The organism is Sulfitobacter sp. CB2047 (assembly GCF_000735125.2).
GTDB classification, from domain to species: domain Bacteria; phylum Pseudomonadota; class Alphaproteobacteria; order Rhodobacterales; family Rhodobacteraceae; genus Sulfitobacter; species Sulfitobacter pontiacus.
Genome location: NZ_CP072613.1, coordinates 1081350 through 1301638, shown reverse-complemented (window position 1 = coordinate 1301638; position 220289 = coordinate 1081350). Strand labels below are relative to the sequence as shown.

Below are 220289 nucleotides of genomic sequence, written 5' to 3'. Positions count from 1 at the left end.
CGGGGGGCGACATTTGCGCGAAACTTATACCCCCAAGCAACACCCAGAGACCAAGTGCCGCGACGGTATGTTTGAGGTTGACGATGCGGTTGCCCATAACAAGAGTGAATGTAACAGGCTGCCGCCACAATTCCAGACGTGTCGGCACCATTTGCCAAGAAAAGGGCCTATGATGAGCGATATTGTGAACCAAGCTGTAACAGTGCTGAACGAAAAACTGGCGGGGGCCGACTTTGACGGCACAGCCAAGTTCGACATCGAAGACGAAGGCACTGTCATGATGGATTCGACCGGCGCACGCGCCGCGGATGAAGAAGCGGATGTAACCCTTTCTGCTGACGCAGAAACTTTCCAGGCGATCCTGTCCGGCGACACCAACCCGACCGGTGCCTTCATGAGCGGCAAGCTCAAGATTGACGGCGACATGGGCATGGCGATGAAGCTGGCGTCCGTCCTCTCCTAATATGCTGGAAACCGCGCCCTTTTTCACCGACATTGCGCCACTGCCCGAAACGGGTCAGGCGCATTGGGCCGAGACATCGGATGGTAAAAAGCTGCGCGTCGCGCATTGGCCGCTGGACGGGGCAAAGGGCACCGTGCTGCTTTTCCCCGGCCGCACCGAATACGTGGAAAAATATGCGATGACCGCAAGCGCCTTTGCGAAAAAGGGGCTGGCGGTCATGGCGATCGATTGGCGGGGGCAAGGTCTGTCGGACCGGTTGATCCCCGACCGTAACATCGGCCATGTCGATGTCTTCTCTGACTATCAAAAAGACGTGGCGGCCATGATGCGGACAGCCCGCGCCTTGCAGCTGCCGCGCCCGTATTTCCTGCTGGCGCACTCCATGGGCGGGGCCATCGGCCTGCGCGCCTGTATGGAGGGTCTGTCGGTGCAGGCCGCCGCCTTTACCGCGCCGATGTGGGGGATCCATATCGCGCCGCATATGCGTCTGGTGGCCGCGGGGCTGTCCAACCTGATGCCGCGCATCGGTCAGGGCTACAAGCTGCCCATGGGCACGCAGGCGGCATCCTATATCTCGACCGCGCCGTTCGAGAACAACATGCTCACCACCGACCCCGAGATGTACGAGATGATGCGCACGCAACTGGCGGCCCATCCCGAACTGTCTTTGGGCGGGCCCAGCTTTATCTGGCTGCGCGAGGCTTTGTCCGAAACCAAGCATCTGTCCCTGCGCGCCGCCCCCAGCCTGCCCTGCGCCACATTCCTCGGGTCCAACGAACGTATCGTGCACAAGGGCCGCATCCACGCCCGTATGGAGACTTGGAAAGGCGGTAAGCTGCATATCATTGACGGCGCAGAGCACGAAGTGCTGATGGAAATCCCCGCCACCCGCGACAAAGCTGTGGATGAGATGGCGGCCCTGTTCTTTGGAAACGCCAAAAAGTAGCGCGGATCGCGAGATGAACTTCCGCGTACAACCTGCTGTTATTTAAGCGTAAAACCTGGCATCCGCGAGGATTTTCTTGCCCACCCTGTTCAAACGCGCGCGCCCCGCTAGCTTATGCGCATGGCCAAGCAACCTGTTCTGACGTTCAACGAAAACGGCATTTATTGCCCCGCGGGTGATTTCTATATCGACCCGTGGCGGCCTGTGGACCGTGCCCTGATCACCCACGGGCATTCCGATCACGCCCGCTGGGGCATGAACCGTTATCTTGCCACCGACATCGCCCTGCCCGTCATGCGCCACCGTTTGGGCGATATCACCGCTGACGGCATCGCATATGGCGAGGTGCGGCAGATCGGCGGGGCGCAGGTATCGTTTCACCCCGCCGGCCACGTCCCCGGCTCTGCCCAGATACGCGTTGAGGTCGACGGCGAGGTCTGGGTTGCCTCGGGCGATTACAAGGTGGTCGATGACGGGCTGTCCCACCCGTTCGAGCCGGTGAGATGTCATCACTTCATCACCGAAAGCACCTTTGGCCTGCCGGTGTTTCGCTGGGCCGAGCAAGCCGCCGTGGCGGCAGAGATCAACGCATGGTGGGCAGGCTGCGCGGCACAGGGCAAAACGGCGTTTCTGGGGGCCTATGCCTTGGGTAAGGCACAACGTTTGCTATCGATGCTCGACCCCGACATCGGCCCGATCCTGACCCACACCGCGACCGAGAACACCAACCGCGTCATGCGCGATCAGGGGATCACCCTGCCCGACACGATCCTCGCCGATGCGGATTTGAACCCCAAGGACCACCCCGACGCGATTGTGCTGGCCCCACCCGGAGCCTTGGGCAGTGCGTGGTCCAAGAAGTTCGGCCCGCAGGAAACCGCCTTTGCCAGCGGATGGATGGCCGTGCGAGGTGTACGTCGACGCCGTGCGGGTGATCGCGGCTTTATCATCTCGGACCATGCGGACTGGGATGGGCTGCTGTCCGCGATCAGAGCAACCGAAGCCGAAAACATATATGTGACACATGGTTACACCGATGTCTTCAGCCGGTTTCTGGCCGATAGCGGCTGGCAAGCGCAGGTTGTGCCGACCCAGTTCGAAGGTGAGTCCCTGGATAAGGACGCAAGCGAATGAAACGGTTTGCCGCGCTGTTCAACGCCATCGACCAAAGCACCAAGACGACAGTGAAAGTCGCCGCACTGGCCGATTATTTCAGCGCGGCACCGGATGACGACCGGCTATGGACCATCGCCCTCTTTTCCGGCCGCCGCCCCAAACGCGCCGTCACCACCACCAAGCTGCGCGAATGGGCCGCCGAGCGCGCGGGCATCCCCCTGTGGCTGTTCGAGGAAAGCTACAGCATCGTTGGCGATCTGGCCGAGACGATCACGCTGGTTCTGCCCCCCAACCCGACGCAGGATGATCAACCGCTTGCCGCGTGGATCGCGGCACTGCGCGAGATTTACACCCAGGATGAAGAGGCCCGAAAAGCCTTTGTCCTTGACGCATGGGCGACGCTTGGCGGGACCGAACGATTTATCTTCAACAAGCTGATCACCGGCGGGTTTCGGGTGGGCGTCAGCCAAAAGCTGATGACCCGCGCCCTGTCTCGAGCCACGGGCAAACCCGAACCCGAGCTCGCGCATCGCCTCATGGGCAACTGGCACCCCGACGACACCACATGGCATGGGCTGGTAGAGGCAGAGGATGCCTCCGCCGACGCATCGCGCCCCTATCCCTTCTATCTGGCCTATGGGCTGGAAGCCGAGCCGCAAGAGCTGGGGGATCCGCAAGACTGGCGTGCCGAATGGAAATGGGACGGCATCCGCGGCCAGTTGATCCTGCGGGACGGTGCCTATTTCGTCTGGTCGCGCGGTGAAGAGTTGATGACCGACCGCTTCCCCGAGCTCGCCCGTGCAGTGGACTTCATGCCCGACGGCACAGTTCTGGACGGCGAGCTGCTGGTCTGGCCTGACGGACAGCCTGCGCCATCCTCCTTCAATGCGCTGCAAGCCCGCATTGGCCGCAAAACCGTGCCGAAGAAACTGCTGGCCGAAGCCCCGGTGGTGCTGCACGCCTACGACCTGCTGGAATGGCAGGGCCAAGATATTCGCCCCCGCCCCTTTGCCGAGCGCCGTGCGCTGCTGGAACAGGCCTGCGCCGCCCTGCCCGACGATGCAACGATCCGCCTGTCGCCGCAACTGACCTTCCCTACATGGGATACGCTGGCCAACCAACGCGCCACCGCACGTGAAGCGCAGGCCGAAGGGGTCATGCTGAAACGTGCCGACAGCCCCTATCTGGCGGGGCGTAAGAAGGGCGATTGGTGGAAATGGAAGCTGGACCCGCTGACCATTGATGCGGTGATGATCTATGCCCAATCCGGATCAGGACGACGCGCCAACCTGTTCACAGACTTCACCTTTGCGGTTTGGAACGGCAATGATCTGGTGCCTTTTACCAAAGCTTATAGCGGCCTGACGGATGCCGAGTTTCGCAAGATCACAGCTTGGGTGCGAAAGAATACGCTCGAGCGGTTTGGTCCCGTGCGCAAGGTCACCCCGCATCATGTGTTCGAGATCGCCTTCGAAGGCATCCAGCGCAGCACGCGGCATAAATCGGGCGTTGCCTTGCGCTTTCCGCGGATGCTGCGCTGGCGGCAGGACAAGCCCCTGCAAGAAGCCAACACCTTGGCCGATCTTGAAGAAATGCTGCGGATTTACGGCTAATCCGCGCCGCCATCGCCTTGCTTTGCCGCGGACCCGTGCTTAGGTAGATTTAACGTCAAAAAGAGGTTTTTCATGTTTCAACTGCCCGTCCCCGTCCTTGATGCCAACGCCGGTTCCGGGGCCTCTGCCTTCGGCAAGCTGCCTGAGTGGAATCTTGACGATCTGTACACCGGTGAAGACGCGCCCGAGCTCAAGCGCGATCTGGACTGGCTTGAAGAGGCCTGCCGCAGCTTTGCCGAAGATTACGAAGGCAAACTGGCCGAACTGGATGCGAACGAATTGCTGGACTGTGTGCTGCGCAATGAGAAGATCAACCAGATCGCCGGGCGCATCATGTCTTACGCGGGGCTGCGCTATTACCAGCTGACCACCGATTCCGGCCGTGCCAAATTCATGTCGGACGCGCAAGAGAAGATCACCAACTTTACCACGCCGCTGGTGTTCTTCACGCTGGAGCTGAACCGGCTGGAGGATGACCACCTTGCCAACCTGCTAAGTCAAAAAGCGGATCTGGCGCGGTATAAGCCGGTGTTCGACCGTATCCGCGCGATGAAAGATTACCAGCTTTCCGACGAGATGGAGAAGTTCCTGCATGATCTGGGCGTCGTCGGCGACGCATGGGAACGTCTGTTCGACGAGACCATCGCCGGGCTGGAATTCGAGGTAAACGACGAGCCGCTGAACATCGAAGGCGTGCTGAACCTGCTGACCGACCCGTCGCGTGATCTGCGCGAAGCCGCGGCGCGCGAATTGGCAGATGTGTTTCAGGCCAATATCCGGACCTTTGCCCGCGTACACAACACGCAAGCCAAGGAAAAAGAGGTCATCGACCGCTGGCGCGGGATGCCCACACCGCAAACCGGCCGCCACCTGTCAAACCACGTCGAACCCGAGGTCGTCGAAGCGCTGCGCGATGCGGTGGTCAACGCCTACCCCAAGCTCAGCCACCGCTACTACGAGCTGAAACGCAAATGGCTGGGCCTCGACACCATGCAGGTCTGGGACCGCAACGCCCCCCTACCGATGGAAGATCCCAAAACCGTCAGCTGGGAACAGGCGGAAAAGACCGTCATGGACGCCTACAACGCCTTCGATCCCCGTATGGGCGAAATCGCGGCCCCCTTCTTTACCGAAGGTTGGATCGATGCAGGCGTCAAACCGGGTAAAGCCCCCGGTGCCTTTGCCCACCCCACCGTGACCGACGTGCACCCCTATGTGATGCTTAACTACTTGGGCAAACCGCGCGATGTGATGACACTGGCGCATGAGCTGGGCCACGGCGTGCATCAGGTGCTGGCCGCGGGTCAGGGCGAGATGCTATCTTCCACACCGCTGACCTTGGCCGAAACCGCCTCTGTCTTTGGCGAGATGCTGACCTTCCGCAAGATGCTGGACGGGGCCAAAACTAATGCCGAGCGCAAAGTGCTGCTGGCCGGCAAGGTCGAGGATATGATCAACACGGTCGTGCGCCAGATCGCCTTTTATGATTTCGAATGCAAACTGCACGACGCCCGCCGTGGTGGAGAGCTGACACCAGACGATATCAACGCGCTGTGGATGTCGGTGCAGGGCGAGAGCCTTGGGCCAGCGTTTGAATTCATGGACGGCTACGAGACCTTCTGGGCCTATATCCCCCACTTCGTCCATTCGCCCTTTTATGTCTATGCCTACGCCTTCGGCGACGGCTTGGTAAACGCGCTGTACGCAGTCTACGAGGAAGGCGAACCGGGTTTTGAGGACAAGTATTTCGATATGCTGAAAGCGGGCGGATCGAAGCACCACAAGGAGCTTCTGGCCCCCTTCGGGCTTGATGCCTCTGACCCCGCGTTCTGGGATAAAGGCCTGTCGATGATTTCGGGCTTCATTGATGAGCTGGAAGCGATGGAGGATTGATCCGGCGGGAAGGCATAAGAGTTTAATGCCTTCGGCGAGGATTTAACACCATTTGGAAATTGAGCGGGGCGGTGCAGATGCAGCGCCCCGTTTTGCTCTTGGCTATTTCAGCTGGCTATCTTTGCTGCCGCGCCGGTTGATGCCACCGCGGGCCTGCGCCAGACTGTCCCGTTCGCGCACGCAATCAATGCAGAGCTTTACGCCCGGCAAGGCTTGGCGGCGCGCCTCGGGGATCGGTTCTTCGCATTCGGCGCAATGGGTGCGGCTTTCGCCCTGAGGGGCCTTGCGCGCCTTGAGGCGGGCCAGTTCATCGTTGATCGACGCTTCGATCTGTTCACTGACAGCGCCGTCTTTCGCCCATCCTCCGGCCATGATCATCCCCCTTGAGTGTTACCCCTTATAGGTAGGGCGCACGTCCCAAGGCTCAACCCCCGGCGGCAAAGGCCATATCCGTCATGCGTTGCGTGCCGCGGCTGAATTCAAGCGGACAGGGATAGGCCGCGCCCTCGGTCACTGACGCGCCAAAGTTTTCGACCTGCTGCACATAGTGGTTCACGCCGGGGAAGCGTTCGACGGTGGTGCTGTTCTGTGTGGTCTCGAGATGCAGCTCGGCTTGGGAATAGACCGTCGGGTTGAACGGGCAGGTCAGACGCAGAATACCTTTTTCGCCGTGGAGGATGACCTGCTGAAACGGGAACATACGCATGGACACGGTTGCGGAAAGGTCAAACCCGTCGAAGCGGGCCGCGACCTGCACGAAGACATCGACATCGTTTTCATAGTCGATCTTGGCATGGGGGATCGCGGTCGGTTCTTGCCCCGTGACGAAACGGGTGCAGCCGAAGGCATATGTACCGATGTCCGGCAGCACGCCCCCACCTGCCTTGGGGTCGTTGCGGATGTTGCCGGTATCGTCGTTGAAGAACGAGAAGTTGACCGCCACGTGGCGCAGCCGACCCAGGCTGCCCGATTGCACGATCTCTCGGGCACGTATCCATTGGGGGTGATGGACGATCATGAAGGCTTCGGCCGCCAGCAGGCCCGTGGAATCGCGTGCGGAGATCAGCTGCTCATAGTCTTGCGCCTGCATCGCCATCGGCTTTTCACATAAGACATGTTTGCCCGCCTTCAGCGCCTTGAGCGTCCATTCCACATGCAAATGATTGGGCAGCGGGATGTAGACCGCGTCGATATCTGGATCGGCGAGCATGGCCTCGTAGCTGCTGTGCACTGCGAGCTGCGGGGCAAAGGCCTGAAAGGGCGCGGCTTTGTCAGGGTGAGATGTGGCGAGGGCAACCAGTTCGGCCCCTTTCGCCGCGTGGATGGCCGGGGCCATCTGTTCTTGGGCAAATTGGGCAGCCCCGAGGATGCCCCAGCGTAGCGTTTTCATCGTGATCCCCTGATGTTTGGTGTCGCGCGACTGTAGGGGGAGCCGCGGCAGATCATCAAGGGGCGCATAAAAAATCCCCGCAAAGCGACGCGCCTTGCGGGGATCAATGTTCAAAACCGTGGCTGGCGATCAGGCGGTGCCCATCAGACCTTTTTCACGGGCCAGATCACGCATGCGTTTTTGCAGTTTTTCAAAGGCGCGCACCTCAATCTGGCGGATACGCTCGCGGCTGACGTCATACTGGCTGCTCAGATCTTCGAGGGTGACCGTTTGGTCCGACAAACGACGTTGGGTCAGGATGTCCTTCTCGCGGTCATTGAGCACATCCAGCGCCTCTGCCAGCATCTCGCGGCGGGTTTCCAGTTCGTCCCGTTCCTCGTAGTCGGTGGCCTGGTCGGCGTCTTCGTCTTCCAGCCAGTCCTGCCACTGCATCGTCCCCTCGCCTTCGGAGCCGACCGTGGCGTTCAAGGACGCATCACCGCCCGACATACGGCGGTTCATAGAGATGACTTCGGTTTCAGTCACGCCAAGGTCCGTCGCGATGCGTTTGACGTTATCGGGGTGCAGATCGCCTTCTTCCAGCGCGCCGATGCGGTTCTTGGCCTTGCGCAGATTGAAGAACAACTTCTTCTGGCCCGAGGTCGTGCCCAGTTTCACCAGCGACCAGGACCGCAGGATATATTCCTGGATCGAGGCGCGGATCCACCACATGGCGTAGGTCGCCAGACGAAAGCCTTTTTCGGGGTCGAAGCGTTTGACCGCCTGCATCAGGCCGACGTTGGCTTCTGAAATCACCTCTGCCTGCGGCAGACCATAACCGCGGTAGCCCATGGCGATCTTGGCCGCCAAACGCAGGTGCGAGGTAACCATGCGATGCGCGGCTTCGGTGTCTTGCTCTTCGACCCACCGTTTGGCGAGCATGTATTCTTCTTCCGGCTCCAACAGGGGAAACTTGCGGATTTCCTGCATATAGCGGTTCAATCCGCCTTCCGGTGTTGGCGCTGGCAGATTTGCGTAATTAGCCATCTTTGTCCCTTTCCCCAATTTCCGGGGCCCATGTTATTTGGATTAACATAGATATGGAGAGGGCCCCGCTCCGTTTCAAGTGTCCAGCCTAACGCATGGGACGGTGAATTGGGCCCAATAATCCTTAAAAAACCGTTTTACTACAGGTCGATCACACAACTGTGCACTAGGCCAGGTCGTAGCCCACGGCCTCGAGCAGCTCGGTCATGTCACCGGGCAGCGGCGCTTCGAAGCGAACGTAGTCGCCCGTGACCGGATGGTCGAACCCCAATACCGCCGCATGCAGGGCCTGGCGCGGAAAGCTGCGCACCGCTTCGGCGGCGGCGTCCGAGACCGCGCCCTTTGCGAGCTTGCGTTTGCCACCGTAGGTCGGATCGCCCACCAATGCGTGACCGGCATGGGCCATATGCACCCTGATCTGATGGGTACGGCCGGTTTCAAGCCAGCATTCCATCAGCGCCAGAACCTCTGGATTGCCAAGCCGCGCAACGGTGCGCGCACGGGTCACAGCGTGGCGGCCGCCCTGAAAGAACACGGCCTGACGCTGGCGGTCGGTACGGTGACGCGCCAGCTGCGTGGTGAGCTTGAGGATATTGCCCGGCTCGAAGCTGGCCCCCTTCACCCCCCGCAGGCGCGGATCGTTGGCATCCGGCACGCCGTAGACCAAGGCCTGATAATAGCGTTCAACGGTGTGTTTCTCGAACTGTTTGGCCAGCCCGTGGTGGGCTGCGTCAGACTTGGCGACAACCAGCAGACCCGAGGTATCCTTGTCGATCCGGTGCACGATGCCCGGACGTTTCATGCCGCCCACCCCCGACAGGTCATCGCCGCAATGGGCCAGCAGCGCATTGACCAACGTCCCCGACGGGCTGCCCGGCGCAGGGTGAACCACCATGCCTGCGGGCTTGTTGATCACGATCAGATCCGCGTCTTCAAAGACGACCTCCAACGGGATTTCCTCGGCGAGGATATGACTGTCCTCGGCCTCTTCCACATCGACGGTGATCTGCTGCCCCGCTTCGGCGCGACTGCGCGGATCGGTTACCACTGCCCCGTCGACACGCACGGCCCCTTGTTCCAGCAAACGCCCCAGCCGTGTGCGCGACAGGTTCGCATCCTCTGGCACATCGCGCGCAAGCGCCTTATCAAGGCGAGGTGGCGGGCTGTCCGCGATGGTAAACGTAATTTGACGGTGCGACATGACTGATCCTTCCGAGCCCCCGAACATCAAATTCCTGCGGCGGCTGGTGACGGTGCTGACCGCCACAATGATTTTCGGCCTTCTAGTCGTGATCGGGCTACTTGTCATCCGCTTCTCGAACAAGAGCCCCGATTTACCGGCCTCTATCACCCTGCCCGACGGCGAAAAAGCGGTGACCTTCACCCAAGGCCCCGACTGGTATGCTGTGGTGACACAGGAAGATGTGATTCTGATCTTTGACCGGATGACAGGCGAGCTGCGGCAGCGCGTTACGATCGAGTAACGCGCGCAGCCTATGCGCCACAGTGCCGAGGCAATGCGCACAAATACATCACGCCCATCAGACATGTGGTCTTTTTTTTTGGGGGGGGGAGTGGTACCACCTCCTGGTCTCGAACCAGGGACCTCCTGATCCACAATCAGGCGCTCTAACCAACTGAGCTAAGGCGGCACTGCGGTCGATCTAGCGTTCATGAAAAAGGAATGCAAGCACATATCCGTCGCAAACTTCGATTTGTCCTGTCGCAGGTGAGAATGGCAAAACTTGCCATTTCCAGCGCCGCAGGGTACGGGACCTGACACAGTTTCGGAGAAACCTCATGGGCATCGACACAGAACGCGACATTGAAGCCAACCTGCAAATCGGGCCAACCGATAAGGGCATGGTCCGGCTGTTCATCGAAGCGGAAGGCGGGATCGAGATCCCGATGGATTTCACCACGGATGAAGCCGTTGAAATCGCGGAAGAGATTATGGCCGCAGCCCATCGTGCGGGCAAAGCTGGCAAGAACAAGCGATAAAGCACGTTGCCCGGTCGGGATGGGGGCCAGCCCCCGCCGCGCCTTTGCGCGGCACCCCCGGGATATTTTCCATTTGGAATATTGATGTACCCTAGCCCCACTGCGGCATGGCATGCGGGTCGCGCAACATATGCAGCCTGCGCGCGGCATGGGTGGCAAAGAGATGGGTCATCTTTTTGCGGCGCGCGGCAGCCAGTCGGGTTTCCGGTCCCATGCGCACGAGCTCTGCCCCGTAGCTGTCGCCGATAAACAGGCCGGTGTCCTCGGGCAGCAGGTCGACGTCGAAATCCGCATCCACCGCCCAAAAGAACCTGTCGGCCCATTCGAGGTACCCGTCCCACTTGCTGTCGGACATGAAATCGGCGCGGCTGGATTTGCATTCGACGATCCAGATCTCCCCCTTGGGGCCAAGCGCCATCACATCCACCCGCAGGCCGCGCGTGGGCACCAACTCTTCCACGCTCGCGAAACCGAGTGCGGCAAGCTGGCGGGTCACACCACGGGCAATCAACTGTCCGGGTTGCAAGGTCGGGGCGGTCATCAGGTCGGTCTGGGTCATGGGAGCAATATGAACAATTCATGAACATCAGGCAAGCGCTTGGTAATCCGCAGCGCGCAACCTATCTAGTTCAAAAGAAAACAGGGTGGGCATATGGCGCGCGACGGCGAAAACTCGACACATCAACAGCGCGGCATCCGCTATGCGCGCGAACTCGAAGGGCATCTGGGCTGGCTCGATACGTTTTCGGGCACAGCGCTTGGGGTGCTGGCGGTGGCGTCGGGCATCTACACCTATCTTGGGGTGTCGTCCTTGCTGGATGACAACGGGGCGATGTCGGCCTTTGCCGCGATCGCCTATTCCGCTGCTGTTTCCGTGGGCATCTTTGTGTTCTGGTCCTATATGCTGCGCCTGTTTCCGGCGGTGCGCAGCGCCCGTGCGCGGGTCGGGCTGTTGGGGGCCATGTCGCTGGGAAGCGTCGCGATCATCGCCATGTCGAGCTGGCTGAACGCCGCCGCCCTTGCCGGATCCGCTGCGGTGGAACAGCATCTGGCCGAGACCGTGCAGGATTACCAAGGCTCACTGGAGCGCGCGCATGAGATCACCCTTTCCGCCCAAGGGCTGGAGCGGGACGTTGCCCGTGTTCGTCAAAGCTTCGAGGATCTGAGCGAACAGGAGGCCACGGGCGGGCTGTCGGGCTTGGCGGGGCGTGGTGCCGTGTTCCGCGTGCTGCGTCAGAAATCGGCAGAGCTGTCGGGGCTGGAGGCGCAGATCGCCACCCAGACCCCGCTGGTCAATGACGCCTTTGTCGAGGGCAACCAGATCCTTAGCCGGATGCGCGCGCTGACGGTCGAACCAGGTCCGGTGGAAGCGCGATCGGTCGAATTTTCCGAACAGGCCGTACGGCTTGCCGGGTTGATCACGCGCTTGCGGCAACTGTCAGTCGCCCCGCTGGTCGAACGCGCCGCGCAGGATCTGTCGGCCTCGGTCGTGCTGCCAGAACTGGATGGCAGCAGTGTCGAGGTGCGGGGCAATCAGGCCTCGACCATCAGTGCCGTGCTTGAGGTTCTGGCCCAACGTGCCGCCACACTGGAGCGTGCGGCCCAAGACGTGCTGGCCATGGCCCCGCCAACAGAGACGACCTACACCCCGATTTCCAGCGCCGACGCGGTGATCAAATACGCGCGCAACTTCGTGCCCTCCTGGGCCGGCGCGATTGCCATTGATCTGTTGCCCGCCGTGCTGGTCTTCATTCTCGCCATCACCCAAGGGGCGATCCGCGAAGGTCGCGAGGGCAGCGCGATCGAGGAAACACTCACCCTTGCCGAACTGCGGGCCGCGGTGCTGGCAATGCGTGACATGGATGCGGCGATGAAGGGCACATCTGTTGATGAGGACGCGCGTGAAGACCGCGATGAAAGCGCGCCCCATGATATCGTGACCGAGAATCCTGCCCTTAGCACGCCTTCGAAAACCACATGAAACTGCGACGTGATCCCTCCAAACGCCCTCCCGTGGCACGGGTTCTGGGCGGCGTTCTGATCTTTCAGCTGGGATTGGCGGGGCTGCTTTTTTGGGGTGATCTGGACGAGGGGCTGCGCCTGCCCGGCTTTGGCCCGCGTGCCCCGGGGCTGACCGAACCCACGCGACCCGGCGACCAGACCCGCCGGTTTCAACCCGACCGCGCCCGCCCCGGCGGCCGTCCCATGCCGGACACGCCCCTGCCCGAACGGCTGACCCTGACCGTGATCGAAGGCGGCGCGCGCGTGCTGCTGGAAGGGGGCATTATGGCGGGTGATGCCGAACGCATCGAGAAACAGATCTCCGCACTTGATCCCCAACCCGAGGGCGTGATCCTGAATTCGCCTGGTGGGTCGGTCAGCGACGCGCTGCGTCTGGGGCGGTATCTGCGGGATGCTGAGCTCACGACCGCCTTGCGCAGTGGCGATATCTGCTATTCCGCCTGCCCCTATCTATTGGCCGCAGGCACCAGCCGCGACGTGCCGGAGGATGCCTCTGTCGGGGTGCACCAGCATTTTTTCGGTGAAAGCACCCTGCTTCCCGCCTTTGTCGCGGTGGAGGACATCCAGCGCGGCCAAGGCGAGGTCATGACCTATCTGGATCAGATGGGCATTGACCCGCTGGTCATGCAGCACGCGCTGGTCACGCCGCCCGATGAAATCTATCTGCTGCTGCCCGAAGAGCTGACCCGCTACCGCTTTGTCGAAAACACCGAGCCAAGCTAGAATACCCCTTGTCGCAGGCTATGGTCGCGCCTACTTAACGGGGGTGACGGGTTCTGCCCTGTTTGTAAAAGTTACATTCCAGTGGCCTTAAGCAAATCCGAGGGAGCTGGCTCTGTTCGAGCCCTGGTTCGTTTATCTGGCGCCCACCTGTACATACAGGTCCTCGGGAATATAGAACAGAACGGCAGCGGTGGTCCCGTCACACTTTCCCGAAAATATCAGGTTTTTCGCTGGTCTGTCGCTGTCGGCCAAAGACGATGAGCTGAGCCTGTCCGGCTCAGAACTCTTCCGGACGGGCTTCGCGGGCCATATGATCCAGAACGGCGTTCACGAACTTCGGCTCGTCGCCCCCCTCAAAGAAGGCACGGGCCACGTCGACATATTCGTTGATCACGACCCGCGGCGGCGTTTCCTGCGCGCGCAGCTCGGCACCCGCGGCGCGGAACAAGGCACGCAAAGTAGGGTCGATCCGCGCGATGGCCCATTTAGCCACCAGCGCACGGTCGGTCATCTGGTCAATCGCCGCCTGATAGTTCACCGCCGTCTCAAGCAGGTCTGCAAAATGCCGGATGTCACCATCGATCATTTCCTGACCGTCGTAACTGGCGCCAAAGCGGTGCTCAAGGAACTCCTTGCGCACGGTGTCAAAGCTTTGCGAGGAATGCTCCATCTGGAACAGGGCCTGCACGGCATAAAGCCGCGAAGCTGATTTCATCTTGCGTTTTTGATTGCCCGAAAGGCCGGCGGAGGATGTCATGCTGTCTTGGGTCCGTCATTGTCGCCCGCCATCAGATATTCATCCGAGCGCGGCTTGAAACCGATGTCTTTGCGAATGTCGCCCCACTTACGGCTCAGCGCGATCAGATGCAAGGCCGCAGCTGCCGCACCGCCGCCCTTGTTTTGCCCCTCCGGATCGGCACGCACGGCGGCCTGTTCGTGGTTCTCGACGGTCAGGATGCCGTTGCCGATACAGACGCCCTGCAACCCCATCAACTGCAAGGCGCGGCTGCTGTCATTGCACACGGTCTCGTAATGGGTCGTCTCGCCGCGGATGACACAGCCAAGTGCTACGTAGCCGTCAAAATTGCTCTTGCGGTCAGAGATGCCGATGGCGGTCGGGATTTCCAGCGCGCCGGGCATTTCTACCACGTCCCATTCAGCCCCGGCGGCCTCGAGCTCTGCCTTGGCGCCTTTCAGCAAGCCCTCGGCGATGTCCGAGTAATAGGGCGAAATGACGATCAGAACCTTAACCGGCGTGTCAAAGCGCGGTGTGGTCAGCGTCGTATGATTTCCAGCAGCCATTGCATTTACTCCTGCGTGATGGGGCGCGTGCCCACGATGCTAAGGTCATAGGCGTCCAGCCCCAGATAGCGCGTATCGGGGTTATCCGTCAGCAAGATCAGCTTGTGCAACCCGAGGCTCGCCATGATCTGCGACCCAAGGCCGGTGCGTTTGACGGTACGGGGGCGATCATCCTCTTCGTCCTCGAAACGCAACCGCGGGTCGGGATCGCGGAACAACAGCACCGCGCCACGGCCTTCGTCCGCGATGATCTGCATCGCGCGTGGCAATTCGTCGGCGGGGCTTGGCCCGAGGCCGAGGATATCCTCAAGCGCGTTGATCGCATGGGTGCGAACCAGAACCGGAGCCTCTGTGGTAATATCGCCCTTGGACAGGACCACATGATCGGTGCCGCTGATCTCGTCGGTGAAAATCTGCATCTTCCAGTCGCCCCCATAGGCAGAGGTTACGGTGCGGCTGTCGCGCTCCACCAGCAGATTGTCATGCTTGTGGCGATAGGCGATCAGATCGCTGATCGTGCCGATCTTCATGTCGTGCTGCTGACAGAAGGCAACCAGATCCGGCAGACGGGCCATGGTCCCGTCTGCCTTCATGATCTCGCAGATCACACCGGACGGATGCAGCCCCGCAAGACGCGAGATATCGACGGCAGCCTCGGTGTGGCCCGCGCGGACCAAGACACCGCCATCGCGTGCGCGCAGCGGAAACACATGCCCCGGCGTGGCGATATCCACCGCGCCTTTATCCTCGTCGATGGCGACCTTGACGGTCAGCGCACGGTCGGCGGCGGAAATACCGGTGGTCACCCCCTCGCGTGCTTCGATCGATACGGTAAAGGCTGTTTCATGGCGGGCAGAGTTATTCACCGCCATCATCGGCAGACCCAGCGTGTTGACCCGTTCCTCGGTCATCGGCAGACAGATCAGCCCGCGCCCGTGGGTGGCCATAAAATTGATCGCATCCGCATCCGCAAATTGCGCAGGGATTACCAGATCGCCTTCGTTCTCGCGGTCTTCGTGGTCGACCAGCACGAACATGCGACCCTGCCGGGCCTCTTCGATGATCTCTTCGATGGGCGCGATGGCATCCGCCAATTCAGCCTCGACCGGTCCGGGCGTTTCAAATTGCATGGGGTCACCTCACTCTTTGCTGCTCTGGCACATACCCCACCCCACGCGCCTTTGCCAGAGCAGGGCCGCCCCCCTCCCTGCTTCATTTTGCCAAATAAACTCAATTCCGCACCGTCATCCCGCGCGACGATCCGCGTTAAGCGCCGAAATAGCGCGCGGCCTCCACATAGCCCGCCGCCTTGCTTGCAGTGGCCCAGTCCCGTTCCAATCCGGTGTCGCCGATGATCAGCACCTGATCGCCGACCAGTTTGCGCCCTTGAACCAACTGCCCCAGATGATCGCGCATCGCGCTCCAGCTGTCGGTGAACTTGGGGGCCTCGGCCACGTGATCCAGCGCGGGATTCGCCTGTGCCACACTGTCGGGCCGCAGCGGACGATGTACCAGCGCCAGCTTTTGGGCGCGCTGCACCTTGTCCAGCACCTCGGCCTCGCGCAGGGGGATATGCGGTGCCCCCGCACGGACCACCCGCAGCGCATTGGACGAGAACAGCAGCGCTAGAATATCGCGCCCCGTGGCCTGACGGATCGCGGCATAGGCCTTGTAGTCCAACCCCAGCTCGCGGGCGCGCGCCACGCGCATCTTGACCACCATCAGCGGGATCGCTGAAGGCATCGCCGCCTCGCGTGCCTTTTGCCACTGAAAAGCGCGCCACTTCTGGCCGCGCTCAAGGCTGGGGCCCTGATTATGTCCGATCCCCGCGATCATGACATTTCTGCCAGCCGCGCAACATAGCGGGCCAATGTGTCGATCTCCAGGTTGATCCGGTCCCCGACAGCGACATCACCCCATGTGGTCACCTCTTTGGTGTGAGGGATAAAGTTGATGCCGAAGTCGCAGCCGTCGACCTCGTTCACGGTCAGCGAGGTGCCGTTCAGCGCGACAGAGCCTTTGGGGGCAATGAAACGCGCCAGATCCTCGGGCGCGCGCAGGGTCACGCGGGTGCTGTCGCCCTCGTCGCGCAGCGCCACCACCTCGGCCACGCCATCGACATGGCCCGACACGATATGCCCGCCCAATTCGTCCCCGACCTTCAGCGCGCGTTCAAGGTTCAGACGGCGTCCGACCTCCCATGCGCCAAGGTTGGTCTTGTCCACGGTCTCGGCGCTGATCTGCACCTCGTACCAATCGGCCCCCAGATCCACCACGGTCAGGCACACGCCATCACTGGCGATAGACGCCCCCATGTCGATGCCGCTGGTATCATAGCCCGTTTCGATCCGCGCGCGCAGGTCGCCTTGCTGTTCAAGCTTGGTGATCTTTCCGATGTCCGTGATAATGCCTGTAAACATGCGCCTGCCTCTTCTATACTGGTCGCTACCGAAGTAGACCTCTGCCCGCAGCATGACAAGTCCACAGACACGCCACATTTTCGCCGGTATCCGGTGTTTGTCTGCCCGATGACCAAGATAAACCGAAAGTAACCGATGAACGCCGCAGCACCCCGTGAACGGGTCTTCCTTTTCCTGCAAGGGCCGCATGGCCCCTTCTTCAACCGTCTGGGCAAGATGCTTCGTCTGGCGGGGGCGCAGGTTTGGCGTGTGGGGTTCAACGCAGGCGATCGGGCCTTCTGGTTCCACCCGCGCAGCTATATCCCGTTTCGCGGAACAGCTGACACGTGGAAAGACACCTTTGTTGCGCTGCTCGCCGACAAGGATGTCACAGATATCGTGCTTTATGGCGACACCCGCCCGATCCACGCCCAAGCCGTGGCCGAGGCCAAGGCCCGCGGCCTGACCGTGCATGTCTTTGAAGAAGGCTACATGCGCCCCTATTGGGTCACCTATGAACGCGGCGGGTCCAACGGCAATTCACGGCTGATGGACATGTCCATCGAACAGATGCAGGCCGCACTGGCCAATTCGGATATGGAGGCCCCCCTCCCCCCCGGTCATTGGGGTGATATGCGCCAGCATGTGTTTTATGGCGCGCTCTATCACTGGTTTGTGCTCTTCCGGAACGGCGACTACCGCAACTTCCGCCCGCATCGGAGCTTGCCGGTGACCAAGGAGTTCAAGCTGTACCTCAAGCGGCTGCTGCTGATGCCCGCGCTGGCGCTGGACCGGCTGATCGCAACGCTGCGTATCCGGCTCGGCGGCTTCCCCTACCATCTGGCGCTGCTGCAACTAGAGCACGACAGCTCGTTCCAGGAACACTCCCCCTTCGAGACGATGACCGATTTCCTGACCGTGGTGCTGGAAGGCTTCGCCAAGGGCGCGCCGCGCCACCATCATCTTGTTGTGAAGGCCCATCCGTTGGAAGACGGCCGCGCACCTCTGCGCCGCGTGGTCAAACAGGTGGCGCGAGAGCTGGGTGTCGCGGACCGGGTGCATTTCGTGCGCGGCGGCAAGCTGGCGCAGCTGCTCAACGATGCCCGCACGGCCGTTACCGTGAACTCCACCGCCGGTCAGCAGGTGCTGTGGCGCGGAATTCCGCTCAAGGTGTTTGGCAGCGCCGTCTATGCGAAACCCGAATTCGTCTCGGACCAGCCGCTGGCGCAATTCTTTGCCGCCGCCTCGCGCCCCGATAACAAGGCCTACAAGGACTATCGCCGGTATTTGCTGGAAACTTCGCAGGTACCGGGCGGATTTTATGCGGCACGCGCGCGCACGCAGTTGATGCGGCAAGTGGTCGATATGATGCTTGCCCCCGAAGACCCGTACGACGCGCTAGAGCTGGGAACCGCGGCACCAAGGCAACAGTTGCGGGCCGTCACCTGAGCGTTTTTCGCCCAGACAGTAGCTTTTCGATCCAATCTGCGCTAAGCCGATGATAATTACGCCGAAAAAATCGGCGAATTCGAGGCAGAACAAGAACAGGTCGAGGAGACCGGGCAGTGAAATCCGTACCCTTCCGGTGGGCGCGTCCCATCGCATTACTTGCGGCTATGGCCGTGGTATCTTCATGTGGCCTTCCGCAGGTTGGCCCGAACAAACGTCAGATCTTTGCCGGATCGGTCCAGAAAGAAGGCGACGCATTTGTTGTCGCCGTCAACGACCGTGTGACCCGCGCCACCGCCGTCGCCCCCGCGCTTGGCTTTAGCCCGGGGTTCATCAACGCCGGTCAGCTTGGGTCGGATACGATCAACCCCGGTGATACGCTGGGGCTGACGATCTGGGAAAACGTCGATGATGGCTTGCTGGCCGCCCAAGGGGCCAACGCCACCGTGCTGGAAGAAGTGCAGGTCGACGGATCGGGGTTCATCTTTGTGCCCTACGCGGGCCGGATCAAGGCCGCTGGCAATTCCCCCGAAGCGATCCGCCGCATCATCACCAACAAACTGTCCGAACAAACGCCGGACCCGCAGGTTCAGGTGCGCCGTCTGGCCGGTGACGGGGCGACCGTGTCGCTTGTCGGCTCTGTCGGTGCGCAGGGCGTCTATGCGATTGAACGCCCGACACGCACGCTTGCCACCATGCTGGCGCGGGCCGGTGGTGTGACCATCACCCCCCAGATCGCGCAGGTCACCGTGCTGCGTGGCAATCAGCGGGGCAAAATCTGGCTTGAAGATCTTTACAGCCACCCAGAGCTCGACATCGCCCTGCGCGGCGGGGATCGCATCCTGATCGAGGAAGACACACGGTCCTTTGTGGCCCTTGGGGCCACCGGCGCGCAGCAGAAAGTCCCGTTCGAGACCAAGAACCTGTCGGCGCTTGAAGGCATTGCACAGGTCGGCGGCCTGAACGCGGGCACCGCTGACCCGACAGGTGTTTTCGTCTTCCGCAACGAACCCGAAGCGGTCGTGGCACAGGTTCTGGGCCGCAATGACCTGCAAGGCGCACAGCGCATGGTCTATGTGCTTGATCTGACCAAACCCAACGGCATGTTCATGGCGCGCGATTTCGTGATCCGCGATGGCGATACGCTCTACGTCACCGAAGCCCCCTTCACCCAGTGGAGCAAGGTCATCTCCTCGATCACGGGGTCGGCCAGCTCGGTCAACAACCTGTCGTCGCTCGCGTCGAGCAACTGATCTGGACCGATGGCTTTAGGGCCTGAAATATACGACACACCCGCCGCCGGTTCCCCACGGGACCGGCGGCTTTTTGTGTTTAACGGCGGCTTTGTCACCAACCGACGGGTGCGGCGCATCTTGCAGCTGTCGGGCTATAGCCTGCATCTGGGAATGCCGCGCGACGGGGATGCCATCGCTGTCTGGGGCAATGCTGGCACCGCGCATCGTGGGCTGGCCGTCGCATCCAAAAAAGGGCTGCCCGTTGTCCGCGTCGAAGACGCGATGCTGCGGTCGCTGTTTCCCGGTCGCGCAGGCGAGCCGCCGCTGGGGCTGCTGGTCGATCACAAGGGGCTGCATTTCGACCCGGCACAGCCCTCCGAGCTTGAGGACATCCTGACCAGCCACCCGCTGGATGACACGGCTTTGCTGGACCGTGCGCGCGGTGCCATCCAGCGCATCACCGAGGCGCATCTGACCAAATACAGCGGGTTCGACACCGCGCACCCCGCACCGGATCCCGGCTATGTGCTGGTGATCGACCAGACCTTGGGTGATGCGTCGGTCGCGGCCTCGGACGCGGACCGGTCGCGGTTCCTTGAGATGCTGGTCTTTGCCCAGCAAGAGAACCCCGGCGCGCGGATCATCATCAAGACCCATCCGGAAACCGCAAAGGGCTATCGCAGCGGTCATTTCGGGCCTCAGGACGCCAACGACCGCATCACCCTGCTGACCGCCCCCATCAGCCCCTGGACCCTGTTTGAAGGGGCCGTACGTGTCTATACCGTGTCGTCACAAATGGGGTTCGAAGCGATCTTTGCAGGCCACAAGCCTCGGGTCTTCGGGCAGCCCTTCTATGCGGGCTGGGGCCTGACCGAAGACGAATTCCCCGTGCAGCGGCGGCAACGTGTGCTAACCCGTGCGCAGCTTTTTGCGGGGGCGATGATCCTTTATACAAAATGGTACGATCCGCACCGTGACTGCCTGTGTGATCTGGAAACCGCGATAGAGGCGATGGCCGCGCAGACCCGGGCCTGGCGCGAAGACCACCGGGGCTGGGTCGCCTCTGACATGCGCCTGTGGAAACGTCAGCCCTTACAGCGTTTCTTTGGCCGCTGGTCGCCGGTGACCTACCAGAATGATCCAAAGGCCGCCCGCGCCACAGGCAAGCCCTGGATGGTCTGGGCCTCGAAAGCGACACAGGCCCATGCCGGTGCCCTGCGGGTCGAGGACGGTTTCCTGCGCTCGCGCGGATTGGGGGCCGATCTGGTGCCGCCCCTGTCGCTGGTCTGCGATGATCTGGGTATCTACTATGACCCGCGCAGCCCCAGCCGGTTGGAACAGCTGATCACGTCACGCGCCAAAATGCGCCCCGACCAGTCGCACCGCGCGGCACGGTTGATTGCGGCTCTGCGCGACGCGGGGCTGAGCAAGTATAACCTTGGCGGCGGTGGCGATCTGTGCGCCCTGCCCGCCGGACGGCGCATTCTGGTACCGGGTCAGGTGGAGGACGACGCCTCCATCCGTGCGGGCACCGATGCGGTATCCACCAATCTGGCGCTGCTACACGCCGCGCGCGCCGCGCATCCCGACGCCGTGATCCTGTACAAGCCCCATCCCGATGTAGAGGCCGGGCTGCGCCTTGGCGCGATTGACGCAGGCGGGCTGGCGGACCGCGTGCTGACCGATGCCGACCCCATCGCCCTGCTGGCGCATGTGGATGAGGTTTGGACCATGACATCGCTGCTGGGGTTCGAGGCCCTGCTGCGCGGCGTCAAGGTCGTCACCTTAGGTGCCCCCTTCTACGCCGGCTGGGGGCTGACCGAAGACCGCGGCGATATCCCGGCGCGGCGAAGGGCAGAGGTGAGCATCGAAGGTTTGGCGCATGCCGCCCTGATCGATTATCCGCGCTACTTTGATCCGCGCAGCGGTACCGCCTGCCCGGTCGAGGTCGTGGTAGAGCGGTTGGCCTCGGGTGATCTGCCGCGGCGCGGGGTGGCGAACCGGGTGCTGGCGAAGCTGCAGGGCGTGTTTGCCACACAGGCGCATTTGTGGCGGCGGCGATAGCACAGCGGGGCCAGCCCATGTGCAGATCAGAGGCGGGGGCCAGCCCCCGTGCCCCCGGGATTTTAAGCCATTTGGAAGGGGTTAGGCCGGCGTGTTGCTGCGGTGCCAGATGTGGAGGAGGTCGGGGCCGATGCGCGAAGTTTCGGCCAGGGTGAAGCGCGGGGCCTGTGCCAGACGTGGAAGCTGCAGCGGCGCGATGGCGGGCAAGCCGTCCGCGCCAAGGGCCAGACCCGCCGTAAACCCGACGAGTTGATCCACGAGATCCGCCTTTAGCAGCGTCGCAGCCAGTCCGCCGCCCCCCTCGCAGAAGATGCGTGTCAGACCGTGGCGTCCAAGCTGCTGGAGCATGTCATCGGCGTCGATCTGGCCCATCTTTGGTGCGCAAGAGATGAGCGTCGCGCCAAGGCTTTCCCAGGTCTCGATCAGCTCTGCCGGGGCCTTGGGGCCGTGGCAAAGGATCAGGGGGATGTCATTGGCGGTTCTGGCGAGCGTGCCATTCAGCGGGATGTCCAGCCCGTTCGACACAACAATCCGTGTCGGCTGGCGCGTGGTGCCAAGGTCGCGCACAGTCAGGCTAGGGTCATCCTGCCGCGCCGTGCCACCGCCCACCATGACCGCGTCATGGCGGCTGCGCATGGCATGAACCACGCGGCGGGCGGGCGGAGCAGTGATCCATTGGCTTTCGCCCGACGCGGTGGCAATGCGACCGTCAAAGCTGCTCGCGAGCTTGAGCGTCACCATCGGGCGGCCTTCGTCGACACGCAGGAAAAAGCCCAGATGATCCGCGCGGGCTTCATCTTCGAGCACGCCCACGTCAACGATAATGCCCGCCGCACGGAGGATCGCAATGCCCTTGCCGCTGACGCGTGGATCGCTGTCGGTGCAGGCGATCACCACGCGCGCAGGCTTGGCGGCGACAAGCGCATCAGCACAGGGCGGCGTCTTGCCGGTATGGGCGCAGGGTTCGAGGGTGACATAGACCGTCGCCCCCTGTGCCGCCGGCCCTGCCTGACGCAGCGCTTGGGGTTCCGCATGGGGCCTGCCGCCCGGCTGGGTCCAGCCACGCCCGACAATGCGGCCTTTTTGCACGATGACGCAGCCCACGGCGGGATTGGGCCAGACAGCCCCCTGCCCGCGCCGGCCCAGCGACAAGGCCAGCGCCATAAAGCGCGCGTCGTCAGACATACTTATTCGTCCGCAGGGGTATCGGGCCGCAGTTCCTGCACGAATTTATCGAAATCATCTGCTGCCTGAAAGTTCTTGTAGACGCTGGCAAAGCGGACGTAGGCGACGGTGTCGATGCGGGCCAGTGCCTCCATCACGATCTCGCCGATCTGTTTCGATCCGACATCGGTTTCGCCCATGCTTTCCAAACGGCGCACGATGCCGCTGATCATCTGATCGATCCGTTCGGGATCAATCGGGCGTTTCTGCATCGAGATCCGGATGGAGCGTTCCAGCTTGTCACGGTCGAAATCCTCGCGCTTGCCCGAGGTTTTGACGACAACCAGATCGCGCAATTGCACCCGTTCGTAGGTGGTAAACCGGCCCCCGCAGGCGGGACAGAAACGACGGCGGCGGATCGAAACGTGATCCTCGGCCGGGCGGCTGTCTTTAACTTGGGTGTCGATATTTCCGCAAAACGGGCAGCGCATAGCCGGTCCCCTTATCTTAAACCTGCTCAATAGGGGGTGAAACACCCCCATTCCCCAAAACTATAGGACCAACGCGAGGTTTTGGGTAGGGGCGAAATGCCCATCTATATGTTGTAGCGGGGAAAACTGCCCTGAACTTTGCCTGATACCATGCGTTGTCCCTGCAAGACGACTGATCTGAAAGGAATTGACTATGACCAAGACGCTTTTCATCACCGGAGCCTCAAGCGGGATCGGCGCAGCCACCGCCCGCGCTGCGGCCAAGGCCGGCTGGAACGTCGGGCTTTTCGCCCGCAGCGAAGACAAGCTGAAAGATCTCGCGCGCGAGATCGGGGATCAGGCGCTGGTGCTGACCGGGGACGCCACGCAATACGACGATCAGGAACAGGCCATGAGCCGTCTTGCCCAGAAGTTCGGGCAAATCGATGCTGTCTTTGCCAATGCAGGACGGGGGACATCGCCGGGCGGAACCGAAAAGGGTGACCCGGACGACTGGAAATCGATGATCGATCTGAACGTGATGGGCGCGCTCTATACGGCCCATGCCGCGATGCCATATCTGCGCAAGACCACGGGGCAGTATGTTGTGACCGGTTCCGCCGCAGGACGCCGCCACATCAAAGGGTCGATCTACGGCGCGACCAAGTTCTTTATCCACGGCTTTGCGGGCAACCTCGCCGACGAAATGGCGGAATGGGGTGGGCGCTGTATGGTTGTCTCTCCCGGGATGGTGGACACGGCGTTCTTTGACGAAGCCAAGCCCGACAAGCTGAAACCGGAAGACGTGGCATCGGCCGTGATGCACGCGCTAGAGGCACCGGCCCACGCAGCCGTGCGCGAGATCTACTTGATGCCGGTGGATTGAGTTCAGGCGAAATGCACCGCGATGCGTCTGCTATGGGGCGCGTCGCGGTGTTCGAACAGATAAATGCCTTGCCATGTGCCTAACACCATGCGGCCTGCAACCACGGGGATGCTGAGCGTAACGGGCAGCACTGCCGCCTTGATATGCGCGGGCATGTCATCTGGCCCTTCCAGCGTATGCCGGAGGTAGGACATTGAGGGGTCATCCGCAGGCGGCACCAGACGCGAGAAATAGGCCAGCAGATCGCGTTGCACATCCGGGTCCGCGTTTTCCTGAATAAGCAGCGAGGCAGAGGTATGGCGCAGAAACAGTGTCACCAACCCGTCAGAGCGTTGCCCTGACAGCGCCTGTTGCACCTGATCCGTCACCTCGTAGAGCCCCTGCCCGCCGGTCTTGACCGTAAACTCGCTATTCATTCCGCCCGCCTTGTGCTGATGGGTCAGGCTAGCCTCAACGCCCGGGCGATTGCAAACCACCGCAGAGCGTGATCCCATGGCTGATGGTCATGGCCGACCCGGCCTTGGTCAAGGATCCGCCTAGGATCACGACGGGCGACGGGGTCAGCCCCGCGGGATCCAGCGTGAAGGTGACACCACCATCGCCGCCAAAACCACGCGCGCGCGGCTCGCTTACATAAAGCTTTTGACTGTCCTGCGCGCCCATTTCGCGCAGCGCATAATCCGCCGCGGCACACCAATGCCCGCGCGCACCAAAGCCGGTGCTGCCGCTGATATGCACGCCGCCCTCGGTCGGTGTGAAAGTCAGACGGTCATTCGGCACATAGGCCTGTGCGAAGGCTGGGGTCGTTGCCAATGTGGCCAGTACGAAAGCGGTGGTCAGGGTTTTCATTGTGGTATTCCTAGTTTTCAAAAGTCTTTAAGTTCAAGGATGTAGTCCTTGCAGAACTGGATGGCGTGACCCATGGGCAGGGCCTGACCCGCGTTGCGCACCGATACCGAATAGGATTTGAACGCAGGCTCCGACAGCTCTGCATCATTTAGGGTAAAGACGACGCCCATGCGCCCTACCCCGCTGATAGATGGCCCGCGCGGCGACTTGACGTAGATCTCAGCGGCGCTTGGCGTGCCCAGCCTTTCCTCGGCAAATTCGGCGGCGGCACACCACATGCCCCTGGCCCCTTCGCCATGATCCTCGATCACTTCGAAGGATGCGCCCGACAGCGGGATGACCTGCAGCTCGTTTACCGCGGTAAAGGATTGCGCAAACGCGGCGAGCGGGGCGGCAGAGAGAATGGCGGCAAGGGCAAGGCGTTTCATGGCGGCTCCTGTTTGGTGCGTGGTTCACAGATAGGCTGCGCGGCGGGATTTTAAATTCACAGCTTCGAGATCGTCGCTTCAGCGCATGAAAAAAGGCGGGTGCCTGAACACCCGCCTTTCAAAACACTCGCGATCAAGCGCTTACTGATCGAGGAACGACCGCAGCTTGCGCGACCGGCTTGGGTGCTTGAGCTTGCGCAGCGCCTTCGCCTCGATCTGACGGATACGTTCGCGGGTCACGCTGAACTGCTGTCCGACTTCTTCCAACGTGTGGTCGGTGTTCATGCCGATGCCGAAGCGCATCCGCAGCACCCGTTCCTCGCGCGGGGTGAGGCTGGCCAGAACCCGTGTCGTGGTCTCCTTGAGGTTTTCCTGAATGGCACTGTCGAGCGGCAGCACGGCATTCTTATCCTCGATGAAATCACCAAGCTGGCTGTCTTCCTCGTCGCCAATAGGCGTTTCAAGAGAGATCGGCTCTTTGGCGATCTTCATCACCTTGCGCACTTTTTCAAGCGGCATCTGCAGTTTCTCGGCCAGTTCCTCCGGCGTCGGCTCGCGGCCAATCTCGTGCAGCATCTGGCGGCCGGTCCGAACCAGCTTGTTGATTGTCTCGATCATATGCACCGGAATACGGATGGTGCGCGCTTGGTCGGCGATCGAACGGGTGATCGCCTGACGGATCCACCATGTCGCATAGGTCGAGAATTTATAGCCGCGACGGTATTCGAACTTGTCGACGGCCTTCATCAGGCCGATGTTCCCTTCCTGAATAAGATCAAGGAACTGCAAGCCACGGTTGGTGTATTTCTTGGCGATCGAGATCACGAGACGCAAGTTCGCCTCGACCATTTCTTTCTTGGCCTGACGGGCCTCTTTCTCGCCCTTCTGAACCTGCTGCACGATGCGGCGGAATTCAGAGATATCAAGACCGACGTATTGACCCACCTGCGCCATATCAGCCCGCAGCTCGTCCACCTTGTCAGAGGACCGTTCGATGAACATCTGCCAACCGCGACCGGATTTCTCGGCCATCCGCTCCATCCAGTTGGGGTCCAGCTCGTAGCCGCGATAGGCGTCGACGAATTCCTTGCGGTTGATGCGCGCCTGGTCGGCAAGCTTCACCATCGCAGAGTCGATCTGCATGATGCGGCGATTGATGCCGTAAAGCTGGTCGATCAGCGCTTCGATACGGTTGTTATGCAGGTGCAGGTCGTTGACCAAAGCCACGATCTCGGAGCGGACGCGCTGGTACTCTTCCTCATCGGTCTTCGAAAAGGTGCCGTCCTCGTTCAGGGTGGCCGAAATCCGGCTGTCCTGGATTTGGCTCAACTTGACGTAGTCATCGGCAATGATGTCGAGCGCTTCCAGCACTTGCGGCTTCAGCGCGGCTTCCATTGCGGCCAGCGACATGTTGGCCTGTTCGTCATCATCCTCGTCGTCGTCATCGTTCGAGATCGGGTTGCCGTCGGCGTCCACTTCGCTTGTGCTTTCGGCGGGCTTTGTCTCGGTGCCCGCGGTTGGCACGACCGGAGTCGTTTCCTCTTCGTCGCCCATCTGGGTGCCGAATGTCGCCTCGAGGTCGATGACATCGCGCAGCAAAATGTCTTCGGACAAAAGTTCGTCGCGCCAGATCGTGATCGCCTGGAAGGTCAGCGGGCTTTCACACAGCCCCGCGATCATCGTGTTGCGCCCTGCCTCGATCCGCTTGGCGATGGCAATCTCGCCCTCGCGGCTCAGCAGTTCAACCGATCCCATCTCGCGCAGATACATGCGAACGGGGTCATCCGTGCGGTCCAGCTTTTCGGACGTGCCAGAGGACAGCGCCACATCACGGTTGCTTTCCGTGGTCGCAATTTCTGTCCCGCCCTTGGCGTCTTCTTCTTCGGCTTCTTCGTCTTCGATCACGTTGATGCCCATTTCGGACAGCATCGACATCACATCCTCGATCTGCTCCGAGCTGACTTGGTCAGGGGGCAGAACGGTGTTCAGCTGATCGTAGGTGATATAGCCCTTTTCACGGGCTTCGCCGATCATCTTTTTGACGGCGGCTTGGCTCATATCAAGCGAATGGCCGGCATCCTGGTCGTCAGACTTCGCGTCTTCGTTGGTGTCTTTGGCGGCCATGAAATTTCCTCCAGCGAATGGGTGCGAATCACGTGACGTGATTCGGTTGTTCGAATCATGCGGGGTTCTGGGTGATTCTTAAACCCGTTACCCTGTATTTTGTTAAACATCCCGGCGAAAAAGCCACGCCGGGTTCATTTTTTGTCTTTCGCATCACCCTTCAGGATCGACCCCAGCAATGCGTCAAAAGCGCTGCGTTCGTCCCGGCTGATGTGGGCACCGTTCTCGGCAATGTCGTATTCTGCGGTATCTTCCTGCCCGCTGCGCTGTGCGCGATCAGCGTTGCGTGCCGCTTCGCCCAACCGCCATGTCAGCCCTTCATCCGCGGTGCCGGTCAGATCTTCGACCGCATCGGCAATCTCTTCGTCCAGCCCGCGCACGGCTTCCAGCTTGCCCAGTTCTTCGGCGACAGTCATGCGCGTCTTTTCCAGGTTGCCAGGGCTTCGGATGCAGGGCGTGATGGCTACGTGGCGCTGCGACAGCATGTTTTCAAGGGTGTACTCCCCCACCGCGTCATAAATCTTTTCGCGCAACACCGCCGGATCGTGATGTACATGGCGCAACATCAAATCGCGGATACGCCCGTGATCAGGATCCTGACAGCGCATCGCGGCCAGCCCGTTCTCGAACTCTTCTACAAGCTGCGGACAGCCCAGCAGGGCCATCAGGATCACCGCCTCGCGCAGATGCTCCGTCGCTCCCAGCCCGGCTGCGGTCACCAGAATAGAGGATTTCGCACTAGGGGATGGCCCCTGCGGCGCGGGGGCCCATTTGCCCCCACCGGAGGCGCGCGCGACGGGGCTAAAATCTCTCTTGGCCTTTTGCGGACGGAAGAGCTGCCAGCGCAGATCCTTGATTTCCTGGCCATAATGGCTGCGGATCGACGGGTCTTTGATCATCATGATCTTTTCGCGCAGCGCCTTGTCCAACCCTGCCTTACGCTCGGGGCTGTCGAAAACGCGACCGTCGGTCTCGCGCTGCCAGAGCAGACGCACCATCGGCATCGCGTTATCCAGTAACTTTTGCAACGCTGGTGCCCCGTGCGCGCGGAGCAGATCATCCGGATCCTGACCGTCAGGCATCACGGCAAAACGCAAGGATTGCCCCGCCTCAAGCAGCGGCAGCGCCAGATCGATCAAGCGCATGGCCGCACGTTGACCCGCCGCATCCCCGTCCAGCGTGATGATCGGCTCGGGCGAGATGCGCCACAACATCTGCAACTGGCTCTCGGTGATCGCCGTACCCAAGGGGGCCACCGCCGCGCCGAAACCGGCCTGCACCAATGCAATCACATCCATATAGCCTTCGGCCACGATCAACGGCTTGCCCTGCCCTGCCGCTGTCCGCGCGTCGCGCACATTGTAGAGGCTGCGGCCTTTGTCAAAAAGCTCCGTCTCTGGGGAGTTCAGATATTTGGCGTTGTCATTCGGGTCCATTGCCCGCCCGCCAAAGGCAATCGCCCGCCCCCGCGCATCCCGGATCGGATACATGATCCGGCCCCGGAAAGTATCATAAGGCCGCCCGCCCTTGGACGAAGGCTTGGCCAGCCCCGCCCCAAGGATCAACGCATCCTCGACGTTCTTGGCCTTGAGGTGATCCCAAAGCCCTTGCCACTGGTCCGGCGCGAACCCGATTTCCCATTGCTCCAAGGCCTGCGGCGTCAGCCCGCGCCCGGCAAGATAGTCGCGCGCGGCCCCTGCCGCAGCGGTGCGCAGCTGCAGCCGGAAATACTGCACCGCCAGTTCCATCACCTCGGCCAGTTGCGTGCGCTTATCCGCCTTCTCCTGCGCGCGCGGGTCTTGTTTGGGCATGGGCATCCCAGCCTCACGCGCCAGAATCTCTACCGCTTCCATAAAGCTGACATTCTCGGTCTCGCGCACGAAAGAGATCGCGTCCCCCTTGGCGTGGCACCCGAAGCAATAATAGAATCCCTTGCGGTCATCGACATGGAAGCTGGCGGATTTTTCCTGGTGGAACGGGCACGGAGCCCACATATCGCCCTTGCCCTGATTGGACTTGCGCGGATCCCACATCACTTTGCGCCCCACCACCTGTGACAGGCTGGCACGGCTGCGCAGTTCATCCAAAAATCCAGGGGGCAGGCTCATACTGTTTTATATTGGGTCGGCAGGGCCAAAGTCCAGCACCCAAAGCCTGCGCAACGGGCTTCATTTTGCCGGATAAACTCCGGGGGGATCGTCCGTCAGGGCGATGGGGGCTGGCCCCCGTCTTACCGCCCCGACAGGTACTCCGGCGCGATCAAACGACGCGCGCGGGCGTTACTGGCCCAAACACATTTCGTTCCAGGCGGCAGAAAGGTCGTTGCCCTTCACGTCGCGCATTTTCATTTCATAGACCCAAGGGGCGACCAGCGGGACAACCGCGTCATAGCGATCGGGCCATTCTGGGTTCTTGGAGGCGATGTGATCCGGCACGTCACGCTCTTTCACGCGGTCGATCCGCGCTTGCCGGACGGCCTGCACGACATCTGCCTGATACTGGCAATCAGTTTCGGCGCTGGTGGCGGCGAAGAGAGGCGCGCTGGACGTCGCCAGTGCTGCGGCAATCATGAGTTTACCAAATTTCATCGTCACATCTCCTAAATGTTTCTTTGCAAGCCCGCCGCCCTTCCACTGCCTGCGCCGTTTAAAGTTAAAGGCTGCAGAGGACACCAGAGCGGGTGCTCATGGCGCAGGAACCTAGCCAGCCCCCGTTGGAATACAAGTGACAGAGCGGTTTTCCGCAGTACGCGCTTGGCGGTTTGGCGCGTCTTTGCCGAAAGCCGCTATCACAGCGGCTTTCGGGGAACTTTTCAGGGGCGCAGCATAGGGCCCGCGCGAGGTTACAGCCCCTTTGCGCGGTAGCTGGCGGCGACCTTGCCGATGCTCACCAGATAGGCGGCGGTGCGCAGGTCTTCGACATCGTCGCGGCTGTGCCAGACTTCCGCCATGGATCGGTAGGCGTCGCTCATCGTGTCGTAAAGACCGGAGCGGACCAGCTCAAGCTCCCCGGCGCCCCGCAGGTATTTATCCTTGAAGTTCGGGCTTAGCTGCCAGCCGACGCCGCTATCGGCGCTCAGACGTTCCAGCTCGTCCACCAACAGCTGGTGGCGGCTTTCCTCGTTGCGGCGCTGCATACGGCCAAAACGGATGTGGCTCAGGTTCTTGACCCATTCGAAATAGGAAACCGTCACTCCACCGGCGTTGGCATACATGTCAGGGATGATCACGACGCCCTTTGCACGCAGGATATCATCGGCACCGGCGGTTACGGGGCCGTTGGCGGCTTCGACGATCAGCGGGGCCTTGATGTTATGCGCGTTGGTCAGGTTAATCACCCCTTCCAGCGCCGCAGGGATCAGGATGTCACAGTCCGCTTCCAGCAGCTTGGCACCGTCTTCTTCAAGGGGCGCATCGGGATAGCCCTTGATCGTACCATGCATGGAAATCCAGCGGTGCACCTCTTCCACATCAAGACCACGGTCATCGAACAAAGCGCCGTCGCGTTCAATGATCGCGGTGATCTTGCAGCCATCCTCTTCGCTCAGGAACTTGGCGGCGTGGTAGCCCACATTGCCCAAGCCCTGCACCACGACGCGTTTACCGTCCAGCTCACCGCCCAGACCAGCCTTTTCCATCCCCTCGGTGTCGCGGAAGAAAGCGTGCAGCGCATATTGCACACCGCGGCCTGTCGCTTCGGTGCGGCCATGGATGCCGCCCGCGTTGATCGGCTTGCCCGTCACACAGGCAACCCCGTTGATGTCCGTGGTGTTCATGCGCTTGTACTGATCCGCGATCCAGGCCATCTCGCGCTCGCCCGTGCCCATGTCGGGGGCGGGAACGTTTTGCGCGGGGTTGATCATATCGCGCTTGATCAGCTCGTAAGCGAAACGGCGGGTGATCAATTCCAGCTCGTGTTCGTCATAGTCGCGCGGATCAATGCACAGCCCGCCTTTGGAGCCCCCGAACGGCGCTTCGACCAGCGCGCATTTATAGGTCATCAACGCCGCCAGCGCCTCTACCTCGTTCTGGTTCACGCCGGGGCTGTAACGGATGCCGCCCTTGACCGGCTCCATGTGTTCGGAATGGACCGAGCGATAGCCGGTGAAGGTCTGGATACCGCCGCGCAGGCGCACGCCGAAACGCACCGTGTAGGTCGCGTTGCACACGCGAATCTTCTCTTCCAGACCCGGCGACAGGTCCATCAGGGCCACCGCCCGGTTAAACATGATGTCGACGCTATCGCGAAAGCTCGGTTCGGTTCCGGGGTTCATTCTACGCTCCTAAATTGGCTCTGCGACCCTGATACGGGCCGGTTCATCGCCTCGCCTTTTGAACATGGCACCTGCGTCAAGCAAAGCTGTAAATCACCATATTTCGAAGTTTTCGCACAAATTTTAATCAGTTTGAAAACTTATCGCCCAAAGCGAGTAGTCACGGCACACAAGACAAGTCCTGCGCGAAGTTTCCTGACAGGGGACAGTCCGGCTGCTCCGGCGGGATCTGCCCCAAAAACGGTCTGAGTATACACTTTTTTAAACGTATTTCGCCCTATTTCGGCCAACTTCACCCCGCATATCTGCTGGCAACGCCGATCCGCCCGAAATGCGTCTGTCGCATGGGTCGCACGAATAAGGACATGGAAATGCCGGTGAACGATACAGTGAGTAAATGGGTAACCCTCCCCCTGCGCAAGCGGCTGACGCGGTTCGCCCGTGAAGACGACGGGTTGGTGACGATCCTCGCGCTTTTCATGATCATGATGATGATCGCCGTGGGTGGCATCCAGCTAGATTTCATGCGCCACGAGATGGAACGCTCGCGTCTGCAAGCTGTGTCGGACCGTGCCGTTCTGGCCGCTGCCGATCTGGATCAGATGCGTGACCCCAAAACGGTGGTGGAAGACTACTTTGCCAAATCGGGCATGACCGAGTTTCTGTCGAATGTCGTGGTGGATGACGGTCTTAACTTTCGCACCGTGACGGTCGACGCAAGCAAGGACATGGACACCCAGTTTATTGGCCGCTTTGGTTTTCCCACGCTCGAAGTGCCCGCCCATAGTCAGGCGGAAGAACGCGTTGCAAAGGTCGAAATTTCGCTCGTGCTCGATATCTCGGGTTCGATGGCCACCAATAACCGTCTGGGCGAAGTACAGAATGCCGCCGATATCTTTCTGGACACCGTGCTGAAGGACGAGAACGAAGACCTGATTTCAGTCTCCCTGGTCCCCTACTCGGAACAAGTGAACGCGGGCCCGCTGATCATGGACCGTATGAACGTGAACAGAAAGCACGACTATTCCCACTGCATTGATTTCGACAATGACGACTTTGATTCGATCTCGATGAATAGCAGCACACGGTATAACCAGATGCAGCACTTCCAGTGGAACTACGATGGCCGCAACAACTACCGTGACGATACGGTTTGCCCGCGTTACGATTACGAGCGTATTACCCCGTTTTCACAAAACAAACGCACGTTGAAGAACCAGATCGATGATCTTGTACCGCGCGCTGGTACGTCGATCTTCCTTGGCATGAAATGGGCCGCGGCGATGCTTGATCCGGCGTTCCGGGACATCAACAACTCGCTGGTGAATGCCGGTCATGTCGACCGTGAATTCTATAACCGCCCCGCGAGCTATACCGATTCAGAAACGCTTAAGACTGTTATCCTTATGACAGATGGCGCGAATGATAACTCGTTCCGCATCAGCAATACATACTACAACGAAGATAGCGAGTATGTTCACTGGAATAGATACAACCTTTGGTGGTATCTACGCCGCGAGGTAAACTCGCGCTACTGGGGCTACTTCTATTATCAGAAGTACAACAAATCGCTGGGCAACACCTTGCTGTCGAATATCTGCGACGCCGCCAAAGCCAAGCGGATCGTGATCTGGTCCATCGGGTTCGAGGTCGATGACGAGGACGTGCCCGCGATGCAGGATTGCGCCTCCTCGCCCAGCCACTTCTTCCGCGTCGAAGGCGTCGAGCTTTCCGAAGCCTTCCGCGCCATCGCCCGCCAGATCAACCAGTTGAGATTGACCCAATGATCGCCCGCATTTCACAAGCGCTGCGCCGGTTCCGCCGGGGTGAGGATGGCGCAGTTGTCCTGATCGAGTTCGTGATCCTCTTTCCGGTCATCTTCGGCATGTTCCTCGCGTCAGTCGAGGTCAGCCTTTATTCCCTGCGACAGTTCCACCTGAACCGCGGGCTGGAAACGGCAGTACGGTATATCCGGCTGAACACACGCACGACGATCACCCACGACATGATCAAAACGATGATCTGTGACAACGTGGGCTATATCGGCGATTGTAAGGATACCCTGCGCCTTGAGATGGTGCTGGTGAACCCGCGCAACTTCGCCGCGATGAACGCCTCGCCCGACTGCGTGGACAAATCCCTGCCCGTCAAACAGGAACGCGGCTTTACCCTTGGGGCGCAGCACCAGCTGATGCTGCTGCGGGCCTGCGTCAAGTTCGATCCGATGCTGCCGGGCAGCGCTATGGGCTTCAAGTTCGAAACTGATGGCGCGGGTCAGGGCAGCATGTACGCCGTATCCTCCTTTGTGCAGGAGCCAAGCTAATGGTTATCTCTTATCTCAAACGCCGTGTACTGGCGCGCTTTCTGCGCGATCAGGACGGCAGCGCCTCGATCGAAGCGGTAATCATGATGCCCATGGTCTTCTGGGTTTATCTGGCGATGTTTACCTTCTTCCAGACCTATCAGGAATATTACACCAACCAGAAAGCGGCCTATACCATCGGCGATATGATCTCGCGCGAGACGCTGCCGATGGACACCGAATATATGGACGGCATTCAGGATCTGCTGGATTATATGACCCGTTCCTCGGGTGAAACGACAGTGCGCATCACCTCGGCGAAATACGATCAGAAGAACAAACGGTTCCTGCTGCACTGGTCCCGCGCCCGCGGCAGCCTAAGCGACGCGACCCAAGCCGATGTGACCGGCTGGACGGATAAAATCCCGGAACTGGAGGATGGTGAATATATCACCGTCACCGAGACATGGACGTCATTTGCCCCGCCCTTCAACATCGGGCTGCCGGTGCAAGAGGTGAAGAACTTCGTCTTTACCCGCCCGCGCTACGCCCCTTGGGTGCTGTACTCGGACGGGGCGTAAAAGCTGACGATAACGACAAAAAGAAAAGGCCCGCGGCGATCTGCCTGCGGGCCTTTTGCTTAGGATCGTTCTGCCATCATGGCAGAGATGATCTCGGACATGAACTTGGTCTGACTGCCGGGGGTCATACCGCCGACACCGATGCGCCGGCCAATCCGCCACCACAGGCCCGGGCGCCAGATGCGGTCACCGCCTGTGCCGGGCTTGGTGCGCAATAGAAAACCGTTAGACGGCTTGAACGCAAAAACGCCGCGATCCAGCCCGATGATGTCTTCGACCCGTGCAATCACCGTACCGTCGCTGTCGCGTAATTCGGTGGCGGTCAGCTCGATCGCGCCCGCGGTTGCGCGGCGCATCTTGTCAGCCATCCAAAGCGCCAGCCCCCCCATTGCCAGCAAGAACACCTGCCAGCCCAGACCGGGCGACGAGGTGAACGCGACGTAGATCAGGAACAGCCCCAATATCCCAAGCGCCGTCAGCCCAATGGCCCGCCGCCCAGAGGAGGCACGCGTGGTGGCAAGAACTTCGTTTGGATCGTTGAATTCAGGGAGCATGGGGCGCGACTTTCGTTAAGGTCGCTTTGCCTACCGCGCCGGGCGCGCATTTGGCAAGCCCGCGCCGCGCAATCCCGCACGGCAGGCCCTGACCGCTTGTGCCAGTTGCCAGCCTATTGACCGGCTTTCGGAGGCTTTGCGCCGTCGCGTTTGCCCTTTTTGCCGCGCTTGAGCATTTCCTCGACTCGGTCGGCATAAGCTGCACGCTCGGGTGCCGACATCTGGGCCAACTCGGCCAGCCACGCGTTTTGAACGGTCTGCTGAACGGTCAGCGTGGCGTCGCGTTGCAGGTCTAGCACACGGCGGGCCTCTGCGGGGTCGAAGGGCTCCGCGCGGATGGCGGTCAGCGCCTCTTGATACAATGCGCGGCGTGCGGCACGGCTGACGGATTTATCCTCGCGCCCCTTGCGCGCATCGGCAAAGACGGCGCGGCGGCGTTCTTCGGGCAGCGCCATGACGTAGGGCGTGCCATAGTCGCGCATGTGCCGCATCGCGCCACCATGCGGCCCGTCAAAGCGATAGACCGCCCCCGCAATCAGCCCCAGCACCAGAAGATTCACCCCCAGCGACAGCCCCAAGGCCCACCGCAGTGTCTTCGTGCTTTTGAATGCAAAGCCTGCCATTTTCTATCCCTCGTCCAAGTCCCAGCCGAACGCCGTCAGATCTGACGTATAGGTGTCCAGCGATGTCGCATCGGCGACGATGTAATCGTCGCCGCCGGTGATGATCTGCGTCGCGACATCCGGCAAGCCGCTTGGCGGGGCGACCCCGATCCAGAACCCGACAGCCGTTGCCGTGATCAGCCCGCCCAAGGCAGGTGCGCCGCCGATGGCGCGCCAGAACCCACGCCAGCCCCCTATCGCAGGGGCGGGCTGTGCCGCCAGCGCATCGGCGATCAACCGGTCCATCATACCGGCAGGCATCTGCGGCGGGGTCGCCCGCGCCTGTTCGAAATGCGCCTCTAGCGTATCTGTTTCACGTTTTGTCATCATCGTATCCCAAGGCGTCACGTCGTGCGCCCAAAAGTTTCGCCAAAGCCCTTTTGCCCCGTGCGGTCAGGCTTTCAACCGCTTCGACCCCGACATCCAGAATGGTCGCGATCTCGGGGTTCGCCATCCCGTCTATGTGGCGCAGCACCACCGCCTGCCGCTGCCGCTCGGGCAATCTGTCCAGCGCCGCTTGCAAGGCATCCTCGCGCGCCGTGCGCTGCAGCCGTGCCTCGGCGCTCTCCGCCGGATCGGCGGGTTCCGCGATGTCCTCAAGCGGGACACCCCGGCCGCGTTTGCGCAGGCGGTCGGTGCACAGGTTGGCTGTCACACGGTACAGCCAGGTGGTCACCTTCGCTTCGCCATCGCGCCAGTCCGGAGCGATCTTCCACAGGCGCATCAGCGCGTCTTGCGTCACGTCTTCAGCCTCGGCCGCATTGCCCAGAATGCGGAAGGCGTGACCAAAGATGCGCGGTGTCAACTGGAGCGTCAACAGCCGTGCCGCCGCCGCATCCCCCTGCACATAGCGGTGCAGCAAGGCGCGTTCGGGGTCATCCACCCCGTCGGCATCCGTCGTATCGTGCATATCCATCAAACCGGAGGTAGCCTTTGCGGGCGCGCCGTTCAAGCGCGCCCGCATGCTTGCCTTATTCCGTTGCAGCCGCGTCGCCGTCATCGGACTTGTCGTGCTTCATGTGTTTGCCGGGTTTGCCGTGCCCGTCCTTGCCGTCATGACCACCGCGTTTGCCGTGATGCTTGCCACCCATACGGGCTTTGGCGAACTCTTCCGCGCTCAGCGATCCGTTCTTGTCGGTGTCCAGCTTCTCGATCATCTGCTCGGGGCTGTGACGCCCGGCCATTTCTTCCATCGACAGCTTGCCGTCTTCATTGGCATCCATGCGTTTCATCATCTTGTCATGGCGCTTGGCCATCCGGTCGCCTTTGCCTTTGCCCATGGCTTCAAGCTCGGTCGCGGAAAGCGACCCGTTGCCGTCGGTGTCCAGCTTCTCCAGCATGCGCTGGCTGCGCTCGGCGTGGCGTGCCTTGGCTGCGGCGGCCAGTTCATCCTGTGTCAGGAAGCCGTCGCCATCCGCGTCAGCAGTAGCGAAACGTGCCGCGGCGTGGGCTTTCATTTCTTCGGCAGTGACTTCACCGTTCATATCGGTGTCCAACTGGACAAAGTGGCTTTGCTTGCCGCCCTCTGCCTTATCCGCATTCTGCGCGACCAGTGTCGTGCCGCCCAATGCGATCAACCCGCTCAAGAGTGCGATCTGAAGATTTGCTCGTTTTGTCATCTGTTTCTTCCTTTGGTGATCTATCTAACGCCCGCCGTTTTCAGCGTGGCGATACCGGTTCAAACGACAGCCGCCCGTCATTCCGTCGCAAAAAATGTGAAAAAGTTTTGGGCACCCCTGCGCGGGCTTTGCGACATGGCGACGCAACTGCCCCGAGATCCCTTTATTTCGCGGTGTTTTGGCCGCATGTAGGATGGGAACAAGGAAGCCCAGATGACTGACCAGACCGTAGACATGCCTCACGTAGACACAGATGAACGCAGCATGAAGAGATCCCTGCTGCGCGGCTGGCGGCGTAAATGCCCCAACTGCGGGGCCGGTCCGATGCTGAAAAGCTATCTGAAGGTCAATGATACCTGCACCGTCTGCGGCCAAGAACTGTTCCACCACCGCGCCGATGATGGTCCGGCCTATCTGACGATCCTGCTTGTCGGGCACCTGCTGGCCCCGGGGCTGCACATCGCCTTTGTGGTCTGGCGCCCCGAGCCGCTAACGTTGTTTACAATCTTTTCGGTTGGCTGCGTCGGATTGTCCCTCTACCTTCTGCCCAGACTGAAAGGAGCCATGATCGGCTTCCAATGGGCAAAGCGCATGGGCGGGTTCGGCAGCACCAGCTGACCGGCACCCCAAAAGCCCCGCTAGAAAAACAGGATATGGGGCAAGGCGATGACCATCGATAAAAGTAAAATCCGCAACGCAGCCACGGTGATCGTGATCCGCGACCGGCATACCGCGCCGCGGATCCTGATGGGGCAACGTGGCGCGACAGCGGCCTTCATGCCCAATAAATTCGTCTTTCCGGGCGGCGCGGTCGATCTGGGCGATGCGCAGGTGCCGCTGGCCAGCATGGTGGATGAAACCTGCCAGAACCGTCTGGCCGAAGACGCCGATGGCAGCCTTGCACATGCCTTGGTGGTGGCCGCGATCCGCGAGCTTTGGGAAGAGACCGGCCTGATCCTTGGCCAGAAAGGCGCATGGGAGGGCACGCCCCCTGCCGATTGGCTGACCTTTGCACAGCGCGGCTATCTGCCCCACGCGGCCCCGCTGCAATTTGTTTTCCGCGCGCTGACGCCTCCTGGACGTCCGCGCCGCTTTGATGCGCGTTTCTTTCTGGTCGATGCCGACGATATCGCCACCGATCTGGACAATTTCGACGACGCCTGTGACGAGCTTTCGCATCTGCAATGGGTGGCCCTGTCGGACGCGCGCAAATTCGACATGCCCTTCATCACCGAGGTGGTGCTGGCCGAAGTCGAGGCCCGCGCGCGGCAGCTTGACCCGCCCGCCTCGGTCCCGTTCTTCAAGAATAACGACGAAGAAAGCCTGTTCCTGCGTTTGCGCGGGCGACCGATGCCAAGCTAGGCGACCATCACCAGCATCAGGATCGATGCGATCAGCACCGCCATGCCTGCCGCCTCACGGGGGCTGATTTTCTCGCGGAAGAACAGGGTGGAGGCCGCGACGCTCAGGATCAGCTCTACCTGACCAAGGGCTTTGACATAGGCCGCGTTCTGCAAGGTGAAGGCGATGAACCAGCACAGGGATCCGCCCATCGAGGTCAGCCCGATCCAGAGCGCGACCCGGCGCGCGCGCCAGACATCGCGGATCTGCCCCGGTTCGCGGAGCCGCAGGTACACCGCCATGATCAGCGATTGCATCGTCACCACCGCCGCAAGGGTCACGCCTGCGCGCAGCACCGGCAGATCGGTCTCCACCGCCAGCGACGCCCCGCGGTAGGACACGGCCGACACCGCGAAAAGAGCGCCTGACGCGATCCCCAGCCCCGCCGCGCGATTGCGCAGGTCGCGCAGGTGAAACCCCTTGGCCTCTGCCCCGCCGGACAGCAGCAACAACCCTACCACGCCAAGGGCAATCGCGGCGAAACCGGTGGCGCTGACGCCTTCGCCCAGAATGATCCAACCCACCAGCACCGTCAGGATGACTTCGGTCTTCTTGAAGGTGATGCCCACGGCAAAGTTGCGCTGTTTGAACAGCAACACCACACAGACCGTCGCGAGGATCTGCGCCGTGCCTCCGACCAACCCATGCGCCCAGAACCCCGGCCCAAGTGCCGGCAGGGGCGTCGCGCTGAGCGCCAGATAAGCCGCGAGCCCCAGTAGAATAAAGGGCGCGGAATACAGAAACCGCGAGAACGTCGCCCCCGCCGCCGACAGGGTCGCGGTCGCGAGGTATTTTTGCAGCATGAACCGTCCGGTCTGAAAGACCGCCGCGGCCAGCGTCACGAGGATCCACAGGTCCGGCAGCGTGTCAGCCATGGGCGCGGACCCCGATCACCGTGGCGCGCCCACAAAGCGGCCCACGCCCTCGGGCATCGGCAAGGCCGCATGGGCTTGGGCAAAGCGCGTCAACGCCGCCGCGATCTCCGTAGACGGATCAGAGGGTTTGCGGGTTTCAAGGCTGACATGCAGCAAGAAGTGTTCCCCCGTGGCAAGCAGCCGGTCGCCTTCGTACATCTCGTGCCAAAGGTGCATTTTCTTGCCCGCCCCCAGCAGCACGCGGGTGCGTATGTCAATCACCGCGCCTGCATGTACTTCGTCCACGTGGCGGATATGGGTTTCAGCAGTGAAAAAGCTCCCGCCCGAGTCAATATACGCCGCATCACAGCCGATCAGCTCCATGAAACGGTCCGTCGCGTCAGCAAATGCCTGAAGGTATTTCGCCTCGGTCATGTGGCCGTTGTAATCGGTCCAGTCCAGCGGCACGGCACGATGGACCGTGGGCACCGGCTGGGACGGATCGTCGATATCCGCCGCTCGCGCCTCAAGCACGGTGCCCGCGCGCAAGGCCGCTTCGTGCTGTTTCATCAACCGTCCTGCGCCCCAATCCTGCTGCTTCAGCGCCCGCATCATGGCGACCAGATTATTGTCGCGGATGCGTTCAAGGTCGCGGATACCATAGGCCCCCGACTGCGCGTCCGATTGCCCCGCGATCAGATCAACAAGGGTCTCGTCAAATTCCGGCACATCCATCAGCTTGGTCCAGGGCCATTTCAATGCCGGACCGAACTGCGACATGAAATGCTTCATCCCCGCTTCGCCACCGGCAACGCGATACGTCTCGAACAGGCCCATCTGCGCCCACCGGATGCCAAAGCCATAGCGGATGGCGTCGTCGATCTCTTCCGTGGTGGCGATGCCGTCCTTGACCAGCCAGAGCGACTCGCGCCAGACGGCTTCGAGCAAACGGTCTGCCACATGGGCGTCGATCTCTTTGCGCAGATGCAGCGGGTACATCCCAAGCCCTGTCAGCAGTTCCTTGGCGCGGTCTACCAGCGGGCCGTCCTGCCCCTCGGCCGGGACCAGCTCGACCAGCGGCAAAAGGTAGACGGGATTGAACGGATGGGCGACCATGATCTGATCGGGGCGCGTGCTGCCCGCGCGCAGTTCTGACGGTTTGAAACCCGATGTCGACGATCCGATCACCGCCTGTGCATCACAGGCGGCCTGAATTTCGGCGAGCGTGCTGTGTTTGACCTCAAGCCGCTCGGGCACGCTTTCCTGTATCCACACGGCCCCCTCCACCGCCTCGGCGATGCTGGTGCAGAAACGGAGCCCCCCTTCGGCGGGCAGGGCGACATCGGTCAGACCGGGCATGGAGCGGCGGGCGTTTGCCAGAACTTCGGCGATCTTGCGTTCGGCCTGCGGGTCGGGGTCGAACACCTGTACCTGCCAGCCATTTAGTGCAAAACGCGCGGCCCATCCGCCGCCGATCACACCACCGCCGATGATTGCTGCGATTTTGGTCATTGTCGTATCCTCAGCTGGTCCGTGTCATAGCCGTTAAAGTCCAATATCTCGCACGCGGCCGCGATCCGGTCCGCGCCGCCGCTGGCGCTGCGGTCAAGGATCCAGCCAAAGTCGCCGGCGGGATTGCCGACCACCGCGGTGCGGAACCCTTCGTCGACCCAAAGCACCCAAAGCGTGCGCGTGCTGCCATCGGGGCGCGACAGCGCATAGCGCCCCTGCCCCTGCTTCTGCGCCAGCCACAGCGTCCCCCCGTCGCCACAGCCGACCTGTGTGCACAACTGGAACGCGGGGCCCTGCGTCGTCTCGACCAAGGCCACCTGCGCCACGCCGTCGCCAAAGCTGTCGCGGACCAGCCACGGCCCTTTGAAGCGCGCCGCATCATAGCGGCTGGTCGCGCCAATCAGCGCTTTGCTATCCCGCAGGCCCTGCGCGGTGTCGGGGGCCTGAGCCGCGCATCCAGCCAGAAGCGCCAGCGCCAGAGCCAGCAGCGCGCGCTTCATGTGGCGGCCCGTTTGGTCAGCCCAAGCTGTTCGCGCACCTGCGCCGGGCCGATGACCCGTGCGCCCATATTCTCTATGATCGTTCCGGCGCGTTCGACCAGCTGCCAGTTTTCCGCCAGAACGCCCTTGTCGAGCCAGAGGTTATCCTCGAGCCCCACGCGCACATTGCCCCCCGCCAAAATGCTGGCGGCGACATAGGCCATCTGGTGACGCCCCAGCCCGAAGGCGCTGAAGGTCCAATCGTCCGGCACGTTGTTCACCATCGCCATAAAGGTGTTCAGATCATCGGGGGCGCCCCAGGGCACGCCCATGCATAGCTGCACCAACGCAGGGCTATCCAGCACACCGTCCTTGACCAGCTGTTTGGCGTACCACAGATGGCCCGTATCAAAGGCCTCGATCTCGGGCTTCACACCAAGCTCGGTCATCATCCGACCCATGGCGGTCAGCATACCGGGGGTGTTGGTCATCACGTAATCGGCTTCGGCAAAGTTCATCGTGCCGCAATCAAGGGTGCAAATCTCGGGCAGGCATTCCTTGATATGCTGCACCCGTTCCGCCGCGCCGATCATATCGGTCCCGGCCACAGGGGGCAGCGGCTGCTCGGTCGAGCCAAAGACGATGTCGCCCCCCATCCCCGCTGTGAGGTTCAGGATCACGTCGACCTCTGCCTCGCGGATGCGCTGCGTCACCTCGCGGTACAGATCAAGCCGACGGCTCGGCGCGCCTGTTTCGGGGTCGCGTACGTGGCAATGGACCACCGCAGCCCCCGCCTTGGCCGCCGCAATCGCGCTGTCGGCGATCTGTGCGGGCGACCGTGGCACATGGGGGCTGCGGTCCTGACTGCCCCCCGACCCCGTGACCGCACAGGTGATGAATACGTCCTTGTTCATGGTGAGAGGCATCAGAATCTCCTTGGGTTCAGGGCCGGCGTGGCGTTTGAAGGGTCAGAACGGCATCGGATGCGCTTTATGCGCGGCATCCAGATCTGCCATCACCTCGTCATCCAGATGCAGGTCGATCCCGCCGAGGATCACCTCGAGCTGGTCAAGCGAGGTCGCGCCAAAGATCACCGAGGTCATGAAGGGCCGCTGGCGCGTGAAGGCCAGGGACATCTGCACCGGATCCAGCCCGTGTTTCTGCGCGATCTGCAGATAGGCGTCCACCGCATCGAACGCGCGGTCCGTCTTGCGCCCGCCCAGATCCCCGTTGATCGCCATGCGCGATCCTTCGGGTAACACGCCGTTCTGGTATTTGCCGGTCAGCAGCCCCGTCGCCAGCGGAGAATACGACAGCATCCCGATATCTTCGTTGTGGCACGTCTCGGCCACGTCGGTATCGGCGATGCGCGCCAGCAGCGAATATTCGTTCTGGACCGAAACGGCACGCGGGCCGCCCGTGCGTTCAGCGGCATTCACCCATTGGGTCAGCCCCCAAGCGCTTTCGTTGCTCAACCCGAAGGCGCGGATGGTGCCGCGGGTCACCTCGTCTTGCAGCGCGCCAAGGCAGTCCTCCATATGCGCCATCGTCTCGGCACGGTTCTGCGACGAGGGGTCATACTCCCAGTTCTTGCGGAACATGTAGCTGCCGCGATTGGGCCAGTGGAACTGGTAGAGATCGACGTAATCGGTGTTGAGCCGCTTCAGCGATCCTTCAAGCGTGCTGCGGATCGTATCGGGCGAAATCCCCGCGCCGTCACGCACCGGAGCCCCCGCGCCTGAATGTTTCGTTGCCAACACAAAGTCGTCGCGCCGTCCGGTCTTGGCGATCCATTGACCGATGATCTCTTCGGTGCGGCCAATGGTTTCCGCCTTGATCGGGTTAACCGGATACATCTCGGCGGTGTCGATAAAATTGATCCCCGCATCAAGGGCGCGTTCAATCTGCGCATGGCCTTCCTCGGGGGTGTTTTGCGTGCCCCAAGTCATTGAGCCCAGACAGAAATCAGTCACTTCGATACCTGTGTGACCCAGCGTGTTCTTTTGCATTGGAATTCCTCGTTTAGATTTGCGCCTACCCTTTCTGTTCCGCCACGTCACCGCAAGCGCATTTTCCGGGCAGCCGTGCCGTGCAAAAGCCGAAGGGTAAAAATTTTCGCGTGACTGTCGCTTTGGCCATTGGTCTTGCCCGAGAATGGGCACAGAGTACCACGATATGCGCCTTCTCATTTCCTTCGCCGCCCTGTTTCTTTCCGTCATTCTGCTGCAACTGTCGTCAGGCGGTGTGGGGCCGTTGGACGTGTTGTCGGGCACGCAACTGGGGTTCACCAACCAGCAGATCGGCCTTTTGGGTTCGGCGCATTTCGTCGGCTTTTTTCTGGGCTGCTGGGGCGCGCCGCGCCTTTTGGGCACCGTCGGGCACAGCCGCGCCTTCGCCGCCTTTACCGCTGCGGGCGCGATCGGGCTGCTGTCGCATATGATGGTGCTGGACCCCTATGCCTGGGCGCTCATGCGGGTCGCGTCCGGGTTCTGCGTCGCCGGATGCTATACGGTGGTCGAAGCATGGTTGCAGGCCAAGGTCACGAACGAGACGCGGGGCCGCACCATGGGGGCCTACCGTGTGGTTGATACCAGCGGGTCATTGGCAGCGCAGATGATCATCGGCGTGCTCGCGCCTGCGTCCTACGTGTCCTACAACCTGTTGGCGATCCTGTGCTGTGCCGCGCTGATCCCGCTGGTGCTGACCCGCCTGCCCCAACCCGAAACCCCCGAAAAAGGGCGGCTGCGCCCCAAGCTCGCGATTGATCGATCCCCGCTGGCCGTCGCCGCCGTGGTTGTCGCGGCCCTGTCCAGCGCGTCCTTCCGGATGGTCGGGCCGATCTATGGGCAAGAGGTCGGGCTGACCGCCGGTCAGATCGCGTGGTTCCTGTCGGCTTTCGTGCTGGGAGGCGCTTTGGCGCAGTTCCCCGTGGGCTGGCTGGCCGATAAATTCGACCGCCGCTGGGTGCTGATCTGGCTGTCGGCTGCATCAATGCTTAGCTGTGCGGTCACCGTGATGTCGGCAGGCATGGGCACGCAGGCGATCTTCCTTGCCGCGACCTTCTTTGGCCTCACGACCTTTCCGATCTATTCCGTCGCGGCGTCCCACGCCCATGACTTTGCCAGCAGCTCGGAACGGGTAGAGCTTTCGGCGGCGCTGATGTTCTGGTTCGCGGTCGGTGCGATCTTTGCGCCCTACATCGCCTCGGTGCTGATCGAAGGCTTTGGCCCCGCGGCGCTGTTTACCATGATCTCGGTCGGGCACGGGGTGCTGGTGCTCTTCGGGCTGACGCGGATGCGCGCCCGTCCTACGGCGACAAAACGCACCCCCTATGTCTATGCGCCCCGCACATCCTTTACCATTGGCCGCCTGATGCGCCGCAGCCGCGAACGCGACGCCCCCTAGCCCTTGCCCCGCCGCTGCGCTAGAGACGTGCAAAAGCAGTTTCGGGGTCCAAGTCATGACGCGCCACCTTATCACCTCCGCCATTCCGTACATCAACGGGATCAAACATCTGGGCAACCTTGTGGGCAGCCAGCTGCCCGCCGATCTATACGCCCGCTATCAGCGCGGGCGCGGCCAGGAGGTGTTGTTTCTCTGCGCGACGGATGAACATGGTACGCCCGCTGAACTGGCTGCTGCCAAAGCAGGTAAACCGGTGGCGGAATACTGCGCCGAGATGCACGAGGTTCAGGCGCGGATCGCAGAGGGGTTCGGCCTGTCCTTCGATCACTTTGGCCGGTCCTCCAGTGCGCAGAACAAGGCGCTGACCCAACATTTTGCCGCAGCGCTTTATGATCAGGGCCTGATCGAGGAAGTCGAACAGCGCCAGATCTATTCCGAGACTGACGGGCGGTTCCTGCCCGACCGCTATGTCGAAGGCACCTGCCCTAACTGCGGGTTCGAGGATGCCCGCGGCGACCAATGTGACAACTGCACCAAACAGCTAGACCCCGAAGACCTGATCAACCCGCGATCAACCGTTTCCGGTGCTACCGACCTCGAGATGCGCGCGACCAAGCATCTGTTCCTGCGTCAATCGCAGATGAAGGACAAGCTGGACGAATGGATCAACAGCAAGGCCGATTGGCCAGTGCTGACCACCTCTATTGCAAAGAAATGGCTGCATGACGGTGACGGGCTGCAGGACCGTGGTATCACGCGCGATCTGGACTGGGGTGTGCCTGTCAAACGCGGCGACGCCGATTGGCCGGGGATGGAGGGCAAGGTCTTTTATGTCTGGTTCGACGCCCCCATCGAATACATCGCCTGCGCGCAGGAATGGGTGGATGCGGGCAAAGGGTCGGATTGGGAAAGCTGGTGGCGCACCGACAAAGGCGCCGACGATGTGCGCTATACCCAGTTCATGGGCAAGGACAACGTCCCGTTCCACACGCTCAGCTTCCCTGCAACGATCATGGGCTCGCAAGAGCCGTGGAAGTTGGTCGACTACATCAAATCGTTCAACTATCTGAACTATGACGGCGGCCAGTTCTCGACCTCGCGCGGGCGTGGGGTGTTCATGGATCAGGCGCTTGAAATCCTGCCCGCGGACTACTGGCGCTGGTGGCTGCTGTCCCATGCGCCCGAAACCTCGGATGCGGAGTTCACGTGGGAGAATTTCCAGTCCTCCGTGAACAAGGATCTGGCGGATGTCTTGGGCAACTTTATCAGCCGCATCACCAAATTCTGCCGCTCGAAATTCAGCGAAGACGTGCCAGCGGCGGGCGAATACGGGCCTGAAGAACACGCGCTGATCGCGGATCTGACCGAGCGGGTAGCCCGCTATCAAACCGCGATGGAGGCGATGGAAGTCCGCAAATCCGCCGCCGAGCTGCGGGCGATCTGGGCTGCGGGGAACGAATACCTGCAAGCACAGGCCCCTTGGACGACCTTCAAGACAGATCCCGACAAAGCCGCGGCGCAGGTGCGTTTGGCGCTGAACCTGATCCCGCTTTACGCGGTCTTGTCTGCGCCGTTCATCCCGACGGCCGCCGCCAGCATGCTTGACAGTATGAAGGTTGAAAACGCCGCATGGCCGGATGATGTGCCAGCCGCCTTGGCCCAACTGTCCCCCGGTCATGCCTTCGAGGTCCCAGAGGTGCTATTCGCGAAAATCACCGACGACCAGCGCGACGAATGGGCCGAGAAATTCGCAGGCGTGCGCAGCTGATCTGCCAAGGCTCCGCCGTCTGACCACACCGAAAACGATCAAAGGCCAGCGCACCGCGCTGGCCTTTGATTTAGTCCCACCAGAGAACCCTGAACGGCGTTCAGGCCGCCAGCAACGGCAAACGGAACGCAAATGTGGTAAGACCGTCATCGCAGGTCACGTCGATCTGACCGCTATGCGCCACCGCGATGGAAGATGCGATATGCAGGCCAAGCCCTAGCCCCTCGCCCTTGGTCTGGTCGCCACGTTGGTAGGGTTGGAACAGCTTTTGCTTCAGGCTTTCGGGGATCGGCGCGCCGCGGTTGGCAACGGAAATCACGGCCTCCGCCCCGCTGACGCGCCCCCGCACCGTGACCTCGCTGCCGTCATCGGCATAGCGCACGGCGTTCGATAACAGATTCGACACCGCCTGCGCCACGCGCGCGGCATCGCAGCTCACGGGGCGGTCAAAGTCCAGATCGACGGTGATCTTGTGATCGGGTGCTGCGGCGCGCACCTCTTCGACCACGTGGTTCAACGCGTCTTCCAACCCCGCGTCCGGCGTGGCCGAGATGCGGATACCGCCGCCCAACCGCGATTTTGCGTGCAGCATGATATTGTCGATAAGCTCGCTCATCCGGTGGATAGAGGTCCCCATCAGCGGCAGAATTTTCCGCGCCTTGTCTGACAGCGGCTCCTTGTCGAGCTGGCGCACACCTGCGTTCAGCGCGGCGACCGAATTGCGCAGGTCGTGACCCAAGACGGCGACGAACTCCTCTTGCACGGCGGCCATCTGGCGTTCGTGCTCTACCAGTCGCTCCTGCGCCTCAAGCCGTTCTTCGGTTTCCAGACTGCGCCCGATGATATCGGCAAACATCTCGAGCATGGCAACAACGCGGGGGTGTTTGACGTCGCGCGGTTCGGTATCAATCGCGCAGAGGGTGCCAAAGAACGACCCGTTGCTGCGGAAGATCGGGATGGAGGCATAACTGACGATGCCGAATTGCGCGGCAATCGGATGATTACGATAGACATCATCCGTGGCGACATCGTTGAACATCACCTTCTCGGAGGTCTCGCGTACCGATTGGCAGAAAGTCTGGTCGATCCCGATCTCGTCGCCTTCGGACAAGCCAAAGTTCACCTCGTCCACCGTGCGACAGGCGACCCAGCGATCGGTCGTCACCCGCGCCACAGCAGCAAAGCGCATATCCGTGGCCAGCATAACCGTTTCCAGCAACGTGCCCACAGTTTCACTTGCCGCGAGCATTTCGATATCTGACTGGAAATCATGCGCACCGGCAAGATAGGCCTCATGATCCTGAATGATCGCGCGCATGTTCGTTTTGTCGTCCACCCGATATCCCCCATTTGTTTCGCATCCGCTACCATATGCACAGCCACGAGCAACGACAATGCCATGATAACCGGCCTGTCACGCTTTTCGGAGACTGGATTTAAGTGGAGGGATGAGTGGTGCGGGCGGTGTGAGTAGAACTACCGTCCACAGGCGTTGACCCACGGCCACCTTTATGTGCAAATCATCAAGCCCAGTATGATTGCACCGTCCACGTCCGGCCACGTCCGGCCACCCGCGGCAAGCGCTCAATTGGGGGGCCAGCTGGGGGACCGAGATGAAACACGCACTCACACAGATCAAGATAAAGAACGCCGCCGCGGGGAACCTAGAAGATGGCGGGGGTCTGCGGCTTGTCAAAAAGGACACCAGCGGGAAATGGGTGTATCGATATTCCCATTTAGGGAAGCGCCGAGAAATGGGCCTTGGCGCATGGCCCGCGGTATCATTAGCCGCGGCGCGGGCGGCGCGTGACGCATGGGCAGCTGAGTTATCCGCGGGGCGTGACCCTATCGATGTGCGGCGCAAACAGCAGGAAGCCGCGGTTGCAGCGCGTGACCGGCTTGACCCGACATTCTCTGAAATGGTGGATCTGGTGTTCGACGCACGGCGGGCGACACTCCGCGGCGATGGACAGCGCGGCAGATGGCGCAGCCCGCTTGACCTCTATGCAATCCCTGCCTTTGGGCGCAAGCGTGCCTCTGAACTAACGCAGCGCGACGTTGTGGACGCGATCAAGCCAATCTGGCACACCAAGTACCCGACGGCCACCAAGGCCATACAGCGCACCGCAATCGTTCTCAAATCGGCAAAGAAGATGGGATTCCCCGCGGACCCTGAGATTGTCGAAGCCGCCCGCGAAATGCTGGGGCATGTGAAACACGTTGTCACCCCTACCGCGGCAGTGCCGTGGCAAGACGTGCCGGACCTTTACGCCCAGCTGGGGGAAACAACCGCGGGGCTGTGCAACCGATGGGTCATTCTAACGCTGGTCAGGATACACGCGGCCCGCGGGGCGCATCTGTCGGAGATCGATGGCGACATCTGGACCGTGCCAGCTGACCGCATCAAGGGCGCAGAAGGTAAGGTTGAGGACTTCCGCGTCCCGCTTACGCCCGCGGCGCTTGAGATTGTGGAATCGGCGCGGCGCTTTGGTAGCGGCTTTCTGTTTCCAGGACGTAACGGCCCGATCACCGATGCCGCGGCAGAGAAGTGCTTGCGCGTAGCTGGTGCCGCGGGGACACCGCACGGGTTCCGTTCCAGTTTCAGGACATGGGCCGAAGACACGGGGCAACCGTGGGATGTTGCTGAGACGGTTCTAGGACACCAATTCAAAAGCAGGATCGAACGCGCCTATGCCCGCTCGGATCTGCTAGACCGCCGCCGGATTGTCATGGATAAGTGGGCCGCGCATGTTACGCAATCCAGCGCTGACGTGATCAAACTGCGGGGGTAGTGGAACTCCCTAGAGGTCTGCGCTTTCGTTGCCCGCCATGCACTTACTGAGAAACCGGAGGCAGGGCGGGGCTATGGGTATCAATGGGTTGCGGGGGGAGTGGAAACGGGTTTGGGTTTTCGCGGGAAGTGAATAGCGCCGATACGACCATGCCACTTTTCGGAATGCTGGCGATTTTGCTCATTTGCGACCTGCAAGGCATATCCTATATTTGGGCCGACGTGCTGCACATCCCTCGGATATCCCAGAACCACACGCTGCCACCATGTCCGGCGATCATCTGCGACATTGTACCGGATGACTTTAAGTCCCACGTCTCTCTCCTTTGATATGGTCAGGGTTCGCGGCGGGCGGGTTTCGCAGCCTGTTCGCCAGCGCTGTAAGCAAACACCACGGCCTGCAAGCAGGTGAAGTCGCGTTCACTGTTGATCTGCTCCGGCAAAAGGTTCGCGTCATAAAGCAGCGATAGAAGCGCGGGCGTCTCGTTGACTTTGCGTAGAAGGCTCGGCTCGTATCTCACGGGGTGTTCTCCTTATTGCTTAGAAGGGGGTGGCGTCTTGCGCGTGATGGTCTGGACGGTTTTCTTGATATCAACCTTGACCCCATAGACCAGCAGCGCCGCGTCAACCTTGGACTTTGTTTCATCGGTGCCGCGCTGCCCTGCCATGAAGGCGCGTAGGGTGGTCGCAGTCAGCCCCGCCGCTTCTGCAAGCTGCTCGTCGGTTATGCCGGCCAGCACGCGGGCGGCTCTGTATTCGGTTCTCTTCATGTGTTAATTTTTATACGAAACGGGGTTGACGGTCAACGGCTAATTGTGTATCAATATTTACACACAATGCAGCCAGCGAAAGGACCGAACCAATGACCACACCATCAGCCGCCGCTCTATATGAGGCGCAACACAACCACGCATGGGCCGGCAAGGGATATGCGGTGTTCAATCCACACAACAAGCCACTGGACGAACTGCCGACAATATACGGGTTCAACAATGGCGGTAGTCACGGGATGCTAAGTGCGGTCCTGCTGGCGGAGGATGGCACACATCTTGGAGGGCATGGGTGCAGCGCAGAAAGCTACATGCGTCACGATCTAGGCATTCTTGAGGGAAGTCGCCCTGATCGCCATGAGGCTTTCCAGAAGCACTACCCAGACGGATACAAGATGGATTTTGTTGGTGCCGATGAAGTAAAAACCCACGTTGGCCTTGATGCGGCATATGAAGCCAATCAAGCATCGCGCCCAGACACAGCATAAAGGGACGCATTATCGCCCCCGCCATACCGGCGCAACACCTGAGCATGTCTAGGCTCAACGGATAAAGGAGAGAGAACGATGAAAACGCAGCCCCCAGACTTTTCGGAGTTTCACACCGATGCTGACGAGTTAAAAGCCCGCCGCGACTTCATGATGCGTGAAGGTTATCGGTTTTGCTCAATACCAGCATGTAACTGCAACTCTTGGCACGGTGGCAACGCGTCTGACAGGCTTTCAGAGTTGCGATATTTGATCGACGAATACGGGGTGCCCACAAACGGTGTGGTTTTGCGCGATGCGGTCAAAGCCCTAGTTATCGCCGCTGGCTACACAAACGACTAGCCGCCTAACCCCCACCACGCCAAGGAGGCAGAGAAAATGACGGATACGATACAGGATAGGTTGCGCCGAACAGAAAAGGATACGGATCTAGAGGGGGATGTTTTCCATATCCCTGTCAACCCAGACGGACCCGCAGCCGCCGCCCACATCGACGCCCAAGACGCCAAGATAAAGGCGCTGGTGGAGGCGTTGGAGTGTCAAGATAGGGTGCTGCGATCAAGCGCCCCCGATCCGTTCAAGATGTGCAAAAGCCCTGTGGGCGCAGTGCAAGGCTACATAGCAGAAATGGAAGGGGTTCTGGATGGATTGGGGTATGACGTGGCGGGCGAGGAATACGCCGCCCTAGCCGCAGCAAAGGAGACGACATGACAGACGCGCAACGCAAAGCCCACACATTCCTTATGGGGCAGCACAGGCAATCTTGCTTTGAACAAGGCGACCATCCAGACGAAACTGACACACCGTATTCCATTGGCGCAGACGCTATCGCCCGCCCTATGACGGTAGCAGAGGCGGCGAAGGTGCTTCGGGATAACACGCCAAACCCGACGTTTGATATCCTGAAATACTCTATGATTGGCGAGTTCAAGCAGTCTATAGCGATGCAGGACGAAGACGGGGAGGAAGTGTGGCGAGACGTGACCATTGAATGGACCACGATCAAGGAAATATTCGCCGCTGGCCTACGCGCCCTGTCACAAGGGGGAGAGTGATGGACACCGCCGCCGTTCTGCGCGATCTGGCAAGGGCCAAGGCCGCTTTCCAACTGCGCACGATAGAGGCAATCATAACAGAGCGCCCCATGAACGACGAAAGCCGCGCCCCCAATCAAGAGAGCGCGGCTTTGCCTGTTGTAAATTGCAAAATTAAGCCTAACCTATAAGGGAGCCTAACAAACCGAAACAACCATAGGGGAAAGCCTGTGTGGCATCAATTTGTAAGCCTGAGAACGGTTACCCTTACGGATGGGTCACGGTGCTGGGGACCGTTGATGCGGCGCAAGGTGGGAACCGCCTGGGAATACCGAAAAATGACGCCGCAGGAAGAAGCGGATTATGTATCCAGCGAGGCTTGGTGATGGGGCGCGACTAATACCAGCGATCAAACGACCGCCTGCAATGATCTGGTTCCCGCCGATGCAGGATAGCATCTAGCACCCACACCACGCGCCGCCTGCCCGCCCAATGCGCCAAGCCGCACCACGATATACGCAGGCCGGTCACAAGGTAGCAGGTGCGCCACGACAGCCCGTCTATGCTGGCAACGATCCGGTCACGCATGGGGGCGCTCCTTATGCGGTGTGTGGCCGCTCAATCGGGTCAATCGCCCGCAACACAATCCCGTCCTGCTTGTGGAACGTGATCGACTGGATGGCGCGGCGTCCGCCATACCCCATAGACGCGGCGTAGCTGTCAGGGGGGCAGAACGCCCGCAGACTTTCCCACCGAACGGGGCCAAGGTCTTTCGTTGAATCGTGGTGAATGTGGCCGGTGAAAATATGCCGGTGCCGCGTCGCTGACCAGAACTCGCAAACGTCGCTCAGATACATCGCCAGCCGGTCGGGCTTTGCCTTGTCGCCGTGGTGGCCTGCAATCAAGCATTTCCCCCACTGCATCATGAACAGGTCGCGGGGTTCCTTTTCTACGCTGACGCGCGGGCATTCCCGATATCGCTCCGCAAGGGCAAAGGTCAGGATCAGGTGCGCGTGCTCGTCGTGGTTGCCACGAATTACGCGCACCAATACCTCGCTGTGCTTTTCGCTAAGCCGGTCCACCACCTTGGCGATCAGGGCAACCCCATCGTTGAGAACCTTCCACTGCCGCCCGTCCACGTCCAGCTTGTGCTTGCTCTGCGGTGTTTCGGCGCGGTTGTCATCCGCATGAAAAAAATCGCCACCGATCAGCAAAACCGCCTTTTGGCTTGCGGGGGTCAGGGCGTCCAGCTTGTCGAAGGCGTAGGACATATCTCCTGCCGCCGTGCTCATGTCGTAATTCTCGGCCCCTGTCTCACGGCCCCATGCCAGCATCCCGAAATGCACGTCCATCAGCGGGTAAAGCGTGCAGAGGTCGGCCATCACGTTAGCTGGTGGCACGCGGGGCGCGGCGGGCGTGATATCGGAGAACGCGCTTTGCAGCCCCTCGATCATGTCAGGGACAGACGTGTCGGGCATCTTCCAGCGCGTAGAGACACGGGAACCCGTTTCAGGGTCCACGTTCACGATCCAGCCGCCTTGCGCCTCGCCTTGCGTGATGCGGGCGTTTTGCATTGCCCCGCGTATCCCTTCGGAGAGGTGCAAGCCGCGTGTCTGCGCCGTCTTCAACCGTGACCGAAACGTGTCGCGGTTCAGACCCAACGCATCCGCCGCCGCTGCCTGCGTGCTATGCTCAGAGAGGGCTTGCAGCGCCTCCCTTGCGAGTTCGTCGCTTAGTGGAGGCGTGGGCATTAGGTATGTACTCCGCGCTGTGCGTGGTAGCCTTCAAGGAACGCCAGGACAGTTGGCAACGGCACGATAAAGTTAATGCCGAGCGGCGTTTGATTGCGCTGCATCCCGGCCACTAGAACGCCGATCAGCTTGCCGCCTGAGTAAGCCGCGCCGCCGCTATTGCCGCCCATTGCGCGGGCATCGACCACCCATACATGCGCATCATTGCGCCCGCGTTCGTGCTTGCTGCCTAGAACGCCCTTGCTTACCGTATTGTCGAACGTGCCGAGCGGGTTCCCGACAAGATAAACCTCGTCGCCAATGAGTACGTCGCCATCGGATAGTGTGGCCTCCATGTCGAACGGAAACCGCAAATCTGACTTGAGTAAGAGCAGGTCATTGGCCGCATCAGCCGCGACGACTTGCGCCGTTGATATAATTTGGTGCATCACATCAGGCCCGTGATATACCGTGATAGATATTTTCTGGTGTTCGCGGTCTGCTTTGAAACAGTGATAAGCCGACAGGATCAGCCCCGCCTCTGCGTCGATAACCGTGCCACTGCACCCGTCATTCAACAGCACGTTGGTTTGCGCGATATGGTCCTCGAACGTCAGGCGGGACCACGGGGCGGCAAGGCTAGGCCACGCCAAAAGGACGGCCAAAGCCGCTGCAATCAGGGTTTTCATGGGGGGGGGGATTCCTTAGCTATACGCCGGATAGACCGCCGCTGATGATGAAGCCGATAATCGCCAAAACCAATGCGCCAAATACCAATCGCACCAACCATTTCAGCGTGTCTTCAATCGCAGAGAGCCGTTTCTCTACGTTGGTGTTGTGAACGCCCGCAACTGCCGCGCTCATTTCAATCTTAGTCACCCGGCGCTCTAGGCCTTCGATACGATCTTGCATTTCCATGTTATCTCCGCATTCCGAGCAGGGATAACCCGCCGATGCTGGCAAGGATGATATACCCCTGCCAATCTGCCATAGCCCCCGGCAGGGCTGCGATTGTCCAACCCACAGGGAACGCGCATCGGGCGCACCACAGGAGGCTATAGAGGACGACTGCCATATAATGCAGGGCGGTAGGCACGGCGAACAATAGCAGCGTCCAGAACCCGCCCGCCCGCAGCCAATCGGCCCGCGTCTGCATATGCGTCTTGATTATGTCTGCTTTGATAGCTTCGCGGTCGGTCTGCGCGTCCACGTACTTATCAACGGTCTGCATGGCGCGATCTAGCACCCCGCCCGTGAGCCATTTGAGGAACCACATTATTTCTGATCCCGAAGCCGCGCTATGACAAACGCGAGGAACATAAAGCCAGCGATATACGGCATAGCCCAATCGGGAACCTGTGATTTCAAGTCAGCGGGCATTTGCGCCCATGCCAGCGGGGCAACGGCGAGTAAGGCCGCAACGTGGGTGCTATTCCACTTCCACCAGTTGCGGGCGTCTGAGACAAGTTTCATGCTTCGTCCTTTCCAAAGAAGCCCGCCAGCAGGGACGCCAGAGCGGCCCATATGCTGCGTTGCGGGGGTGTTGCGGGGGTTGATGGCGCTACGTGGTCCACAGGCGCTTGTGCAGCCCATGACAGCGATACGGCGCGAACGTCGTCAACGCGGCGCTGCCACCCACGGCCAAAGGTCTGCCACAGCTTGCCACCCTGAATCCGTTTCATGAACGCCAGCCGGTCGTCGCAGAGGCGTTCGATCACTGCACGCGGGGGCATTGCTTTTGCGGCTGCGATAGTTGCGGGGCCAATCTGCCCGTCCTGTGTCACGCCGACCACCGCTTGCAGATACTTCGCAGCCCGCGACGGCCCGCTGTTGACCGCGAAGTCTGCAACGGCATAATCAACGCCAGACGGCAGAAGGTCAGCGCTCACCGCGTCCCAGTATTGCCGCTTGTAGACCGCCACCGCCTGCGCCGTCGTCAGCGCTTTCAGATCCGCAACGGTTCCGTTTGGCTTGATGTAGCGGCGAAACGTGGCAAGCGTGATGCCCTTGTTAGTCGCGCCACCTGGATCTGAGGGATGATTTACGAAGCCCCCCTCGTGTTCTAGTATTTTGGGGATCGCTTTGCTGGAATTATCCATGATTTCTCCATGCAGAATGGTCCGCACGCGCCACCTCAAGAGCAACGCGCACGGATATTGGCAACGCCGAGGCGCTGGAATGGGTCATGTCGGGTTCCTTTCGGGGTTAATGATCCACGACTATAGCCAGCCCGACGATAATCAGACCGGGCAGGCCATAGGCTTCTAGGAAGCTGGGTAGGTCAAAGCCGTTCATCTATTGCTGCTCTGCATACTTTTCATGTTGAGATTATCGGCACGCTACACTCAGCGTTGCTTCCGCAAGATCGACGGCTGCACCTGTTTCGTTCTGGAACCGGACACCGATCACGTTGCTACCTTGCACCCAAGCAGTCACTTGTACACCCTGAAGGTTTACAGGGAATGTCACATCAACAGGCATCCCGAAACTTGCGCCCGGTGCGCTGACAGTTGTGCTGACACCCTCGCCATCGGCAAGCGAAGCGGGATTATACAGCTTCGACCCTGCCGCGAATATAACCCCTCCAAAAACCTTGGATTGGACAACGCTGGCATTTGTGACGCTCGGCCCCAAGCTGACTGAAGTAACTGCACTTGAACCTGCGCCGGAGAAATCAGAGTATTCAATCCTTGGTCGGTCGCCCGCTGCGATCTTAATGCCAAAGCTAGATGAAGATGTACCTTTTACCGCTTTGAACTTCCTGACAAGCGCCCCCGTGGCGTTTGAAGAATCAATAATATCTCCCAAGCAGGCGATTGCCTTGCACCCAGAAAGAACAAAGGGTCCGGTCAGGCTGTAGGCGTCCAAAGTAGTCTCTTTTACAGTATGGTTTGTAGCTGATACAGCACTAAACGCCCCGGCGCTCAGTCCACGTATCCCTCCTCGACCATATCCACCATTTATAGTTAAGCCATACCCGAATGTCGCTCTGATCTGCTGTCCTGTAGAAAGACCCATTTCCACAGAGTTATTTGAAAGCTCCCAATTATAACACGTTGATATATTGAAAGCGTCAAAAGCGCCTGAAACACCCACGTAGTTTATTTTATTGTCTCGGGCCTTGATATTGCTACACTGACCTTCACGGAAAACAAGGAAACTCAAGTCAGAGACAGTAGGATCATTGTCTAGTGTCCCTGTTTCAGCGCCGGAAAAAGAAGTTATCTCCCCGTACCCCTCTCCTGTGGATACCCTCATTTGCAATCCGTCGTCACTGATCCACGAAATAACGTAACGATATGGTGAGTCCATCCCTACAGGGAATGTAGCTCCGCTGCTCAACTTAACAGAACCTTGCACCCACATACCTTCGTGAATGCCTAACTCATGTAAAGTTGTGTCACCACTTACCCGAACGGTGATTACCCCTGTTGCTTGATCAAAAGCCGTAGCACCCAGTCGGTCACCTTCACGATATACGTTATCGTTAAACTGCGCCCCACCCGCACCGCCACCGATGCCCGAAGCTGTCGGGTCTGTAATCTCCATGTCATTACCAAAAAACTCGACATCATCCCCAAATACTACAGCGAGGTTGATACCCGCGCAGTTCCGCAACCTGTTATCGTGGACCTTGATGCGTTTAACGGCACTTGACCCATCAGTCATGTAGGTATTCGCTTCAATATCTACACCACATTGGAGAACTACAGCGCCAGTACCGTCTAGATCATTGTTCCGGACAGTCACATTATCACCAGCAACGATTGAGATAACGTTTCTACGGGGGGAAATGCACTCACAATCCTCAATGATTACATCTTCTGGGATCGCATCCAGCGCGGGGTTCCCGCCGACCCCTTGGGGGCTACCGCCTACATAGATACAATCGTTTTCGCCCGTTCCGCCCGTTCCTGACGCACCATTCCCGACAATCTTGAGACCGCGAATCCGGATATGCCGCGCCCAGTTTGACGTGCTGGCGTTGATATAAACTACGTGAGACGTTTGCATGGGGTTGCGTTTAAGCGTAGCGCCATATCCCTCAAGAACAATGTTTTCCTTTTGAATCTGGAATACACGGGAACCGCCGCTAATGCCCTCTAGCGTTACCCCAGGCATCAGAACAATATGCGTGTTTGCGCCCGGAAGCAGAAGCCCCACGAAATAGCTGCCAACGAAGTAATCAAAAACTATTTTCCCACCAGATGAAAGCGCCAGCAACGCTTGAATTTTGGCCGTGTCATCTGTCCCAGATGGGGGTCCAAAAGCGCGAGTGTGATACGCCCCGTCGCCTTCTTTCTGAACAATTACCTTGTTTCCGACGGTCGTCTCGAATGTCTCGCCCGCTTCGGTCGTGATGTAATGCCCGTATCCGCGTACGATTAGATAGGTGCCGGCGGGATGAATACGAGCGTCGTTGTCAAACTCCGCCCAATCCGCATACACCGTCCGCTTGCTCACCCACTGCCCGCCGACGCCATCCACGACAAGCGCCCCGTCTGCGGTTAGGCTACCCCCCTCGATCCAGTCGAAATGCTCAACGCCGCCGTTAAATGCGCTGAGAACCGTGGCAACGTCGCCCGCCTTTGCGTCCTCATACAGCGCCATGAGCGCGATGGTGTTGAACTTCGGCCCGTCGAATAGCTCAGCCTTGGCCGCGCTTCCCGCCGCTGCTGTTGCGTCGCCTGCCGCCTCGCCCGCCCACGTCTTGGCGCTCTTGGTGCCGGGATCGCCGGGGGCTGTGGCGGATTCCGCCCATGCTTGCGAAGTGACGGCGCTGGCGTTGGATTCCCCCGCCTTCGTCGTTGCAATGCCCGCTTGTTCCGTCGCTGTTGCCGCCGCTGCGTCGACGCGGGCCCCGAGCCCCATATCGATCGGGTAAACGCGGTCATCAACAGACTGCCCGTTCAGCGCGACCGTGATATCGTAGTAATCGCCATACTCAACATAGAAGTCATAGCCGCCGGCGGCATCCGAAAGCGTCGGGTTTGGGATTTCCGTGATTTCGTCTGGGTCAGCGTAGAGGCGCGCCAGATCCCCGTTGGCATCGCGCACGGTGATTGTGGCGTTTGGCAGGATCAGCAACGTGTTCCCAGACTGCCCGAGGGCAGTGGATTGAATGCGGTACAGCATTGGCAGTCTTTCTATTGTGGGGGATTAGGCGATTTTGCGGATAATCACGTCCGCGTAGACTTCCGTTCCGAAGCCCAGAGACACGCCGTAGCCGTTGTTCGATTGCGTCGCAGAGACGCGGTGACGGAGTTCAAAAACCTTCGTGGAGGCGATGGTGAACCGCCCCGCGACCAAGGCGCGAGAACTGCCGATCCGGTCGGCCCCGTTCACCTCGTTGCCGCCAATAATCGTGTAGGACGCATCAGTCACATTGTAGAGGCGCGCTTGGTGCCCCCCGACCTCAAACCCCGGCGCGCTGGCCTGAATGTCATAGGTGCCGGCGGGTAGCGTGAATTGATCGTTGGAGAGGGACGCGCCCGAGATGGTATTTGTTTCAACCGAGTTCAGGTCGCGTCGCTGAAACAGCCCAGCCGTGGCGGTCCCGCCGTTGGTGCCGCTGCTTTTCTCGTCTCGGACGTGCAGCATCTGCGCCTTGCTGTCGACATACGCCTTGATTGACTGCTGCGTTGCCACAGCGTCATTCCGGTTTGATGCCATATCGTCTTCGTCAAGCCGATCGAGCCCCAGCGTAGAGCGATATCCCGCCGTGGTGGTGTTGGCGAGGAACGTGCGCGACAGTGAACCAAGCGCAAACGTTGCATATGTGTCGGGGCCCGTGGCGTAGATGCCCTGATCTGCTGCGACAGTCAGCCCCGCGATGCTTGCAAGCCCCGCGTCATAGCCTTGAACGTCGGTGCCGATCGCAATGCCGAGGTTGGCGCGCGCTGCCGATGGCGTGCCGGCCCCTGTGCCCCCAGCGACAACCGGGCGGGCGACGTTCAGGTCGTTGGCAATATCCGCCATGAGCTCGTTGAATTTTGCGCTTTCGATCGTCGCGCCGGAAATAGCCGTCGTGCCTGCTGGCCGGCTGTACACGTTTGAACCGTTTCTCGGCATAGATTCACCTCATTGACAAATTTTTAGGGGAGCGCCTAAAGTCGGCGGCATTGTTTTAGGGAGGGCCTCGTATGAAGCCGATATTATTTGCAGCGTTGTTGCTGCCCGTTTCCGCCTGCATGGTTGCCGAGACGCCAGAGGCTAAAGAACAGCGCTTGGCGTCCTATGGGGCGCAGTGTCAGGCCGATTACGGCTTCAAACGGGGAACTGAATCCTATGCACAGTGCGTCATGATGCTTGACCAAGCCGCCCGCGCAGAATCCCGAGAAAAGCAAGCGGCGTTTGCGCAGGCGATGCAAAATATGGGCAACAGTATGCAGAACAGCGCGCCGACCCGATGCCACAGCACCGGATATGGCAACTCAGTTTCCACGACCTGCTATTAGGCGTCATTGACAAAAGCCCCCCAAGTAGCGACATTGGCGCTATGGACCTAGGCTTGTGAAATACTGGAATCGCGACCTGACGCTTGGCGTCTTGCTTTCCGTGTCTATTGTTGTCGGGATTTACTTCCCGGCGGCATGGCCTTTCATGCTCGCCGGAAACGCTATTATTTGGTTCTGGGGCCTGTTTAGGGCGCGACGGTAGCCTGCTGCGCTATCATACTCGCTATAGCGGACCTGATTTCTGCTTCGCTTGCCGTCTTCTTGGGTAAAGGCTTCCCGTTTCGGATCAGCTCAGTCAGATCGTTTACAGATTTTTTAGTCATCGCCTCTGCGCCGCCTTTGGCGAGGAACCCCGCAGCCGACGGGATAGCGCCTAGAGGCCCAAAGGCAGACCCCGCGCCAACGCCCGCCATTGCTGGCAAGGTGCCCGAGGTGGGGGAGAACCGGCCCAACATGCGAAGAGCGTTTTGCGTTGGCGTCCCCTTTACAACATCCTCCATCGCTTTCACTTCATCGGCGCTGTAAGCCCGTTTTTTCTTCGGATCATCTAGGATTTGGCGGATATTCTGCCGGATGGCGTTGACCTCGTTGCCGCCCGTCCCGCTTGTGGCGGCTCGATTTTCTGCCTTATAGAGGCGATTGTCGATATCCGACGCCTTCTTGATGCGGCGGGTCATGTCGCGGCCCTCTTGCAGGTTCGAAAGCGTCTCTTTTGCGCCAGCGCCCAAATTACCCTCAGCAGCAACGCTATTCAAATAATCGTCAATCTCTTCCTTCATGCCCACGCCAATAGCGCTTTCAGCAGGATCAGTTGACCCAGCTACATCACGACCCACTAGGCGGCGCTTTTTCTCAACGTCAGCAATCCGTGGGGAAGGCTCTAGGCTGTCCATGCGGTCGACCGTTCGGCTCGCCTTTGGGTGCATGAACTCGTCCATTTCCATGCCTTTGGCGCGACCTTGGATGCGCGCGATAAGGTCGTCCCGTAGCTCCGGCGAAAGCCTTGCCTGAGAGTTGTCGACGGCATCATAGGCCGCGCCCTGCCGGCTGCGCAAATCTTCCATTGTGGGGGCTTTGGCCGATGGCCTAGCCGCCCGCGAAGCCGCTATCGGGGACAATCCACCGACCATTGACGCGATGGTGTCAGCGACGGCGTTACCTGGGGCCACCTCTTGCGACGTTTGCCCCGCGATGCCAGCCCCCGCAGCACTCGCGGCCTCTGTCGCCCCTAGCATAAGCGGTGACTTTGCCGCGCGCATTGCTACGCCGCCGGGGATCGCCATTGCGCCCCCTTCTTGCCCGATACGACGGGCATAGCGTTGGGCCGTATTCTGGGGGGGCACGTCCGAGATTGTTGGGGAAAGCAGATTGAGGAATGTTTCGCTGCCGCCAACGGGGCTTTGAATTTGTGAGCCTTGTTCAATTTGTGCATCGGGGCTTGGGACGGGCATCCCGTTGGGCCCCGGCACCATTTCGGGCGCGTATTTAGGCTTTGAGAACATGCCGTTGACGACCTTTGTCGCCATGTCGACCGGCGCGCCAAGCATCCCAGCGATGCCTTCATTGACGCCGCTCATGGTCTGCTCACGCAGGTTCGTTTGGGACTTCTGGCCCTGCGCCTGTCTGCGGCGCAATTCGGCGCGCAATCGGGCTTTTTCTGCTTCGTTCATATCAATTTCCCCAAATTGCTTGACGTTCTTCTGGGGTCGCGTACCCCCAGAGACCGGCGTCATCTTCACTCAGCCCCGGCATTGGGGTGTCTGACGTGAAGTCGATAGGTGCTTGATCCGGCGCGGATGAGCTTGCCGCAGATGGCGCGGCGGCTTCTTCTGGGGAAGCGATTGGGGTAGATGCTTTATTCTTGTCAATCCACCCGTTGATCGTATTCCCCGGCCTTGTCAGGTATTGCGCGGCATCGGACAACATGGTCGCCGCCTTCTGCTGTGCCGCCTGCTTTTTCGTCAGCCAGCTACGCAATTCAGGCGGGGAAAGGTCGCGCGGGACCGCCGTATTCATAGCGAGGCGCAGTTCGCCCTCGGACAGCGCACCAAACGTGACGGACCCGACCACATCAAGCCCCATACGATCCATTGCGTTGTTCAGGGATGCCGAGGCTTCTGTGACGTTGGGCAGGTATTTGGCAATCATGCCGCTGTCGGCCCCGTTGTCGATCGCAGTGATAGCCTCACCGATGGTTCCGATGCTGGATTGCAGCTTGCCGTAATCCTCCCATGCCGAGACACCCGCAGCGATGGACGCCTTGCCAAGCTCTTCTGCCCCTTTAGCCGCGCCGGCGAGGTCAACGTCTGCCTCAAGCGTCCCTGTGCGACGAGCCCCGTAAATGTCTCGCTGATTGTCGACAGTGTATTCGCGCGCGGATCTAATAGCGTCAGCCGCCTCCTGCCCCTGTACGGCGTCCCCAGTTGGGGAAAGGACACGACGGCTACCGTCGTTCATGACCAGAACGGATGTGCCATCGTCAAGGACAACACTGGATTGCACCTTTGTGGAGTTAGCCCCCGTCCCTGCGCGGTCCTGTTCGAGGTTAAGGCGCGCTTGTTCCAACTCAATTTGGTATTTCGGGTCTTGCTGTGCCCACTGGCGCTCCTGCTGCATCTGTTGCTGACGCTGTGCCTGCTGTATCTGCATATTGATGACGCTTCGCTGTTGCGGGCTCATATATGGGTTTTGGGCAAGCATCATCAGGTCGTTCAGCGCGGGCCCGCCGGCTTGTGCTACCTGCGTGCCGGCACCTGGAGCGAATGAGCCGCCTTGCGTGGGGACTTGGATGCTTCGGGCGATCGATCCAACACTCTGCGCGTAATTTGGGTCTGTAGCGTAGCCAGATTTGCCAAGCGCCGCCAACTGCCCGTCAAGGTCACCAGCCGAAAGCATTTCCCGATATCGCGGGTTCTCCTGCAAAAACTGCGCATACCCGTCAACGCTATCGCCCATGCCTTCATAGCCGCGAAAGCTGTCGTTGATACGCACCGTTTTGCCGTCGATGACTTCGTTCGTCGCAAAGGTGTTGCCGCCTGACTTGCCGTGCGACTTGATGCCGAAATAGTTATTACCCGGGGCCGACTTGCCCCAGCCCGTTTCCTGCGCCGCCTGTGCGATGATAATGCGGGGATCTAGGCCCGTTTCCTGCGCCACGCGCATTGCGTGCGGCATCATCTGCTCAATGAATGCTTCGCGGCCCCCGCCTTGCGCGGGCTTTCCGATTGCCTTCATGGCGTCGTCTGCGATTCCCTGCTCGGGCGTGGACGGCTGTTCTTGCGGTGCAATTCCCAAGATGCTGAGAGGGCCAGACGAGCGCGGCGTTGCCGAGCCCTGACCTGTCATCAGGTTATTGAACGCGCCCGCAGCCTCTTGCCGGCGTTCGCCCTCAAACTTGTCCAGCGCCTTGTTCTTGCGGCCTGTGGCGATACCCGTAGCAAGCTGCCCGATGCCCTCGCCTACGTACTTCGCACGCCCATACTGCGGCATCAGCGCGGCGAGTTGCGCGCGCTTCGCCTGGATCATCTCGGGCGTGCTGTTTGGGTCGATCGTGAAAGCACCTTGCGCGAAAATGCCCCCGTTGCCCTCAGAAGGGAAAAAACTCATGCCAACGCCTTTCCGTAATCCACCGCGAATAGGCCGTCGGGGCGTTTCTTCACCGCGCCGGGCTTCTTCTTCTTCACTTCTTGCGCCATCAGGCCGATTTCGGTCTTGGGCTTGCCCTTGTACTTGAAGCTGTAGATGCCCATGCCGTCCTCGGTTTCGCCGATCTTCTGCTTGTCCTCTTTGGCCCGCTCATCTGAGAGGGAGAACAGCCCGCCGATGCCGCCAATGGCCGACCCCATAGCCGCCTGCGATTGCTGCCACGAGTTCAGCGCCGCATTATCCGCGTTGGCGATGATTGCTGCATTATCGGTGCCCTGAATGCCATTAACGGATGCCCCAGACATAAAGTTCGGCTGTGAGACCTGACCCCCAGACATGAGAGCGCCGATTTGGTTAATACGCTGCGAATCTTCCGCCATGAGCTCCTGCGCCGCCTGACCACGCCCCTGCAAAAGCAACTGGTTGTAGGCGTCGTTCTGCTGCTGGCCGGCCAAAGCCATCTCACGGTCATATGCCTGCGATCCTGCCTTGATGCCCTGATTGGCGAGGCGCGTGCGCAAGTCTTCGTCGCGCTGCGAAAACATGGGGTCAAGACGCTTGCTGCCGAGCTCGAACAGGCGGCTTTCAACGGCCTCATTGCCAAGCTCGAAGTTGCCGGTAAGCTGCTGCCCGAGCGTGCCAGACAGGTCATTGCCGAGCGTCGACAGGTTCAGGCTTGCCGCGTCGTTCTGGTCTTTAATCGCCTGCTGCTGTTCGCTCAGCGTCTGCGTGACTGTGAAGCGCGGAATTTCATACGTCTTGCCGGTGTAGGGGTCGGTGAACGTGCTGCTTCCGGTCTGGTCAAAGCTTTTCGTACCGTCTGGCGTGACCTCGTTCATGTTTTGCAGCCATGCGTTTGCGACACCTGTCGCTACGTTCGTGCCAGTCTGTGCTGCGCTCGTTTCCTTGGGGTCTGTTGGCTTGGGTGCGCTAGACATTTTCAATCTCCTTGGCCCACTGACGCGACCGCGCCATGTGCTTGTTTTCCAGCCACTGTTCGCGGGTAAGCGTCCAGAGGTACAAATCGGTATTGCGGCCCCAGCCGCGTGCAATCACATGCTTGGTGTGGTCCAGGCGCTCTAAAATGCGGTGCAGCCCCGTGTTGGTCGACGCATTGCCAGTAATCGCCATCTGGCACCCCAGATCATCGAACATATAGCTGAACATCTGGTGCAGCGTCGGGCCCTTGAGCCAGGCCCGATCAGTTGCCGCGCCGCTGTATTGGATCGTACCGGCAGCGGGCTTGTAATCATGGTAGACAACGCCCGCGATCGGCACGCCGTCCCGCATCACACCGAAGCTGCTACTATCAGGCCAAACGTTTTCGCGGTGCCCGAAGCTGTGCAGCGACACCCATTGGCTAATGGCGTCATGTATCTCGGGGCAGTTCGATCCGCCCCAAATGCGTTCGATCATGTGACAAGCGCGCCAATGTCATAGGCGGCGTCGATCGAGACAAGCTCAACCAGCGGCTTTGCGGTGTTCCCGAAGGTCATCTGCACCTCGGGGGCAACCGTGCGGCCTGTGCGGCCCACAGAGGACCAGCGCGCGCGCGTCTCAGGCAATCCAGCGGCATCCCATGCAGCGTCATCCCATAGAGCCACATCCCAGACGCCTAGTTCGGTGTCATTCGCGGGCGCAGAAGGCGCAAGGCTTGGGGTCTGGTCGTAGTCGGTCTTTGCTGAGACATATGGCGCGATCTTGGTCGCAACCTTGAACGTCGCGCGCACTTGCGAAACGGTCTTTTCAACGCCTGGAGCGCCCATGCCCTCGTGCTGCCCGATGTAGACGCAGGTATATGGCACGCCGTTATCAGATCCGCCGGTCTCCATGCGGCTCACGCGGCCCTCGGAGTCTCCGAAGAACACGCTTTCATCGTAGAACCCGAGGCATTGCGTGTCCCATCCGGTTTGACGCGACCAAGCGCCCGTCTGGAGGTTGGCGATCAGCGCGGTGTTATCGGGGTCATTCGGCTGCGAGATAACCATGATGTTTTGCTGCGGCCATTTGACGATTTCCCATGCGCTGCCACCTGTCACGGAGACTTGGCTTTGCCAATGTGGGGTGATTGCCCGCGACACCGCTGCCAATTCCAGCGCCGCCGTGTCACGCTGGATCGCCGCAGAGATAGGCACGAGGCCGTTTTCGTTTGCGATCAGAAGGTCACCACCCGCTTGCATGATGGCTTTCGGGCCCAAGGGGCGCGTGATTTGGTAGACGCCGACCTTGCGCCAATCTGCCGCGCTGCCAGGGTTGGTGCCCTCATAAACGGCCACCTCGCCTTCGGTGCTGACGAAAATGCACTTATCGTCCAGACCGTCGCCCGCATCCAAGGACCATGTGGCCCCGAACAAGAGCGAACCGCCCTTCTTGAAGATACCGGCAAGGGAGAACTCATTCGCCGCGCCGCCGATGCTGTCGACGCCGAGATACCAAGCGTTCTGCGTGCCGGCCTCAACGAAAAACAGGCGGTTGGCAAAGGCCCACACATTCGACAGTGACGCCGTGGTAACGCCTGTGATTGCCGGCGTGCTTACATCGTCAATCTGCGTCCATGTGGAGCCGTCATAAAGCTGCGCGCTGTCTGCCCCGTTGACCGCGTAGAGGTAATCCCCGCCCGCTGTCCCGAATTGCTGCGCTGAGTACGCGCCGCCTGTCTGGCCCGACACCACCACGGGGGGCGTTGTCTCGGATGCTGCCGAAATGTCGTAAATCTTGGACGCAGTAGCCCCGAAAAACACCTCTGCGCCGCCGCTGCGGTAAGAAAACAGCGCGGTTGCGGGGGCCTCCAGGGTCACATGCGTTGCGACACCGCCACGGGGCTTGATGCCTGTCGTGGTGCAGATCCAGTTATCCAGCGTCAAAGCGCCGGCAGGCTGCGGCATCGACACGTTCTCGTTCAGAATCCAGCCCCGAATGGGCGCGGGGAACGTATGCGCGCGGGCAGGTGTCTTCTGCGTCGGCTCGGGCCCCTTTCGTGTGGGGGCCTTTTTCTTGGGGCGAACCATCATATGCGGGACCGATCGTCAAAGCGGGCGATGTCTGCCAGATCGGCTTCAAATTCCGCCTCATAGTCAGCGTAGTCCATGCCCTTCTGACGACGCCAACGCACAATGAGCCCCTTGAGCATCAGGTCTTCATCGATAAGGCTTGTCTCGTCATCGGCAGACCAAGCGGCGGTCCCGTTGGAGCACCATGCCTTTGATTGCGTCTGAACGGTCACGAACGCGCTGTCTGTCAGATAGGGCCACAGCGTCAGCTTATTGCCTTCAAGCAGGAAGTAACGCGGGGAACCCACGACGGGCACCAGAGAGGCCCATTCGGCTTGTGTGAGCGGCCTTACAACCGATGTGCTGTAGGTGACCGCAATCCCGCTGCTAATGCGCGAGAAATTGGTGCCCAAGTCGAATTTCTTGTTCGTCGCATCGCCGGTCAGGGTGACGACCTCATGCAGCGCGCCAAAGTCAACGCGGCGGGCGAGCTCTTCGCCGACCTTGTTGCAGTAGTCTACCACTTCCTCCAGCTCACGGCGGTTCGAACCGATGACCTGCGTTGTCTCCTCAAGCCCGACATTGCGGGCGAGGCTGTTGGTGATGGACAGTAGCGTCATGGCGTCACCCCCGACACGCGAACGCGCGCCCGTGAATATCTGGCGTCGAAGTCGTCGGAGCGCGCGGTTGCGATCGCGTCGTCAAGCATGAATTTGCTGGCTTGGGCGAGTTCGGCGTCGCGCACGTACTTCGCGGCCTCGAACCCTACCCCATAGAGATAGATGTCGGGGTAGCGGTTCAGCAGCCAGTTTGTTGTTGTGGTCGACGCGGAGAGCGGGGGCAGCATGGCATAATAGCTGACCTCAACGTCGCCAGCGATATGGGGTGCAACGATATTGCCGCCCTCGATCGCGTAGTAGCATCCGCCGGCGTTCACTTGCTGGCTCGTCTGCTGCACGTATTCACCGCCGCCAGGGGCATAAAGCCCGATCATTTCGGCGAAGTCCTCGGGCAGCGCAGCCACGCCGCTTGCAATGGTCAGCGTCACCGTCTTGACCTGCTCACGCATTCGTAGCGTGCGGTTCAGGCGCGATTCAGCCAGCGCAACAAAGCGGGTGAACACGTCCGCCACATCGGGGCGCTGCACGTACTCAATAACAGCCGTGCGCAGGTCCAGAAAGTCACGGAAAGCGCCCGTGCCGGGTACGTCATCGGGAACAACTGCCTGCGGGACGACTACTACCATTTAGACGTTTCCAGTCTTTGTTCGCCAAGCTTGGTTGTCGGAATCGTTCAACCACCTGGACAGATATTTTTGATCGTTTTGCATCGACGCGGCGGAAAGCTGGTCATGGAACACGTTGAGGGGGATGGATGCGACGTGGTGGTAGTCGCCCTTCCAGCCCTCTTGCGCCATGTTGCGCTGCGCGGTGTTGATATCGATCGTCGGTTGGACGGCGTAATCCGTGCGGAACGTGATTGAGCCGTCTGGATTGTGCAGGCTCCAGACCGTGCGCCCAAGTTTCGGGTCGTGGTCGTAGAGGTGCCAATCTCCGTCGCGGATTACAGCCATCTTACTTTTTCACGCGGGACAGAGCGCCGGATTCAACGCCGTCCATCGCATCTTCTGCGGGCAGGTCGACTTCTTTGCCGGCAGGTTGGCGCTTGCCATCTGCGTTCCAAAAGTCTCTTAAAATCACACAGCGGATTAGCTTTTCGCTCTTGGTAGACATGATTCATTCATTCCTTCTTTGTGAAGTCTTTTCCCATGATTGGGGTGGTATCCGTGCGACTTCTCCGCGCCTGTGCGGGCGGCTATCGCTTGCTCTTTCGTCGTGAATAGCCCGAGGTGGCGCTTGTTGCCGTCAATGGCAATTTCCGCTTTCCATCCCCACTCAGTTTCGGTCACACCCATCGCTCCGGACGTGTTGTTACGGCTCAGAGCGCAATTCTTTAAGTTCTCTTGGTGGGACACCGATCTCAGGTTCGACCACCTATTGTTTTTCGTGTCTCCGTCGATGTGGTCAATAATGTTAGGGTCTTCCCCTGTAACCAACTTCCATATGACACGGTGTGCGTATTGATTGACCCCGCATAGGCTCGAACGGAAATACCCGTTACCGTTGTCTGTCTCTAATGCTGGCGTCCCCGCCCTGGTCGCATTGAAGTCACGGGCCCGTCTGCGCCTCTTGCTCGCGCATTTTGCAGAGAAATGCCCCTCGTCACGCTCACGCCAAAACAGCTTTCCTGTTTCGGGTTCATAGCGAAGCAGTTGCAATAATACTGATTGTTCTGGTAAGGCTTTTGCAGCCATGTCGGACCCTCCTACGGTTCGATTTATGGTGAGAGGCGCACCGGGATTGCCGTCCTAGTGCGCCTCGTTCTTATGTCAGATTCAGCGCCTCAGATCAAGTGCTGGCCGTCAAACCATAGAGGTCTGCGGCAACGCCGAGGCCCTTTTCGTTCTTCGGTTTCAGCGCGCCTTCGCCAATCAGCATGAACTTCTCAGCATCGCCGGTCTTGGCGACCTTCTTGTCTTCGGCGATCTTACGCAGCCAGCCGAATTGCAGGAACTCGGGGTCAACGAAGAAGGCGTTGCGCGCCAGGGCACCAGAGCCCGCCATCACGCGGTTCGGGTGGATCATGACCTTGCCGAATGGGCCTTCGTAAACGTCAGCGTTGGCGACAATGCTGTTGTTTTTGCCGTTCGATGCCGCATAGCGGAACGAGGCAACGTTCGTATCGGACATGAACGTAACGAACACCGACTTGACGTAGGGCGAAACAAAGACGTGCTTGAAGTTCGCGCCGGACTGGTAGCCCTGCTGCATCACATCGTCCATGATGGCCTTGGAGAACGCGCGCTGCGTGCCGTCCGTGGGGGCGACAGTCAGTCCCGTGCCGGTGTTATAGCCGCCGTTCGCACCGGTCGCGCCGCGCGATACGTTGGTTTTCACCCACGTTGGCAGGGAGCCGCTTTCACGGGTGGCACCGCCAACGGAGGCGTTGGTCGCAACGATCGAGAATTCGACATCCTTGCGGAGCTCGACACCCTTTTTCAGCTTCTGCTCTTTCACCTTCGTTGCACGGCCAGCTTCATCGGTGATGTTCTGGGTGCCGGAGATGATGCCCGACTTGCGCATGATCTGGGTATAGTTCCCCAGGCGCTCGGGCGAGACAGTCGCGTCGAAGGTGTATTCGTCGCCTTCAAGGGTGATGTTGGCCCCGGGTGCGGCGAGTTCGTCGGTGGTCCATTCGGGGTGCGTGGTGTCAAACGACACCTTTTCGATCATGGAATAGATCGGGGTATCTTCGGGGGTGATGCGGCTTACCACATCGGCGAGTTCTTCACGGTTGCCCTTAGCGCCCGTGGATTGGAACGTGTTGGTAACTACAGCCATTGGTTAGGCTCCTTGATGAGAGGGTTTAATCGAAGTCAATCGCAAGGGCGTCTTTCAACGAGCCCGAGCGGCTAAGCTTGCGCATTGCCTCTGCATTACCGCTTGCCTTGCGTGCCCCCTGTCCCGGCTTGCGGGGTGTTGCTGGGGGTGCCTTGGCAACCTTGGCCTTCGCCTTGGCCTTGGATTTCTCCGCGTCCATCCCCTTTTTCGCCCAATGCGCCAGGGCAAAGATGCGGGGGTCGGTCACAGATCCGAGGTCTTCGTCGGAAAAGCCAATTTCGTTCGCCACTTCCTGCACGTTGCCAAAGAACGCCTTGCGCCCTTCGCCGTCCGCAGCTTCCGGAAACATCTCGACAAGGCGCTGATTGGCCTCGACAAGCTGCTTTTTCCGGTCATCTTCGGACATCGTGTCGCTGATTTCCTTGGGGGCTTCCCCGAGTTCAACCAGCTTCTGGACCTGTGCCATAGCCGCTTCGTGTTGTGCCTTCTGCGCCGTGTATTTGGCGGGGTCAGAGTAGGCCAGTGAAGCGTCGGGGGCGTCAGGAACCAAGCTTGAAATGTGGTCCACAAATACTTCGGTAATGCGCTGCATACGCTGCACATCCGCTTCGACAGTCTTGCGCGCGTTGGCGACTTCTTGCGTCTTGCGGGTGTAGTCATTCTGGCGAAAATAGCCCTTCTTCAGTTCCGCAAGCGAAACGTCGGTGCCATCGTCTAACTTGACGGTGACGTTATCGGGGTTTTCGTCGTCCTGACCTTCGGCCTCTTGGTCCTCGGCCTCGCCTTCTTCGGCGTCGGCGTCGTCCTCATCCGGCTCATCATCGGTCGCTTCGGGCTCTTCGACTTCTTCGGTGTCCTCGTCGGGATCGAAATAATCAAATTCCTCTGCGGTATCGTCTTCTGAGAGCTCGACGTTATCGGTTGCGTCCTCATCAAGAGGCGCATTGTCGGTTTCGTCTGTCATGGTGATTGCCTCGTGGGCTGTTCGTGCCCGCCCTGCTTATGCGGGGGCGGCTTTGCGCTCTCGGGTGCTGCGAAGACATGCCTCGCAGTCGGAGCGTAAAGAACGGATGGCCTGCACGCGCATGGCGTTGCGGGCCCGTGTTTCGTCGTCGGTGGCGTAGACCATAGCCTCAACCGCCGATCGCTCTAGGCTGTCGAATAGTTCGCCGTAGAGCTTGTTTGATATCAGTTGCTCGGCAAGGCTGGCGCGCTCTTGATCGGTCACTGCGTCGCCCCCTGGTCGGCTGCGTTCATGGCGTTAGCCTGTGCCCGCCAAATGTCGTCCTGCCGGCGCTGTGCGGCCTCCTCACGTTTAAAGGCCATGTCCTCCATGAACTTCTCACGCTCAAACGCCAGCTTGCGCTCTTGCAATGCGGCGTCACTCGCCAGCTTGTCGGCCTGCTTCTGCTGATCGGCGGCAATTTCGGCCTGCTTGACGGTTAGATCCGCCTGCATCTGCGCGTTCTCTTTGTCGCGGTTGCTCTGCATCTTGGCTTGCTCAAGCTGCATCTGCGCTTCAAGCTTCTGCTGCTCGGGCGACTTCTGGTTTTTAATCGCTTCCATACGCTGCTTCATTTCTTCGGGGTCAGGCTCCGTGAAATACAGCGAAGGCGTCTTGAGCCCCGCGCTTTCCACCATCTTCGACATCGCCGAGTAAAGATTCTCAGGCGTCACGAACGGGTTATCGGGCCCGAAGGCGGTCAGCAGCTTCTCTTGCACGCCCATAACAACCTGCATCATCTGCATGTCGCGCTCACGGGTGCCCGCGCCCAAGCCGGTATTGACCTCGCAATCCATTTCCGCATTCCACTGGCGGGGGTCCATCTGCACCCACTCACCGCGCAGGCGAACCGTGCGGGGAACGTCTTGGTGACGGATAGACAGGCGCAGAAGGCCACGGAAAAACACCGCAAGCCCCTCGGCCAAGTTCTTGACCATCATTTCGGTCTGACCAATGCCGGCCTGTTCGATCATCGCCGAAGCCTTGGCGGTCATGTTTTGCAGCGCGTCGGGGGCGAGCCCAGAGGATGCGTCCGAAACGCCCGTGCGGTCCTGCGCTTCCGTGTCTAGGTATTCCATCATGCCGAAGCTGTCGCGCGCCACGAATGGCACGGTATTGAAGCCCATAGCCGCGCGCACGTCGTTGCCTTGGTTTACGATGATAGGCTTGCCGAACTCGGGCTGCATCACGGCGTCCCAGTTGGCGATAGCAGACTTTTGCGCGATCGGCTGCGGGTTGTTCTGCCAGTAGATGTTATCAAGCGTCTGGCGCAGAAGAACCGTCTTGCCGCGCTGAATGTCCATCAGGTCGTCGGCAAGGCTAATGCCCTCCCACTGGTGCGGCTGTGGCATGGCGCAGAGGTCGCAGAATTGCACCTCGTCTACCTCGTCATCCTCCAGCAGGTTATTTTCGGTCAGCCCGCCCGCGAAAGTCATGTGGCGAAGCTCGGCAATGCCGTCGCCGTCCATGTCAATGCGGACATACAGGTCGTAGAAGTCGATTGGATCGTTAGCGCGCTGCGCCTCGCCGCTGTCGCCGATGTTATCCCGGCGCGCGTCCTCTTCGGTGTCGTCCTCGCTTGCCAGCGTCAGCCCGTCGACCAATTCGCGGTCATAGCCCATAGACACAAGGTCAGAGCGTGTGACGGTCGTTTTCTCGCCGGTCAGAAGGCTATCCCCGAGCGTTACCGCGTCAGGGTGGATCAGGAACCGCTCACGGGGGACGGCGGCGCAGCGTGTCTGCTTGTCGGTATAGGTGCGGCGGATCTTGACGCTGTAGAACGTGACGGGCTCAGCCTCGCCGAAGTCGTTTTCGACAGTCTCGACCGTTTCCTCTTGCTCAAGAACCTCAACGCCGTCGTCCGAGATAAGCTCGGCCAGCGCTTCAAGGGTCAGGCCCGAGTGCTTGCTGATCTTTACGGCCTGCTTTTCCTCGTACCACCATTTCAAGATGCCATTGCGCAACAGCAAGGCGTCGTGGATGGCGTCATAGATAGCGTTGCGGGCGTTCGTCTCGGGGATCACAACATAGTTGATATAATCGCTGGACTGCTCGGCCCCCGCTTCGTCGCCCTCGCCCACGGGCAGGAACTCAACCACCTCAGTTGCGCCAAGGATAGTCCGCATGATGGACGGCAGCACCTTCTTGATGTTGGCGCGCACGTCGCGGGTGGTCATCTGTGACCGGCCTTCGTCTGCCGGCGTGTCGACCATCTTGCCCTGATAGTATTCGATCGCGCGCAGGCGGTCTTTTGACAGGTCGTCCGCGTGGCGCTCGGAGTCGCGCACCATATCAGCGATAAGGGGGAGTGCGTCGATCATTAAACAACCTTCCGACGGACAAATGCCGTCTCTTGCGACTTGCCTTGCGGCTGCTCATAGGCAACAGCCACCAGCCCGAAGGCGTCAGCGCCGTGACTTGACCAGTCATGGCTTGGCCCTAAGCCGATGCCGCGTTCTTCGTCGCGCTTTTCGTGATACCAGCCGATCGCGTCCAAGCCGGCCTCTGTCGTCGCTTGGTTGAACCACATGCTGGGGAATAGACGCCGTGCCGCCTCTACGCGCTGCATTGCCGCACCCGCCCCTTGGTTCTTAACGACCTGCACTTCGAACCCTGCGGCCCGTAGTGCGCTCTCGAATGATACGTCATGCACCTTGTCGTTAGTGCTGCCATCGTGGGGCAATACGCAGAGCGCCGCCCCGTATCCGTTTGCCCGCAGCCACTCGATATGCGCCGCCAGAGGTTGCCCCTGCGCCTCGTAGTAGTTCAGCAGGCGAATTTCGCGTCCGACGTACTGGACAATCCAGATTGCGGTTGCGTCTGACTTCTGCCCCGTGCCGCCAATGTCCCAGACCGCACGAATGGTCATCAAAGGATCGGCAGCGACGTGGCCTATTCTGTTCTCAGACCGCGCTACCGTGATTGCCTTGGCGTAATATGCGCCCTCGACAACGGTTACGAACCCGCCTTCCCAGATGTGTTCATAATGGTCGGACCGGCGCGTGAAGTCGTTCAGGCGCTCAGCCTCCAGCACGTCGGGAAACTTCGGGTTGTCTCGCCAGTTCAGCGAAACGATCTTGGCCCCCTCGGGCGGGTTGCCGCGAAAACGTTCATGCGTCGCGCTGTTCTTGCGCTCGGGGTTCCACGTTACCCAAATTTCCGATTCATGCTCCCGAACGGTCGGGATCAGCTTAGACCATGCTAGGTCCGTGATTGGTTCGGCTTCGTCTGCCCAGCATAGAAGGATTTGCGACTTGGACTTAACGCTGTCCACGTTGCGGTTAAGGCCGGCGAACTTGAAGTCAACCCGAGCCCCTGTGCCACAGTCCCGTGTGCGAATGATCTTTTCGGTAATCTCGAACCATGACACCAAGAACGGGTCAGACTGGATTGCCGCCTTTACCTCGGCCATCGAACTGTCGTCCAGGCTGTTCATGAACTCACGAACGCAAAGAATGATACCTGGCCTGCCTGCCTGCGCGCAGCGTACCGCGTGAACCGCTGCCATCTTGGCAAAGCTTCGCGTCTTACCGCTCCCCCTGCCCCCATATGCGCCCCTGTAGCGCGCCGGCCCTTGGAATACTGGGATCAGCTTGGGCGGCAGCTCAATCGTCGGCTGCATCAGCCACCAAAGGAGCAAGAGCAATTGAAGCAAACATGATCGGCTGATCCGCGTCGACCTTGACCTCTGTAGGCAAAACCTTGCCAAGAAGCGTCATAAACGCGGTCGGGTTCTCTTGTGCCTGCTCAGTCAGGTAACCAAGACGCCCTCCAGGGTGCGCGTTGGACGCCGCCTGCAAGATATCATCCCGCAAAAGCGCGGTAACCTTGTTCGGGGTGCCCTTCTTGCGCCCACCTGTCTTTCTACCTTTTGCATCAGCCATGAGCGACCTCGCGGAGTCTACTCATGTCTACTTTAGACACACCCCACTGCTCACAGTTTGAGTGATCCAGCTTACGGCAAAGGAATTGCGCCACGTACTTACGCAAGCCAACCTTTTCAACTAAGGCGCGCTCGTCGCGGTCCTCCTTGAGGTGCCGAAGCCATTGGGTTTTTGTTACAACCCCCTGCAACATCTTCGGGAGCGCATTCGGGTCAACGGGGGCAGCCCGACCGCCATTCCCGCCGGCACACAAATTGTTTTGCGGCAGCAGCTCTGCGATCAGATCCACTTCACGGCGGAACGCATCGGACTCGTTCTTGAACCTTTCGAGGATTACCGCTTTCCCGCCGTGCTTGCGCGCCGAAGCGTTAGCGCGGTATCCGCTGCCCTTGCCAACATATAGAACAGTCGGCCCGTCCATGATTGCGTAAACGTAAAATTTCTCTTTGCTTGCCATATCTGGTCCAGTCCCGTCGCCGGGGTGTTGGCCTCCTTGGTATGTGTGGGGTGCGTATCGCCGCCGCGTTGTGTCTCATGTGCTGAGAAAATGTTGAGCGACGTGCTGGCTGCTACACCAGCGGGCGGAGGGCTGCGTCCTCTTGATCCGCCGTAGTCATGTCCCTGCGTGGGCTGTCCACGCCGCCGCGCTCAGGAGGTGCGTTCTGCTACCAGACTCATCGCGGGGGCCTGACGCCGCACCCCGTAACCTCTGGACCACATCCCCGTCAGGCGGAAGGGGCATTACACACCACCAGAAAGCGGCTTAGAAAACGCGGGGCGATGATTAAAGACCTTCGCTCTTACTATCGGGACGGTCAGGCGAGTCCGCGCTCTTATTGCAGTAGCACCGCCCTGTAAAACGCCGGAGCGTGGGCGGTGTCGTTTCGGGCGCTAGGCCCTATCCGGACGGGTATTCCCTGCACCGGATTAGCCAAAGGCTACCATATGTAGCGCCCCAACGCAACACCTATGCGCTGCGAACGTCAAGCGGGTCAAACTGGACGTGATGCCCGCTTTCCATTTCGATTGATACCCGCTGCCATTGATCGTGCGGCGCTTTCACCAGCTTATCGAACTTGCCCAGCATATCCGCAAACGGGCCGGAGATAACGCGCAGGGCTTGGCCCTTCTTGTATTCGGTCACCTCGGCCCGCGAATTGGCGTCAACGCGCTCAGCGGCCTCGAATTCAGCGTCTACGCCCTCCATGAAGCGGTTAAGCCCGATATGCACCTGCTTGCCGTCTGGCGTTGCCTTGCCGTGCAGATCCGACTTTGCCACGACCATGAATGTGGGCATCAGGTGTTCTACCTCGTCTGCAAGGTACATCTGCGACGGGTCCATCTCCATCACGATGTAATTCGGCAGCGCTGGCACATCGAAGCGCGTCCAGTTGCGATCCTTGCCGAGGCGCTTGAACTCTACCCGCTTGCCGCACCATGCCTTTATGCCGAGGCGGCGCAGCTCCTCTTGAACCCAAAACTGCTTGCGCACCATTGGCGGGCGGATATGGTTGCCGTCCTCGTCGCGTGTCGGGGCGTGGGTGTCGCGGCACACACCGCCTGCGACATATCCAAGGTAAACCGTCATTCTGTATCTCCTTCGATCAGGTCGCATTCGCAGGGGGTGGGGTGCTCGCCATTGGGGCCACGGTTGAACCAGTGGGCGGGCTGAGGCTTCCGGCGCGGGTACATGCGCAGGACGTAGCCCTTGCCTTTGCACTTGCGGCAGGGCTTTGTCTCGGCTTGGGTGGCGTTGCGGGCCGAGAGGTTCATGCAGCCACCCCCAAAGCCAGCGCCGCTACCCAAATCACCTTGCAAAGAATGTGCAGCGCCTGGTCAGCGTTGAACCCAATCTTGCCATCGCATTTCGTGTAGTCGATGGCGGTATGCGCGGCGAACTCAAGCAGGGCTAAAGTCAAAGAGCCCGTGATAAGAAAAACTGCGCCCGCGTGGATAGCAGAGTGCGCGGCGAGAAGCTGATACCAAGGTGCGCCGGGAATGGGTGCACGGTGGTTCTTGCCGTTCGCTAAAAACTCCCCCTGTAAAGGGTAATCACAGAGAGCGTGGCCCGCGACGAGCAATGCGAAAACTTCGAACAGGTTCATGGCGTCTCTCCCTTGGGGGTTTCTGAGATAAGGGCTGAGAGGATGGCGAGGAGCCACGCGCGGGCGGGGTCTATTTTATAACCCCTGTATTCTGCGCGTCGTGCCTTCGGGTTATGGTTGAGATTTTCAGACAGCCAAGCCATAACAAAACCGTCGTCTCTCTCCTTGACGGATATGCTTGCGCCCCACCCCGGCAGCACCGCGTCGTGCAGCACTCTGGCTGCGTCTAGGGAGCCGTTATGCGCCTTCTCTGCGTTTACCCATGCGTCGATCCAGAACTCGTACAGATCGTCATTGGCGATCAGCCCCTCTGGCGCGATCACGCGGAACTCGCGAGGCTGTATATCTACGCCAGCCTTCACCTTATCGCGCAGCGCCTCTAGCGCCTCTCTGCGGTTATCGCTCATGGGTAGACCTCCACCATCAATTCCAATGCCATCAGCGCTCTATCCCTCATCCGGTTTTGCGCCTGTGGTTCGCCGCCGTTGGTTTCCCATTGAACGCTGCACTTGGTAGGCGCGTGCCATGCAGTCCAGCGCATGTGATAGCCGCCAATCCCTGCGCCTTTGCGCTGATCTATGCCGCTAATGATTACGTCGTCCGGCTTCATCTGCTCGCCTCCATCGCCGCCCTGATAGCGGCCTCTGCGTATCCAAGGTCTCGGAGTGCCTGTGCCGTGTAGCCTACTGCTATGAGACGGGTGCAGGCGGTTATCTCGTTGGTCTGGGAGGGGGTCATGCGTCACCGCCGAACGTCATGTCGTTTTCCTTGCAGTAACGCCGGAACGCGCTTTCATGCAGTTCGCCGGGTTCCATAGAAATGCCGTGGCCCAATGTGCCACCTTTCCAAGACCCTTTTCGCTTACCTGTTTCGCCGGAAAACTTGATATCCAAGGATCGACGCACCCGCGCCTTGCGGAACAAGGAAAGCCACTTGAACCGGCCTGTGCCTAACTTGTGCACAGACTCTTCGACGCGGGTTTTTGCTGTAAGCTGCTCTCCGTCGAAGTCACGGAACGCAAAGTCAACGGTTGGCACTGCATCCTGCGCAACCCAACGCTCTCGCGTGACCTCGATTGGCTGTGGGCCGCTGCTGGTGTCTGTGAATGCCAGATTTCCCTTGTCGTCGTAGAAGCGACGAGCGGAACAGCGCCATTCGGTCCAAGGCAGGAAGTAACCCTTGCGCTGCTCTGTGCTGCTGTCGTTTGTGACGCGACCCAGAGAGAAGTTTAAAAACCCATCGCTCAGGCTGAACCCATATTCTCGCGAACCAGTATCCCAAAAACCGTTATCCGGGCCGGTAGACCAATCATATTTGGACGTATCAACCCACTTGCGCCACGGCTTGATGATCTGCGGCAATGCGACAATCAAAGTGCCGCCAAAGGCGCTAAGGCGCAGGCGGCAACCTCGGTATTCGTCGCCATCCCCAGACCCCAGCAAAACCGCTGTCGATCGGTAGTAGGTATCCCGAGAGAACGTAAACGGGCCAACGTATTTGTCGTTATCGCTCCATCTGATCGCTCTCATACCCCGCCCTCCGCTTCCGCAATCGCCATAGCTAGGCGGTCGGATGTGGTCAGGCGCGTCTTGCGGCCCGCTCCGGCGCGGTAGATGCTCACGCTGTCGATGGTGTCGCAGACGTGCATCAGGCCAGCCTCTTGCATTGCCAGCAGCTTCCGGCGCAGCGCCTTTGCGTCCAGATCAATCCGCGATAGCGTCACGATGTCCGAGGCGGTCAGATCCCGTGTGAGGACCGACAGTATCGCCGCGCTTGTTTCATCCAGTTGCGTTTGCTTGGGAACGCTGTTGCTGCGCAGCGCCCGTGCGTACCGGCGTTCGAACTCGGCGCTTTCCTCACTGGCGGGGGTGCGGGCAAGCGTGACCTGCGGGTTGCACTTGCGGGCGCGGTGGTCGGCTATGTCGGTGCGGTGGCGTATCTGGTAGGTCATTCTGCGGCTCCTGTGAAAAGCTGATCGCGGGGAACGCCACCACGGCGGCGCTTGGGTAAGCCACTGCGGCGGGCGGTGGCGGATATGGTGGAGGGCGACACGTTAAGCGCTTCGGCCATCTTCGCGGCGGGGATGCCCGCCATCCATGCGCGGCGGAATGCTTCTGTTGGCTTGATGGTCTGGGCGTTCCAGTTGTGGCGCTTTGGCAGTCCAGCGTTATGCGCCCACTTCGAGACAGTCACGGCAGACAGGTTCAGATCGCTTGCCATGACCCGCGTTGTCACCCCTGCGTTCCAGTCACGGCGGAACTTAGCCCCCACGGGGTAGTCCAAGTCCTCACCGTCAATCTGGATCAGGTCAAACCCCAGCAGCTTGTAGATCTGCACGATGTTGACCAGGTGCGTGTCTTCGGCGTTCACGCGGGCCGTGATGTCAGCCACCATGCGGGCGCGGGCGTCTTGCTCGTTCATTGGGAACCCCCCAGTATGCGCTTTACGTCAGGGACCGTGCGGCCCGTCATGCGGGCGATCCGAGACAGGTTGAAGCCGTACACGTCAAAGGCGCGGGCCATGTCAGGTCGGGTCCAGTGGGCGAATTGGCCGGTCATGCTGCGATACCTCGCTCTTTGAGTTTTTCGGGGGTGACTAGGCCAGCGGCGATCAGGGCGCGTGCGGTGGTGGCGCTTATCGCGTTGGGGGAAACGTACCCGGTGCCGTTGATAACCTTGGCGTGGTGGGCCAGAATGTCGGCCTCAGAGGACCGAACGGCCTTCGGCTTGGGGTGGAAGTTTTTCCACTTGCCGTTATTCGGGCACAGGAAGTTATCGGACTGCTGAACCTTGGCCTCTGCCGACCAGCCTTTGACGGTTTCGGCATACAGCGCCGCAGAGGCGATTATCCGATCAGCCTCGATGCCATCAGCGACAAGTGCTGAGAAACGGGCAAAACCAGCGTCGCTATCAACAGGGTTGGGGTGCGCTTCCAAATACCTCTGGTAAGCTTCCGCCTCTTGAGAAGAAGTTGCATCAGGAATTGCATCAGGATTTAAACCCTTATTAGGTTTGTCCCGCTGCTGTCCCGCTGCTGTCCCGCTGCTGTCCCGCTTTTCTGATCTAGGTGTCCCGCTATCCTTGGGCTTGTTCTGATAATCATCATATTTACAAACGGTTATGATGTTTACGCCTGTCCCGCTATCTGTCCCGATCATGTCCCGCTTTTCGAGGCGTTTTAGGAACCTATCAACTCTGGATTTTGACCAATCCCACGCTTCACACATGAAGCGGACGGACGTAGCAAGCTGCCCGCGCTTTAGATCCACGGTCACATTGCCCACGCGCTTCTGGCGGGGTTTGTAGGACGCCTCCATGATAATCCACATGAAAGCCTCGCGCTCAGAGAACGGCTCCGGCTTAAACGCTGTGTCGTGCCAGATGCCGCGTGATATGTTGACCGTCCCGCTCAAGCTGGAGTCTCCCCAGCCTCTTTAGCCGCTTTGTAGGCGGCAATCCGTTCATCCGTTTTCTCTTTTGCTCGTCTTATTGCTGGCGCGGCTTCCTCGCCCTCAAGTTGGTACAAGGCCGAAACCATGTCGGGCGGGCTGAGGCCGAGCGACGACGCCATCTGATAAAACGAAGGGCGCATTCCACCTAAATCTACGAACGCAGCATCATAAACTATGGTGTGATCGGGGATAAATTCCTCTATCAAGCATTCCACCTGATAGCGCTGTTCATCCTCTAGGTACTGCGCGACATCCCTGTACGGAGCGTTGAAAAACTCACGTGCCTCATTGACCCTGAAACTTTGGAATTTCTCATGCGCACGAATTTCTAGTTCTTCGCAGTTGGGGCTTAAAATGCTGTAGTCCACACGAAACGGTGTCGGAACACCCGTCTGGTACAATTCATTAGCGCGGCCATTTACGCAACGGATCGTCCGCCCGATCTTGACGAGACCAGGCATTGACGGGTTGCTGAGAACGTACACGTAACCACGGCTCATGCTTGAACCCCGCGTGCGATATTCGATTTAAACTTGAAAACGGACTCCGAGTCCGTATATTGAGCCTCAAAGGGCATATCCGTTACCTCCTTATCAGGTACGTTTGCTTTAGAAGCCGTTAGACGTTGGCGCGTCTGGCGGCTTCGCTCGTTAAATATCCCATATAAATAAGGGCTTTGCAAGGTTTCTGTCACGAAATTACACCCCGCAACGGCACGTATTTCCGATCCTCGACCACCTCGACCACGACACAGCCGCCTTTCACGACAGGGCCGCGAATGAGGGTCAAGTCCCAGCGGCTATCATCCACGCCGATCACGTCTGCGATGCCGTCAAGCTGGCTCTTGATGCTTGCCAGCATGTTGTCGATGTCACGGCGGCGGCGGTCAGGCGGGTTGAACGTGATGCGCAGATGCAGCCCGGTGTCGCGCAGATGCGGGAAGCTCATGCCAGCGGCTTTACAGGCCCACATGGCCTCTGTGCGCGCCGACTTGCGGATAGGTGCGACGGCCAAGCGGTGCTGGCGTGCGTTGGGGCTTAGGCGCTTGTCAGGCCATGAGAGCGTCACGGTCATGCCTGCGCCACCATCGAATAGGACGCCACGAAAGCGCCGGAGGGCGTCTCTACGCGGGCGGTGTGGATCTGGTGGCCCGCTTGTTTCAGATCATACACCCTGGCCCCAAGGCGCAGGCATCCGAAGCGGTTCAGCGCGTCGATAGGCGTGATGTGCTGGCCTGCCTTGAGGGCGGCGAGGATTTGGGTGGATTGCGACGTGGTGGTCATGCGTCACCTCGTGAGAAGAAAAGCGCAGAGGGAGCCGTGGGAAACTCAACCTCTGCTAGTTGATCCGCGCTACGGGATGAGGAGGCAGGCGCGGATACCCAGCCGGTGGAGAGGCGGCTGAATGGGGGAAAGGGGGTCATGCTGCACCCCGCTTCGAGCGCTTTCGTGCTTGCCGATCATCTTTGATGAAGTCCAAGACGCGCTGCATAGTCCCGATGCTTGCAGTTCCTTTTCGGATACGTTCGCAGGCGTGGCGGTTTCGCACCGCCATCTGCCCGATTGTTGGCTCGCCGATGTCAAAGTCGGCGGCATGGGCCTCAATGGCCTTGATAACTTCTGAATGCTGCATACCTCTGTTTAGACTTATGTCTAAGTGAGGTCAACAACAGATGTTAGACAATCGGCTTGTAGCCCCATATTTTCCGCCGTGCCATTATTTGGCTATGGCTGGAAAATCATTTAGAGACCGGGTTCTCGCTGAAATCAAAGAACGAAACATATCTAAGGCCGACCTGTCGCGCAGGTCGGGCGTTCCCTACCACGCAATAGACAAGTTTCTTAAGCGTGAAGGCGCAAGCACGAATGCTGACAACGCGCGCGCGCTTGCTAATGTGCTGGGCCTTAGTGTTGACGATGATCAGGCATACGAGGAACTTCGCGAACTGTTTTACCAGCTTGACGAAGAACAGCGCAAGTTTCTGATAGCAAGCGTGCGCGGCCTTGTTGGCTAAGATCAGCCTTAATTGCTGTCGCGATGCCGTCGGGCGCGTCTTTCAAAACATCTAACAAATCATTGTATTCGTGCAATTTGGTACTCCCTTTGTTCCATAGTGAGCAAGGTTGCGATTCTTTGCAACCATAAGGTTACCTGATAAACTGAATTAGACACATGTCTATTTTAGGGGTTGCATTAGCCTTTTGTCTAATTTATCTTCATCCTAACAACAACACGAGGATGAACGACAATGACCCCGCATTTCTACAGCAACAGCGCAGGCAAGACGGCCACGCCCGAACAGATCGTGGCGCGGGTCAAGCCTTTCGCAACCGGCCTTCTGGTGAACACCGCAGCGCCCTGCCCCGTCCCTTCTTCTAAGCTTATCACGCCCTCATGGGTGATAGAGCCGCATGTGATCGACGCGGTGATTGGCGGTGCGTCGTGAGCCGTTTCGCAGGTCACAAATACACATGGACGAAACCGTTCACATCGGTTCGGCATAGTTGGGAGTTTCGTGGGCCAATCGGCGGCATCCACTTCCATGCCTCGCTGTCCCGCAACGATGAATACGAGCCTTCATGTGGGCTTGAGTTCCACCACTGCTTCGACCCGTCGGGCGGCAACCAAGCGCCGCACCATATCAACTGCCATGTGACCGGCGGTCAGTGCTGGCACGATGGAACGTCACTTTATGCGAGTGAACACATTTGGCCCATCGTCAGGGACTACCTGCGGGGCGGTGAACACGCAGAAGTCTTTCGGCTCTTGGAGCGTGAGTACGAAAAGCACTTTGAGGATTTTGCGGGGTATCGGTCATGACCCTCTACACCCCCATACACGCCGCGCCGCTATCTCGGCCCCCTCGCCTGCGATTCATCGCAGCAATGCCCGCAGAGGACAGCAGCCAAGACGCATCCGACGCATGGCGCGAGGAGACCGGCGAAGACGCAATCGCAACGGCCTACTTCCGCCACGAGCCAGACGGCTACGGCGAACTATGCGCCAGCCTTATCGGCCTGAGCGTACAGACGGACATATCGCTTGATCTGTTCACCCCAGAGGGCGCGACCGCGTTCATGGGTTGGGAGACGGTGAACCGGATTGAGAACGTACAGACGCAGGCAATCGCAGACGGAGTGGCGACATGAGCATGATCGACGATATCAAGCGGGACCGTGAACGCCCGCAAGTCAAGCTGATGAGTATGACTGACTGGCGGGTAAAGTCAGATGAACCCGCGCTCGGATGGGTCAAGGTGGTCGGCCCATGCGTTCCGGTGCAATGCCCAACCTTAGCGACGGATTTGAACGGCGAGGATTACATTGCCCGCCATGCCGAAGCCCGCCGCATCGCCCGTGTCCCTGACCTTGAAGCCGCGCTGATTGCTGCGGAGGAAATGGCAGAGTCTATCGAGGACTGCCAGTGCAACGGCGGGGTTCCCAAGTCGGTTCTAGGATACTGCCCGGCAGAGCGTCTTGATGCCGCCCTTGCCGCCTACCGCGCCGCGACAGGTGCAGCATGATCCGCCGCATCCTCGCCAGCCTTCGCAGCATCAAGGACGATGCCCAATACATGAACGACCTGAAATACGAGTTCGACCGGATAGAGCGCAAGGCCATCCGAGACGCCGAACACAGCGCAGAGTTCCACGAGGAGAATGTGACATGCCGCTAGACCTACGCAGCCCCCGCGCCATCCGCCGCCAGCACATCCGCGACGTGTTCCTTGGCATCATCGGCCTGACCGTTATCGCAATCGCTGTTTTCGCCGCGTCTTATACCGCAGCAGGATCGCAGTTCATCGAGGCGCAGGCAATCCACCCCGACTGCATGGGGGACGCCAAATGCTAGACCTCGAAGCCGCTCTAAACGTCGCCAATGAAGCGTTGGCCGACGTGATGCAGGCCGCAGAGGCCGACGCGGACCTGCCCGATGCGACTTGCGAACGCCTGCGCAAGGCTTGCGAATATATCGACAGGCTGGCCCGCAACTACCCGAATTTCAAAGCACGCAACGCAATTCAACGGAGGCTAACCGCATGATGCACAATCAAGCACAGTTCCGCACCCTCGACCGCCTGCGCGGCTTGGCCCTGCGTGAGCTTATCGCTCGTCGCCCGTTCAAACGTGGCGGCATGGATTGGGAACAGCACACCGTCGCAGCCTGGACCTACTTGCAGATGGCAATGGGTAAGCCCGCGATGGACTGGACGCGCACCCCCCCCCGCGTGACCGTGGGAGGTGTGTGATGGATTGGGAAACAGTAACCGACCAACTCAAGGCACCGCTTGACCCCAAGGCGATCAAGCCGCCGCCCCAAGGCAAGTTTGGCGACTACGTCGATGCCCTGCATGTGATCCGTGAGGCTAACCGCATCTTCGGCTTCAATGGCTGGTCCTACACCGTGGAGCGCCTAGAACGCACGCACCTTGCCGAAGTCGAACTGCATGGCCGAGACGGACCATATACGCAGCTTCGTTGCTCGTATCTCTGCGCCGTTCGCGTCTGCGTCGAAGGCGTCACCCGTGAGGGTCTGGCCGTGGGCGTTGGCAACGGGAAACCGGAGAACGCGGGCGACGTGATCGAAAGCGCCGTGAAGGAAGCCGAGACAGACGCGCTCAAGCGGGCGCTGCGCACCTTCGGCAACACCTTCGGCTTGGCCCTCTACGACAAAGACAAGTCAGCCCGTGAAGTCGCGCCGCCCTTTGATGCCGCCGACAACCGCAACCGCATGAAGGCTGCGCTCATGGCAAAGGAGACGCCTGCCGACCTTGACGCGCTGTGGAAGCACCGGACGTTCGCAGAGACCTTCGCAAAGCTGCCGGAGGCCATGCAGCACGAACTAAACGACGCCTACACCAACCGGATGGGCGAAATTTCAACCGACGACAAAGACGATGAAAAGGAAGCAGCATGAACAATCATGATCATGATATGCCAGGACACGGCCTCAAGGCGAAAACAATCAAGTCGGTTCTGCGGAACAAGGTTAACGCTTGGCTCGACACAATCACAGACGAAGACCTGCGCGAGACATGCCGCAAAGAGGCTATCGTGACAGGTGGCTGCATTGCCTCAATGCTACTTGGCGAGCAGGTTAACGACTTCGACGTTTACTTTCGCACAAAGGAAACGGTTCGCCGCGTTGCCGATTACTACGTTGCTCAATTCCTTGCCGCGAAGAAGGCGCAAGGCGGGGTATCGTTCAACACCTACGTTGAGGAAGTTACCGACCTTTCCGGCAAAGAGCGCGTCCGCATCGTCGTGAAGTCTGCCGGGGTCGCATCTGACGAACAGGAAGCAGACTACCAGTATTTTGAAGGAAGACCGGACCACGAAGCCGGGGAATACCTTGCGGAAGCATTCGACCCTCTGACAGCCGTGGGAGAATTAGCCGATCAGGCAGAAGAAGAAGGCCCGATTTACTCGGCGGTATTTCTTAGCTCTAACGCTATCAGCCTACGTGGCAAGGTGCAGTTGATCTTGCGGTTCTATGGCGACCCCGAAGAAATTCACAGTAGCTACGACTTCGCTCACTGCATGAATTATTGGGAGAGCGGACAATCGAAGCTGACCCTGCGCCCTGAATCGCTGGAAGCCCTTCTGAGCCGCACCCTTGTCTATCACGGCTCCAAGTACCCGCTTTGCTCCGTGATCCGATCCCGCAAGTTCATTGAGCGCGGCTGGCGCATCAATGCAGGCCAATACCTCAAGATGGCTATGCAGATCGCCGAGTTGGACATGACCGACCACGCCGTTCTTGAGGAACAACTTACGGGCGTAGACGTGGCCTACTTCGCGGAGGTCATTGAGAAGATCAAAGCCAAAGACCCCGAAAAGGTGGACGCCGCCTATCTTACCGAAATTATCGACAGGATGTTTTAACCATGAACGATATGAACCCACGCGCCATTGTTGGGGGGAACAATCCCCCCGACCCGATTGACGATATTAGCGCCGCCTATGAGGCAGAGCGCGAGGAAGCCGCCAACTGGACGGACGGCGCACCCGTCCAGAATGAAGCTCAGATGAAGTCTGTAGACGCTCTGCGCAAGGCTATGAGGGAATGGCGTCTATCGCTTGAGAAGGGGCAGAAGGAAGCAACCGCACCGCTCCGCGCCGTTTATCAGGCCGAGCTTGATCGCTGGAAGCCGACCATTGAGGACGCGAAGCGGATCGAAGGTTGCCTTGTCGCCACCGTGGACGTGTTCAAGCGCAAGCTGAAAGCCGAGAAAGACGCCGCCGAGAAAGCCGCTTGGGAAGCCGCGAACAAAGCCCGCCGCGAAGCCGAGGAAAAGGCCCGCGCTGCCGATGCGTCCGACCTTGAGGCACAGCGTGAAGCGCAGGAGGCGAAGGACGCCGCTATTGCGTCCGAGAAAGCCGCGCAAGCCGCCAAGCGGGATCAGGTCAAGGGTATGCGCACAGTCACGCGCTACACCATCGACAGCCACAAGGCGGCGCTGGCCGATATCTACAAAACCGACCCCGACGCAATCGTTGCCTTTGTCGATGAATACGTGCGCCGGAACCACAAGACCCGCGCCATTGAAGGCGTGACGGTTACCCAAAGCCAGGAGGCATACTGAGCAATGACAGACGAACCAGACACCGCAGGCGACGAAACATACCGCGTGACAGCGAATGAATTGCGCCAGTTCGTAGAACGGATCGAACGGCTGGATGCCGAGAAGAAAGACCTCGCGGACCAGCGCAAGGACGTATTCGCGGAAGCCAAGGCGCGAGGCTACGACGGCCCCGCCCTGACGGCCCTGATCAAGCTCCGCGCTGCCGATCCGGCCAAGCAATCTGAATTTGAAGCGGTGCTGGAGATGTACCGGAACGCCTTGGAGGGCAAGTAACATGCAAGTTTTGATGATCGCAGGCAACGTGGGCAAAGATGCCGTATTGCGCCGAACACAGGCCGGTGACGCCGTGCTGGGGTTCTCTCTGGCCGTGGACAACGGCAAGGACAAGAACGGCAACAAGCGCGACAGCACTTGGTATGATTGCAGCGTGTGGGGGAAGCGGGCGGAAAGCCTAGAGCGCTTCATTACCAAAGGCACCAAGCTGACCCTGACCGGACGCCCGACCGTGGACGCATACGAGGGCAAAGGCAAACTTGGCATTTCAGTGAATGAATTGACGTTCCAAGGCGGCGGCACCGATAGCGGCGGCGGTCAGTCTGGCGGGGGCTATGACAGCGGCGCGTCTGGTGGCGGCTACGGCGGGGGCAACTCCGGCGGATCGCGCGATCTAGATGATGAAATTCCCTTCTGATTATGAACCCGACCGCAGACAGCATCCTTGCCAAGCTGAGAGACAGCGCCACGGCAGCGGATATTCACGCGGTAGCAGACAGGCATCGGGCCGAGGTCGTGGCAATGAAAACGTCAGATCCGGCCCGCTACCACCACGTTGTGAACGCCAAGGCGTATTATCTGGAAAGGCTAAGACATGCAGCATCCGCTTAACATCACACCGGCCCGCTTGGTCATGGATGGCGAGGAATGGGTTCCCGCAACATGGGCCGACAGCTTGGCCGACGCTCTGCGCGAAAAGCAGCGCAGCCAGCAATCGCACAGCCACCAGTTCGCCGCCATTCATGACCTGTGGGCGAACCTGCCCCTGCGCCACGCGAACGCGCCCTACGCCGCCAGCGCCGAGGCATTCCGCAAACACGGGCTTATCGCAACGGGCCATTGCGACGTTGAGACAATCGCCTTCGAGAGCAAAGAGCAAGCCTGCGCCGCCGCGCCCTTCATAGCAAAGCTGGCCCGCAAGGCGGAGGGATACGCCCTTGTTGTCGTGCGTGACGCGCTGGTGGTTTGCAGTACGCCTCACAGCCAGAGCTACAAGGCAATGGGCAAGGAACGGTTCCACCAGTCCAAGGCCGACGTTCTCGGCTGGGGCGAAGAAATGCTGGGGGTCAAATGAACAAGCAGCTACGACGCACGCCTATGCGCTATAAGAGGGCAAGCAGCACAAGGGCACGCCTCGCCGCAAGGGGCGAAGACTGTCAACTGCGCCTGTCCTGCTGCAACCACGACCCCGAAACAACCGTGCTGGCACACATCCGCATGTTTGGCTGGGCTGGCACCGCACAAAAGCCGCCCGACTATCTCGGCATCTTCGCTTGCTCTGCCTGCCACGACGCGCTGGACCGCAGATCCAATGACGCGGAATGGGGCTTTGACGACGTATTGCGGGCAATGGGCAACACCCTGATCCGCCAATTCGACAAGGGGACGTTTAACTGACGCCCCACGACATCCCCGCTCTGGGGATAACGCGGCCACGGCGATTCAGTGGCATACGACGACCGCGCCGATAGCGGTGCGGGCGCTTGTTGTGTGAAGGTAACGTCCCCCACGCCCGTCGATCCGCGCCACCTCCACATGAGGGGATCGGCGGGCAACATAGGAGAGAGCAATGACACCGGACGAACAGACAGTTGAGCGCGTGGCTAAGGCAATCAATGGCCCGCATGACGCCACCCACATAGGCGCAGAGAAGTTGCGGGGATTGCAGCAACACCGCTGGGACAACCAGACAACCAAGCTAGAAAAGGGCGTGGCGATTAGTGCAGCCCGCGCCGCTATCGCCGCCCTTACCCAGACACCGCAGGAGGCTGAATATCGGGGTATAATCAGCGATCTAATCCAAGGAGCGCGGCGGGATAGGTCGGTTTTGTCGCGGAAGGCAGGCCCGTTGCACGTCATTGAAACAAGAGTAACGAAGGGGCAGGTTCTTCGCGCGGTCCGCGCTATCTCGGAGGACAGCCAATGACCACATGGACCGAAGCCCAGATAGCCCGCCATTTGCACCTGTGGGAGCATAGGCACGGGCCAGACAGCCCGGAGGCGGGCATTGTGCGGCAGTTGCGGGCGGAACGGGATGCCGCGCGAGTGGCGCTGATAGAATGCCGCGACGAAATTGACGGCTACGTTCGGCAAGAATACCCGCACGACCATCCCGTTCAAGAGCGATACAGGCAACGCGACTTTGCCGCAAATCCGGCCCGAATTGCACTCGCCGCCCTACCCACCACACAGGAGACACCCCATGATTAACGCCCTGAAACTATACGTCGCAGTTGCGCTGGTATGCGCGGTCAGCCTGCAATCGGCAGCGACAGACAAGGCCGACGCGCCTTATACGTTCATGCTGTCGATGATGTGGCCTGTCGTGCTGCTGTCGGCGCTTGGCGGGGAGACACCCCATGAGTGATATGCGAGAAACGCTAATGAGCATTGTCGCCTGCGAGGTTATGGACGCAGAAGCAACCGCCGACGCCATCATTGCGGCGCTGCCGGATATGGTGGAGCCGTTGCAGTGGGATGGCCCAAACTGCGGCATATGGGACGCGGGCAAGCGTTTCCACGGCGACTGCGCCGCGTACAAGATCATCTGGGATTTAGGTCGGAATGAAACCTATACCGCCTATTTCGGGAATAAGCGTTTAGGGGTGTTTGATGGTTTAGAAGCCGCCAAAGCCGCCGCGCAAACCCACCACACTGCCGCCATCCTATCGGCATTCGGGGTGCAGGGAGGGGAGGCATGAGCGTAGAATATTTCCGGCCAGCTGACGCGAAGTCTGTCGTGGGCGTGTCCAAGTCCACGATCTACAACTGGCAGGCCGCGGGCCTTTTGACGATCCACAAACACGGCGGCATGTCTTTCGTCGCAATGGCTGACGTGCGCAAAATTATCAACCCGATGGGGGACCAGCTGGGGGACCAGCGGGCGCAATAGCCAAATGGCCCATGAAAATAAGGCAAGCGTGGTGCGGGCGGTGGGACTCGAACCCACACGGGCACAAGGCCCAACAGATTTTAAGTCTGGTATGTCTACCATTCCATCACGCCCGCAGTGCCGCGCACAATAGCTAGGTTGCGGGCGGTGTAAATGGTCAGATGCAGGGCAGCCGGCATCAAAATCACGAATGGCCCCGCGCGCCTTCGCGGCTTACGCCATGTCCGCGAGCATGATTTCCTTGACCGCTTCCATCGCCACATAGGTAGAGGTGTTGGCGACATAGGGCAGCGTGGTCACCGTCTCGCCCAGAAAACGACGGTAGGCGGCCATGTCACGGGTGCGCACCTTAAGCAGGTAATCAAAGTTCCCTGCGATCATATGGGCCTGTTCAATTTCAGGCACACGGGACACGGCCTCGTTAAAGGCGCGCAGGGCGACCTCGCGGGTGTCTTCCAAACGGACCTCTACGAAAGCCACGTGATCCAGCCCCAGACGGATCGGGTCCAGCAGGGCGCGATAGCCCAGAATGACGCCGCTATCCTCAAGCCGTCTTAGCCGCGCTTGGGTGGGGGATTTGGACAGCCCGATCCGTTTGGCGAGGTCAGTGATGCTGATGCGCCCGTCTTCGGCCAGTACCGTCAGAATCGCCGCATCGAAGCGGTCCATTTTAAAGTCGTCGTTTGTCACGCAAGAGGCCCAATAATAAAGCGGTTTACCCACCAAACTGGCCGGAATCAGGAACTAATACTACTATTCCCGAGCTATTCTAGCGCAATTATCAGTTGGAGTACCTCATGGCACGCGATTCTTCCCCTATTTTGCGCCACCAGATTGACGCAGGCACCTACACCGACCAAGACAACGTCTTGCGTGAACTGGTGCGCAATGCGCATCTGTCGCCAGAGGAACGGGTCAAGATCACGCAAGACGCGGCACAGATCGTGCGCGATATCCGCGGCCATACCTCCCCCGGTATCATGGAAGTGTTTCTGGCCGAATACGGTCTGTCCACCGACGAAGGTGTCGCGCTGATGTGCCTTGCCGAAGCGCTGCTGCGTGTGCCCGACGCCGAGACCATCGACGCGCTGATCGAGGACAAGATCGCGCCCTCTGACTGGGGCCGCCATATGGGGCACTCCACCTCGCCGTTGGTGAACGCGTCGACATGGGCTCTGATGCTGACCGGTCGCGTGTTGGACGATGACCAACCCGGCCCCGTGCGCCACCTGCGCGCAGCCATCAAACGTCTGGGCGAACCGGTGATCCGCACCGCCGTCAGCCGCGCGATGAAGGAAATGGGCCGCCAGTTTGTTCTGGGCGAGAACATCAACGCCGCGATGGAACGCGCCAAGGGCATGGAGAAGAAGGGCTATACCTATAGCTATGACATGCTGGGCGAAGCCGCGCGCACCGAAAGCGACGCCAAACGCTATCACCTGAGCTACAGCCGCGCGATCTCTGCCATCGCGACGGCCTGCGTGCACAAGGACAGCCGCAAGAACCCCGGCATCTCGGTCAAGCTGTCGGCCCTGCATCCGCGTTATGAGGTCGCGCAAGAAGCATCCGTCATGCGTGATCTGGTGCCGCGTCTGCGGGCGCTTGCCTTGCTGGCGAAATCCGCCGGCATGGGGCTGAACGTCGACGCCGAGGAAGCCGACCGTCTGGGCCTGTCGCTGGATGTCATCGAAAAAGTGCTCTCTGAACCTGCGCTGTCCGGTTGGGATGGTTTCGGCATCGTGGTGCAGGCCTATGGCCCCCGCGCTGGTGTGGTGATCGATGCGCTGTATGACATGGCGATCCGTCATGATCGCAAACTGATGGTCCGCTTGGTGAAAGGTGCCTACTGGGACACCGAGATCAAACGCGCACAGGTCAAAGGTGTCGAAGGTTTCCCCGTCTTCACCCAAAAGGCCGCGACCGATGTGTCCTATATCGCCAACGCGCGCAAACTGCTGAACATGACCGACCGGATCTATCCGCAGTTCGCCACCCATAACGCGCATACGGTCGCCGCCGTACTGCATATGGCCGAGGATAAAGAGAAGTTCGAATTCCAACGTCTGCACGGCATGGGCGAAACCCTTCATAACATCGTGATGGACAAGCATGGCACCCATTGTCGCGTCTACGCCCCCGTGGGCGCACATGCCGATCTGCTGGCCTATCTTGTGCGACGCCTGCTGGAAAACGGTGCGAACTCGAGCTTTGTGAACCAGATCGTCGACGAAGACGTCGCCCCCGAGGTCGTCGCTGCCGACCCCTTCGACAGCCTCGCGGAAAGCGGTTTGCACATCCCCACCGGGCCCGAGCTTTATGCCCCTGCGCGCGTGAACTCGATGGGGTTCGACCTGATGCATACGCCGACGCTGGATGTGATCGAATCCGCGCGCGCGCCGTGGAAAGCCCACCGTTGGGCCGCCGTGCCCCTGTTGAACGGCGAGGCAAAGCCCAAGAAATCGGCACGCCTGATGAACCCTGCCGCCTCTGGCCGCAGCCCCGGCACCGTGCGCAACGCGTCCGAGGCTGATGTCGCCAAAGCGTTGGACAATGCCGCCGTCTGGGACGCCCCGCTAGAGGAACGCCGCGAGGTCCTGTTGCGCGCAGCCGATATGCTGGAATCGCACTACGGCGAGATTTTCGCCCTGCTGTCGCGCGAGGCCGGCAAAGGCCTGCCCGACTGCGTGGCAGAGCTGCGCGAGGCGGTGGATTTCCTGCGCTACTACGCACAGCAGGCGACCAACACGCCCCCCGCTGGCATTTTCACCTGCATCTCGCCGTGGAACTTCCCGCTGGCGATCTTCTGCGGGCAGGTCAGCGCGGCACTGGCTGCGGGCAATGCGGTGCTGGCCAAGCCGGCGGAACAGACCCCGCTGATCGCCTTTCTTGCCGTGACCTTGCTGCATGATGCGGGCGTGCCGCGCCACGCGTTGCAACTGCTGCCCGGCGGTGGTGAGGTCGGCGCGGCGCTGACCTCGGACAAACGGATCAACGGTGTGGCCTTCACCGGATCTACCGCCACAGCGCTGCGCATCCGGTCCGCGATGGCTGAACATTGTGACCCCGGTGCGATCCTGATCGCGGAAACGGGGGGGCTGAACGCCATGATCGTCGACAGCACCGCCCTGCCCGAACAGGCCGTGCAATCGGTTGTCGAAAGTGCGTTCCAATCTGCCGGGCAACGCTGTTCTGCCCTGCGCTGTCTCTATATCCAGGAAGACATCGCCGAAGATGTGATCGAGATGCTGGAAGGCGCGATGGACGCGCTGGTCATGGGTAACCCTTGGGACATCTCGACCGACGTGGGCCCCGTGATCGACGAGACCGCGCAAAAAGGCATCGCCGAGCATATAGAGACCGCCCGCGCCGAGGGCCGGATCATCGCCGAGCTGACCGCCCCAACCGTCGGCACTTTCATCGCGCCGACCATGATCCGCGTGAACGGGATCGCTGATCTGGAGCGCGAGATTTTCGGCCCCGTCCTGCACATCGCCACGTTCAAGGCGACCGAACTCGACAAGGTCATCAACGCGATCAATGCCACCGGCTACGGGCTGACCTTCGGGCTGCACACCCGCATCGATGACCGGGTGCAGCATGTCTCGGAACGGATCGAGGCAGGCAACATATACGTCAACCGCAACCAGATCGGCGCGATCGTCGGCAGCCAGCCCTTCGGCGGCGAAGGCCTGTCGGGTACAGGTCCGAAAGCGGGCGGTCCGAACTACCTCCCGCGTTTCAGCGCGCCTGACCTCAAGGTGGTGGAGGACATATGGGACAGCACGCAGAAAGACCTGCCCAAGCTGCCCGGCCACAGTGGGGCCTTCCTTGAAACCATCACGCTGCCGGGGCCTACGGGCGAATCCAACCGGCTCAGCACCCTGCCGCGTCCGGCGCTCTTGTGCATGGGGCCGGGCAAGGACACCGCAGCCGAGCAAGCCCGCGCGGTCGCGGCCCTTGGAGGGAATGCGGTGGAGCTGTCGGGCAGCATCGACGCGACCGCGCTGACCGATGGGCCAGCCTATGGTGGTGTGCTCTGGTGGGGTGACGAGGCGACCGCGCGCAAACTGGAACAAGCCCTGTCTGAACGCGACGGGCCGATCATCCCGCTGCTGCGCGGGCTTCCAGATACCGCCCGCGTCCGCGCCGAACGCCATGTCTGCGTCGACACCACCGCCTCTGGCGGGAACGCGCAGCTGTTGGGGGCTGCCGGCTGATCTGCCACATGGGCGGGCGTTCCGACGCCCGCCCTTGACCACACCCGCGCAATGGCTAAGGGTCAGCCCATGTTCCCCATTCGCGATCACAACCCGTCCGGCCGCACGCCCTATGTCACCTATCTGCTGATGGCGGTGAACATCGGCGTTTTCCTCAGCTATGTCGGGCTTTTCAGCGACGACCGCGCGCTCAATATCTTCTTCTTCGACTGGGCGCTCATCCCCGGCCGCGTCACCACCGGGGATGGCTATACCGGCATCCTCACCTCGATGTTCCTGCATGGCGGCTGGATGCATCTCGCGGGTAACATGCTGTTTCTCTACATCTTTGGCGACAATATAGAAGACGAGATGGGCCACGGCGGCTATCTGCTGTTCTACCTCGCCTGCGGGCTGCTCTCGGCGCTGGCCCATGTGATCTCTGCCCCCTATTCGCCGGTCCCGACAGTCGGGGCATCGGGCGCGATTGCGGGGGTGATGGGCGGCTATCTGTTGCTTTACCCCAAAGCCAAGGTCGACATCCTGATCATCTTTATCGTGTTCTTCCGCATCTTCCCGATCCCCGCATGGATCATGCTGGGCTTGTGGCTGGGGATGCAGTTTATCGGTGGCGTCGGGGCGGACCCGACCGTGGGCGGCGTCGCCTATTGGGCGCACGCGGGCGGGTTTATCGTGGGGATGGTACTAACCATTCCACTGTGGCTGCGCTTGGGCGGGCCCCGCTTCTGGTCGGCCACGGACGGCCACCCGCCGCACCCGCAAGCGACCTACCCCACCTCCGCCAGCCGTATCCCGAAAGTGAAACGAAAATGACCGCCAGCACCCATAGCGCGACCTGTCACTGCGGCAGCGTCACCCTGACCGCCACCCTGCCAGAGGGGCTCTCCTCTGCCACACGCTGCACCTGTTCCTTTTGCCGCCGCCGCGCGGCACCGGCGGTGACGGCGCTCACCAGCGCGCTCAAGGTGACCAAAGGAGCCGAGCATCTGACGCTCTACACCTGGGGCACCCATACGGCGAAACATTATTTCTGCAAGATCTGTGGCATCTACATGTACCACCAGCGTCGTTCAGACCCCGCGCAATGCGGCGTCAATCTGGGGTGTATCGACGGGGCCGCGCCCTGGACGCAGGAACCGATCCCCTACACCGACGGTATCAACCACCCGTCAGACAAATAGCCGACGGGCGCTTCCAAATGGTTTAAATCCTCGCCGAAGGCATCCCGCCCTCGGCCACAGGATCACCCGCGTGCGATTTTTGAAAATCCGCTGAACAACGCCTCATTGGCGCAGACGATCTCGCCATCGTCCAGAATGTTGCCCTCGGGGTTCAGCGGCTCGACCATGCCGCCTGCTTCGCGCACGATCAACATGCCCGCTGCCAGATCCCATTTGTTCAACCGACGCTCCCAGTAGCCATCATAGCGACCAGCGGCCACATAGGCCAGATCCAGCGCGGCAGAGCCCCAGCGACGCACACCGGCGCAGACCGGCAGGATGCGGCCCAAATCACGCAGGGTGTCCGGCAAATCTCCGCGACCGCCAAAGGGCAGACCGGTGGCAAAAACCGATTCAATCATCCGCGAACGGCCCGAGACGCGCAAACGGCCTTCGTTCATCCAGGCACCCGTGCCTTTTTCGGCAAAGAACATCTCGTCCTTGGCGGGATCAAAGACGACGCCCGCAACGATCTGGCCTTTATGCTCCAGCGCGATGGAGACCGCCCAATGGGGCAGACCGTGCAAAAAGTTTGTTGTCCCGTCCAGCGGATCGACGATCCAGCGGCGTGTGGGGTCTTGGCCCTCTTCCTCGCCACCCTCTTCGGCCAGCCAGCCATAGGTCGGGCGTGCGCCCATCAGTTCTGCCTTGAGCGTCTTTTCCGCCTGAATATCGGCGCGGCTGACAAAGTCGCCGGCCCCCTTCATGGACACCTGAAGGTTCTCGACCTCACGGAAATCCTTGACCAACCCGCGTCCCGCCCGGCGGGCCGCCTTGATCATGATGTTTAGATTTGCACTGCCAACCATATTTCCGTGTCCTTTGATGGATCAGGCCGTGCGTATAAGCCCCCATGCCGCATTTGCCAAGGGGGCAGCGGCATCTGACGCAACGTGGCGCGCGCGGTTGCCTTGCTTGCCTTCGATTTCCATATAACGTGCCAGAAACATTGCTAAGGAGGAAAGCAAAATGTCCGACCAGATGAAACGAATTGTGCTTGCATCGCGCCCTGACGGGGCCCCGACAGCCGATAACTTCCGCCTTGAAGAAGGGCCCGTGCCCACCCCCGGCGACGGCGAAGTGCTGGTCCGTGTGAAATACATGTCGCTTGACCCCTACATGCGTGGCCGCATGGACGACGCGAAATCCTATGCGGCCCCGGTGCCTGTCGGCGGCACGATGGAGGGCGGTTCGGTCGGGGAGGTCATCGCCTCCAACAGCCCCGACTTCAAACCCGGCGATCATGCCTTCGGGATGCTGGGCTGGGCCACACATGGCGTGCTGCCAGCGAACCAACTGCGCAAGGTCGATCCGGATCAGGTGTCGATCACCACGTCGCTTGGTGTTCTGGGCATGCCCGGATTTACCGGCTGGCAAGGTTTGATGGAATATGGTCGCCCGAAGGAGGGTGAAACACTCGTCGTCGCGGCGGCAACGGGTCCGGTCGGCTCGATGGTCGGCCAGATCGCCAAGTCACACGGGCTGCGCGTTGTGGGCATTGCGGGCGGCGCGGACAAATGCGCCATGGCCAAGGACCACTTTGGCTTTGACGAATGCATCGACCACCGCTCCTATGACGACGCGAAATCCCTGCGCGCCGCGTTGAAAGACGCCTGCCCCAAGGGGATCGACATCTATTTTGAAAACGTCGGTGGCAAAGTGCTTGAAGCCGTGATCCCGATGATGAACCCGCATGGGCGTATCCCGATCTGCGGTATGATCGCATGGTATAACGCCGGTGGTCTGGGTGCTGGTGCCGCCGAAGAGGCGCTGACCGCGCCGAAACTCTGGCGCACGATCCTTGTGAACTTCCTCAGCGTGAACGGCTTCATCATCTCGAACCATTGGAACAACTTCCCCAAGTTCCTCAAGGAAGTCGCCCCCAAGGTCGCCGACGGCACCATTGCGGTGAAAGAGGACATTACCGAGGGTCTGGAAAACGCGCCACAAGCGTTCATGGACCTGCTGACCGGTGGCAACCAAGGCAAGGCCATCGTCAAGGTTGGCTAACACCCTACCGGCGGGGGCGTGCGCGCCCCTGCCTTTCATCGCATGAATGCGAGCCCCCCCGCCCCCTTGAAAAACACCGCGACACGTGTCATATATTTTACGACACATGACGAAAAGGAGTTCAGCCATGGGTGCGACGGCCTTTCAATCCGACAGCAGTGCAATCCCCCTGATCGACGTGGATGCAGATGACGCTGTGCGTGCGTTCCATCTGCTGGGCGGGCGCAAGGTGATCAACCAGACGGTGCGCAACTCGCTTGATGCGCATGATGTGATCGTCAAAGGCATCTCCTCCAAAGCGCTGCTGCATCTGGTCGATACCGTGTCGGTGTTGTCCTCGGGCGATGCGCTGAACAAGGCGATCGGGATGAGCCTGCGCACGCTTCAGCGCAAGAAAGCCGACAAGGGCAAGGACCGTCTGTCTCCCGAACAAAGCAGCCGCGCGTGGCGCTTTGCCGAGCTGCTGGCGCAGGCAACGGATGTCTTGGGCGATCAGGACGCCGCAGAAGCATGGATGCTGGCCCCTGCCATCGGCCTTGATAACCGCCGCCCGATTGACCTGCTGTCGTCGGCAGCGGGGGCGGAAGCCGTTGAAAACGCGCTCACCCGGATGGAGTACGGGGTCTACGCTTGACCCCTTTGCCCCCGCCGCTTGGGACGGGCGAGCTGCGGTTTTGGCGGCTGGATCAACGGCAGCATGCGCCCACATGGCACAGCGGCGAAGGGGCTTACCGCGTCGGTGGACGCTGGAACAGCAGCGGTGTGCGGGCGGTCTATACCGCGCTCGACCCTGCCACCGCGATCCTCGAGGTTGCGGTGCACAAGGGGTTCAAGGCGCTGGACACCGCGCATCACGTGCTGACATCGGGCCGTGTGATCGACCCGACGACAGTGCATATGGTGCAAGCCGCGGATGTCCCCAACCCGAACTGGCTGGTGCCCGGTGCCCATGGTGCGGGGCAAAAGGGATTTGGCGACGCGCTGCTGCGCGATCACCTGTTTGTGCTGATCCCGTCAACGGTATCGCGGCACAGCTGGAACCTGATCTTTGACGCCCAAAAGGCAGCCGATCACTACGACGATGTGGTGCAGGAAGACTTCGCGCTCGACCCGCGGCTACATCGCTAAGGGCAGCAGCGATCAGGCCCGCTGCAGTTTGCGCGCCTCTTCCCCTGCCAACCCCAAGAGCTTGGTCATAAACGGTTTCTCCAGATCATCCTCGCGCACCGCCGCATAAAGCCTGCGGGTGATGCCGTTCTCGGTCAGCGGACGGGTGACGTAATCATTGCTGTATTTCACCTCACGCACGACCCAATCGGGCAGCACCGACACGCCCCTGTTCGACGCGACCAGCAGCAGGATCACCGCCGTAAGTTCCACCTGCCGGATCGCCAGCGGTTCGACCTTGGCGGGGATCAAGAGCTGGCTGAACACATCCAGACGGGTCCGTTCCACCGGATAGGTGATCAACGTCTCGCCCCGGAAATCCGCCGCTTCAACATAGGGCTTCTGCGCCAAGGGATGCGTGCTGGAGGCGACAAAGACCGCCTTGTAATCAAACAGCTCGACGAATTTCACGCCCGGCAGTTCTTCGGGGTCGGAAGATACCACCAGATCGACTTCTTCGCGCAGCAAGGCAGGTAAGGCGTCAAAGGCCAGACCGGGGCGGATATCGACATCCACATCGGGCCAGCTTTTGCGGAATTGCTCGAGCACGGGGAACAGCCATTCGAAACAGGCGTGACATTCGATCGCGATATGCATGCGCCCTGTGCTGCCCGCGCGCAGCCCCATGAATTCGGCCTGCGCTGCTTCAAGCTGCGGCAAGACCTGCTGCGCCAGCTTGAGCAGCCGCAAGCCTGCGGGCGACAGCTTCAGCGGCTTGGACCGGCGCACGAACAGTTCCACGCCAGCCTGATCCTCCAACCCCTTTACCTGATGGGACAGGGCTGATTGGGTGATGTTCATCGTCTCTGCTGCGCGGGCCAGCCCGCCTGCTTCGTGAATCGCCTGAATGGTGCGCAGGTGACGGAACTCGATATGCATATGAGGCGTTCCTCATGTTGAAAATGAAAGTTATGAGTTTGTTTCACAACCGCATCTGTGCGACAAGAGACGAAAGCTAAAAACAGGATCGTAAAAATGACCAGTCCCGCCGTTTCATTCGAAGTCTTCCCGCCCAAATCCGTGGACGCGTCGTTCCGTCTTTGGGACACGGCGCAGGCCCTGGCACCGCTGGCCCCACGTTTCTTTTCCGTGACCTACGGCGCGGGCGGGTCTACCCGCGACCTGACCCATGATTCTGCGCATGTGCTGCGCCGCACCTCTGGCCTGCCGGTTGCCGCGCATCTGACCTGCGTGGGGGCCAGCAAGGCCGAAACGCTTGAGGTCGCCGACAGCTTTGCCGAGATCGGCGTGACCGATATTGTCGCCTTGCGCGGGGATCCCGAAAACGGTGCACCGACCTTTACGCCCCACGCGGACGGCTTTGCCGACAGTGTCGAGCTGATCGAGGCGCTGGCAAAGACCGGCAAGTTCACCTTGCGCGTCGGAGCCTACCCCGAACCGCACCCCGAATCCCACGATCAGGCGCAGAACGTCGAATGGCTGAAACGCAAATTCGACGCTGGCGCGGACGAGGCGATCACCCAGTTCTTCTTCGAGACCGAAACATTCCTGCGCTTCCGCGACGCCTGTGCCGCGGCGGGGATCACCAAGACGATCACCCCGGGCATCATGCCGGTGACAAACTGGAAATCGGCGCGCAACTTTGCCACCCGCTGCGGGGCCAGCGTGCCAGCAGCACTGGACGAAGCCTATGCCGCCGCGATCCGCGATGACCGTCACGATCTGCTGTCCACCGCGCTCTGCACCGAAATGTGCAGCGAACTGGTGTCGGAAGGTGTCGAGAACCTGCACTTCTACACGCTCAACCGGCCCGAGCTGACCCGTGCCGTCTGTCGTGCCCTTGGGGTGACGGCGCAAACATCGTTGTCCGACGTGGCGTAAAACCACCGCACAACTTGCCCTTGGGTCAAGAACAGAACAGTCTTCTCCGGCATTCAACTGCCGGAGATTTTTTATGCCACGCCTCGCCGAAACACCCGAAGATTTGCTGAGCCAATCCGAAGCGCTCTCTCTGAGCGGGTTGGAATTCATGCAGAAGATCCTGGACGGCACCAACCCCGGCCCGCCCATTGGCGGCACCTTGGGCTATGCGCTGCATGACGTGTCCGAGGGCCGCGCGGTGTTTCGCGGCACGCCCGAGTTCAACGTGACCAACCCGATGGGGACCGTGCATGGGGGCTGGTACGGCACCTTGCTCGATTCCGCGATGGCCTGCGCCGTGATGACCAAAGTCCCGCGCGGGTCGGTTTATACGACCCTGGAATACAAGATTAACATTCTGCGTTCGATCCCCTTGGGCATGCAGATCGACTGCATCGGCACGACCGATCACGTGGGTCGTTCTACCGGTGTCGCACATGGCGAAATTCGCGGGGTCGAGGATGGCAAGCTGTATGCCACCGGTTCAACCACCTGCATCGTGATGAAGATCACGGGCTAAACCGCAGTCTCGGGGCGGGTAATGCGCCCCGAGACAAGCCAAGCTCACTCTGCTGCGATGGCGCTGTCGTTCAGCAAGGCCCAGACCTTATGCGGTGTGAACGGCATGTCGGCCTGACGCACGCCACGCTCCCACAAGGCATCCTGTACCGCGTTCGACACGGCCGCCAATGCGCCCACGGTCCCTGCCTCGCCACAGCCCTTCATCCCCATCAGGTTCGCCGTAGATGGCACGGGTTCGGAGTTGAAGGACACGAACGGCACATCCGCCGCGCGCGGGATCGCGTAATCCATGAAAGAGGCCGTCAGCAGCTGGCCGTCTTCGTCATAGACCACATGCTCCTGAATAGCCTGGCCGATGCCCTGCACCACCCCGCCATGCACCTGACCTTCGGCCAGCATCGGGTTGATCAGATTGCCGAAATCATCCACCACCGTATAGCGATCAACGGTCACAACGCCTGTTTCGGGGTCGATCACAACTTCTGACACATGCGCCCCGTTGGGATAGCTGCGCCCCGGTAGGGTCGCCCGTTCGTGGTGTACCAGCAGATCGTCGCGGCCTTTCTGGCGCGCCATCTCGGCGACCTCCAGCATGGTGGGGGTCATGTTTGACCCGTCCGCGCGGAAGCGTTCGTCGTCAAAGCTGATCTGCGCCGCAGGCACGCCCATTTCGTCAGACAGAAAGGCGGTGAAAGCTTCGGTCATCTTGGCCACCGTCGCCAGCGTTGCCGTGCTTTGCGTGGTGACAGAGCGCGAGCCGCCAGTCCCGCCGCCCTGTTTGATCAGATCGCTATCGCCTTGAATAACGTGGATCAATTCAGCCGGGATCCCGGTCTGATCCGATAGGAATTGCGCATAGACGGTTTCATGCCCCTGCCCGTTCGATTGAGTGCCAACATAGATGAACACGGTGCCGTCTTCGTTGAACGCGACCTTGGCCCCCTCTGCCGGATCGCCAAGGATGCTTTCGATGTAATAGCAAAGCCCCTGCCCGCGCAGCAGCCCCTTGGCCGCATCCGCCGCCTTGCGCGCTGCAAAGCCATCATGATCCGCCTCGACGGCGACGCGGGTCAGCAAGCGGTTGAATTCGCCCACATCGTAAAGCTCGCCTGTGGCAGAGGTATAGGGAAACTGCTCGGGCTTGATAAAGTTGATCCGGCGCAGTTCCCACGGGTCGACGCCCAACTCGCGCGCGGCGCGGTCCATCAAGCGCTCCAGCACATAAATCGCCTCGGGTCGGCCGGCACCACGATAGGCATCGGTCTGCACCGTGTTGGTGTAATAGCCTTCGACCTGCAGCCATGTGGTCTGCACATCATAGACACCCATCAAGACCTTGCTGAACAGCAGCGCCTGAATGGGCTGGCCGAACTGGCTGTTATAGGCTCCGAGGTTGCATTTGGTGCGGACGCGGTAGGCCGTGATCTTGTTGTTTTCGTCAAAAGCGAATTCCGCAAGCGAGGTCAGATCGCGCCCGCCATTATCGCTGAGCATGGCTTCGGTCCGGTCCGACATCCAGCGCACCGGACGCCCCAAGGCCCGCGCCGCCTGCGCGACCGAGAAATATTCGGGATAGGCTGCCGCCTTCATGCCGAAACCGCCGCCTGTGTCGGGGTTTGTGACTTGTACGTGGTCATCATCCAGCCCGAAAACGCGCTTGAGGTTGCCCTTGTGCACCCAGACGCCCTGCCCGTTGTTCGCAAGATGCACCTTCCCGTCGTTCCATTCCGCATAGCAGCCGCGCGGCTCCATCGCGTTGACGATGATACGGTTGTCGCCCACGTTCAGGCTGACGGTTTTCGCTGCGGCATCAAATGCCTTTTGCGTCGCCGCCTCGTCGCCCATGCCCCAGTCAAAAGCCATGTTATCCGGCGCTTCGGGGTGCAGCGTCTCGCCGCCCCGCTCCAACGTCATATGGGTGGGCAGATCGTCAACGTCGAATGCGATCAGCTCCGCCGCGTCGCGCGCCTGGTTCAATGTCTCGGCAATCACCACCGCGACGGGCTCCCCCACGAAGCGCACGCGCCCCTTGGCGAGCATCGGGCGCAAGGGCTTGGCCCCTTCCGTGCCATCGCGGTTCTGCAACACGGTCGCCGCCATAGAGATATCCATCCCCGCCGCTTCCAGATCCTCGATCGTGAGCACCGCATGCACGCCCTCTGCCTCGGCCGCATCTGTGACATCCAGCGTCGTGATCACCCCATGTGCGACGGGCGAGCGGAAGAAATAGGCATGCAGCGCGTCGGGTGGCGCGATGTCATCCACATAGCGCCCCTCGCCGGTCAGAAACCGCACATCCTCGACCCGTTTGACCGGTTGGCTTTTCCCGAATTTTTCCATCTGGCGGCATCCTTTGATCATCATCTTGGTGTTGCGCCCGACCTTAAGCGCCAAACCGGCGATGTCCATACGATGCGGGGCGAAAGCTGGGGCTGCTACGCCAAGTTTTCGGCCCCCCAGCCTTCCCCTTTACGCCCCGCTCGGCTAGATCATCCCAAAGCACAAAGCGCTACGTGAATAGAAGGACGCTGATCATGGCCCTCGACAAGAATTTTGACGCCGCCCAGGCCGAAGCCCGCCTCTATGCCGCATGGGAAGAGTCCGGTGCCTTCAAGGCCGGAGCCAATGCCTCGCGCACGGAAACCTTTTCGGTCATGATCCCGCCGCCCAACGTGACAGGATCGCTGCACATGGGCCACGCGTTCAACAATACATTGCAGGATATTCTGGTGCGTTGGCACCGGATGCGCGGCTTTGACACGCTCTGGCAGCCCGGTCAGGACCACGCCGGTATTGCGACGCAGATGGTGGTGGAACGCGAGCTTGCCAAAGACGGCAAACGCCGCACCGATTTCACCCGCGAAGATTTCACCGCCAAAGTCTGGGAGCAAAAGCAGAAGTCCGGCGGCACGATCATCGGCCAGCTCAAACGCCTCGGTACCTCGCTTGATTGGTCACGCAACGCCTTTACCATGTCCGGTGCCCCCGGTGCCCCCGCGGGCGAGGAAGGCAACTTCCACGACGCCGTGATCAAGGTCTTCGTGGATATGTACAACAAGGGCCTGATCTATCGCGGCAAGCGTCTGGTCAACTGGGACCCGCATTTCGAGACCGCGATTTCCGACCTCGAAGTCGAATCCACCGAAGTCGACGGGCACATGTGGCACTTCAAATACCCGCTGGCCGATGGCGCGACCTATACCTACGTCGAGAAAGACGAAGACGGTAACGTGACGCTTTCCGAGGAACGCGACTATATCTCTATCGCGACGACCCGCCCTGAAACCATGCTGGGCGATGGCGCGGTCGCGGTTCACACCTCTGACGAACGCTATGCGCCGATCGTTGGCAAGCTGTGCGAAATCCCCGTTGGCCCCAAGGCGCAGCGCCGCCGTATCCCGATCATCACCGACGAATACCCCGACAAGAATTTCGGCTCGGGCGCGGTGAAGATCACCGGCGCCCATGACTTCAACGACTACGGCGTCGCCAAACGCAACAACATCCCGCTCTACGCGCTGATGGACACCCGCGGTGCGATGCGTGCCGACGGCCTGCCCTATGACGCCGCCGCCGCCCGCGCGGCCGCCATCGCCGAAGGCCGTGAAGACGCGCCCGCGGACGCGACAGAAATCAACCTCGTCCCCGAAGAATACCGCGGCCTCGACCGGTTCGAGGCGCGCACCAAGGTCATCGCCGACATCACCGCCGAAGGATTGGCCGTCATGGTGCCGCCGACCGATCCACGCCTTGGCAAACCCGTCAAAGCCCCCCTCGCCCCCGAAGAAGGCGGCGAAGAGCGGGACGAGACGCTGGTTCCGTTGGTCGAGCCCAAAAAGATCATGCAGCCTTTCGGCGACCGGTCGAAAGTGGTGATCGAACCGATGCTGACCGATCAATGGTTCGTCGAGACCTCGAAGATCGTGCAACCCGCCATCGACGCGGTGCGCAACGGCGAAGTACAGATCCTGCCCGAACAGGACCGCAAGGTATACTTCAACTGGCTGGAAAACATCGAACCCTGGTGCATCTCGCGCCAATTATGGTGGGGGCACCAGATCCCTGTGTGGTTCGACGACGAGGGCAAGGAATACTGCGCGGCAACCGAAGCCGAAGCGCAGGCGATGGCCCCAGGCAAGACGCTCACCCGCGACCCTGATGTGCTCGACACCTGGTTCTCCTCGGGCCTCTGGCCCATCGGCACGCTCGGCTGGCCCGAACAGACAGACGAGCTGGCGAAATACTTCCCCACTTCAGTGCTGATCACCGGCTTTGACATCATCTTTTTCTGGGTCGCCCGGATGATGATGATGCAATACGCCGTGGTCGATCAAAAGCCGTTTGATACAGTCTATGTCCACGCGCTGGTGCGCGACGAGAAGGGCAAGAAGATGTCCAAATCGCTTGGCAACGTGCTGGACCCGCTGGACCTGATCGATGAATACGGCGCGGATGCGGTGCGCTTTACCCTGACGGCAATGGCCGCCATGGGGCGCGACCTGAAACTGTCCACCGCACGCATCGCGGGCTACCGCAACTTCGGCACCAAACTGTGGAACGCCCACCGTTTCGCCGAAATGAACGGCGTGTTCGAGGACAGCGTCGCGGCAGTGTCCTACACCAGCCACACCCAGGTCGATCACACGCTGAACAAATGGATCATCGGCGAAACCGCCCGCGTCCGCGAAGAGGTCGACGCCGCACTGGACAACTACCGTTTCAACGACGCGGCCAATGCGCTCTATGCCTTTGTCTGGGGCAAGGTCTGCGACTGGTACGTTGAACTCTCCAAACCCCTGCTGCAAGACGACGCGCCAGAGGCCGCCGAGACTCGCCAGACGCTGAAATGGGTGCTGGATCAATGCCTTGTGCTGCTCCACCCGATCATGCCCTACATCACCGAAGAACTGTGGCAGACCACGGCGACCCGTTCCAAGATGCTGGTGCATGGCGACTGGCCGACCTACAGCACCGCCGAGATGCTGGACGCCGACGCCGACCGCGAACTCAACTGGGTGATCAGCCTGATCGAATCCATCCGTTCGGCGCGCGCACAGATGCATGTGCCTGCGGGGCTCAAAGTGCCCATGCTTTATACCGATATGGACGACGCCGGCCAAACCGCATGGGACCGCAACGAGGCGATGATCAAACGTCTGGCGCGGGTCGAAACCCTTGAGAAGACAGAGAGCTTCCCCAAAGGCACCGTCTCCATCGCCGCACCCGGCGCGAGCTTTGGCCTCCCGCTCGCAGGGCTGATCGACATCGATGCGGAAAAAGCGCGTCTGCAAAAGTCGCTCGACAAGCTGGGTAAAGAAATCGGCGGGCTGAAAGGGCGTCTGAACAACCCCAAATTCGCCGCCTCCGCCCCGGCGGAGGTCGTCGCAGAAGCCCAAAGCAACCTTGATGCGCGTCAGGAAGAAGCAGACCAGCTTCAGGCCGCTCTGAACCGTTTGGCAGAGCTGGGATAATCAGCACCGCTTCCAAATGGCTTTAAATCCTCGCCGAAGGCAAAAATCTCTTTTGACGCTCCAAAAGATGCCTTCGGCGAGGATTTTTTTACCATTTGGAAGCGAATACCGGTGCAAGATACGTCTGCGGTCCTCGCTGGGAAGCAAAGATCGTCCATTTGGAAGGCCCCGTCTGAGCGATCAGGCGGGGCTGACTTTTTAGCGGCGCTAGTCTTTGAAGACCGCGGGGCGTTTGCCGAACTCGGCGGCGATGACTTCCATCTGGTGCGGGCGTCCCAGCAGCGCCGCCTGTTCACGGGATTCCGCGCGCAAAACCTCTGTTTCGGTTCCCGTCTCTGCCAAGGCGGTCAGACGTTTGGCGGCCTTGATCGCGCTTGGACTTTTGCCCGCGATGGTGGTGGCAAGCGCCATCGCGGCGGCCAGCGGGTCTTCGGCGATCTGGGTGATGAGCCCCCAGCGTTCGGCTTGCTCTGCCCCGATGGGTTGCGCGGTATAGGTCATCAGGCGCAGCACGTCGCCGCGCACCAGTTTGGGCAGCAGGACCATGCCGCCCATGTCCGGGACGATGCCCCATTTCATCTCCATTACCGCCATTTCGGTATCAGGGGCCGCGATGCGGATATCGGCCCCGAGCGCGAGTTGCAGGCCCGCGCCGTAGGTCTTGCCATGCAGCGCCGCGATCACTGGCACGCCGACGCGGGTCCAGACCATCGCGACCTCTTGCCACTGGTTGGTGGTGCCGTCGCCATGGGTGCGCGTCATCATCCGTTCCGTCGGGTCGCCGCCCGCCAGCGCCCCCATATTGCCGATGTCGATGCCTGCGCAGAACGCCCGGCCCTCGCCCGAGATCACGACGGCACGCGCGTTCGATGCAGCGACCTCGTTCCCGGCGGCGATGACGGCGTCGATCATATCCTGATCAACGGCGTTCATTTTATCGGCGCGGGTCAGGCGCACATGGGCGATGTGATTGTCATAGGTAACGGAAACGCGGCTCATTGGGTCCTCCTTGAATTTTCGTGAGTTTGGGCATGAAGCCTGCGTGTTGCAAAGCGAAACGCTACGGCATCCAAAACCGCACGCGGGCATGCTGATGTCACTTGCTCGAAGCAGGTCAGATGCAGTAGCTGATCCCCATGACACAGTATCGCCTCACCCCGCTTGCCGACGCCCTGCCCTCTACCGTGCCCTTTGTCGGCCCCGAAACGCAGGAGCGCGCCATGGGGCGCGCCTTTGATGCGCGGTTGGGGGCGAACGAGAACGTCTTTGGCCCCTCTCCCCGCGCGATAGAAGCAATGGCGCAGGCACAGCAGTGGATGTACGGCGACCCGGAAAGCCACGACCTGCGCGCAGCACTTGCGGCGCATCATGGTATCTCGCCCGCCAACATCATCGTGGGCGAAGGGATCGACGGGTTGCTGGGCTATCTGGTGCGACTCATGGTGACGGAGGGGGACGCGGTCGTGACCTCGGACGGGGCCTATCCGACATTCAATTATCACGTGGCAGGCTTTGGCGGTGTGCTGCATAAGGTCCCCTATGCCGGTGATCACGAGGATCCTGCGGCCCTATTTGCCAAAGCTGCCGAGGTAGATGCCAAGCTGGTCTATCTGGCGAATCCCGACAACCCCATGGGCAGCTGGCATGAAGGGCCCGTCATTTCCAGCGCGCTAGAGGCATTGCCGAAGGGCTGTCTGCTGGTGCTGGACGAGGCCTATATCGATTGCGCCCCCGAGGGCACCGCCCCCGATCTTGTCGCCGATGACCCGCGTCTGATCCGGATGCGGACCTTCTCCAAGGCCCATGGTCTGGCGGGGGCGCGGGTTGGCTATGCCATCGGCGCACCGGATCTGATCACAGCCTTTGGGAAGGTGCGCAACCATTTCGGGATGAACCGCGCGGCCCAGGCCGGGGCACTTGCGGCCTTGCGGGACAGCGACTGGCTGGCCCATGTGCAGGCTCGAATCGCTGAGGCGCGGGACCGGATTGCGCAGATCGCTGCGGATAACGGGTTGATCGCCCTCCCCTCTGCCGCGAATTTCGTTGCGATTGATTGCGGAGCGGACGGCAGCTTTGCCAAGGCGGTGCTGGACGGTTTGGTGGCGCGCGGCGTCTTTGTGCGCATGCCCTTCGCCGCGCCGCAGAACCGCTGTATTCGTGTCAGCTGCGGAACGCCAGAAAACCTTGATGCCTTTGCCGCGGCGTTGCCGGGTGCCCTTGAGGATGCGAAAAAAGGCTGACGTAGCGCATATCCCGCCTATGCTGGGCCATGATCCAGTTGCGAGGTGGCATCATGCGCTCTTCAGACCGCGGCCAATCGGCCCCTAACTATACCAGCGCCTGCATCGTGATGTTCGGCGTCAATATCCTGTGGGTTTTCGTTGTGATCTGGGCGCTGTGGGGCTTGCTGGCGGTGGCGCTTTCGGGCTGGGCCGTCAATGCCATGATCGATCGCATAGCCGCGCGACAGGGCTAGGCCCCGCCGATCACCTTCGCCGCCGCCTCTAGCGCGCCGGAGCCGCGTTTGATCCCGAGTGCGGACATCCCGGCCTCTATCCCGCCGAGCATCCCCATGATCATCTGACCGTTCACGTGCCCCATGTGGCCCAGACGGAAGAAACCGTGGCTTTCGGGGCTGCCCTTGGGGGCCATGCCCAGACCGATGCCGAGGGTCAGGCCGATGTTGCCTTCGACCCAGTCGCGCAGCTCTGTCGCTTGGGGGGCCTTGAGCCGCAGCGCTGTCACCGCATGGCTGCGCAAAGCGGGATCGGCGATGTTCAGGGAAAGGTCGCCCTCTGCCCCCCACGCATCACAGGCCGCCCACACCGCGCGCGCCAAGGTCTCGTGACGCTGCCAGACGGCTTCCAGCCCCTCGTCGTGGATCATATCAAGCGCCGCGCGCAGGCCGTAGATATGATGCGTGGGGGCCGTGCCGCAGTGGTACTGATAGAACTCCTCGGGATTGGCGCGCGGGGTCCAATCCCAGAAACGGCTGACCCGTGGCATCGCATCGCGCACCGCAGCCGCACGGTCGTTGAAAAAGACGAAGCTTACGCCGGGCGGGACCATCAGCCCCTTCTGGCAGGCCGTGACCATGACATCGGCCCCCCAATTGTCCATCTCAAAGCGGTCGCACGCGAAGGACGCGATACAGTCCACCATCAGCAGCGCGGGGTGATCCGCCGCATCCAGTGCCGCGCGCAGACCGGCGATGTCATTGACCACCGAGGTCGAGGTATCCACATGCACAGCCAGCACGGCTTTGATCTCGTGGTTGGTGTCCGCCTCAAGACGATCGGCGATCTGGTCGATGTCCATTGTGGATTGCAGGCCGAAATCCATCACCTCGACGTCTGCCCCGATGCCTGTGGCGGCATCGCCCCAGCCGTGACCGAACCGCCCTGTCGCGGGCACCAGCACCTTGTCACCGGGGGCTACGACATTGCTAAGCGATGCCTCCCAGGCGGCGTGGCCGTTGCCAATATACATCGCCACCTGATGCTGCGTGCCCGCGATACGGCGCAGATCTTCCATCAACGGCGGCATCATATCGACGATCTCACCGGCATAGATATTGGGAGCCGGACGGTGCATCGCGTTCAACACAGCCTCGGGCATGACCGACGGACCGGGGATCGCGAGGTAGCCGCGCCCTTGGGACAGGTTGGAAAGTTTCGGCATGACACGGGGGCCCTTCAGCAGGAAAAATCTCTTGCAACTTATCCGCAGCCAGCGCCGCGTCAATCACACAAAGCGCGCAGGCAGCTTGCCCTGCCCCTAAGGGCTGCGTAAACCCGTAACTGTATATGCCCAAAGGAACCGGCCTTTATATGAGTGATGTGACCTATACCTCGCGCGAACTGCTGACCTGGCTTTGGCGCGACTATCTGAAAAAGCATATGTGGGTGCTGCTTGTCGCGATCATCTTCATGTCGATCGAGGCCTCGACCATGGGCGGGTTGGCAAAGCTGATGCAGCCGATGTTCGATCAGGTGTTCGTTGCTGGAGAGAAAGGCGCATTGCTCTGGGTTGGTTTGGTGCTGGTGGGCATCTTCGTCCTGCGCGCCGTGTCAGGTGTGGTGCAAAAGGTGCTGCTGACACGCATCAAGCAGAAGTCGGCGGCTGATATGCGGATCGATCTGCTGGACCGGATGATGGTGCAGGACGGGGCCTTTCACCAACAGAACCCCCCGGGTTTTCTGATCCAGCGCGTGCAATCGGATGTGAATGCCATCGGGTCGGTCTGGCAGGCGGTGATCACCGGTGCCGGTCGCGACTTGATCGGGCTGATTGTGTTGCTCGGCGTCGCGATCTCTATCGACCCGGTCTGGGCGCTGCTGGCCTGCATCGGCTTGCCGCTGATGGTCATGCCCGCAGCATTGGCGCAGCGTTTTGTGCGCGCGCGGTCGCGCGAGGCAAGGGACTTGGGCGCGACCCTGTCGACACGGCTGGACGAGGTTTTCCACGGCATCGTGCAAATCAAGCTCAACGCGCTTGAGAAGTATCAGGCCAAGCAATACCGCGACCTGACCAGAACCTATATCCGTACCGAGGTACGTGCCTCTTTCGGGAACTCGGCCATTCCGGGGATGATCGACATCATCTCGGGCCTCGGGTTCATGGCCGTGATCCTTTATGGCGGCAACGAAATCATCGAGGGCGAGAAAACCATCGGTCAGTTCATGACCTTCTTTACCGCGATGGGGTTCACCTTTAACCCGCTGCGCCGTCTGGGCGCGATCAGCGGGTTGTGGCAGACGGCCGCTGCCGCGCTGGAACGTCTGAAAGAGCTGATGGACGAGCCGGTACACCTCACCTCGCCCGCCAAACCCACGCCTGTGCCCACCACCCCACCGCATATCGCGCTGGAAGGGGTGAGCCTGTCTTACGGGGATGCCAAGGTGCTGGACAATCTCACGCTGCATGCGGCGGCGGGCGAGACGACGGCGCTTGTCGGCGCATCTGGCGCGGGGAAATCGACGATATTCAACCTGCTGACTCGACTGATCGACCCACAAGAGGGCAACGTCAGCATCGCGGGCGTCCCCCTGACAGAGATGGACATCCCCGCGCTGCGCGGCTTGTTCTCTGTCGTGACGCAAGAGGCGCTTTTGTTTGACGAAACCCTGCGCGAGAATATCGTATTGGGCCGCGAGAATGTATCTGACGAAGAGCTGCAGCAGGCGCTGGATGCGGCGCATGTGTCGGACTTTTTGCCCAAACTTGAACACGGGCTGGAAACCCGCGTCGGCCCGCGCGGCTCTGCCCTGTCGGGGGGGCAGCGCCAACGTGTCGTGATCGCCCGCGCCCTGCTGCGCAACACACCGATCCTGCTGTTGGACGAAGCCACCAGCGCGCTGGACGCGCAGTCAGAGAAAGTCGTGCAGCAAGCACTGGACCGTCTCTCGCAGGGGCGCACCACCTTGGTCATCGCCCACCGTCTGTCTACAATCCGCGGCGCGGATAAGATCGTTGTGATGGACCGTGGCCGCGTCATGGACGAAGGCAAACACGAAGACCTTCTGGCGCGCGGCGGCATCTATGCCGATCTCTATCGGCTTCAGTTCGAGGATGGAAAAACCGTCAGCGACGGGCGCAATCTAGCGGCGATGCGGCGGATGGAACGCGGCCTCAAACCTGTCGAGCCGAACCTGCTGCAACGTATCGGGCTCCGGCTGTTCGGCAACTAGGCCAACACCCGGCACGCGGGTCACTTGGCATAGCCCTCGGCCAGCTTGGCCGGGGCCACCCCCGCGAAATAGCGGATCAATGTCCATAGGTTACGCGCCCCGCGACGCAACCAGCCCTGCCGCGCGTATTTGTCGGCCGACGTCACCGCGGTGACGGCCAGCCCCAGCAGATGGCCGCGCAGGGCACGCGCCAGCGCTACATCCTCCATCAGCGGCTGATCAGGATACCCACCAACCGATTGATACAGCGCACGTGGCAGCAGCAGCCCCTGATCCCCATAGGGAAGCCCCAAACGGCTGCGCAGGTTCGCCCAAGCGGCCACCGCTTTGCCGGCCATGCCGCCTTGGTCAAATTGAAGCTGGCACCAGCCCGCTTTCTGCCCCCGCAGATGCGCGGTGACAGGCCCCGTCCACCCCGGCGCCAGCCGCGTATCGGCGTGTAACACCAGCAGCCAGTCGGATTGCGCTTTCGCACAGCCGCGCCGCAACTGTCCGCCCCGCGATGCCGGACCGCTGACGATCTCTGCGCCCCATGCTTCTGCCATTGTCAGGGTCATGTCGGTTGATCCCCCGTCGCTGATGATCAGCTCGCGGATGAGCCCTGCCTCCAGCCCCTCCATCAGGGCGGTTAGGCAGCCGGTCAGGGGCGCTTCGGCATTCAAGGTCGGAATGACAACAGATATAGGCGCGCGCATGGTTGCCCCTTTCAGCTTCGAACTGCGCTGCTATATGTCATGTTAACCATTGAAAGGACAAGCGATATGACCAGCCGCCGCATCCTGAGACTGTCAGGCCCCGACACCCGCGAGTTTCTGCAGGGCCTTGTGACCAACGATATCCGCAAGCTGGATCAGGCCCCGATCTATGCCGCGATCCTGACGCCCCAAGGCAAATTCATCACCGATTTCTTCCTGTCCGCCGAAGGGGACAGCGTTTTGCTGGACGTGGCCGAGGCGGATGCCGACGCGCTGGTGCAGCGCCTGACCATGTACAAGCTGCGGGCTGATGTCACGATAGACGCGACCGGATTGCATCTGCACCGCGGGCTAGAGAACGCACCGGACGATGCCTATAGCGACCCTCGCGATGCCCGCATGGGCTGGCGCGCCTATCGTGACACACCCCAAACCGATGACACCACGGATTGGGACGCGCTGCGGGTGACCTATATGATCCCTGAAACCGGGGCAGAGCTTACCTCGGACAGCTTCATCCTCGAAATGGGGTTCGAGCGGCTGAACGGCGTGGATTTTCGCAAGGGCTGCTATGTCGGACAAGAGGTAACGGCCCGCATGAAACACAAGACCGAGCTGCGCAAAGGCTTGGCCCAGGTCGAGATCAGCGCGCCGGTAGAACCCGGCACGGACATCACCGCCGATGGCAAACCTGCTGGTACGATCTTTACCCGCACCGGCACCCACGCGCTGGCCTATCTGCGGTATGACCGCGCCAAGGCGGCGATGCAGGCGGGGGATGCCACGGTGACCATGGTGACGGACGGCTAAGGCCCCGCAACGGCCCTGCGCAAATATTAGGCAGCCCGAAATGACGGCGTGCGCCGCCCGCCGGAAAAGTTGCATATCGGCAACAAATACCCGTGATTGGGGAGTTTTGAGGCTCCCAAATCCGATACCCCGCAGCCCCGCAACGCAAAAGAGCCCCGGCATTCACCGGGGCTCTGCACTGCAGCGAAGCTATGACGTAGCGTCACACCACAGCTTACGCGCGTTCGGAATATTCCATCGTTTCGGTGTTCACGATGATCTCTTCATCCTGTCCGACGAAGGGCGGAACCATCACTTTGACGCCGTTATCAAGCACCGCTGGCTTGAAGGAATTCGCCGCTGTCTGGCCTTTGACGACCGGTTCAGTTTCGACAATTTTACAGGTTACTTTTTGTGGCAAGGACGCGTTCAGCGCCTCTTCTTCGTGATACTCGACCACAACCATCATACCGTCCTGCAAGAAGGGGCGACGCTCTCCGAGAAGCTCAGCTGAAAGCTGCACTTGCTCGTATGTTTCGGTGTCCATCAGAACCAGCATACCTGCGTCTTCATACAGGAATTGTTGGTCTTTTTGCTCTAGCCGAACCTTTTCGACCTTGTCGGCGCTGCGGAAGCGTTCGTTCAGTTTCGACCCGTTGCGCAGGTTGCGCATTTCGACCTGAGCAAAGGCACCGCCCTTGCCCGGTTTGACATGATCGACCTTGACCGCTGCCCAGAGACCACCGTTATGCTCGAGCACATTTCCTGGCCGAATTTCGTTCCCGTTAATCTTTGGCATGTATCAGCACCATAGCAATGAAGTTGAAGAGAGATTGGACCGACCTATATATATCAACGTCGACCCCCGCAAGACAGCGCACCCGATGCTGCAACCGCGAAAGCCATGCAGTAAATGCATGAGTGTTATGCAATAAAGGTGTATCCGAATCGAGCTCTTTCGGTCATAAGGAACCCCACGCCTAAATGACAAGAGCAAGAATAATAGAAAGGACGACGAGATGAAAGATTTCGTTGATGGCACTGCCTTTAACAATGAACAAGGTAACCGTGCCCGCAAACTTTTCGCAGCTGTGGTACTGGCTGCATTGGACGATGCGATTGCCGATGACAAGAAATACGGCAACGGTCCTGAACAGATTGCCCGTTGGGCCCGCTCCCGCGATGGCCGCGAAGTATTGAGCTGCGCGGGCATCGACCCCAACGAGCGTGTTGTCGAAGGTCTGATGGACTTTGTTGGCAAAGGTGTCCGTACCTCTGTCGCCCTGTCCCGCGAAGAGTCCGAGCGTCGCCACGCTGCACAACAGGCTGAAGCTGCCTGAAGACTGCCAAAAGTTTGAACAAAAAGACGCGGCTCACGGGCCGCGTTTTTTTTGGCTAAATGCGATTGTGCTATGCCGGAAAGCGTCGCGCCCGCCTGATGCGCTAAAGGGCAAGGTGTGACACCCGAGCCCCTTACCTGATGCGTTGCTCCGAAACGGTAAACTCCCGACAGCGGCGAATTTCTGCGAGAGTGCTGGGTTCTTGAATCTAGGTTGTAGCGACGAAGCTGGCGTTCGCTGAGGGTGCGCGATCAGGAAAAGTGCTCGCGCTGCTTTCCAAAAAAGCTGGGTAGTAGAATTTATCTGCGCATGAACTTCTGGCGAGCTTCACGAGCGATATTGTATCGCAGTTCAAGGCGAGCGAGTTCAGCCATCGCTTCCTTCCGTTCAGGCCCGTTCGCAAGCGTGGCAAGATGGCTCTGATGCGCCGCCATCTTCTTCTTGAGTTCGATTTCTTCCGGCACGACACCGGCTTGAGCCATAATCCGGAACCCCGCAGCTTCTCCCGCATCCACAAAAGCATCTGCTGAGCGATCAGGCAGTGGTTTGCCTTCGCCTTCAAGACCTTTAAGCTGACCTTGTAGCTTCGCCTTCTGTATCTGGCGCTCGATGAGTCTCTGAAGATTTCGGATCATGCTGACCAATAGCACAGTGTTAAGGTAACGGATACTACGGGCTCGAAGCGGACGTTGCGGCGGCGGCGTCTTGGCCTGATCTGCAACACATCTGGCAAGGGGCTTGCGTGACGCCCTGCCCCTTTATCCACTAAGATGCGCGTTCGCGCCAAAAGCTCTTTATTCCAGATCTTGCGACGTCAGGGCGCGGTGAATTTCACGGCGCACCAGTTTGCGGACGTTGCGGGTGATCCGTTCACCCAAGGCCCCCTGCAGCTCTGAGCGGACGATTTCGGACACCAGATCACGCAGCATCTCTTCGTCCAGATATTCATCCGGCCCGAAACCGAGCGTCGCATCATCATCCTGCGCCGTTTCGGCAGGGGCGTCGGTGGTATCGGTCACAGTCGCATCTGCTGCGGTCACACGGGTGGCAAAGGGGCCGTCCACTACACGATCTTGGGGTTCGGCACGCTCTTGGGATGCATGGGGCTCGACAGCATCGTGCCACCCCATATCCTCGTCCAGCAGAGCCTCTTCCGCATCCTTTTGGGTGACATCGGACACAGGCGCGCCGGTGGCGTCGAATTCAACGTCGTCTTCCCAGGCCATCGCGGGGTCTTCGCTGCCGGAATAATCGCTTTTGCCGGGCTCGTCAGGTTCCCAGTTTTCGGGAATGCGGCTGATCGCTGTTTCGAGGGCAGCGATTTTCGCGCTCAACCGGTCCGGCGTCGGTGGCACGTCATCGACCAGCTCGGATGAGCCAAGGTTGAGCATATCGGTGGAGTATGCCGCGGCACGTGGCGCGCTAAAGGCCAGCTTGCGCGGCGGCTCGGTCGTATCCTGCGGCTTGCCATCCCCTGCGGGCGTGGCGAACTGGGCGCGAAAACGCGGTTCGCGTCCGGAAATAAACTTAAAATCTTCGGCAACTTGATTGCGATCCGAGGCGGACAAATCCGCCTCCTCGTCCGTCTCAACGTCCGTATCCATGTCCTGCATCGCATCCTGATAGGACGCCGACCGGGGCTGAACCGCCTCTGGCTTCGCTTCTTTCCGAGGGGCAGCCACAGGCGCGTCATTGGACACGCGCAAAGACGGCGTCAGCACAAGTTTCTCTTCAATCGCAGGCGCTTCCGACGGCTTCTGCGCCGGTTTGCGATCCTCTGAGACCAGACGGCGGATCGAAGACAGAACGTCTTCGACCTCTGCATTTGTGACGGTTTCGGACATATTTAATCACCACTCGTTCTTCGCGAATAGTCTAACCCGAAGGTTGGCTTCTCACAATGGGGGTGGTGAAAATGTCAGTCTTTTTGCAGCGCCTTCAGCACACGATCCAACTGCTTCCCCTCTTTGGAGTATTTTGTCGGACCGTCCTTGACCATATTATAATAGGCGGATGGATCATAGATTTGCACCGGCAGTTTCAGGTCCTGCGCGGTCAGCTGACCCGTCGCGGAGAGCACGGAATAGGCTGCAACATAAAGCTGCGATTGCGCTGACACACGGGCAGAACGGGCGTCGAGCAAGGATTGCTCTGCGTCCAGCACATCAAGTGTAGTGCGCGCGCCCAAGCTGGCTTCCTCGCGGATACCGTCAAAGGCGATCTGTGCGGCGCGGACCTGACGTTGGGACGCCTCGATCTGCGCCCGGGCAGAGGCAAGACCGGCATAGGCATCGCTGACCGCGCGTTCCACGTCTTTAACCACCACATGCAGATTGCCGCGCTGTGCGTCGCGCTGCGCCTGGCTTTTGCGAACACCGGCCGACAAGGCACCGCCTTGGTAGATCGTTTGCCCGACCTGAAAACCGATCGACCCGCTGCGTGTCGAGGCTTGGGAATCAAACGTCTCGGTCAGACCGTAAGATCCCTGCACCGAGACATTGGGCTTCAGCGCGGTTTCGTTGCTGCGTACCAGCAGATCGGCAGCCGCGACCTGGTGCTGGACGGTCAGGATATCGGGGTGCTGACGCACCGCCAGTGCCTTGGCCGTCGCGATGCTGTTGGACAGCTTCGGCAGGCTTGGTGGCGGGCTTAGACGACCAGGCTCGCGCCCCACGGCCACCTTGTAATAGGCTTTCGCACTGATGAAGTCGCCTTGCGCACCGGCAAGATTGCTGCGTGCGGCGGCAAGTTCTGCTTCAGCCAGCGATACGTCGGTGCGGGTCACCTCCCCCACTTCGAAACGGTCACGGGCAGCCCGCAATTCCTGCGTCAGAACCCGCACGTTATTCTCGGCCAGAGAGACAAGCTGCTGCGTCTGGATCACGGTCATATAGGCATCAACCGCGCGCAGCAGAATCTGCTGTTCGGCGCTGACCAGCGTTTCGCGCGTGGCAAGCACGGTTTCTTTTGCCGCCTCGATCGAATAGCGCGACGACCCGAAGTCATAGACCAGCAGCGACGCCACAAGGTTCACCGATGTCGTCAGTGAATCGGTAGAGCTTTTGAAACCCGCCGGGATGGTGCTGGTGCCCCCGCTGACCGACCGGTTATAGGATTGCGTCAGGTTCCCCGTCCACTGTAGCACCGGCTTGAGCGCGGATTTCGCGATCGCCACATCTTCGTCTGCGGCACGCAACACGGCGCGGTTCTGGTCCAGCAGGCCCGAGTTGTTATAGGCCCCGACCAGCGCATCGGCCAATGTCTCTGCCTGTGTGGCCATCGGTGCCAGCAGCCCCAAACCGACGCAGGACGCCGCGATCATGCTGCGGACGGACCGCATCTTGCCCGTATTCATCATATTTCACACTCCATCGGTGTCACTGCATCTGCCGTCATCTGCAGCAGTTCTGATAGCTTAAAGCTGGAATTCTTTCGCGCGGGTAAACCCGTCCAGGACAGGTGCGGCGGCGTTGAAACTTTTGCGCCAGCTGATGCCACGTTCGCTTTTGTAGCCCAAACGCACCTCGCCCAGGGGGCCGTCCATGAACAGGCAAGCGATCCGCCCGCCATCCTTGAGCTGCGCCAACAGCGCTTCGGGCACGTCAGCCACGCCGCCTTGCACGATCACCACGTCATAGGGCCCATGTTGCTGCGCCCCTTCGGCCAGCGGGCCGTGGTGTACGATGACATTGTCGATATCCGCGTTGATCAGGGTTTCCTGTGCTTCTTTCGCCATCTGCTCGTCATCCTCGACGGCGACGACCGCTTCGGCCATATGTGCGATCACGGCAGAGGAATAGCCGTAGCCACAGCCGATATCGAGCACCAGCTCGTCATTCTCGACCCCAAGATCGTCCAGCATCTTGGCCAGCGTCCGCGGCTCAAGCAGCACCCGGCCTTCGCCCAAGCTGATGTTTTCGCCCAGATAAGCTGCCTCGCGGCGGGCCACCGGCACAAAATCCTCGCGCGCCACCTTGAGCATCGCATCAATGATCGGGAACTTGGTAACATCCGAAGGGCGCACCTGAGTATCAACCATCATGGTGCGGCGGGCTGTGAAATCTGTCATCAGCTAAACTCTTTCGTTCAGTTATTTGTCTCGTGAGATGCCACATCACCGCCCGCCGGGCAACGGCCAGTCGGGTCAATAGGCGCAATTTTCCGTGTTTGGCGGATAATACGGTTAAAACATAGAGGATGCCATAGCCACGACGCATGCCACGCGCGGTCAGCCTGTGAGAAACGTAATTTAGAGAGGGAAATATAGTGGAGGCGAGTAGGAGAATCGAACTCCTGTACACGGATTTGCAATCCGCTGCGTAACCACTCCGCCAACTCGCCTCGGCCGCGATGACGCGGCTGGCACATGGGCCAGTGGCCCCTATGCGTTTGGCGCTTATCCCGATTTTCTGGGGAAATGTCTAGCCCAGTTTAAAGCAAAACGGCGGGAAAAATATCTCCCGCCGTGAAATGGTCAATTACAGGGAAATGACGGGCTTGTCGTCTTCTTCGGGCGCGTCGAGCTGCAGGTGGTGATCTTCGAGGATCAGGATGTTTTCCGCCCCCACAACCGCGCTTTTGGTTTTGTAGCCGATGACGTCTTCGATCTCCATCTCGGGGTTGCGCGCCATCAGGATCGTCTCTTCGGACGAGAAGTTGGTCAGCCCGCGGGCGAACTCGTTTCCCTGCTCGTCATAGACGTGCAGCACGTCACCTTTGGAGAATTCGCCTTGGATCGACACCAGATCATCACGCTGCAAGCCGCGCTCCTTGGCTGTGATCGCGCGGACAGCCTCGTCCGTGACGACCAGCGTTCCGGCAACCTGCAAACGGTTGCTTAGCCAGATCATCAGCGGCGACGCGGCCTTGCCCGACGCCAGACAACGGGTGTGGCGGCGTTCGTTGTTCAGCACCGAGGAAATCGGGCGTTCGATGATACCGTCGGCGATGATTGTCTCGACACCGGCGTTCTGTGCCATATTGGCCGCCAGCATCTTGGTCAGCATGCCGCCGCTGCCCAATTCGCTGATGCTTTTGGTGGATTCGAGGTGTTCGGACACATCTTCGATTTCCTCGATGAACTGGGCACCGGGTTCGGACGGGTCACGGTCATACAGGCCTTCGACGCTGGTCAGGATGATCAGGTGATCGGCCTCGACCATCTGGGCCACCTTGGCGGAGAGACGGTCATTGTCGCCCACTTTCAGATCGCGTGTCGCGATGGAGTCGTTCTCATTGATGATGGGCAGGATCTGGTTTTCAAACAGCCGCAGCATGGTGTTCTTGATGTTCAGAAAGCGGCGACGCTCTTCCATGTCTTCGACGGTCACCAGCATCTGCGCCACGTCAAAGTTGTATTCGTTCGCAACCTGACGGTAGGCGTTCATCAGCAGGGGCTGACCACAGGCGGCCGCCGCTTGCTTGTCCAGAATACCGGCCTCTTCGGGGCGTTTCCCGATCATGTTCAGGCCAAGCGCGACCGAGCCTGACGAGGTCAGGATGATCTCGTATCCCTGGTCCTGAAGGTCCCCCAAATCCGCCATGAGACCGTTCATGAAAGCATAGCGCAATGTCAGCTTTTCTTCATTGGCCAACAGGCTGGATCCGATTTTAACGACGATACGTTTCTTCTTGGACACGGGGAGATTTCTCCGGTTTATTGTTAAAATTCAACGCGTCATCCCGCGCGACACAGAATGCCGCAACGCAGAAAAACGCTGTGATTCGGGGATGTATAACATGTGGACACCAAGCATTTGCAACCGCCAAGCTAGGGCGCGCGGGATTACGCCACGCTCAGGCCGTGGTTTTCAGCCCTTCTAGCGCGGTACGGGTCGCGGCGGGAATCTCGGTCGGGCGGTGGTCGTCGCGGTTTACATAGACATGCACAAAGAACCCTTCGGCAGAGGCGTTTTCCTCGTCGTTCCGGAACAGGCCCAGCTCCATCCGGACAGAGCTTGTACCAAGCTGCGCCACCCGCAGCCCCGCTGTCACGCGGTCGGGGAAGGCCATCTCTCCGAAATAGCGGCACCCGGTTTCCACGACGAGGCCAAAGGCGGGGCTGGTCTGCGGGTCCAGCAGCCCCCGTTCGATCAGCCAGCCGTTTACGGCCGTGTCAAACAGCGCATAGTGCACGACGTTGTTCATATGCCCATAGGTGTCATTGTCGTTCCATCGCGTCTGCAATGGATAGAAATCCGCGAAATCGGCACGGGTGGCAGCGGGTGCGCGGGCAGCCATTACCAAGCCGCCTCGTAGATTGCCTGAGCATCGGCCTGTGTCACCTCGCGCGGGTTGTTCACAAGCAGACGGGCCTGCACCATCGCGTCTTCGGCCATCTTGGGGATCGCGGACCGGGGGATATCGACATCGCGCAAGCGCGGCGGCAGCCCAAGCCGCTTGGACAGATCCGTCAGCGCATCAACGAAGGCGGCGGTGCGGGCCTGACCGCCTTCGACCTCTGCCAGGTCGGGGAAGGCATCGGCAGCGATCTCGGCATAGACACTGCCCGCTTGGGGCGCGTTGAAGCGCAGCACGTGGGGCAGCACCAGCGCGTTGGACAGCCCGTGCGGGATATGGAAGGTGCCACCGATGGGATAGGCCAGCGCGTGTACCGCCGCGACGGGGGCATTGGCAAAGGCTTGTCCCGCCAGCATCGACCCCAGCAACATCGCGCCGCGGGCCTCAAGGTTGCTGCCATCCGCGACGACGGTTTCGATATTGGCCCCCAGCAGGCGCAGCGCCTCGCGGGCAAGTAGCTTGGACACAGGGTTGTTGTTGGCATTGACCGAGGCATAGGATTCGATCGCGTGCACCATCGCGTCAACGCCTGTGGCCGCGGTGATCGACGCCGGCAGACCGACGGTCAGGGAGGCGTCCAGAATGGCCATGTCAGGCAGGATCACGGGCGAGGATACGCCGCGCTTTTCCTCTGCCCCGACGGTGATGATCGACACAGGCGTGACCTCTGACCCGGTGCCAGCGGTGGTAGGAACCAACACCAGCGGCAGGCGCGGCCCCTTGGCCTGCCCTACCCCCCAAGCGGCATCCAGATCCTCGTCAGAGCCAAGCAAAAGCGCCACAAGCTTGGCCACATCCTGTGATGACCCGCCGCCAAAGCCGATGACTCCGGTCGCCCCCGCGCTGCGCCCTGCCTCTACCGCGCGCATCAATGTCTCGCGCGAGGGGTCGGCCTCTACATCATCAAAGACGGTGACCTGATGACCGGCTTTCTCAAGCGCATCGATGCAAGGGTCGCACAGGCCAAGTTTGCGCAAACCGGGGTCGGTGATCAACAGGCACGACTTGCCCAGCAACCCGCCTGCCAGCGCGGCGATACGCACGGCGGCCCCGTTTTCGAATACGACGGATTTTGTGGTGTTGAATACAAAAGGGTTCATATGCCCGCGCCTCTCCCATAGCTGGCTGCAGCGTTCCTCCGCGCTGCGACTTGGGGCATTAAAGGGAATTATCCTGCACGCGCATAGCCGTTATTTCGGTTACTTTTTTCGCTCTGCGAAACTGCGGGATGAGCTTGGCCCGCTACGCAACTTATGTGCATAACCGGCCTGCGCGGTTGGCTTTTTCAACGCGGCATCCAGCGCCCACGTGGATAAATCGGGCGCGTTTGAAAAATTAGACAAGCCGTCAGGCCCTTCAGGGCAAGCGGCGGACTTCGTTGGTCTGGCTGCGCAGATACTCCATCACCGCGGGACGAACCGATTGATCCCCGCGATCACGTGCGGCGTGGATCACCTCGCGGATTTCCCCCAGATCAGAGCGGTGCAACATGCTTTTGACCGGCCCGATGGACGCGGGACGCATGGACAGCGTTGTGATCCCGATGGCAGCAAAGCACAGCGCCTCTATGGGGCGGCCCGCATCCTCGCCACAGAATGACAGTGGCGTACCGGTTTCGCGGCAACGGTCCACGATATTCTCTAGGAAGGTCAGGAAACTGACGTTCAACGTGTCATAGCGGCGGCGCACCAGCTCGTTCTCGCGGTCGGCGGCAAAGAAGAACTGCTTCAGATCGTTGCCCCCGATCGACAGGAATTCGACCTCTTCGAAAAACTTCGTCGGGGCAAAGGCCAGCGACGGGGTCTCCAGCATCGCGCCCACTTCGATTTGCGACGGCAGCACATGGCCCAAGCGCGCCTCGCGGGCGAGCGTCTTGTCCATCTCGGCACGGGCGGCGCGGTATTCTTCGAACTGCGCGACAAAGGGGAACATCACCGACAGGGGGCGCCCGTTCGCCGCACGGATCAACGCCTGCAACTGCATCCGCATCATGCCCGGCTTGTCCAGCCCGACACGGATCGCACGCCAGCCCAAAGCGGGGTTTGGTTCGTCGTTGGGCTTCATATAGGGCAGCACCTTGTCCGACCCGATATCCAACGTCCGGAACACCACACGTTTACCCGACGCGGCATCCAACACACGGCTATACAGCGCGGACAGCTCCGACCGTTTCGGCATTTGGCTACGCACAAGGAACTGAAGCTCCGTGCGGAACAGCCCCACCCCTTCGGCCCCAGACCCGTCAAGCGAGGGAAGATCCGCCATGAGCCCCGCGTTCATGTGCAGCCCGACCCGCGTGCCGCATTTGGTGATCGCCGGCTTGTCGCGTATCGACGCATAGCGTTCCTGCGCCTCGGCCTGCATCGCGATTTTGTCGCGGAAGGCAGAAGCAACGGTTTCCTCGGGGCGCAGATGCACCACGCCCTGTTCGCCGTCCACCATGATCCGGTCGCCGTTCAGCGCATCATTGGTCACGCGGCTGGCATGGACGATCAGCGGGATCGCCAGCGCCCGCGCGACAATCGCGGCATGGCTGCCAACCGATCCGCCCTCCAGCACGATACCGCGCAGAGAGCGGCCGTATTCCAACAGCTCAGCCGGCCCGATGTTGCGCGCTACAAGAATAGGGTCGGTGGGCATCTCGGCCCCCGTGTTGGACCCCTGCCCTGTCAGGATGCGCAGCAAACGATTGCTGAGGTCATCGAGATCGGACAGACGTTCGCGCAGATAGGCGTCGGCAGCCTGCCCCATACGGGCGCGCGCCAGAGATTGTTCTTTCTCGACAGCCGCTTCGGCAGACAGGCCACGACCGATGTCTTCCTCCATCCGGCGCAACCAGCCTTTGGAGTTGGCGAACATCCGATAGGCTTCAAGCACCTGTTGCTGGTCTTTATCTCCCCCCGCCATCGCCATCATCTGATCCACGCTGACGCGCAAATCATCGACCGCCTCGTTCAGGCGTGCGGTTTCACTGGCAGGATCGTCGGCCACAAGCTTTGACACGACAACGCGCGGCTCGTGCAGCCAGACGTGGCCTTCGGCAACGCCCTCTTGCGCCACGGTGCCGCGGATCAGAACCGCCTGACTGTGCCGCGCGGACATCGCGGCACCCTCACCGACAAAGGCCCCCAGCTCGGTCATTTCGGCCAGCACCATGGCGACCACTTCCAGCGCATAAACCTCGTCAGCCGAGAATTCCCGCGCGGCCTTGGATTGCACCACCAGAACGCCCAGCATCTCGCCCAAGCGCTGCACCGGTATACCCAGAAAGCTTGAATACAGTTCTTCGCCCGTTTCCGGCATAAAGCGGAAACCGGGGGCCTGCGGGGCATTTGGCGTGTTGATAATACGTTTGCGTTTGGCGACGCGCCCGACCAGCCCCTCGCCCATCTTCATGCGCGTCTCGTGGACCGCATCGGCCTTCAGCCCCTCGGTCGCGCAAAGCTCTAGCGTGTCTTCATCGCGGAACAGGTAGATAGAGCAGACCTCGCAGCCCATAGAGGACGCGATCAGATGCGTGATCTTGTCCAGCCGCGCCTGCCCTGCATCATCACTGGCCATGGCATCGCGTAAGCGACCCAACAGCTTGCGGCTTTCTGTCTCTATCCCATCAGCCATGTGATCATTTCCCCCCGGCGATGCCAGCTTAGATCACAGGCGTCCCAAAATTGAAACGCCTGATATCATTGACATCTATCATCTGCTCCCCGAGGCCGGAAGATGCGTTTTCCCCTGTTGCGGGAAAACGCTGTGATCTTCGCAGGTGGGGTGCCCGGGAATTAGGCGCGTTTGTCCAGCTCGAACGCGTCATGCAGCGCCTGAACGGCCAGCTCCATGTATTTGCGGTCGATCAGAACAGAGATTTTGATCTCGGAGGTGGTGATGACCTTGATGTTCACACCCTCGTTCGACAACACCTGAAACATCTTCGCCGCAACGCCGGTGTGGCTGCGCATGCCGATCCCCACGACCGACACTTTCGCCACATCGGTATCCGCGATCAGATCGTCGAAATTCAGCTCGCCCGATTTTTTCGCGGCATCAATCGCGACTTCCGCGCGTTTAATCTGATCGACGGGGCAGGACCACGTCATATCGGTGCGCCCCTCTTCCGAGATGTTCTGAACGATCATATCGACGTTCACGCCACCATCGCTGAGCGCGGTGAAGATCGCGGCGGCAATGCCGGGGCGATCCGCGACCGATACCAGCGTCATCTTTGCTTCGTCACGCGAAAACGCGATACCGGATACTACATTGCTTTCCATAATTTCCTCCTCGGCGCAGACCAGCGTTCCAGCCTCGTCTGATTGTTCCTCAAAACTGCTCAGCACGCGCAGCTTGACCTTGTACCGCATGGCCAGTTCGACCGACCGGGTTTGCAGGACCTTGGCCCCCAGCGACGCCAGTTCCAGCATCTCTTCAAAGGCGATCTTGTCGAGCTTGCGCGCCTTGGCGCTCACCCGCGGGTCGGTGGTGTAGACCCCGTCCACATCAGTGTAGATATCGCAACGCTCTGCATCAAAGGCGGCGGCAAAGGCGACGGCGGTGGTATCCGACCCGCCACGCCCCAGCGTGGTGATCCGGCCCTCGGGGGAAACGCCCTGAAAGCCCGCGACAACCGCGACGCGCATGCCTTCGCCGAATTTCGCCATGATGTTTGCAGGCGGAATTTCCTCGATCCGGGCCGAGGAATGCGCCGAAGTCGTCTTGACCGGCACTTGCCAGCCTTGCCAACTGCGCGCCGGTACGTCCATTTCCTGCAAGGTCAGCGCCATCAGGCCCGCGGTGACATTCTCGCCCGAGGAGACGACAGCGTCATATTCGCGCGCGTCATATAGCGGAGAGGTTTCGTTCACCCAGCCGACCAGCTCGTTCGTCTTTCCCGACATGGCGGAAACGATGACGATCACGTCATAGCCCTTGGCCACTTCAACGCCCACGCGTTTGGCCGCGCGGCGGATACGGTCCAAGGTGGCCACCGACGTGCCACCAAACTTCATCACCAGAACAGGCATATGTCCCCCGTTGCAAAACTCCGGCGCGGTGTACGCGCAAGCGCCGCCCTTAGCAAGCCCGCAGGCCGCTGTCGTAACGCAGGGAAATTATGTGTGAACCGTAAGTTGCAAGGTGACGGGGCGCGGTATCCGCCCGCCCAAAGTCGCCTGCGACCCGCCGTCTATGACGTGGTGCGTTTGGCCCGAAACGGCAGCGGGGTCAGCGGGATACCCTCTTCGATCAGGGCGACGGCTTCGTCCAGACGCGCCTCGCCATAGATCGAGCGGTCGGGCGCATCCCCGATGTGGATGGCACGGGCTTCACGCACGAAATCATCGCCCACATATTCCGAGGAGGTTTCGACCTTTTCGCGCAGCGCCTTCAGCGCCTCTTCCAACGCGCTTTGAGGTTTCGATAGTACCGGCACTGCGGCGTCCAGCTTTTGACCACCCTCACCGCGGTTCTCGCGGCGCTCGCCGGTTGTGACACGGGGGGCCATCATGCCCTTGGTCACCTTGGTCGACCCACACAGCGCGCAGGTCAGATGCCCCGCCTGCGCCAACGCATCAAAGGCAGCGGCAGATTTGAACCAGCTTTCAAACTGGTGGTCCTGATCACATTTCAGCGAAAACTTGATCATCGCGCCCGCAGGCATCCTCTCGTTGTTAAGATATGTTAAAAATGGGGGCGCAAGCCGGTCCCGTCAAGCGGCTCAACTTCGCCCGCGCGGATCGAAGTCCCGGATCATGCGCGCCAGTTCGGGCTCTGACACCATTTTGGCGGCCTTCTTGCGCGACATCCACTTGCGCCGCCGCTGGCCGACTTCGGGGTATTTATCGGCGGTGATCTTGACCTCTACGGGATAGAGCATGGCCACCACCGGCAACATCTCTCCGTCGTCCATTTCCTTTGTGTAAGAATAGACGCCAAGGCAGCCGCCCGTGACCCGCCCGCGCACGCCCGCTTCTTCCCATGCCTCGCGCGCGGCGGCGGCACCGGGGGTTTTGGCATCCATCGGCCAGCCTTTCGGCACAATCCAGCGTTTCGCCCCCCGAGACGTGATCAACAGCACCTGCACCTTGCCTTGGCGCACGCGGTAACACAGCGCGGCGAACTGTGTTCGCACCTCTCCCTTGCGGGCACCTTGCAGTGATATGGGCAGCTGTTTCATGCGGGGCATTCTGTCTCCGGGGTGGTACGGCAACAAAAGCCTACCCGTGCCGTGATGACAAGACCAGTCGCCCTTGCACGCCCCTACGGCATGGCGGATACTGCGGCAATGAAACGTTTTTTGCCGCTCATTTTTGCAGCGCTGCTGCCCCCCCTCGCGCTGGCAGAGCAGCCTTCGGTGACGGTCTTTGCGGCCGCCAGCCTGCGCGGTGCCCTGGACGAGGTCGCGCGCGGCTACGGCGGCGATGTGGCGCTGTCCTTTGGCGGGTCCGGCACGATGGCACGGCAAATCGATGCGGGTGCCCCTGCCGATGTGGTCTTGCTGGCGGCACCGGTCTGGATGACATGGCTGCGGGATCGCGGCGCGGTCAAATCGGACGCGGTGGTTCATCTGCTGGGCAATTCGCTTGTGCTGATCGCCCCCGCAGACAGCGATATCGCCCCGGACCCCGCCGATCTGGCGGGTGCCCTTGGCGATGCGCGGTTAGCGATGGGTCAACGGGACGCCGTGCCCGCCGGTATCTATGCGCGCGAATGGCTCGAGGCGACCGGACAATGGGAGGCAATCGCCCCGCATCTGGCAGAGACGGATAACGTGCGCAGCGCCCTGGCTTTGGTCGCGCGGGCAGAGACGCCTTTGGGCGTGGTCTACCGCACCGATGCTTTGGCCGAACCACAGGTCCGCATCCTTTACGATATACCGCAGGAGACACACAGCCCGATCACCTACCCCGCTGCCGCGCTTACTGACAGCGGCGCGGCCTTCATGGCGCATCTGCAGTCCCACGACGCCCGCGCGGTCTTTGCCCGCCACGGTTTCAAGCCGCTGCCCGAATGACCGCAGACGCCGCCGCCTGGGACGCGCTGCGTCTGTCGCTTTGGGTTGCAGTTTGGGCGACGCTGCTGGCAATCCCGCTGGCGCTTTGGGTGGCGTGGCTGCTGGCGCGGCGGGATTTCTGGGGCAAGGCGCTGTTGAATGCCGCCGTGCATCTGCCGCTGGTTTTGCCGCCTGTGGTCACGGGGTATCTGCTGCTGATGGCATTCGGGCGGAACGCGCCCTTGGGCCGCGCACTGGACGCCATCGGATTGCAACTGGCGTTCCACTGGTCCGGCGCGGTGCTGGCGGCGATCATCATGGGGTTCCCCTTGATGGTCCGTGCCATGCGCCTGGCGATAGAGGCGGTGGACCCCAAACTCGAGGACGCCGCCGCAACCTTGGGTGCCCCCCGCGCGGCGGTTTTCGCCCGTGTCACCCTCCCCCTCATTTTGCCGGGTGTGCTGGCGGGGACCGTGATGGGCTTTGCCAAAGCCATGGGCGAATTTGGTGCCACGATCACCTTTGTCGCCAATATCCCCGGCCAGACGCAAACCCTGCCAAGCGCCATCTGGGCCGCCTTGCAGATACCCGGTGGCGAGGGTCAGGCGGTGTCGATGGTGCTCATGTCTTCGGCCATCGCGGTCAGCGCCGTGCTTCTGTCCGAGCTGCTCGCCCGCCGCGTTGCCAAAAGGATCGCGGGCACATGACGCTTTCCCTGTCCCTGTCGCACCGCTTTGACGGCTTCGCGCTGGACCTCGCGCTTGAGGCCGGGCCGGGCATCACCGCGCTGTTTGGCCGGTCGGGGGCCGGAAAATCCACCGTGATCAACGCTGTTGGTGGCTTGCTCCACCCCGACCGCGGGCGCGTCGTGATCGATGGTGAGGTACTGCTGGACACCGAAGGCGGCATCTATGTCCCCCCGCACAAGCGCCGCCTTGGCACCGTGTTTCAGGACGCGCGGCTGTTCCCGCATCTCAGCGTGGCGCAAAACCTGATGTTCGGTGCCCGCTATGCGCCGCGGGGCAGCAGCGGCCCGTCACAACGCGACGTGGTGGCACTGCTTGGGCTAGAGACATTGCTTGACCGCGCGCCTGCCACGCTATCAGGCGGTCAAAAGCAGCGCGTCGCCTTGGGCCGTGCCTTGCTGAGCCACCCGCGCATGTTGCTGATGGATGAACCGCTCGCCAGTCTGGACGGGCCCCGCAAGCAAGAGATTTTGCCCTTTCTCGAACGGCTGCGCGACGGGCCGCTGGGGCTGCCGATCCTGTATGTCAGCCACGCGGTGGACGAGATCGCGCGGCTGGCAGATACGCTGGTGCTGATCCAGAACGGAAAGGTTCAGGCGCAGGGTCCGCTGTTCGATGTCATGGCCGATCCCGCCGCCGTGCCCCTGCTTGGTGTCCGCGAGGCGGGTGCCGTGATCGAGGCGGATGTCCTTGAGCATGGCAATGACGGGATCACGACCCTGCGGATCAGCGCCGGAGAGCTTGAGCTGCCCGGCGTGCACGCCGATGCCGGTGCCCGCGTGCGGCTGCGGGTGCTGGCCCAAGACGTGATCCTGTCCCTGACCCGCCCCGAGGGGCTGAGCTCGGTCAACGTGCTGCCCGTCACGGTCGAGGCGGTTCATCCCGGCGACGGTCCGGGCGCGGCCATTGCCCTGCGTGCGGGGCGTGACCGGTTGCTCAGCCGTGTGACGGCCCGCGCTGTCGCAGAGCTTGGCCTGACACCGGGCATGACCTGCTATGCGATCCTCAAGGCCACCACGGTCGCGCCGGGCAGTATCGGGCGCTAGGCGATCTTGCGCAGCCCGACCTTGGTGCGCAGCCGCTCGACCAGTTCTTCGTGGGGGACATCCGCATCAATCGCCAGCTTGCGCAGCCCGAAATGCACATGGGCCATATCTTCGTAATAGCTGGTATAGGCATAGTTGGTCGCCGCACCGGCCACCGCCCCCAGCACCGGCACCGCCTGCGCGGCCAGCTTTTGCCCCAAGACCAGCGCCAGACGCGGAGCCACTTTGGCAATCACCGCCTGCATGGCGCGCCCGCTTAACGCGACCCGTGCCGATAGGAACGCCAGATCGGCCCCGTCATCCTCTGACAAGGGCCCCGCGGCGCTGAACACCTGCACGCAATCGAACTGCACATTCTCGGCATGGGCATCAAAGCCGTGTTCCACCGCTACCCCCTGAATAACGCGGAGCAACAAGGTCGTCGTCACCGGCAGTTCTGCCAGTGCCGTGGGCAGGCCACCTGCGCCGCCCGCCGCCCCCATCGCCGCACTGACCGCCTGGTTCAGCCAGCTTTTCTGGTCCGGCACCATCGACCGCGTCGACGTCGCTGCCTTCATCGCCTGGCCCAATGCCTTGACGGTGGCGCTTTCAAGATTGCGGCGCACGGGCGAGGGAAGCTTGTCGATCAACCCCTCGGCGCTGCCGCCGATGACGTTCAACACATTGATACCCACACCGCCCGCGCTTTTGTAGCGCTTGGCGATCTGGTCCAGCCGTGCCTCTACGTCAATGGTGCTGGGTAGGTTGCTTTCAATCTGCATGGGGTGGGGCCTCCGCCTGTTTGGCTAGAATGTGGGCCATCCCGCCGCCGCTTTCAATGTGGCCAAGCGGTGACATCGCCCGCGATGCCGTCCCACGCGCCATCGACCAGCGCGCGGCCCAACACCCGTTCAGGGTTCGTTGGCGGCGGCATCACCACATCGGTCAGCAAGGTAAAGCCGAAGCGGTTATAGTAAGGCGCATCCCCCACCAGCATCACGCGCGACCACCCCAGCGGGGCCGCTTGCGCCAGACTGCCCTCGATCAGCAAGGCACCCAAGCCTTCGCCCTGCCGCGTCGGGTGCACGGCAACGGGCCCCAACAACAGCGCGGCATGGGCACCGATACAGATCGGCCAATAGCGTATGGCCCCGGCAAGAATACCGCCCGCGTCACGTGCCACATGGTTCAGCCCTGCCACCGGCGGCACCCCATCGCGCAGGCGATAGGACGACAACGCCTCGCGTCCCGGCGCAAAGCAGGTGTCGTACAACGCTTCGACTTCCCAGTGATCGGCAGCCGTCTCGGGGGTAATATGATACAAGGCGTGGCCCTCTGGACGGTTTTCCTGTGGCGCTGCCTTTATCATGGCGCTAGCCATAGGTGCAAACCATGAGGAGAGTTTGATGTTCTACCGCCCGCAAGACGGCCACCCCCTGCCCCATAACCCGTTCAACGCGATTGTCACCCCACGCCCGATCGGATGGATTTCCACCCGAGACGCGGACGGGAACGACAATCTGGCCCCCTATTCGTTTTTCAACGGGGTCGCCTATACGCCGCCGCAGGTGATGTTTGCCTCTACCGGGACCAAGGCCGATGTGGACGGGACCAAGGACAGCATGGCCAACATCCGCGAGACCGGCGTCTTCTGCGTGAACATTGTCGAATACGCGATGCGCGACGCGATGAACGCCTCCTCTGCGACGCTGCCCCATGGCGCGGATGAATTCGGCCACGCTGGCATCGAAAAAGCGAGCTGCGACCAGATCAACTGCGCCCGTGTGGCGACCGCCCCTGCCAGCCTGGAATGCCGCATGACCCAGATGGTCAAGATCGAGGGAGAGAACAACTTTGTCGTCTTCGGCGAGGTCGTCGGCGTCCATATGCGCGACGATTGCATCAAGGAAGGGCGGTTCGACGTGACGACCTACCAACCGCTGTCCCGCTTGGGCTATCGCGATTATGCCCGCGTGACCGACGTGTTCGAGATCATCCGCCCAGACGATTGATCCCGCCACATTCCGAAAAGCGAAAAGCCCCCGATGCGGACTGCATCGGGGGCTTTTTATTTCAGTCGGTCGGGCGGTTTAGTGACCGCCAAGAATGCCGGTACGGACCTGATAGTTCGCCGCGATCTCGTAGTCGGGATCATCGTCGCTATCGATCATCAGGTGCCCGGCCTTCTTCAGCAAACGGTGACAATCGCGGCTGAGGTGGCGCAGCTGGATGCGCTTGCCCGCGCCTTCGTATTTCGCGGCAATCGTCTCGATCGCTTGCAGGGCGGATTGGTCCACAACGCGGCTGTCCTCGAAATCGACGATCACCTCGCTGGGGTCGGCCTTGACGTTAAAGAGCTCGGCGAAACCTTCGGACGACCCAAAGAACAGCGGCCCCTGAATCTGGTAGACCTTGGCCCCTTCAGGTGTGGTGTATGTCTTGGCGTGGATGCGACGCGCATTGTTCCACGCATAGGCCAGCGCCGACACGATCACACCGACGACCACCGCGACCGCAAGGTCTTCGTAGACGGTGACGACGGTAACCAGCAGGATCACGAAGGCATCGGTCAGGGGCACTTTGCGCAGGATCCCAAAGGAGTTCCACGCGAAGGTGCCGATCACGACCATGAACATCACCCCGACCAGTGCTGCCAGCGGGATCTGTTCGATCAGCGGCGCGCCGACCAGAATGAACAGCAGCAAAAACACCGCAGCCGCAATCCCCGCAACCCGCGTGCGCCCGCCGGATTTCACGTTGATCATGGACTGACCGATCATGGCGCAGCCGCCCATACCGCCAAAGAAGCCGGTCACGGTATTGGCCACGCCCTGCGCGATACATTCCTGGCTGGCCCCGCCGCGGGTGTTGGTCAGGTCGCTGACAAGGTTCAACGTCAGCAGCGATTCAATCAGGCCGATGGCCGCAAGGATCACCGCATAGGGCAGGATGATATACAGCGTCTCGAGCGTGAAGGGTGCCAAGGCCGTGCCGTACAGGCCGACACCTTCGCCAAACGGCATGTGGAACGTCGGAAAGCCGCCCTCGATCGAGGCCAGATCGCCGACCCGTGGCACATCCATGCCCGTCGCGATCACCAGAATGGCGATGATGCCGATGCCTGCCAGCGGTGCGGGGATCAGCTTGGTGATGCGCGGCATGACCCAAATGATCGCCATTGTCGCGGCGACAAGCGCCAGCATCAGGTAAAGCGGCCCACCCGAAAGCCATTCGCCACCCGACATGCCGTGACCTGTATCAACCATCGTGCCCGGCACTTTGAACTGGCCCATCTGGGCAAGGAAGATCACGATGGCCAAACCGTTCACAAACCCCAGCATAACAGGGTGCGGCACCAGCCGCATGAACTTGCCCCATTGCATGACACCCGCGAAAATCTGGATCAGCCCCATCAGCACGACCGTGGCGAACAGATATTCAACCCCGTGCTGCGCAACCAATGCGACCATCACAACCGCCAAAGCCCCCGTCGCCCCCGAGATCATCCCCGGACGCCCGCCGATCAACGCGGTGATCAACCCCACGAGGAAGGCCGCATAGAGACCCACCAACGGGTGGACCCCCGCGACAAAGGCAAAGGCAACCGCTTCGGGCACAAGGGCCAGGGCGACGGTCAGCCCCGACAGCAATTCGATGCGCAGCCGCGACGGAGAGAACCCCTCTCCCGGCATCCATCTAAGGTCGGTCACATCAAGATTTTTGGTAAAACTACGGAACGTGGTACGCGCCATCGGGCATCCTTCGGGTCAAATCGCATCAATAAGTCGGAAAGGTCTTTGCGGCCTCCTAGCTGAAACGTGAACAAAATGGAAGCCACGCGACGGCGCGGGCCGGATTTGAGGCTTTCCCTATGGGCCAAGCTTGATACTCTGCCCGCAACTCAATCCAAGGGCGACTTCATGACACAGACGAAAATTGCCGTGATCGGCGGCTCCGGCATCTATGACATCAACGGGCTGGAGGGGGCCGAATGGCTTACCGTGGAAAGCCCCTGGGGCCCGCCCTCCGATGCGATCCTGACCGGGACGCTCGACGGGGTAGAGATGGCCTTTCTGCCGCGCCACGGGCGCCGACATGTGCATGCGCCCTCTACCGTTCCCTACCGCGCCAATATCGACGCGCTGAAACGGCTCGGCTGCACGGATGTGATCAGCGTCTCGGCCTGCGGGTCGTTCCGCGATGAAATGGCACCGGGAGATTTCGTGATCGTGGACCAGTTCATCGACCGCACCATCGCGCGGGAGAAATCTTTCTTCGGCACCGGCTGCGTGGCCCATGTCAGCGTGGCGCACCCCACCTGCCCGCGTTTGGGCGACGCCTGCGAAACCGCTGCGCGCGACGCCGGCATCAACGTGCACCGCGGCGGCACCTACCTTGCGATGGAGGGGCCGCAGTTCAGCACATTGGCGGAATCCAAGATGTACCGCGAAAGCTGGGGCGCGGATGTGATCGGCATGACCAATATGCCCGAAGCGAAATTGGCCCGCGAGGCAGAGCTTTGCTATGCCTCGGTCGCGATGATCACGGATTACGATAGCTGGCACCCGGACCACGGCGAGGTCGATGTGACCAAGATCATCGAGACCTTGATGGGCAATGCCGACAAGGGCCGTCAGTTGGTCGCCCGCTTGCCCAAACTGCTAGGAGCCGACCGCGCCCCCTGCCCGCATGGCTGCGACCGCGCGTTGGAATATGCGATCATGACCCAGCCAGAAATGCGCGACGCGGCCCTTGTGGCCAAGCTGGATGCCGTCGCGGGTCGTGTGCTTTAGGTGCCCTGCAAACGCTGTCGCAGCACCCTTTGCGAGTGCTGTGCCAGCTGAGTTTATTTGGCAAAATGAAGCGGGGCCTTGCGGCTTTGACGTGATGTCCCGCGGGGCCGCGCTGTGGAAGATGCTTGCTGACAGGGGGCGTGTCGCTTAACGCTGTGGCGCGGTTGTTGCGCTGGTGTGGCGACCGACCAAAGCCCAACGACCGGAGCACTGCATGAAACAGGTTCAAGATTACATCCGTACCATTGTCGATTTCCCCCACGAAGGGATCATGTTTCGCGATGTGACCACGCTTTTCGCCGACCCGCGCGGGTTCCGTATGGCCATCGACCAGATGCTGCACCCCTATGCCGGCATCGACATCGACAAGGTCGTCGGGCTTGAGGCGCGCGGCTTTATTCTGGGCGGCGCGATCGCGCATCAGCTGTCCGTCGGCTTTGTACCTATTCGCAAGAAGGGCAAGCTGCCCGGTCGCACCATCTCTCAGGATTACAAGCTGGAATACGGCGAGGCGATTGTGGAACTGCACGACGACGCGATCCAGCCCGGTGAGAAAGTGTTGGTTGTCGACGATCTACTGGCCACCGGTGGCACCGCCGAGGCGGGGATCAAGCTGATCCAGCGTTTGGGCGGCGAGATCGTGTCCTGCGCCTTTATCATCGACCTGCCGGAACTTGGCGGGCGCAAGCGGCTGGAAGCGATGGGGATGGAGGTCAACGCGCTTTGTGCCTTTGAAGGCGCGTAAACCGCATTGCCGAGACTTTATTCCGGCGCGGGGAACATCGCGCCGGGGTTCATGATCCCGTTCGGATCCAGCGCCGCCTTGATCGCGCGCAACGCAGAGAGCTTCGCCGGATCGCTATAACGTTCGAGGTCTTTGACCTTGAGCCGCCCGATCCCGTGCTCCGCACTGACAGAGCCGCCGAGTTCGTGCACCAGATCATGGATCGCCGTCTTGATGGGCAAGCGATCCTCCAGATGATCCTCGCGGCTTCGGCCCTGCACCGGGAAAACGTTGTAGTGCAGGTTGCCGTCGCCCACATGGCCGAAACAATTGATCCTGAAATCGCCCAGCGCGCCGATCTTTTCCCCCGCGCGGATGATAAATTCGGGCAGCGCACCCAAGGGGACCGAGATATCGTGGCTGGAGATCGACCCGATCTGGCGGTTGGCGTGGGGCATCATCTCGCGGACGGCCCAGAAATCTTCGGACTGCTGCTGACTTTGCGCGATAAGCCCGTCTGTCACCAGCTCCGCCTCGAAGGCGGCGGCAAACAGTGTCTCGAGCGCCGCCATCGGTTCCAGATCACCGCTGAGGCCCAATTCGATCAGCACGCTCCATTCGGGCGGGGTGTCGAAGGGCTGGCGGAGTTCGGGCATCTTTTCGGTGAGAAAATCCAGCCCGACGCCGTTCATGATCTCGAACGCGCTGATCATCTCGCCCAACTGACTGCGCGCGAGCGACAACAGCTTCAGCGCCGCCGCCGGAGAGTTCACGACCAGCAGCGCGGTCCCCGTCTTGGCGGGCCGCGGGAAGAGCTTGAGCGCAGCGGCGGTGATGACGCCAAGCGTGCCCTCGGCACCGACCAGCAGGTGACGCAGATCGTAGCCGGTGTTGTTCTTGCGCAGCCGTGTCAGGCCGTTCCAGATCTGTCCATCGGGCAGCACGGCCTCTAGCCCCAGACAGAGATCACGGGCGTTGCCATAGCGCAGCACGCCGGTGCCACCCGCATTTGTCGCGAGGTTCCCCCCAATTCGGGCAGAGCCCTGAGCCGCGAGGGTCAGGGGAAACAGGCGATCCGCCGCCTCGGCGGCGTCTTGCACGTCAGACAGGATCATCCCCGCTTCGGCTACCAGCACGTTTTCATCGGGGTAGACTGCGCGAAGTTTGTTCATGCGTTCCAGCGACAGGATCAGCGGAGCGGGGCCAGAGTCTGCCACCTGGCCGCCCACAAGTCCGGTACCACCGCCATAGGGGATTACGCCGACCCGTGCTGCATTGGCATGGCGGATCAGTATCGCGACCTCTTCGACCGTGCGTGGCAGGGCCAGCACGGCCGATTTTCCGGCATAAAGCCCGCGGGGTTCTTCCAGATATCGGGGTTCGACCGCGCGAAAGACGTCGGGCGACAGATCGGCACGCAGCGCGGCCTCGAATGCGGGATCGGCGGGGTTCAATGTCATGGCCTATTGATCGCGCCAAGCGGGGCGGGATGCAAGCGGCTTTGGTCCTTGCTAATGCAGGATCGGCGGCTTTGACGGGTCAGAGCCGGGGGCCTCCATCCGCGGGGTTTTTTCCAGCGGGTCCATCTGGGGCAGATCAAAACGCAGCCCGACTTTCGACAGTTTTTCAACCGTCGGATCAGAGGGCGCGAAGAAGCCCACATCCATCGCCCCCGCATCGATACCCGAGAATGTCAGCGCCTCGGAAGCGGCACGAACCAGCGCGTCTTGCGCGCGCGGGATGGCCCCGACAAAGCCCAGCAGATGCCCGCGCCCGCCGCCGGTATATTCAACCCCGACCAGCCACGCCCCTGCCGCCATGCCTGTGGCGGTCGCCAGCTTGGCATCAATCGCGGCAATCAGCGTTTCGGGCAGGCCCTTGGGCGGCAGAACACGGTCGATGCGCGCCTCGACCTCTCCGGCTTCATGGGCGAGTGTGTCGCGCAGCCAAGCCACGGCGCTGTCGGGCAGCAGGATCGCCGAAGGGGCAACATCCAGGTTCACCGCCATGCCAAGCGGTTGGCCATCCAGCATCCCCGCAATCGCGCGCCCCGACAGTGCCACATAGGGCGCAGGCTGCCCGACATAGGCCGCAAGCCGTTCGATCCGGTCAAAGACCAGCACATAGGCGTCCTCGAGCAGGACAGGGCTGACCTGATCGGCGTCCGGTTCGGCTTCGAGCAGCAGGAAAAGCTCCACATCGGCCATGCGTTCGTAGAACCGCAGGCGGGCAGCGTCATCGCTTTCATCGGCCATCATGGCGGCATGGGCGATGTCCAGGGGCGTCGCTTCAGTCATCCAGTACATTCCTTACAGCAGCGCGGAGCCGGGGAAGCACGTCCTCCTCGAACCACGGATTTTTCTTGAGCCAACCGGTATTGCGCCACGAGGGATGAGGCAAGGCAAAGACGCCCTTCGGGTGGTTTTGCCAATCGGCGACGGCGCGGGTGACTGTGGTGAACCCGGGCAGGTGATAGCGCATGGCATAGGCCCCGATCAACACGGTCAGCCGGACATCGGGCACGGTATGCAGCGCCCGGGCCCGCCATGTTTTCGCACAGATCGGCGGAGGCGGCAGATCGCTGCCCTTGGCGTCATAGCCCGGAAAGCAGAAGGCCATGGGGATGATCGCCACGCGGCTGCGGTCATAAAAGGTCGTCTCGTCCACGCCCAGCCAGTCGCGCAGCCGCTTGCCAGAGGCATCCCAGAAGGGGGTGTTCGCCTCGTGCACTTTCAACCCCGGCGCCTGCGAGGCGATCAGCAGCCGCGCGCCCGGTTGGAACCAGACCACCGGATTGGGTCGGTGCCCCGTCGCCGTAGCCGCAAAGCGGTCGGCGCAGAGGGTGCATTGGCTGAGTTCGGGGCGGATGTCGGTCATGGGGGTAGACCTAAGCGGTGGCGCGCCGGTTTCAAAGGGGGCGGTGAGCCGGTGGTGCCCAGCACTCATTTCGAAACCTTTCGAAATGAGCTTGACGCGGCTAGTCATTTCTATATTTCTAAAAACATGAAAATGAATCCCGCCTCCCCCCATGATCTCGCCTTGGCTGCTGCGCGCTTTGCCGCGCTCGGATCAGAGCAACGTTTGCAAGTTCTCCGTTTGCTGGTGCGCGCAGGCCCTGACGGGCTGACCATCGGCACGCTGGGTGATCGCGCGGGCATCACCGGGTCGACGCTGACCCATCATCTGAAACTGCTTGTTGCCGCGGGGCTGGTGCGCCAGCAGCGGCAGGGGCGCAGCATCATCTGCGCGGCGGTATCCCATGACGCGGTACAGGATCTATCCGAGTTCCTGATGACAGAGTGTTGCGCCGACGCGGCAGTACCCTGCCCCGATCATCCCCACGGTTCACACCACAGATAGCGAAAGCCCCCCATGTCACACGGTCACCATCATCACGTCGATCCCGACAGCGGCGACGGCAAGATTGCCCTCGCGGTGGCGATCAACCTCGGTCTCACGGTCGCGCAGGTCATCGGCGGGATCGTCGCGGGCAGTCTGTCGCTGATCGCCGATGCGCTGCATAACTTCAGCGACGCCATCGCGCTGATCATCGCCTTTGCCGCACGCAAGATCGCCCGTCGTCCAGCCAATGCAGATATGACCTTTGGTTACGGCCGTATCGAGGCGGTCGCGGCGCTGATCAACTATACCACCTTGATCGTGATCGGCCTGTATCTGGTCTATGAGGCCGCGATGCGCTTTGCCAATCCCGAACCCGTGGCGGGCTGGATCGTGGTGATCGTCGCCGGCTTCGCCTTGCTTGTGGATCTGGGCACCGCCGCGCTGACCTTTCGCGCATCGAAATCCAGCGTGAACATCCGCGCGGCCTTTTTGCACAATGTGGCCGATGCCTTGGGGTCGGTTGCCGTGATCGTGGCAGGGACGCTGATGATCCTGTTCGGCTGGGCTTGGGTGGACCCATTGGCGACGCTGCTGATTGCAGGATACATCCTTTGGCAATCCGCGACCGAACTGCCGCAGGTGGCGCGGATCCTGATGCTTGCCTCGCCCGATGCGCTGCGCACCGAAGACGTGATCGCGGCACTGCGCGACCAGCCCGGTGTTGCAGATGTCCATCATGTGCACCTGTGGCTGATGGAGGAACACGGCGCGGCCTTCGACGCCCATATCGTTGCCGAACAAGGCACCGACCCAAGCGCCCTGCGCCAAGCGTTGAAATCCTACCTGAACTCCGAGTTCGATCTGAACCACGTCACGCTGGAGCTTGAGACCCGGGATGCCCATTGCCACGATGCCAAGGTGATCGGTCACTAACAACCGCACCCGTCGACCTTTCGTATAGCGCGTCCTGCAAACCATCGCCGATGGCACTGCCTTCGGGCGCGTGGGTCGTTTTGGCTCCTTGTAAATTCGGCCTCAACTACGACATAATATAGTCAAAATAGAGGGCTAGACACCGCCCAAGGCTCGGGAAACAGGGCGCGACATACCCGCAACAGCACCAATCGGAGCAGGCATGCTGGAATTCGACAACGTCTCCAAGTCCTTTTGGACTGGCACGCAACACAAGGTCATTCTCGACCATGTGTCATTTCGTGTGGATTTGGGGCATTCCCTTGGCATCCTCGCCCCGAACGGCACCGGCAAGACGACTCTTATCAATATGATGGCGGGGCTGGAAAAGCCGGACGAAGGTGAAATCAGACGCGGCTGCAACATCAGCTTCCCGCTGGGGTTCATGGGCGGTGTCGTCAACAAGGTTTCCGCGGTAGAGAATGCCCGCTATATTGCCCGTCTCTATGGGCTGGACCCTGACTACGTCGAAAGCTTTTGTCGCTGGCTGTGTGGGTTGGGGGAATATTTTGACCAGCCCGTCGGGACATATTCGGCCGGGATGAAATCACGGTTTTCGTTTTCACTGCTGCTTGCGCTTGATTTCGACATCTATTTGATCGACGAAGGCATGCCGAGCACCACAGATGTGGAGTTCAACCGCAAGGCGGGCGAAATTCTGCAAGAACGGCTGCGCACGACGACGATCATCATCGTTTCGCACCAAGCCGAGACGTTGGAACAATTCGCGCGGTCCGCTGCTGTCTTGCTTGGCGGAAAGCTACATATCTTCGACACCTTGGAAGAGGCCAAACAGCTTTATGACTACGAAACCCAAGGCTAGAAAATTCCGCATCAAACGTGCGACCCCTGCTGCGGCCCCAAAAGGAACCGACGCGGTCGAACGTGATGCCCCCGCGGCAGCCCCGCCGAAGCCGCAGGCCCCCGACGCGCCACGCGCTGCGGCTGCATCACGCGGCGAAGCACCGAAAGCTGCAGCGCCCAGCCAAGCTGCCGCAGCCTCCGCTGCGCGCCCGACCCCACCCACCGACGCCCGCAGCGGCGAGGTGTCATCAGCGACCGAAGTCAGCGGAGAGCAGGACATCGACGCGATCCGCCGCGAAGGGCTGACCGGCCGCCAGCTGCGCATGGCCCGTCGCGTGGCGCAAAAACACGGGCTTGCCCCGACCTCTGACTTCGATGCGGTGCGGTTGCTGCGCGCCGAAGGGATCGACCCGTTCCAACGCTCCAACATGCTGGAACTGGTCGTTCCTCAGGACAAGCAATCCACCGGCACGGCATTGCAGAAAGGGCGCATCCAGCTTCCCCAGACCGTCCCTGCCGGGGGGCGCAATCTGCCCTCGACCGACGTTAATCCGATGGAACGCCGCATGCGCGAGATCTCGGACATCCAGCGTGACATCACCAAGCGCCGCCGTCGCAAGATGGGGCTGCTTATGGTGCGTCTGGCGTTCTTTGTCGGGCTGCCCACAATCATGGGCGGGTATTATTTCTACAACATCGCCACCCCGATGTATGCGACAGACAGCCAGTTCCTGATTATCCAGAACGAAGGCACAGGCGGGCTTGGCCCCCTTGGCGGGCTGCTGCCGACGCAATTTGCCAACTCCGCCGATAGTATCGCGACACAAAGCTACCTGCAGTCAAAAGACGCGATGCTGCGGCTGGACCGTGATGTCGGCTTTATGAAGCATTTCTCGGACCCCGCGATCGACCCGATCCAGCGGATGAACCCTGACGCGTCGAACGAGGAAGCGTATAAACACTATAAGGACAACGTTAAAATCGGATACGATCCGACCGAAGGCATGATCCGGATGGAGGTGATTGCCGCCGATCCCGAGGTCGCGAAAGACTTTTCCGAACACCTGCTGGAATATGCCGAAGAACGCGTGAACGCCCTGTCGCAGCAAAAGCGCGAAGATGGCATGCGCGACGCCCGCGAAGCCTATGAGCAGACGGTCGCCAAACGCCGCGAGGCGCAGGAAGCGCTGATCAAGCTACAGGTCGACAACGGGGTGGACCCGCAGGCGGTGATCGCATCGATCCGCGGGCAGATCACCAATTATGAAACCTTGCTGCTGGAAAAAGAGCTTGAGCTTGCCGCCCTGCTCGACAACCCGCGCCCGAACCGCGCCAAGGTGGACGGTGCCCAAGGCGACGTGCGCCGGCTTAGCGCGCAACTGGACAAGCTGAACGAACGCATGAACAGCGCGACCGAGGGCACCAACTCGCTTGCACAACAAGCGGTCAGCTTGCAACTGGCGCAGGCCGATCTGGCCGCGGCAGATGCCGCCTTGCAGGCGTCCCAGACCCAGATGGAACAAGCCCGAACAGAGGCCAGCCGTCAGGTCCGATATCTGACCGTCGCGGTGCGTCCGGTGGCGTCGCAAAGCGCCTCATACCCACGCAAGTTCGAGAACACGATTTTGACATTCCTGATCTTTGCGGGCATCTACCTCATGCTATCGCTGACCTCCTCCATTCTGAAAGAACAGGTAACAAAATGACCCAAGTCACCGTTGGAAATGTCGTCATCGGGAATGATCGCCCGCTGACGGTGATCGCAGGCCCCTGCCAGCTGGAAAGCGAAACCCACGCACAGATGATCGCCGGCCAGATGAAAGAGGCATGCGATGCCGTGGGCGCACAGTTCGTGTTCAAGGCGAGCTATGACAAAGCCAACCGCACCTCCCTTGGTGGCAAACGCGGGCTTGGCATCGACGAAGGTCTGGCTGTGCTGCAATCGGTGGGCAAATCCATCGGCGTGCCCGTCCTGACCGACGTGCATACCGAAGCGCAATGCGCCATCGCGGCCGAGGCCGTCGACATCCTGCAAATCCCCGCCTTCCTGTGCCGCCAGACCGATATGCTGCTGGCCGCGGGCAATACGGGCAAGGTCGTGAACGTCAAAAAGGGTCAGTTTCTGGCCCCGTGGGATATGCCCAATGTCGTCGCCAAGATCGAATCCACCGGCAACAAACGTATCCTGCTGACCGAACGCGGCACCTCCTTTGGCTACAACACGCTGGTCGCTGACATGCGCAGCCTGCCGCAGATGGCGCAAACCGGATACCCTGTCGTGATGGACGCGACCCATTCAGTCCAGCAGCCCGGCGGGCAAGGTGGCTCCAGCGGCGGACAACGCGAGTTCGCCCCCGTCATGGCGCGTGCAGCGGTCGCGATTGGCGTGGGCGCGGTCTTTATCGAGACCCACGAAGACCCGGACAACGCACCGTCGGACGGGCCGAACATGATCTATCTGGATCAGATGCCTGCACTGGTTGCGTCGTTGATGAAATTCGACGCGCTGGCCAAGGAATACCCCCTCACCTTCTAGGGGACCATCCTGCCAATACTAGACCTTCGCGGCGTTTCCGAATGCCGCGATCAGCCCTGCGTCCTTTACACCCGGCGCGCTTTCCACACCGGAAGAGACATCTACCTGCCGTGCGCCGGTCATACGGGCGGCCTGAGCCACATTGTCAGGGGTCAGCCCTCCTGCCAGCATCCACGGCTTGTCCCATGTGCGATCTGCGATCAGGCGCCAGTCAAACGACAATCCATTGCCACCGGGCAGCGCTGCCCCTTTGGGCGGTTTCGCGTCGATCAGGATCTGGTCTGCCACGGCCATATAGGCATCAATCTGTGGCAGGTCATCTGCATCGGCCACACCGACCGCCTTCATCACCGGCAGCCCATAGCGCGCCTTGACCTCGGCGACACGCTCGGGCGTTTCCTTGCCGTGCAGCTGCAGCATATCAAGGGGCACAGCCGCCGTCAGCGCATCCAGAAAGGCGTCATCCGCGTTGACCGTCAACGCGACCTTACACAGCCCCATTGGCACCTCTATGGCCAGTTCAGCGGCTTGATCAATCGTGACGTGCCGGGGGGATTTTTCAAAGAAAACAAAGCCGACATAGCGCGCACCGGCCGCAGCGGCCGCCGCAATATCCTGCGTGCTGCGCAAGCCGCAGAATTTCACGTGCAAATTTTGGGTCATCGGATACTTCCTGCGCTAAGGGGCATAGGCCCGCTTAGCTTGCTTGATCCAGCAGCGCCAGAACCTCGTCCTGGTCCTGATACTTCTCGCCCTTCAGGCGTGCGACTTCACGTTCCAGACGGCGCATTTCGCGGGCCTGACGTGCGGCTTCGGCACGCTGGCCGTATTCGCGGATCCATTCCCAGACGAAACCCACCAGCAAACCGGCGATGATGCTACCCAGAATAACAATGAACAGCGGCACCTGAATTTCAGGGTTCAACGCGAACCAGCCCGATACCTCGGTCGGTAGCAACTTCAGCGACACCATAGACCGGTTGGCCAAGGCAACCGCGATCAGTGCAATGGCGAAGATTGCGATGCAGAGGTAGCGAACATAACGCATTAGGAATTCCCGTTTAAACGATCTCTAAGCAGTTTACCGGTCTTGAAGAACGGCACATGCTTTTCTTCTACATGAACCGTTTCCCCAGTGCGAGGGTTCCGGCCCACACGGGCGTCACGTTTTTTCACTGAAAAGGCACCAAAGCCGCGCAGCTCTACCCGATCACCGTCGGACATCGCGCCGGTGATCTCTTCGAAGATGGTATTTACGATCCGTTCCACGTCGCGCTGATAGAGATGGGGATTGTCGTCGGCAATCTTCTGGATCAGTTCTGACCGGATCATTTAACGTCCTCCGAGGTGCGCAATTAATGTCTTAACTAGGTGGGACTATAGCAAACCAAACGCGTTCGTGAAGTCATGCATATTTCTATTATTGCGATTAAGTAGCGGGAAGTCGCTGTTTTCCAGTCATTTTTTAGTCACATTTCACGCAACCACCCGGAACAGCGCTGCCAGCCGCCCTTCCCTGCCCCTCGCCACAGATTGCGATTCGCAACGAAAAAGGGCCCCGCAGTCTGCACTGCGAGGCCCCTGATCTGTGCAACAAGCGCTAAGGCTTATTCGTCGCCTTTCAGAGCGGCACCCAGGATATCACCCAAGGATGCGCCGGAGTCAGAGGAGCCATACTGCTCGACTGCTTCTTTCTCTTCTGCGATTTCACGTGCTTTGATCGACACGCCCAGACGGTGCGCTTTCGCGTCAACGTTGGTGATGCGGACGTCAACCTTGTCACCAACCGAGAAACGCTCGGGGCGCTGTTCGGCACGGTCACGCGACAGATCGGAGCGACGGATGAAGGCTTTCATGCCTTCGTATTCGACTTCGATGCCACCGTCTTCGATGGAGGTCACGGTCACAGTCACAACGGAACCGCGCTTCACGCCGCCCACTGCTTCTGCGAACTTGTCGCCGCCCACACCTTTGATCGACAGGCTGATGCGTTCTTTTTCCACGTCAACTTCGGAAACAACGGCCTGAACCGTGTCACCTTTGCGGTAGTCCTGGATCGCTTCTTCGCCGCGCTGGTCCCAGCTCAGGTCAGAGAGGTGAACCATGCCGTCGATGTCGCCTGGCAGGCCAACAAACAGACCGAATTCGGTGATGTTTTTGACTTCGCCTTCAACTTCGGTGCCTTCTGGGTGTGTTTCAGCAAACACTTCCCATGGGTTGCGCATGGTCTGTTTCAGACCAAGGGAAACGCGACGCTTGGCGCCATCGATTTCCAGAACCATGACTTCGACTTCTTGGCTGGTGGAAACGATCTTGCCGGGGTGTACGTTCTTCTTTGTCCAGGACATTTCGGAAACGTGAACCAGACCTTCAACGCCTGGCTCCAGCTCAACAAATGCACCGTAATCGGTGATGTTGGTGACGCGGCCAGTGTGCGTGGATTCCAGCGGGTACTTGGCTTGAACCAGATCCCATGGATCTTCTTGCAGCTGTTTCATACCCAAGGAGATGCGGTGCGTCTCTTTGTTGATCTTGATGACCTGAACCTTGATGGTTTCGCCGATCGACAGGATCTCGGATGGGTGGTTCACACGGCGCCATGCCATGTCTGTGACGTGCAGCAGGCCGTCAACACCGCCCAGATCAACGAAGGCACCGTATTCGGTGATGTTCTTGACCACACCGTCAACTTCCTGACCTTCGGTCAGGTTGCCGATAACTTCGGCACGCTGTTCGGCACGGGATTCTTCAAGGATTGCACGACGCGAAACAACGATGTTGCCACGACGACGGTCCATTTTCAGAACTTGGAACGGCTGCTTCAGACCCATCAGAGGGCCGGCATCGCGCACGGGGCGCACGTCAACTTGGGAACCGGGAAGGAAGGCAACTGCGCCGCCCAGATCAACGGTAAAGCCACCTTTAACGCGGCCAAAGATCGCGCCTTCAACGCGCTCTTCTGCGGCATAGGCTTTTTCCAGACGGTCCCAGGCTTCTTCGCGACGGGCCATCTCGCGCGAGATGACAGCTTCGCCACGGGAGTTTTCTACCTGACGCAGGAATACTTCGACTTCGTCGCCGACTTCCACTTTGGGTGCTTCGCCAGGCTCGGCAAATTCTTTCAGTTCAACGCGGCCTTCCATCTTGTAGCCTACGTCGATAATAGCTTGGCCCGCTTCGATCGCGATAACCTTGCCTTTGACAACAGAGCCCTCTTCGGGCGTGTCCATTTCAAAGCTTTCTTCCAAAAGTGCTTCGAAGTCTTCCATTGAGTTCATAGCCATGTAGCTTGATTTTCCTTTAGCATTTGGTTTCTGGCCGCGCGGTTGTCTCCGCCGGTCTGTGGTTAAAATTGTCATCCGCGATGGGATTCGATCCGCAAAACAAAGAGGGCCGGATGAAACCGACCCTGCCTGATATCTCGCGCCCGAAACGTGTATCCGCCCCTTAGACAGTCGCGCGTATAGCCCTGTTTCGGGGCAAAGGCAAGGGCTGGCACGGGTGATCCCCTGTTCATACAGGTTCATACCGGGCGATGTCAGAAAAAGGGCAGACCGTAGCCTGCCCTTATCCATTCGGTCATCCTAGGGGTCGGGTATCAGCTTTCAGTCGGGCCGCCCGCGTCTTTCCAGCCGGGGAAACCGCCGATGTTGGTGACATTGGTGTAGCCCATGTCGTGCAGTGTCTTACCCGACAGCGCGGCCTGACCGCCCGCGCCGCAGACCAGGTAAATCTCCGCGTCTTTTTCGAAGATCGGGTTATACATCTCTTCCTTGTTGGGGTCGGCGCGGAATTCGATCATGCCGCGCGGCACACGATGCGCGCCCTTGATGGTCCCGCTTTTAGCGATGTCGCCGGAATCGCGCACGTCGATAAAGACACCCTTGCCTTCGGCATGTTTCGCAATCGCGTCCTTGGCGTCCATCTTGGGGACAACGGCATTCGCATCGTCGAGATAGTCTTGAGCGGTCTTCATAGTCAGCACCTCTTGTTTATTCCTATCGTGCCCAGCCTATCGCCAGACACGTCCCAGACCAACGTCAGGCAGCGACATTCGTTCCGCCGCGTCTAGTCACCTCTACGTGCGGCCACCAGTTCGATGGCGCGGGCCACGGCTGTCTCGATATCCATGGTCGAGGTATCCATCAGCTCTGCATCCTCGGCGGGCTTCAGCGGTGCCTCGGCGCGGGTGCTGTCGCGGGCATCGCGGGCCTGTACATCGGCCAGCACCCCTTCGAGGGTGACTTCGGCCCCCTTGGCGCTAAGCTCGGCAAAGCGGCGCTGTGCACGGACCTCGGGCGTGGCGGTAATGAACAGCTTGACCGGCGCATCGGGGCAGATCACCGTGCCAATGTCGCGCCCGTCCAGCACCGCGCCCCCTGCCCGCATGGCAAAGCTGCGCTGGAAATCGACCAAAGCGGCCCGCACAGCGGGGATCGCGGCCGCGCGGCTCGCGGCCTCTGCCACGGCATTGGTGCGCAGTTGGTCATTCTCAAGATCATCGGCTTGCAGGGTCAAAGCGGCTTCTTCGGCGGTCATGCCCTCCAGCACTTTCGCTCCTACGGCGCGATACAGCAGGCCGGTATCCAGATGCGCAAAGCCGAAATGCGCCGCAACAGCGCGCCCGACAGTGCCCTTGCCCGCCGCAGCCGGCCCGTCAATCGCAACGGTAAAGCCCAGCATCACGCATCCCCCCGCGCCACATCCGCGCCAAGGCGTTTCATCAGCGGCTCGAAGATCGGGAAGGACGTGGTGATCGGCGACCCGTCGTCCACACTGACAGGGGACGTTGCGGCCATGCCAAGGATCATAAAGGACATCGCGATGCGGTGGTCCAGCTGGCTGGCGCAGGTGGCGCCGCCCGGCACGTTCCCGTGCCCCCGTCCGGTGACCGCCCACCAATCGGGGCCCTCGTCCACTTCGATCCCGTTGGCGCGCAGCCCCTTGGCCATCGCGTCGATCCGGTCGCTTTCCTTGACCCGCAGCTCTTTCACGCCGCGCATCATGGTCTGGCCCTGCGCAAAGGCGGCCACGACAGAAAGCACCGGATATTCGTCGATCATCGACGCCGCACGCGCTGGCGGCACCTCGATCCCTTTGAGGTCGGGCGAGAATTTGGCGCGCAGGTCGGCGACAGGCTCGCCGCCCTCGGTCCGCTCGTTCTCGTAAGTCAGATCGGCCCCCATCTCGCGCAGTGTGGTGAACAGCCCTGCCCGTGTCGGATTCAGCCCGATCCCCGGCACCAGCACGTCGGAGCCCGGCACGATCAAGGCAGCACAGACCGGAAACGCAGCCGAGGACGGATCGCGCGGCACATCAACATGCTGGGCCTGTAGCTCCGGCTGGCCGGTCAGAGTGATCACACGGCCCTCATCCGTGTCTTCCACCGAGATCTCGGCACCGAAGCCCGCCAACATCCGCTCCGTATGGTCGCGCGTGGCCTCGGCCTCGATCACGACGGTCTTGCCGGGGGCGTTCAGCCCTGCCAGCAACACGGCGGATTTCACCTGTGCGGACGGCACGGGCACGGTGTAGCGCACGGGCACAGGATCAGCCGCCCCCACGATGGTCATGGGCAGGCGTCCGCCCTTGCGCCCGACAGATTGCGTGCCGAACAAGGCCAGCGGATCGGTGACCCGTGCCATGGGGCGGCCGTTCAGGCTGGCGTCGCCGGTGAATGTCGCGGTGATGGGGGAGGTCGCCATTGACCCCATGATCAAGCGCACCCCCGTGCCCGAGTTTCCGCAGTCGATCACCCCGTCCGGTTCTGCGAAACCGCCCACGCCCACACCGCGCACAGACCAGTTGCCGCCGCCCATATTGGTGACTTCCGCGCCAAAGGCCTGCATCGCCTTGGCCGTGTCCAGCACGTCGTCGCCTTCAAGCAATCCGCTGATGGTGGTTTCGCCAATGCACATCGCGCCCAAAATCAAGGACCGGTGCGAGATCGACTTGTCCCCCGGCACCTCGGCCACGCCGGACAGCGGGCCGCAAGCGGTAGAGGTCATCGGGACGGGCGTGGCGTGGCTGGACATGGATAACCCTCAAAAAAACTTCCTGAAAGCCCGTCTTAAACCAGCGATCCCGCCCCGTCCATTGCCAGCGTTCTTGGCCCGCGCCCGCCCGCTTAGGTCTTGCGGAAAGTCAGATAGTGCGGCACGCGCCCTTCGCGCAGGGCTTTTTGTTCGTAGCGGGTGGAAATCCAGTCGCCCCACGGCTCTTTCCAGTCGCCGGGGCGTTCCGCCAGCCATTCGAACCCGTGGCGCGGCACCTGCTCAAGCGTCTGGCGCACATAGTCTTCGATGTCCGTGGCAACGCGAAAGATCGCGCCGGGCTTGAGCACCTTTGCCAGCGGCTCAAGGTGTTCCGGCGTCACAAAGCGACGACGGTGGTGGCGCGTTTTCGGCCACGGATCAGGGTACAGCAGGAAAGCGCGGTCAATCGACGCCTCTGGCAGCACGTCAAAGATATCGCGCGCATCGCCCGGGTGGATCGCCACGTTATCGACACCCGCACGGCGGATCTTGCCCAACAGCATCGCGACCCCGTTGATGTAAGGTTCGCAGCCGATGATGCCTACGTCAGGGTTTTGCGCCGCCTGATGCACCATATGTTCGCCGCCGCCAAAACCGACCTCCAGCCAGACGGGTTTGCCGCCAAACAGCGTCGGCAGGTCCAGCGGTGTACGGTCGGGGTTCGCATCCCAATCGACAGGACCGGGCGACAGCGCCTCTAGATCCTCTTCGATATAGCCTTTCTGGCTTTGCTTAAGCGATTTGCCTTTAAGGCGACCGTAGAAATTGCGGCGGGGGCGTTCAGGATGTGTCATGGCGCTGGCTTTAGCCTGCGCGGGGGACGGGCGCAACATTTCGCGTAATCCTGCGCCGCAAAAGCCCACGCGCCCCCTGCGCAACGGCGGTGCCGCCCCTGTGAAGCGCAGCAAACCCGGAACGATCACGGGGACTTTACGTTGAGCCACAGGGTTCTACCTGACCAAGAACCGATAATAATGCAGCGGAGGACATGCGAATGCGGGAACTGGCAAGCCGACTAGGACTACGAACGGACCCTACGATATTCTTTGTTTCCGCCCTGTGTACCGCCCTATTTGTACTGGCTCTTGTCCTTGCCCCTGAACCGATCGGGGATGCTTTCGCCGCAGGCCGCGCCTGGATCGTATCGCATCTGGGGTGGTTCTTTATTCTTGGCGTCAACGTCTGGCTGGGCTTTCTGATCTGGGCCGCGATGAGCCGTCACGGCCATATCCGCCTTGGCCCGCGCGACAGCCGCCCCGAGTATACAAACCTGTCGTGGTTCACCATGCTTTTCGCGGGCGGCATCGGCACCGTGCTGATGTTCTGGGGCGTGGCCGAACCGATCAGTCATTTTTCGGACCCGCCCCTGCCCGGCGTTGAACCTTTCACGGAACAGGCCGCACAAGACGCCATCTCTATCGCCACATACCACCTTGCGCTGCACACCTGGACGATCTTCGCGCTGCCCGGTCTGGCCTTTGCCTATTTCATCAACCGCTATGATCTACCCGTGCGGGTCAGTTCAGTCTTTTACCCGCTGTTGAAAGAGCGCATCCACGGCCCTTGGGGCAAGGCGATCGACATTGCGTCGATCCTCGGCACGCTGTTCGGCGTCGCGGTCTCGCTTGGGCTGGGGTCATCGCAGATCGCAGCGGGTCTGTCGGCGCTGTTTGGGTGGAACGACGGCGTGCCGCTGCAGGTCGGCATCCTGACCGCGCTGACCGCCGTTGCCGTGGTGTCTATCGTGGCGGGGCTCGATAAGGGGGTAAAGCTGCTGTCCAACCTCAATATCGGCATGGCCGTGGCGTTGATGGTCTTTGTGCTGGTGACCGGTTCGACCCTGTTCCTGCTGCGCGGCATGGTCGAGACCTTTGGCCTGTACCTAAGCAACCTGCCACGGCTCGCCTTCTGGAATGATATGCTTGCCGATACCAACCCCTCTAATGGGGATTGGGGCTGGCAGGGCAGCTGGACGGTGTTCTACTGGGCCTGGACGGTCACATGGTCGCCTTTCATCGGGCTTTTCGTCGCACGGATTTCGCGGGGGCGCACGATACGGGAGTTCGTCTTTGGCGTGCTGCTGGCCCCGTCGCTGTTCACGTTGATCTGGTTCTCGATCTTCGGCTGGCAAGCGATGGAGATTGACGGCATCGGCACCGCCGCGCGCACGGCTCTTGGCGCGCAGGCCGGTTCGCTGAGCGCCGCAGTGGCTGACTCAGTCCCGCTTGCCATGTTCGCGTTTTTCGAAAGCTTCCCTTTCGCCGATATTGTGCAGGGTATCGCCGTGCTGGTGGTGGCGATCTTCTTTGCAACATCCTCGGATTCCGCGTCGCTGGTTGTCGACATGCTGTGCACCGGTTCGCCCGAACCCGGCCCCACCCGCCAGCGGGTGTTCTGGGGCGTGTCCGAAGGGCTGGTCGCCGCGATGCTGCTGATCCTTGCAGGGGACTTGGGGCTGACCGCCTTGCAACAGGTGATCACGGTCGTCGGCTTGCCGATCTTCCTGCTGGTCTTTGCGATGATCCCTTCGCTGATCAAGGGGTTCCGGACCGAAGATATCGACCACGTCTCTATCGGCAAACGCCCCGGCCTAGGTGATCTATAGCAGCCCCCACCAACGCAAAAGGGCAGCCCATTGGGGCTGCCCTTTCTTGTACCATGAAGCATGTGTTTACAGCGCGGCCTTCAGCGCATCGACCAGATCGGTCTTTTCCCAGCTAAAGCCGCCATCCGCTTCGGGCGCGCGTCCAAAGTGGCCGTAGGCCGCGGTGCGTTCAAAGATGGGTCGGTTCAACTGCAGATGCTCGCGGATGCCGCGCGGTGTCAGGTCGATGATCTGACGGATCGCCTTTTCAATCGCCGCATCCGCAACATCCGCGTCGCCACCATAGGTATCGCAGTAGATCGACAGTGGCTTGGACACGCCGATGGCATAGCTCAGCTGGATCGTACACTTTTCGGCCAGACCGGCAGCCACGACGTTTTTCGCCAGATAGCGCGCCACATAGGCGGCAGAGCGGTCAACCTTCGTCGGGTCTTTCCCCGAGAACGCGCCGCCCCCATGCGGTGCCGCGCCGCCATAGGTATCCACAATGATTTTGCGCCCGGTCAGGCCCGCGTCGCCGTCAGGGCCGCCGATGACAAAGGTCCCCGTCGGGTTCACCCACCATTCGGTGTCGGGGGTGATCCAGCCTTCAGGCAGAACCTGGGTGATATAGGGTTCGACGATGTCGCGGATGTCGGCACTGGTCTGGCCTGCATCGGCGTGCTGCGTCGACAAGACGATAGAGGACACGCCAACAGGCTTGCCGTCTTCATAGCGCACGGAAAGCTGGCTTTTGGCGTCGGGGCGCAATGTCGGCTCTGTACCGTCTTTGCGCACTTCGGCCAGACGGCGCAGGATCGCATGGGCATAGTGGATCGGCGCCGGCATCAGCTCTGGCGTCTCGTTGGTGGCGAAACCGAACATGATGCCCTGATCGCCCGCGCCTTCTTCCTTGTCGCCTGACGCATCCACGCCTTGCGCGATATGCGCCGACTGCGGGTGCAGCAGGTTGGTGATCTCGCAGGTGGCGTGGTGGAATTCATCCTGCTCGTAGCCGATGTCCTTGATGCAGGCGCGGGCGATGCCGTCGATCTTGCCAAGGTATTCATCCAGCTTGTCCTTGTTCGACAGGCCAACCTCGCCGCCGATGACCACGCGATTGGTGGTGGCAAAGGTCTCCGCTGCGACACGCGCTTCGGGTTCTTCGGTCAGAAAGGCATCAAGTACGGCGTCGGAAATCCGGTCGCAGACCTTATCCGGGTGGCCCTCGGAAACGGATTCCGAAGTGAACGTGTAGTTTTTGCGGGACATTTAGTGCTCCAATAGATTTCTTAGCCACGTCAGGAAGCCGTTGTGGCCGATTAACGGGGCTTAGCTTTGCCTGCCCCTTTGGTCAAACTTTAAGTTGCGTCGTCGGCGCAGGATAACAAGAGCAAACCCCGCCAAAGTGATGAAAAGAAACGGCCATTCGCCCCATCTGCTATAGGGTGTCGCAGGGCGTGGAGCGGGCAGAGGGGCATCCAGAAAGCCTGCCTCGTTCAGGGCCAAACTCTTTGTGATGCGGCCCCAGGGGTCAATCATCGCCGAAACGCCCGTGTTGGCGACGCGTGCCATGGGCAGACCTTGTTCTATCGCGCGCATCCGGGCCTGAGCCAGATGCTGCAACGGCCCCTGCCTCTTGCCGAACCACGCATCATTCGTGAGCTGCATCAAGAACGCAGGCCGCGCCGGTGCGGCGTTAACGTCCCGCGCAAAGACGGCCTCGTAGCAGATCAGGGGCAGCGCCTGGCCCAAGGGCCCCAGATCCATCAAATCTGCCCCCGGACCCGAGGAAAACCCACTGCCAAACTGCGCCGCCATGCCGCGCAGACCGATACGGCCCAACAGGTCGCCAAAGGGGATATATTCGCCAAAGGGCACGAGGTGGTGCTTGTCATAGGTCTGCACAACCTCGGCGTCTGGCCCCAGCAACACGGCCGAGTTGTAATAGGCCATGTCGTCGCGCCGCTGCACCCCCAGCACCACAGGCGTACCGGCTGCGGCTTCGCTGATATAGGTCAGCGCGCCATGGGCCAAATCAAGCGGCCACGCGATGGCGGTTTCGGACCAGAGTATCAGATCAGGCGCCGCATCCCCCTGCGCAGGCGGCGCAGCGGTCAGCGCCAGCTGACGATCAAAGAATTCGGGAATTTTGACGGGGTCCCATTTGTCTTTCTGCGCCGCGTTCGGCTGCACCATACGGATCATATGGTCGGTAACCGGAGCGTCGCGCCCTCCAAAGGGCACCGTCAACGCCGCCACGCCCAAGACCCGCGCGCCCCAGACAGCGCCCTGCCGCAGCAACGGCCCCCGCGCGCGCTGCACCATCGCCACAGCCAGCGCGACAAAGGCAAGGGTCATGCCGTAGGGCCCCACCAGCGCAAGCCCCTGCCCCGGCCAATGGTTGACCAAAGACTGAGAGAACATCCCCCAAGGGAAGCCGGTGAACAGATAACCGCGCAGCATTTCGGCGGCGGGCAGGACGAAGATCAGCGGCCAGACCTGTGCCGACAACCGGCGGGACACGTAGAACGCCAAAGCCCAGTACAACGCCAAACCGCCCGTCAGCCCCGCCACAGCAAAAGGTGCCATCCAGGCATAGCGTTCAGGGTCGACCATGAAGGGCGATACCAGCCACGACCATCCATGCAAGAAGTAGCCAAAGCCAAAGCCCCAGCCGAGCGCTGCGGCCTGCCGGGGCGTTGCAGCAGCGCGGTAGATCAACAGAACAGCCGCAAGTGCAGCCAGCAAGACCAGCGGCAGGTCATAGGGTGCCTGCCCAAAGGCCGCGACAACGCCCGCAAGCACCGCGGCCCCGAACCGCATCCAAGCGGCACTGCGCAATGTCATCAGTGAGATCCGGCCATACGCACGCGCAAACGCTTGATCCGGCGCGGATCGGCGTCGATCACCTCGAACTCGGGGCCATCGGGATGCACGACCACTTCGCCACGTGCCGGCACCCGTCCCGACAGCATGAAGACCAACCCGCCAAGCGTGTCGATCTCTTCTTCGTCAACATCATCGTGGTCGGTTAGAGAATGACCAATCTCGGCCTCGAAATCATCCAGAGGCGTCTTGGCCAGCGCAAGGTAGCAGCCGGGCTTTTCGACCGTCCAGTATTTGCCTTCGTCCACGTCGTGCTCGTCTTCGATCTCGCCGATGACCTGTTCGATCAGATCCTCGATCGTGACCAGCCCGTCGACGCCGCCGTATTCGTCAATCACCAGTGCCATATGGCGCCGTTCGGCCTGCATCTTGGTCAGCAAGACGCCAATGGTCATGGACGGCGGCACGAACAGCAAGGGACGCAGCATCGCCTGAAGGTCAAATTCGGTGTTTCGGCCATTAAATCCGTGGGTCAGAGCCAGATCCTTGAGGTGGGCCATGCCAACGGGGGTATCGAGCGTGCCGTCATACACCGGCAGGCGCGTCAGACCGCTATCCTTGAACACGCCGACCAGTTCATCCAGCGTCGAGGTCACCGGCACGGCGGTGATATCCGCCTTGGGCACCGCCACATCATCCACCCGCATCCGGCGCAGGTTCATCATGCCGCGGGTGGACAGCCTGTCAGTCTGTGCCGCGGTGATCTCCTCCTCTTCCTCGTTGTCCGACGCGCTGAGTGCGCCCATGACCCGGGAAAAGAAGCCACCGGATTTCGGGGTGTCTTCGGTTTCTTCGGCCTCGGAGGCCGGTATGATGTCTTCCAACTGCGCGCTCTGCGCCGCCTCAGATGATCCGTCTGTGTCGCCCATCGGGTCCTGTCTTTATGTGTTTAGGCAGGCGGTTGCACTGCGTCGTCTCTATATGGGTCATCCAACCCCAATTTGCCAAGTATTTCTACCTCTAACCGTTCCATCAGGGTCGCATCCCCGTCCCGTTCGTGGTCATACCCCAACAGGTGAAGCAGCCCGTGCACGATCAAATGGGTCACGTGATCGGCCATCGGGCGGCCTGCGGCCTCTGCCTCGGCGTGGCAGGTGTCAAATGAAATCGCGATGTCGCCCAGTTCCAGCATATTGTCGAACCCCGGCGTGACCGGCAGCGGAAGTTCGCCGTCGCGCGCGGCACCGCGTTCCTCGGCGGGCCAGCTGAGCACATTTGTCGGCGTGGGCTTGTCGCGGAAATCTGCGTTCAACGTGGCGATATGTGCATCGTCGCAGGCCAGCACCGTCACCTCGGCGGTGTCGGCATCCAGCGACAGATGCGCCAATGTGGCGCGCATCGCGCGGGGGCATAGGGTATCAAGGTCCAGACCGGCCCAACGGGGGTCTTCCTCCATCACGTCAAGCGCCTGCATCAGCGCCCCACCGGGGGCCAGCCCCCGGCCCCCCGGAGTTTATCTGGCAAAATGAAGCAGCCGGGCATCACGCGTGGCCTGCATCTGCTTCATAGGCTTCGATGATCGCGGCCACGAGCGGGTGGCGCACCACGTCTTTCGAGGTGAAGTAGTTGAAGCTGATCTTGGGGATCGTCTTGAGCAGCCGTTCCGCGTCTTGCAAGCCCGATGGCACGCCGCGTGGCAAGTCGATCTGGGTCCGGTCACCGGTGATCACCATCCGCGAGCCTTCGCCCAGACGGGTCAGGAACATCTTCATCTGCATCGAGGTCGCGTTCTGCGCCTCGTCCAGCACGACGAAGGCGTTGGACAGGGTGCGCCCGCGCATGAAGGCCAGCGGCGCGATCTCGATCTTTTTCTCTTCGATCAGCTTGGCCAGTTGCTTGCCGGGCAAGAAATCATTCAGCGCGTCATAAAGTGGCTGCATGTAGGGATCGACCTTGTCTTTCATGTCACCGGGCAGGTAGCCCAGCTTCTCCCCCGCCTCCACGGCAGGGCGCGACAGGATGATACGGTCCACATGGCCACCAATGAACATCGACACGCCGACGGCCACCGCAAGATAGGTTTTACCCGTACCGGCAGGGCCGATGCCGAAGGCCAGTTCGTTGTCGAACAGTGATTGCACATAGGCTTTCTGCGCAGCCGTGCGGGGTTCGACGCGTTTCTTGCGGGTCTGGATTTCGACGCCACCCAAATTCGGCATCTCGATCTGGTCACCCGGGCGCGCACCCGTCCCAGCCGCTGAATCACCCATGCGTAGCAAACTGGTGACATCGGCGGGCTCCACACTGCGGCCGCCTTCCAACCGGGCATAAAGCCCTTCGAGCACTGAGGCCGCGCGGGTGGTCGCGTCTTCCTCTCCCATCACCGACAGGTGGTTGCCCCGACGCACGATCTGGACCTCAAGCGCCGTCTCTACGGCGGTCAGGTTGGCGTCATAGGGGCCGCAGAGATCGATCAGAAGCCGGTTGTCCGGAAATTCAAGTTGCTGCGCGTGAGAAGCGGGAGGCGTCATTGTGTCACTAGATGGCAAAGCGTTTTCCTAATTGGAGGTGTCTTTGGATTAATATGGGTCCCATATTCAAACTATGTACCCCTTTGAGCCGACAAAAAAGGGCCGGAGCGTAAAACGCGCCGGCCCGATCCTATGTGCAGGAGTGGTCGCAAGATCAGTTGGGATCTCGGACGCGCGAGCCGCCTTTGAAGTCGCCCGCCGTATATGTGGGCTGGGCCACGCCAGAGCAGACCGGCTTGCCGTATTTGTCCAGTCGCTGGCTCAGGTAGCCTTCGACGCCATCGTCGATGATCCAGTGGTCGCAGCCGTTGGGATCGACCCAGATGCCGGCCTGAAGCTGGCTCAGGTGCTTTTTGTCAAAGCCACGGTCGACGGTTTTATCGGCGGGATAGCCCCGGCCTTCGTAGTCAGCGCAGGCACCCAGTGTCAGGGCGCAGGCGGTGACCATCATAATCTTAGCTTTCATCACGTTACTGTCCCCTTAGCGAATGCAGATGATTTCGACGCGGCGGTTCTTGGCCATACCGCCCGCTGTGCCATTGGACGCCGCTGGCATCCGTTCGCCATAGCCGCGGACATCCGCAATGCGGGCCCCCGATTGCTGGGCGATGCTGGCAACCGCATTGGCACGGTTCAGCGACAGCTTCATGTTATAGGCATCCGACGCGCGGCTGTCTGTGTGCCCGCTGATGATATAGGACACGGCACCCGTGGTCTTGAAGAATTCAGCCAGACGGGCGCGGCCCTGCGGGTGCACACGGTAGCTGTCGGTGTTGAAGAACTGGTCCGTATTCATCACGCCGCAGACGTTACCCCGGCGGCAGACCGGAATACCCTGACGGGTGACATGCGGTGTCATATAGCCTTCGGCACCGTCATCCATGACCCAATGTTCACACCCATCGGGGTCAACCCAGATCGTTGGAATATACTGGCCCTTGTCGCGGCCCTGTTGAGATCTTGTTTGTGCATCGGCAGCAGATGCCTGAAGCACGAATGTTGCGGCAATCATCGTGCCCGCAAACAGCCGTAGCCCCTTGGAAATTGTATTAAACACAGCCCTCGTCCTTTTCTTACTGTCCCCCGGTCGGAAGACCCACAGATACCCCAGGCACCACGGTCGTCCGCTATATGTTGTGAGATTAAGAGGTAAACGCGCTTCTGTGAAGCGCGAATGCGGCCATATTTACTATATTACTGCCACACTTACGCCATTTTCCGGCCATTGCAGTCGTTTTGGTCTACAATCATTGCGGGCAAATCGCGACCGGTGACACCTAAATCTGACGTGCCGTCAGCGAATTGGTTTTGGCGTCAACGATTCTGACGCGAACAACGTCGCCAATTTCGGCCTGCGCCTCGTCGATATGCACAGAGTGGAGGTATTCGGATTTCCCCACCATCTGCCCCGCCTCGCGGCCCGTTTTTTCGACAAGAACAGAAACATCGCGCCCCACCATGCTGTTCTGGATCTCGCGCTGTTGACCGGTGATCAGCCCTTGCAAGCGCTGCAGGCGTTCGTCGGCTATGGCGGGTTCTACCTGCGGGCGTTCGGCGGCGGGGGTGCCGGGACGGGTCGAGTATTTGAACGAATAGGCGTAGCCGTATTTCACCTCGCGGACGAGTTCCATCGTGGCTTCGAAATCTGCGTCGGTTTCTTCGGGGAAGCCGACGATGAAATCACCCGACATCACGATATCGGGGCGCGCGGCGCGGATGCGTTCGATCAGCCGCAGATAGCTTTCGGCGGTGTGGCTGCGGTTCATCCGCTTGAGGATACGGTCCGAGCCGGATTGCACGGGCAGGTGCAGATAGGGCATCAGCTTGTCGATCTCGCCATGGGCGGCGATCAGCGCGTCGTCCATATCGTTGGGGTGGCTGGTGGTGTAGCGGATACGCTCTAGCCCGTCGATCTTGGCCAACTCCTTGATCAGGCGGGCAAGCGTGTAATCCGCCCCCTCTTCCCCCACGCCGTGATAGGCGTTGACGTTCTGACCCAGCAGGGTGACTTCGCGCACGCCGCGTTCTACCAGTTCGCGCGCTTCGGTCAGCACGCGGGTCGCGGGGCGCGAGACTTCGGCCCCGCGGGTATAGGGCACCACGCAGAAGGCGCAGAATTTGTCGCAGCCTTCCTGCACGGTCAGAAACGCAGAAGGCGCACGCGTCGCTTTGCCGCGGCCTTTCAGCTTTTCGAATTTATCCTCTTCGGGGAAATCCGTATCAAGCGCGGTTTTGCCAGAGCGCACGCGCGCCTCCATCGCGGGAAGTCGGTGATAGGATTGCGGCCCCACGACCAGATCGACGGCCGGCTGACGGCGCATGATCTCTGCCCCTTCGGCCTGCGCCACACAGCCTGCGACGCCAATCTTCAGATCGGGGTTCAGTTCCTTAAGAGGCTTCAGGCGGCCCAGTTCGGAATAGACTTTTTCTGCTGCCTTTTCACGGATGTGACAGGTGTTCAGCAGGATCATATCGGCGTCAGCTGCGGTCTTTGTCTCGACGTAGTTATCGCCCAGAGACTCGGCCATACGTTCACTGTCGTAGACATTCATCTGGCAGCCGTAGGTCTTGATGAACAGCTTTTTTGGCGCGGTCATGGCAGGGTCCGTTGATCAAAGGTGCAAAAGCGCGGTCTAACAGCGCCAGCGTTCTCTTGCAATGCGTCCCGATTTGACAGATTTAAGGCACAGTACAAATAGAGCCGGGGTGTCATGCAGTACCGCAGTCTTGACCATTTTATCAGTGACAGCAAAGCGGTGCTGAGCAAGGGGCCCATTGCCCTCATCATGGTCGAGGACGCGATAGAGATCGAGACGACGCTGCGCCACCACCAGCAGCTTGGCTTTGCCACCGTTGTCGCCTTTATGCCCGCCAGCTTCGCGCTGGCCCGTGATGTCGCCGAAAGCAAAGGCGTGCTGCGCGTGGACTACGACATGGACCGCGAGGGCGCGCTGGAAAATGCCGTAAACGCCGTGATCGAGGCGGCACCGGGGCAATGGCTTTATACCTGCTACAACGCCGAATATCTGTTCTACCCTTTCTGCGAAACGCGCACCGTGGGGGAGTTGCTGGCCTTTCACACGGAAGAGCGCCGCGATGCAATGCTCACCTATGTCGTTGATCTTTATGCAGATGATCTAGGTGCCGCCCCGAACGCGGTATCGCTGGACAACGCCTTTCTGGACCGGTCCGGCTATTACGCGCTGGCGCGGCCTGACGGCACGCCGGACAACCACCCCAAAGAACGGCAACTTGATTTCTTTGGCGGATTGCGTTGGCGGTTCGAGGAACATGTGCCCGCCGCAAGGCGCAAGATCGACCGTATCTCGCTGTTCCGCGCCAAGCCCGGCTTGCGGATGCGGGACGATCACACCTTCACGGATGAAGAATACAACACCTACGCCTGCCCGTGGCACCACAATATCACGGCGTCGATCTGTTCTTTCCGCACGGCCAAGGCGCTCAAGTCCAACCCGGGCAGCAGGGATCGTATCGCCAGCTTCAAATGGCACAACTCCGCGCCGTTTGAATGGCATTCTCGCCAACTGCTGGATCTGGGGTTGATGGAACCGGGGCAGTGGTTCTGAACGCAGGGGACCGGTAAAAACCGTGCCCCAGACCGAACAGCCCTAACCCTTGCGGCGCAGACGGATCACCACATCGACCGAGGCGATCTCGGCCCCTTCGGGGGCGTCGGGCAGTTGCGCGATCACCAACTGGTCAGAGGGCGCATCGGACAGGCGTGCCTCGTCCTCCCAGAAAAAATGGGGGTGATCATGGGTGTTGGTATCGAAATAGCTTTTGGACCCGTCAACCGTGACTTCCTGCATCAGCCCCGCGTCGCAAAAGGCGCGCAGGGTGTTGTAGACTGTTGCCAGCGACACGGCATCGCCCTGCCCCTTGGCCGCGTCAAACAGGCTTTCGGCGGTGACATGGCGGTGCTGACCATCGCCTACCAACAGATGCGCCAGCGTCATGCGCTGCCGCGTGGGGCGCAGGCCCGCCTTGGCAAGCCACTCAGAACTGATCTGCTGTGTTGTTTGGGTCATTGGCTATAAGTCCCTCTCATGCGCTATATATAAGGGGCAATGGGGGCGGTTTTCAAACGGAAATCCGGAAACTCTTGCCAGCGCCGCCTTTCGCCGTCGCGTAAATGTGGTGTGCCTGCGCCCTTGCGGGCCTGCGGCGCGCAATGCTAAACCTGCCGGGATTTGAAATTCAGCCCTCAGGAGCCGCGATAATATGGCCGACTACCCCACCAGCTTTGACAAAGAAGCCCTGCTCAAATGCGCCCGTGGCGAGCTTTTCGGCGAAGGCAACGCGCAGCTGCCCGCCCCGCCGATGCTGATGATGGACCGGATCACAGACGTCTCCGCCGATGGCGGTGCCCATGGCAAAGGCCACATCACTGCGGAATTCGACATCACGCCGGACCTGTGGTTCTTTGACTGCCACTTCCCCGGCAACCCGATCATGCCCGGCTGCCTTGGCCTGGATGGTCTGTGGCAGCTGACCGGCTTTAACCTGGGCTGGCGCGGCTGGCAGGGGCGCGGCTATGCGCTTGGCGTGGGCGAAGTCAAACTGACCGGCATGGTACGCCCTGACCGCAAGATGCTGACCTACAAGATCGACTTTACCAAAGCGATCCAGACCCGCCGCCTGACCATGGGCGTTGCCGATGGCATCGTCGAAGCCGACGGCGAAGTGATCTATCAGGTCAAGGACATGAAGGTCGCGCTGAGCGAGAGCTAAGCCCACCCGTCAGATCATCGCTCGGATCACCTTGCTGATCATCCAGACAGACTGATGACTTGATTTGTCGCCCCATAGGCGGCAAACGGGAAACGAACGTGCGGCCCCGCGACAAGCGTGCGGGCCGCGCAGCATCAAGAGGGCACCCGCCCCACACAGATCAAGGGAGTGCAGCCCATGCGCCGCGTCGTCGTCACAGGATTGGGAATTGTCTCGTCCATCGGAAACAATGCAGAAGAAGTTCTGGCATCGCTGAAAGACGGGACCAGCGGCATCGTCGCCAGCCCCGAAATGACAGAGCACGGCTTTCGCAGCCGCGTTGCAGGGACGCTCAAGATTGATGTGGCCGACCACATCGACAAACGCGCGCTGCGTTTCATGGGCGGCGGTGCGGCTTATGCCTATATCGCCATGCAGCAGGCCATCGCGGATGCGGGCCTGAGCGAAGACCAGATCAGCAACCCGCGCACCGGCCTTGTGGCGGGCTCTGGCGGGCCGTCGACATCGGCGCTGTTCACCGCGCACAACGTGGTGCGCGACACCGGCGCGACCAAGCGGATCGGGCCGTTCGCCGTGCCGAAATGCATGTCCTCCACCGTCAGCGCGAACCTGTCCACCGCTTTCAAGATCAAGGGCATCAACTATTCCATCACCTCGGCCTGCTCTACCTCGCTGCATTGCATCGGCAACGCGGCGGAACAGATCATGCTGGGTAAACAGGACGTGATGTTCGCTGGCGGCGGCGAAGAGCTTGACTGGACTCTGTCCTGCCTGTTCGACGCCATGGGCGCGATGAGCAGCAAATATAACGACGCCCCCGAAACCGCGAGCCGCGCCTTTGACGCCAACCGCGACGGGTTCGTCATCTCGGGCGGCGGCGGCATGCTGGTGCTCGAAGAGCTTGAGCACGCCAAGGCGCGCGGTGCCACGATCTATGCCGAAGTCACCGGCTATGCGGCGACATCCGATGGTCATGACATGGTGGCCCCGTCCGGCGAGGGCGGCGAACGCGCCATGCGCTTGGCACTGGAAACCCTGCCCGAGGGCCGCAAGGTCGGCTATATCAACGCGCACGGTACCTCCACACCCGTCGGCGACGTGGGCGAGATCGAAGCGGTCCGTCGTGTCTTCGGCCAAGGCAGCACGCCTCCCGTCAGCTCGACCAAGTCGATGACCGGCCACGCCCAAGGCGCCGCCGGCGCGCTAGAGGCGATCTTCTGCCTGCTGATGCTCAAGAATGACTTTATCGCCAAATCCATCAACGTCGTTGATCTGGACCCGAAACTGGACCCGTCCGAAATCGCGCTGGAGCGTGTGGACAATGCCGGTCTGGATTCGGTGATGACCAACTCCTTCGGGTTCGGCGGCACCAACGGATCGATGATCCTTTCCAAATTCCAAGAGTAAGGGCAGCAGATGTCAGACATGCTTAAAGGAAAACGCGGCCTGATCATGGGTGTCGCGAACGAACGCTCCATCGCTTGGGGCATTGCCAAGTCGATGGCTGAAGCCGGTGCGGAACTGGCGTTCACCTATCAAGGCGAGGCCTTTGGGAAGCGTCTCGAACCTCTGGCGCAGAGTGTAGGGTCGGACTTCATGGTCGATGTCGATGTCACCGACGACGCCTCGCTTGATGCCGCGTTCGAGCAGTTGGGCGCGCGTTGGCCCACGATCGATTTCGTCGTCCACGCCATCGCCTTTTCCGACAAGTCCGAGCTGACTGGCCGCTTCCTGAACACCAGCCGCGCGAACTTCAAAAACTCGATGGATATCTCGGCCTATTCCTTCATCGAGATCGCCCGCCGTGCGCACCCGCTGATGGTCGAGAATGGCGGCACCCTGCTGACGCTGACCTATATGGGATCAAACCGCGTGACGCCCAACTACAACGTCATGGGCGTGGCAAAGGCCGCACTGGAAAGCGCCACCCGCTATCTGGCGAATGATCTGGGCCCCGAAGGCATCCGCGTCAACGCGATCAGCCCCGGCCCGATGAAAACGCTTGCCGGTGCCGCGATTGGCGGGGCGCGCAAGACCTATAAACACACCGACACAAACGCCCCCATGCGCGCCAATGCGACGTTGGAAGCGGTTGGCGGGACAGCGGTCTATCTGGCCTCGGATGCCGGTGCTTGCACAACGGGCGAGATCATCCGCGTGGATGGCGGGTTCCATGTGCTGGGGATGCCGCAGGCGGAGAACCTTTAACGGTACTGGCGGACCGGGGCGCTGCCACAAAGTTCTATTTACGGGGCTCTGCCCCGGACCCCGGGATTTCAGACCATTTGGAAATGGCGCGGCGCGTCTGGAAAGGGCCGTCGCGTTTAGCGCAGGGGCGGGGTTTGGTAGAGCCAGACCTTCATACCGCCGTGGGCGATAGCAGCGCCTTGGGGTTTCCACGGCAGGCCGGTTGCTTTGGCCAAGGGCGGCTCGGACGTGACAAGACCGACGCGCCAGCCTTTAAAGCGGGTCAGCAGCGTTTGGCCGAGCGTGCCATACAGCGGATAAAGCAGTTTCTTGTTGCCGATGCGCCCGCCGTAGGGCGGGTTCACCATGACAATGCCAGGTGGGCTGTCGGGCGGGGACAGCTCCCCCGCGGCATGGTTTTCGAAGGTCACGGCATCGGCCACCCCGGCCCGTTCGGCATTCATACGGCTCATCCGGACGGCACCCGCGTCACGGTCAGAACCATAGAAACGCAGCGGCGTGGATGTGGCGGGGGTGTCGCGCATGGCGGCCCATTGGTCAGCATCAAAGCTCGCGAGGTCTTCGAAAGCGAAATGGCGCGAGCGGCCGGGGTTGAGGCCCATGGCGATCTCGGCCGCCTCGATCACGAAGGTCCCCGAGCCGCACATCGGATCGACCACCGTCTCGGTGCCCGTGTACCCCGCCTGACGCAACATCAGATAGGCCAGATTTTCGCGCATCGGCGCTTTGCCCACGGCTTCCTTGTGGCCGCGTTTGTGCAGCGCATCGCCCGAGGTATCGAGGCTGATGGTCACCACATTGTCGTCGATCCGGACCTTGAGCACGAGAGCCGCCTCGGGCGAAATCGTAACCCCGAGGCTTTCGCGCAAGGCGGTTTCAATCCGCTGAGTCGCGGCACCGGCGTGATAGATTTTAGAGGCTTTCGTGGTCACCTGCACCCGCAGCGGCACATCGGCGCGCAGCACATCGCGCCAGGGGAACTTGCGCGCGCGTTTGTCCAGCTGCGCCAGATGGAACGCCATGAAGGACCCGATCCGCGCCAGCACGCGCGAGGCACCGCGCAGTTGCAGGTTCGCGCGCCAGACCTCGGGCCAGCCGCCCTGCACCGTGATCCCGCCGGGCGAGGCCACAGGATTGGCAAAGCCTTTCTCTGTCACCTCGGCGAGAAGCATGTCTTCCAGACCGGGGGTGGCCACGATAAAAATGTCGAAGGTGTTTTGACTGTCCATAACCGCTGCTTACTGCGCGGCGCGCGAGGTTTCGAGCGGTTTCTTAGGACAAGACAGTCCGGCGCGATCAAAAGCGCCGGACTGTATGGGCCTGGTTCAGGCGATTTTTACCAGTTCGATGTCGAACTGCAGGTCTTTGCCCGCCAGCGGGTGGTTGGCGTCAAGGGTCACAGTGGCGTCGTCAACCTCGACAACCATCACCGGCATCGCCTGCCCGTCCGGGGTTTGCATCTGCAGCTGCGTGCCAATTTCCAGCGGGATATCCGCAGGGATGCCTTCGCGTGGCACGGCCTGACGCATCTCGGGGTTCACATCGCCGTAGGCCTCTGCGCTGCCGATCTTGACGACTTTCTTGTCGCCGACTTCCATGCCGGGCATCGCGCTGTCGAGGCCGGGGATGATCTGGCCGGACCCGACCGTGAACTCCAAAGGCTCGCGCCCTTCCGAGCTGTCGAAGGTGCTGCCGTCAAGCAGGGTACCAGTGTAGTGAATAGCAACAGTATCGCCGGATTTAACCTGCGTCATAGAAAGCTCCGATCCATAAAGGGAAAATACAGGAGGCCGCGTATCTGCGCGGGTGCTCCGGGTTCGGCGCGCAGTGTTTCAAGCCTGCGTCCTGTCGTAAACCCCCATGAGGCCAGTTTTTCGGCCTTTTCTGTCGTGACGGGTCGTGACAGTCTTGCGGAAGAAATATTCAGGGGGGAAATCATGGCGATTACAACATGCGTGTTCGACGCATATGGCACCTTGTTCGATGTGGCCGCAGCCGCACGACAAGCCGCGTCAGAGCCGGATTTTGCAGCAATAAAAGACAGCTGGCCGCAGGTCGCCGAACATTGGCGGCAAAAGCAGCTTGGCTATTCCTGGCTGCGCGCTGTCACCGGGGCCCACGACGATTTCTGGCAGGTCACCCAAGAGGGTCTGGACTGGGCACTGGAAAAGACCGGAAACGATAACGACCCTGCCCTGCGCGAGCGCCTGCTGGCGCTTTACTGGGAGCTTCAGGCCTTCCCCGAAGTACCCAAGATGCTGAAAACGCTGAAGGAAGCTGGGCTGAATACCGCGATCTTGTCGAACGGATCACCAGCCATGCTGGACGGTGCGGTTTCCTCCGCCGGTCTGGGTGACACGCTGGATGCGGTGCTGTCGGTGGAAAGCGTCGGCGTCTTCAAACCACATGCGAAAGTCTATAAACTGGTCGGTCAGCGCTTTGGCTGCGCGACCTCAGAGGTGTTGTTCGTCTCGTCCAACGGTTGGGATGCGGCGGCGGCGACAGGCTTTGGCTTTACCACCGCCTGGGTCAACCGCGCGGGAGAGCCGATGGACCGGCTGCCGTGGCAACCGGCCCATGTGCTGCAGGACCTCAACGGCATCCCAGAACTGGCAGGCGTATAATGGCTCATTTCACCACATCCGACGGGCTATCGCTCTATTTCACTGACGAAGGGGCGGGTCTGCCGATTCTCTGTCTTGCAGGATTGACCCGGACCACAGCGGATTTCGACTATGTCACCCCCCATCTGAAGGGCGTGCGGCTGATCAAGATGGACTATCGCGGGCGCGGGCGCTCTGACTTCGACCCTGACTGGTCACACTATTCCCCCCCTATTGAATGTCGTGATGCGCTGGAACTGCTGGATCATCTTGGCATCGACAAGGCCGCCGTGCTTGGCACTTCGCGCGGGGGGCTGAATGCATTGGGGCTGGCCAAGGGAGCCAAGGGTAGGTTGCTGGGCGTGGCCTTTAACGACGTTGGCCCGCATATTGACCCGCAGGGGCTGGATTTCATCATGGGCTATATCGGCCGCAACCCTGCTGCCAAGACCCATGCCGAAGCCGCCGCCGCCATGCCGCGTGTGTTTCCCGAATTTGACGACGTGCCCGACAGCCGGTGGATGGAAGAGGCGCAAAAGCATTACACCCAGACCGAAAGCGGCTTGCAGATCACTTATGACAAGCACCTGCGCGATGCGGTGGCCAAGGCGTTCTCTGCCCCCTCCCCCGACCTGTGGCCGTTCTTTGACGCGCTTGACGGGCTGCCGATTGCCTGCATCCGTGGCATGGCGTCCAATCTGCTGAGCGAGGAAACCTTGCAAGAGATGGAACGCCGCCGCCCCGATATGGTGGTCGCGCGGGTGCCGGGACGTGGGCATATTCCGTTTCTGGACGAACCAGAGGCGGTTGCGGCCTTGAACGAATGGATCGGGAAGATGCAATGAATATCGATATGATCCGCGCGGCAGCGCGGCGGCTGGAGGGGCACGTGCGGCGCACGCCTTTGCTGAACTCTCCGTTTCTGGATGACATCGCGGGGCGGCGCGTTTGGGTCAAGCCCGAGTGCCTGCAACACACCGGCAGCTTCAAGTTTCGCGGCGGCTGGTCGGCGGTGTCGGCTCTGGAGCCCTCCGTACGCGCCAAGGGGGTCATCGCCTTTTCCAGTGGCAACCACGCCCAAGGTGTTGCCTATGCGGCCAAGCTGCACGGGGTGCCTGCGGTGATCATCATGCCCGCCGACGCCCCCCGTCTGAAGATCGCCAACACCCGCGCGCTTGGGGCCGAGGTCGTACTTTATGACCGCATGACCGAGGACCGCGACGCCATCGGCGCGGCTATGGCGGAGGAACGCGAATTGACATTGATCAAGCCTTTTGACGACCCGCTGGTCATTGCCGGACAGGGGACAACGGGGCTCGAGATCGCGCAGCAGGCCGCCGACGCGGGGATCGCCCGCGCCGATGTGATTGCCTGCTGTGGTGGCGGGGGGCTGACCTCTGGCATTGCGCTGGCGCTTGAAGCCGAGGCACCGGGGCTGCGCGCGCGCACCGCCGAGCCCGAAGGCTTTGACGATGCCGCGCGGTCGCTCGCCGCAGGAGAGATCACGCGCAACGCCGCCCTTGGCGGGTCGATCTGCGATGCCATCGTCACGCCGCAACCGGGCGATCTGACCTTTCCAATCCTCAACCGGCTTTGCGGCCCCGGCCTTGTGGTCAGCGACGCAGAGGCTCTGCGGGCGATTGGCCATGCGTTCAACCGTCTCAAACTTGTGGCCGAACCCGGCGGGGCTGTGGCCCTTGCCGCCGCGCTGTTCCGGCAAGACGAGATCGACGGCGACGATGTGATCGTCACCATTTCGGGCGGGAATGTAGACAGTGATATATTCTCGCGGGCGCTTGCCACGCTTGACTGACGCCCCACAGGAGGTTCTGACATGAAGATTTTCGATACCGGCGACGTGCGTCTGCACTACCGTGTGGATGGCCCCGAGGATGGTGCGCCTGTGGTCTTTGCCAACTCACTGGGGACTGATCTGCGCCTGTGGGATCCGATCCTGCCGCTGCTGCCCAAGGGTCTGCGCATCATCCGCTTTGACAAACGCGGGCATGGGCTGTCGTCCTGCCCGCCTGCGCCCTATGCGATGGGGGCGCTGATTGGCGATACGGAAAAGCTGCTGGATCATCTGGGCGTAAAGGGCTGCGTCTTTGTCGGGCTGTCCATCGGCGGGATGATCGCCCAAGGGCTCGCCACTAAGCGGCTGGACCTGATCCGCGCCATGGTGCTGTCCAATACCGCCGCCAAGATCGGTACCAAGGATATGTGGGCGGACCGCGTGCGCGCCGTGCAAGACAGCGGGATCGAACCGATGGCAGACACCATCATGGAACGCTGGTTCGCCGCCCCCTTCCGCGCCACGCCCGAGCTTGAGCTTTGGCGCAATATGGTCGTACGCCAACCGGCCGAAGGCTATGCTGGTTGCTCTGCCGCGATTTCGGGGACGGATTTCTATACCCCCACGGCGGCGCTGCGCCTGCCGGTGCTGGGGATCGCGGGCTCCGAAGACGGGTCCACCCCCCCTGATCTGGTGCGCGAGACCATCGAGCTGATCCCGGGATCGAAGTTCAAGATCATCCGCAAAGCCGGCCACCTGCCCTGTGTCGAACACCCAGAGGAGTATGCAGCGCTGCTCACCGAGTTTTTGCAAAGCGTTGGCCATGTCTGACATCCTTTTGGTCCACGGCTCGTGCCACGGCGCGTGGTGCTGGCGCGATCTGATCCCTGCGTTGCAAGAATTGGGCCACAGCCCCCGTGCGATTGATCTGCCCAGCCACGGCGACGACACGACGCCGGTCAACGCGGTCACGCTCGACAGCTATGCCGATGCGGTGCTTGCGGCCTCTACCCCCGATACGGTGGTGGTGGGTCATTCGATGGGCGGTTTTGCCATCGGGGCGGCGGCACAGAAAGAACCAAGCGCCATGGCGCGGCTGATCTATCTATGTGCCTACGTCCCTGCGGCGGGGCTGTCGCTGGCCGAGATGCGCAAACAGGCCCCGTCACAACCGCTGATGCCCGCTGTGCGCCTCGCCCCCGACGGCAAAAGCTTTACCCTTGATCCCGCGATGACAGAGGCGCTGTTCTATCACGACTGCCCGCCGGATGTTGCAGGTTTTGCCGCACCGCGCCTCTGCGCGCAGGCCGTGGCCCCGACGATCAAGCCTCTGGCGGATACTGCCCGTGCGGACGCCATGCCACGCAGCTATATCCGCTGTATGGACGACCGCACCATCCCGCCCGCCTATCAGGTCACGATGACGAAAGACTGGCCAAGCGCGGATGTTCATGAGATGGCCTGCGGGCATTCACCCTTCTTTACCGATCCCGCCGGTCTGGCGCGGATCATTGACGACATTATCCCGAGGTAACCCATGGCCGCCAGCGTCTTTGACAGCCCCCTGTTCGCACAGCTTTTCAACACCGGTGACGCAGGCCGCCTGTTCTCGGACAGCGCTGCGATCCGCGCGATGCTGCTGGTCGAAGGGGCGCTGGCCAAGGTGCAGGGCAGCCTTGGTATCATCCCCGAGATGAGCGCCGCCGCGATCCACCGCGCCTCTCTCGAGATACAGGTCGACCCCGGGGCGATTGCGGCCTCTACCGGAGAAAACGGCGTGTCCGTGCCGGGGCTTCTGGCGCAGTTCCGCGCCGAGATGCAGGCACCGGAATTTGCCCAGCACGTCCATTGGGGCGCGACCAGTCAGGACATCATCGATACCGCGCTGATGCTGCGCCTGCGTCAGGCGCTCAAGCTGGCGGAAACCGATCTGCGCGAGATCATCGCGGCCCTTGCAGCAGGTGCCGAACAGCACCAATCCCTGCCGATGCCTGCCCGCACCTATGGCCAGCACGCCACCCCCACCAGCTGGGGCGCGGTGCTGGCGGAATGGGGCATGCCACTGTGCGATGCGCTCGACCAGCTTGAGGCGCTACGCGAAGGGTCGCTGTTCGTGTCCCTGTCGGGGGCAGCGGGGACGAGCTCTGCCCTTGGTCCCAAGGCTGCCGAGACCCGCGCGCAGCTGGCCCAAGCGCTTGGGCTGCAAGACCCCGGGCGCAGCTGGCATGTGGACCGCGGCCCCGTGCTGCGCATCGCCGATTGGCAGGGCCGCGTGATGGCAGCGCTGGCGCATATCGCGCAAAGCACGCTGGCGCTGACCATGACCGAAACCGCCGAGCTTGCCCTTGGGGCGGCAGGCGCATCGTCGACCATGCCGCAAAAACAGAACCCCGTGGGGCCCTCGGCGATTGTCGCCCTCGGGCACCAGTTCACCGGCCAGCGCGCCACGCTACAAGCCGCCGCGGCGCATCAGCATCAGCGTGATGGCGGCGCGTGGTTCGCGGAATGGATGGCCGTGCCTCAGCTTGCACTGAGCCTTGCCGCCGCGCTGAACCACACAAAAAGCCTTGTCGCGGGGCTGACGCCGCACCCTGTGAAAATGCGCAGCGCGCTGACAGACGGGCTGGGCCTGATCCACGCCGAAGCGCTGAGCTTTGCCCTAGCCGAAACGATGCCCCGCCCCGAGGCCCAGAAAATCACCAAACAGCTTTGTCAGGATGCGCTGGCCAAACAGGTGCCGCTGGCCGATCTGGTCCACGCGGATTACCCCGACTTGGCCGAGACCCTTTTCGACCCGTCAACCCAGATGGGACAGGCCCCCGCAGATGCAGCCGCCTTCGTGGCCCGCGCGCGTGCGCTGTAACCACCCGACCGGCGCGCGATAGCCCATGCGTCCGGCGGTCATATTTATCATCCTGACCGTCATGATCGATGCCATGGGCATTGGTCTGATCATCCCTGTGATGCCGGACCTGATCGCGCAGGTCCAATCCGCCGATCTGTCACGCGCCGCGCTGTGGGGCGGTGTGTTGGCGACGACATTCGCGGTGATGCAATTCCTGTTCAGCCCGCTGGTGGGCAGCCTGTCCGACCGCTTCGGGCGCAGGCCGGTGCTGCTGACCTCGCTGAGTGTGATGGCGCGGGTGGTCGCCTTGGTGCTCTTCCGGCGCGTGCGTATAAATCCCGCGTATGTGGACTGACATAACGTAAGGCTGAGCCAGCGCGGCGCATATAGGCTTGCGGGACGGGGCAGAGCTTGCCACCCTTCCCTAAATTCACGCGCCCGGAAGGACCCGTTATGCCGTTGATCAAAGCCGCCGTTTGCCATGAATTTGGTGCTCCCCTGAAAATCGAAGACGTAGAACTCCGTGCCCCCGAGGGGGCCGAGGTCGAGGTGACGCTGGATGCCGTAGCGATCTGCCATTCGGACATCTCCTTTGCCAGTGGGGGCTGGGGCGGATCGCTGCCCGCGGTCTATGGTCACGAGGCCGCGGGACGGGTGAGCGCTGTGGGCGACAGGGTAAGCGGCGTCGCGGTCGGGGATAGCGTTGTGGTCACGCTGATCCGCGCCTGCGGCAGCTGCCCCAACTGCGCCAGCGGTCGTCCTGTGATCTGCGAAACCCCCTATGACGGCGACACCGGCCCGCTGAAAACCAAGGACGGCGGCAAGCTGCATCAGGCCATGGCATCCGGTGCCTTTGCCGAAAAAGTCGTTGTGGATCAGGCGCAGGTCGTCAGGATCAGCGCCGATATTCCCAAGGATGCCGCCAGCCTGATCGCCTGCGGGGTGATCACCGGCGTCGGTGCCGTGGTCAATGCTGCGCAGTTACGGGCCGGTCAGGACGTCGTGGTCATCGGTGCCGGTGGCGTCGGGCTGAACGCCATTCAGGGCGCGCGCATCGCCGGGGCCCGCCGCATCGTCGCCGTGGATATGAGCGCGGAGAAGCTGGAGATCGCCAAGGAGTTCGGGGCCACCGATGGTATCCTTGGCACCGAAGACAAACCCTGGGGGCAGTTGGAACAGGCGATTGGCCGCAAGGGCGTGGATGCGGTGATCGTGACCGTTGGGGCGATCCCTGCCTATAACGACGCACCGAAATACCTTGCCGCGGGGGGGCGCGTGGTCATGGTCGGCATGCCTCATATCGGCGACGGCGCGACCTATGACCCCGGCACATTCGCCGCAATGGGTCAGGGCACGGTCGGCTCCAAAATGGGCGACGTGGTGATCCAGCGCGATATTCCGTGGATGGTCGATCTATATGCCCAAGGACGGCTGAAACTGGACGAGCTGATCTCGGGGCGGTGGTCGCTGGAGCAGATCAACGACGCGATCGAGGATACCAAGACCGGTGCCGCACGGCGCAATGTGATCCTGTTTGACCGCTAGCGCCACGGGGGCCAGCCCCCGTACCCCCGGGATTTTGAACCATTTGGAAAAGAGGATCACGCGATGAAATTGCAAGATCTTGAGGTTATCGTCACAGCTCCCCCTGCCCCCGGTTGGGGCGGGCGCTATTGGATTTTGGTCAAGCTGACCACGGATACAGGGATAGTCGGCTGGGGCGAATGTTATGCGGCGTCGGTTGGGCCGCAGGCCATGCGCGCGGTGATCGAGGATGTTTTCGCACGCCACATGCAGGGCGAGAATCCCGAAAATATCGAGCTGATGTACCGCCGCGCCTATTCATCAGGCTTTACGCAGCGACCCGACCTGACCGTCATGGGCGCATTTTCGGGGCTGGAAATCGCCTGCTGGGATATTCTGGGCAAGGATCGGGATCGTCCGGTCTATGCCTTGATCGGCGGCAGGATGAACGAACGCGTGCGGGGCTATACCTATCTTTATCCGCTGCCGCATCACGATATGACCGCTTTCTGGACCTCGCCCGAGATGGCGGCGGAATCGGCGCTGGACTGTGTGGCGCGGGGCTATACCGCGATCAAGTTCGATCCGGCGGGGCCCTATACCATGCGCGGCGGGCATATGCCGGCGATGACCGACATCTCGCAATCTGTCGCCTTTTGCAAAGCGATCCGCGCGGCGGTTGACGACAAGGCCGATCTGCTGTTCGGCACCCACGGGCAATTCACCACCGCAGGCGCAATCCGTTTGGGGAACGCCATCGCGCCCTATAGCCCGCTGTGGTATGAAGAGCCAATCCCGCCAGATGCCGTGGAGCAGATGGCCGCCGTGGCGCGGGCCGTGCCGATCCCTGTCGCGACCGGAGAGCGGCTGACCACCAAGGCCGAATTCGCGCCTGTGCTGCGGTCTGGGGCAGCCGCGATCCTGCAGCCTGCCTTGGGCCGTGTCGGTGGTATCTGGGAGGCCAAGAAGATCGCCGCCATGGCAGAGGTCTATAACGCGCAAATCGCGCCGCATCTTTATGCGGGTCCAGTGGAATGGGCGGCCAATATCCATCTGGCAACATCGATCCCGAATGTCCTGATGTGCGAATGTATCGAAACGCCGTTCCACGACCAGTTGATCAAGAGCACGATCAAGGTGGAGGACGGGTTTATCAAAGCCCCCACCGCAGCCGGTTTGGGCATAGAGGTGGACGAGGCATTGGCCCGCGCGCATCCGTATACCGGCAACGGGCTGCACCTGGAAATGCAGGAAGCGCCTTGTGATTACGTCAACGGGAATGCGTTTGAAGGGGGGGCACCGTCGGTCAAATCCTGACGGGTCCGGTGGTATGAGGGGGCCGAAGCCCCCTCTGCCAGAGATTTAGAAGAACGCCTGCAGGCCGGTCTGGGCGCGGCCCAGGATCAGCGCGTGCACGTCATGCGTGCCTTCATAGGTGTTCACCGTCTCGAGGTTCATCATGTGGCGGATCACCTGGAATTCGCCGCTGATGCCGTTGCCGCCGTGCATGTCGCGGGACATGCGGGCGATGTCCAGCGCCTTGCCGCAGTTGTTGCGCTTGACGATAGAAATCATTTCCGGCGCGGCGTTGGCGTTGTCCATCAGACGGCCCACTTGCAACGAGGCTTGCAGACCAAGCGCGATTTCGGTCTGCATGTCGGCAAGTTTCTTTTGGAACAGCTGCGTCTGCGCCAGCGGCTTGTTGAACTGTTTGCGGTCCAGACCGTATTGACGCGAGGCGTGCCAGCAGAATTCAGCGGCCCCCAGTGCGCCCCAGCTGATGCCATAGCGGGCACGGTTAAGACAGCCGAACGGGCCTTTCAGACCTTCGACATGAGGCAGCAGGGCATCTTCGCCGACTTCGACGTTGTCCATCACGATCTCGCCTGTGATCGAGGCGCGCAGCGACAGTTTGTTGCCGATCTTGGGCGCGGACAGACCCTTCATGCCTTTTTCAAGGATGAAGCCGCGGATCTTGCCGCCGTGCTCTTCGGACTTGGCCCAGACCACGAAGACATCCGCGATCGGCGCGTTCGAAATCCACATCTTGGAGCCGGTCAGCTTGTAGCCATTGGCGGTTTTCACCGCACGGGTTTTCATGCCCGCAGGATCAGAGCCCGCATCGGGTTCTGTCAGGCCAAAGCAGCCGATGAATTCGCCGCTGGACAGTTTGGGCAGATACTTCATGCGCTGCTCTTCCGAGCCATAGGCGTAGATCGGGTACATGACGAGGCTGGATTGCACGGACATCATCGACCGATAGCCGCTGTCCACACGTTCCACTTCGCGCGCAACCAGACCGTAAGAGACATAGTTGCCGCCCAAGCCGCCGTATTGTTCGGGCACGGTGACACCCAGAAGGCCCATGTCGCCCATCTCGCGGAAAATCGCAGGATCGGTGGTTTCATTGGCGAAAGCGTCGATCACGCGGGGCTGCAGCTTTTCCTGCGCATAGGCGCGCGCGCTTTCCTGGATCATGCGTTCGTCTTCGGTCAGCTGTTCGTTCAGGCGGAACGCATCCGCCCAATCAAAGCTGCCCATGTCGGGGGCGTCTTTGGCTTTCAATACGGGCAATTCGGTGCTCATGGTATGTCCTCCTCGGGGTTCGGATTTGGGCGCAGTATTGCAAAGCCCGGCGGCAATGACTATCGCTGGTTACTCCTGAACCTATGAGTCAAAGTCATATGATCGCCCCGCGCCGCTTCCTTCCGTCGGTCAACGCCCTGCTCGCATTCGAGGCAGTGGCACGCCTGGGCAGCGCCACATTGGCGGCGCAGGAACTGTCCCTGACGCAAAGCGCGATCAGCCGGCAGCTCAAGACGCTAGAGGCGCAGTTGAATGTGGCGCTGCTGGATCGCCAGGGGCGTCAGCTGGTGCTGACAGAGGCGGGAAAAAGCTATGTAATTCAGGTGCGTGACGTGTTGAACAGGCTGGCTCAGGCATCCATCACCGCGCGCACGAACCCGATTGCGGGGGCGCTGAACCTTGCCATTCTGCCGGGGTTCGGGATGCATTGGCTGGCCCCGCGGCTGCGCGACTTTGCCCAGTCCCACCCGGAGGTGACGGTGAACCTCAGCACGCGGCTGCATCCGTTTTCCTTCCAGAACAGCCCCTTTGACGCTGCAATACATTTTGGCAAGGAAGACTGGCCCGGCGTGCGCTATTTGCCGCTGATGCCCGAGACGGTGGTCCCCGTCTGCGCGCCCGAGCTGCTAACCGAACCGCTGGAGGATCCCAGCCAGATCCTGCGCTATGCGCTGCTGCATCTGGATACCCGCCCGCGCGGCTGGTCGCGGTGGCTGAGCGCGCTTGGTGTCACGCAAGAACCCCCAGCCGGCATGATGTTCGACCAGTTTTCTACCATGGCGCAGGCGGCGGTGCACGGGTTGGGCGTGGCGCTGCTTCCTACCTTTTCCGCCGAGCCCTATCTGCGCGACGGGCAGCTTGTGCTGGCATCAACGCAGACGACACAGAGCATCGGGAATTACTACCTCGTCTGGCCCGAGGACCGTGCCGAAACCGCGGCCTTGCAGTCGTTCAAGACGTGGCTCGACGGGCAAACGGGTCAGGTTCTTTAGCATAGGCCAAGGTTCTGAAGCATATCCGCCCTATTTCCGCCGCAATCCTGCATTAGCACACCCTTCATCAGTTTTAGGGGGGGGCCCCTTTTGAAAGGGAGCATGGATATGCCAATTTCACTTACCAAACTCATTTCTGCGGGCGCGACAGCGGTCACACTTGCGGCTGCCACCGCAGCGACCGCGCAAACCCACGACGTCGTGATCTTTGACGACGCCTTCTTTCCTGCCGTGATCTATGTCGACGCCGGGGACGAACTGCGTTTTGTCAACAACGCCAGCGCCGCGCGCAACGTCAGCGCGGGCGACGGATCGTGGTCATCCGGCACGCTGGAAACCGGCAGCAGCTTTAGCCAAACGGTAGAGGCAAACAGCCAAGTGACCTTTATCGGCACATCGCTTGGGGAAAACCCCAAAAGCTACTCCGGCGAGATCAGCTTTGACCCCGCACCGCTGAGCGAGTGATCGGGTCCATCCCTGCGATTGTCGCAGGTGCTTGAAATACAAACGGCGCGCCCCTGTTTCCAGCGGCGCGCCGTTTCGCGTTGATATGGCGACTTGGCTTACTTCACCGTGATGCGGCCATCGGTATAGGGCGTATAGGCCCCGTTGGCGGCGATGAATTCAGCCGTCACATCCGCCAGATCGGGTCCGTAGTCATAGGCGTTCTGCGCAGAGGTAAACGGCGCATAGCCGTCGCCGCCATTGCGCACATAGTTGTTGGACACGACGCCATAGGTCTTTTCGGGGTCAAGCGGCATGCCGGATACGGTGACATCGCTGATACGGCTGCCCGGCTCGGCGCTGGTGTCCACGGTAAAGGTCATGCCCGCCACTTGCGGGAAACGACCTGCGACCTCTTCGATCTGGCTCACGCCATTTTCCAGCGCCTCTACCAATGCCGCACCGGTGACCTGAAAGGTCGAAAGCGTGTTCTGGAAAGGCAGCACTGCCAGCACTTCGCCCATGGTCACCTCTCCGGCGTCGATGGAAGAGCGCAAGCCGCCGCTGTTCTGGATCGCGACCTCGATCCCCTGATCCGCCACACGGGCCAGCATCGCATCGGCGACGAGGTTGCCCATCTGACATTCCTGCACGCGGCAGACCGACCGGTCGCCCTCGATCGGCTCGGTGGTTTCGGCGACGACCTTGCTGCGCAGTTCTTCCAACGGTTGGGCCAGCTCGCCGATACGGGCGACGGTGGTCTCGTCCTCTGCGACGCCTGCGTCGATCAGGATCGGATCGCCCGACGCTTCCTTGATCTTACCCTCGTCATCGAAGGTCACGTTCAGCTCGCCCAGATATTTACCGTAGGCATAGGCCTGCACGATCGCCGTATCCTTGACCATCGTCGGATAGGCCCCTTCGGCTTTCTCATCGGTATTGGACAGCAGCGTATTGGTGTGTCCGCCGACGATCACATCAACGCCTGTGGTATTCTCGGCGACCATCTGGTCGACCCCATAGCCCGAGTGGCTGAGCACGATGATCTTGTTGATACCCTGCGCGGTCAGCAGATCGACCTCGCCCTGCACGGCAGCCACGGAATCGGTGAAGACGACGTTGTCTCCGGGGCTCGACAGTTCGTGGGTGTCTTCGGTGGTCAGTCCGATCAGGCCGATCTTTTCACCGCCACGCTCGATCACGGCAGATTTCGCCAGCTTGTCCGCCAGCAGCGGTTCGGCAGAGACATCGGCATTCGACATCAGGATGGGAAAGTCGATCGCCTCCATGAAACCGGCAAGCACTTCGGGGCCATCGTCGAATTCGTGGTTGCCCACGGTCATGCCGTCATAGCCCAGCATGTTCATCATCTCGGCTGCCATCTTGCCCTTGTAGTGGGTGTAGAACAGCGAGCCCTGAAACTGGTCCCCGCCGTCGACCAGCACATAGTTGTTGGTGCGCGCCTTGGCGTCCTTGATCGCGTTGACCAGCCGTGCCGTCCCGCCAAAACATTCACCGGCGGTATTGTCCTCGGCGGAACAAGGGCCATCGTATTTGCTGATCGGTTCAAACCGCGCGTGGAAATCATTGGTGTGCAGGATGGTCAGACTATAATCCGCCGCTGCCATGCCCGAGGTCAGCGCAAGCGCTGCCGTGGCTGTCAGGAATCGTTTCATGATGGGTCCCCCCTTTGGGTTGAATTATGCACCTATGGTGACCCCCAGTTTGCCCCCTTGTCAAAGACCATCTGAGCGCAAACCCGCCCTTCCCCAAGGTCACCGCCCTGCGCTGCGGCAAAGCGCACAGCCCTTGACCGTTTGCACCGACCAAGGCATCACAGCGGCTATGTTGATTTACAAAATTTTTCGCTCCGATGAATGGCAGGCCCTGCGCCGCGACGGCTCTACCACGGGCGCGCCGGTTGATGTCGCCGATGGCTATGTGCATTTCTCGACCTCTGAACAAGCGGCTGAAACGGCTGCGAAACACTTTGCCGGTGAGGCAGACCTGTTTCTTCTGGCCGTAGAGACCGACCGCCTTGGTGATGCGCTGAAATGGGAGGTGTCGCGCGGCGGCGCCGAGTTCCCGCATCTGTACCGCATGCTCATGCTAGAGGATGTGGTTTGGGCCCAGCCCCTGCCCTTGCTGAACGGGGCGCATGAATTTCCCGCTGGCTTTAAGGAAGCTGAATGATGACAGGATATATCGACCCGGATCGCGCACAGTTCGACGCCTTCAAGGGGCTGGACCGCGACACGCCGCTGAACATGGTGAACCTTGTCAAACTGCGCGACAAGGCCGCCTACCCCGACGATCACGCGCTGGCCGCCAAGGCGCTGACAGGGGCGCAAGCCTACAGGAATTACGGCGCGGAAAGCGGTCCGGTGCTGGCGGATGTCGGCGGATCGATCCTATGGCGCGGCCAGTTCGAGGTGACGCTGATCGGCCCCTCGGACGAGGATTGGGATGTGATGTTCATCGCGCAATACCCCAACGCCCACGCCTTTTTGCAGATGATCTCGGACCCGCGGTACAAACAGGCTGTGGTTCACCGTCAGGCCGCGGTTGTGACATCGCGCCTGATCCGCAGCGCACCGCTGCCTCTGACGGATGAATTTGCATGAAGCGCATGGCCGAGCAGCTGGGGCTGCGCGCCCTGCATCAGGTTGACCCCGAAACGGCCCATGGTCTGGCAATCACCGCACTGCGGCTTGGCTTGGCCCCGACACCCGGTCCGGTCACATCGAAACGGCTGAAAACCTCGCTTGCCGGGATGAGCCTGCCCAACCCTGTCGGCCTTGCTGCGGGGTTTGACAAGAACGCCACCGCCGTCGCGCCGCTGTCCAACGCGGGTTTCGGCTTTATCGAGGTCGGGGCCGCTACGCCCCTGCCCCAACCCGGCAACGACAAACCCCGACTGTTCCGCCTGACCGAGGACCGCGCGGCGATCAACCGCTTTGGCTTCAACAACGAAGGCATGCAGGCGATCTGCACGCGTCTGGCGCGCCGTGGCGCGGGCGTGCCCGTGGGGCTCAACCTTGGAGCCAACAAGACCAGCACCGACCGCGCCGCCGATTTCGCCCGCGTGATGGAGCTTGCTCGCGATCACGTGGATTTTGCCACGGTCAATGTATCCTCGCCCAATACCGAAAAGCTGCGTGACCTGCAGGGCAAGGCCGCCCTCGCAGCACTTCTGGCCGGCGTGATGGAGGTGCGCGGCGATACGCCCGTGTTCCTGAAAATCGCCCCCGACCTCACCGAGGCGGAGATCGCCGATGTGGCCGAGGTCGCCAATGACGCAGATGTGGCCGCGATCATTGCGACGAATACAACGCTGGACCGCACCGGCCTGAAGAACGCGCAGCGTGACCAGATGGGCGGGCTGTCGGGCGCGCCCCTGTTCGAAAAATCCACGCGCGTGCTGGCGCGCCTGTCGACGCTTACCGATATTCCGCTGGTGGGCGTCGGGGGCATCGGCTCGGCCGAGGATGCCTATGCCAAGATTTGCGCAGGCGCTTCGGCGGTGCAGCTTTATACGGCGCTCGTCTATGGCGGGCTGTCACTGGCAGCGGATATCGCCAAGGGGCTCGACAAACTGCTGAAGCAGGACGGGTTCGATACCGTGGCCGATGCCGTGGGCAGCAACCGCAGCGCCTGGCTTTGACAGGACGCCCCGGCGGAGATCGGGGCGCGATCCGCGCGACTTCACCCCGACCTTGCGCGGGCGGGGCCTATCCCGCCGCACGCTCCAACGCGGGGTAGCGCAGCGCCAGCGTGACCCCACGCGAGACAAAGGACACCAGCAGCGAAATCCACAGCCCGTGGTTGCCCAGCCACGGCACCAGCAGCGCGGCACTTGCACAGTAGATCACAAACGACACCGCCATCATGTTGCGCATGTCCCGCGACCGCGTGGCCCCGATAAAGATTCCGTCCAGCATCCATGACGCCCACCCCAGCAGCGGGGCCGCGACCATATAGGGCAAGAACACCCGCGCCTCTTCGCGCACAAGCGGGGCGGTGGTCATGAGGTCGATGATCATACCCCCGCCCCATGCGAAGCCCACGGTCATCAAGGCACAGGCCAGCAGACCCCAGCCGCTGGTCAGCATCGCGCCCCGTCGCAGGACATCACGCTGCTTGCCGCCCATAGCCCGCCCGACCAGCGCCTCGGCCGCAAAGGCGAAACCGTCAAGCGCAAAGGCCGTGATCATCAGGAATTGCAAGAGCACCTGGTTGGCGGCGAGCTTCACGTCCCCCAACCCCGATCCCAGAAACAGGAACGAGACGAACACCGCCTGCAACAAAAGCGACCGCACAAGGATGTCGCCGTTGACCTTCATCATGTTGATCCAGCGCGGCCCGTCGAACACCTGCGCCCAGTCCCGCCATGCGGGCACTCCAAAAGCTGCACGGCAGAACCACAGCCCAAGTGCCGCACCCGACCATTCCGCCAGAAAGGTCGCGATGGCGACGCCCTGGATACCCCAGCCGAGCCCCAGCACGAACCACAGATCCAGCGCGATATTCAGCCCGTTCATCCACAGTTGCACCACCAGCACCGCACGGGTGCGTTCCTGCGCGATCAGCCAGCCGGTGATCGCGTATATCGCAATCGCCGCCGGGGCGGACCAGACGCGGATCCCCATATAGGACCGGGCGAGGTTTTCGACCTCGACGCTGGCAGGAGAGACCTGAAACGCCGCCCAGAACAGCGGTATCTGCAGCATCACCAGCGCAAGGCCCGCCAGCCCGCCGATCAGCAGCCCGCGTGTCAGCAGTGCCGCGACCTCTGCCGCGTCGTTGTTGCCTGCCGCCTGCGCCGTCAGCCCGACGGTGCCCATCCGCAGAAAGCCGAATACCCAGTAGAGCGATGACAGGATGATCGCGCCGATGCCCACGGCTCCGATCGGGGCCGCCAACCCGATCTGCCCGACGACGCCGGTATCCACCGCGCCCAAGATGGGCACGGTGGCGTTGGAGATAACAATCGGGATGGCGATGTTCAGCACGCGGCGGTGGGTCACCACCTCTTTCGCGGATAGTTTGCCTTGGGCGACGGCGCTGACTTCGCCCTTGGGAATCGCGTCAGTCACGGCGTTGGGGCATCAGGAAATGGCCCGTTGCCTGCGCGAAAAGCTTGCTGCGGTTGTCCTGCCATGCCTCGACATGCACCGAGGCATAGCGCCGCCCCGACCGGTTGATCCGCGCGCGCGCATAGGCATCGCGCGGCAGGCCCGAGCGCAGGTAATCGACGGTAAAGTCGATGGTCTTGGGCAATCGTGGCAAATGCGTTGCATCCATCTTGTCGACGGCCAGCGCACCGGATTCAAGATCCTCCCACAGGTATTCCCAGCTAAGCGTGATGATCGACGTGACCTCAAGGAACGAGGCCGTGGCCCCACCGTGCAGCGCCTGCAACAGCGGATTGCCGATCAGCTTTTCGGAAAACGGCAGAACGCCGGTCAGCTCGTCGCCACGGCGGTCGAACTCGATCCCCAGAAAGCTGATGTAGGGCACGCCGTCCACCAGCGCGCGCAGTGCCGCATCGCGACGCTTTTTGACGACCTGTACCGCCTCGGGTTTGCTCCGTGTGCTCATCGTTTGCCCTCCACCGTGAAACTGCCGGTGGCGGTGGCGACCGGGCTGCCGTCTTCTTCGTCGTGTGCCGTGGCGCGCACAAAGGCGACATTCCGCGTCACGTGATAACATTCCGCCCGCGCCGTGATCCGTTGACCGGGGACAGCCGCGCGCAGATATTCGATGCGCAAATCAATCGTCGCCGTCCCGCCGGGATTGCTGGGGTGGCTCATCACCGCGGCCCCGCAGCAGGTATCCATCAACGCCGACACGGCCCCGCCATGCAAGACACCGGTGCGCGGATCGCCGATCAGCCGTTCATCATACGGCATGTCGATCACGGCGACGCCGCCATCCAGCTCTTGAAGCTCCATCCCCAGGGCACCGCTGTAAGGCAGCGCCGCGATGAACTGCTTGGCGATGCGAAGTTTGTCTGACATTTTTTACTTCCTTGGCGTTATTCTCCCCATATCAACCGAGCGGCCAAGCAAGAGCAACCCCAGTGTTGCGCTTGGAAAGTGAACCGCATAGTTTCCGAACTTGAGGAGACCAAGATGACAGACAAACGCCTGAACTTTAAAGAAATGTGTGCGGAGTTTGACGTCACGCCGCGCACGTTGCGCTATTACGAGTACATTGAACTGCTCCACCCCGAACGCGAAGGCCGGTCCCGCAGCTATGGCGCGCGGGAAATCGCCCGCATGAAGCTGATCATGCGGGGGCGCAAGTTCGGGTATTCGCTGGAAGGCATTCGCCAGTGGCTGCTGATCTATGAAAACGAAGGCACCGAAGCGCAAATGCGGGCGTGGGTCGTGAGCGCGGACCGCCAGTTGGGAGAGCTGGCAGAACAGCGCAAGCAGTTGGACGAAGCCATCGAAGAGCTGCAGAAATCTCGCGACGATACAGAGGCCGCATTGGCCAAGCGCGACTGATATTTGCGTAGCGCCTTGGGTTTACGGGGCGCTACCACAACTGACAGCCGCTGGCTGGAGGGTGCCGTCGTTGGCAGCATCGAGCGATGGTATGAGAAACCGATGCGATGCGGGCCGGCTTACGCCTGCCGCGCGGCCATCCGACCCATCACATCGGAAAGACGGGTAAGATCTGCGGCTGTCACAATCAGCTCCGACAGTGAATCAGCGTCGAGACAGGCAGCAAATTCATACGCCACGTCTTCAACAAGCTTGGCCGCATCCTTGAGCCCCCGCGATGCGGAAGACGCGGAAATCACCGGCCCCTGCGCAAGATCATAGGTATTCGGTGTTGTTGAGGGTTTCGGGGGTTTGTTCTGCGCCACGGCCTGTCCACTTACGGTTGAGAATTCGCCACGACTATGCGTCCGACAGGTGATGCGCACGTCCCGTAAGTGCGCGACATCCGGTCACGCTCCCTGCATTACGACAGGTTATCCAGCGACGGGTCGATCAGGCCAAAGGCCAGGCCCCGCACCGCCGCGCGAGTCCGGTCGGTCACATCCAGTTTGCCAAACAGACGCCGCATGATCGTATCGACCGTGTGCCGCGACACCCCCATGATCTGCGCGATCGAGGTGTTGCTCTTGCCGCGCGCGATCCAGCGGAGCAATTCCAGCTCGCGCGGGGACAAGCGCCGATTGGGTGCAGCAGGGCCTGCCACAAGCGCGCAGAACCGCATATGGGCAAACTGGCTGGCGACGTGCAGGTCCAGAACCTCTGCATCGCTCGGGCGCGGCCTGTCGTGGTGGAAGCCGATACTGACCAAAGCATTGCGCGCCTGTGGCCCAAAGACCTGACAGACCAGCCCATCGGCAAAGCCGAATTCTCTCGCTCTGTTCAGATAGGCTTTCTGCTTTTCGGTCAAGGTGGTCAGCTGCGGCAGGTCACGCCAGAAAAACGGGGTGATCTGTGAGGCCGCGAAGGGAGGAAACGGATCGTCCAGATACAGGTGCTCTTCGGTATACATCCGGTGAAACTCTGCCGGGATACCGATCGCGACAGCGCCAAAGCTAGAGTCCCCAAGCGATTGCACATCAATACTGTGATAGGTGACCGTGCGAAAATCCTGCGCCTTGGCAAAGCGTTGCACAAGCAGCCATAGCGCCGAAACGCTGCTGACCTCGCGCAGACACTCTGTGAATAGTCGCGGATCCATATCCTCGGACATATCACCCCCCCGGCCGATAAAACTTGCTCCCCCAGACCACTTAGTCGGCGCGAGATACCTATCAATGACCGCCTCGGGAAAATCCTCGCGGGGTTACGCAGATTTACTCAACGTAAAGCAAATGTTTGACGTAGCGTCCAACTTACGTAAGCTTGTTTCTGGGTTATACCGCTCCCAGTTTAGGTGAAGTTGACCGTTCTACAGCAGTGATAGAATAGCGAGTAACTGATATGTCCAACACTACGATGACCATCCGCGAGATGTGCACCGCCTTCGATGTGACCCCGCGCACCTTGCGGTTCTACGAAGCGAAAGAACTGCTTTTCCCCGAACGTCAGGGACAAAAGCGCCTGTTTACCAAACGGGACCGTGCGCGGCTGAAACTGATCCTGCGTGGCAAGCGCTTTGGCTTCAGCCTCGAAGAAATCCGCCAGTTGCTGGACCTGTACCACATGGGCGACCAGCAACAGACCCAATTGGCGCGCACCTATGACATCGCGCGCGAACGTCTGGCCGACCTCGAAGCACAGCGCGAGGATCTGAACAACGCCATCGACGACCTGCAAAACCAGTTGAAATGGGGGGAGAAAATGATCGCCTCCATCAACAGCGCTCGCAACGCGGCAGAATAGGCCCGCAGTCCGGCGCACCCGAACACCTGATACACCGACCTAGATATACTGACCAAACGACGGCCAGATGGCCAAGGGAGAACACCACATGCCGAGCTACACCGCCCCGATCAAGGATATGCAATTCGTCCTGCACGACGTGCTGAACGTCACCGCATCGTCCACCCCCGGCTACGACGAGCTTGAGGCGGATTTCACCTCTGCCATTCTGGAAGAAGCAGGCAAGCTGACCTCCGAAGTCCTCGCTCCGCTGAACGCGGTGGGTGATCAGGAAGGCTGCCGTCTGGAGAACGGCGTCGTCTACACCCCCAAAGGGTTCAAGGACGCCTTTGAAAAGGTCAAGGAAGGCGGCTGGACCGGTCTGGACATGCCAGAGCAATACGGCGGCCAGAACATGCCCTATATCCTCGGCACCGCCGTGGGCGAGATGTTCTCGGCGTCCAACCAGGCGTTCACCATGTATCAGGGCCTGACCCACGGTGCGGCCTCGGCGATCCTCGCCCACGGCTCTGACGCCCAAAAGGATACATATCTGCCCAACATGGTGTCCTGCGAATGGACCGGCACCATGAACCTGACAGAGCCCCACTGCGGCACCGATCTGGGCCTGATGCGCACCAAGGCAGCGCCACAGGAAGACGGCAGCTATAAGATCACCGGCCAGAAGATCTTTATCTCGTCCGGTGAACACGACATGGCCGATAACATCATCCATTTGGTGCTGGCCAAGATCGAAGGCGGCCCCGAAGGCATCAAGGGCGTATCGCTGTTCATCGTGCCCAAGTTCATGGTCAAGGAAGACGGCTCGCTTGGCGAACGCAACGCGGTGTCCGTCGGCTCCATCGAAGAGAAGATGGGCATCCACGGCAACTCTACCTGTGTGATGAACTATGACGGCGCGGTCGGCTACCTGCTGGGTGACGAACACAAAGGCATGCGCGCGATGTTCACCATGATGAACGAAGCCCGCGTGGGCGTCGGCATGCAGGGTCTGGCGCAGGCCGATGTGGCCTATCAGAACGCGCTGGCCTACGCCAAGGACCGCCTGCAAGGCCGTGCCGTCACCGGGACAGAGCACCCCGACAAGCCTGCCGATCCGTTGATCGTCCACCCCGATATCCGTCGCAGCCTGATGGAGCAGAAATCCTTTGTCGAAGGGGCCCGGGCGTTCATCCTCTGGGGAGCCAGCCTGATCGACGCGGCACACCGCGCGGATGACAAGGATGCCGACGGGCTTGTCTCGCTGATGACCCCCGTCATCAAAGGCTTCCTGACCGACATCGGCTATGACATGACGGTCAAGGCGCAGCAGGTCTATGGTGGCCACGGCTATATCGAGGAATGGGGCATGTCCCAGTTCACCCGCGACGCCCGTATCGCCATGATCTACGAAGGGGCCAATGGCGTTCAGGCGCTGGACCTCGTGGGCCGCAAACTGGCGCAGGACGGTGGCAAACACGTCATGGCCTTCTTTGATATGGTCAAGACCTTCATCAAGGAAAACGCAGGCCAGGACGCCGAGTTCGACGCCAGCTTTATGGAGCCGCTGAAGGCTGCCAGCAAAGACCTGCAATCGGCGGGCATGTACTTCATGCAGAACGGCATGAAGAACCCCAACAACGCGCTCTCGGGGTCGAATGACTTCATGCATATGTTCGGGCATGTCTGTCTGGGCCTGATGTGGGCAAAAATGGGTCTGGCCGCGAAGAAAGCGCTGAAAGATGGCACCGGCGACGCGTCCTTCTACGAGACCAAGCTGGCAACCGGCCGTTTCTACATGGCCCGTCAACTGCCCGCGACTTCGCTGCACCTCAAGCGGATCGAAACCGGCGCGGATACTGTGATGGCGCTGGACGCGGCAAACTTCTAGGTTGCACCGGGGTGGGGACATCCCCCACCCCGAATGCTGACTGAAAGGACGCCCGATGCCCAAACGTTTCCGCCTGACCCGCCGCTTCCCTGTCGCCATGACCGAAGACGGCTACCGCCGCCTGAAGAAATTCGCGGCAGAGGCCGGATTGGATGAAGGCGAAGCGCTGTCGTTTCTCTTCGAGAACTTCAACAGCGTGATCGACAAAGAGAACCTGACCGCGCGACTGCGGCTGTTCAACGCGGAACTGGACGGACGAAAGAGGTAGCACAGCACCACACCCCGAACGCCCTGCCGAACCCGACCCTTCGGGGAGAGTTTAAGGGGCAAAATGAAGCGCAAACACCCTGCCCTGATCCTGCGACCCGCACGACCAAAGCAGGGCTTCACTTTGCACGCGGCTCAGCTCTCCAGCCTGCCGCGCGGGGGTTGAATACGACAGGATGATTAGTAACTGATTAACGCAAACCCGCGCATCTTCACTTTGCCGGATAAACTCCACGGGGGTGTGGGGGTGTGAAACCCCCACGGGACGACGATCGACACACAGGACTTGAGGGAGGGTTCAGATGACCATCAAACTGCATTGCTTCGGCGAAAGCGGAAACGCCTATAAGGCGGCGCTTGCGCTGCAGCTGTCGGGGCTCGACTGGGAGCCGGTGAAAGTTGATTTCTTCGGCGGCGAAACCCGCACGCAGGATTACCGCACGACGATCAATAACATGGGCGAAGCGCCGGTGATGATTGATGGTGACATCCGTCTGACCCAATCCGGCGTGATCCAGGATTATGTCTCGGAACAATCCGGCAAATTCGGCGGGAGCAATCCCGAAGAGCGCCGCGAGATCCTGCGGTGGGTGCTGTGGGACAACCACAAGCTCAGCTCGAACGCCGGTATGACGCGTTTTTTGATGAACTTCCTGCCCGAAGACAAGCAGCCCAAAGAAGTCATCGGCTTTATGCAGGGGCGTTTGTCTGCTGCCTATGCCGTGCTGAACGACCATCTGAACGGCCGCGACTGGATTGTCGGCGACGGGATCACCAACGCCGATCTGAGTTGCTGCGGCTATCTGTATTACCCCGAGCCTTTCGGCTTTGTCCGCAAGGACTGGCCCCATATCGACGCGTGGCTCACCCGTCTGAGCGACACACCGGGCTGGAAAGCCCCCTACGACCTGATGCCCGGCAGCCCTGCTGACCGCGCCTGACCCAAAGGGAGACACCACATGACCGAAGCATATATCTACGACGCCCTGCGCACCCCGCGTGGCAAGGGCCGCAAAGACGGCGCCCTGCACGAGTTGACTTCGTTGCGCCTGTCCGCGCTGACGCTCAATGCGATGAAAGAGCGCAACAACCTGGAAGGCCATGCCGTCGAGGACGTGATCTGGGGGAACGTGACCCAGGTGATGGAACAGGGCGGCTGTCTGGCGCGCTCTGCCGTGCTGGCATCCGATCTGGATGAACGCATCCCCGGCCTTGCCATCAACCGTTTCTGCGCCTCTGGCATGGAAGCTGTGAACCTTGCCGCCAACCAGGTGCGCGGCGGCGCAGGCATGGGCTATATCGCCGGTGGCGTTGAAATGATGGGCCGCGTGGCGATGGGCAGCGACGGTGCTGCGATTGCCGTTGACCCTTCGCTCGCGATGGAGCGGTATTTCGTGCCGCAGGGCATCTCGGCTGACATCATCGCGACCGAATACGGCTTTACCCGTGACGAGGCCGACAAGCTGGCGATGCAGTCGCAGCAGCGTGCCAAGAAAGCCTGGGACGAAGGGCGCTTTGATAAATCCGTGATCGAGATCAAGGACCAGAACGGCCTGTCGATCCTCAGCCATGACGAATACATGCGCCCCCAGACCGACATGCAGTCGCTCGGGTCGCTGAACCCTGCGTTCCAGCAGATGGGCGAGGTCATGCCCGGCTTTGATAAGGTCGCGCTGATGAAATATCCGCACCTCGAGAAGATCAACCACATCCACCACGCGGGGAACTCCTCGGGCATCGTGGACGGTGCGGCGGCTGTGCTGATCGGGAACAAGGAATTCGGCGAGAAATACGGTCTCAAGCCACGCGCGCGCATCCGTGCAACCGCCAAGATCGGGACCGACCCGACCATCATGCTGACCGGCCCAGTTCCCGTGACCGAAAAGATCCTTGCCGACAATGGCATGAACATCAACGACATCGATCTGTTCGAGGTCAACGAGGCCTTTGCCGCCGTGGTCATGCGCTTCATGCAGGCGTTCGACGTCGATGAAAGCAAGGTCAATGTAAACGGCGGGTCCATCGCCATGGGTCACCCCTTGGGGGCCACCGGCGCGATGATCATCGGCACGCTGCTGGACGAGCTTGAGCGTTCGGACAAGGAAGTCGGGATGGCCACGCTTTGTATCGCCTCCGGCATGGGCGCCGCCACCATCATCGAGCGCGTTTGATGGGCGACCAGCCGCATCCTTTCCACGCCGTGGCCGATCTGGCAGCGCGGCGTGGGCTGAGGGACCTTAAGCTCGCAGAAGAACGCGGGGGGCAATATGTGCGCCTGTATCAGGCCACGCCGCCGCTGTTCTTCAAGCATCGCAACGATCCAAGCGACAGCTATGACCGCGAGCGCTTTAAGGACTTCAAACGGATACTGCTAAGCGAGGAAGACTGCGACAAAGGCCCCGAAGCCACCATCGCCTTGATCCGCTCACTGCTTGAAAAATTCGCTGACTATACGCCTCAGCGCTCGTAACACACTCCAAATCAGGGAGAGATTTAAATGACCGATTTCACCATGAAGACAGACGCCGACGGCGTCGCCATCATCACCTGGGACGTGCCCGGAAAATCCATGAACGTCATGTCGATCGAGGGCCTGTCCGAGCTGGACAGCATCATCGACACAGTCCTGTCCGACGACGCCATCAAGGGGGCCGTGATCACCTCTGGCAAGGACGGGTCTTTTGCCGGTGGTATGGATTTGAACCTGCTCGCCAAGATGCGCGAAGACGCGGGCGATGATCCGGCACAGGGGCTGTTTGACGGCACGATGAAAATGCATGCCCTGCTGCGCAAGATCGAACGCGCGGGCATGGACGCCAAGACCAACAAGGGCGGCAAGCCGATTGCCTCTGCCCTGCCCGGCACAGCCGCGGGCATCGGGCTTGAACTGCCGCTTGCCACGCACCGCATCTTTGTCGCAGACAACCCCAAGGCGCGTATTGGCCTGCCCGAGATCATGGTCGGCATCTTCCCTGGCGCGGGCGGCACCACCCGTCTGGCGCGCAAACTCGGCGCGATGGCCGCATCGCCCTTCTTGCTGGAAGGCAAGATGGTTGCCCCTGCTGCCGCGAAATCTGCCGGTCTGATCGACGAAGTTGTCGCTGATCCGGTTGCCGCCGCGAAAGAATGGGTGCTGAATGCCAAGGATGCGGACATTCTGAAACCCTGGGACGCCAAGGGCTACAAGATGCCCGGTGGTGCCCCCTATCACCCTGCGGGCTTCATGACCTTCGTCGGGGCCAATGCGATGGTCAACGGCAAGACCCAAGGTGCCTTCCCTGCGGCCAAGGCCCTGCTGAGCGCCGTTTACGAAGGCTCGCTTGTGCCGTTTGATACCGCGCTGAAGATCGAGGCGCGCTGGTTCACCAACATCCTGCTGAACCCGTCCTCCTCTGCCATGATCCGGTCGCTGTTCCTGAACAAGGAAGCGCTGGAAAAAGGCGCGGTACGTCCCGAAGGTGTTGCCGATCAGCGCGTCAAGAAACTGGGCGTTCTGGGGGCTGGCATGATGGGTGCGGGCATCACGCTTGTCTCCGTGCAAGCCGGGATCGAGGTCGTGTTGATCGACCAGACCCAAGAAGCCGCGGACAAGGGCAAAGCCTACTCCGCCAGCTTCTTTGACAAGGGCATCGCGCGCAAGAAATCCACCGAGGAAAAGAAAGCCGCCGCCCTTAATCTGATCACCGCAACCACCGATCTGGATGCGCTGAAAGGCTGTGACCTGATCATCGAAGCCGTCTTCGAAGACCCTGCCGTCAAGGCCGAGATGACCAAGAAGGTCGAAGCCGTGATCCCCGAGGATTGCATCTTTGCCTCCAACACCTCGACCCTGCCGATCACCGAGCTGGCCAAAGCGTCCAGCCGGGCGGATCAGTTCATCGGCATCCACTTCTTCTCGCCCGTCGAAAAAATGGCACTGGTAGAGATCATCAAGGGTGCCGAGACTGGCGACCGTGCGGTGGCCAAATCGCTCGACTATGTGCGCCAGATCCGCAAGACGCCGATCGTGGTCAATGACGCGCGGTTCTTCTATGCCAACCGCTGCATCATCCCCTATGCCAACGAAGGCGCGCGGATGATCACCGAAGGGGCGGCACCGCAACTCGTCGATCACGCGGCGCAGCTTCTGGGCTTCCCTGTGGGGCCGGTGCAGTTGACCGATGAAACCTCGATCGATCTGGGGGCCAAGATTGCCCGCGCGACCAAGGCGGCCATGGGCAATGCCTATCCTGCCAGCCAAGCGGATGATCTGATCTTCTGGATGGAAGATCTGGGTCGTCTGGGCCGCAAGGCGAACGCGGGCTTCTTTGACTATGATGAAAAGGGCAAGCGTCAGGGCTATTGGAAGGGGATGCACGACAAATTCCCGCTGGCCGAGGAACAGCCAGACCTGCGCGATGTGCAGGACCGACTGATGTTCGTGCAAGTGCTCGAAGCGGTACGTGCGCTGGAAGAAGGCGTGCTGGAAGATATCCGCGAAGGCGACGTGGGCGCGATCCTTGGCTGGGGCTTTGCGCCTTGGTCCGGCGGCCCGTTCAGCTGGCTTGATATCATCGGCACACCCTATGCCGCGGAACGTTGTGACCAGCTGGAAGCGCAGTTCGGCGAGCGGTTCAAATGCCCTGACCTGCTGCGTGAAATGGCCGAGAAGAACCAGACCTTCTATGGTCGCTTCGGGCCGGACGCCAAAGCCGCCTGAGACGGCAGCGCCCGATAGAGAAAACGGAAACGGCCAGCAGTTCTTGCTGGCCGTTTTGCTTTGCGGGGGATGTACCGCCCGCGCTCTCAGCCGTCGAAACTGTAGCCGAAACGCGCGATATCCTCGGCGCAGGTCGTGGCGATCAGGTCGCGGGTTTGGGGGGTGTAATAGTCCCCATAGCCCGCCGCGCGGTCAGACGCATTCGCATGCGGCAACGTCAGATCAAAGCCCAGATGGTCGAACAGCGGCTGCGCGTCCTGCGCGAAATGCTCGATCCGGATGAACAGGTTGCTTTGATCCTCGCCTGCGCCGTCACGCAGATATGACCCATAGGGAGAGGCCAGAAGGCTGCCCTGCACGGTAGGCGCCTGCACGAAGGCATCAAACGCCAGCGACTTGGCAAGCCCCACAGCGGGATGATCGAAACCCTGCGCGCGCAGCCAGTGGTAATAGCTGACCATCCGGTCCCACGGGTTACGCACCAGCGCAAAGGTGAACATCCGGGCAATCTCTTGGCGGGTGACCACGCCTTCGATATCGGCGAGGGTCGCGTGTTTCCAAAGCCGTCCTGCCGACGCCGCCCCTGCCAGACGCTTGCGCCGCTTGACCGCCTTGGGCGTGTCGCCCAGCATCAGATCCTCTTTCATCGCCCGTGCTTCCAGCGCGAGCGCAAGAGACGTGCCTCCGGTCTTGGGGATATGCACGAAGATATAATTGCGCCCGCGGCTGATGATCATGACCGCCCCGCCGCATCTGTGATTGGCCGCTTTACGATCGTGCCCATATCCTGCCTCTGCCCTGCTTTTATCATCCTTCCCAAAACGGGGGATGCTGCGCAATAGTAACCGGGACAAAGCGAATAAAGACAGGGTGCGCCATGGGGTGGATGACGAACGAAGACGGGTTGGACAAATGCGCCGCGAATTACGTGCCGCTCACGCCGCTGTCGCACCTGAAACGCGCGGCCCATGTCTTTGCCGATGTGACGGCGGTGATATACGGCGCGCATCGGGTGACCTATGCGCAGTATCACGCGCGCTGTTCGCAGCTTGCTTCGGCCTTGGTGGCGGCGGGGGTTGCGCCGGGTCAGGTTGTGGCGACGATCCTGCCCAATATCCCCGCGCAGGCAGAGGCGCATTTCGGCGTGCCCGCCTGCGGTGCCGTGCTTAACACCATCAACACGCGGCTGGATGTGGATACGGTGGGCTACATCCTCGACCACGGCGAAGCGCGGGTGCTGCTGGTCGATACGCAGTTCGTCGATCTGGCAGAAGCGGCCTGTGCAACGCTCGACGGCCCGCCGCCGCTGTTGATCGAAGTGCCTGACCCCGCGGCGGGGTTTCCGGCAACGGGTCGCCACACCACATACGATGATTTCATCGCCACCGGCGACCCTGCGTTCAACTGGATCATGCCGCAGGACGAATGGGAAAGTCTTGCGCTCAACTATACCTCTGGCACGACGGGGCGGCCCAAGGGCGTGGTCTATCACCATCGCGGGGCCTATCTGATGACCATGGGCACGGTGGTCAGCTGGCGTATGGTGATGCGGCCCGTGTTCATGCAGATCGTACCGCTGTTCCACTGTAACGGCTGGAACCACACGTGGATGATGCCCCTCTTGGGGGGTACACTGGTCTGCTGCCGCGACATCACTGCCGCTGCGATCTATGACGCCATCGCCGACGAAGGCGTGACCCATTTTGGCGGTGCCCCCATCGTGCTGAACATGATGGTGAACGCGACGGAAGACGAACGCCGCGCCTTTGATCATCAGGTGGAGGTCTTCACCGCCGGTGCGCCCCCTGCCCCTGCCACCCTGTCCAAGATCGAAGCTTTGGGGTTCAACGTCACGCAGGTCTACGGGCTGACCGAGACCTACGGCCATGTCACTGAATGTCTGTGGGACCCCGCATGGGACAGCGCCCAAGGGGCCGAGCGCGCCGCGATCAAGGCCCGTCAGGGCGTCGCCATGCCGATGATGGAAGAGATCACCGTCATGGACAGCGAAATGGCCCAAGTCCCGCTGGACGCTGCCACACAGGGAGAGATCATGATCCGCGGCAATTCGGTGATGAAGGGATACTTCAAGAACCCCGCCGCCACGCGCGCGGCCTTTGCGGGCGGGTATTTCCATTCGGGCGATCTGGCGGTGCAGCATCCGAACGGACATATGCAGATCGCCGACCGCGCCAAGGACATCATCATCTCGGGCGGCGAGAATATCTCGTCCGTCGAGGTCGAAGGCGTATTGATGGGCCATCCGGATGTGAACCTCGCCGCCGTTGTCGCGCAACCGGACGAGAAATGGGGCGAAGTGCCCTGTGCTTTTGTCGAGCTGAAACCGGGCCGGCGCGGAGACGAAGCCGCCCTGATCGCCTTTGCGCGCGACACGCTTGCGGGGTTCAAAGCACCCAAACGCGTGGTGTTTCAAGAGCTGCCGAAAACCTCGACCGGGAAGATCCAGAAATTCGAACTGCGCGCGCAGGCCGCCAGGCTTTAGTGCGGTCTACATCGCGCGCTGTGTGACAACCGGATCGGCGACGATCACCGCCTCTGCCTGCTCTTGCGGGCCGAGCCGTTTTTCATACCGCCAGACGTCGATCTGCAACGGCCCCTCGCCGGTTTCGACCTCGTAGGGGATCGTGCCTGCCTGCACCCAACCGCAGGCCTCATAGAACCGCGCGGCGCGGGTGTTGCCAACCGAACAGGCCAACCATTTCAGCCCATGTCCCAGTTCTGCTTCGGTCGCCGCCATCATCTGCTGCGCCAGACCGCTGCCCTGAAAGGCTTCACTGACATAGAACTGGTAGATCTCGTCATGGTCCACCATGAAGAACCCCGCGATCTGCCCTTCGACCCAGACCACCTGCGTATGCTTAAGGTGCACACGCATCCGCATCGTGAACTCTTCGAAACTGCGCAGGGCGGTCAAGGCGGGGGGCACGACATCGGCATGGGCCTGATGCCAACCATGATACCAGATCTCGACAAGTCTGGCGGCATCATCGGGATGTGCGGGCTTGATCTGCATGGGACGCTCCTTTCGAATTCTCCTATGCTGTCTTAAGTCCACCCATTGCTCAACCCGTGTCAGGTGGTAAACTATCCAAAACAGTTAGGCACTATACTTCAGGATATGACAGCCCTTTCCAAATACGCCCGGTTGGAAGCAACCGGACTATGGCGTTCGGCCCCCGATGCCCAACGTCGCGAGGTCATCGTGTCGATCGGCGATGCGACACTGGTGATTTCCGACCTCAAGGATCAGGCGCTGACCCATTGGTCACTGGCGGCTTTGGCGCGGTCAAACCCTGGCACCCGCCCTGCGATTTTCCACCCCGACGGCGACCCCAGTGAAACGCTGGAAATCCCCGACAGCGAGGGAGAGATGATCGACGCCATCGAAACCCTGCGCCGCGTGGTCGAACGCCGTCGCCCCCGCCCGGGGCGGCTGCGCTTTGCCGGGGTGCTGACCTCGGCGCTGGTGGTGGCGGCGGTGGCGCTGTTCTGGCTGCCGGGCGCGCTACAAGATCACACGCTGCGGGTGGTGCCCAAGGTCAAACGCGCCTCCATCGGGGCGGCGCTTCTGAAAAAGATCGAACGGGTGTCCGGCCCCGCCTGTACCAACGCCCGCGGGCGCACGGCGCTGGCAAAGCTCGGCGCGCGGCTGTCGTCTGATCCGATGGTGGTGCTGCCCGCCATGACCCGCCCCAGCCTGCACCTGCCCGGCGGGCTGATCGTGCTGAACAAGACCCTGTTCGAGGATTACGAGTCCCCCGATATCGCGGGCGGCTATATTCTGGCGGAGCAAGCGAAACACGCCGTCACAGACCCGCTTGAACATATGCTCGCCACCATCGGCATCCGCGAAAACTTCCGCCTGCTGACCACAGGCGATGTCTCGGATGCGGCCCTCACACGCTACGCCGAACATCTGATGGCCGAACCCGCGCCGGAACCGCCCGTTGACGCCCTGCTTGCCCGTTTCGAAAAACAGCGCCTGCATAGCACTCCTTACGCGCAAGCCCGTGACATCACCGGAGAGACGGTGCTGCCCCTGATCGAAGGCGATCCGATGAACGGCAAGGAGACCGACCCTCTGCTGAACGATGCCGACTGGCTACGGCTGCAAAATATCTGCGGCGGCTAAGGCAGAGATACACACTCCGACCTTCCACGCAAAAGGCCAGCCGGATCGCCCCGACTGGCCTTTTATCTGCACTGTCCTGCGGTTGCGTCAGCGGATGTAGGCATCGCCGTAACCGGCACCGCGCAACTTACCCAAAGCCGCCGGGGCCGCGGACGTGCCAAAGGGCCCCGCCTGCACCGACAGATAGGTCTTGCCGCCGCGGGTGGACTTACCGATGCGCGCGCCCATCCCCATCCGCGCGATACGCTGTGCCGCACGCTGCGCGTTCGCGCTGTCCCCATAGACGCCGATCTGCACATAGGTCTTGCCCGCGGCACGCGGCGTCGCTGGGGCTGTGGCGACTGGCTTGGGGGTCGAACGGCTGGAGTAGACCGGCTTGCGCGCGGCAGGCGCTGCGTTCTTGTTGCGGACGATACGTTTGACCAGTTGGCCGTTGCGCTTGGCAAAACTCACCTCGCCCAACTCACGGCGCTGCTGCTCGACCGAGGTATAGGGGTAGACTAGCGGCAAACGCGCGGTCACGTCCTGCCCTGTGCTTTGGTTCACTAGACGGCGCGGCACGGTGTTGGTCCAGATCAACAACATCTTGGACCGCCCCTCAAGGTTCTGTTCGGCCCGCTTGGGGTTCAGACGGTCGTCTTCCCACACGGGGCGGTATCCTTTGGGCACCGAGACGTTGGCATAGGTGTTCTGGCGGTTAATCGCGACATGTTTCGGCACGATCCGCGTATGCGCATGCGCCGCTGCGGGTCTCGCCGTGGTTGTGACGCTGCCTGTGGTTGCCCCATAGGACGGCGCAGATGCCACCGCCCCGGCCTGCGCGGTGGAGGGCAGGATCGGCGCGGTTTGCGGGCCGCAACGCACGGCGAGCCCCTTGGTCCGCGACCCGGAATATTGCTGGCTGATGGCAGAGCGTCCGGCACAGGTGGTCGGCACCTGCGCCACCGCCACCGGCGCTTGCGCGCGCGGTGCGGCCGGCACGTCGACCGAGCGTGGTACCGGCTGGCGCACCGGCTTGGGTGCTTTCTGGCGTACAACAACCGGCTTGGCCTTGCGCTGTGGCAGAGGGCGTGCCGCAACCGTGGGCTGTTTGGCCGCGGCGGGCGCGTTGTTCACGGTGATCTGCACCGGCGCGTTAGCACCACCGGCAGGCGCGCTGGCCGCTGTCTGCACATTGGTCGGCTTGAAGCCGCAGACACCCTGACGCTTGCGCGACACGCGCGGCACCCAGGTCACATTGCCGTCGATACCGGCCCGAATAAACACACAGCCTTTGCTGTCAACATATTGCTTGCCCTTATACGAGGCCGATGGGAATTCCGCCGGTTGATCGCGAAAGCTCTGCGCTTGGGAAATACCTGCCCCAAACGTCGTCATCAATGCCGCAACTGCCACAATACTAGTAAATTTCATCTGCGCCCCCACACAATGTAGTAAATAAACCATGCGCGATCCCGGTTTCAGAGTAAAGCACCCTGATCACCGGATCGCCCATTTTGCGCCTTACTTGGTCCCGAACATCCGGTCACCGGCGTCACCAAGCCCGGGAATGATATACCCCTGCTCGTTCAGCTTCTCGTCGACCGCCGCGGTGACGATCGGCACATCGGGATGCGCCTCTTTCATGCGGGCCACGCCTTCGGGGGCCGCCAGCAGACACAGGAAGCGGATATTGGTCGCACCGGCTTTCTTCAGCATGTCGATCGCAGCCACGGATGAATTACCGGTGGCGAGCATCGGGTCCACGGCGATCACCAGACGGTCGTCCATACCCTCGGGCACCTTGAAATAGTATTCCACCGGCTGCAACGTTTCCTCGTCACGATACAGGCCAACAAAGCCTACCCGTGCCGACGGGATCAGCTCAAGCACGCCATCCATCAACCCGTTGCCCGCCCGCAGGATAGAGATCAGCGCGAGCTTCTTGCCGTCCAGCGTAGGTGCGTCCATCGGCTGCATCGGCGTGTCGATCCGCTTGGTCGTCATCGGCAAGCCGCGGGTCACCTCATAGGCCAGAAGCTGGCTGATCTCGCGCAGCAACTGGCGGAACGCCGCGGTCGATGTGGATTTATCCCGCATGATTGTCAGCTTGTGCTGCACCAGCGGATGATTAACGACGGTCAGGTGTTCAACGATATCGGACATCGGGGCGCTCTCCATATTACTTGGCTGAACTCATGCCCCGAAAAGCCGTGCCCCGCAACCATCGCATCTTCGCCAGCTTCATTTTGCCAGTCAAACTCCGGGGGGATCGCGGCCCCGCCGCGATGGGGGCTGGCCCCCACCCGACCGATACGCCGCCGAACAGAGTTCAGTCGGGCACCGCAACCCCAAGATGCCGCGCCACCAGCCCAGCGACATCGCGAAAGCTGATCTGCCCCAAGCGGCCAGCACCCTGCCCTGCCACCAGAACCGGTGCCCGTTCGCGGGTGTGGTCGGTGCCCACCCATGTCGGGTCGTTCCCGTGATCTGCGGTCAGCACCAGCAAATCCCCGTCACGCAGTTGCCCCAGCAGCTTACCAATCTCGGCATCAAACCACTCAAGCGCGCGGGCATAGCCCGACACATCGCGCCGGTGCCCATAAAGACTGTCAAATTCCACAAAATTCGCAAACGTCAGGCTGCCGTCTTCGGCGTGCTCGACCAGATCGCCAAGATGGCCCATCAACGTCTCGTCAGACCCTTTGCGCACCTCGTCAAAACCGGTCATCGAAAAAATGTCGCCGATCTTTCCAACGGCATAAACACGGGCACCACTGTCCTGCACCCAGTTGCTCAGCACCGGCGCGGGTGGCTTGATCGCAAAATCACGACGGTTGGTGGTGCGGGTAAAACCGCTTTGCGCATCCCCGATGAAGGGACGCGCGATCACCCGTCCGACTTTCATCTCATGCGCGATCGGGGCCATGTTTTCGCATAGGTCCAACAGCCGTTGCAGGCCGAAACTCTCTTCATGCGCGGCGATCTGCAACACGCTGTCAGCCGAGGTATAGCAGATCGGGAAACCGGTCTTGATATGCTGCGCGCCGAACTCCTCAATAATGGCGGTGCCGGGGGCGTGGCAATTCCCCAAGATCTCGTCCGTGCCGGCAAAGGCCGCAAGCTGCGCGACCAGCGCGGGCGGAAAGGACTTCGACACATCGGGAAAGTAATGCCACTCCCACGGGACCGGCAAGCCGGCCAATTCCCAATGGCCCGAGGGCGTATCCTTGCCGCGCGAAATTTCTGTCGCCGCGCCCCATGTGCCGCTGACGGCACCATCAAGGCTTGCGATATGCAGCCCGCTGGCCAGTTCAATCGCGGGGCCAAGCCCCAGCGACGCCATATGCGGCACGTTCAAAGGGCCGCTGCGCCCGTCTTCTGCACGGCCTTCGGCACAGGCCTGCGCGATATGACCAAGGGTATTCGCGCCGGTGTCCGGCACACGCCCGTTAAAGAAGGTGTCCGCATCAGGGGCACCGCCGATACCGACGGAATCCATCACAACCAGAAAAGCACGCGCCATCAGCCGACCCTCTCTACAATCAAATCCGGCACGGCGACCGGCTTCGGGCCGATGGTAACCGCACCGCGCACCGCCTTTGCGGCCCGCTCTGCGTCACCGGCGCGGGCGGCATGGACCACCGCCAGTGGCCCCTTAGACGATACTTTCGCGCCCAGGCGGACGACATCCGAAATCCCCACGGCCGGGTTGATCTGGTCCGTCTCGACCGCGCGCCCGCCGCCCAAAGCGACGACCGCAAGGCCCAAGGCCTCCCCATCAATCGCGGTCACATATCCGGTTTTCGGTGCGGGGACCTCTCCGATGATCGTCGCCTCGGGCAGGAACCGCGTCCAGTTTTCGACAAACTTCGCAGGCCCGCCCATGGCCGCGATCATCACGCCAAAGCGTTCCGCCGCGCGGCCCGACCGGATCGCCTGCACGATCATATCCGCCCCGACCTGCACATCGCCCGCCAGCCCTGCATTGGCCAGCAACACCCCCCCAAGAGCAGCACAGACCGAGACAATCGGCCCCTTGTTGTGCCCCGTCAGCACGCGCATCACCTCGGCCACTTCCAGCGCGTTCCCAAGGCTCGGCACCAGGGGCTGGCTCATATCGCTGATCACCGCCGTCGTGCGGCACCCACTCGCATTCGCAGTCTTGGTCAACGCCGTCGCCAGCGCCTGCGCCTGCGCCAAATCTTTCATGAAGGCACCGCTGCCAACCTTGACGTCCAAGACCAAACCATCCAGCCCCGCCGCCAGCTTCTTGGATAGGATCGACGCGGTGATCAGATCAAGGCTGTCCACGGTCGAGGACACATCGCGCACCGCATAAAGCCGCTTGTCCGCGGGGGCGATACCGTCGGTCGCACTGACAATCGCACAGCCTGCCTCGGCCACCACGGCGCGAAACTGCGCCTCGTCCAATGTGGTATTCACACCCGGAATGGCCTCGAGTTTGTCCAGCGTCCCGCCGGTATGCCCCAGCCCACGCCCCGAGATCATCGGAACATAAGCCCCGCAGGCGGCCAAGGCAGGGGCCAGCACAAGGCTGACGCAATCGCCCACACCGCCCGTCGAATGTTTATCCAGCACCGGCCCGTTCAGATCCCAGTCGAACACCCGCCCGCTGTCGCGCATGGCGAGCGTCAGGGCCACGCGGCCCACATCGCTCAGCCCGACCTGACAGACCCCCATCGCAAAGGCCCCCGCCTGCGCATCACTGACCCGCCCATCGGCAAGGGCCATCGCGAACCAGACAAGCTCTTCTCGGTTCAGCGACCGCCGGTGCCGCAGTTTGGACAGGATCGCGCGGGCATCCATGGCTTAGCCCTCCATATGCGCGCGGCCAAAGGCACCGGGCAACAGCTCGGCCATCGTCATCACCTCTTCCACGCCCGACAGGGTCGCCATCGTCACCCGCGCGTCCCCCTGACCGAATTCCGCCAGTTTCTGACGGCAGCCGCCACAGGGCGTGACGGGCGTGGGGCTGCCCGCAATAACATAAGCCTCGACAAAAGCCGTCTCACCCGCCGCGATCATGGCGGCGATGGCACCGGCCTCGGCACAGGTGCCTTCCGGGTAGGCGACGTTTTCCACGTTACAGCCAACAAACACCGCCCCCGAGGCCGTGCGCAACGCGGCCCCCACCTTGAAGTTGGAATAGGGCGCATAGGCATTTTCCTGCACGGCGCTGGCGTGCTGTCGCAAATCACTGGTCATAATTCCCCCAAGTTTCACAAAACTATAAAAACCTTTCGCCAAAGTTGCGATGCCAAAAGCGGAAAAATGCCATGCTTCATTTTGCCAGACAAACTCCGGGGGAATCGTGGCCTGTCACGATGGGGGCTGGCCCCCTTCCCGCCCTACAATCTGCGCCGCATGGGCGGTGACACGCCCCGCTCCAAAAGTCGTGTTGGCGCGGCTGGCAAAATAGTTTAACGCTAAACTACTCTCTTAAAGGACCGCCAAAACATGACCGATGCGCCCAATCTGCGCCAAGCCGCACTTGACTATCACGCTTTCCCCAAGCCCGGAAAACTCGAAGTGCGCGCGACCAAACCACTGGCGAACGGCCGCGATCTGGCGCGCGCCTATTCCCCCGGCGTGGCCGAAGCCTGCCTTGAGATCAAGGCCGACCCGACCACAGCCGCGCATTACACCACCCGCGCGAACCTTGTGGGTGTGGTGACCAATGGCACGGCGGTTCTGGGGCTCGGCAACATCGGCGCGCTGGCCTCCAAACCGGTGATGGAGGGCAAGGCCGTCCTTTTCAAGAAATTCGCCAATATCGATTGTTTCGACATCGAGCTGGACCAGAATGACCCCGAAAAGCTCGCCGAACTGGTGTGCGCGCTAGAGCCGACCTTCGGCGCGATCAACCTCGAAGACATCAAAGCACCCGATTGCTTTACCGTCGAACGCATCTGCCGTGAGCGGATGAACATTCCGGTTTTCCACGACGACCAGCACGGCACCGCGATTGTCGTTGGGGCCGCCGTGAAGAACGCACTTTTCGTAGCGGGCAAGAAGTTCGAGGACATCAAGATCGTATCCACAGGCGGCGGCGCGGCGGGCATCGCTTGTCTGAACATGCTGCTGAAACTCGGCGTGAAGCGCGAGAACGTCTGGCTTTGTGACATTCACGGTCTGGTCTACGAGGGCCGCGAGATCGACATGAACCCGATCAAATCGGAATACGCGCAGAAATCCGACCTGCGTGATCTGGCCGATGTGATCCATGACGCCGATCTGTTCCTCGGCCTCTCTGGTCCCGGTGTCCTGAGCCCCGAAATGGTGCAGAAAATGGCGCCGCAGCCGATCATTTTTGCGCTGGCCAACCCCACGCCGGAAATCATGCCCGATCTGGCCCGTGCGGTGGCACCTGATGCGATTATCGCAACGGGCCGGTCGGATTTTCCCAATCAGGTCAACAACGTATTGTGCTTTCCCTTTATCTTCCGCGGTGCGCTGGATGTGGGGGCGACCACCATCAATGACGAGATGAAGATCGCCTGTATCGACGGGATTGCCGCGCTTGCCCGTGCCACCACCTCGGCCGAGGCTGCCGCCGCCTATCAGGGCGAACAGTTGACCTTTGGCCCCGACTACCTGATCCCCAAACCCTTTGACCCGCGCCTGATCGGGGTCGTCTCTACCGCCGTCGCGAAAGCCGCGATGGACACCGGCGTCGCCACCCGCCCGATCGAGGATCTGGGCGCCTATCGCCACAAGCTGGACAGCTCGGTCTTCAAATCGTCCATGCTGATGCGCCCCGTGTTCGAGGCCGCGCGCGTGGCCCCGCGCCGGATCGTCTTTGCCGAAGGCGAAGACGAACGCGTGCTGCGTGCCGCCCAAGCTATGGTTGAGGAGACCAAGGAACGCCCGATCCTGATCGGCCGCCCCGAGGTGATCGAACGGCGCATCGAAAAGGCTGGTCTGACAATCAAGCTGGGCGAGACGGTGGATCTGGTGAACCCCGAAAACGACCCGCGCTACCGCGACTATTGGGAGACCTACCACAACCTGATGGCCCGCCGCGGCGTGTCACCTGATATCGCGCGCGCCATCATGCGCACCAATACCACCGCCATCGGCGCAGTGATGGTGCACCGAGAAGAGGCCGACAGTCTGATCTGCGGCACCTTCGGGGAATTCCGCTGGCATATGAATTATATTGAACAGGTTCTCGGTCGCGACGGGCGGCGCCCCCATGGGGCCCTGTCGCTGATGATCCTGGAAGATGGGCCCTTGTTTATCGCGGATACGCAGGTGCATCTGCACCCCACCCCCGAACAGATCGCCGAAATCGCCATCGGCGCTGCACGTCACGTGCAACGTTTCGGCATCGAACCCAAGATCGCCCTGTGTTCGCAAAGCCAGTTCGGCAATCAGGGCGAAGGGTCGGGCAAACGTCTGCGCGCGGCGCTGCGGCTGCTGGATGCGGGCAACCATGATTTCTGCTATGAGGGCGAGATGAACATCGATGCCGCCCTCGACCCCGAGCTGCGCAGCCGTCTGCTGCCTTCGAACCGGATGGAAGGTGCTGCGAATGTTCTTGTCTTTGCCCATGCGGATGCGGCATCGGGCGTGCGCAATATTCTGAAGATGAAGGGAGGCGGGCTTGAGGTCGGGCCGATCCTGATGGGGATGGGCAACCGTGCTCATATCGTCTCTCCGTCGATCACCGCGCGCGGGCTGCTAAACGTCGGTGCGATCGCCGGTACGCCGGTCGCCGAATACGGCTGACGCCCCGCGCGAAAACGCCGCCCTTATGCGGGGCGGCGCATGGACCGGAACCGGCCGAAATTACTTGGCCGGTTTGGTGCCCTTGGCCGCAAAGGGTGCCTTGATGTCAGACACGCTGCTTGGCATCGGCTTGGCAGGCCGTGCGTCTGCTTTGGCCTTTTTCTTCTTGTTGGCGAGCTTATCACCCATTGTTCTGAACCTTTGTTCAAAGACGAAGGGCGGCGACATGCCGTCCCTATCCGTGATGCTGCGCCCCTTTGCGTGATCGATCTGATCCAAATTCGACGCGGTGGGTCATATTCGACATGCGCTGCGCGAAATTCTGTGCGCTACCGGAAATAGGCCGAAACGCGCTTGTAAATTTTGACACCGCGCGTGGGGGAGCGGCTGTAAATTTTATTGCCGGATGGCCGCGATATAGGCGCAAGCTCTTGCTCTTTCCCGCAGCCGTGGCCTACCAAATGGTATTCGCGTTCACGGGAGGGAGCCGCATATGGGATATCACGACATTTACAAAAGCTGTCAGGACAACCCTGAAGCCTACTGGCTAGAGCAGTCCAAAGCCATCGATTGGGAGGAAGCGCCCCGTCAGGCGTTGTTCGACAAGGGCAACGATCTGTACGAATGGTTCGCCGACGCCAAAGTAAATGCGTGCTATAATGCCGTTGACCGCCATGTGGAAAACGGCCGTGCCGATCAGGTGGCGATCATCCATGACAGCCCGATCACCGGCACCCAGACCAAGATCACCTTTGCCGAGCTGCAAACCCGCGTCGCCGCTGTCGCCGGTGCGCTACAGGCCAATGGCGTGGGCAAAGGCGACCGCGTGATCATCTATATGCCGATGGTTCCCGAAGCGCTTGAGGCGATGCTCGCCTGCGCACGGATCGGGGCGGTACATTCGGTCGTGTTCGGCGGCTTTGCCTCGAACGAACTAGCCGTGCGGATCAACGACTGCACCCCCAAAGCGATCATCGCCGCATCCTGCGGGTTGGAACCAGCGCGCGTCGTGGCCTATAAGCCGCTGCTTGACGGGGCCATTGAACAGGCCGACCACAAACCCGATTTCTGCCTGATCCTGCAACGCGAACAGGCCCCCTGCGATCTGACACCGGGGCGCGATCTGGATTGGGACGCGGCGCAAAAAGGCACCACCCCCGCGCCCTGCGTCGCGGTGGAGGGCAACCACCCCGCCTACATTCTTTACACCTCGGGCACGACCGGCGCGCCCAAGGGCGTGGTGCGCCAAACCGCGGGGCATCTGGTGGCGCTGAACTGGACGATGAAGAACATCTACAACGTCGATCCGGGCGATGTCTTCTGGGCCGCCTCCGATGTGGGCTGGGTCGTGGGGCACAGCTACATTTGCTATGGTCCGCTGGTGCATGGCAACACCACCGTTGTGTTCGAAGGCAAGCCCGTGGGCACACCCGATGCGGGCACCTTCTGGCGCGTCATTTCCGAACACAATGTCCGCAGCTTCTTTACCGCCCCCACCGCGATCCGCGCTGTCAAACGCGAAGACCCAAAGGGCGAGGAGATTGGCAAATATGACATTTCCTGCCTGCGCGCGCTGTATCTCGCCGGCGAGCGCGCCGATCCAGACACCGTGATCTGGGCGCAGGAAAAGCTGGGCATACCCGTCTATGACCATTGGTGGCAGACCGAAACCGGCTATACTATCGTCGGCAACCCCGCCGGACTAGAGGCGCTGCCGGTCAAGGTCGGCTCCCCCACGGTGCCGATGCCGGGCTATGACGTGCAAATCCTGAACGAGGCGGGCGAGCCGCAACCCGCTGGCACTTTGGGGTCTATCGCGATCAAGCTGCCCCTGCCCCCCGGCACGCTGCCCACCCTGTGGAATGCCGAAGATCGCTTCCGCAAAAGTTACCTTACGACCTATCCCGGATACTACGAAACGGGGGATGCGGGCAGGATCGACGAGGATGGATATCTTTATATCATGGCGCGCACCGATGACGTGATCAACGTCGCCGGTCACCGCTTATCCACCGGCGCGATGGAGGAGGTTCTGGCCGGCCACCCCGATGTGGCTGAATGTGCCGTGATCGGCGTCAGCGATCCGCTGAAAGGGCAGGCTCCGATGGGGTTTGTGTGCCTGTCCAAAGGGGTCGACCGCCCCCATGCCGAGATTGCAGCCGAATGCCAGCAACGGGTGCGTGACCAGATCGGGCCAGTGGCAGCCTATAAGATGACGCTGGTGGTGGATCGCTTGCCCAAGACGCGTTCAGGCAAGATCCTGCGGGCAACGATGGTCAAACTGGCGGATGCAGAGCCGTTCAAACTGCCCGCCACGATCGACGATCCGGCCATTCTGGACGAGATCAAGTCGGCGCTGCAAACCATCGGCTACGCCAGGGACACCTGATAGATCCGGCACCCCAGAACGCGAAAAAGGCGGCTGTAACAGCCGCCTTTTCTATTCAATATCTAGGCCAGTTAGTGTTTGGCCACGAAGCTGTCTACCTGACGCTCCGCCTCGTCTTTGGCAACGCCGTAGCGCGCCTGAATCTTGCCGACCAGCTGGTCGCGTTCGCCGGCGGCTTCTGTCAGGTCATCATCGGTCAGATCACCCCATTCTTCTTTGACCTTACCGGTCATCTGGCTCCAGTTACCTTTGATTGTATCCCAATTCATGTCAGGTCTCCTTTTGCTAAAATTCCAAACGATGAAAGCACCTGAATGGCCTCTCATGCGTCTCGGAATATCAACGCGCCAAAGGCACCGCGGTTCCGTCTGAAACGCGGATTAGTTGAACTGCTCGCTGATCAGCCGTTCTTCCAGACCGTGGCCCGGATCGAACAGGATACGGTGCTTGATCAACGGGTCCGAGGTGATCTCGACCGCGACGACATCGCGGTAGGAATTCCCGTCGGCGTCGGCCATCACAGGGCGTTTGGCGGGCTCCAGCACATCAAAGCGCACGGTCACCGTTTTCGGCAGCAAAGCCCCGCGCCAGCGCCGTGGCCGAAACGCCGCCATCGCTGTCAGGGCCAGCACATCCGCGCCAATCGGCAGGATCGGGCCGTGCGCGGAGTAATTATAGGCGGTGGACCCGGCAGGCGTCGCCACCAGTGCGCCATCGCAGACCAGCTCCTCCATCCGCACGCGCCCGTCGACGCTGATCCGCAGCTTGGCGGCCTGCGGTCCCTCGCGCAGCAAGGCGACCTCGTTCAAGGCCAGCGCCTTTGAGGTCTCGCCATTCGCATGTGTGGCGACCATCACCAGCGGGTTGATCACCGCCTCTTCTGCTGCGCGCAGACGATCCACCAGATCCTCTTCCGCATAGGCGTTCATCAAGAACCCGATGGTGCCGCGGTTCATGCCATAGACCGGCGTCGACAGCTCTTGCGAGTCGTGCAGCGCCTGCAGCATGAACCCGTCCCCCCCGAGGGCGACGATAACCTCTGCCTCCTCGCGCGTGACATTGCCGTATCGTGCGCTCAGCGCCGTCAACGCATCCTGTGCAACATCAGAGCGGCTGGCGATAAAAGCGATCTTCATGGGCGGATGTTTCCAATGAGGGATATTCACAGTCAAAAGAACCACATATCGCGCCGACCTACCAGCTTTGCCGCATATGACGGTGCGACCGGCGCATTACGACCTTCACCCCCGTGCCGGATTAAGCTAGATAGCCCGCAACCCGCACACGTAGTCAAAGGAACCACGCCCATGTCCGGTTTTTTCACCACCCCCCTGTCCGAAGCCGATCCCGAAATCTTCGGGTCCATTACAGACGAGCTGGGTCGCCAGCGTAACGAGATCGAACTGATCGCCTCCGAAAACATCGTGTCTGCGGCTGTCATGGCGGCTCAGGGGTCGGTGATGACCAACAAATACGCCGAAGGCTACCCGGGCCGCCGCTATTACGGCGGGTGTGATTTTGTCGATGTGGCGGAAAACCTGGCGATTGAACGCGCGTGCAAATTGTTCAACTGCGACTTCGCCAACGTGCAGCCGAATTCGGGCAGCCAAGCCAACCAGGGCGTGTTCACCGCGCTGCTGCAACCCGGTGACACCATTCTGGGCATGAGCCTCGACGCGGGCGGCCACCTGACCCACGGGGCCAAGCCGAACCAATCCGGCAAATGGTTCAACGCCATCCAGTACGGCGTGCGCAAACAAGACAACCAGCTTGACTATGACCAGGTCGAAGCGCTCGCGAAAGAGCACCAGCCCAAGCTGATCATCGCCGGTGGTTCCGCCATCCCGCGCCAGATCGACTTCAAGCGGATGCGCGAGATTGCCGATATGGTCGGTGCCTACCTGCAGGTGGACATGGCCCATTTTGCCGGTCTGGTCGCTGCGGGCGAACACCCCTCCCCCTTCCCCCATGCGCATGTGGCGACAACCACCACACATAAAACCCTGCGCGGTCCGCGCGGCGGCATGATCCTGACCAACGACGAAGCGCTGGCGAAAAAGTTCAACTCGGCCATCTTCCCCGGTATTCAGGGTGGCCCGCTGATGCATGTGATCGCCGCCAAGGCCGTGGCCTTTGGTGAAGCGCTCAAACCCGAGTTCAAGACCTACATCCAACAGGTCATCAAGAACGCCCAAGCACTCAGCGACCAGCTGATCAAAGGCGGGCTCGACACGATCACACACGGCACCGACACCCACCTGCTGCTGGTCGACCTGCGCCCCAAAGGCGTTAAAGGGAACGACACCGAAAAAGCCTTGGGCCGCGCGCATATCACCTGCAACAAGAACGGTGTGCCGTTTGACCCTGAAAAGCCCATGGTCACCTCCGGCATCCGTTTGGGATCGCCGGCGGCAACAACACGCGGGTTTGGTGAGGATGAATTCCGTCAGATCGCCGACTGGATCATAGAGGTTGTCGACGGGCTGGCCGCCAATGGTGCCGATGGCAACGCCGAGGTCGAAGCCAAGGTCAAAGCCGAAGTCGAAGCGCTCTGCACCCGCTTCCCGATCTATCCCAACCTCTAAAGCCCCAACCTCTAAAGCGATGTGCCCCGGGCCCTTCCAAATGGATTAAATCCCGGGGGGCCCGCAAGGGCGGGGCAGCGCCCCAAACCCTGCCTCGAAACAAAGCCCCGCTTGCAGGTCCGCAGCGGGGCTTTTGCGTATTTGATCGTAACAGCAGCGCCCGTCAGACGTAGCCGCGCCACCACAGAAACGTGATGAACGCCACCGCAACGCAAATCAAGTTGAACGCCACACTTGCCGCAAGACCAAGCCAGCGGTCCTTGCGCCGTTCGGCCACGTCGATCCCGGCAAGATGCTCCATCACGCGGTCATAGGCGGTCTGTACAGTCGCGCCCTCGAGCCTGCGTGCCATCTTGGGGTTGCGCGCCATAAAAGCCGCCTGTGCAAAGACCCTGCCCTCACGCCGCACCCGCGCGGGCAGACGTCGCCCTGCGCGCGCCAACGCATGAGAGACATCGCGCCCCTGCACACCCAGCTTTGTCTGCAAGCCGCGCTGCATTTCACGTGCCTTGGTCTCTAGGTCTTTTTGATCCAGCATGTTTCGACCCTAAACGGTCTGGCACATCGGCTGCAATGGCCCTACATCTTGGGCATGTTGAATTACACTGAATATGGCACCACAGGCAATGCCCCTGCCCTGCTGATCGTGCACGGTCTTTTCGGGTCAGGCCGCAATTGGGGCGTGATCGCCAAACGGATGTCCGACCAGCGCCGCGTGGTGACCGTCGATATGCGCAACCACGGGGACAGCCCGCGCGCGCAAACGCAAAGCTACCCAGAGATGGCCGCCGATCTGGCAGAGGTCATCACCCATCTTGGCGCGCCAATGGACGTCTGCGGGCATTCGATGGGCGGTAAGGCGGCGATGATGCTGGCGCTGAACCATCCCGAAGTTGTGAACCGTCTGGTGGTCGCCGATATCGCTCCTGTCGCTTATGGCCACAGCCAGCAAGAGTTTATCGATGCGATGCGCACGGTCGATCTGGGCACGCTCACCCGCCGCTCCGACGCCTCTGACCAATTGGCGGCTGCGGGGGTAGAGCCCGCATTGCAAAGCTTTTTCACCCAGTCGCTGGATGTGCCCAACAAGACGTGGAAGCTAAACCTTGATGTGCTTGAGGCAGAGATGTCCAAGATCGTCGGCTGGCCCGATGGGGTCGATGGACAATACGAGGGGGAGGTGCTGTTCCTGTCCGGCGGCAACTCCACCTATGTCAAACCCGAAGACCGCCCCGTGATCAAGGCGCTGTTCCCGCAGGCGCGCTTTGCCAAGCTGCCGGGCACAGGCCATTGGCTGCATGCAGAAAAGCCGCGCGACTTCGAGGCGTCTTTGCGCGCTTTCCTGACGCTCGGGTAAGGCAAAGCGGCACCGCATCGGGCGGTGCTGCGCCCCTGCCACATGGGTGTTGCCTGAAAACACGCCCCATATCCCGACATGCCCCCTTGCACCTCTCCCCCCAAAGCCTATAACGCGGAGAATTTGCAAACATCCGGGGGCCTGAGCCATGCCAAAAAGAACCGATATCCAGTCGATCATGATCATTGGAGCGGGGCCCATTGTCATCGGTCAGGCGTGCGAGTTCGACTACTCCGGCGCGCAGGCCTGTAAGGCCCTGAAAGAGGAAGGCTACCGCGTCATCCTCGTGAACTCCAACCCTGCGACGATCATGACCGATCCGGGGCTGGCGGATGCCACCTACATCGAACCCATCACCCCTGAAATCGTCGCCAAAATCATCGAGAAAGAGCGCCCCGACGCGCTGCTGCCAACGATGGGCGGTCAGACCGGGCTGAACACCTCGCTCGCGCTCGAAGAGATGGGCGTGCTCGAGAAATTCAACGTCGAGATGATCGGCGCGAAACGCGAAGCCATTGAAATGGCAGAAGATCGCAAGCTCTTCCGCGAGGCGATGGACCGTTTGGGCATCGAAAACCCCAAGGCGACCATCGTCACCGCGCCCGTTGCCGCCAGCGGTAAAAAAGACCTTGCGGCGGGCGTTCAGCTTGCGCTCGACGCGCTGGAATATGTCGGCCTGCCCGCCATCATCCGCCCTGCCTTCACCATGGGTGGCACCGGCGGCGGCGTGGCCTATAACCGCGACGATTACGAATTCTACTGCCGCTCGGGGATGGACGCGTCGCCGATGGGTCAGATCCTGATTGATGAGAGCCTGCTTGGCTGGAAAGAATACGAGATGGAAGTGGTGCGCGACACCGCTGACAACGCGATCATCGTCTGCTCGATCGAGAACGTCGACCCGATGGGCGTGCACACAGGCGATTCGATCACCGTGGCCCCTGCCCTGACGCTGACCGACAAAGAATACCAGATCATGCGTAACCACTCGATCGCCGTGCTGCGCGAAATCGGCGTGGAAACAGGCGGATCGAACGTGCAGTGGGCCGTGAACCCCGAAGATGGCCGCATGGTTGTGATCGAGATGAACCCGCGTGTATCGCGCTCTTCCGCGCTGGCGTCCAAGGCGACGGGTTTCCCCATCGCCAAGATCGCGGCCAAGCTGGCGGTGGGCTTTACCCTAGACGAGCTGGACAACGACATCACCGGCGTGACCCCTGCGTCCTTCGAGCCGACAATCGATTATGTCGTCACCAAGATCCCGAAATTCGCGTTCGAGAAATTTCCCGGCTCCGAACCCTACCTGACGACCGCGATGAAGTCTGTCGGCGAAGCGATGGCGATTGGCCGCACGATCCACGAGTCGCTGCAAAAAGCGCTGGCGTCGATGGAATCCGGGCTGACCGGCTTTGACGAAATCGACATCCCCGGTCTGGACAGTGACCTGCCCGCCGACGCACCACAGAACGAAGCCGCGCTGATTGCCGCGATCAGCAAGCAGACCCCCGACCGGATGCGCACCATTGCTCAGGCGATGCGTCACGGTATGTCCGACGTGGATATCCACGGTGTGACCATGTTCGACCCGTGGTTCCTTGCCCGCATCCGCGAGATCGTCGACGCCGAGGCGCAGGTCCGCAAAGACGGGCTACCGCTGACCGAAGACGGGATGCGCAAGCTCAAGATGATGGGCTTTACCGATGCGCGCCTTGGCACGCTGACCGGTCGCGACGAGGACAACGTGCGCCGCGCGCGTCTGAACCTTGGCGTCAAGGCCGTGTTCAAACGGATCGACACCTGCGCCGCCGAATTCGAAGCGCAAACGCCCTACATGTATTCTACCTACGAGGCACCCGCCTTTGACGAGGTTGAATGCGAAGCCCGCCCCAGCGACCGTCAGAAAGTCGTCATTCTGGGCGGCGGCCCGAACCGGATCGGCCAAGGGATCGAGTTCGACTATTGCTGCTGTCACGCCTGCTATGCGCTGACCGACGCGGGCTACGAGACGATCATGGTCAACTGTAACCCCGAAACCGTCTCGACCGACTATGACACCTCGGACCGGCTGTATTTCGAACCCGTCACCTTTGAACACGTGATGGAAATCCTGCGGGTCGAACAGGAAAACGGCACGCTGCACGGCGTCATCGTGCAGTTCGGCGGCCAGACACCGCTGAAGATCGCGCAGGCGCTGCAAGAGGCGGGCATCCCGATCCTTGGCACCACCCCCGACATGATCGACCTTGCCGAAGACCGCGAACGGTTCCAGCAGCTGGTGCAATCGCTGGGCCTGAAACAGCCGCATAACGGTATCGCCCACTCCGACGCCGAAGCGCTTGAGATCGCAGCAGACATCGGCTTTCCGCTGGTGATCCGCCCGTCTTACGTTCTGGGCGGCCGTGCGATGGAGATCGTGCGCGATCAGGCCAGCCTCGAACGCTATATCCGCGACGCGGTGGTCGTATCGGGCAAAAGCCCCGTGCTGCTGGATCACTACCTCTCGGGCGCGGTAGAGTTGGACGTCGACGCGCTGTCAGACGGCACGGATGTCCACGTTGCGGGCATCATGCAGCACATCGAAGAGGCCGGCGTTCATTCGGGCGACAGCGCCTGTTCGCTGCCCCCCTATTCGCTGAGCCGCGAGATCATTGCCGAGGTCGAAAAACAGACCAAGGCGCTGGCGCTGGCGTTGAATGTAGTGGGCCTGATGAACATCCAGTTCGCGGTCAAGGACGGCGAGATCTACCTGATCGAAGTCAACCCCCGCGCCTCGCGCACCGTGCCCTTTGTCGCCAAAGCGACGGACAGCGCGATTGCGTCAATCGCTGCGCGGATCATGGCGGGCGAAAAGCTGTCGGCCTTCCCGCAACGCGCGCCCTACCGTGAGGATGCCGCCTATGACGACGTGCTGCCTTTGGGTGATCCAATGACACTGGCGGACCCGAACATGCCTTGGTTCTCGGTCAAGGAAGCCGTGCTGCCCTTCGCCCGCTTCCCCGGCGTCGACACGCTGCTTGGGCCGGAAATGCGGTCAACGGGCGAGGTTATGGGCTGGGACCGCGACTTCCCCCGTGCCTTCCTCAAGGCGCAGATGGGCGCGGGCAACCCGCTGCCGCGTAACGGCTGTGTGTTCTTCTCGATCAAGGATATGGACAAGTCGGATGACATGCTGACCGCCGCGCGTATCCTGCTTGAGCAAGGGTTCACCCTGCGCGCCACCCGTGGCACCGCCGCCTGGCTGACAGAGCATCACATCGCCTGCGAGATCGTGAACAAGGTCTACGAGGGTCGCCCGAATATCACCGACATGATGAAGGACGAAGCGATCCAACTGGTGATGAACACCACCGAAGGCGCGCAGGCGGTCGAGGACAGCAAATCCATCCGCTCTATCGCGCTGTATGACAAGATCCCGTATTTCACCACGGCCGCCGGTGCCTATGCCGCAGCGCTGGCCATCAAGGCGCAAGCCGAAGACGAGATCGGCGTTAAATCGCTTCAGGGCTAACCTGCCCTTTCTGACCTGCGCCGCGTCTTTGATGCGTGGCGCAGGTCTTTCCCCTTTCCTCCCCTCTCTCATTGTCCGTCGCCCTTGCATGCCAGCCCCCGCTGGACTTGACCCCGCAACCGTTTCTTGGCCTACTCGGACAACGCTGAAAAAGGTTTACCCATGTACACACCCGCCATTACTGGTAGCGGCATCTTTACGCCGGAACAGGTCATCACCAACGCCGAGCTGGTCAAGGCGTTCAACGCCTATGCCGATCTGTACAATGCCGAACATGCCGCCGAGATCGACGCCGGAGAATTGCCCGCCAAGGAGCACTCGTCAGAGGAGTTCATCGTCAAGGCGTCGGGGATCGAACAGCGCTATGTCATGGATAAGACGGGCATTCTGGACCCCGAGGTGATGCACCCCCTGCTGCGCCAACGGTCCGACGACGAACCCGGCCTGATGGCCGAGATGGCGCTGGATGCGGCACAAAAGGCGTTGCAGGCAGCGGGGAAAACCGCGGCTGATGTTGATGCCGTCATCTGCGCGGCGTCGAACCTTGAACGCGCCTATCCTGCCGTTGCGATCGAAATCCAGCAATTGCTGGATATCAACGGCTTTGCCTTCGATATGAACGTCGCCTGTTCGTCCGCGACCTTCGGCATCCAAGCGGCGGCGGATATGATCCGCTCCGGCTCGATCCGCTCGGTGCTGGTGGTCTGCCCCGAGATATGCTCGGCCCATCTGGAATGGCGCGACCGTGACTGCCACTTTATCTTTGGGGACGTGGCCACCGCCGTGCTGATCGAACGCGCCGAAGACGCAGCCGGTGCTTATTTCGAGATCAAATCGACCCGTTGCGCGACCGAGTTCTCGAACAACATCCGCAACAACAATGGCTTTTTGCGCCGGTCCCGCCCCGATGGCGTCGCGGACCGCCGCGACATGCAGTTCATGCAGAACGGGCGCAAGGTGTTCAAAGAAGTGCTGCCGATGGTTGCCGAACACATCGCGGGCCACATGGCTGACGAAGGCGTTGAGGCCGCTGATCTCAAGCGTCTGTGGCTGCATCAGGCGAATAAATCGATGAATGACTTCATCGGTCGCAAAGTGCTGGGTCGCGCGCCCGAAGCGGGCGAGCAGCCCAACATCCTGCAAGACTACGCCAACACCTCCTCTGCCGGGTCGATCATCGCGTTTTCGAAATACTCCGACGATCTGACCGATGGGGACACCGGGCTGATCTGTTCTTTCGGGGCCGGATATTCCGTGGGGTCTGTGCTGGTGCAGCGCCACGGCTAAGCCCGGCGGCACAGAGCCACCTCAACACCTGTGACATGTGGGGCGCGGTCTGCGACAGACGCGTCCCCGCTGCCCTCCCCCCACCTTGAACGCCAAGGTCGCCTGACGCTAAAGAGGGCCATGGCAAAGCTTTACTTTCATTATTCGACCATGAACGCGGGCAAATCGACCGTACTTCTGCAGGCGGCTCATAACTATGTCGAACGCGGCATGGTCCCCTATCTGATGACCGCGAAATTCGACCACCGCGCCGGACACGGGCGGATCGCATCGCGTATCGGGATCGGGCACGAGGCCGACACCTTCGAGACGGACGAAGACCTTCTGGCGAAGATCGAAAAGCGTTTGGTTGAAGGCCCTTGCGCCTGCATCTTCATCGACGAGGCGCAGTTTCTCAGCCCTGATCAGGTCTGGCAATTGGCCCGTGCGGTGGATGACCTGCGGGTACCTATCATGTGCTATGGGCTGCGCGTGGACTTCCGTGGTCTGCTCTTCCCCGGGTCTGCCACGCTGCTCGCCCTTGCCGATGAGATGCGCGAGGTGCGCACGATCTGCCACTGCGGCAAGAAAGCGACGATGGTGGTGCGGCAGGATGCCGAAGGCAAAGCGATCCGCGAAGGGGCGCAGGTGCAGATCGGCGGCAACGAGACCTATATCTCATTATGCCGCCGACATTGGCGCGAGGCCGTGGGCCGTTAAACGAGGTTCGGGGGCGTTTCGCCCGCGACGCCCGCTTTCAAATTCTCAACCGCCATCATCCACATATCCACACGCACCTCCCGGGAGGACGTGCCTAGATGCGGTAATAGCACCACATTATCCAGATCCCGCAGGGCTTGCGGCACCTCTGGTTCGAACTCATAAACATCCAGCCCTGCGCCGCCGATGGTGCCCGCTTGCAGCGCCTCGATCAAAGCGGCTTCCTCGACGATATTGCCACGAGCGATGTTGATCAGGAAGGCATGGGGCTGCATCGCCGCCAGCACATCCGCGTTGATCAGATGCTGCGTGTCGTCCCCGCCCGGCACGGCGATAACGACCACATCAACAGCGGCGACCAACTGTTTGAGATCACTGATATGTTCCGCCGGATAGGCGACGCTTTTCGCACTGCGGCTAAAGTATTTCACATCCATCGAAAAGCCGTAGTGACAGCGCCGCGCGACGGCTTGGCCGATCCGACCCATCCCGACGATCCCGACAGTCTTGCCCGTCAGATGCATGCCCAAAAGCTGCGAAGGCTCCCATCCGGACCATTGACCTGACCGCACCAGCCGTTCGCCTTCTCCCGCACGGCGTGCGGCCATCAGCATCAGCGTCATGGCGATATCGGCGGTGGCATCGGTCACAGCACCGGGCGTGTTAGAGACCTGAAGCCCCGCCGCCTTTGCCGCGTCGACATCGATGTGGTTATAGCCCACCCCGAAATTGGCGAGCATCTTGCACCGTGGCATGCCGACCTTGCCAAAGACATCCGCGGTAAAGCGGTCGCCCAAGGTGGCCAGCACCCCGTCATAGTCGCGCAGGGCATCCTGCATCTCGTCTTCGGACAAGGGCGCGCTGTCCTCGCGATAGGTCACGTCAAAGCCTTCCAGGGCCTCGTGCACTTCGGGGGGCGCAGGGCGGGCGATCAGTAGTTTCGTCAATGCAGACGTCCTCCGTTCGGGGTGGGTTGCGTGGGGCGCATCAGCACAATCGCCCCGTCCTCGTCCGGCACCCCAAGCACCAGAACTTCGGACATGAACGGCCCGATCTGACGCGGCGGGAAGTTGACCACCCCCATCACCTGCGTGCCGATCAGCGTCTCGGGCGTGTAATGCACCGTCACCTGGGCCGAGGTTTTACGCTCACCGATCTCGGGACCAAAGTCGATCCACATCTTGATCGCGGGCTTGCGCGCCTCGGGGAAGGGTTCGGCACGCGTGACCGTCCCGACCCTGATGTCGACTTTCATGAAGTCGTCAAAGCTGATCTCAGCCATTCGAAAGCTCGCGCGAACGATCGGCGGCCGCCGCCACAGCGCGTTTGAGCAGGACCGGAAAGCCGTCTTGCTCGTTCATCAGCACGTCCAGCGCGGCCTGTGTGGTGCCGTTGGGGCTGGTCACGTTGATGCGCAGCTGGTCCGGGCCTTCGTCCGCGGATTTCGCCAGCGCCCCGGCCCCTGCCACCGTCGCCGTGGCGAGCTTTAGCGCGAGCTCGGGGCTGAGCCCTTGCGCGATCCCGCCCGCGGCCATGGTTTCGATCATGTGGAAAACATAGGCCGGACCCGACCCGCTGACCCCTGTGACTGCGTCGATCTGGGATTCCTCCTCCAGCCGGACAACGTCGCCCACGGCTGACAGCAGCTCTTCGGCTTCGTCCATGCCTTTGGCGTCGACGTGGTCGTTGCCGACGATGGCGGTGATGCCTTGGCTGATGGCGGCGGGTGTGTTGGGCATGGCGCGCACGATCGGCGTCTGTTCCCCCAGCGTTTTCTCAAACGTCGCGATGGTGGTGCCGGCGGCGACGCTGACAAAAACCGTCTTGCCGTTGCCCATGGCCTGCAACGTGGGCAGCGCGTCACCCATCATCTGCGGCTTCACCGCCACAAGAACCACAGCGGGCTCCTTGGGCAGATCGACGTTCAATTGCACGCCCTGCTCTTTCAACCAATCAGAGGGTTTCGGATCGATGACATATACCGAAGATGTCGGAAGCCCGCGTGCCAGCCAGCCCGCCAGCATCGCGGATCCCATCTTGCCACAGCCCAGTAGAACCAAACCGTCTTTGGCGATGCGCGTATCTTTCATATCTGTACCCCTAAATTAACATTCGGGGATACACCTATGCGTGGCCGTACGCCTCTGCAATGGCAACCTGAAGGGCTTGTCGGGGCGTCTGGTCGCCCCAAACCGCCAGCTGCACCGCGGGATAATACCGCTCTGCGTTGCTCACGGCGGCGTTGATCATGGTATCAATCTGCTGCGCAGAGGCATCCTGCCCCCCGGCAAGAACCAGCCCATAGCGATAAACCATCAGCTTTTGTTCCGGCCAATAGGTGAAGGCACCGGTCCAGCATTGATCGTTCACATCGTTGAGCAAGTGATAGAGCACCGGCAGTTTTTCCGCGGGCGGGTCCATCTCGAAGGTGCAGACAAGGCGCAGGGTTTCGTCAAAGGGCGACCACGCGAGGGTGATGGAATAGGTCCGCCACTGCCCTTCGACGGCCATCGCGATCTGTTCGTCCGATATACGGTCGAAGTCCCAGTCGTGATACGCCGCGAGATTTTCTACGATGTCGATGGGGTGAATGTCTTCTTCAAGATACTGCTCTGTCAGGGCCATGTGGTCACCTCTTTGGATCCGGGTATTCATATGCGCAGGCACATCAATACATGGGTGCATCTACCATAAATCGCCGAAGCTCTTAGCGACCTATACCAAATATGGTGCGCGCAACGCGGCCCTGAGGCAAGTCTTTTTCTGGGGGTAACCACGAAAGATAGGGGATAACCTCAGTATCTTGTGGATAAAAGCAGCATAACCCCCCATCTATAGAGCACTGACCCCGACAGACAGCATTAGAGGCGAAGGTGCCACCCCAAAAACGAACACACCCGCCAAAAGGCGGGTGCGGATCACATCGTACAAAGTTGGCCGAGGATGAGCGCGGCGATCAGCCCTTGCTGTCCATCGCATCAAGCCGCGCCTTCAGCGCTTCATTCTCTTCGCGGGCTTTTTGCGCCATGGCGCGCACCGCATCGAATTCTTCGCGTGTCACAAAATCACGGTCTGCCAGCCAACGGTCCAGCATTCCCTTCATCGCGGTCTCTGCTTCGGTCTTGGCCCCTTGGGCCACGCCCATGGCATTGGTCATCATCTGCGAGATGTCGTCGAAAATCTTGTTGCGCGTTTGCATGGTCATTCTCTCCTGATCGGCTGTTGCTCACTATATGGTGTGCAAAGCGGGTTCTCGCAAGGTTGACTTCCGTTTACGGTCAGGCTCAATCAGCGCATGAATGCAATGCTCCCCTTCCCCGACCTATCGCCCGAGATTTTCTCGTTCACATTGTTTGGCATGACCGTCGCCCTGCGCTGGTATGCGCTGGCCTATATCGTCGGCATCCTCGTTGGCTGGCGCATCGTTGTGCGCGCCGTTGAACGGCCCCGGCTTTGGGCGGGCAATACCCCCGTCATGACCAAACAGCAGGTCGAGGATCTGCTTTTCTGGGTCATTCTCGGCGTCATTCTGGGCGGGCGTCTGGGATATGTACTATTCTATCAACCGGGCTATTACCTCAGCAATCCCGCGCAGATCCTGCGGATCTGGGAGGGGGGCATGTCGTTCCACGGCGGCGCGCTTGGGGTGATCTTTGCGGGTATCGCCTATACCAAACGTCACGGCATCAGCACGATCTCGACCGGTGATGTCGTCTGTCTGGGGCTGGCACCCGGCCTGTTTCTGGGGCGTCTGGCGAATTTCATCAATGCAGAGCTTTGGGGCCGCCCCACTGATCTGCCCTGGGGCGTGGCCTTTCCCACGGTGGCCGCACAGGACTGCCCGGACATTGCAACGATCTGTGCGCGGCATCCCTCGCAGCTATATGAGGCGCTGCTTGAGGGGCTGATCCTTGGGGCCCTGCTGATCTATCTGGCATGGCGGCGCGGCGGGCTGAAAT

General features: G+C 61.0%; 245 protein-coding genes, 3 tRNA genes, 1 pseudogene and 1 riboswitch (2 of these 250 cut by a window edge). Of the genes and pseudogenes, 109 read left to right on the top strand and 140 right to left on the bottom strand.

Features of this window, described 5'->3' with window-relative positions; all coding sequences use genetic code 11:
- Positions 1-97 carry the 5' end (the start) of a tetratricopeptide repeat protein gene (locus IV89_RS06530; protein WP_037945069.1) on the bottom strand. The gene continues 470 nt to the left of window position 1, outside the view, so the window shows 97 of its 567 coding nt (coding positions 1-97); it begins with the start codon at positions 95-97; the stop codon falls past the left edge of the window.
- A gap of 75 nt (positions 98-172) precedes the next feature.
- Between IV89_RS06530 and IV89_RS06525 the strand changes: the two genes are divergently transcribed.
- The 5 genes from IV89_RS06525 to IV89_RS06505 all read left to right on the top strand — a co-directional run bounded on the left by IV89_RS06525 (position 173) and on the right by IV89_RS06505 (position 6031).
- Positions 173-463 (top strand): SCP2 sterol-binding domain-containing protein, encoded by a 291-nt coding sequence (locus tag IV89_RS06525; RefSeq protein WP_037944601.1) that lies wholly within the window; start codon positions 173-175, stop codon positions 461-463.
- 1 nt (position 464) lies between these two features.
- The gene (locus IV89_RS06520) at positions 465-1409 is read left to right on the top strand and encodes an alpha/beta hydrolase (RefSeq protein WP_037944603.1); all 945 of its coding nucleotides are present in this window, start codon (positions 465-467) and stop codon (positions 1407-1409) included.
- A 114-nt stretch (positions 1410-1523) separates the two neighbouring features.
- Complete coding sequence (locus tag IV89_RS06515; RefSeq protein WP_037944604.1) at positions 1524-2543, top strand: ligase-associated DNA damage response exonuclease; 1020 nt, start codon at positions 1524-1526, stop codon at positions 2541-2543.
- Positions 2540-4138 carry an ATP-dependent DNA ligase gene (locus IV89_RS06510; RefSeq protein ID WP_037944606.1) on the top strand — a complete coding sequence of 533 codons (1599 nt, stop codon included), beginning with the start codon at positions 2540-2542 and terminating at the stop codon, positions 4136-4138. The genes IV89_RS06515 and IV89_RS06510 overlap by 4 nt, the downstream gene beginning before the upstream one ends.
- Positions 4139-4210: 72 nt before the next feature.
- Positions 4211-6031, top strand: coding sequence for a M3 family oligoendopeptidase (locus IV89_RS06505; RefSeq protein ID WP_005849193.1), 1821 nt, complete (start codon positions 4211-4213; stop codon positions 6029-6031).
- Positions 6032-6133: 102 nt separating this feature from the next.
- On the opposite strand, the gene IV89_RS06500 is transcribed toward IV89_RS06505, so the two are convergent.
- From IV89_RS06500 to IV89_RS06485, 4 genes are all read right to left on the bottom strand, one after another.
- Positions 6134-6403 carry a DksA/TraR family C4-type zinc finger protein gene (locus IV89_RS06500; RefSeq protein WP_037945071.1) on the bottom strand — a complete coding sequence of 90 codons (270 nt, stop codon included), beginning with the start codon at positions 6401-6403 and terminating at the stop codon, positions 6134-6136.
- A 52-nt stretch (positions 6404-6455) separates the two neighbouring features.
- Positions 6456-7421, bottom strand: a complete 966-nt coding sequence (locus tag IV89_RS06495) for a Gfo/Idh/MocA family oxidoreductase (protein ID WP_037945072.1) — start codon at positions 7419-7421, stop codon at positions 6456-6458.
- A 129-nt stretch (positions 7422-7550) separates the two neighbouring features.
- Positions 7551-8447 carry an RNA polymerase sigma factor RpoH gene (gene rpoH, locus IV89_RS06490; protein WP_005849199.1) on the bottom strand — a complete coding sequence of 299 codons (897 nt, stop codon included), beginning with the start codon at positions 8445-8447 and terminating at the stop codon, positions 7551-7553.
- Positions 8448-8613: 166 nt separating this feature from the next.
- Positions 8614-9648 (bottom strand): RluA family pseudouridine synthase, encoded by a 1035-nt coding sequence (locus IV89_RS06485; protein WP_037944607.1) that lies wholly within the window; start codon positions 9646-9648, stop codon positions 8614-8616.
- Here IV89_RS06485 and IV89_RS06480 point away from each other — a divergent pair.
- Positions 9647-9931 carry a DUF6476 family protein gene (locus tag IV89_RS06480; protein WP_037944608.1) on the top strand — a complete coding sequence of 95 codons (285 nt, stop codon included), beginning with the start codon at positions 9647-9649 and terminating at the stop codon, positions 9929-9931. The genes IV89_RS06485 and IV89_RS06480 overlap by 2 nt on opposite strands.
- A 91-nt stretch (positions 9932-10022) precedes the next feature.
- Here the strand turns inward: IV89_RS06480 and IV89_RS06475 are convergent.
- Positions 10023-10099: transfer RNA gene (locus IV89_RS06475), tRNA-His, on the bottom strand.
- A gap of 148 nt (positions 10100-10247) precedes the next feature.
- Here IV89_RS06475 and IV89_RS06470 point away from each other — a divergent pair.
- Entirely contained in the window at positions 10248-10448 is a 201-nt protein-coding gene (locus tag IV89_RS06470; protein ID WP_005849205.1) for a DUF6324 family protein, read from the top strand.
- A gap of 91 nt (positions 10449-10539) precedes the next feature.
- On the opposite strand, the gene IV89_RS06465 is transcribed toward IV89_RS06470, so the two are convergent.
- Positions 10540-11007, bottom strand: a complete 468-nt coding sequence (locus IV89_RS06465) for an MmcB family DNA repair protein (RefSeq protein WP_009825034.1) — start codon at positions 11005-11007, stop codon at positions 10540-10542.
- Positions 11008-11100: 93 nt separating this feature from the next.
- Between IV89_RS06465 and IV89_RS06460 the strand changes: the two genes are divergently transcribed.
- Together IV89_RS06460 and IV89_RS06455 are read left to right on the top strand one after the other, a co-directional pair.
- A complete protein-coding gene (locus IV89_RS06460; RefSeq protein ID WP_037944609.1) occupies positions 11101-12429 on the top strand; it encodes a hypothetical protein in 1329 nt (442 codons plus the stop codon).
- Positions 12426-13193 (top strand): hypothetical protein, encoded by a 768-nt coding sequence (locus IV89_RS06455; RefSeq protein WP_037944610.1) that lies wholly within the window; start codon positions 12426-12428, stop codon positions 13191-13193. The genes IV89_RS06460 and IV89_RS06455 overlap by 4 nt, the downstream gene beginning before the upstream one ends.
- Before the next feature lie 277 nt (positions 13194-13470).
- On the opposite strand, the gene nusB is transcribed toward IV89_RS06455, so the two are convergent.
- The 5 genes from nusB to IV89_RS06430 all read right to left on the bottom strand — a co-directional run bounded on the left by nusB (position 13471) and on the right by IV89_RS06430 (position 16915).
- On the bottom strand, positions 13471-13950 hold the full coding sequence (gene nusB / locus IV89_RS06450; protein ID WP_005849213.1) for a transcription antitermination factor NusB: 480 nt from the start codon (positions 13948-13950) through the stop codon (positions 13471-13473).
- Positions 13947-14495, bottom strand: a complete 549-nt coding sequence (locus IV89_RS06445; RefSeq protein ID WP_037944611.1) for a 6,7-dimethyl-8-ribityllumazine synthase — start codon at positions 14493-14495, stop codon at positions 13947-13949. Before IV89_RS06445 ends, nusB begins: the two co-directional genes overlap by 4 nt.
- Before the next feature lie 5 nt (positions 14496-14500).
- A complete protein-coding gene (gene ribB, locus IV89_RS06440) occupies positions 14501-15625 on the bottom strand; it encodes a 3,4-dihydroxy-2-butanone-4-phosphate synthase (RefSeq protein WP_037944612.1) in 1125 nt (374 codons plus the stop codon).
- 136 nt (positions 15626-15761) lie between these two features.
- Positions 15762-16331, bottom strand: coding sequence for a hypothetical protein (locus tag IV89_RS06435; RefSeq protein ID WP_037944613.1), 570 nt, complete (start codon positions 16329-16331; stop codon positions 15762-15764).
- Positions 16328-16915: a riboflavin synthase gene (locus IV89_RS06430; protein ID WP_037944614.1), complete on the bottom strand. Its 588-nt coding sequence runs from the start codon at positions 16913-16915 to the stop codon at positions 16328-16330. The genes IV89_RS06435 and IV89_RS06430 overlap by 4 nt, the downstream gene beginning before the upstream one ends.
- Positions 16916-17050: 135 nt before the next feature.
- On the opposite strand from IV89_RS06430, the gene IV89_RS06425 reads away from it, so the two are divergent.
- The 3 genes from IV89_RS06425 (at position 17051) to IV89_RS06415 (ending at position 21642) form a co-directional block, all read left to right on the top strand.
- The gene (locus tag IV89_RS06425; protein ID WP_037944615.1) at positions 17051-18343 is read left to right on the top strand and encodes a capsular biosynthesis protein; all 1293 of its coding nucleotides are present in this window, start codon (positions 17051-17053) and stop codon (positions 18341-18343) included.
- 167 nt (positions 18344-18510) lie between these two features.
- Positions 18511-19596, top strand: coding sequence for a polysaccharide biosynthesis/export family protein (locus IV89_RS06420; protein WP_005849224.1), 1086 nt, complete (start codon positions 18511-18513; stop codon positions 19594-19596).
- A gap of 9 nt (positions 19597-19605) precedes the next feature.
- A complete protein-coding gene (locus tag IV89_RS06415) occupies positions 19606-21642 on the top strand; it encodes a capsular polysaccharide biosynthesis protein (protein ID WP_037944616.1) in 2037 nt (678 codons plus the stop codon).
- An 81-nt stretch (positions 21643-21723) separates the two neighbouring features.
- On the opposite strand, the gene ribD is transcribed toward IV89_RS06415, so the two are convergent.
- Both ribD and nrdR read right to left on the bottom strand, forming a co-directional pair.
- A complete protein-coding gene (gene ribD / locus IV89_RS06410; protein WP_037944617.1) occupies positions 21724-22827 on the bottom strand; it encodes a bifunctional diaminohydroxyphosphoribosylaminopyrimidine deaminase/5-amino-6-(5-phosphoribosylamino)uracil reductase RibD in 1104 nt (367 codons plus the stop codon).
- A 2-nt stretch (positions 22828-22829) separates the two neighbouring features.
- Positions 22830-23297, bottom strand: coding sequence for a transcriptional regulator NrdR (gene nrdR, locus IV89_RS06405; RefSeq protein ID WP_005849229.1), 468 nt, complete (start codon positions 23295-23297; stop codon positions 22830-22832).
- A gap of 193 nt (positions 23298-23490) precedes the next feature.
- Between nrdR and IV89_RS06400 the strand changes: the two genes are divergently transcribed.
- The gene (locus IV89_RS06400) at positions 23491-24162 is read left to right on the top strand and encodes an SDR family oxidoreductase (RefSeq protein ID WP_037944618.1); all 672 of its coding nucleotides are present in this window, start codon (positions 23491-23493) and stop codon (positions 24160-24162) included.
- Positions 24163-24164: 2 nt separating this feature from the next.
- On the opposite strand, the gene IV89_RS06395 is transcribed toward IV89_RS06400, so the two are convergent.
- The 7 genes from IV89_RS06395 to IV89_RS06365 all read right to left on the bottom strand — a co-directional run bounded on the left by IV89_RS06395 (position 24165) and on the right by IV89_RS06365 (position 31836).
- The gene (locus IV89_RS06395) at positions 24165-24578 is read right to left on the bottom strand and encodes a secondary thiamine-phosphate synthase enzyme YjbQ (RefSeq protein ID WP_037944619.1); all 414 of its coding nucleotides are present in this window, start codon (positions 24576-24578) and stop codon (positions 24165-24167) included.
- 34 nt (positions 24579-24612) lie between these two features.
- Positions 24613-25011, bottom strand: a complete 399-nt coding sequence (locus IV89_RS06390) for a hypothetical protein (protein ID WP_037944620.1) — start codon at positions 25009-25011, stop codon at positions 24613-24615.
- Between the two features lie 17 nt (positions 25012-25028).
- Positions 25029-25439, bottom strand: a complete 411-nt coding sequence (locus tag IV89_RS06385) for a hypothetical protein (protein WP_037944621.1) — start codon at positions 25437-25439, stop codon at positions 25029-25031.
- 141 nt (positions 25440-25580) lie between these two features.
- A complete protein-coding gene (rpoD, locus tag IV89_RS06380; RefSeq protein ID WP_005849238.1) occupies positions 25581-27563 on the bottom strand; it encodes an RNA polymerase sigma factor RpoD in 1983 nt (660 codons plus the stop codon).
- 134 nt (positions 27564-27697) lie between these two features.
- Positions 27698-29671, bottom strand: coding sequence for a DNA primase (dnaG, locus tag IV89_RS06375; protein WP_009825049.1), 1974 nt, complete (start codon positions 29669-29671; stop codon positions 27698-27700).
- A gap of 171 nt (positions 29672-29842) precedes the next feature.
- A complete protein-coding gene (locus IV89_RS06370; RefSeq protein ID WP_037944622.1) occupies positions 29843-30151 on the bottom strand; it encodes a hypothetical protein in 309 nt (102 codons plus the stop codon).
- Positions 30152-30405: 254 nt separating this feature from the next.
- On the bottom strand, positions 30406-31836 hold the full coding sequence (locus tag IV89_RS06365) for a Glu/Leu/Phe/Val dehydrogenase (protein ID WP_037944623.1): 1431 nt from the start codon (positions 31834-31836) through the stop codon (positions 30406-30408).
- Between the two features lie 371 nt (positions 31837-32207).
- Here IV89_RS06365 and IV89_RS06360 point away from each other — a divergent pair, with 371 nt between their 5' ends.
- The 3 genes from IV89_RS06360 to IV89_RS06350 are packed head-to-tail and all read left to right on the top strand — an operon-like array spanning position 32208 to position 34719.
- Positions 32208-33623: a TadE/TadG family type IV pilus assembly protein gene (locus IV89_RS06360; protein ID WP_240558217.1), complete on the top strand. Its 1416-nt coding sequence runs from the start codon at positions 32208-32210 to the stop codon at positions 33621-33623.
- Positions 33620-34159, top strand: coding sequence for a TadE/TadG family type IV pilus assembly protein (locus tag IV89_RS06355; protein ID WP_005849245.1), 540 nt, complete (start codon positions 33620-33622; stop codon positions 34157-34159). The genes IV89_RS06360 and IV89_RS06355 overlap by 4 nt, the downstream gene beginning before the upstream one ends.
- Positions 34159-34719, top strand: coding sequence for a hypothetical protein (locus tag IV89_RS06350; protein WP_037944625.1), 561 nt, complete (start codon positions 34159-34161; stop codon positions 34717-34719). The genes IV89_RS06355 and IV89_RS06350 overlap by 1 nt, the downstream gene beginning before the upstream one ends.
- 59 nt (positions 34720-34778) lie before the next feature.
- Here the strand turns inward: IV89_RS06350 and IV89_RS06345 are convergent, their stop codons facing one another.
- The 5 genes from IV89_RS06345 to IV89_RS06325 all read right to left on the bottom strand — a co-directional run bounded on the left by IV89_RS06345 (position 34779) and on the right by IV89_RS06325 (position 37554).
- Entirely contained in the window at positions 34779-35273 is a 495-nt protein-coding gene (locus IV89_RS06345) for a hypothetical protein (protein WP_005849249.1), read from the bottom strand.
- A 113-nt stretch (positions 35274-35386) separates the two neighbouring features.
- Entirely contained in the window at positions 35387-35896 is a 510-nt protein-coding gene (locus IV89_RS06340) for a periplasmic heavy metal sensor (RefSeq protein WP_037944626.1), read from the bottom strand.
- A gap of 3 nt (positions 35897-35899) precedes the next feature.
- On the bottom strand, positions 35900-36262 hold the full coding sequence (locus IV89_RS06335) for a hypothetical protein (RefSeq protein ID WP_235183798.1): 363 nt from the start codon (positions 36260-36262) through the stop codon (positions 35900-35902).
- Positions 36249-36935 carry an RNA polymerase sigma factor gene (locus IV89_RS06330; RefSeq protein ID WP_037944627.1) on the bottom strand — a complete coding sequence of 229 codons (687 nt, stop codon included), beginning with the start codon at positions 36933-36935 and terminating at the stop codon, positions 36249-36251. Before IV89_RS06330 ends, IV89_RS06335 begins: the two co-directional genes overlap by 14 nt.
- Positions 36907-37554: an EF-hand domain-containing protein gene (locus IV89_RS06325; RefSeq protein ID WP_037944628.1), complete on the bottom strand. Its 648-nt coding sequence runs from the start codon at positions 37552-37554 to the stop codon at positions 36907-36909. The genes IV89_RS06330 and IV89_RS06325 overlap by 29 nt, the downstream gene beginning before the upstream one ends.
- A 213-nt stretch (positions 37555-37767) precedes the next feature.
- Between IV89_RS06325 and IV89_RS06320 the strand changes: the two genes are divergently transcribed.
- Positions 37768-38172, top strand: a complete 405-nt coding sequence (locus IV89_RS06320; protein WP_037944629.1) for a DUF983 domain-containing protein — start codon at positions 37768-37770, stop codon at positions 38170-38172.
- Positions 38173-38220: 48 nt separating this feature from the next.
- Positions 38221-38916, top strand: a complete 696-nt coding sequence (locus tag IV89_RS06315; RefSeq protein WP_037944630.1) for an NUDIX hydrolase — start codon at positions 38221-38223, stop codon at positions 38914-38916.
- On the opposite strand, the gene IV89_RS06310 is transcribed toward IV89_RS06315, so the two are convergent.
- Genes IV89_RS06310 through IV89_RS06290 form a run of 5 tightly spaced genes read right to left on the bottom strand, consistent with a single transcriptional unit; the run spans position 38913 to position 43809 of the window.
- Positions 38913-39830, bottom strand: a complete 918-nt coding sequence (locus IV89_RS06310) for a DMT family transporter (protein ID WP_037944631.1) — start codon at positions 39828-39830, stop codon at positions 38913-38915. The two genes, IV89_RS06315 and IV89_RS06310, sit on opposite strands and share 4 nt — an antisense overlap.
- A gap of 15 nt (positions 39831-39845) precedes the next feature.
- Positions 39846-41321: a carnitine 3-dehydrogenase gene (locus IV89_RS06305; RefSeq protein WP_037944632.1), complete on the bottom strand. Its 1476-nt coding sequence runs from the start codon at positions 41319-41321 to the stop codon at positions 39846-39848.
- Positions 41318-41821: a lipocalin family protein gene (locus IV89_RS06300; RefSeq protein WP_037944633.1), complete on the bottom strand. Its 504-nt coding sequence runs from the start codon at positions 41819-41821 to the stop codon at positions 41318-41320. Before IV89_RS06300 ends, IV89_RS06305 begins: the two co-directional genes overlap by 4 nt.
- A complete protein-coding gene (locus tag IV89_RS06295; protein WP_037944634.1) occupies positions 41818-42726 on the bottom strand; it encodes a 3-keto-5-aminohexanoate cleavage protein in 909 nt (302 codons plus the stop codon). The genes IV89_RS06300 and IV89_RS06295 overlap by 4 nt, the downstream gene beginning before the upstream one ends.
- A gap of 42 nt (positions 42727-42768) precedes the next feature.
- Entirely contained in the window at positions 42769-43809 is a 1041-nt protein-coding gene (locus IV89_RS06290) for an aldo/keto reductase (protein WP_037944635.1), read from the bottom strand.
- Positions 43810-43975: 166 nt separating this feature from the next.
- Here IV89_RS06290 and IV89_RS06285 point away from each other — a divergent pair, with 166 nt between their 5' ends.
- Entirely contained in the window at positions 43976-45205 is a 1230-nt protein-coding gene (locus IV89_RS06285; RefSeq protein ID WP_005849273.1) for an MFS transporter, read from the top strand.
- 55 nt (positions 45206-45260) lie between these two features.
- Entirely contained in the window at positions 45261-46973 is a 1713-nt protein-coding gene (metG, locus tag IV89_RS06280) for a methionine--tRNA ligase (RefSeq protein ID WP_037944636.1), read from the top strand.
- A 100-nt stretch (positions 46974-47073) separates the two neighbouring features.
- Here the strand turns inward: metG and IV89_RS06275 are convergent, their stop codons facing one another.
- The gene (locus IV89_RS06275; protein ID WP_037944637.1) at positions 47074-48309 is read right to left on the bottom strand and encodes a GAF domain-containing sensor histidine kinase; all 1236 of its coding nucleotides are present in this window, start codon (positions 48307-48309) and stop codon (positions 47074-47076) included.
- Between the two features lie 277 nt (positions 48310-48586).
- Between IV89_RS06275 and IV89_RS06270 the strand changes: the two genes are divergently transcribed.
- Complete coding sequence (locus IV89_RS06270) at positions 48587-49765, top strand: site-specific integrase (RefSeq protein WP_016073715.1); 1179 nt, start codon at positions 48587-48589, stop codon at positions 49763-49765.
- 334 nt (positions 49766-50099) lie between these two features.
- On the opposite strand, the gene IV89_RS06265 is transcribed toward IV89_RS06270, so the two are convergent.
- Positions 50100-50285 (bottom strand): hypothetical protein, encoded by a 186-nt coding sequence (locus IV89_RS06265; RefSeq protein WP_016073713.1) that lies wholly within the window; start codon positions 50283-50285, stop codon positions 50100-50102.
- 12 nt (positions 50286-50297) lie between these two features.
- Positions 50298-50534: a helix-turn-helix transcriptional regulator gene (locus tag IV89_RS06260; RefSeq protein WP_016073807.1), complete on the bottom strand. Its 237-nt coding sequence runs from the start codon at positions 50532-50534 to the stop codon at positions 50298-50300.
- 92 nt (positions 50535-50626) lie between these two features.
- On the opposite strand from IV89_RS06260, the gene IV89_RS06255 reads away from it, so the two are divergent.
- The 5 genes from IV89_RS06255 (at position 50627) to IV89_RS06235 (ending at position 52247) form a co-directional block, all read left to right on the top strand.
- On the top strand, positions 50627-51022 hold the full coding sequence (locus IV89_RS06255; RefSeq protein WP_016073711.1) for a hypothetical protein: 396 nt from the start codon (positions 50627-50629) through the stop codon (positions 51020-51022).
- A gap of 78 nt (positions 51023-51100) precedes the next feature.
- On the top strand, positions 51101-51364 hold the full coding sequence (locus IV89_RS06250) for a hypothetical protein (RefSeq protein WP_016073710.1): 264 nt from the start codon (positions 51101-51103) through the stop codon (positions 51362-51364).
- Positions 51365-51400: 36 nt separating this feature from the next.
- Positions 51401-51733, top strand: a complete 333-nt coding sequence (locus IV89_RS06245) for a hypothetical protein (protein ID WP_016073709.1) — start codon at positions 51401-51403, stop codon at positions 51731-51733.
- Entirely contained in the window at positions 51730-52077 is a 348-nt protein-coding gene (locus tag IV89_RS06240) for a hypothetical protein (protein ID WP_016073708.1), read from the top strand. The genes IV89_RS06245 and IV89_RS06240 overlap by 4 nt, the downstream gene beginning before the upstream one ends.
- Complete coding sequence (locus IV89_RS06235; protein WP_016073707.1) at positions 52077-52247, top strand: hypothetical protein; 171 nt, start codon at positions 52077-52079, stop codon at positions 52245-52247. Before IV89_RS06240 ends, IV89_RS06235 begins: the two co-directional genes overlap by 1 nt.
- Positions 52248-52655: 408 nt before the next feature.
- Here the strand turns inward: IV89_RS06235 and IV89_RS06230 are convergent, their stop codons facing one another.
- From IV89_RS06230 to IV89_RS06195, 8 genes are all read right to left on the bottom strand, one after another.
- Positions 52656-53807 carry a hypothetical protein gene (locus IV89_RS06230; protein ID WP_016073809.1) on the bottom strand — a complete coding sequence of 384 codons (1152 nt, stop codon included), beginning with the start codon at positions 53805-53807 and terminating at the stop codon, positions 52656-52658.
- Complete coding sequence (locus tag IV89_RS06225) at positions 53807-54475, bottom strand: S1C family serine protease (RefSeq protein ID WP_016073706.1); 669 nt, start codon at positions 54473-54475, stop codon at positions 53807-53809. The genes IV89_RS06230 and IV89_RS06225 overlap by 1 nt, the downstream gene beginning before the upstream one ends.
- A gap of 19 nt (positions 54476-54494) precedes the next feature.
- Positions 54495-54704 (bottom strand): hemolysin XhlA family protein, encoded by a 210-nt coding sequence (locus tag IV89_RS06220; protein ID WP_016073705.1) that lies wholly within the window; start codon positions 54702-54704, stop codon positions 54495-54497.
- Position 54705: 1 nt separating this feature from the next.
- Positions 54706-55062, bottom strand: a complete 357-nt coding sequence (locus IV89_RS06215; protein ID WP_016073704.1) for a hypothetical protein — start codon at positions 55060-55062, stop codon at positions 54706-54708.
- Entirely contained in the window at positions 55062-55259 is a 198-nt protein-coding gene (locus tag IV89_RS06210; RefSeq protein WP_016073703.1) for a hypothetical protein, read from the bottom strand. The genes IV89_RS06215 and IV89_RS06210 overlap by 1 nt, the downstream gene beginning before the upstream one ends.
- Positions 55256-55885, bottom strand: coding sequence for a glycoside hydrolase family 108 protein (locus IV89_RS06205; protein ID WP_016073702.1), 630 nt, complete (start codon positions 55883-55885; stop codon positions 55256-55258). Before IV89_RS06205 ends, IV89_RS06210 begins: the two co-directional genes overlap by 4 nt.
- Positions 55886-56114: 229 nt before the next feature.
- A complete protein-coding gene (locus tag IV89_RS06200) occupies positions 56115-58922 on the bottom strand; it encodes a hypothetical protein (RefSeq protein ID WP_235183799.1) in 2808 nt (935 codons plus the stop codon).
- Between the two features lie 24 nt (positions 58923-58946).
- Positions 58947-59858 carry a hypothetical protein gene (locus tag IV89_RS06195; protein WP_037944641.1) on the bottom strand — a complete coding sequence of 304 codons (912 nt, stop codon included), beginning with the start codon at positions 59856-59858 and terminating at the stop codon, positions 58947-58949.
- Positions 59859-59929: 71 nt separating this feature from the next.
- Here IV89_RS06195 and IV89_RS06190 point away from each other — a divergent pair, with 71 nt between their 5' ends.
- Positions 59930-60244, top strand: a complete 315-nt coding sequence (locus tag IV89_RS06190; RefSeq protein WP_037944643.1) for a hypothetical protein — start codon at positions 59930-59932, stop codon at positions 60242-60244.
- Between the two features lie 185 nt (positions 60245-60429).
- Here the strand turns inward: IV89_RS06190 and IV89_RS06185 are convergent, their stop codons facing one another.
- The 29 genes from IV89_RS06185 to IV89_RS06045 form a co-directional block, all read right to left on the bottom strand.
- Positions 60430-61977, bottom strand: coding sequence for a hypothetical protein (locus tag IV89_RS06185; protein ID WP_146152950.1), 1548 nt, complete (start codon positions 61975-61977; stop codon positions 60430-60432).
- Complete coding sequence (locus IV89_RS06180) at positions 61916-63850, bottom strand: glucosaminidase domain-containing protein (RefSeq protein WP_051843970.1); 1935 nt, start codon at positions 63848-63850, stop codon at positions 61916-61918. Before IV89_RS06180 ends, IV89_RS06185 begins: the two co-directional genes overlap by 62 nt.
- Positions 63847-64827 (bottom strand): tail fiber domain-containing protein, encoded by a 981-nt coding sequence (locus IV89_RS06175; RefSeq protein ID WP_200875467.1) that lies wholly within the window; start codon positions 64825-64827, stop codon positions 63847-63849. Before IV89_RS06175 ends, IV89_RS06180 begins: the two co-directional genes overlap by 4 nt.
- Positions 64820-65305 carry a hypothetical protein gene (locus IV89_RS06170; RefSeq protein ID WP_051843972.1) on the bottom strand — a complete coding sequence of 162 codons (486 nt, stop codon included), beginning with the start codon at positions 65303-65305 and terminating at the stop codon, positions 64820-64822. The genes IV89_RS06175 and IV89_RS06170 overlap by 8 nt, the downstream gene beginning before the upstream one ends.
- Positions 65302-66900, bottom strand: coding sequence for a hypothetical protein (locus IV89_RS06165; RefSeq protein WP_200875468.1), 1599 nt, complete (start codon positions 66898-66900; stop codon positions 65302-65304). The genes IV89_RS06170 and IV89_RS06165 overlap by 4 nt, the downstream gene beginning before the upstream one ends.
- The gene (locus tag IV89_RS06160) at positions 66897-67499 is read right to left on the bottom strand and encodes a hypothetical protein (protein WP_016073693.1); all 603 of its coding nucleotides are present in this window, start codon (positions 67497-67499) and stop codon (positions 66897-66899) included. Before IV89_RS06160 ends, IV89_RS06165 begins: the two co-directional genes overlap by 4 nt.
- On the bottom strand, positions 67496-68125 hold the full coding sequence (locus IV89_RS06155) for a hypothetical protein (RefSeq protein ID WP_016073692.1): 630 nt from the start codon (positions 68123-68125) through the stop codon (positions 67496-67498). Before IV89_RS06155 ends, IV89_RS06160 begins: the two co-directional genes overlap by 4 nt.
- Entirely contained in the window at positions 68126-68452 is a 327-nt protein-coding gene (locus IV89_RS06150; protein ID WP_016073691.1) for a hypothetical protein, read from the bottom strand. It lies immediately after the preceding gene.
- Positions 68453-68587: 135 nt separating this feature from the next.
- Entirely contained in the window at positions 68588-69193 is a 606-nt protein-coding gene (locus IV89_RS06145; RefSeq protein ID WP_016073689.1) for an HNH endonuclease signature motif containing protein, read from the bottom strand.
- 94 nt (positions 69194-69287) lie between these two features.
- A complete protein-coding gene (locus IV89_RS06140; protein ID WP_016073688.1) occupies positions 69288-70280 on the bottom strand; it encodes a DUF5309 domain-containing protein in 993 nt (330 codons plus the stop codon).
- A gap of 25 nt (positions 70281-70305) precedes the next feature.
- Complete coding sequence (locus IV89_RS06135; protein ID WP_016073757.1) at positions 70306-71244, bottom strand: hypothetical protein; 939 nt, start codon at positions 71242-71244, stop codon at positions 70306-70308.
- 36 nt (positions 71245-71280) lie between these two features.
- A complete protein-coding gene (locus IV89_RS06130; RefSeq protein ID WP_016073756.1) occupies positions 71281-71508 on the bottom strand; it encodes a hypothetical protein in 228 nt (75 codons plus the stop codon).
- Entirely contained in the window at positions 71505-73604 is a 2100-nt protein-coding gene (locus IV89_RS06125) for a hypothetical protein (protein ID WP_016073755.1), read from the bottom strand. The genes IV89_RS06130 and IV89_RS06125 overlap by 4 nt, the downstream gene beginning before the upstream one ends.
- On the bottom strand, positions 73604-74905 hold the full coding sequence (locus IV89_RS06120; protein ID WP_037944646.1) for a phage terminase large subunit: 1302 nt from the start codon (positions 74903-74905) through the stop codon (positions 73604-73606). The genes IV89_RS06125 and IV89_RS06120 overlap by 1 nt, the downstream gene beginning before the upstream one ends.
- Entirely contained in the window at positions 74889-75167 is a 279-nt protein-coding gene (locus IV89_RS06115; protein ID WP_016073753.1) for a hypothetical protein, read from the bottom strand. The genes IV89_RS06120 and IV89_RS06115 overlap by 17 nt, the downstream gene beginning before the upstream one ends.
- Complete coding sequence (locus IV89_RS06110) at positions 75160-75624, bottom strand: hypothetical protein (RefSeq protein WP_016073752.1); 465 nt, start codon at positions 75622-75624, stop codon at positions 75160-75162. The genes IV89_RS06115 and IV89_RS06110 overlap by 8 nt, the downstream gene beginning before the upstream one ends.
- A 510-nt stretch (positions 75625-76134) precedes the next feature.
- Positions 76135-76755 (bottom strand): hypothetical protein, encoded by a 621-nt coding sequence (locus IV89_RS06105; RefSeq protein WP_016073751.1) that lies wholly within the window; start codon positions 76753-76755, stop codon positions 76135-76137.
- A complete protein-coding gene (locus tag IV89_RS06100) occupies positions 76752-76940 on the bottom strand; it encodes a hypothetical protein (protein WP_016073797.1) in 189 nt (62 codons plus the stop codon). Before IV89_RS06100 ends, IV89_RS06105 begins: the two co-directional genes overlap by 4 nt.
- Positions 76937-77272 carry a DUF3307 domain-containing protein gene (locus IV89_RS06095; RefSeq protein WP_016073749.1) on the bottom strand — a complete coding sequence of 112 codons (336 nt, stop codon included), beginning with the start codon at positions 77270-77272 and terminating at the stop codon, positions 76937-76939. Before IV89_RS06095 ends, IV89_RS06100 begins: the two co-directional genes overlap by 4 nt.
- Positions 77269-77679 carry a hypothetical protein gene (locus IV89_RS06090; protein ID WP_016073748.1) on the bottom strand — a complete coding sequence of 137 codons (411 nt, stop codon included), beginning with the start codon at positions 77677-77679 and terminating at the stop codon, positions 77269-77271. The genes IV89_RS06095 and IV89_RS06090 overlap by 4 nt, the downstream gene beginning before the upstream one ends.
- On the bottom strand, positions 77676-77882 hold the full coding sequence (locus IV89_RS06085) for a hypothetical protein (RefSeq protein ID WP_235183801.1): 207 nt from the start codon (positions 77880-77882) through the stop codon (positions 77676-77678). Before IV89_RS06085 ends, IV89_RS06090 begins: the two co-directional genes overlap by 4 nt.
- A 124-nt stretch (positions 77883-78006) precedes the next feature.
- A complete protein-coding gene (locus tag IV89_RS06080; RefSeq protein WP_016073746.1) occupies positions 78007-78801 on the bottom strand; it encodes a hypothetical protein in 795 nt (264 codons plus the stop codon).
- Positions 78798-79223 carry a hypothetical protein gene (locus IV89_RS06075; protein ID WP_016073745.1) on the bottom strand — a complete coding sequence of 142 codons (426 nt, stop codon included), beginning with the start codon at positions 79221-79223 and terminating at the stop codon, positions 78798-78800. Before IV89_RS06075 ends, IV89_RS06080 begins: the two co-directional genes overlap by 4 nt.
- The gene (locus IV89_RS06070) at positions 79220-79693 is read right to left on the bottom strand and encodes a hypothetical protein (protein ID WP_016073744.1); all 474 of its coding nucleotides are present in this window, start codon (positions 79691-79693) and stop codon (positions 79220-79222) included. The genes IV89_RS06075 and IV89_RS06070 overlap by 4 nt, the downstream gene beginning before the upstream one ends.
- Positions 79694-79826: 133 nt before the next feature.
- Positions 79827-80684, bottom strand: a complete 858-nt coding sequence (locus IV89_RS06065) for a hypothetical protein (protein WP_016073798.1) — start codon at positions 80682-80684, stop codon at positions 79827-79829.
- Complete coding sequence (locus IV89_RS06060; RefSeq protein WP_016073799.1) at positions 80681-81223, bottom strand: GIY-YIG nuclease family protein; 543 nt, start codon at positions 81221-81223, stop codon at positions 80681-80683. Before IV89_RS06060 ends, IV89_RS06065 begins: the two co-directional genes overlap by 4 nt.
- 190 nt (positions 81224-81413) lie before the next feature.
- Entirely contained in the window at positions 81414-81797 is a 384-nt protein-coding gene (locus tag IV89_RS06055) for a hypothetical protein (protein ID WP_016073801.1), read from the bottom strand.
- Entirely contained in the window at positions 81794-82006 is a 213-nt protein-coding gene (locus tag IV89_RS06050; RefSeq protein WP_016073802.1) for a helix-turn-helix domain-containing protein, read from the bottom strand. Before IV89_RS06050 ends, IV89_RS06055 begins: the two co-directional genes overlap by 4 nt.
- A 136-nt stretch (positions 82007-82142) precedes the next feature.
- Positions 82143-82355 carry a hypothetical protein gene (locus tag IV89_RS06045; RefSeq protein ID WP_037944648.1) on the bottom strand — a complete coding sequence of 71 codons (213 nt, stop codon included), beginning with the start codon at positions 82353-82355 and terminating at the stop codon, positions 82143-82145.
- Between the two features lie 94 nt (positions 82356-82449).
- Between IV89_RS06045 and IV89_RS06040 the strand changes: the two genes are divergently transcribed.
- The 19 genes from IV89_RS06040 (at position 82450) to IV89_RS05950 (ending at position 90474) form a co-directional block, all read left to right on the top strand.
- A complete protein-coding gene (locus tag IV89_RS06040) occupies positions 82450-82737 on the top strand; it encodes a helix-turn-helix transcriptional regulator (protein WP_160171655.1) in 288 nt (95 codons plus the stop codon).
- Positions 82738-82971: 234 nt separating this feature from the next.
- Positions 82972-83169, top strand: coding sequence for a hypothetical protein (locus IV89_RS06035; RefSeq protein ID WP_037944650.1), 198 nt, complete (start codon positions 82972-82974; stop codon positions 83167-83169).
- 370 nt (positions 83170-83539) lie between these two features.
- Complete coding sequence (locus tag IV89_RS06030; RefSeq protein WP_037944651.1) at positions 83540-83872, top strand: hypothetical protein; 333 nt, start codon at positions 83540-83542, stop codon at positions 83870-83872.
- Complete coding sequence (locus IV89_RS06025) at positions 83869-84246, top strand: hypothetical protein (RefSeq protein ID WP_037944652.1); 378 nt, start codon at positions 83869-83871, stop codon at positions 84244-84246. Before IV89_RS06030 ends, IV89_RS06025 begins: the two co-directional genes overlap by 4 nt.
- A complete protein-coding gene (locus IV89_RS06020; RefSeq protein WP_181358638.1) occupies positions 84243-84398 on the top strand; it encodes a hypothetical protein in 156 nt (51 codons plus the stop codon). The genes IV89_RS06025 and IV89_RS06020 overlap by 4 nt, the downstream gene beginning before the upstream one ends.
- Entirely contained in the window at positions 84389-84574 is a 186-nt protein-coding gene (locus IV89_RS06015; RefSeq protein ID WP_037944653.1) for a hypothetical protein, read from the top strand. Before IV89_RS06020 ends, IV89_RS06015 begins: the two co-directional genes overlap by 10 nt.
- Entirely contained in the window at positions 84568-84765 is a 198-nt protein-coding gene (locus IV89_RS06010) for a hypothetical protein (protein ID WP_037944654.1), read from the top strand. The genes IV89_RS06015 and IV89_RS06010 overlap by 7 nt, the downstream gene beginning before the upstream one ends.
- Positions 84762-84971: a hypothetical protein gene (locus IV89_RS06005; RefSeq protein WP_037944655.1), complete on the top strand. Its 210-nt coding sequence runs from the start codon at positions 84762-84764 to the stop codon at positions 84969-84971. The genes IV89_RS06010 and IV89_RS06005 overlap by 4 nt, the downstream gene beginning before the upstream one ends.
- On the top strand, positions 84971-85639 hold the full coding sequence (locus IV89_RS06000; RefSeq protein WP_051843973.1) for a Rad52/Rad22 family DNA repair protein: 669 nt from the start codon (positions 84971-84973) through the stop codon (positions 85637-85639). The genes IV89_RS06005 and IV89_RS06000 overlap by 1 nt, the downstream gene beginning before the upstream one ends.
- A complete protein-coding gene (locus IV89_RS05995) occupies positions 85636-86607 on the top strand; it encodes a hypothetical protein (protein WP_200875469.1) in 972 nt (323 codons plus the stop codon). The genes IV89_RS06000 and IV89_RS05995 overlap by 4 nt, the downstream gene beginning before the upstream one ends.
- Before the next feature lie 2 nt (positions 86608-86609).
- Positions 86610-87308 carry a hypothetical protein gene (locus IV89_RS05990; RefSeq protein ID WP_051843976.1) on the top strand — a complete coding sequence of 233 codons (699 nt, stop codon included), beginning with the start codon at positions 86610-86612 and terminating at the stop codon, positions 87306-87308.
- Between the two features lie 3 nt (positions 87309-87311).
- The gene (locus tag IV89_RS05985; protein WP_037944656.1) at positions 87312-87581 is read left to right on the top strand and encodes a DUF2312 domain-containing protein; all 270 of its coding nucleotides are present in this window, start codon (positions 87312-87314) and stop codon (positions 87579-87581) included.
- Between the two features lies 1 nt (position 87582).
- Positions 87583-87999: a single-stranded DNA-binding protein gene (locus tag IV89_RS05980; RefSeq protein WP_037944658.1), complete on the top strand. Its 417-nt coding sequence runs from the start codon at positions 87583-87585 to the stop codon at positions 87997-87999.
- 177 nt (positions 88000-88176) lie between these two features.
- Positions 88177-88656 carry a hypothetical protein gene (locus IV89_RS05975; RefSeq protein WP_037944660.1) on the top strand — a complete coding sequence of 160 codons (480 nt, stop codon included), beginning with the start codon at positions 88177-88179 and terminating at the stop codon, positions 88654-88656.
- Positions 88653-88979, top strand: a complete 327-nt coding sequence (locus IV89_RS05970; protein WP_346428843.1) for a nuclease domain-containing protein — start codon at positions 88653-88655, stop codon at positions 88977-88979. The genes IV89_RS05975 and IV89_RS05970 overlap by 4 nt, the downstream gene beginning before the upstream one ends.
- Positions 88980-89151: 172 nt before the next feature.
- Complete coding sequence (locus IV89_RS05965) at positions 89152-89508, top strand: hypothetical protein (RefSeq protein ID WP_016073720.1); 357 nt, start codon at positions 89152-89154, stop codon at positions 89506-89508.
- 276 nt (positions 89509-89784) lie between these two features.
- Complete coding sequence (locus tag IV89_RS05960; RefSeq protein WP_016073718.1) at positions 89785-89949, top strand: hypothetical protein; 165 nt, start codon at positions 89785-89787, stop codon at positions 89947-89949.
- 16 nt (positions 89950-89965) lie between these two features.
- Positions 89966-90283, top strand: a complete 318-nt coding sequence (locus IV89_RS05955) for a hypothetical protein (RefSeq protein ID WP_235183802.1) — start codon at positions 89966-89968, stop codon at positions 90281-90283.
- Positions 90280-90474: a helix-turn-helix domain-containing protein gene (locus IV89_RS05950; RefSeq protein ID WP_016073716.1), complete on the top strand. Its 195-nt coding sequence runs from the start codon at positions 90280-90282 to the stop codon at positions 90472-90474. Before IV89_RS05955 ends, IV89_RS05950 begins: the two co-directional genes overlap by 4 nt.
- Positions 90475-90503: 29 nt before the next feature.
- On the opposite strand, the gene IV89_RS05945 is transcribed toward IV89_RS05950, so the two are convergent.
- Both IV89_RS05945 and IV89_RS05940 read right to left on the bottom strand, forming a co-directional pair.
- Positions 90504-90590, bottom strand: a tRNA-Leu gene (locus tag IV89_RS05945).
- Positions 90591-90687: 97 nt separating this feature from the next.
- A complete protein-coding gene (locus IV89_RS05940; RefSeq protein WP_005849280.1) occupies positions 90688-91143 on the bottom strand; it encodes an Lrp/AsnC ligand binding domain-containing protein in 456 nt (151 codons plus the stop codon).
- A gap of 128 nt (positions 91144-91271) precedes the next feature.
- Here IV89_RS05940 and putA point away from each other — a divergent pair, with 128 nt between their 5' ends.
- The 3 genes from putA (at position 91272) to IV89_RS05925 (ending at position 95872) form a co-directional block, all read left to right on the top strand.
- Positions 91272-94691, top strand: a complete 3420-nt coding sequence (putA, locus tag IV89_RS05935; protein ID WP_037944662.1) for a bifunctional proline dehydrogenase/L-glutamate gamma-semialdehyde dehydrogenase PutA — start codon at positions 91272-91274, stop codon at positions 94689-94691.
- 69 nt (positions 94692-94760) lie between these two features.
- Positions 94761-95504: a rhomboid family intramembrane serine protease gene (locus tag IV89_RS05930; RefSeq protein ID WP_037944663.1), complete on the top strand. Its 744-nt coding sequence runs from the start codon at positions 94761-94763 to the stop codon at positions 95502-95504.
- The gene (locus IV89_RS05925) at positions 95501-95872 is read left to right on the top strand and encodes a GFA family protein (RefSeq protein WP_009825079.1); all 372 of its coding nucleotides are present in this window, start codon (positions 95501-95503) and stop codon (positions 95870-95872) included. Before IV89_RS05930 ends, IV89_RS05925 begins: the two co-directional genes overlap by 4 nt.
- Positions 95873-95934: 62 nt before the next feature.
- On the opposite strand, the gene IV89_RS05920 is transcribed toward IV89_RS05925, so the two are convergent.
- A complete protein-coding gene (locus IV89_RS05920) occupies positions 95935-96720 on the bottom strand; it encodes an inositol monophosphatase family protein (protein ID WP_005849287.1) in 786 nt (261 codons plus the stop codon).
- 160 nt (positions 96721-96880) lie between these two features.
- On the opposite strand from IV89_RS05920, the gene IV89_RS05915 reads away from it, so the two are divergent.
- From IV89_RS05915 to IV89_RS05905, 3 genes are all read left to right on the top strand, one after another.
- Complete coding sequence (locus IV89_RS05915) at positions 96881-97921, top strand: NADP-dependent oxidoreductase (RefSeq protein ID WP_037944664.1); 1041 nt, start codon at positions 96881-96883, stop codon at positions 97919-97921.
- A gap of 127 nt (positions 97922-98048) precedes the next feature.
- Positions 98049-98555 (top strand): antitoxin Xre/MbcA/ParS toxin-binding domain-containing protein, encoded by a 507-nt coding sequence (locus IV89_RS05910; RefSeq protein WP_005849294.1) that lies wholly within the window; start codon positions 98049-98051, stop codon positions 98553-98555.
- A complete protein-coding gene (locus tag IV89_RS05905; protein WP_005849296.1) occupies positions 98552-99049 on the top strand; it encodes an RES domain-containing protein in 498 nt (165 codons plus the stop codon). Before IV89_RS05910 ends, IV89_RS05905 begins: the two co-directional genes overlap by 4 nt.
- 12 nt (positions 99050-99061) lie before the next feature.
- Here the strand turns inward: IV89_RS05905 and IV89_RS05900 are convergent, their stop codons facing one another.
- Entirely contained in the window at positions 99062-99967 is a 906-nt protein-coding gene (locus IV89_RS05900; RefSeq protein WP_005849298.1) for a LysR family transcriptional regulator, read from the bottom strand.
- A gap of 96 nt (positions 99968-100063) precedes the next feature.
- Here IV89_RS05900 and metF point away from each other — a divergent pair, with 96 nt between their 5' ends.
- Both metF and IV89_RS05890 read left to right on the top strand, forming a co-directional pair.
- Complete coding sequence (metF, locus tag IV89_RS05895; RefSeq protein WP_005849299.1) at positions 100064-100930, top strand: methylenetetrahydrofolate reductase [NAD(P)H]; 867 nt, start codon at positions 100064-100066, stop codon at positions 100928-100930.
- A gap of 73 nt (positions 100931-101003) precedes the next feature.
- A complete protein-coding gene (locus IV89_RS05890) occupies positions 101004-101489 on the top strand; it encodes a PaaI family thioesterase (RefSeq protein ID WP_005849301.1) in 486 nt (161 codons plus the stop codon).
- Between the two features lie 44 nt (positions 101490-101533).
- Here IV89_RS05890 and IV89_RS05885 read toward each other — a convergent pair whose 3' ends face one another.
- Complete coding sequence (locus IV89_RS05885; RefSeq protein ID WP_037945085.1) at positions 101534-103831, bottom strand: xanthine dehydrogenase family protein molybdopterin-binding subunit; 2298 nt, start codon at positions 103829-103831, stop codon at positions 101534-101536.
- A 194-nt stretch (positions 103832-104025) separates the two neighbouring features.
- Between IV89_RS05885 and IV89_RS05880 the strand changes: the two genes are divergently transcribed.
- Positions 104026-106962, top strand: a complete 2937-nt coding sequence (locus tag IV89_RS05880) for a valine--tRNA ligase (RefSeq protein WP_037944665.1) — start codon at positions 104026-104028, stop codon at positions 106960-106962.
- Between the two features lie 207 nt (positions 106963-107169).
- Here IV89_RS05880 and IV89_RS05875 read toward each other — a convergent pair whose 3' ends face one another.
- Complete coding sequence (locus IV89_RS05875; protein WP_037944666.1) at positions 107170-107961, bottom strand: crotonase/enoyl-CoA hydratase family protein; 792 nt, start codon at positions 107959-107961, stop codon at positions 107170-107172.
- A gap of 137 nt (positions 107962-108098) precedes the next feature.
- Between IV89_RS05875 and IV89_RS05870 the strand changes: the two genes are divergently transcribed.
- Positions 108099-109202, top strand: coding sequence for a pyridoxal phosphate-dependent aminotransferase (locus tag IV89_RS05870; RefSeq protein ID WP_037944667.1), 1104 nt, complete (start codon positions 108099-108101; stop codon positions 109200-109202).
- Between the two features lie 53 nt (positions 109203-109255).
- A complete protein-coding gene (locus tag IV89_RS05865) occupies positions 109256-109438 on the top strand; it encodes a hypothetical protein (protein WP_037945087.1) in 183 nt (60 codons plus the stop codon).
- Here IV89_RS05865 and IV89_RS05860 read toward each other — a convergent pair.
- Complete coding sequence (locus IV89_RS05860) at positions 109435-110643, bottom strand: aminotransferase class V-fold PLP-dependent enzyme (RefSeq protein ID WP_037944668.1); 1209 nt, start codon at positions 110641-110643, stop codon at positions 109435-109437. The genes IV89_RS05865 and IV89_RS05860 overlap by 4 nt on opposite strands.
- A 149-nt stretch (positions 110644-110792) precedes the next feature.
- Between IV89_RS05860 and IV89_RS05855 the strand changes: the two genes are divergently transcribed.
- Positions 110793-112652 carry an ABC transporter ATP-binding protein gene (locus IV89_RS05855; RefSeq protein ID WP_005849313.1) on the top strand — a complete coding sequence of 620 codons (1860 nt, stop codon included), beginning with the start codon at positions 110793-110795 and terminating at the stop codon, positions 112650-112652.
- Positions 112653-112672: 20 nt separating this feature from the next.
- Here the strand turns inward: IV89_RS05855 and IV89_RS05850 are convergent, their stop codons facing one another.
- On the bottom strand, positions 112673-113347 hold the full coding sequence (locus IV89_RS05850) for a TIGR04283 family arsenosugar biosynthesis glycosyltransferase (RefSeq protein ID WP_037944669.1): 675 nt from the start codon (positions 113345-113347) through the stop codon (positions 112673-112675).
- Between the two features lie 66 nt (positions 113348-113413).
- On the opposite strand from IV89_RS05850, the gene IV89_RS05845 reads away from it, so the two are divergent.
- A complete protein-coding gene (locus tag IV89_RS05845) occupies positions 113414-114157 on the top strand; it encodes a folate-binding protein YgfZ (protein WP_037944670.1) in 744 nt (247 codons plus the stop codon).
- A gap of 214 nt (positions 114158-114371) precedes the next feature.
- Here the strand turns inward: IV89_RS05845 and efp are convergent, their stop codons facing one another.
- Entirely contained in the window at positions 114372-114935 is a 564-nt protein-coding gene (gene efp, locus IV89_RS05840) for an elongation factor P (protein WP_009825091.1), read from the bottom strand.
- A 220-nt stretch (positions 114936-115155) separates the two neighbouring features.
- On the opposite strand from efp, the gene IV89_RS05835 reads away from it, so the two are divergent.
- The gene (locus tag IV89_RS05835) at positions 115156-115476 is read left to right on the top strand and encodes a DUF6280 family protein (protein ID WP_005849321.1); all 321 of its coding nucleotides are present in this window, start codon (positions 115156-115158) and stop codon (positions 115474-115476) included.
- A 299-nt stretch (positions 115477-115775) separates the two neighbouring features.
- Here the strand turns inward: IV89_RS05835 and IV89_RS05830 are convergent, their stop codons facing one another.
- From IV89_RS05830 to IV89_RS05775, 12 genes are all read right to left on the bottom strand, one after another.
- The gene (locus IV89_RS05830; protein WP_037945089.1) at positions 115776-116111 is read right to left on the bottom strand and encodes a DUF1992 domain-containing protein; all 336 of its coding nucleotides are present in this window, start codon (positions 116109-116111) and stop codon (positions 115776-115778) included.
- A 159-nt stretch (positions 116112-116270) separates the two neighbouring features.
- Positions 116271-117320, bottom strand: a complete 1050-nt coding sequence (locus IV89_RS05825; protein ID WP_037944672.1) for a hypothetical protein — start codon at positions 117318-117320, stop codon at positions 116271-116273.
- A 74-nt stretch (positions 117321-117394) separates the two neighbouring features.
- Positions 117395-118834, bottom strand: coding sequence for a TolC family outer membrane protein (locus tag IV89_RS05820; protein ID WP_037944673.1), 1440 nt, complete (start codon positions 118832-118834; stop codon positions 117395-117397).
- Between the two features lie 57 nt (positions 118835-118891).
- Entirely contained in the window at positions 118892-119545 is a 654-nt protein-coding gene (locus IV89_RS05815) for a protein-L-isoaspartate O-methyltransferase (protein ID WP_005849328.1), read from the bottom strand.
- A gap of 198 nt (positions 119546-119743) precedes the next feature.
- Positions 119744-119817, bottom strand: a tRNA-Cys gene (locus tag IV89_RS05810).
- 137 nt (positions 119818-119954) lie between these two features.
- Positions 119955-121115 carry a glutamate 5-kinase gene (gene proB / locus IV89_RS05805; RefSeq protein ID WP_009825097.1) on the bottom strand — a complete coding sequence of 387 codons (1161 nt, stop codon included), beginning with the start codon at positions 121113-121115 and terminating at the stop codon, positions 119955-119957.
- Positions 121116-121272: 157 nt separating this feature from the next.
- A complete protein-coding gene (locus tag IV89_RS05800; RefSeq protein ID WP_037944674.1) occupies positions 121273-121716 on the bottom strand; it encodes a thioesterase family protein in 444 nt (147 codons plus the stop codon).
- Positions 121716-122876, bottom strand: a complete 1161-nt coding sequence (locus IV89_RS05795; RefSeq protein ID WP_037944675.1) for an iron-containing alcohol dehydrogenase — start codon at positions 122874-122876, stop codon at positions 121716-121718. Before IV89_RS05795 ends, IV89_RS05800 begins: the two co-directional genes overlap by 1 nt.
- A gap of 256 nt (positions 122877-123132) precedes the next feature.
- Positions 123133-125394, bottom strand: a complete 2262-nt coding sequence (gene ptsP / locus IV89_RS05790; RefSeq protein ID WP_005849365.1) for a phosphoenolpyruvate--protein phosphotransferase — start codon at positions 125392-125394, stop codon at positions 123133-123135.
- Between the two features lie 161 nt (positions 125395-125555).
- Positions 125556-126794, bottom strand: a complete 1239-nt coding sequence (locus tag IV89_RS05785) for an aspartate kinase (protein WP_005849367.1) — start codon at positions 126792-126794, stop codon at positions 125556-125558.
- Positions 126795-126955: 161 nt separating this feature from the next.
- Positions 126956-127414: a DUF1178 family protein gene (locus IV89_RS05780; RefSeq protein ID WP_235183803.1), complete on the bottom strand. Its 459-nt coding sequence runs from the start codon at positions 127412-127414 to the stop codon at positions 126956-126958.
- 72 nt (positions 127415-127486) lie between these two features.
- Positions 127487-127945, bottom strand: coding sequence for an NUDIX hydrolase (locus tag IV89_RS05775; RefSeq protein ID WP_240558216.1), 459 nt, complete (start codon positions 127943-127945; stop codon positions 127487-127489).
- Positions 127946-128053: 108 nt separating this feature from the next.
- On the opposite strand from IV89_RS05775, the gene modA reads away from it, so the two are divergent.
- From modA to modC, 3 genes are read left to right on the top strand one after another with little or no spacing between them, the layout of a single operon-like run.
- The gene (gene modA, locus IV89_RS05770) at positions 128054-128782 is read left to right on the top strand and encodes a molybdate ABC transporter substrate-binding protein (RefSeq protein ID WP_037945090.1); all 729 of its coding nucleotides are present in this window, start codon (positions 128054-128056) and stop codon (positions 128780-128782) included.
- A complete protein-coding gene (gene modB, locus IV89_RS05765) occupies positions 128779-129468 on the top strand; it encodes a molybdate ABC transporter permease subunit (RefSeq protein WP_037944678.1) in 690 nt (229 codons plus the stop codon). The genes modA and modB overlap by 4 nt, the downstream gene beginning before the upstream one ends.
- The gene (modC, locus tag IV89_RS05760) at positions 129465-130553 is read left to right on the top strand and encodes a molybdenum ABC transporter ATP-binding protein (RefSeq protein ID WP_037944679.1); all 1089 of its coding nucleotides are present in this window, start codon (positions 129465-129467) and stop codon (positions 130551-130553) included. Before modB ends, modC begins: the two co-directional genes overlap by 4 nt.
- Here modC and IV89_RS05755 read toward each other — a convergent pair.
- Together IV89_RS05755 and IV89_RS05750 are read right to left on the bottom strand one after the other, a co-directional pair.
- On the bottom strand, positions 130550-131314 hold the full coding sequence (locus tag IV89_RS05755) for an EcsC family protein (RefSeq protein ID WP_037944680.1): 765 nt from the start codon (positions 131312-131314) through the stop codon (positions 130550-130552). The genes modC and IV89_RS05755 overlap by 4 nt on opposite strands.
- Positions 131315-131367: 53 nt before the next feature.
- Positions 131368-131901 (bottom strand): N-acetyltransferase, encoded by a 534-nt coding sequence (locus tag IV89_RS05750; protein ID WP_051577615.1) that lies wholly within the window; start codon positions 131899-131901, stop codon positions 131368-131370.
- Between the two features lie 37 nt (positions 131902-131938).
- Here IV89_RS05750 and IV89_RS05745 point away from each other — a divergent pair, with 37 nt between their 5' ends.
- Positions 131939-132544: a flavin reductase family protein gene (locus IV89_RS05745; protein ID WP_037944682.1), complete on the top strand. Its 606-nt coding sequence runs from the start codon at positions 131939-131941 to the stop codon at positions 132542-132544.
- 78 nt (positions 132545-132622) lie between these two features.
- Here the strand turns inward: IV89_RS05745 and IV89_RS05740 are convergent, their stop codons facing one another.
- Positions 132623-134284: a SulP family inorganic anion transporter gene (locus IV89_RS05740; RefSeq protein WP_005849385.1), complete on the bottom strand. Its 1662-nt coding sequence runs from the start codon at positions 134282-134284 to the stop codon at positions 132623-132625.
- 168 nt (positions 134285-134452) lie between these two features.
- On the opposite strand from IV89_RS05740, the gene IV89_RS05735 reads away from it, so the two are divergent.
- Positions 134453-135325: an S-methyl-5'-thioadenosine phosphorylase gene (locus IV89_RS05735; protein WP_037944684.1), complete on the top strand. Its 873-nt coding sequence runs from the start codon at positions 134453-134455 to the stop codon at positions 135323-135325.
- A 214-nt stretch (positions 135326-135539) separates the two neighbouring features.
- The gene (locus IV89_RS05730; protein WP_009825109.1) at positions 135540-136070 is read left to right on the top strand and encodes an adenine phosphoribosyltransferase; all 531 of its coding nucleotides are present in this window, start codon (positions 135540-135542) and stop codon (positions 136068-136070) included.
- Between the two features lie 17 nt (positions 136071-136087).
- On the opposite strand, the gene IV89_RS05725 is transcribed toward IV89_RS05730, so the two are convergent.
- From IV89_RS05725 to IV89_RS05715, 3 genes are read right to left on the bottom strand one after another with little or no spacing between them, the layout of a single operon-like run.
- Positions 136088-137509: an FAD-binding oxidoreductase gene (locus IV89_RS05725; RefSeq protein WP_005849392.1), complete on the bottom strand. Its 1422-nt coding sequence runs from the start codon at positions 137507-137509 to the stop codon at positions 136088-136090.
- 51 nt (positions 137510-137560) lie between these two features.
- A complete protein-coding gene (locus IV89_RS05720) occupies positions 137561-138346 on the bottom strand; it encodes an SseB family protein (RefSeq protein WP_005849394.1) in 786 nt (261 codons plus the stop codon).
- A complete protein-coding gene (locus IV89_RS05715; protein WP_181358639.1) occupies positions 138339-138926 on the bottom strand; it encodes a uracil-DNA glycosylase family protein in 588 nt (195 codons plus the stop codon). Before IV89_RS05715 ends, IV89_RS05720 begins: the two co-directional genes overlap by 8 nt.
- Before the next feature lie 126 nt (positions 138927-139052).
- Between IV89_RS05715 and IV89_RS05710 the strand changes: the two genes are divergently transcribed.
- The 5 genes from IV89_RS05710 (at position 139053) to kdsA (ending at position 143703) form a co-directional block, all read left to right on the top strand.
- The gene (locus IV89_RS05710) at positions 139053-139409 is read left to right on the top strand and encodes a metalloregulator ArsR/SmtB family transcription factor (protein ID WP_037944686.1); all 357 of its coding nucleotides are present in this window, start codon (positions 139053-139055) and stop codon (positions 139407-139409) included.
- A 12-nt stretch (positions 139410-139421) separates the two neighbouring features.
- Positions 139422-140324 (top strand): cation diffusion facilitator family transporter, encoded by a 903-nt coding sequence (locus tag IV89_RS05705; RefSeq protein ID WP_037944687.1) that lies wholly within the window; start codon positions 139422-139424, stop codon positions 140322-140324.
- Between the two features lie 202 nt (positions 140325-140526).
- Positions 140527-141186 carry an ATP-binding cassette domain-containing protein gene (locus tag IV89_RS05700; protein ID WP_005849402.1) on the top strand — a complete coding sequence of 220 codons (660 nt, stop codon included), beginning with the start codon at positions 140527-140529 and terminating at the stop codon, positions 141184-141186.
- A complete protein-coding gene (locus tag IV89_RS05695) occupies positions 141164-142873 on the top strand; it encodes a capsule biosynthesis protein (protein ID WP_037944688.1) in 1710 nt (569 codons plus the stop codon). The genes IV89_RS05700 and IV89_RS05695 overlap by 23 nt, the downstream gene beginning before the upstream one ends.
- Entirely contained in the window at positions 142870-143703 is an 834-nt protein-coding gene (gene kdsA / locus IV89_RS05690; protein ID WP_005849405.1) for a 3-deoxy-8-phosphooctulonate synthase, read from the top strand. Before IV89_RS05695 ends, kdsA begins: the two co-directional genes overlap by 4 nt.
- An 18-nt stretch (positions 143704-143721) precedes the next feature.
- On the opposite strand, the gene IV89_RS05685 is transcribed toward kdsA, so the two are convergent.
- From IV89_RS05685 to trmB, 8 genes are all read right to left on the bottom strand, one after another.
- Complete coding sequence (locus tag IV89_RS05685) at positions 143722-144366, bottom strand: phosphoribosylanthranilate isomerase (RefSeq protein WP_037944689.1); 645 nt, start codon at positions 144364-144366, stop codon at positions 143722-143724.
- Between the two features lie 34 nt (positions 144367-144400).
- The gene (locus IV89_RS05680; protein WP_009825117.1) at positions 144401-144751 is read right to left on the bottom strand and encodes a LapA family protein; all 351 of its coding nucleotides are present in this window, start codon (positions 144749-144751) and stop codon (positions 144401-144403) included.
- Positions 144751-145035, bottom strand: coding sequence for an integration host factor subunit beta (ihfB, locus tag IV89_RS05675; RefSeq protein ID WP_005849411.1), 285 nt, complete (start codon positions 145033-145035; stop codon positions 144751-144753). Before ihfB ends, IV89_RS05680 begins: the two co-directional genes overlap by 1 nt.
- Before the next feature lie 275 nt (positions 145036-145310).
- On the bottom strand, positions 145311-146987 hold the full coding sequence (gene rpsA / locus IV89_RS05670) for a 30S ribosomal protein S1 (protein WP_235183804.1): 1677 nt from the start codon (positions 146985-146987) through the stop codon (positions 145311-145313).
- Positions 146988-147301: 314 nt separating this feature from the next.
- On the bottom strand, positions 147302-147679 hold the full coding sequence (locus tag IV89_RS05665) for a rhodanese-like domain-containing protein (RefSeq protein WP_037944690.1): 378 nt from the start codon (positions 147677-147679) through the stop codon (positions 147302-147304).
- A gap of 92 nt (positions 147680-147771) precedes the next feature.
- A complete protein-coding gene (locus IV89_RS05660; RefSeq protein ID WP_037944691.1) occupies positions 147772-148386 on the bottom strand; it encodes a (d)CMP kinase in 615 nt (204 codons plus the stop codon).
- A complete protein-coding gene (aroA, locus tag IV89_RS05655; RefSeq protein ID WP_037944692.1) occupies positions 148386-149738 on the bottom strand; it encodes a 3-phosphoshikimate 1-carboxyvinyltransferase in 1353 nt (450 codons plus the stop codon). Before aroA ends, IV89_RS05660 begins: the two co-directional genes overlap by 1 nt.
- Positions 149739-149830: 92 nt before the next feature.
- Entirely contained in the window at positions 149831-150532 is a 702-nt protein-coding gene (gene trmB / locus IV89_RS05650) for a tRNA (guanosine(46)-N7)-methyltransferase TrmB (RefSeq protein ID WP_235183805.1), read from the bottom strand.
- Here trmB and IV89_RS05645 point away from each other — a divergent pair.
- Together IV89_RS05645 and IV89_RS05640 are read left to right on the top strand one after the other, a co-directional pair.
- On the top strand, positions 150531-150677 hold the full coding sequence (locus IV89_RS05645) for a hypothetical protein (RefSeq protein WP_200875471.1): 147 nt from the start codon (positions 150531-150533) through the stop codon (positions 150675-150677). The genes trmB and IV89_RS05645 overlap by 2 nt on opposite strands.
- 55 nt (positions 150678-150732) lie before the next feature.
- A complete protein-coding gene (locus IV89_RS05640) occupies positions 150733-152343 on the top strand; it encodes a BCCT family transporter (protein ID WP_037944694.1) in 1611 nt (536 codons plus the stop codon).
- Positions 152344-152409: 66 nt separating this feature from the next.
- On the opposite strand, the gene metK is transcribed toward IV89_RS05640, so the two are convergent.
- The 8 genes from metK to miaB form a co-directional block, all read right to left on the bottom strand.
- Positions 152410-153594 (bottom strand): methionine adenosyltransferase, encoded by a 1185-nt coding sequence (metK, locus tag IV89_RS05635; RefSeq protein ID WP_037944695.1) that lies wholly within the window; start codon positions 153592-153594, stop codon positions 152410-152412.
- 4 nt (positions 153595-153598) lie between these two features.
- Positions 153599-153646, bottom strand: a riboswitch (SAM-SAH riboswitch).
- A gap of 8 nt (positions 153647-153654) precedes the next feature.
- Positions 153655-155172 carry an apolipoprotein N-acyltransferase gene (gene lnt / locus IV89_RS05630; RefSeq protein ID WP_037944696.1) on the bottom strand — a complete coding sequence of 506 codons (1518 nt, stop codon included), beginning with the start codon at positions 155170-155172 and terminating at the stop codon, positions 153655-153657.
- The gene (locus tag IV89_RS05625; protein WP_037944697.1) at positions 155172-156080 is read right to left on the bottom strand and encodes a hemolysin family protein; all 909 of its coding nucleotides are present in this window, start codon (positions 156078-156080) and stop codon (positions 155172-155174) included. Before IV89_RS05625 ends, lnt begins: the two co-directional genes overlap by 1 nt.
- A gap of 20 nt (positions 156081-156100) precedes the next feature.
- Positions 156101-156625 (bottom strand): rRNA maturation RNase YbeY, encoded by a 525-nt coding sequence (ybeY, locus tag IV89_RS05620; RefSeq protein WP_037944698.1) that lies wholly within the window; start codon positions 156623-156625, stop codon positions 156101-156103.
- Positions 156626-156692: 67 nt separating this feature from the next.
- Positions 156693-157682: a PhoH family protein gene (locus IV89_RS05615; protein ID WP_037944699.1), complete on the bottom strand. Its 990-nt coding sequence runs from the start codon at positions 157680-157682 to the stop codon at positions 156693-156695.
- Between the two features lie 154 nt (positions 157683-157836).
- Positions 157837-158148, bottom strand: coding sequence for a hypothetical protein (locus IV89_RS05610; RefSeq protein WP_005849430.1), 312 nt, complete (start codon positions 158146-158148; stop codon positions 157837-157839).
- A 15-nt stretch (positions 158149-158163) separates the two neighbouring features.
- Positions 158164-158739 carry an OmpA family protein gene (locus IV89_RS05605; protein WP_005849431.1) on the bottom strand — a complete coding sequence of 192 codons (576 nt, stop codon included), beginning with the start codon at positions 158737-158739 and terminating at the stop codon, positions 158164-158166.
- Between the two features lie 220 nt (positions 158740-158959).
- A complete protein-coding gene (miaB, locus tag IV89_RS05600; RefSeq protein WP_037944700.1) occupies positions 158960-160279 on the bottom strand; it encodes a tRNA (N6-isopentenyl adenosine(37)-C2)-methylthiotransferase MiaB in 1320 nt (439 codons plus the stop codon).
- 114 nt (positions 160280-160393) lie between these two features.
- On the opposite strand from miaB, the gene IV89_RS05595 reads away from it, so the two are divergent.
- Complete coding sequence (locus IV89_RS05595) at positions 160394-161269, top strand: glycosyltransferase family 2 protein (RefSeq protein ID WP_037944702.1); 876 nt, start codon at positions 160394-160396, stop codon at positions 161267-161269.
- Between the two features lie 42 nt (positions 161270-161311).
- On the opposite strand, the gene irrA is transcribed toward IV89_RS05595, so the two are convergent.
- The gene (irrA, locus tag IV89_RS05590; RefSeq protein ID WP_005849434.1) at positions 161312-161731 is read right to left on the bottom strand and encodes an iron response transcriptional regulator IrrA; all 420 of its coding nucleotides are present in this window, start codon (positions 161729-161731) and stop codon (positions 161312-161314) included.
- 193 nt (positions 161732-161924) lie between these two features.
- Here irrA and fabA point away from each other — a divergent pair, with 193 nt between their 5' ends.
- The 3 genes from fabA (at position 161925) to IV89_RS05575 (ending at position 164642) form a co-directional block, all read left to right on the top strand.
- Complete coding sequence (gene fabA / locus IV89_RS05585) at positions 161925-162434, top strand: bifunctional 3-hydroxydecanoyl-ACP dehydratase/trans-2-decenoyl-ACP isomerase (protein WP_005849435.1); 510 nt, start codon at positions 161925-161927, stop codon at positions 162432-162434.
- Positions 162435-162611: 177 nt separating this feature from the next.
- Positions 162612-163841, top strand: coding sequence for a beta-ketoacyl-ACP synthase I (fabB, locus tag IV89_RS05580; RefSeq protein WP_005849436.1), 1230 nt, complete (start codon positions 162612-162614; stop codon positions 163839-163841).
- A gap of 9 nt (positions 163842-163850) precedes the next feature.
- Positions 163851-164642: an enoyl-ACP reductase gene (locus IV89_RS05575; RefSeq protein WP_037944703.1), complete on the top strand. Its 792-nt coding sequence runs from the start codon at positions 163851-163853 to the stop codon at positions 164640-164642.
- A gap of 116 nt (positions 164643-164758) precedes the next feature.
- Here the strand turns inward: IV89_RS05575 and IV89_RS05570 are convergent, their stop codons facing one another.
- Complete coding sequence (locus IV89_RS05570; protein ID WP_037944705.1) at positions 164759-165871, bottom strand: N-6 DNA methylase; 1113 nt, start codon at positions 165869-165871, stop codon at positions 164759-164761.
- Positions 165872-165967: 96 nt separating this feature from the next.
- Entirely contained in the window at positions 165968-166396 is a 429-nt protein-coding gene (locus IV89_RS05565; RefSeq protein ID WP_005849439.1) for a peptidylprolyl isomerase, read from the bottom strand.
- A gap of 183 nt (positions 166397-166579) precedes the next feature.
- Between IV89_RS05565 and IV89_RS05560 the strand changes: the two genes are divergently transcribed.
- The 9 genes and pseudogenes from IV89_RS05560 (at position 166580) to IV89_RS05520 (ending at position 174723) form a co-directional block, all read left to right on the top strand.
- Complete coding sequence (locus tag IV89_RS05560) at positions 166580-167266, top strand: haloacid dehalogenase type II (RefSeq protein WP_037944706.1); 687 nt, start codon at positions 166580-166582, stop codon at positions 167264-167266.
- Positions 167266-168090: an alpha/beta hydrolase gene (locus IV89_RS05555; protein WP_037944707.1), complete on the top strand. Its 825-nt coding sequence runs from the start codon at positions 167266-167268 to the stop codon at positions 168088-168090. The genes IV89_RS05560 and IV89_RS05555 overlap by 1 nt, the downstream gene beginning before the upstream one ends.
- Positions 168087-169058, top strand: a complete 972-nt coding sequence (locus IV89_RS05550; protein WP_037944708.1) for a threonine/serine dehydratase — start codon at positions 168087-168089, stop codon at positions 169056-169058. Before IV89_RS05555 ends, IV89_RS05550 begins: the two co-directional genes overlap by 4 nt.
- 21 nt (positions 169059-169079) lie before the next feature.
- The gene (pcaD, locus tag IV89_RS05545) at positions 169080-169868 is read left to right on the top strand and encodes a 3-oxoadipate enol-lactonase (protein WP_037944709.1); all 789 of its coding nucleotides are present in this window, start codon (positions 169080-169082) and stop codon (positions 169866-169868) included.
- Positions 169861-170571: an alpha/beta fold hydrolase gene (locus tag IV89_RS05540; protein WP_037944710.1), complete on the top strand. Its 711-nt coding sequence runs from the start codon at positions 169861-169863 to the stop codon at positions 170569-170571. The genes pcaD and IV89_RS05540 overlap by 8 nt, the downstream gene beginning before the upstream one ends.
- Before the next feature lie 3 nt (positions 170572-170574).
- On the top strand, positions 170575-171900 hold the full coding sequence (locus IV89_RS05535; protein WP_037944711.1) for a lyase family protein: 1326 nt from the start codon (positions 170575-170577) through the stop codon (positions 171898-171900).
- A gap of 25 nt (positions 171901-171925) precedes the next feature.
- Positions 171926-172192 (top strand): annotated as a pseudogene (locus IV89_RS05530) (MFS transporter); the annotation flags it as partial.
- 143 nt (positions 172193-172335) lie between these two features.
- Positions 172336-173427 (top strand): zinc-binding dehydrogenase, encoded by a 1092-nt coding sequence (locus IV89_RS05525; protein WP_037944713.1) that lies wholly within the window; start codon positions 172336-172338, stop codon positions 173425-173427.
- Between the two features lie 63 nt (positions 173428-173490).
- Entirely contained in the window at positions 173491-174723 is a 1233-nt protein-coding gene (locus tag IV89_RS05520) for a mandelate racemase/muconate lactonizing enzyme family protein (protein WP_037944715.1), read from the top strand.
- A gap of 45 nt (positions 174724-174768) precedes the next feature.
- On the opposite strand, the gene IV89_RS05515 is transcribed toward IV89_RS05520, so the two are convergent.
- Positions 174769-175992, bottom strand: coding sequence for an acyl-CoA dehydrogenase (locus tag IV89_RS05515; RefSeq protein ID WP_005849449.1), 1224 nt, complete (start codon positions 175990-175992; stop codon positions 174769-174771).
- Positions 175993-176090: 98 nt separating this feature from the next.
- Between IV89_RS05515 and IV89_RS05510 the strand changes: the two genes are divergently transcribed.
- Both IV89_RS05510 and IV89_RS05505 read left to right on the top strand, forming a co-directional pair.
- Positions 176091-176984 carry a LysR substrate-binding domain-containing protein gene (locus IV89_RS05510; RefSeq protein ID WP_037945092.1) on the top strand — a complete coding sequence of 298 codons (894 nt, stop codon included), beginning with the start codon at positions 176091-176093 and terminating at the stop codon, positions 176982-176984.
- Positions 176985-177092: 108 nt separating this feature from the next.
- Positions 177093-177449, top strand: a complete 357-nt coding sequence (locus IV89_RS05505; RefSeq protein WP_005849451.1) for a hypothetical protein — start codon at positions 177093-177095, stop codon at positions 177447-177449.
- Positions 177450-177547: 98 nt separating this feature from the next.
- Here IV89_RS05505 and IV89_RS05500 read toward each other — a convergent pair whose 3' ends face one another.
- Positions 177548-179104: a bifunctional metallophosphatase/5'-nucleotidase gene (locus IV89_RS05500; RefSeq protein WP_037944716.1), complete on the bottom strand. Its 1557-nt coding sequence runs from the start codon at positions 179102-179104 to the stop codon at positions 177548-177550.
- A 169-nt stretch (positions 179105-179273) separates the two neighbouring features.
- Between IV89_RS05500 and IV89_RS05495 the strand changes: the two genes are divergently transcribed.
- From IV89_RS05495 to IV89_RS05485, 3 genes are read left to right on the top strand one after another with little or no spacing between them, the layout of a single operon-like run.
- Positions 179274-179621 (top strand): DUF952 domain-containing protein, encoded by a 348-nt coding sequence (locus tag IV89_RS05495; RefSeq protein WP_037945094.1) that lies wholly within the window; start codon positions 179274-179276, stop codon positions 179619-179621.
- Positions 179621-180052: a DUF1330 domain-containing protein gene (locus IV89_RS05490; protein WP_037945096.1), complete on the top strand. Its 432-nt coding sequence runs from the start codon at positions 179621-179623 to the stop codon at positions 180050-180052. Before IV89_RS05495 ends, IV89_RS05490 begins: the two co-directional genes overlap by 1 nt.
- Positions 180049-181092 carry a quinone-dependent dihydroorotate dehydrogenase gene (locus IV89_RS05485; protein WP_037944717.1) on the top strand — a complete coding sequence of 348 codons (1044 nt, stop codon included), beginning with the start codon at positions 180049-180051 and terminating at the stop codon, positions 181090-181092. Before IV89_RS05490 ends, IV89_RS05485 begins: the two co-directional genes overlap by 4 nt.
- Positions 181093-181159: 67 nt before the next feature.
- On the opposite strand, the gene IV89_RS05480 is transcribed toward IV89_RS05485, so the two are convergent.
- From IV89_RS05480 to IV89_RS05470, 3 genes are read right to left on the bottom strand one after another with little or no spacing between them, the layout of a single operon-like run.
- Positions 181160-182524 (bottom strand): MATE family efflux transporter, encoded by a 1365-nt coding sequence (locus IV89_RS05480; protein ID WP_037944718.1) that lies wholly within the window; start codon positions 182522-182524, stop codon positions 181160-181162.
- Positions 182517-183029 (bottom strand): PaaI family thioesterase, encoded by a 513-nt coding sequence (locus IV89_RS05475; protein ID WP_037944719.1) that lies wholly within the window; start codon positions 183027-183029, stop codon positions 182517-182519. Before IV89_RS05475 ends, IV89_RS05480 begins: the two co-directional genes overlap by 8 nt.
- The gene (locus IV89_RS05470) at positions 183026-183448 is read right to left on the bottom strand and encodes a PaaI family thioesterase (protein ID WP_037944720.1); all 423 of its coding nucleotides are present in this window, start codon (positions 183446-183448) and stop codon (positions 183026-183028) included. Before IV89_RS05470 ends, IV89_RS05475 begins: the two co-directional genes overlap by 4 nt.
- Before the next feature lie 114 nt (positions 183449-183562).
- On the opposite strand from IV89_RS05470, the gene IV89_RS05465 reads away from it, so the two are divergent.
- Positions 183563-183940 carry a MerR family DNA-binding transcriptional regulator gene (locus IV89_RS05465; protein WP_005849459.1) on the top strand — a complete coding sequence of 126 codons (378 nt, stop codon included), beginning with the start codon at positions 183563-183565 and terminating at the stop codon, positions 183938-183940.
- Between the two features lie 119 nt (positions 183941-184059).
- On the opposite strand, the gene IV89_RS05460 is transcribed toward IV89_RS05465, so the two are convergent.
- Entirely contained in the window at positions 184060-184305 is a 246-nt protein-coding gene (locus IV89_RS05460; RefSeq protein ID WP_005849460.1) for a hypothetical protein, read from the bottom strand.
- A 98-nt stretch (positions 184306-184403) separates the two neighbouring features.
- Entirely contained in the window at positions 184404-185150 is a 747-nt protein-coding gene (locus IV89_RS05455; protein ID WP_037944721.1) for a LuxR family transcriptional regulator, read from the bottom strand.
- Positions 185151-185380: 230 nt separating this feature from the next.
- Between IV89_RS05455 and IV89_RS05450 the strand changes: the two genes are divergently transcribed.
- The 7 genes from IV89_RS05450 to IV89_RS05420 all read left to right on the top strand — a co-directional run bounded on the left by IV89_RS05450 (position 185381) and on the right by IV89_RS05420 (position 192618).
- Positions 185381-185782, top strand: a complete 402-nt coding sequence (locus tag IV89_RS05450; RefSeq protein WP_037944722.1) for a MerR family DNA-binding transcriptional regulator — start codon at positions 185381-185383, stop codon at positions 185780-185782.
- A gap of 88 nt (positions 185783-185870) precedes the next feature.
- Positions 185871-187652 (top strand): acyl-CoA dehydrogenase C-terminal domain-containing protein, encoded by a 1782-nt coding sequence (locus tag IV89_RS05445; protein ID WP_037944724.1) that lies wholly within the window; start codon positions 185871-185873, stop codon positions 187650-187652.
- Between the two features lie 55 nt (positions 187653-187707).
- Complete coding sequence (locus IV89_RS05440; protein ID WP_037944725.1) at positions 187708-187920, top strand: hypothetical protein; 213 nt, start codon at positions 187708-187710, stop codon at positions 187918-187920.
- Positions 187921-188221: 301 nt separating this feature from the next.
- Positions 188222-188860, top strand: a complete 639-nt coding sequence (locus IV89_RS05435) for a glutathione S-transferase (RefSeq protein WP_037944727.1) — start codon at positions 188222-188224, stop codon at positions 188858-188860.
- Positions 188861-188878: 18 nt separating this feature from the next.
- Positions 188879-190090, top strand: coding sequence for an acetyl-CoA C-acetyltransferase (locus tag IV89_RS05430; RefSeq protein ID WP_005849466.1), 1212 nt, complete (start codon positions 188879-188881; stop codon positions 190088-190090).
- On the top strand, positions 190090-190389 hold the full coding sequence (locus IV89_RS05425; protein ID WP_005849467.1) for an acetyl-CoA acetyltransferase: 300 nt from the start codon (positions 190090-190092) through the stop codon (positions 190387-190389). The genes IV89_RS05430 and IV89_RS05425 overlap by 1 nt, the downstream gene beginning before the upstream one ends.
- Before the next feature lie 27 nt (positions 190390-190416).
- Positions 190417-192618, top strand: a complete 2202-nt coding sequence (locus IV89_RS05420) for a 3-hydroxyacyl-CoA dehydrogenase NAD-binding domain-containing protein (protein ID WP_037944728.1) — start codon at positions 190417-190419, stop codon at positions 192616-192618.
- A gap of 86 nt (positions 192619-192704) precedes the next feature.
- On the opposite strand, the gene IV89_RS05415 is transcribed toward IV89_RS05420, so the two are convergent.
- Positions 192705-193355: a sulfotransferase family 2 domain-containing protein gene (locus tag IV89_RS05415; protein WP_037944729.1), complete on the bottom strand. Its 651-nt coding sequence runs from the start codon at positions 193353-193355 to the stop codon at positions 192705-192707.
- A gap of 140 nt (positions 193356-193495) precedes the next feature.
- Between IV89_RS05415 and IV89_RS05410 the strand changes: the two genes are divergently transcribed.
- Positions 193496-195121 (top strand): AMP-binding protein, encoded by a 1626-nt coding sequence (locus IV89_RS05410; protein WP_037944730.1) that lies wholly within the window; start codon positions 193496-193498, stop codon positions 195119-195121.
- 6 nt (positions 195122-195127) lie between these two features.
- Here IV89_RS05410 and IV89_RS05405 read toward each other — a convergent pair whose 3' ends face one another.
- Positions 195128-195652: a GNAT family N-acetyltransferase gene (locus tag IV89_RS05405; protein WP_037944731.1), complete on the bottom strand. Its 525-nt coding sequence runs from the start codon at positions 195650-195652 to the stop codon at positions 195128-195130.
- Between the two features lie 105 nt (positions 195653-195757).
- On the opposite strand from IV89_RS05405, the gene IV89_RS05400 reads away from it, so the two are divergent.
- A complete protein-coding gene (locus tag IV89_RS05400) occupies positions 195758-196771 on the top strand; it encodes a hypothetical protein (protein WP_037944733.1) in 1014 nt (337 codons plus the stop codon).
- A gap of 87 nt (positions 196772-196858) precedes the next feature.
- Here IV89_RS05400 and IV89_RS05395 read toward each other — a convergent pair whose 3' ends face one another.
- From IV89_RS05395 to IV89_RS05375, 5 genes are all read right to left on the bottom strand, one after another.
- Positions 196859-198184, bottom strand: coding sequence for an SPOR domain-containing protein (locus IV89_RS05395; protein ID WP_235183806.1), 1326 nt, complete (start codon positions 198182-198184; stop codon positions 196859-196861).
- Positions 198185-198274: 90 nt separating this feature from the next.
- On the bottom strand, positions 198275-198907 hold the full coding sequence (gene upp / locus IV89_RS05390; protein WP_037945097.1) for a uracil phosphoribosyltransferase: 633 nt from the start codon (positions 198905-198907) through the stop codon (positions 198275-198277).
- Between the two features lie 175 nt (positions 198908-199082).
- Positions 199083-200276 carry a phosphopentomutase gene (locus IV89_RS05385; protein ID WP_037944735.1) on the bottom strand — a complete coding sequence of 398 codons (1194 nt, stop codon included), beginning with the start codon at positions 200274-200276 and terminating at the stop codon, positions 199083-199085.
- Complete coding sequence (locus IV89_RS05380; RefSeq protein WP_037944736.1) at positions 200276-201580, bottom strand: thymidine phosphorylase; 1305 nt, start codon at positions 201578-201580, stop codon at positions 200276-200278. The genes IV89_RS05385 and IV89_RS05380 overlap by 1 nt, the downstream gene beginning before the upstream one ends.
- A gap of 3 nt (positions 201581-201583) precedes the next feature.
- Positions 201584-201979, bottom strand: coding sequence for a cytidine deaminase (locus IV89_RS05375; protein ID WP_005849478.1), 396 nt, complete (start codon positions 201977-201979; stop codon positions 201584-201586).
- Positions 201980-202231: 252 nt separating this feature from the next.
- Between IV89_RS05375 and IV89_RS05370 the strand changes: the two genes are divergently transcribed.
- Positions 202232-204505 carry an NADP-dependent malic enzyme gene (locus tag IV89_RS05370; protein ID WP_037944737.1) on the top strand — a complete coding sequence of 758 codons (2274 nt, stop codon included), beginning with the start codon at positions 202232-202234 and terminating at the stop codon, positions 204503-204505.
- A gap of 60 nt (positions 204506-204565) precedes the next feature.
- On the opposite strand, the gene IV89_RS05365 is transcribed toward IV89_RS05370, so the two are convergent.
- Positions 204566-204694 carry a hypothetical protein gene (locus IV89_RS05365; protein WP_005849481.1) on the bottom strand — a complete coding sequence of 43 codons (129 nt, stop codon included), beginning with the start codon at positions 204692-204694 and terminating at the stop codon, positions 204566-204568.
- A 304-nt stretch (positions 204695-204998) separates the two neighbouring features.
- On the opposite strand from IV89_RS05365, the gene IV89_RS05360 reads away from it, so the two are divergent.
- Entirely contained in the window at positions 204999-206894 is a 1896-nt protein-coding gene (locus IV89_RS05360) for a propionyl-CoA synthetase (protein ID WP_037944738.1), read from the top strand.
- A 71-nt stretch (positions 206895-206965) separates the two neighbouring features.
- Here IV89_RS05360 and IV89_RS05355 read toward each other — a convergent pair whose 3' ends face one another.
- Positions 206966-207163 carry a CsbD family protein gene (locus IV89_RS05355; RefSeq protein ID WP_005849485.1) on the bottom strand — a complete coding sequence of 66 codons (198 nt, stop codon included), beginning with the start codon at positions 207161-207163 and terminating at the stop codon, positions 206966-206968.
- Between the two features lie 111 nt (positions 207164-207274).
- On the bottom strand, positions 207275-208030 hold the full coding sequence (locus tag IV89_RS05350) for an NAD kinase (RefSeq protein ID WP_005849487.1): 756 nt from the start codon (positions 208028-208030) through the stop codon (positions 207275-207277).
- Between the two features lie 171 nt (positions 208031-208201).
- Here IV89_RS05350 and glyA point away from each other — a divergent pair, with 171 nt between their 5' ends.
- On the top strand, positions 208202-209479 hold the full coding sequence (glyA, locus tag IV89_RS05345; RefSeq protein WP_037944739.1) for a serine hydroxymethyltransferase: 1278 nt from the start codon (positions 208202-208204) through the stop codon (positions 209477-209479).
- Positions 209480-209642: 163 nt separating this feature from the next.
- On the opposite strand, the gene IV89_RS05340 is transcribed toward glyA, so the two are convergent.
- Positions 209643-210017 carry a hypothetical protein gene (locus tag IV89_RS05340; RefSeq protein WP_037945099.1) on the bottom strand — a complete coding sequence of 125 codons (375 nt, stop codon included), beginning with the start codon at positions 210015-210017 and terminating at the stop codon, positions 209643-209645.
- A 54-nt stretch (positions 210018-210071) separates the two neighbouring features.
- On the opposite strand from IV89_RS05340, the gene IV89_RS05335 reads away from it, so the two are divergent.
- The 4 genes from IV89_RS05335 to IV89_RS05320 all read left to right on the top strand — a co-directional run bounded on the left by IV89_RS05335 (position 210072) and on the right by IV89_RS05320 (position 216330).
- The gene (locus IV89_RS05335; protein WP_051843982.1) at positions 210072-210836 is read left to right on the top strand and encodes an alpha/beta fold hydrolase; all 765 of its coding nucleotides are present in this window, start codon (positions 210072-210074) and stop codon (positions 210834-210836) included.
- A 148-nt stretch (positions 210837-210984) separates the two neighbouring features.
- Complete coding sequence (carB, locus tag IV89_RS05330) at positions 210985-214344, top strand: carbamoyl-phosphate synthase large subunit (protein ID WP_037944740.1); 3360 nt, start codon at positions 210985-210987, stop codon at positions 214342-214344.
- 162 nt (positions 214345-214506) lie between these two features.
- Entirely contained in the window at positions 214507-215631 is a 1125-nt protein-coding gene (locus IV89_RS05325) for a beta-ketoacyl-ACP synthase III (RefSeq protein WP_037944741.1), read from the top strand.
- Between the two features lie 120 nt (positions 215632-215751).
- Positions 215752-216330: a thymidine kinase gene (locus IV89_RS05320; protein ID WP_037944742.1), complete on the top strand. Its 579-nt coding sequence runs from the start codon at positions 215752-215754 to the stop codon at positions 216328-216330.
- Here IV89_RS05320 and IV89_RS05315 read toward each other — a convergent pair.
- From IV89_RS05315 to IV89_RS05295, 5 genes are all read right to left on the bottom strand, one after another.
- Positions 216327-217277, bottom strand: a complete 951-nt coding sequence (locus tag IV89_RS05315; RefSeq protein WP_005849500.1) for a D-glycerate dehydrogenase — start codon at positions 217275-217277, stop codon at positions 216327-216329. The two genes, IV89_RS05320 and IV89_RS05315, sit on opposite strands and share 4 nt — an antisense overlap.
- Complete coding sequence (locus tag IV89_RS05310) at positions 217274-217612, bottom strand: tRNA-binding protein (protein WP_037944743.1); 339 nt, start codon at positions 217610-217612, stop codon at positions 217274-217276. The genes IV89_RS05315 and IV89_RS05310 overlap by 4 nt, the downstream gene beginning before the upstream one ends.
- Positions 217605-218420 carry a pyrroline-5-carboxylate reductase gene (gene proC, locus IV89_RS05305; RefSeq protein ID WP_037944744.1) on the bottom strand — a complete coding sequence of 272 codons (816 nt, stop codon included), beginning with the start codon at positions 218418-218420 and terminating at the stop codon, positions 217605-217607. Before proC ends, IV89_RS05310 begins: the two co-directional genes overlap by 8 nt.
- A 34-nt stretch (positions 218421-218454) precedes the next feature.
- Positions 218455-218955: a YbjN domain-containing protein gene (locus tag IV89_RS05300; protein ID WP_005849506.1), complete on the bottom strand. Its 501-nt coding sequence runs from the start codon at positions 218953-218955 to the stop codon at positions 218455-218457.
- A 331-nt stretch (positions 218956-219286) separates the two neighbouring features.
- The gene (locus tag IV89_RS05295) at positions 219287-219529 is read right to left on the bottom strand and encodes an accessory factor UbiK family protein (protein ID WP_005849508.1); all 243 of its coding nucleotides are present in this window, start codon (positions 219527-219529) and stop codon (positions 219287-219289) included.
- A gap of 96 nt (positions 219530-219625) precedes the next feature.
- Between IV89_RS05295 and lgt the strand changes: the two genes are divergently transcribed.
- Positions 219626-220289: the 5' portion of a prolipoprotein diacylglyceryl transferase gene (lgt, locus tag IV89_RS05290; RefSeq protein WP_037944745.1), read on the top strand. It continues 221 nt past the right edge of the window; 664 of the gene's 885 nt are visible here — the first part of the coding sequence; its start codon is at positions 219626-219628; the stop codon falls past the right edge of the window.

Excerpts from the sequence above, each read along its gene's own strand:
- IV89_RS05340 (WP_037945099.1), bottom strand. The coding sequence starts at position 210,017 with ATGCTGGATCAAAAAGACCTAGAGACCAAGGCACGTGAAATGCAGCGC.
- IV89_RS05710 (WP_037944686.1), top strand. The coding sequence starts at position 139,053 with ATGAAAATGAATCCCGCCTCCCCCCATGATCTCGCCTTGGCTGCTGCG.
- pcaD (WP_037944709.1), top strand. The coding sequence starts at position 169,080 with ATGAAGATTTTCGATACCGGCGACGTGCGTCTGCACTACCGTGTGGAT.
- IV89_RS05610 (WP_005849430.1), bottom strand. The coding sequence starts at position 158,148 with ATGAAAGCTAAGATTATGATGGTCACCGCCTGCGCCCTGACACTGGGT.
- irrA (WP_005849434.1), bottom strand. The coding sequence starts at position 161,731 with ATGACCCAAACAACACAGCAGATCAGTTCTGAGTGGCTTGCCAAGGCG.
- IV89_RS05355 (WP_005849485.1), bottom strand. The coding sequence starts at position 207,163 with ATGAATTGGGATACAATCAAAGGTAACTGGAGCCAGATGACCGGTAAG.
- IV89_RS05860 (WP_037944668.1), bottom strand. The coding sequence starts at position 110,643 with ATGCCGAAACTTTCCAACCTGTCCCAAGGGCGCGGCTACCTCGCGATC.
- IV89_RS05985 (WP_037944656.1), top strand. The coding sequence starts at position 87,312 with ATGACAGACGAACCAGACACCGCAGGCGACGAAACATACCGCGTGACA.
- IV89_RS05975 (WP_037944660.1), top strand. The coding sequence starts at position 88,177 with ATGCAGCATCCGCTTAACATCACACCGGCCCGCTTGGTCATGGATGGC.
- IV89_RS06425 (WP_037944615.1), top strand. The coding sequence starts at position 17,051 with ATGAACGCCGCAGCACCCCGTGAACGGGTCTTCCTTTTCCTGCAAGGG.
- IV89_RS05705 (WP_037944687.1), top strand. The coding sequence starts at position 139,422 with ATGTCACACGGTCACCATCATCACGTCGATCCCGACAGCGGCGACGGC.
- IV89_RS05520 (WP_037944715.1), top strand. The coding sequence starts at position 173,491 with ATGAAATTGCAAGATCTTGAGGTTATCGTCACAGCTCCCCCTGCCCCC.
- aroA (WP_037944692.1), bottom strand. The coding sequence starts at position 149,738 with ATGTCCAGCCACGCCACGCCCGTCCCGATGACCTCTACCGCTTGCGGC.
- IV89_RS05380 (WP_037944736.1), bottom strand. The coding sequence starts at position 201,580 with ATGGATGCCCGCGCGATCCTGTCCAAACTGCGGCACCGGCGGTCGCTG.
- IV89_RS06105 (WP_016073751.1), bottom strand. The coding sequence starts at position 76,755 with ATGACGGTTTACCTTGGATATGTCGCAGGCGGTGTGTGCCGCGACACC.
- IV89_RS06340 (WP_037944626.1), bottom strand. The coding sequence starts at position 35,896 with ATGGCAGGCTTTGCATTCAAAAGCACGAAGACACTGCGGTGGGCCTTG.
- IV89_RS05995 (WP_200875469.1), top strand. The coding sequence starts at position 85,636 with ATGAACAATCATGATCATGATATGCCAGGACACGGCCTCAAGGCGAAA.
- IV89_RS06030 (WP_037944651.1), top strand. The coding sequence starts at position 83,540 with ATGACCCTCTACACCCCCATACACGCCGCGCCGCTATCTCGGCCCCCT.
- IV89_RS06190 (WP_037944643.1), top strand. The coding sequence starts at position 59,930 with ATGAAGCCGATATTATTTGCAGCGTTGTTGCTGCCCGTTTCCGCCTGC.
- IV89_RS05835 (WP_005849321.1), top strand. The coding sequence starts at position 115,156 with ATGAAAGATTTCGTTGATGGCACTGCCTTTAACAATGAACAAGGTAAC.
- IV89_RS06145 (WP_016073689.1), bottom strand. The coding sequence starts at position 69,193 with ATGGCTGCAAAAGCCTTACCAGAACAATCAGTATTATTGCAACTGCTT.
- IV89_RS06210 (WP_016073703.1), bottom strand. The coding sequence starts at position 55,259 with ATGAAACTTGTCTCAGACGCCCGCAACTGGTGGAAGTGGAATAGCACC.
- IV89_RS05980 (WP_037944658.1), top strand. The coding sequence starts at position 87,583 with ATGCAAGTTTTGATGATCGCAGGCAACGTGGGCAAAGATGCCGTATTG.
- IV89_RS05625 (WP_037944697.1), bottom strand. The coding sequence starts at position 156,080 with ATGGGCGACACAGACGGATCATCTGAGGCGGCGCAGAGCGCGCAGTTG.
- IV89_RS05445 (WP_037944724.1), top strand. The coding sequence starts at position 185,871 with ATGCCGAGCTACACCGCCCCGATCAAGGATATGCAATTCGTCCTGCAC.
- IV89_RS06420 (WP_005849224.1), top strand. The coding sequence starts at position 18,511 with ATGGCCGTGGTATCTTCATGTGGCCTTCCGCAGGTTGGCCCGAACAAA.
- IV89_RS05660 (WP_037944691.1), bottom strand. The coding sequence starts at position 148,386 with ATGCTGGGCTTTACCGTTGCGATTGACGGGCCGGCTGCGGCGGGCAAG.
- IV89_RS05735 (WP_037944684.1), top strand. The coding sequence starts at position 134,453 with ATGACACAGACGAAAATTGCCGTGATCGGCGGCTCCGGCATCTATGAC.
- IV89_RS05435 (WP_037944727.1), top strand. The coding sequence starts at position 188,222 with ATGACCATCAAACTGCATTGCTTCGGCGAAAGCGGAAACGCCTATAAG.
- IV89_RS05855 (WP_005849313.1), top strand. The coding sequence starts at position 110,793 with ATGAGTGATGTGACCTATACCTCGCGCGAACTGCTGACCTGGCTTTGG.
- IV89_RS06455 (WP_037944610.1), top strand. The coding sequence starts at position 12,426 with ATGAAACTGCGACGTGATCCCTCCAAACGCCCTCCCGTGGCACGGGTT.
- IV89_RS05565 (WP_005849439.1), bottom strand. The coding sequence starts at position 166,396 with ATGACGCAGGTTAAATCCGGCGATACTGTTGCTATTCACTACACTGGT.
- IV89_RS05465 (WP_005849459.1), top strand. The coding sequence starts at position 183,563 with ATGACAGACAAACGCCTGAACTTTAAAGAAATGTGTGCGGAGTTTGAC.
- IV89_RS06480 (WP_037944608.1), top strand. The coding sequence starts at position 9,647 with ATGACTGATCCTTCCGAGCCCCCGAACATCAAATTCCTGCGGCGGCTG.
- IV89_RS05300 (WP_005849506.1), bottom strand. The coding sequence starts at position 218,955 with ATGGCCCTGACAGAGCAGTATCTTGAAGAAGACATTCACCCCATCGAC.
- IV89_RS06035 (WP_037944650.1), top strand. The coding sequence starts at position 82,972 with ATGACCCCGCATTTCTACAGCAACAGCGCAGGCAAGACGGCCACGCCC.
- IV89_RS05485 (WP_037944717.1), top strand. The coding sequence starts at position 180,049 with ATGAAGCGCATGGCCGAGCAGCTGGGGCTGCGCGCCCTGCATCAGGTT.
- IV89_RS06335 (WP_235183798.1), bottom strand. The coding sequence starts at position 36,262 with ATGACAAAACGTGAAACAGATACGCTAGAGGCGCATTTCGAACAGGCG.
- IV89_RS05680 (WP_009825117.1), bottom strand. The coding sequence starts at position 144,751 with ATGCGTTATGTTCGCTACCTCTGCATCGCAATCTTCGCCATTGCACTG.
- IV89_RS06215 (WP_016073704.1), bottom strand. The coding sequence starts at position 55,062 with ATGTGGTTCCTCAAATGGCTCACGGGCGGGGTGCTAGATCGCGCCATG.
- IV89_RS05535 (WP_037944711.1), top strand. The coding sequence starts at position 170,575 with ATGGCCGCCAGCGTCTTTGACAGCCCCCTGTTCGCACAGCTTTTCAAC.
- efp (WP_009825091.1), bottom strand. The coding sequence starts at position 114,935 with ATGCCAAAGATTAACGGGAACGAAATTCGGCCAGGAAATGTGCTCGAG.
- IV89_RS06110 (WP_016073752.1), bottom strand. The coding sequence starts at position 75,624 with ATGGCAAGCAAAGAGAAATTTTACGTTTACGCAATCATGGACGGGCCG.
- IV89_RS05755 (WP_037944680.1), bottom strand. The coding sequence starts at position 131,314 with ATGCAGATTGAAAGCAACCTACCCAGCACCATTGACGTAGAGGCACGG.
- ribB (WP_037944612.1), bottom strand. The coding sequence starts at position 15,625 with ATGCAATTTGAAACGCCCGGACCGGTCGAGGCTGAATTGGCGGATGCC.
- trmB (WP_235183805.1), bottom strand. The coding sequence starts at position 150,532 with ATGACACATCCTGAACGCCCCCGCCGCAATTTCTACGGTCGCCTTAAA.
- IV89_RS05560 (WP_037944706.1), top strand. The coding sequence starts at position 166,580 with ATGGCGATTACAACATGCGTGTTCGACGCATATGGCACCTTGTTCGAT.
- IV89_RS06120 (WP_037944646.1), bottom strand. The coding sequence starts at position 74,905 with ATGCAGCCGACGATTGAGCTGCCGCCCAAGCTGATCCCAGTATTCCAA.
- IV89_RS06255 (WP_016073711.1), top strand. The coding sequence starts at position 50,627 with ATGACCACACCATCAGCCGCCGCTCTATATGAGGCGCAACACAACCAC.
- IV89_RS05555 (WP_037944707.1), top strand. The coding sequence starts at position 167,266 with ATGGCTCATTTCACCACATCCGACGGGCTATCGCTCTATTTCACTGAC.
- IV89_RS06160 (WP_016073693.1), bottom strand. The coding sequence starts at position 67,499 with ATGACGCTACTGTCCATCACCAACAGCCTCGCCCGCAATGTCGGGCTT.
- IV89_RS06075 (WP_016073745.1), bottom strand. The coding sequence starts at position 79,223 with ATGACCTACCAGATACGCCACCGCACCGACATAGCCGACCACCGCGCC.
- IV89_RS06390 (WP_037944620.1), bottom strand. The coding sequence starts at position 25,011 with ATGAAAACCCTGACCACCGCTTTCGTACTGGCCACATTGGCAACGACC.
- ybeY (WP_037944698.1), bottom strand. The coding sequence starts at position 156,625 with ATGCAGGCGCTTGACGTGATGGAGGAAGACCCCCGTTGGGCCGGTCTG.
- IV89_RS06295 (WP_037944634.1), bottom strand. The coding sequence starts at position 42,726 with ATGCCTCTCACCATGAACAAGGACGTATTCATCACCTGTGCGGTCACG.
- IV89_RS06310 (WP_037944631.1), bottom strand. The coding sequence starts at position 39,830 with ATGGCTGACACGCTGCCGGACCTGTGGATCCTCGTGACGCTGGCCGCG.
- IV89_RS05925 (WP_009825079.1), top strand. The coding sequence starts at position 95,501 with ATGACCGCCAGCACCCATAGCGCGACCTGTCACTGCGGCAGCGTCACC.
- IV89_RS06360 (WP_240558217.1), top strand. The coding sequence starts at position 32,208 with ATGCCGGTGAACGATACAGTGAGTAAATGGGTAACCCTCCCCCTGCGC.
- IV89_RS06370 (WP_037944622.1), bottom strand. The coding sequence starts at position 30,151 with ATGAAATTTGGTAAACTCATGATTGCCGCAGCACTGGCGACGTCCAGC.
- IV89_RS05870 (WP_037944667.1), top strand. The coding sequence starts at position 108,099 with ATGACACAGTATCGCCTCACCCCGCTTGCCGACGCCCTGCCCTCTACC.
- IV89_RS06005 (WP_037944655.1), top strand. The coding sequence starts at position 84,762 with ATGATGCACAATCAAGCACAGTTCCGCACCCTCGACCGCCTGCGCGGC.
- IV89_RS06235 (WP_016073707.1), top strand. The coding sequence starts at position 52,077 with ATGGACACCGCCGCCGTTCTGCGCGATCTGGCAAGGGCCAAGGCCGCT.
- rpsA (WP_235183804.1), bottom strand. The coding sequence starts at position 146,987 with ATGGCTATGAACTCAATGGAAGACTTCGAAGCACTTTTGGAAGAAAGC.
- IV89_RS05350 (WP_005849487.1), bottom strand. The coding sequence starts at position 208,030 with ATGAAGATCGCTTTTATCGCCAGCCGCTCTGATGTTGCACAGGATGCG.
- IV89_RS05645 (WP_200875471.1), top strand. The coding sequence starts at position 150,531 with ATGGCGCTGGCTTTAGCCTGCGCGGGGGACGGGCGCAACATTTCGCGT.
- nusB (WP_005849213.1), bottom strand. The coding sequence starts at position 13,950 with ATGACATCCTCCGCCGGCCTTTCGGGCAATCAAAAACGCAAGATGAAA.
- IV89_RS05830 (WP_037945089.1), bottom strand. The coding sequence starts at position 116,111 with ATGATCCGAAATCTTCAGAGACTCATCGAGCGCCAGATACAGAAGGCG.
- IV89_RS06020 (WP_181358638.1), top strand. The coding sequence starts at position 84,243 with ATGATCCGCCGCATCCTCGCCAGCCTTCGCAGCATCAAGGACGATGCC.
- IV89_RS05495 (WP_037945094.1), top strand. The coding sequence starts at position 179,274 with ATGTTGATTTACAAAATTTTTCGCTCCGATGAATGGCAGGCCCTGCGC.
- IV89_RS05420 (WP_037944728.1), top strand. The coding sequence starts at position 190,417 with ATGACCGATTTCACCATGAAGACAGACGCCGACGGCGTCGCCATCATC.
- IV89_RS05745 (WP_037944682.1), top strand. The coding sequence starts at position 131,939 with ATGTTCTACCGCCCGCAAGACGGCCACCCCCTGCCCCATAACCCGTTC.
- modC (WP_037944679.1), top strand. The coding sequence starts at position 129,465 with ATGACGCTTTCCCTGTCCCTGTCGCACCGCTTTGACGGCTTCGCGCTG.
- IV89_RS06445 (WP_037944611.1), bottom strand. The coding sequence starts at position 14,495 with ATGGCTGCTGGAAATCATACGACGCTGACCACACCGCGCTTTGACACG.
- IV89_RS05850 (WP_037944669.1), bottom strand. The coding sequence starts at position 113,347 with ATGCGCGCGCCTATATCTGTTGTCATTCCGACCTTGAATGCCGAAGCG.
- nrdR (WP_005849229.1), bottom strand. The coding sequence starts at position 23,297 with ATGCGCTGCCCGTTTTGCGGAAATATCGACACCCAAGTTAAAGACAGC.
- IV89_RS05970 (WP_346428843.1), top strand. The coding sequence starts at position 88,653 with ATGAACAAGCAGCTACGACGCACGCCTATGCGCTATAAGAGGGCAAGC.
- IV89_RS06435 (WP_037944613.1), bottom strand. The coding sequence starts at position 16,331 with ATGATCGCGGGGATCGGACATAATCAGGGCCCCAGCCTTGAGCGCGGC.
- IV89_RS06485 (WP_037944607.1), bottom strand. The coding sequence starts at position 9,648 with ATGTCGCACCGTCAAATTACGTTTACCATCGCGGACAGCCCGCCACCT.
- fabB (WP_005849436.1), top strand. The coding sequence starts at position 162,612 with ATGCGCCGCGTCGTCGTCACAGGATTGGGAATTGTCTCGTCCATCGGA.
- IV89_RS05880 (WP_037944665.1), top strand. The coding sequence starts at position 104,026 with ATGGCCCTCGACAAGAATTTTGACGCCGCCCAGGCCGAAGCCCGCCTC.
- ribD (WP_037944617.1), bottom strand. The coding sequence starts at position 22,827 with ATGTCTGACGACGCGCGCTTTATGGCGCTGGCCTTGTCGCTGGGCCGG.
- IV89_RS05815 (WP_005849328.1), bottom strand. The coding sequence starts at position 119,545 with ATGACAGATTTCACAGCCCGCCGCACCATGATGGTTGATACTCAGGTG.
- IV89_RS05700 (WP_005849402.1), top strand. The coding sequence starts at position 140,527 with ATGCTGGAATTCGACAACGTCTCCAAGTCCTTTTGGACTGGCACGCAA.
- IV89_RS05455 (WP_037944721.1), bottom strand. The coding sequence starts at position 185,150 with ATGTCCGAGGATATGGATCCGCGACTATTCACAGAGTGTCTGCGCGAG.
- IV89_RS06355 (WP_005849245.1), top strand. The coding sequence starts at position 33,620 with ATGATCGCCCGCATTTCACAAGCGCTGCGCCGGTTCCGCCGGGGTGAG.
- IV89_RS05470 (WP_037944720.1), bottom strand. The coding sequence starts at position 183,448 with ATGTCAGACAAACTTCGCATCGCCAAGCAGTTCATCGCGGCGCTGCCT.
- modB (WP_037944678.1), top strand. The coding sequence starts at position 128,779 with ATGACCGCAGACGCCGCCGCCTGGGACGCGCTGCGTCTGTCGCTTTGG.
- IV89_RS05515 (WP_005849449.1), bottom strand. The coding sequence starts at position 175,992 with ATGAGCACCGAATTGCCCGTATTGAAAGCCAAAGACGCCCCCGACATG.
- proC (WP_037944744.1), bottom strand. The coding sequence starts at position 218,420 with ATGAAAGATACGCGCATCGCCAAAGACGGTTTGGTTCTACTGGGCTGT.
- IV89_RS06175 (WP_200875467.1), bottom strand. The coding sequence starts at position 64,827 with ATGTCTAGCGCACCCAAGCCAACAGACCCCAAGGAAACGAGCGCAGCA.
- IV89_RS05440 (WP_037944725.1), top strand. The coding sequence starts at position 187,708 with ATGCCCAAACGTTTCCGCCTGACCCGCCGCTTCCCTGTCGCCATGACC.
- IV89_RS05400 (WP_037944733.1), top strand. The coding sequence starts at position 195,758 with ATGACAGCCCTTTCCAAATACGCCCGGTTGGAAGCAACCGGACTATGG.
- IV89_RS06100 (WP_016073797.1), bottom strand. The coding sequence starts at position 76,940 with ATGAACCTCTCGGCCCGCAACGCCACCCAAGCCGAGACAAAGCCCTGC.
- IV89_RS06185 (WP_146152950.1), bottom strand. The coding sequence starts at position 61,977 with ATGACGCCGGTCTCTGGGGGTACGCGACCCCAGAAGAACGTCAAGCAA.
- IV89_RS06000 (WP_051843973.1), top strand. The coding sequence starts at position 84,971 with ATGGATTGGGAAACAGTAACCGACCAACTCAAGGCACCGCTTGACCCC.
- IV89_RS06140 (WP_016073688.1), bottom strand. The coding sequence starts at position 70,280 with ATGGCTGTAGTTACCAACACGTTCCAATCCACGGGCGCTAAGGGCAAC.
- IV89_RS06395 (WP_037944619.1), bottom strand. The coding sequence starts at position 24,578 with ATGAATAGCGAGTTTACGGTCAAGACCGGCGGGCAGGGGCTCTACGAG.
- IV89_RS05370 (WP_037944737.1), top strand. The coding sequence starts at position 202,232 with ATGACCGATGCGCCCAATCTGCGCCAAGCCGCACTTGACTATCACGCT.
- IV89_RS05715 (WP_181358639.1), bottom strand. The coding sequence starts at position 138,926 with ATGACCGACATCCGCCCCGAACTCAGCCAATGCACCCTCTGCGCCGAC.
- IV89_RS05425 (WP_005849467.1), top strand. The coding sequence starts at position 190,090 with ATGGGCGACCAGCCGCATCCTTTCCACGCCGTGGCCGATCTGGCAGCG.
- IV89_RS06515 (WP_037944604.1), top strand. The coding sequence starts at position 1,524 with ATGCGCATGGCCAAGCAACCTGTTCTGACGTTCAACGAAAACGGCATT.
- ihfB (WP_005849411.1), bottom strand. The coding sequence starts at position 145,035 with ATGATCCGGTCAGAACTGATCCAGAAGATTGCCGACGACAATCCCCAT.
- IV89_RS05950 (WP_016073716.1), top strand. The coding sequence starts at position 90,280 with ATGAGCGTAGAATATTTCCGGCCAGCTGACGCGAAGTCTGTCGTGGGC.
- IV89_RS06220 (WP_016073705.1), bottom strand. The coding sequence starts at position 54,704 with ATGGAAATGCAAGATCGTATCGAAGGCCTAGAGCGCCGGGTGACTAAG.
- IV89_RS06055 (WP_016073801.1), bottom strand. The coding sequence starts at position 81,797 with ATGACCGTGACGCTCTCATGGCCTGACAAGCGCCTAAGCCCCAACGCA.
- miaB (WP_037944700.1), bottom strand. The coding sequence starts at position 160,279 with ATGACCGCGCCAAAAAAGCTGTTCATCAAGACCTACGGCTGCCAGATG.
- IV89_RS06115 (WP_016073753.1), bottom strand. The coding sequence starts at position 75,167 with ATGGCTGATGCAAAAGGTAGAAAGACAGGTGGGCGCAAGAAGGGCACC.
- IV89_RS05615 (WP_037944699.1), bottom strand. The coding sequence starts at position 157,682 with ATGACGCCTCCCGCTTCTCACGCGCAGCAACTTGAATTTCCGGACAAC.
- metK (WP_037944695.1), bottom strand. The coding sequence starts at position 153,594 with ATGTCCCGCAAAAACTACACGTTCACTTCGGAATCCGTTTCCGAGGGC.
- IV89_RS05890 (WP_005849301.1), top strand. The coding sequence starts at position 101,004 with ATGCCACGCCTCGCCGAAACACCCGAAGATTTGCTGAGCCAATCCGAA.
- IV89_RS06330 (WP_037944627.1), bottom strand. The coding sequence starts at position 36,935 with ATGACGGCGACGCGGCTGCAACGGAATAAGGCAAGCATGCGGGCGCGC.
- IV89_RS06045 (WP_037944648.1), bottom strand. The coding sequence starts at position 82,355 with ATGCAGCATTCAGAAGTTATCAAGGCCATTGAGGCCCATGCCGCCGAC.
- ptsP (WP_005849365.1), bottom strand. The coding sequence starts at position 125,394 with ATGGCTGATGGGATAGAGACAGAAAGCCGCAAGCTGTTGGGTCGCTTA.
- IV89_RS06430 (WP_037944614.1), bottom strand. The coding sequence starts at position 16,915 with ATGTTTACAGGCATTATCACGGACATCGGAAAGATCACCAAGCTTGAA.
- IV89_RS05310 (WP_037944743.1), bottom strand. The coding sequence starts at position 217,612 with ATGGCTGAGATCAGCTTTGACGACTTCATGAAAGTCGACATCAGGGTC.
- IV89_RS06230 (WP_016073809.1), bottom strand. The coding sequence starts at position 53,807 with ATGCCCACGCCTCCACTAAGCGACGAACTCGCAAGGGAGGCGCTGCAA.
- IV89_RS05430 (WP_005849466.1), top strand. The coding sequence starts at position 188,879 with ATGACCGAAGCATATATCTACGACGCCCTGCGCACCCCGCGTGGCAAG.
- IV89_RS06460 (WP_037944609.1), top strand. The coding sequence starts at position 11,101 with ATGGCGCGCGACGGCGAAAACTCGACACATCAACAGCGCGGCATCCGC.
- IV89_RS05595 (WP_037944702.1), top strand. The coding sequence starts at position 160,394 with ATGCAGTACCGCAGTCTTGACCATTTTATCAGTGACAGCAAAGCGGTG.
- IV89_RS06080 (WP_016073746.1), bottom strand. The coding sequence starts at position 78,801 with ATGAGAGCGATCAGATGGAGCGATAACGACAAATACGTTGGCCCGTTT.
- IV89_RS06285 (WP_005849273.1), top strand. The coding sequence starts at position 43,976 with ATGCGCCTTCTCATTTCCTTCGCCGCCCTGTTTCTTTCCGTCATTCTG.
- IV89_RS05910 (WP_005849294.1), top strand. The coding sequence starts at position 98,049 with ATGGGTGCGACGGCCTTTCAATCCGACAGCAGTGCAATCCCCCTGATC.
- IV89_RS06135 (WP_016073757.1), bottom strand. The coding sequence starts at position 71,244 with ATGACAGACGAAACCGACAATGCGCCTCTTGATGAGGACGCAACCGAT.
- IV89_RS06470 (WP_005849205.1), top strand. The coding sequence starts at position 10,248 with ATGGGCATCGACACAGAACGCGACATTGAAGCCAACCTGCAAATCGGG.
- IV89_RS05295 (WP_005849508.1), bottom strand. The coding sequence starts at position 219,529 with ATGCAAACGCGCAACAAGATTTTCGACGACATCTCGCAGATGATGACC.
- IV89_RS05475 (WP_037944719.1), bottom strand. The coding sequence starts at position 183,029 with ATGAGCACACGGAGCAAACCCGAGGCGGTACAGGTCGTCAAAAAGCGT.
- IV89_RS06165 (WP_200875468.1), bottom strand. The coding sequence starts at position 66,900 with ATGATGGTTCGCCCCAAGAAAAAGGCCCCCACACGAAAGGGGCCCGAG.
- IV89_RS05730 (WP_009825109.1), top strand. The coding sequence starts at position 135,540 with ATGAAACAGGTTCAAGATTACATCCGTACCATTGTCGATTTCCCCCAC.
- IV89_RS05930 (WP_037944663.1), top strand. The coding sequence starts at position 94,761 with ATGTTCCCCATTCGCGATCACAACCCGTCCGGCCGCACGCCCTATGTC.
- IV89_RS06500 (WP_037945071.1), bottom strand. The coding sequence starts at position 6,403 with ATGGCCGGAGGATGGGCGAAAGACGGCGCTGTCAGTGAACAGATCGAA.
- IV89_RS06250 (WP_016073710.1), top strand. The coding sequence starts at position 51,101 with ATGAAAACGCAGCCCCCAGACTTTTCGGAGTTTCACACCGATGCTGAC.
- IV89_RS06225 (WP_016073706.1), bottom strand. The coding sequence starts at position 54,475 with ATGAAAACCCTGATTGCAGCGGCTTTGGCCGTCCTTTTGGCGTGGCCT.
- IV89_RS06505 (WP_005849193.1), top strand. The coding sequence starts at position 4,211 with ATGTTTCAACTGCCCGTCCCCGTCCTTGATGCCAACGCCGGTTCCGGG.
- IV89_RS06070 (WP_016073744.1), bottom strand. The coding sequence starts at position 79,693 with ATGAACGAGCAAGACGCCCGCGCCCGCATGGTGGCTGACATCACGGCC.
- IV89_RS05365 (WP_005849481.1), bottom strand. The coding sequence starts at position 204,694 with ATGGGTGATAAGCTCGCCAACAAGAAGAAAAAGGCCAAAGCAGACGCA.
- IV89_RS05785 (WP_005849367.1), bottom strand. The coding sequence starts at position 126,794 with ATGCCTGTTCTGGTGATGAAGTTTGGTGGCACGTCGGTGGCCACCTTG.
- IV89_RS05570 (WP_037944705.1), bottom strand. The coding sequence starts at position 165,871 with ATGGACAGTCAAAACACCTTCGACATTTTTATCGTGGCCACCCCCGGT.
- IV89_RS06050 (WP_016073802.1), bottom strand. The coding sequence starts at position 82,006 with ATGACCACCACGTCGCAATCCACCCAAATCCTCGCCGCCCTCAAGGCA.
- IV89_RS06125 (WP_016073755.1), bottom strand. The coding sequence starts at position 73,604 with ATGATCGACGCACTCCCCCTTATCGCTGATATGGTGCGCGACTCCGAG.
- IV89_RS05960 (WP_016073718.1), top strand. The coding sequence starts at position 89,785 with ATGATTAACGCCCTGAAACTATACGTCGCAGTTGCGCTGGTATGCGCG.
- IV89_RS06300 (WP_037944633.1), bottom strand. The coding sequence starts at position 41,821 with ATGAAGCGCGCGCTGCTGGCTCTGGCGCTGGCGCTTCTGGCTGGATGC.
- IV89_RS05490 (WP_037945096.1), top strand. The coding sequence starts at position 179,621 with ATGACAGGATATATCGACCCGGATCGCGCACAGTTCGACGCCTTCAAG.
- IV89_RS05825 (WP_037944672.1), bottom strand. The coding sequence starts at position 117,320 with ATGTCCGAAACCGTCACAAATGCAGAGGTCGAAGACGTTCTGTCTTCG.
- IV89_RS06320 (WP_037944629.1), top strand. The coding sequence starts at position 37,768 with ATGACTGACCAGACCGTAGACATGCCTCACGTAGACACAGATGAACGC.
- IV89_RS05820 (WP_037944673.1), bottom strand. The coding sequence starts at position 118,834 with ATGATGAATACGGGCAAGATGCGGTCCGTCCGCAGCATGATCGCGGCG.
- IV89_RS06270 (WP_016073715.1), top strand. The coding sequence starts at position 48,587 with ATGAAACACGCACTCACACAGATCAAGATAAAGAACGCCGCCGCGGGG.
- carB (WP_037944740.1), top strand. The coding sequence starts at position 210,985 with ATGCCAAAAAGAACCGATATCCAGTCGATCATGATCATTGGAGCGGGG.
- IV89_RS06205 (WP_016073702.1), bottom strand. The coding sequence starts at position 55,885 with ATGGATAATTCCAGCAAAGCGATCCCCAAAATACTAGAACACGAGGGG.
- IV89_RS05405 (WP_037944731.1), bottom strand. The coding sequence starts at position 195,652 with ATGCAGATCAAGCCCGCACATCCCGATGATGCCGCCAGACTTGTCGAG.
- IV89_RS05740 (WP_005849385.1), bottom strand. The coding sequence starts at position 134,284 with ATGGCGCGTACCACGTTCCGTAGTTTTACCAAAAATCTTGATGTGACC.
- IV89_RS06520 (WP_037944603.1), top strand. The coding sequence starts at position 465 with ATGCTGGAAACCGCGCCCTTTTTCACCGACATTGCGCCACTGCCCGAA.
- IV89_RS05775 (WP_240558216.1), bottom strand. The coding sequence starts at position 127,945 with ATGAAACAGCTGCCCATATCACTGCAAGGTGCCCGCAAGGGAGAGGTG.
- IV89_RS06090 (WP_016073748.1), bottom strand. The coding sequence starts at position 77,679 with ATGAGCGATAACCGCAGAGAGGCGCTAGAGGCGCTGCGCGATAAGGTG.
- IV89_RS05900 (WP_005849298.1), bottom strand. The coding sequence starts at position 99,967 with ATGCATATCGAGTTCCGTCACCTGCGCACCATTCAGGCGATTCACGAA.
- IV89_RS05525 (WP_037944713.1), top strand. The coding sequence starts at position 172,336 with ATGCCGTTGATCAAAGCCGCCGTTTGCCATGAATTTGGTGCTCCCCTG.
- IV89_RS06010 (WP_037944654.1), top strand. The coding sequence starts at position 84,568 with ATGCTAGACCTCGAAGCCGCTCTAAACGTCGCCAATGAAGCGTTGGCC.
- IV89_RS05780 (WP_235183803.1), bottom strand. The coding sequence starts at position 127,414 with ATGATCAAGTTTTCGCTGAAATGTGATCAGGACCACCAGTTTGAAAGC.
- IV89_RS06150 (WP_016073691.1), bottom strand. The coding sequence starts at position 68,452 with ATGGCTGTAATCCGCGACGGAGATTGGCACCTCTACGACCACGACCCG.
- IV89_RS06085 (WP_235183801.1), bottom strand. The coding sequence starts at position 77,882 with ATGAAGCCGGACGACGTAATCATTAGCGGCATAGATCAGCGCAAAGGC.
- IV89_RS06325 (WP_037944628.1), bottom strand. The coding sequence starts at position 37,554 with ATGACAAAACGAGCAAATCTTCAGATCGCACTCTTGAGCGGGTTGATC.
- IV89_RS05375 (WP_005849478.1), bottom strand. The coding sequence starts at position 201,979 with ATGACCAGTGATTTGCGACAGCACGCCAGCGCCGTGCAGGAAAATGCC.
- IV89_RS06365 (WP_037944623.1), bottom strand. The coding sequence starts at position 31,836 with ATGAACCCCGGAACCGAACCGAGCTTTCGCGATAGCGTCGACATCATG.
- IV89_RS05395 (WP_235183806.1), bottom strand. The coding sequence starts at position 198,184 with ATGAAATTTACTAGTATTGTGGCAGTTGCGGCATTGATGACGACGTTT.
- glyA (WP_037944739.1), top strand. The coding sequence starts at position 208,202 with ATGTCCGGTTTTTTCACCACCCCCCTGTCCGAAGCCGATCCCGAAATC.
- IV89_RS06385 (WP_037944621.1), bottom strand. The coding sequence starts at position 25,439 with ATGAAACGCCTTGCCCTTGCCGCCATTCTCTCTGCCGCCCCGCTCGCC.
- fabA (WP_005849435.1), top strand. The coding sequence starts at position 161,925 with ATGGCCGACTACCCCACCAGCTTTGACAAAGAAGCCCTGCTCAAATGC.
- IV89_RS05450 (WP_037944722.1), top strand. The coding sequence starts at position 185,381 with ATGTCCAACACTACGATGACCATCCGCGAGATGTGCACCGCCTTCGAT.
- IV89_RS05360 (WP_037944738.1), top strand. The coding sequence starts at position 204,999 with ATGGGATATCACGACATTTACAAAAGCTGTCAGGACAACCCTGAAGCC.
- IV89_RS05720 (WP_005849394.1), bottom strand. The coding sequence starts at position 138,346 with ATGACTGAAGCGACGCCCCTGGACATCGCCCATGCCGCCATGATGGCC.
- IV89_RS05875 (WP_037944666.1), bottom strand. The coding sequence starts at position 107,961 with ATGAGCCGCGTTTCCGTTACCTATGACAATCACATCGCCCATGTGCGC.
- IV89_RS06510 (WP_037944606.1), top strand. The coding sequence starts at position 2,540 with ATGAAACGGTTTGCCGCGCTGTTCAACGCCATCGACCAAAGCACCAAG.
- modA (WP_037945090.1), top strand. The coding sequence starts at position 128,054 with ATGAAACGTTTTTTGCCGCTCATTTTTGCAGCGCTGCTGCCCCCCCTC.
- IV89_RS06040 (WP_160171655.1), top strand. The coding sequence starts at position 82,450 with ATGGCTGGAAAATCATTTAGAGACCGGGTTCTCGCTGAAATCAAAGAA.
- rpoD (WP_005849238.1), bottom strand. The coding sequence starts at position 27,563 with ATGGCCGCCAAAGACACCAACGAAGACGCGAAGTCTGACGACCAGGAT.
- IV89_RS06170 (WP_051843972.1), bottom strand. The coding sequence starts at position 65,305 with ATGATCGAACGCATTTGGGGCGGATCGAACTGCCCCGAGATACATGAC.
- IV89_RS05940 (WP_005849280.1), bottom strand. The coding sequence starts at position 91,143 with ATGGACCGCTTCGATGCGGCGATTCTGACGGTACTGGCCGAAGACGGG.
- IV89_RS06195 (WP_037944641.1), bottom strand. The coding sequence starts at position 59,858 with ATGCCGAGAAACGGTTCAAACGTGTACAGCCGGCCAGCAGGCACGACG.
- lnt (WP_037944696.1), bottom strand. The coding sequence starts at position 155,172 with ATGACATTGCGCAGTGCCGCTTGGATGCGGTTCGGGGCCGCGGTGCTT.
- IV89_RS05325 (WP_037944741.1), top strand. The coding sequence starts at position 214,507 with ATGTACACACCCGCCATTACTGGTAGCGGCATCTTTACGCCGGAACAG.
- IV89_RS05665 (WP_037944690.1), bottom strand. The coding sequence starts at position 147,679 with ATGAAGACCGCTCAAGACTATCTCGACGATGCGAATGCCGTTGTCCCC.
- IV89_RS05685 (WP_037944689.1), bottom strand. The coding sequence starts at position 144,366 with ATGACCCAAAATTTGCACGTGAAATTCTGCGGCTTGCGCAGCACGCAG.
- IV89_RS06260 (WP_016073807.1), bottom strand. The coding sequence starts at position 50,534 with ATGAAGAGAACCGAATACAGAGCCGCCCGCGTGCTGGCCGGCATAACC.
- IV89_RS05920 (WP_005849287.1), bottom strand. The coding sequence starts at position 96,720 with ATGGTTGGCAGTGCAAATCTAAACATCATGATCAAGGCGGCCCGCCGG.
- IV89_RS05335 (WP_051843982.1), top strand. The coding sequence starts at position 210,072 with ATGTTGAATTACACTGAATATGGCACCACAGGCAATGCCCCTGCCCTG.
- IV89_RS06245 (WP_016073709.1), top strand. The coding sequence starts at position 51,401 with ATGACGGATACGATACAGGATAGGTTGCGCCGAACAGAAAAGGATACG.
- IV89_RS05575 (WP_037944703.1), top strand. The coding sequence starts at position 163,851 with ATGTCAGACATGCTTAAAGGAAAACGCGGCCTGATCATGGGTGTCGCG.
- IV89_RS06025 (WP_037944652.1), top strand. The coding sequence starts at position 83,869 with ATGAGCATGATCGACGATATCAAGCGGGACCGTGAACGCCCGCAAGTC.
- IV89_RS05500 (WP_037944716.1), bottom strand. The coding sequence starts at position 179,104 with ATGAAACGATTCCTGACAGCCACGGCAGCGCTTGCGCTGACCTCGGGC.
- IV89_RS05410 (WP_037944730.1), top strand. The coding sequence starts at position 193,496 with ATGGGGTGGATGACGAACGAAGACGGGTTGGACAAATGCGCCGCGAAT.
- IV89_RS06525 (WP_037944601.1), top strand. The coding sequence starts at position 173 with ATGAGCGATATTGTGAACCAAGCTGTAACAGTGCTGAACGAAAAACTG.
- IV89_RS05800 (WP_037944674.1), bottom strand. The coding sequence starts at position 121,716 with ATGGCTGCCCGCGCACCCGCTGCCACCCGTGCCGATTTCGCGGATTTC.
- kdsA (WP_005849405.1), top strand. The coding sequence starts at position 142,870 with ATGACCCAAGTCACCGTTGGAAATGTCGTCATCGGGAATGATCGCCCG.
- IV89_RS05415 (WP_037944729.1), bottom strand. The coding sequence starts at position 193,355 with ATGATCATCAGCCGCGGGCGCAATTATATCTTCGTGCATATCCCCAAG.
- IV89_RS05750 (WP_051577615.1), bottom strand. The coding sequence starts at position 131,901 with ATGATAAAGGCAGCGCCACAGGAAAACCGTCCAGAGGGCCACGCCTTG.
- IV89_RS05965 (WP_016073720.1), top strand. The coding sequence starts at position 89,152 with ATGACACCGGACGAACAGACAGTTGAGCGCGTGGCTAAGGCAATCAAT.
- IV89_RS05695 (WP_037944688.1), top strand. The coding sequence starts at position 141,164 with ATGACTACGAAACCCAAGGCTAGAAAATTCCGCATCAAACGTGCGACC.
- IV89_RS06155 (WP_016073692.1), bottom strand. The coding sequence starts at position 68,125 with ATGGTAGTAGTCGTCCCGCAGGCAGTTGTTCCCGATGACGTACCCGGC.
- IV89_RS06200 (WP_235183799.1), bottom strand. The coding sequence starts at position 58,922 with ATGCTGTACCGCATTCAATCCACTGCCCTCGGGCAGTCTGGGAACACG.
- dnaG (WP_009825049.1), bottom strand. The coding sequence starts at position 29,671 with ATGAGCCTGCCCCCTGGATTTTTGGATGAACTGCGCAGCCGTGCCAGC.
- IV89_RS06180 (WP_051843970.1), bottom strand. The coding sequence starts at position 63,850 with ATGAGTTTTTTCCCTTCTGAGGGCAACGGGGGCATTTTCGCGCAAGGT.
- IV89_RS06060 (WP_016073799.1), bottom strand. The coding sequence starts at position 81,223 with ATGAGCCGTGGTTACGTGTACGTTCTCAGCAACCCGTCAATGCCTGGT.
- putA (WP_037944662.1), top strand. The coding sequence starts at position 91,272 with ATGGCACGCGATTCTTCCCCTATTTTGCGCCACCAGATTGACGCAGGC.
- IV89_RS05885 (WP_037945085.1), bottom strand. The coding sequence starts at position 103,831 with ATGGAAAAATTCGGGAAAAGCCAACCGGTCAAACGGGTCGAGGATGTG.
- IV89_RS06350 (WP_037944625.1), top strand. The coding sequence starts at position 34,159 with ATGGTTATCTCTTATCTCAAACGCCGTGTACTGGCGCGCTTTCTGCGC.
- IV89_RS05640 (WP_037944694.1), top strand. The coding sequence starts at position 150,733 with ATGCGGGAACTGGCAAGCCGACTAGGACTACGAACGGACCCTACGATA.
- IV89_RS06400 (WP_037944618.1), top strand. The coding sequence starts at position 23,491 with ATGACCAAGACGCTTTTCATCACCGGAGCCTCAAGCGGGATCGGCGCA.
- IV89_RS06015 (WP_037944653.1), top strand. The coding sequence starts at position 84,389 with ATGCCGCTAGACCTACGCAGCCCCCGCGCCATCCGCCGCCAGCACATC.
- IV89_RS05865 (WP_037945087.1), top strand. The coding sequence starts at position 109,256 with ATGCGCTCTTCAGACCGCGGCCAATCGGCCCCTAACTATACCAGCGCC.
- IV89_RS05510 (WP_037945092.1), top strand. The coding sequence starts at position 176,091 with ATGATCGCCCCGCGCCGCTTCCTTCCGTCGGTCAACGCCCTGCTCGCA.
- metF (WP_005849299.1), top strand. The coding sequence starts at position 100,064 with ATGACCAGTCCCGCCGTTTCATTCGAAGTCTTCCCGCCCAAATCCGTG.
- IV89_RS06495 (WP_037945072.1), bottom strand. The coding sequence starts at position 7,421 with ATGAAAACGCTACGCTGGGGCATCCTCGGGGCTGCCCAATTTGCCCAA.
- IV89_RS05915 (WP_037944664.1), top strand. The coding sequence starts at position 96,881 with ATGTCCGACCAGATGAAACGAATTGTGCTTGCATCGCGCCCTGACGGG.
- IV89_RS06465 (WP_009825034.1), bottom strand. The coding sequence starts at position 11,007 with ATGACCCAGACCGACCTGATGACCGCCCCGACCTTGCAACCCGGACAG.
- IV89_RS06345 (WP_005849249.1), bottom strand. The coding sequence starts at position 35,273 with ATGCTCCCTGAATTCAACGATCCAAACGAAGTTCTTGCCACCACGCGT.
- IV89_RS05990 (WP_051843976.1), top strand. The coding sequence starts at position 86,610 with ATGAACGATATGAACCCACGCGCCATTGTTGGGGGGAACAATCCCCCC.
- IV89_RS05725 (WP_005849392.1), bottom strand. The coding sequence starts at position 137,509 with ATGACATTGAACCCCGCCGATCCCGCATTCGAGGCCGCGCTGCGTGCC.
- IV89_RS05540 (WP_037944710.1), top strand. The coding sequence starts at position 169,861 with ATGTCTGACATCCTTTTGGTCCACGGCTCGTGCCACGGCGCGTGGTGC.
- IV89_RS06240 (WP_016073708.1), top strand. The coding sequence starts at position 51,730 with ATGACAGACGCGCAACGCAAAGCCCACACATTCCTTATGGGGCAGCAC.
- IV89_RS06315 (WP_037944630.1), top strand. The coding sequence starts at position 38,221 with ATGACCATCGATAAAAGTAAAATCCGCAACGCAGCCACGGTGATCGTG.
- IV89_RS05385 (WP_037944735.1), bottom strand. The coding sequence starts at position 200,276 with ATGGCGCGTGCTTTTCTGGTTGTGATGGATTCCGTCGGTATCGGCGGT.
- metG (WP_037944636.1), top strand. The coding sequence starts at position 45,261 with ATGACGCGCCACCTTATCACCTCCGCCATTCCGTACATCAACGGGATC.
- IV89_RS05845 (WP_037944670.1), top strand. The coding sequence starts at position 113,414 with ATGACCAGCCGCCGCATCCTGAGACTGTCAGGCCCCGACACCCGCGAG.
- IV89_RS05320 (WP_037944742.1), top strand. The coding sequence starts at position 215,752 with ATGGCAAAGCTTTACTTTCATTATTCGACCATGAACGCGGGCAAATCG.
- IV89_RS05955 (WP_235183802.1), top strand. The coding sequence starts at position 89,966 with ATGAGCATTGTCGCCTGCGAGGTTATGGACGCAGAAGCAACCGCCGAC.
- IV89_RS06095 (WP_016073749.1), bottom strand. The coding sequence starts at position 77,272 with ATGAACCTGTTCGAAGTTTTCGCATTGCTCGTCGCGGGCCACGCTCTC.
- IV89_RS05795 (WP_037944675.1), bottom strand. The coding sequence starts at position 122,876 with ATGAACCCTTTTGTATTCAACACCACAAAATCCGTCGTATTCGAAAAC.
- IV89_RS06290 (WP_037944635.1), bottom strand. The coding sequence starts at position 43,809 with ATGCAAAAGAACACGCTGGGTCACACAGGTATCGAAGTGACTGATTTC.
- IV89_RS05550 (WP_037944708.1), top strand. The coding sequence starts at position 168,087 with ATGAATATCGATATGATCCGCGCGGCAGCGCGGCGGCTGGAGGGGCAC.
- rpoH (WP_005849199.1), bottom strand. The coding sequence starts at position 8,447 with ATGGCTAATTACGCAAATCTGCCAGCGCCAACACCGGAAGGCGGATTG.
- IV89_RS05505 (WP_005849451.1), top strand. The coding sequence starts at position 177,093 with ATGCCAATTTCACTTACCAAACTCATTTCTGCGGGCGCGACAGCGGTC.
- IV89_RS06415 (WP_037944616.1), top strand. The coding sequence starts at position 19,606 with ATGGCTTTAGGGCCTGAAATATACGACACACCCGCCGCCGGTTCCCCA.
- IV89_RS06305 (WP_037944632.1), bottom strand. The coding sequence starts at position 41,321 with ATGACCAAAATCGCAGCAATCATCGGCGGTGGTGTGATCGGCGGCGGA.